Origin of the sequence: Lysobacter sp. HDW10, assembly GCF_011300685.1 — a bacterium.
In the GTDB taxonomy this organism is placed as follows: domain Bacteria; phylum Pseudomonadota; class Gammaproteobacteria; order Xanthomonadales; family Xanthomonadaceae; genus Solilutibacter.
Map to the genome: position 1 here is coordinate 1,383,002 of NZ_CP049864.1, position 228,961 is coordinate 1,611,962.

Genomic DNA, 228,961 nt, shown 5'->3' on the forward strand with positions numbered 1-228,961 from the left:
ATCCGCCAATTCTGAACCCGCCGACGCTTTCGATCTTTTTCGAAAGGCGCCTAGGCGTCTTTTTTTGTGCCCGTATTCAGTCCAGACCCATGATCAATATCACGCTCCCAGACGGCAGTCGCCGCGAATTTGAAAACCCCGTCACTGTGGCCGAAGTGGCCGCTTCCATTGGCGCCGGCCTCGCCAAAGCCGCACTTGCAGGCAAGGTCGATGGCGCGCTGGTGGATACCAGCTACCGCATCGCGAACGATGCCGCTTTGGAAATCGTGACCGAAAAGCATCCGGATGCACTCGAAGTGCTTCGCCATTCCAGCGCGCACTTGTTGGCGCAAGCGGTGCAGCGCTTGTATCCCAAAGCGCAAGTCACCATCGGCCCCGTGATCGACAACGGTTTCTATTACGACTTCGCTTTCGAACGCCCGTTCACGCCGGAAGACTTGCCAGCGATCGAAGCGGAAATGCAGAAGATCGTCAAAGAATCGCTGCCAGTCGAACGCAGTGTGATGTCGCGCGACGACGCCACGAAATTCTTCCGCGACATGGGCGAAGAATACAAAGCGCAAATCATCGAATCGATTCCATCGGATCAAGCACTGTCGCTCTACAAGCAAGGTGACTTCACCGATCTGTGCCGTGGCCCGCACGTACCGAGCACCGACAAATTGCGCGCGTTCAAATTGATGAAAGTGGCGGGCGCCTATTGGCGTGGCGACCACAACAACGCAATGCTGTCACGCATTTACGGGACGGCGTGGTTGAACGACAAAGACCTCAAGGCCTATCTCACGCAGCTTGAAGAAGCCGAGAAGCGCGATCACCGCAAGATTGGTAAAGCCCAAGATTTGTTCCACCTTCAAGAAGAAGGTCCGGGCTTGGTGTTTTGGCATCCGAAGGGCTGGCGCATTTGGCAAGTCGTCGAGCAGTACATGCGCAAGGTCTACACCGAAACCGGTTATGGCGAAGTGCGTTGCCCGCAAATTCTGGATGTGTCGCTGTGGCAAAAATCCGGCCACTGGGACAACTACCAAGACAACATGTTTTTCACCGAGTCTGAAAAGCGCACCTATGCTTTGAAGCCGATGAACTGCCCGGGCCACGTCCAAGTCTTCAATCAAGGCTTGCACAGCTATCGCGATTTGCCGATCCGTTACGGCGAATTCGGCGCATGCCATCGCAACGAACCGTCGGGCGCATTGCATGGCATTTTGCGCGTGCGTGGATTCACGCAAGACGATGGCCATATCTTCTGCACGGAAGCGCAGATCGAAGGCGAGGTGGCTGCATTCCACAAGCAAGCACTCAAGGTGTATTCGGACTTCGGTTTCAGCGATATCCAAATCAAGATCGCCTTGCGTCCGGAATCGCGCTTGGGCGATGACGCCACTTGGGACAAAGCCGAAGATGCGTTGCGCAGTGCTTTGCGCGGTGCCGGTGTCGAGTGGGACGAACTGCCGGGCGAAGGCGCGTTCTATGGCCCCAAGATCGAATACCACTTGAAGGACGCAATCGGTCGTACCTGGCAGTTGGGCACGATGCAAGTCGACTTCATGATGCCGGGCCGACTCGGTGCGGAATACGTCGACGAAAACAGTCAGCGCAAGCACCCGGTCATGCTTCACCGCGCGATCGTCGGGTCGATGGAGCGTTTCATTGGCATCCTGATCGAGCACCACGCCGGGCATTTCCCCGCTTGGTTGGCACCCGTTCAAGCTGTGGTCATGAATATCACCGACGCACAGGCGGACTATGTTGAGACCGTACAGAAGGCGCTGGTCGCCCGCGGTTTCCGAGTTGAAACAGATCTGCGCAACGAGAAAATCGGCTACAAAATCCGCGAACACGCCATGCAGCGCATTCCGTACCAGCTCGTGATCGGCGAGCGCGAGAAGGCGCAGGGTATGGTGGCTGTCCGTACGCGCTCAGGCGAAGACCTCGGCAGCATGCCGATTGAATCTTTTGCAGATCGTCTCGCGGCGGAGCACATTCCTGCATAATGTAGGCCGACCCCGGGGTCGATGAGAAACGTACCCCGGTTTTGAACCCCAACGGAGATTGCAGCATCAGTACCAATGACAACAAACAAAACCGCCGTAACGGAGAAATCCGCGTTCCTCGCGTGCGCGTTATCGGCAGCGACGGAGAGATGATCGGTGTGTTGTCTCGCGATGAAGCACTGCGGATGGCAGAAGAAGAGGGCTTGGACCTCGTCGAGATTCAACCGAACGCCGATCCGCCCGTCTGTAAGATCATGGATTTCGGCAAGTTCAAGTTCGATCTGCAAAAGAAGGCGAACGAAGCTAAGAAGAAAACCAAGCAGCAAGAAATCAAAGAACTGAAATTCCGTCCCGTCACCGACGAGGGCGACTATCAGATCAAGCTGCGCAACATGCGTCGTTTCCTTGAAGAAGGCGACAAGGTGAAGGTCAATATCCGATTCCGTGGCCGCGAAATGAGCCATCAGGATTTGGGCATTGAAATGGCCAAACGCATCGAAGCCGACCTCGGCGAAGACATCGTGATCGAATCGCGCCCGCGCCTGGAAGGCCGGCAGATGGTCATGATGATCGCGCCCAAAAAGAAGTAAAACCGGCTCAACCTTCTCCCGAATGTGGGGAAGGTGCCCCAAACGGGGCGGTACAGGCACGCTTGCGTCGCCCCGTTAAATGCGCCATACTTGGCGACCCCATTTAGGTGGGGGAAGTGGACCCGTCACGTGTTTCGCCCCTCTCAGGCGCAACCGCGACCTATTAACCGGCTTGGGCATGGATGGAAAGCGAGGTTTCGACCTCCGCCCGGTCAGTCTGAAGATCACAAGGATAAAAACATGCCGAAGATCAAAACCCACCGCGGGGCGGCGAAGCGTTTTCGCAAAACCGCAAGCGGCAAATACAAGTGCGGACACGCAAACCGCAGCCACATCCTCACCAAGAAAGCCACCAAACGTAAGCGTAATCTGCGTCAAACGAACCATGTTCGTGCAGAAGACGCAGGCCGTTTGGACCGTATGCTTCCCTATCTCTGAGGACTTGAACCATGGCACGAGTTAAGCGTGGCGTAGTCGCACGTCGCCGTCACAAAAAAGTTTTGAACCGCGCGAAGGGTTATTACAACGCCCGCCGCAAAGTTTTCCGCGTAGCCAAGCAGGCCGTCATCAAGGCCCAGCAGTACGCATACATCGGTCGTAAGCTGAAGAAGCGTCAGTTCCGTTCCTTGTGGATTGCGCGTATCAACGCCGCATCGCGCATGTACGGTCTGTCCTACAGCCGCTTCATGAACGGCCTGCTCAAAGCCGGTATCACCCTTGACCGTAAAGTCTTGTCGGATATCGCTGTGCACGACCTGAAAGGTTTCGGCGATCTCGCTGAAGCAGCAGGCAAGGCATTGAACATTGAAATCACGCGTCCGGAAAACGTTCCGCAATACGTGATGGAACCGGTTCGCCCGGCCAAGAAAGCGAAAGCCAAGACCGAAGCCGCTCCGGCTGCTGCTGTCGAAGCACCCGCCAAGAAAGCCGCTGCCAAAAAAGAAGCTGCACCGAAAGCTGAAGCTGCACCGAAGAAAGCAGCGGCCAAGGCCGGTAAAGACGACCTCAAGTTGATCGAAGGCATCGGCCCGAAGATCGCTGAAGTGTTCGGCGCCGCTGGCATCTCGACCTTCGCAGAATTGGCTGGCACCGATGCCGCCAAGCTCCGCGAAATCCTCGATGCCGCCGGTAGCCAATTTGCTTCGCACGATCCGACCACCTGGCCGCAACAAGCAGCACTCGCTGCCGAAGGCAAGATGGACGAACTGAAGCAATTGCAAGACGAATTGCTGGGCGGCCGCGCGTAAGCCAACGCCCAAGCTTCAATCGCGTTGCGTGCGCGATTGGAACGTCGAGTGAAACCCGATGGGGGAGGGCGCGAGTCCTCCCCCATTTTCATTTGCAAACATGCGAAACAAGCAGGAAACACGGTAAATTGCTGTCATGACCGACAACGAATCATTGAAACAACACGCCTTGGCGGAAATCGCCAACGCCGACACGCCTGAAGCCATCGAGGCATTGCGCATCGCGCTGTTCGGCAAGAGCGGCACGATCACCGCGCAGCTGAAAACCTTGGGCACTTTGGCCTCGGATGCACGCAAGCTTGCCGGCGAAGCACTCAACGCCGTGCGTACAGAAGTGCAAGACGCGCTCAATGCGCGCAAGCAACTGCTCGATCAAGCCGCTGAAGATGCGAAGGTCATGTCTGAGCGCGTCGACATGACGCTGCCAGGACGTCATGCGGAACGCGGCGGATTGCATCCGCTGACACGCGCCACAGAACGCATCATCGATATCTTTGCGCGCATGGGCTACGTGGTCGCCGAGGGACCTGAAATTGAAGATGATTGGCACAACTTTGAAGCGCTGAACTTCCCGCCGCATCACCCCGCGCGCGCCATGCACGATACGTTCTACTTCGGCGATGGTCGTCTACTGCGGACGCATACCTCAGGCGTCCAAATTCGCTACATGAAAGAACAACAACCGCCTTTGCGCATGATTGCGCCGGGGAAGGTGTATCGCAGCGACAGCGATCAAACCCATTCGCCGATGTTCCATCAAGTCGAAGGCCTGCTGATTGACGAGCACGCGAATTTCGCAGACTTGAAAGGCACAATCGCCGCATTTCTTCGCAGCTTCTTTGAGCGCGATTTCGAAATGCTGTTTAAGCCGACCTATTTCCCGTTTGTTGAACCGGGTGCCGACGTTGTCATCAAGTGGGAACTCGACAACGGCGAATCACGTTGGCTCGAAGTGCTCGGTTGCGGCATGGTGCATCCGAATGTGTTGACGAGCGTGGGCATTGATCCTGAGAAGTACACGGGCTTTGCTTTCGGCATGGGTGTCGAGCGCTTGGCGATGTTGCGTTATGGCGTGACAGATTTGCGCGCCTTCTTTGAAAATGACGTGCGCTTCCTGCGCCAGTTTGCGTAAGGAGATCCACGCATGAAATTCTCAGAAAATTGGTTGCGCGAACTCGTGCCGGACTTGCCGGCCAGCGAGCAGCTCGAACACCAACTGACGATGATCGGCCTGGAAGTCGAAGGCAGTGAAGTGCTCGGTGCAGATCTGGATCGCGTCGTCGTTGGCGAAATCGTCGCGTGTGAACGTCACCCCGAAGCAGACCGCTTGCAGGTGTGCCGCGTCGACGCCGGTGCACATGGCACGCTGCAGATTGTGTGTGGTGCGCCAAACGCACGCCAAGGTTTGAAAGCACCTTTGGCCATGGTCGGTGCAGAAATCGGCGAGCTGAAAATCAAATCCGCGAAACTGCGTAATGTCGAATCCAACGGCATGCTCTGTTCGGCCAAGGAACTCGGCTTGGATGCCGACGCATCTGGCTTGCTTGAACTCCCCGCAGACGCACCTGTCGGCCAACCGCTTGTCGAGTATTTGGGGCTGCCAGATCGCGTCATCGAATTGGGCCTCACGCCTAACCGCGCTGACTGCTTCTGCGTGCAAGGCATTGCCGCAGATATTGCGGCTGCCAATGGCGTCTTGCTTTCGCGCGAAGTGCAGGCACATGTCGGCGCCGAAATCGACAGCGCAGTTGCGGTCACACTGGATGCAGGTGCAGCTGCGCCGCGCTATGCAGGCCGTGTCATTGAAGGCATCGATGCCACCGTCGCCACACCGCTTTGGATGGCAGAACGTTTGCGCCGCAGCGGCATTCGCCCGGTGAGCTTCTTGGTTGATGTCACGCAGTACGTGATGATTGACTTGGGCCAACCGATGCACGCCTTTGATCGCGATCTGCTGAAGGGTCCGGTGGCCGTGCGTTATGCGCGCAAGGGCGAAAGCGTGAAGCTCCTGGACGGACGTGATGCAGCGCTGGAAGAAGACCTGTTGGTCATCACTGATGCAGACCGTCCGGTCGCGCTCGCCGGCATCATGGGCGGCATGGATACGCGCGTTACCAACGTGACGCGCACGGTGTTCTTGGAAGCCGCACATTTCGCGCCCGAAGCCATCATTGGCAAGTCGCGCCGATTTGGTTTGCACACAGACGCATCGCATCGTTTCGAGCGAGGCGTCGACCCGCAACTGCCCGCGCTCGCCATCGAGCGTGCGACCCAACTCATCATGGATTACGCCGGCGGCAAGCCAGGCCCTGTGGTCGTGATCTCGCGTGACGCGGATCTGCCGGTACCGGCGCCGGTTCACTTGCGCCGTGATCGTCTCGACCGCGTGCTCGGTGTGCATGTGCCTTCAGAAGACGTTGAACGCATTCTCAAAGCATTGGGCATGGCGGTTGCGCCTCAGGCCGATGGCTGGCGTGCAACGGCGCCGACGCGTCGATTCGACATCGCCATCGAAGACGACCTGATCGAGGAAGTCGCACGCATTTACGGCTACGACCGCATTCCGACGACCCTGCCGGCGGCCGGTGCCGAGATTCACGCGCCGACAGAATCGCGCGTCACGACGCTCGCCTTGCGCACACACATGGTCGCGCGTGATTGGCAAGAAGCGCTGTGCTTCGCCTTTGTTGAACTGTCGTTGCTTGAACGCTGGCAGATGGCAGACGCACATGTGCCGCTCGCGAACCCGCTGAGCGCGGAACTTGGCATCATGCGCACTTCATTGCTGCCAGGCCTTGCGCAAACATTGGCTTATAACGTGGCGCGTCAACAAAGCCGCGTTCGCCTGTTCGAACTCGGCAATGTCTTCCATGCAAATGGCAATGACGCACCCATAGAAACCGGCTTGTTTGCCGCAGTGGCAACCGGTGATTCGGCCGCAGAACAATGGGCGAGCAGCGCGCGCGCCTTTGACATTTTCGATATCAAGGGCGAAGTCGAAGCCTTGGCTGCGATGTCGCAATGCGAACTGACATTTGAACCTTCTACGCCCGCACATGCACATCCGGGCCGGTCCGCAGACATTTTGCGCGACGGCAAGAAAATCGGTTGGGTCGGACAATTGCATCCGCGCTTGCAAAAGCAATTGGATGTCGACACGCCCGTGTTTGCGTTCGAGCTGGACGTGAATGCGTTGGTGCAGCGCAAAGTGCCGCGCGCGGAAGCCTTGTCCAAGTTCCCGACCGTGCGCCGTGATCTCGCTTTTGTCGTTGCTGAGTCCGTCTCTTGGGCGAAAATTTCTGAGGCCGTGCATTCAGCGGCTGGCGAATCCTTGAAAGCCTTGCTGTTGTTCGATCGTTACAGCGGAAAGGGCATAGAAGATGGGTCAAAAAGTCTCGCCATGGGCTTGATTCTTCAAGACAATTCCCGCACTCTGACTGATCTGGATGCCAATCAAGTGATGCAAGCCGTAACTGAACGGTTGTCACGCGATTTCGGCGCCGCGATCAGATCTTGAGGGGAAGAGATGGCACTGACGAAGGCAGAACTCGCCGACCATATCAATGAGCAGGTCGGGCTCAATAAGCGCGAGTCGAAAGAATTTGTCGATTCGTTCTTCGATGCTGTGAGTGATGCTTTGGCTGAAGGTCGCCAAGTGAAGTTGTCGGGTTTCGGCAACTTCGATCTCCGTCGCAAGAATCAACGCCCGGGTCGCAATCCGAAAACCGGTCAAGAAATTCCGATCAGTGCACGTACCGTTGTCACCTTTAAGCCCGGTCAAAAGCTGAAGGAAAGGGTGGAAGCACGTGCTTGATCCCGGCAGCAATAAAGAACTCCCACCCATTCCCGCAAAACGCTATTTCACCATCGGTGAAGTCAGTGAGCTGTGCGATGTCAAACCGCACGTACTGCGCTATTGGGAAACTGAATTTCCGTCGCTGAAACCTGTGAAGCGTCGCGGCAACCGCCGCTACTACCAACGCACAGACGTCGTGATGGTGCGCCAGATTCGTGGCCTCTTGTACGAGCAGGGCTACACCATCGGCGGCGCACGTTTGCGCATCGACGGGGAAGCCAACAAAGCCGCAGCGATCTCGCCCGGCGGCAGTGATAGCTACCACGCGATCCGCGTTGAACTGGAAGCCATCCTCGATCTCTTGGCCCGTTAACGGCTATAATGACCGTCCTTTTCGGGGTATAGCGCAGCCTGGTAGCGCACCAGTCTGGGGGACTGGTGGTCGTCGGTTCGAATCCGGCTACCCCGACCAAATTCAAAAAGCCCTTGGTGCAAACCAAGGGCTTTTTTGTTGTATGGTTGGAAGCTGAACGCGGCCATCGCCAACGGGGCGCGTGAAACTCAGGTCCGGGCGCGACGTTTCGAGCGTTTCAGAAAAGCGATCGTCCGCTTCTCCCATTGCCGTCCTGTGCGTGTGCGTGCCGAGATCCCTGCCAGTTCACCCGAACGCCAGCCTTCCGGTACGACCGGATCGATATACGCCTTGCGGCACACGCTCACTGTGTTTCCCAGCGCGTTTGCCACATCGGCGACGACGGCGTTTTCAACTTCGGACAAGGCGCGATCCGTCCCCAGTTTGCCATCCTTGCCTAGGGGTCGCTCTGTTTCTGCAAACAACCGGAATGCCAAGTGTGTAGCGGTCCATGTACGGAAGTCTTTTGCGGTAAATGAATCACCCATCACTTTATGCAGCCAATCGTTCACGTCATCCGATCGCACCGGGACGCGCTGTCCGGATTCGTCGATGTACTGAAAGAGCGATTGACCTGGCAACTGTTGGCAGCTGCGAATCAATTTGACCAAGCGTTTGTCGTTCAAGATGACGTCGTGCGATTGCGCGGATTTTCCCTTGAATTTGAATCGCGCACGACCGCCGCGAACGAACTCGATATGGCGATTGCGCAATGTCGTCAATCCGAAAGAGTGATTCTCCTTTGCATACTGCGCATTGCCGACGCGAATCAAAGTATCCGCCAACACAGCGACCACCAGGGCAATCACCTTTTCTCGTGGAAAGCCATTTGCCTTGAGTGCCGCCCTTACCGCTTGGCGCAAACGCGGCAAACTTTCAGCGAAAGCAACAACGTGTTCGAACTTTCCGGTTGTGCGTTGCGCATTCCATTCGGGGTGATACCGGTATTGTTTGCGACCTTTTGCATCCCGTCCTGTCGCTTGAAGGTGTCCGTTTGCGATGGGGCATATCCAAACGTCTGTCCACGCTGGCGGAATCGCTAATGCTTGGATGCGTTGCAAAGATCGGGCACTGACCAAGATGTGGCCACGGGATGTTTTGTAGCGAAAGTGCCGACCCTGCCGCAGGCGCGTAATGCCCGGGACGTCGTCATGGACATAACGCAGTCCCGAAGCTTTGGCTGCCCGAGATTCAGATCGCTCGTGATTCATGACGCTCATCCATTTGCGCTTTGACACTTCCCTATGTGAAAGTCTGAGCGACCTTCGCCGCTCAGACGCAATGCGTCAAACCTGCGACACCCGTTCTGATCTTTTGCGCATGTGAAGTATCACCGTCTGTATCGCCAGTACCACGGCAATCAGGAGGGCAATCCAAGCCGCTTGTTGGCTGCCTTGTAGCGTGGAATCGCTTTGCTTGACGTACACCGCAACCAGCGCCCAAACGGCCGCGAGCGAAAAGGGAATGTTCCCTCGCATACGATGATTGAAAAACAACAGCAGCGCTGCAGCAAACACAAAGAGCGCGATGCTCCACGACAACATGTCGTCGGTCGGCAACAGTTTGTAAGCAACGATCACTTGGGCGAGATTTAGGAATGCCGCCAATGCGAGCCAACCTGCGTGTATTGAAAGGGGTTTCCACGCCCAATGCCGTTGACCTTGTATCGGCAACGCATCTTCGGAAAGCATCAATACGCTGCGCAGCAAGCACGCAAAGGCCGTGAATATCAGTAACAAGCACAGCCAGAACTGACTCATCGCGAACATGGGCATCCATAAGGTGGTGCATGCGAAGCCCGCCGCTGCGTATGGCGCGATGCGCGCGAGCGTCGGATCCGTTTTTCTAAACGCAGTGATTTGCCAGCCGGCATAGATCAAGTCATACAAAAAGATCAACGCCCAGATTGAAAATGCATAGCCGGATGCAATCAGCAACGTAGGGTAGCGATCTGACATCGTGCCGTTGTCGGGGCCGAACGTGCCGGTATTCGTGAGCCATGCCACGATGGGCATCGCAATCGCAAACAACACAACAAGAATTCGCATGGGTCACTCCGTTCTTGTGGACGTTCAGTATGTGGAAACCGGATGTCAAAGGACGTGATGGCACAAAAAAACGGGCGATACGATCGCCCGTCTTTTCCGGATGCGCAGCAGTTAGTGTTTGTTGCTGCCGCGTTGCTCGTTTTGGTCTTGAGCTCGACCTTGTTGCTGCTGCGCCGTCGTTGGCGTGTCGCGCCCCTGCGTGCTGGCCGGGTTCTTCGAACCTGCCTGCGCCGGTTTCTTTTGTGCATCACCGCCCATACTCACTTGGTCGCGATCATGCAAACGCTGCTTTTGTTGATTATCGGTTTGATTCGGATTTTGATTTTGGTTCTGGTTCATGCTGGATTGCTCCAATTGCCCGACAGTATTCGTCGGATGGCCAGTGTCGGCGATCGCGCATTAGTCATGCGTGATATTTCTCTTAAACACGCTTCTTGCGATTCAGACTCGCGTCGATAAATGCGCACAACGCCGCTTTCATCACGATTCATATAATGAAAAGGTGAACGTCGATACACACGCTCTGACGCGTGCTTTCTTTAATCGCATGCCGATTGAAGTCGCACCGGAGTTGCTTGGCAAGCTGCTGGTGCGCGATGACGGACGCGTGCTTCGCATCGTAGAAACGGAAGCTTACGCACAAGACGATCCGGCAGCACATACGTTTCGCGGCGAGACGGCGCGTAATCGTTCTATGTTCGGTGCGCCCGGTCATCTCTATGTGTATTTCAGTTACGGCGTCCATTGGTGCGCCAATTTGGTGTGTGGACCCAAAGGCTATGGCGCGGGCGTGTTGATTCGTGCAGGCGAACCCTTGGCGGGCATTGAGTTGATGGCGCAGGCACGCAACGGCGTGGTGCTCAAACAACTCTGCAATGGTCCCGGCAAGCTCGCGCAAGCGATGGGCATTAACAAAGCGTTCGATGGCATGGATGTGACAGGTGGCGATGTGATTACCGCCATGGATGACGGCTACCGGCCGCCTGGCATCGTTGCCTGTCCACGCATCGGCATCAGTAAGGCTGCGGAAGCACCGCTACGCTTTCTAGTGTCAGAGAGCCCCTATGTGTCCAAACGCGCCTCAGCGCGCTGACTTGCGTCGCAGTCCTAGAGACGCGACGGCGTAAAGATGCCTCTTCCACAGGGAGGAGTCATCACACATGAACGAACACAGCCATATTTCGGTCATCTTGGACCGCACCGGTTCGATGGAATGCATTCGCGCGGATGTCGTGGGTGGTTTCAACACATTCTTGTCACAGCAAAAGTCGGCGCCGCATCCTGCGACCTTCACATTGGTGCAATTCGATTCGCACGCGCCGTATGAAGTGCTGTATGCGTTCGAGCCCATTTCCAACATTGAACCACTCACGCTTGAGCAGTACGTGCCGCGCGCGAGCACGCCCTTGTACGACGCGATAGGCAAAGGCATCCTCGATCTGGAAGCACAGTTGTCGGGGATGACAGAAGCCGAGCGGCCCGGCAAGATCATTTTCGTCATCGTGACCGATGGTCAGGAAAACGCCAGCCGCGAATTCACGCGTGCGCGCACCTCAGCATTGATCGAAGCCAAAAAAGGTTTGGGTTGGGATTTTGTATTTTTGAGTGCAGATGAAACCGCGTTCCGCGACGCGCGCGGCATGGGCATCTCTCATGAGGGGTCTTTGATGTTCAGCAAATCCAAGCGCGGCAACGACGCGGCATGGTCGGCTGCCTCCGAACGGATCAGTGCGCGGCGATCAGGTGTGGCAGACAAAGTCTCTTTTGACGACACAGACCGCGCGGCGAGCGAATGATGTCGTCTACTTCGTGATGCAAACGCGCGCGCGATCGCGCGTTGCATCGCGTAGTGCGATCTTCAATCGATCCACGGCAACTTCAGGCAGGCGTAGCTGCAACACTGCGCCTTCCGCGTTGAACTGCTCCCCGGATTTTTCGGCCGCGAATTGTGCAGTGAGCGCGTGCACAGCGCCGGTGTCTTCAAACGCATAGCGCACTGAAATATCTGCCATCGCAATCAAGGGCACTCTCGGTGCAAGCCGTAAGCACTCCGCAGCAGCGCCCCCATAGGCGCGTACCAATCCACCTGCGCCTAGTTTGATGCCGCCATACCATCGCGTGACCACCACGGCCACTTGGTCATAGCCTTGCCCATCAATCGCGGACAGGATGGGCCTGCCGGCGGTGCCTGCGGGCTCACCGTCGTCATTGAATCGATACTCACCACCCAAGCGCCAAGCCCAGCAATTGTGTGTGGCCGATGGATCACCCACTTCTGCAAAGAAAGCCGACGCGGCCTCAACGGATGTCACGGGCGCGGCGTGTGCGATGAAACGACTGTGCTTGATTTCAACTTCGTGATTGACGGGCGACGCCAGTGTATCCATGCTCGAGTCTTCCGAACCCAGAGGTCATCTTATCGCGTGCATCATTGAACTTTGACGCGGGGAAGCGGTCAGTCTTTTTACATCTGGGAGGATAGAAATGCGAATACTTATATGCGCCGCCGTATTGGCCTTGGCGACGTCTTCGGTGAGTGCGCAACAAGCGACGCACCCAATTGCCACGCAGAGCGCAGAGGCACCGCCAACACCGACCTACACACAGCTCGATGCGGTCACGGTCGAAGGTGCACAACCCGGGCCAGGCCTGTGGCAAGCCAACAAGAACGGTCATACCGTTTGGATCCTCGGCACCGTCTCCCCGCTACCGAGTGGGATGCAATGGCAATTGAATACGGTGAAGGACGTGATCGCGCAATCGCAAGAGGTGATCTCGCCGCCGGACATCAACATACAAGCCAACATCGGTATTTTCAAAGGCCTGTTCTTGTTCAATCGATTGCGCAAGATGGACCAGAATCCGGATGGAAAGCATTTGAGTGAAGTTCTTTCGGCCCCTACCTATGCGCGCTGGCAACGACTCAAATCGCGCTACATGCCAAACGACAAAGACGTGGAAAAGAAGCGCCCGATGTTTGCCGCCGGTGCCTTGTTGAAAGCCGCCTACGCAAAGAGTGGATTGAGCGACAAATCTTTGATCTGGCCGGCCATCAATCCCCTGATTAAAGACAATAAGTTAAAGGTGACGAGCACCTCGATCAAATTGAAGATCGAAGATCCTGCGCAGGCTTTGAAAGAATTCAAAGACGAAACCATGAATGACGAGCTGTGTCTCTCGAGTGCAATGAATTTGCTCGAGAACAATATTCCTGCAGTCAAAGCGCGCGCGAATGCATGGGCACGTGGCGACGTCGCGCGGATACGTCAGCTGCCGATTGCGGATCGCAATAGCGATTGCGTACAGGCCTTGATGGAAGCCCAGGTTGCCGCAACGCGTGGTCTGCGCAATGTCCCGGCTACGCTTAGATCAAACTGGCTGACCGCAGTGGACGCCGCCAGTGCACGCAACGAAAGCACTTTCGCTGTGATGTCGGTCGATATGCTGATCGGCAAGGATGGCTACCTCGCATCCCTGAAAGAGAAGGGCTACGAGATCATCGAACCCTGAAACAAAAAGGCGGCCAATGGCCGCCTTCTTCTATCCTTGCGCCGAACGCGCTGCCGCTTGGTTGATATCCGGCCAGCGTTTGAGAATCGCCGCACGAATGCCATCGACATCCAATCCCGCTTCAGCCAACAAATCTTCGCGGCTCGCGTGATGTTGGAAGGCGTCAGGGAGGCCCAAGTGCAGTACCGGCATCACGATGCCTTCTGCAGATAGCAGCTCAGAGACGCCAGAACCGGCACCGCCTGCGACGACGTTATCTTCGAGTGTGACGAAGCCGTCATGGGTACGCGCAAGTGCAAGGATACGTTCGCGATCCAAGGGCTTCACGAAACGCATATCAACGACGGTCAGGCCCAGTGCTTCGCCCACTTTCAAAGCGGCGGGCAACGGCGCACCGAAGGCGAGTAGGGCAAGGCGCGTGCCTTCATGGCGCGTCACCGACTTGCCAATCTCAACGCCTTCCAAAGAATCACCTGCAGCGACGCCGGTACCGCTACCACGCGGATAACGCACGGCAGTTGGGCCTTCGTGCCTGTAAGCGGTGTTCAAGAGCAAACGCGCTTCGTGTTCGTCTGAAGGTGCCATCACCATCATGTTGGGCACGCAACGCAAAAAGCTCAGATCCAGATTGCCGGCATGCGTCGCACCATCCGGACCGACGACGCCACCGCGGTCGATGGCGAACATCACGTCCAGTTTTTGAATCGCGACGTCATGGACGAGTTGATCGTAGGCACGTTGCAAGAAGGTGGAGTAAATCGCAACGACAGGTTTGGCACCTTCGCACGCCATGCCGGCCGCAAGCGTCACCGCGTGTTGCTCAGCAATCGCTGTGTCGAAATACCGTTCCGGGAATTGCTTGGAGAACGCGACCAAGCCAGACCCTTCGCGCATGGCGGGCGTAATGCCCAGCAACTTCGTGTCGGCGGCTGCCATGTCGCACAACCAATCGCCGAACACATCGGTATAAGTGGGCTTTTTAGCCGTGCCAGGCTTCGGCACGATGCCCTGGTCGGGGTCAAACGGCGAGACAGCGTGATAACCGATTTGGTCACCTTCAGCCCGTCCGTACCCTTTGCCTTTGGTCGTGATCACATGCAACAGTTGCGGACCCTTCAAACCCTTCAAGGTTTTGATGGTCGAGACCAGGGCATCCACGTCATGCCCGTCGATCGGACCCGTGTAATGGAAGCCCATCTCTTCGAACAGGGTAGAAGGCACGAACATGCCTTTCCAATGTTCTTCCCAGCGACGCACAAAACGCGCGGGGCCTTTGTCTTTGTCGCCTAACAACTTCTTACCGCCCTCGCGCAACGCGTTCAAGGTGCGGTTCCCTGTCATGCGCCCGAGCATTTGCGTCAGGCCGCCGACGGCCTCCGAAATCGACATGCGGTTGTCATTGAGGATGACCAGCAGATTCGGCTCGGTGTCCATCCCGCCTGCGTGGTTGAGTGCCTCATACGCCATACCGGCGGTCATCGCGCCGTCACCGATCACCGCCACGACACGACGGTCATTGCCTTCAAGTTGATTGGCGACGGCCATACCGAGCGCGGCCGAGATCGAGGTCGAAGAGTGGCCGACACCAAAGGTATCGAATTCACTTTCTTCACGTTTCGGGAACGGTGCAACGCCGTCTTTTTGTTTGACGGTATGAATTCGGTCGCCGCGACCGGTCAAGATCTTATGCGGATAGGCCTGATGACCCACGTCCCACACAATCCGATCTTCCGGCGTGTTGTAGAGGTAGTGCAGCACGGTGGTGAGTTCAACAACGCCAAGATTGGCGCCGAAGTGGCCCCCCGATTTGCCGACAGATTCAATCAAATAGCCGCGCAACTCATCCGCCGTAGCGCGGAGTGCGGACGCTTCAAATTTACGTAGGTCTTCTGGCGCTTTTATGCGGGAAAGACGGGGATATCGCGATGCATCAATCATCCCCGTATTGTAAACGCCGACACGACAAGGCGGCGCACACACGCCGCCCTGATCGAATGGAACTGTATTAACGCGGACGTAAGTTTGCGAGCGGGCCTGTCAGCTCCAACGGTGCGCCATTGAGGCTTGCGGACGCAAAGCCCGTGGCGACGTTGGCATTGATGAAATCAGCCACGTCTTCCAAAGGAACGCCCGCAGCATCTGCGATTTCCATAATGTGTGACGGGCCTTTCATCATCGCGGTGGCGATTCTGAAGTGCTTGGGATATTCGCGTTCGGTTTGCGGCCATTTGGTCAGCAAATAGTCGGCACGCTCGCCCACGCCGGTTTCCAGCTTGCCTTTGCCGGCCATCAGGCCTGCAAGCCAAATCAAACGTTGCAAGGGTTGGGCGCTGCCCGCCGTACGCAGGAGGTCGGCATCCGATGCCGGCTTCAGATCGGCCGCGGTCACTTCGCCCTCGAAATACGATGCAATCGCTTTCAAGGTGGCCGGGCCGCGATATTCACGCTTGTTCGGATCGATGATGAGCTCTGGCAGGCCGTCTCGGGTCAGCATCGTCGGTGACGACAGTGCGCCCGGCTCGAGCCAGTTCAACAAAGTGCGCACGCGCGGCGGTTCTTGCACGGGTGCCGGCGCGGGTGCCGGTTCCGGCGTCGCTGCCACGGGCGCAGGTGCGGCCACCGGTTCCGCCGACACATTGGCGGGCGCAGCCACGGGTGCGGCAGGCTGTACAGGCATGTGTGCATGTGTCGGTGCAATGGTCTCTTCCGGCAAGACATCGACCGGGCTCGGTGCCGGTGTGGCACCTGCAGGCACAGCGGCCGCTGCGCCGCCTGAGGCCGCCATTAGCACCGCTTTAAATTGCTCTTGATTCAGCGGACGCGCCAAACGTGAATCTGCCTTGGTCGTGGACGCCTGCGTCAAGCCAATCACGTGCTTGCCCGCGTTATGTAACTGCATGAAGCTCATCGGCCCATACAAACTATCCATATCGACAATGACGAAATCTGCGTCATTCCCTTGGGTGAGTTCGAAAAGATGGCCAATGGCTGCATTTGCATCATTGAAGGCAGTCGTCAACGCAGCCTGCGTTTGACCGTCCATGCCTGTCATGCTCAACTTCAAAGCCATTTTTGGGATCCCTGTTCCTTCAGACTTCAAGTGTACAGCCCAGCAGGGCACCGGCAAGGGTGTATTCAAACTAGGCGTGAAGCCCGCTTCGGCATCTGCGCTTTAAGGAAGGACATTTGGTCGGCCAAAATATGGCGGTTGGACAAGATCAAATGCTCGACCCAGCTCGGCCGGTAGGGGATCGCCAAGAGCGGCATGGCGGCTTGTTGCGGGGTCCGATTGCCTTTTCTGGAATTGCAGCTCACGCAGGCGGCCACCACGTTCTCCCAGATGTCGCGGCCGCCCTTAGAGACGGGTTGGACGTGGTCGCGCGTCAGCTGGTTGCGTGAATAGCTGGAACCGCAGTACATGCACAGCTGCTGATCGCGGGCGAACAGCGCGGTATTGGTGAGAGAAGGGGTCGGGCAGGCATGCCGACCGCGTGCATGGCTACGCGCCGCAATGATGGGATGAACATCCAGATTGCTGCGCTCACCGGTGAGCCGCGAAATGCCACCGTGCAACGTGATGCACGGGTCACCCAATGTCCATGCCACAGCATCACGCGCATAGAGACAGGCCGCGTCTTGCCAACTGATCCAATCCAGCGCTTGGCCATGTGCATCCAGCGCCAGCAAACGCACGCTTGGGCGCAAGATTCGAACTTGGGTTTCTTCGAGGGAAATGCTTCCGAACGCCGGATCCGTTTGGGCTCCGGCCAAGTTCACACGATCGGGTCTGTGTGCTGGCTCCATACGGGAATCCAGCATATACCTCATTTGTGACGAATTGTGAACAGGCGATCGGTCAGTCGAATAGATCGGCGTCCAAAGCCATCAAATTGTCCGCGCCACTATTCAGTGCGGCCAAGTGCATGCGCGTGCGCGGCAAGATTCGGTCGTAGTAGAAACGCGCCGTTTCGAGCTTGGCTTTTGCACGCTTGCCAGTCGCATCGGCATTCAATGCAGCCTTCACCGAGCGTGCCCAGAAGTAGGCCAAACACACATAGCCCGAGTAGAACAAATAGTCGTAAGCCGTTGCGCCCACTTCGTCCGGATTTTGGCTTGCCTTTGCACCAATGGCTTGGCTCGTGGCCACCCACTCCTGCAGCATGGCTGACAAGGTCGACACGAATGGCGCCATCTGCGCGTCATTGGCATGCGCCTGACAGAACTCGCCAATCATTTGCGCGAATGGCTTCATGCCTGCGCCTTGAAGTTGCAACAACTTGCGACCGACGAGGTCGAGCGCTTGGATGCCCGTCGTCCCTTCATAGAGCGTTGTAATGCGCACATCGCGCGCAATTTGTTCCATGCCATGTTCGGCAATGTAGCCGTGACCGCCAAAACACTGTTGCGCGTGATACGCGCATTCCACGCCCCACTCCGTGAGACAGGCTTTGACGATGGGTGTCAAAAAGCCGGCGACGGCGTCCGCGGTCTTGCGCGATGCTTCGTCCGGTGCACTGTGCGCGAGATCGACTTGCGTGTTGGCATACAAAGCGAGCACGCGACCACCTTCGATCAAGGCCTTCTGGGTGAGCAACATCCGACGCACGTCGGGGTGGACGATGATCGGATCGGCGGGTTTGTTCGGGAACTTTGCACCGGACAACGCGCGCATTTGCAAGCGTTCGCGTGCGTAGTGCAATGCATTCTGATACGCGCGTTCCGCCTGGCTGAGGCCCTGAATACCCACGCCCAAACGTGCGGAGTTCATCATGGTAAACATCGCCATGAGACCTTTGTTAGCTTGTCCAACCAAATAGCCTCTGGATGCGTCGAAATTCATCACGCATGTCGACGAGCCATGAATCCCCATCTTGTGTTCGATCGAGCCGCAGACCGCGTGGTTCGCTTCCGTCGTGGTGTGTCCCGCTTCGTCGAGCAAAAACTTCGGCACGATAAAGAGCGAGATGCCGCGGCTGCCTTCCGGTGCGTCCGGCAATTTGGCGAGCACCAAATGAATGATGTTTTCCGTGAGGTCATGCTCACCTGCGGTAATGAAGATCTTCGTGCCGGTGATGGTGTAAGTGCCATCTTCGTTGGGCACTGCGCGTGTTTTCAGCAGGCCCAAGTCGGTGCCGGCATGCGGTTCCGTCAAGCACATGGTGCCGGTCCACAAGCCGCTTACCAGTGGCTTCAGGAAGGTTTCCTTCATCCAATCGTTGCCGTGAAATTGCAGGGCATCCATGGCGCCGTGTGACAACAGCGGGAAGTTGCTCCAAGCCAAGTTGGATGCATCGATCATTTCTTTCACCGCAGCACCGATGACGTGCGGCATGCCTTGGCCACCGAACGCTTCCGGCGCACTCAGGCCCGCCCAACCGTTTTCCACATAAGCGTCGTACGCGGCCTTGAAGCCGTCGGGTGTCTTGACCGCAGCCGTGACAGGATCACGCACGCAGCCCTGCGCATCGCCTATGGCATTCAACGGCGCGAGCACGGTCTCTGTGAACCGACCCGCTTCTTCAAGAATGGCTTCAACCAATTCGCGATTGACCTCCGATCTACCGATGGCTTCAAAGGTAGTGTCGATGCCCAAAACATCAAAGAGGGCGAATTGCATGTCCTCAAGCGGGGCGCGGTAACTGTTGCTCATCTTTTCTCCGGATCAGCGCAAAGTGCCGGGCAAGCCGGGCACGGGGCTCAGTTGGTTGTGTTTTGAATCGAGTGTGTAAGTGCGTGCACTGGTTTCGCCTGGTGCTGCCGTCAACGTGCCGCCCAATGTGTACGACACGCTGCGTCCGTTCACCAATGCATCTGCAATGAAAAGTTTCGTTTGCGCATCCGGTGTGAGTTGCAACTGGATGACGTCTGCGCTTTCAGCCGGCACCGTGATCGCAGGTGCTGCGGTCAAGTTCACCTGTGCGGCATCGCTGAAGCGCGCAACCAGGGCAATGCGATCAAAGCGCATGCCAATACTGCTGTAGTTCTGCAATCGCACGGTCACGTGCCATTGGCCGCGTGCATCCACTTGAACTTGCTGAAGGCTCGCGTCAGGTTCTGAAACGCGCGCACCGCCGGTGGAGGCGCAGGCCGACAATAGAACGATGAAGCACATCACAAGTAGCGTACGGACCAAGGTCATGACATTTTTTCCTAGCAGCTGATAAGAGGATACCGTTACGAATGGATCAGATGGAAGCTTGCCTTGCCCGCCAACGAGCCCCATCTTCAAGACTTATGAGCAGCATGCTTCAATCCATTCTTTCTTTCGACAACCGTCTGGTTGAAAAGTTGCCGCAAGATCCCGACACGGAACGCAGTGTGCGGCAAGTGTCGGCTGCATGGTCGGCAGTAGCGCCTGAACCCGTCAGCGCGCCTGAACTGATCGCCACATCGCCCGACATGATGCGCGTGCTGGGCATTCCGCCAGAGGTCGCGACGCGCCCTGAGTTCGCTGACGTGTTCTCCGGAAACACTGTCCTGCCTGGCATGCAGCCCCATGCGACGAACTACGGGGGTCATCAATTTGGCCATTGGGCGGGACAGTTGGGAGATGGACGGGCGATCACGCTTGCGGAAGTGATTGCATCTTCCGGACAACATTGGGAACTGCAATTGAAGGGCGCGGGCCGCACGCCCTATTCGCGTCATGCCGACGGACGCGCGGTGTTGCGGTCTTCTGCGCGTGAGTTTTTGTGCAGCGAAGCGATGCATTTCTTGGGCGTTCCTACAACGCGCGCGCTGTCGCTGATCGCAACAGGGGATGCGGTCGTGCGCGACATGTTCTACGACGGTCATCCAAAAGCAGAACCTGGGGCCATCGTCTGTCGCGCGTCGCCCTCATTTATACGATTTGGCCACTTTCAACTCCCGAACGCACGTGGCGACACGGCCTTGCTTCACGAATGGGTGACGTTTTGCATCGCGCGCGATTTCCCGCACATTTCGAGCTCGGGTGAAGCGGCCTACGCGCAGTGGTTCGAAGAGATCTGTGTGCGCACTGCACGCATGGTCGCGGAATGGATGCGTGTGGGTTTCGTGCATGGCGTGATGAATACCGACAACATGAGCGTGCTCGGTCTCACGATCGACTACGGTCCCTACGGGTTTGTGGACGCGTTCGATCCGGATTTCACGCCGAACACCACCGATGCGCAGGGCCGACGCTATCGATTTGGTTGGCAGCCCAGAATTGCCTATTGGAATCTGCAGCAACTGGCGCTTGCGCTATCGCCCTTGTTCAAAGACGCGTCGCCATTGCAGGCCGGACTTGAAGCGTATGCGCTGACATACGGCCAGTTGGATCGGCAGAATGCCGCCCGCAAATTGGGTCTGTCGAACTGCACGGATGAAGACATGCAGCTGTTGCGCGATTTGCAAGCTTGGATGCATGCGGGCGAAGTCGATATGACGCTGTGCTTCAACGCGTTGAACGTCGAAACGATCGAAGACTTGCGTGCGGAAAGTTTCGATGACGCTTGCTACGACAGTGAAAAACAAAGTGCGCAGGCAGAGACATTGACGCAGTGGCTCGACCGCTACAAAGCGCGCGCGCGTGCCGATGTTTGGTCATGGTCGGAGCGCATGCAGACGATGCGGTTGGCCAATCCGGCGTTCATCCTGCGCAATTGGATTGTGCAGCGAGCCATCGAGCAAGCGGAGACCGGCGACTATCAGGGTATTCATGACCTTCTGGACGTCTTGCAAAGGCCCTATGACACCCACCTCGGCTATACCGGGCGCGCGGGTAGGCGGCCCGACTGGGCCAGAAATGCGCCGGGCTGCTCAATGCTGTCCTGCTCCTCTTAAACCAAGCGACGCAAAGGCTTGCTCAGGGTGGGGGCTCTGGCTATACTTGGCGGCTCGCGTAAGCGACGGCTAGGTAGCTCAGTTGGTAGAGCAGGGGATTGAAAATCCCCGTGTCGGGGGTTCGATTCCCTCCCTGGCCACCACTTTTGAGGGCTTGCAGAAATGCAGGCCCTTTTCTTTTAGCGGAATTGACGTATGGAAGCCTTGCTCGTTTCGACAGGTGTCGTGGCGCTCGCGGAAATCGGCGATAAGACCCAACTACTTGCCTTCATCCTCGCCGCACGTTTCAAGAAACCGTTGCCCATCATCCTTGGCATCTTCGCCGCGACGGTGGTCAATCACGGTTTGGCCGGCGCCCTAGGGGCTTGGATCACCGCTTCTGTCAGTCCCGACATTCTGCGTTGGGTCCTGGGTGTGTCCTTCGTAGGTATGGCGATCTGGACGCTAATCCCTGACAAGATCGAAGAAGAAGAAACCCAAATCGCGAAACGCTTTGGCGTGTTCGGCGCCACCTTGGTGACATTCTTCTTGGCCGAGATGGGTGACAAAACGCAAATTGCCACGATCGCGATGGCAGCACATTATTCAACGCCGATCATGGTGGTCGTAGGCACGACGTTGGGCATGCTGATTGCCGATGTGCCGGCGGTCTTTATCGGCGACAAGTTGGCGTCGAAGATACCCATGCGACTCGTGCATGGCATCGCCGCTGCGATCTTTGCACTGTTAGGTATTGCAACACTGCTTGGCGCAGGCGCCAAACTCGGGTTCTAAACCAGACATAAAAAACGCCCGGCTGAGAAAACCGGGCGTTTTTATTGAAGCGTTTGGCGATTTTAGAACTAAGCGCCGTTGTTGACCGGAATCAAGCGAATTTCAACACGACGGTTCAAGGCACGCCCGGAGTCTGTGCTGTTGTCCGCGACCGGATACTGGTAGTTATAGCCATGCATTTCCATTCGCACGGATTGCACGCCTTGACCACCCAAGTAATTGCCGACGGAGTGAGCACGCGCTTCTGACACCTTTTGGTTCGCAGCGAGTGAGCCGACGTTGTCGGTATGGCCATTGATCTCAACGATCGTCTGGTTGTATTCCTTGATCGTGCTAGCGATGCTGTTCAAAGCCGGATAGAACTGCGGTTTGACATCGGTCTTGTTGAAATCGAAGGTCACGCCGTCTGGCAAATTCAGCTTGATGACATCACCATCGCGTTGAACATCGACGCCGGTGCCAGCTGTTTGACGGCGCAGCTCTGCTTCTTGGCGATCTTGATAGGCACCGATGCCTGCACCTGCAAGGCCACCGATACCCGCACCCACCATCGCGCGTTGACGTCGTTCAGTGGCGTCCCGACCGGACAATAGTCCAGCGACTGCACCGATGCTTGCGCCAATGAGTGCGCCACGTCCTGTGCGGTTTGGATCATTCGGATCGTTGGTTTGACCTGTGTAACTGGCGCAGCCCGCCATCATCGTGACAGATACGGCTGCAGCGATTGCGCTTTTAGACAATGCGTTCATGGGATCCTTCCTCCTTGGACGTAGATAACGTCTACGTTGCAAGGAGACTAAAGCCCAAGACTTGGCCTGAACATGAATGCTTGCGAAAGGTTCAGCCAAAAGAAGCGATCGTCACGAGGAAGTGAAGAATGTTTGCATACACTCGAGCAATGAGAGTATGGAGACGATGGTCATGAAAAAAAGCATCACACCCTTGGTAGCGGTCGCCGTTTTGGCTATTTCATTGAGTGCTTGTGCAACCACGCAACGCGGCAGTGATGCGAGTCAACTCGCTGCGTACGAGCCCTATTTGCTGCCGCCGGTAAAGTCCATCCGTTATCTGCAAGCTCGGAACTGGGAAAAGATCACCGACCGGCATGTTTTGATGGAAACACGGCCCAACGAACAATATTTGTTGAAACTGGATGGACCGTGTATGCAGTTCTCGAATGGTTCGCCGAGTTTGATTGTTGATGCGCACATGACCGGTATGTTGTCGGTTGGCTCTGATCGCATTGGCACCATGGATTCGCCAATGAGATGTTTGATTCGCGAGATTCGACCGCTGGACCTTGCAGCCATGAAAGCTGCGAAAGGCGCCTAGTTAGGATTCGGGCGTGAAGCCTTCGGGCTTCTCCGCTCCGCCACCAAACAGAAACTTCTCCATCTCGACTTCGAGAAAGGCGCGGTGCTTCGGGTCCATCGGCGATAGACGGTTTTCGTTGATCAGCATCGTTTGGTGCGTCAGCCAAGCAGACCACGCGGCCTTCCCAATATGGGCAAACACACGTTTGCCCATGTCACCCGGCCAAGGGACAAAATCCAAACCATCGGTTTCAGTTTTCGAGTATTCGCAAAACACAGTGCGGCTCATGTTCAAGACTCCAAGAGTTTTCGAATGGGCGCAGGCATGCCCAATGTAGAGAGTGTATCGGTCGCGACCCATGCACCTTGTGTGCTTGTAGGTTCTGCGGCGGAGGATTGCACATGCGTGACGTGCAAGGGCGTGATATCCAATTTGAAATGCGTGAACACGTGCCTGAATGCAGGAAGCGGATGAATGGCATTGTGCGTGCGCGATGCGAGCCAAGCCTGTGCATCGCTGGGCCCGTCAAATTGCGGCAAGCTCCACAATGCGCCCCAAATGCCTTTGGCCGGGCGCTTTTCCAAGTAATGTGCACCGTGTTCGTTTTGCATCCAAACGACAACGCAACTTCGAATGGGCGATACCCGTTTAGGGCGCGCAGCAGGAATACTTGCCGTCAAATCGGATCTGGCAGATTCGCACAGCGTTAGCACTGGACACTGCGAGCACAGAGGCTTTGATCGCGTACACACCGTGGCACCCAGATCCATGAGTGCTTGTGTGTAATCAGCAAACCCGTTATTCGGCAGCAACGAAGTGGACAATGACCACAAGCGCTTCTCAACAGCAGGAAGACCGGGCCATTCGCTTTCCGCAATCAGTCGCGACAACACGCGTTTGACATTGCCATCCAAGATTGGAAATGGGCGCTCAAAGGCTTGCGCAAGAATGGCGCCTGCCGTGCTGCGCCCAATGCCGGGCAATGCGACTAGCGCGTCATAGTCATTCGGGATTTCACTGTTGTGCAATTCAACGCATTGTTTTGCCGCTGCATGCAAGTTACGTGCGCGACTGTAATAACCGAGGCCCGTCCACAGCCCTAGCACCTGATCTTCAGATGCTTCAGCGAGATCTTTCAAAGTCGGAAGTGCAGTGATGAAACGTGGAAAGTAGCCCAGCACAGTGGACACTTGTGTTTGCTGCAGCATGATTTCTGACAGCCAAACGTGGTACGGCGATCTCGATTGTGTCCACGGCAAATCGTGGCGACCGTGCGTTTGATACCAAGTCATTAAGGTCTGCGCAAAAGCAGACGCTTGCAACTCACTTGTCGTCGACATCAATCTCAACGCCTTCCAATCGAATATCACCGACATCCAAGCGCGATGCTTTGAGTCGACCTTGGATGGGCGGAATCGGTGTGCCTTGGTCAGACGCTTGTGTCCACGCCAACACCTCGCGCGCTTCGAACTTACCGGCGAACTCAAGACCTGGCTGGCGAAGCTGCAATTCAAACGGTGCGCTTAAACCGGCATCGCCTTGGTAGTTCAACGCAAAGGCCCGCCCGCCGGTGTGCTGATTGAACGGTGACGGCAGCGCGGGCCATGAGGCGGGCCACTGCGCGAGTGTGCCTTCGAGTGCCACATCAATTTCGTGACCAAAACGCACATGTCCTGTCGCATCCAAGGTCGGAATCTTGTCTTTGCCGCGCAGGGCAACTTGCGCTGGTGCGAGTTGCAGTCCGGTGCTATTCAACTGCCAATCGCCCCGCAATCCCAGCGCCATCGGCAAGATGTGTGTTCCTGTCCGATATTCCGCATAGGCACCTAAGGTGCCTTGATGCAATCGAACATCGCCTTTGTCCAACGCAAGCACACCCTGCAATCGCGGACGTGTGGCCAGTGCCCAGTCGCCTGAAAAAATCGACGCACTGCCGTTCAATGCGAAACCCGCACCGCTTGCGGGCCTCGTAAGCGCTGCGCCAAGATCGAATTGCATGCGCACGCTGTCGTTGCTGAACTGTCCCGATAAATGCCCTTGCACCGGCTTCTGCATTGAGAAGTAGGGCACGTCTAAATCAAACGCTTCAACGCGCCAGCCTTGGCCGACCACCTGTCCGCGTTTCACGGAAATGCCGTGTTTGAACTCTGGTATTTGAGAGGTCGTTTTTGGACGCGCATCTTGCCAGCGCCTAAACGCTGCAAGATCCAGAACCGGTGCATCGAGCTCAACCCGATCGACGACCAATGTCTGACCGCGCGATTTCAATGTCACCCAAGGCATCGCAATTTTGATGCGTGCGGCCGTGAGCAGCGCTGTCCTTTCCCCGACTGCGTGCGCTTCAACATCGCGCAAGACGATGTACGGCGTGCCGCGCCAATTGATGTCAGTTCGACCTTTGGCGGTAATTTCCAGACCCGTCGCGCGACCGATTCGCTCAAGCAACAAAGGTGTGAAGTTGTTTGGCTTCAGCGCAAAGTACACGCCGGACAACAACACGGCGATGAGTGCAGCAACGACAAAAAGCGCAATCCATCCGAACGTCTTAAAACGACTTCGTGTAGTGGACGTCGTTGAATTCACTCGCCGATGGATTCCGGTAGCAATGCATCGACAAAGGCCGCGGCGTCGAAGACGCGCAGATCTTCTGGGCGTTCGCCAATGCCTGCGAATCGAATGGGAATGCCGAATTCGCGCGCGAGCGCGAACACCACACCGCCCTTGGCCGTGCCATCCAGCTTCGTGACCACCAGGCCCGTGATGGGTGTTTTTGCGTTGAAGGCACGCACTTGGGAAATGGCGTTTTGCCCTGTGGTGCCGTCGATCACCATCAATGTTTCGTGTGGCACTTTGGGGTCTTGCTTGCCCAGCACGCGAACAATCTTCGACAGCTCATCCATCAAGCCGGCTTGTGTGTGCAAGCGGCCGGCTGTATCTGCAATCAATATGTCGGTGCCGCGTGACTTGGCCGCTTGATAGGCATCAAAAGCGACTGCCGCGGCATCGGCATTCTGACCTTGCGCCACTACCTGGACATTGTTGCGTTCGCCCCATGCTTGCAACTGCGCAACGGCTGCGGCACGAAACGTATCGCCAGCCGCCAACATGAGGCTGCGTTGCTCGTCACGGAATTTGCGCGCGAGCTTGCCAATCGTGGTGGTCTTACCCACGCCGTTGACACCCACAGTCACAATCACGAAGGGCTTCGCCGAATCGTCAATCACCAGGGGCTGTGCAACCGGTGCCAGCATGGCGAGCAATTCGGCGCGCAATGCACGGAACAAAGCGGCGGCATTTTCAAACTCGCGCTTGTTCATGCGTCGGCGCAGATCGTCCACCAAAGCGGTGGTTGCGGTGACGCCGACATCCGCCGTGATCAAAGCGGTTTCAATCTCTTCGAGCAAGGCTTCATCAAGCGCGGGATTGCGCTTGAAGACACTGCCCAAGCTGCGTGCGATGGCGCTGCCACTCAGTCGTTCGCGCCAACCGCGCTTTCCGGCACTTGCCGCGGGGGCCGCGTTTGCAAATTCGTCGACGACGGCCGGGGTTTCGAGCCGCACGGGGGGTTCAGTGAGGTCAACGCTGGCCGGTGCCGGATTTTGCTCAACAATTTGCGGGGTGCTGGGGGCTTCAGCTTTCTTGCGGCGGAACCAACTAACCATGGGTACGCGAATGCGGGACAATGGCCTGCATGGTAACACTGGGCTATGAACTCACCCCATGAAAACAAGGCAAGGCACGAGCCAAGGTCAGGTGCGAATCATCGCGGGAAAATGGCGTAATACGCGCCTGGAAGTGCCTTCTGTCGTCGGGCTCCGGCCCAGTGCCGATCGCATGCGCGAGACCCTGTTCAATTGGTTACAGCCCATGCTGGCGGGTGCGGCGGCCTTGGATGTGTTTGCGGGTACCGGTGCGTTGGGTTTAGAGGCGTTATCCAGGGGAGCGACATCTTCCGTATTTATTGAGCGCGACGCGAAGCTGGCCCGTAGCCTGAAAGACACGCTCAAGAAATTACAGGGCGGTGAGGCGGCCACGGTGCTGACCGGAGACGCGTTGCCATGTTTGCAACGTCTTGAAAGCGCATCGATCGATTTGGCCTTTGTCGACCCGCCCTTTGCTGCCGGTCTGTGGACGCAAGTCTGGCCCTTGTTAGCGCCCTGCATGAAGCCCGATGCATGGCTCTACGTCGAATCACCGCCCAACACGCCAGAGGCGACGCCACCTGCGCCATGGCGACTCCATCGTGAAATGAGCACGCGTGATGCCTGCGGGCGCCTGTACAAGCGACAAGCTGCGACTTGATACACTTGGCAGACCAACGAAACCGGCCTTTTCACCGGTGACTGCAAGCCCATGTCGGTAACACCCAATCCGCGCGTTGCCATCTATCCGGGCACATTCGACCCCATCACCAACGGCCATGCAGATTTGGTGCAACGCGCTGCGCCATTGTTTGAGAAGTTGATCATTGCGGTGGCCGAAAGCCCGAATAAAGGGCCAGGCTTGACCTTGGCGCAGCGTGTATCACTGGCGCAAGAAGCCTTGAAGCATTTGCCCAATGTGGAAGTCCGCGGTTTCGATAGCCTGTTGGCGCATTTTGTCGAATCCATCGGCGCGGGTGTTTTGATTCGCGGTTTACGCGCCGTGTCTGATTTCGAATACGAGTTTCAGCTTGCGAGCATGAATCGGCACTTGATTCCCAGCGTCGAAACTTTATTTATGACGCCTGCGGAACAGTACGGCTTTATTTCATCGTCTTTGGTGCGCGAGATTTCGCGCTTGGGTGGCGATGTCAGTAAATTTGTACCTGTGTGTGTGGGCGACGCACTTCGCGCGTTGCATAGCCAACGTCAGGCCGAAGACCAGGCGTCCACACGGGCGAGTTGAGCGAACGTGTCCCTCAAGATTCTGGAAACCTGCATCAATTGCGATGTGTGTGAACCTGCGTGCCCCAACAAGGCCATTACGCAAGGGGAAGAGATCTACATCATTCACCCTGATCTCTGCACCGAATGCGTGGGCCATTTTGATGAGCCGCAGTGTGTGGTGGTGTGCCCGGTGGAATGTATCGAACCAGATCCAGACCATGTTGAAACCGAGACGATGCTGCTCGCCAAGCTGGCAGTGATTCAGGAGAAATGAAAGTGTTGAAGTTCCCCCGCGTGCTTGTCAGTGTCACTTTGTTATTTGCATTTGCAGCCAGCGCGGTCGCAGCGCCGGCCAGCCCTGCTCGGGCAAAGCCTGTTGCACCGAAGGGCACGGTCATTGCCTCGGCGCATGCGCTTGCCACCGAGGCCGGCTTTGAAGTCGTGGCGAAGGGCGGCAATGCCTTTGATGCGGCGGTCGCCGTCTCTGCGGCACTTTCAGTGGTGGAACCTGTCAGCTCTGGCTTGGGCGGTGGTGGCTTCTTTCTTTTGCACGATGCAAAGACGGGCAAAGATATTTTTATCGACGCGCGCGAAACGTCACCTGCTTCAGCCACACCTGAAAAGTTTCTCGATGCGAAAGGCAACTTAGACACGTCGAAGTCACAAGATGGTCCGTGGTCTGCTGGCATCCCGGGCTTGCCGGCGGCGTTGGTGTATGTCTCGCAAAAATATGGCCGCCTCCCGCTCAAGACGAGCTTGGCGCCTGCGATTCGCATTGCGCGTAACGGGTTCCCGATGTATCCGCGTTTGGCGCATGCGCTGGAAGAACGCAAAGACGTGATCGCTCAGTTCCCGGGCTCTCGCGCGATTTTCATGCCGAAAGGTGTGCCGTTGAAAGATGGCGAATTGTTGGTGCAAACAGACTTGGCAAACACCTTGCAGCTGACTGCCGACAAAGGCTTTGACGGTTTCTACAAGGGCAGGGTAGCGCAACAAATTCTGGATGCCATCAAGGCTGAAGGTGGCCACTGGACGGCGAGCGAATTGTCGAGCTACGAAGTCAAACAGCGCGCACCAATTCACTTCAACTATCGCGGCTGGTCTCTAGTCACCGCGCCGCCGCCGTCTTCAGGCGGTATTGCATTGGCTGAAATTTTGCAGTTGCTCGAACCTTGGGACATTCGCAAGCTCACACCTGCAAAGCGCACGCACTTGGTAGTCGAGGCCATGCGCCGCGCCTATCACGATCGTACGTTCTATCTCGGTGATCCGGACTTCGTAGACGTGCCGCAAAAAACCTTGCTGAGCCCGGACTATGCCGACGGTTTGCGCACCACGATTCATCCGGACAAAGCCACGCCGAGCCTGTTGTTCCCGAACGAGCCCACCCCGTTTGAACACGAAGAAACGACGCACTTCTCCATCATCGATGCACACGGCAACAAGGTAGGCGTGACGCAAACGGTCAATCTGGAATATGGTTCCGGCATGATCGCGCCCGGCACAGGCGTCCTTCTGAATGACGAGATGGATGACTTCGCTTTGAAAGCGGGCACACCGAACGCATTTGGCGTCATCGGCTATGCGGCCAATGCGCCGAAGCCGGGCAAACGCATGTTGAGCTCCATGTCACCGACCTTTATGTCGCGTCCCGGCCAAGAAGTTGTGATCGGCACACCGGGCGGCAGCCGCATCATCACCATGGTCTTGCTCGGCATACTCGGTTATGACGCTGGGCTGACGCCGCAACAAGTGGCCGCCATCCCGCGCTATCACCATCAATGGTTGCCTGACGAAATTTCCATTGAACCGAATGCCTTGGATGCGAACACCATCAAGCAACTGCAAGCCATGGGGCACGTCGTCAAGCCGCGGGGTTCTACGTGGGGCAATATGCAGACGGTCGATTGGAATACGCGCACAGGTGAACTGCGCGGCGGCACCGATCCGCGTAATCCGGTCGGCACAGCCGATGTGCGTGCCCTCAAAACCCATTGATCTGTTCTTACAACGCAAAGCGTAAAATCAAGCGATGAAGCTCTGGTCGATACTCGGTAATTCGCAAAAGCTCGATGGCGGCGCCATGTTCGGCAATGCGCCGCGCGCAATGTGGCAGGCGTGGTCACAACCGGATGATGAAAACCGCATCAACTTGGCATGCCGCGCCTTGCTTGCGTCGCCGTTGAACGGCAAGACGGTGTTGTTCGAATCCGGCATCGGCGCATTCTTTGAACCCAAGCTGCGTGAGCGCTATGGGATTCAAGAATCGAATCACGTGCTGCTGGATTCCTTGCAGGCTGCAGGGTTCAGTCATGAAGACATCGATGTTGTCGTGATCTCGCATTTGCATTTCGATCACGCGGGCGGCTTGCTTCGCGCGTGGTCGGAAGGGCAGGCGCCCGAACTGCTCTTTCCTAACGCCACATTTGTGATCGGTAAAGAAGCATGGGCGCGCGCTGTGCATCCGCATCCGCGTGATCGCGCGAGCTTCATTCCAGAATTGCAACCTTTGCTTGAAGCCAGTGGCCGACTCGAATTGGTGGATGGCGCACAGTGCCAAGCGCTCGGCGACAGTGTGCGTTTCCATTACAGCGACGGCCATACACCGGGCTTGATGCTGGCAGAAATCATCGGCAGCGAACATGCCGATCAAGCCCCGCATGGCGGCCTGGTCTTTTGTTCGGATTTAATTCCGGGTCGCCCATGGGTGCATGTGCCCATCACGATGGGCTATGACCGCAATGCGGAATTGCTGATCGATGAAAAGCGCGCGTTCTTGGAAGACAAGCTGGCGCGCAATGTGCATTTGTACTTTACCCACGATCCGGACTGCGCCTTGGCGCAAGTCCAGAAAGATGCACGCGGAAAGTACAGCACCACACACGAGGTGCCTGAATTACACGCGAGGGCGCTTTAACAGCGCCCCACGTGATTAGGCTGCCTTAGGCCGCCTTTTCTACAGCGTCGCGCGGGCCTTCTTGCAAGGCCTTTTTAACCATGGCGACGACCAAGTCCAGTTCGTCGGAATGGGATTCAAAGCGGGGCGTAAAGCGCAAGGAGTTGACGCCGCCATGGATCACGCCGATACCGCGTTCACGCATCCATTCTTCCGTCGAGCCCACGCCGTAGCCTTTGAAGCCTTCAGCCAGTTCGCATGAGAAGAGCAGGCCGGTGCCTTGCACCTTGGTGACGAGACCGCCGGTTTCTTCCTTCAATGCATTCAACTTGGCGAGCGCTTCGACACCACGCTCACGAATGTTGGCGCGCAGTGCGGGTGTCAGCAGGCTGAGCACCGTGCAAGCAACTTCCAGCGCGCGCGGGTTGGCGGTCATGGTGTTGCCATACAGGCCGCGCTTGTAGGCGTCTGCCGCACGCGCATTCGCCGCCAAAACAGACAGCGGATATTGACCTGCGTTCAACGCCTTCGAATACGTTTCCAAATCTGGCGGGTTAATGCCTTCCATGCCCGGATAGTCGACAAACGACAGATACCCGGTGGCGCGGATGCCTGCTTGGATCGAATCGATCAACAGCAAGCTGCCATGTGCTTCGGTGAGTTCGCGCGCGGCGTCATAGAAGGCGCGAGGCACAGCACGGCCCGGATCACCTTCGCCCATAACGGGTTCCAAGAACATGGCTTCGATGAACCAGCCGTTTGCATCGGCATCGGCGAATGCTTTCTTCAATGCATCGACGTCATAAGGCTCGATGACGATGACACTTTTTTCGCCACGATAGCTGGCGAGGAACTGCGTGTAGTTCTTGCGGCTTGAATCGGAATACAAGGCCGGCTTGTCGGTTCGGCCATGGAAGCTGCCTTTAACGACGACGCGATGAATCTCTTTGCCGGCGTGCTTCGCACCTGGGTCTGTCATCTCTTTTGCGTGTGCATCGACGATGCGTGCAGCCAACGAGACGGATTCAGAACCGGAGTTCAAACACATGAACTGGGTATACGGGCAGCCGTCAGCGCGTGTTTGACCAATCTCTTTACGCATGGCATCGACGAAGCGCTTTTGCGAAACGCTCGGCGTCATGATGTTGGCCATGGCCTGCGCGCGTGACATCGTTTCAATCACGGCCTTCGGCGCATGACCAAAACCCAACATGCCGTAGCCGCCGGAATCGTGCAGCACTGCGCCTTTCAAGGTCACGATCCAAGGACCGCGTGCAACGAGTGCCACGTAGGGGTTCACGTTGTCCATCGAATAGAAGTTCAAGAACCCGTCTTGAACGGCTTCGATTTGTGCTTGTTCGTCCATTTCGACGAGTTGCGGGAACTCGCGCTTGATCTGTTCAAACGCCGTGGCAGCGGCTTCAATCGCTTCAACCAGCTCGGGATGACGCGTCGCGTAGTCCAAAACAATGGCATCTTCCAAGCCTTGGGTACGTTGTTTGCCGGCCGCACGCAGCGGCTTCAAGGTATCGAGCAGGTTCATTTCGTGTCTCCAATTCGGCGCCGGAAAATAAAATCGCGCGACAGGGCGCGCGGTCCGGTACAGGGGTCTATCGAGTTTACCAAAGGGTCTTTGCGCCGATAACCCCCTCCGAGGGCTAGAATATCGAGCCGATACATCTGCCTTTTCCGTTGAAAAAGTCCGATTTCCACTTCGATTTACCCCCAGAACTGATCGCACAAGCGCCCCTACCGGAGCGTACGGCGAGCCGTTTGCTGTGCGTGCCTCCGATGGGCGCGCCTTTTGAAGATCGGCAATTTGCAGACATCGAGGCATTGCTGCAGCCGGGTGACCTTCTGGTCTTCAACGACACGCGGGTGATTCCTGCACGCGTCTTCGGCGCCAAGGAAACGGGTGGGCGCGTCGAAATCATGATTGAGCGGCTGTTGGCCGGGAATGAAGCACGCGCGCAGATCGGCGCGAGCAAATCCCCGAAACCGGGCAGCAGCATTCAATTGGATGCAGGTGGCACTGCGGAAGTGCTTTCGCGCGACGAAGGCTTTTATCACCTGCGCTTTCATGTGACGGGTGCGCTGGAGTCTTGGCTGAACCATGCCGGCAAATTGCCGTTGCCGCCATACATCGTGCGCGAAGCCGATGCATCCGATGCCACGCGCTATCAAACGGTCTATGCAAAAACACCGGGCGCCGTCGCAGCACCGACCGCCGGACTTCATTTCGACGACGCTTTGTTGGCGCGACTTCAAGCAAAAGGCGTGCAAACGGATTTCGTCACCTTACATGTGGGTGCCGGCACGTTCATGCCCATGCGCGTCGACAATATTCATGACCACACCATGCATCGCGAATGGTTGAATGTCGGCACCGAGTTGGTGCAGCGCATTCGCAAAACACGCGAAGCCGGGGGACGCGTCATTGCCGTCGGTACGACCGTTGTGCGTGCATTGGAAAGTGCAATGCGCGATGGCGTCCTGCAACCGTTTGCCGGCGAAACAGAAATCTTTATTTTCCCGGGGTATCGCATTCGCAGTGTCGATGCTTTGATTACGAACTTCCATTTGCCGGAGAGCACTTTGTTGATGTTGGTCTCTGCATTTTCAGGACGTACGCGCATGCTTGACGCGTATGCACATGCCGTCAAACACGGTTATCGATTCTTTAGTTATGGCGATGCGATGCTGCTATGGCCTGAGTCAGAAGCCACAGGTGCAGCTGCATGAGCCGCATGCGTTTCCAAGTCTCTAAGACGGATGGCGCTGCGCGTCGCGGGCAAATCACGTTTCCGCGCGGCACGATTGAAACGCCAGCCTTCATGCCGGTGGGCACCTATGGATCGGTGAAAGGCATTCTGCCGGCAGAAGTCGAAAATCTCGGTGCCGAAATCATTCTCGGCAATACCTTCCACTTGTATTTGCGCCCCGGTCTGGATGTGATTCGCGAACATGGCGGCCTGCATCGCTTCACGGGGTGGCAAAAACCGATCTTGACCGACTCCGGTGGGTTCCAAGTGTTCTCACTTGCACACCGCCGCAAGATCACAGAAGAAGGTGTGACATTTGCTGCACCGACGGATGGCAGCAAGGTGTTCTTGAGTCCTGAAGTGAGCATGGATATCCAACGCACCTTGGATTCCGACATCGTCATGATCTTCGATGAATGCACCCCGTACCCGGCAACACACGATGTCGCACGCCAGTCGATGGAATTGAGTTTGCGTTGGGCGGAGCGTTCGAAGCGCGCGCACGAAGGCAATGACGCTGCGCTGTTCGGCATCGTGCAAGGCAGTGTGTATGAGGATTTGCGTTCGCGCTCTGCAGAAGGCCTCAAGCAAATCGGATTCGACGGCTATGCGGTGGGTGGACTCGCGGTGGGTGAACCCGAAGAAGAACGCAATGCCACCTTGGACTTTATCTGTCCGCAACTGCCCGAAGACCGACCCCGCTATTTAATGGGTGTCGGTCGACCAGAAGATTTGGTTGAAGCCGTGGCGCGTGGCGTGGATATGTTCGACTGCGTCATGCCCACCCGCAATGCGCGTAACGGCCACTTCTTCACTGAAAGCGGCGTGGTCCGAATTCGCAATGCGAAGTACGAACACGATCTGCGCCCGATCGAAGAGGGCTGTGACTGCTACGCCTGCCATCAGGGGTTCACCCGTTCCTACCTCCGCCATCTGGACCGATGCAACGAAATGTTGGGTCCGATGCTGGGCACGATGCACAACCTTCGCCACTACCAGCGCCTGATGGCCGATATGCGTGCCGCCATCGAGGCAGGCGCATTTTTAGACTTCCGGGCCGGTTTTTATGCAAAAAGGGGCTTGAATCCGCCCTCGCTCGGCCGCATGGCATAATCCCCTGTTGATTTTTTGAGGATGTATAGATGAATCCGTTGGATCTCCTTATCTCGCCGGCCTATGCGCAAGCCGCCGGCGCCGGTGCCCAGGGCAGCAGCATGAGCATGTTGTTCATGATGCCGATTTTCGTGTTGCTCATGTATTTCATGGTGATTCGCCCGCAAATGAAGCGTGCCAAGGAACACAAAGCCTTGTTGGAAAAGCTCGCCAACGGCGACGAGATCCTGACCAGCGGCGGCTTGGCTGGCACGGTGACCCAAATTGATGAGAACTTCATCTCGATGGAAGTGTCGCCGGGCGTCAATGTCCGCGTGCAACGTGCCGCCATCAGCAGCGTCCTGCCGAAGGGCAGCCTGAAGCACTAACCCTTACACGTGCCTGCTTCTGGCAGGCACTGGATTTGAACCATGCTCGAGTTTCCCCGCTGGAAATACTTTGTCATCGTCTTGGTCTTGTTTATCTCGGCCCTGTACGCGCTCCCGAACGTTTACCCGCAAGATCCTTCCGTCCAGGTCAGCAATGGCAGTGAACCTGTGCCGGTTGAGATGAAAGGTAAAGTTGAGGCCGCGTTAAAGACCGCAAACATCACGCCCAAGTCGATTGAAACGGACGCCAGCGGCAAGCTGTTGGTGCGCATGAACTCAGCTGACGACCAAACGCGCGCCAATGATGTGGTGCGTCCGCTGTTGGGCGAAGGCCAGTCGGTGGCGTTGAACTTGGTGTCAACGGTGCCGCAGTGGCTCCGTAACATCGGCGCACGTCCGATGCCGCTCGGCCTCGATTTGCAGGGTGGTGTGCACTTCTTGATGCAAGTCGATCAAAAGGCCGCACTCGAAAAGCGCATGGATGGCACCGCGGAACGTATCCGCACGGCCTTGCAAAACGACAAGATCCCCTACGGTTCGATCGAGCGGATGGCAGATTCCAGCGTGGCTGTCGTTTTGGATCCCTCAGCCAATAAGGACAAAGCGCAATCTTTGATCAGCACCACCTTGTCCTCAGGTGTGGCGATGGGTGCCGGTAATCCTTACACCGTCACAGAGCAAGGCAACACCTTGTTGGTGCGCGTAAACGAAGCGGCATTGCAAGCGGTCTCGGCAGACGCCGTGGATCAAAACCGCAACGTGATTGCAGATCGTATTAACTCGCTCGGCGTGGCTGAGCCGGTCTTGCAGCGTCAAGGCACTGATCGACTTGTGGTTGAATTACCCGGTCTTCAAGACATGGCAGAAGCCAAGCGCCAAATCGGTGCGACCGCCACGCTCGAGTTCCGCGCAGTAACGGGTGATCTCACCGCGGCGGCTGAAGCAGAGCGCAGTGGCATCATTCCGCCGGGCTCGAAGTTGTATCGCATGGAAAACGGCGCGCCTATCTTGTTGTCCAAGCGCGTTTTGGTGTCGGGCGACGAATTGTTAGACGCGCAAGTCACGCCGGACCCGAAGTCGGGTATGCCGTCGGTCAGCGTGACCTTGACCGGTGAAGCCGGCAAGCGCATGTTCAACCACACGGTCAATAACGTGAACAAGCAATTGGCCACGGTGTATATCGATCGTATTCCGGTCACTACCAAAGATGCCAACGGCAACGAAGTGCAATCATCGCGCACGCAAGAGCGCGTGATCGCAGCGCCGAACATCGCGGAACCCTTTGGTGAGCGCTTCAATACGACGGGTCTCACCAACGAACAAGCGACAGACCTTGCCAAGCAATTGAAATCCGGTGCCCTTGCAGCGCCGATGGACTTTGTCGAACAGGGCGTGATCGGTCCGAGCTTGGGCCGCGAGAACGTGGAGCGCGGTGTACAAGCGGTGCTGTATTCTTTTGTCTTCGTGTTGTTCTTCTTCTTGGTGTACTACCGCATGTTCGGCATGATCACCTGTCTGGCCTTGTTGCTACAGATGGTGATGATTGTGGCGGTGATGTCGATCTTCGGCGCCACCATGTCCTTGCCTGGTTTTGCCGGTCTTGCGCTATCGGTCGGTATGTCGGTGGACGCCAACGTCCTGATCAACGAACGTATCCGTGAAGAACTTCGCGCAGGTGTGCCGCCTAAGGCTGCGATTGCCGTGGGTTACGACCGCGCGTCGGGCACGATTTTCGACTCAAATATGACCGCGTTGCTGGCAGGCGTTGCCTTGCTTGCATTCGGTACCGGCCCACTGAAGGGCTTTGCCATGACGATGATCATCGGCATCATGACCTCGCTGTTCTCCGCAGTGACAGTTTCGCGCGGTATTGCCACTTTGATTTACGGCAAGCGCAAGAAACTGAAGTCGATCGCCATCTGACGGAATACAGCACATGAAACTTTTCCCACTTCACCTTATTCCGAATGACACGCGCATTGATTTCGTGCGCATGCGCTGGGTCTCGATCAGCATCGCTGCATTACTCATGTTTGCAGCGATCGGCGCTATCGGTTTCAAGGGCTTCAACTTCGCACTCGACTTCACCGGTGGCACCTTGGTTGAGCTCGAGTTCAAGCAAACACCGAACATCGATACCGTCCGTAGCAATTTGGACAAAGCCGGTTTCGGCAATGCCACCGTGCAGACCTATGGCGCGGGTAACAAACTGTTGGTGCGTACGGAGTCTGACGCAAGCGTTAAGAATGCGGACGAGGCGAGCAGCCTCACTGCACAACGCGTGCTGCAAGCCGTCAACCAAACGTCCAACCCGGCCAAGGTGGGTCGTTCAACCTTTTTGAATCCACAAGTCGGTAGTGACTTGGCCAAGAACGCGGCCATGGCACTTGCCTTCGTGATCATTGGTTTCTTGGGCTACATCGCGTTCCGATTCGAATGGAAGTTTGCTGTCGCGGCCATTATTGCCACGATGCATGACGTCTTGATCTGCGCAGGCTTCTTCGCTGCAACCGGTCGCGAGTTCGATCTCACGGTGTTGGCAGGCTTGTTGTCTGTCATGGGTTACTCAATCAACGACACCATCGTGGTGTTTGACCGTGTTCGCGAAAACTTCCGCAGCATGCGCGCCGATCCGGCCACCGTGTTGAACGCATCGATCAACCAAACCTTGTCGCGTACGATCATTACCTCGTTCGTGGCCTTCTTGACGGTCCTCGCGCTGTATATCTACGGCGGTGGCTCGCTCGAAGGCATGGCCTTGTCGCAGATGATGGGTATCGTGATCGGTACGCTGTCTTCAATCTTCATCGCCTGCGCATTGCTGACCATCGGTCCGATGAAAGTCACGCGCCAAGATCTGCTGCCGCGTGCGAAGGATCAAGAAGCGCTAAATCGCCGCCCGTAAACAGAAACGCCCTTCTCCACAGCGTGGGGAAGGGCGTTTGCTTTGAATCAATGCGTGGGGGCTTAGCGACGAAAGCTCGCAGCGTAGCCTGACGTCGCAATGACTTTTTGCAGCGCGTCTGACAACTTCAAATTGCCGGCCAGAATATGTCGGCTATCGATGCCGCGTTCATCCAGCGGACCCGTTTGCGAGCCATTGTAGTCGCACACGCGGCCACCCGCTTCGCGGACCAACAAGACGCCTGCTGCAACATCCCAAGGTTTGACGCCGGCTTCGAAGTAACCATCCAATCGACCCGCGGCGACATAGGCCATGTCGAGTGCTGCCGAACCCGAGCGGCGAATGTCTTCCGCCTGCAACAAGATCTGACGCGTGCATTCCAGCTGTGCCGGCGTGCGTTCACGTTCACGCGGGTGGAAACCCGTCGCGATCAAAGCGCCATTCAAATCTTTTCGCTCGCCGACGCGGATACGCGAGCCATTCAACAAAGCGCCTGCACCTTTGCTGGCGGTGAACAAATCATTGCGAATGGGATCGTAGATGACCGCATGAATCGGTTCGCCACGCTCGACCAATGCGATTGACACGCAATAGTGACCAAAACCGCGGATGTAGTTACTCGTGCCGTCCAACGGGTCGATAACCCAGATAAGCGGACCGCCGCGACCACGCAAGCCACTTTCTTCGGCTAAGACCGAGCATTCGGGCATCGCGCGCGTGAGTTCACGAATGGCGGCATCTTCTGCGTTCTTGTCGACATCGCTTGCGTAGTCTTGCGTTGCCTTTTCAACCACATTGAGCTTGTCCAAACGCTGCGCGCTGCGCAACAAAACGTCACCGGCAGCACGTGCCGCCTTGACCATGATTGTGACCGCGGGTTTCTGCATCGCGGGAGCCCTCTGCTGGAATGAAAAAGAACAATCCGGCTCCGTGGCCGGGTCGGGAAGTTTAACATTGATGACATGGATTCCGATCAAGCCTACTCAACACCGCCCATCCGCTTCGTTCTTGTGGGGACACAACACCCTGGAAATTTGGGCGCGGCCGCTCGGGCCATGCGCACCATGGGGTTCTCCAACATGGTGCTCGTTGCGCCGGAAAAGGCCCCAAATCACGATACAGACGCCATGGCGGCAGGTGCGGAGGCGCTGGTTCACGACGCACCCGTGTTTGCCAGCTTGGCCGAAGCCGTCGCTGATTGCGGATTGGTGTTGGGCTGCACGGCGCGCAGTCGACGTGTGGCGCTGGAGGAGCTGCCGCCGCCTGACGCGGCTGTACGTGCCCTGGGCGCCGTCGCCAATGGGCGCGAAGTTGCCTTGGTCTTCGGCCGCGAACGCACGGGGCTCACCAACGAAGAACTTCAGCTCTGCCATGCCGCGATCCACATCCCGTCCGATCCGACATTCAGCTCATTGAATCTGGCCGCAGCGGTGCAAGTGCTCGCGTACGCTTTGCGTATGGCGCAGCTGGACGCGCGCCGCGACGTGCAGGCTGTGCCGAATCCCACAGAGACGCATGAGGGCGAAGTGCCGGCGAGCCACCAAGACCTCGAAGGCTTCTTCGGTCAGCTCGACGAAACCCTGCATGCAATTGATTTCCACAAAGGCCGCGCGCCCGAATCCGCCATGCGCAAGTTGCGCAGGATCTTTCTGCGCAACGAGCTATCCATCAAAGAAGTTCGATTGTTACGCGGCATCCTCGCAGATGCGCAACGCATGGCGATGCTCGCCAATCAACCATCGACTGTGTCAGACAAAGATCCGATGTAAGACATCACTGGCGTTGTCTTTGATGGCATTGAACGCATCAATGATCTGACCCGACAAAACAAATGCCGCAATGATCAAGGCAAGTCCGACGCACCAAGAGACAATCATCAAGCCACCGTCGCGCTCGATCATTGCCAATGCAAACAGCACTAGCGTTAATCCGAACAGGTAGTTAGTGCCCGGAATGGGCAGTGCCAGCAGCACCGCGAGAAACAGCAAGATCAGGCCGGTGAAGCGAAAGGTAATGCTGTTCTCGAAAATCCAATCCGCGCGCGGCCGAATGAGGCGATGCACGGGCCTGAAAATGCGGCTGAGTTGTGCATGGACTTTCGCCAGCGCACTCCGCTTCGGGCCCTTCGACAACAAGCGCTTTGGAAGCCAAGGTTCATGACGGCCGACGATCATTTGCAGCGCGAGGAGCGCAACCAATGGGCCTGAGAGCGCACCACCGACTGGAATGGGGATGAAGGCTGGCAGGGTAAGCACGAACAAAATCATGCCGAAACCGCTTTCCTCGACTTCATCAATGATTTGATGCATCGTGATGTGCGATTCGGGATCGCCTTGCGCCAATCGACCCACCATGCCGAGCAATCCGGTGTCTTTGTCAGACTGCATGGTCGGTGTCTTTGTCAGACTGCATGGTCAATGACCGTCCGCGGTGCGCTCGGTTCCAAGCGGGGTCAAGAGCAACTTGTCGACGCGCGGCCCATCAAGATCGACGACTTCGTAGCGCCATTGATGCCATTCGAATGATTCGCCTACGTGCGGAATTCGACCGAACCATGCAATTGCGAAACCCGCCGCGGTATGAAAATCGTGTTCGTCTTCCAAGGGCAATTTGTTTGAACCGACGAGCTCGCGCACTTCATCAATCGGCAAACTGCCATCGACCAACCACGAGCCGTCTTCGCGCTGCACCACCATCGTCTCGGCGTCTGAATGCTCAGCCGACTGCAAGCGCCCAGTCACGGCGCCCATCACATCACTCACGGTGACCATGCCGGTGACATCGCCGTATTCGTCCACCACCAGCGCCAGCGATTGCTGTTCTTCGCGGAAGATTTCCAGAAGCTTCATCGCCTGCGTCGATTCACTGACGAACAAGGCCTCTCTCAGCTCTTGGAAAAGGGCGGGGCGTGCCTCGCCTAAGTTGTCGAGCAGAGACTTCACTTCCAATACGCCGAGTACGTCCGCATCGCTGCCACGATAGACGGGATAACGAGAGAACGGCGTTTGCCGCATGATCCCGAAGTTTTCTTCGAATTCGGCTTCGCTATCGAGCCAGATGATGCGCGTTCTGGGGGTCATCAAACTTTCGGCAGTGCGATCACCCAAGCGCAACACGCGCGTCATCATGTTGCGTTCGTCATCGTCGATGACACCTTGCTCGTGTCCTTCCGACACCAGCATTTGAATTTCTTCTTCTGTGATTTGCTGTTCGTTGACACCTGCCATACCGACCAACTTGATGATGCCGCGCGTACTGACAGACAGCAGGTCCACCAAAGGCTTCACAATGATGGCGAAGAATTCAATGGGGTAGGCCGCCACCGAAGCGATACGCTCGGGCGCGATCGTGCCTAAGCGTTTGGGCACCAGCTCACCCAACAATCCGAATGCGAACAGCATGACGATGAAGCCGACGATGACCCCAATCAAATGTGCGTGCGGGGCCAACATTGGAAAGTTCTTGAGTGGCTCGGCAATTTGATCGCCGATCGTTTCGCCACCGAAGAAGCCAATCATCAAACTGAGCAAAGTAATCCAGAGCTGCACCGCAGAAAGAAAGCTCTCCGGATTGTTCGCCAACGCCAAGGCCTTCGCGGCGCCGCGACTGGTGATCGACATTTGCTTCAAGCGGCTCTTACGCGATGTCATCACCGCCATTTCGGACATGGCGAAGAACGCGTTCAGAATGATCAGGAACAGGACGATCAAGAACTTCAGCATGTGCGTGGCACCGGCTGTGTATTCGTCGGGATGTCGATGCGCGCGGGGCGCAGGGTCTCGGTAGGTTCGTCCATGTGTGCTTCAATGCTCCGACTGCATGGTAGCAGTTGAATGCGGCGGAACGCGCTTAGTGTAGGAGTGGCAGTGCCATGGATTCAGCGGACGAGGCCAAAGTGTGGAAAGTCATTCGTGCCATACCGGCCGGCACCGTGCTGGGCTATGGCGAAGTCGGGCGGTTGGCGGGGTTTCCCAAACGTGCCCGCTGGGTGGCCAAGCTGCTTGCCAGCAAGACGCCCGCAGGCCTGCCATGGCACCGCGTGTTGCGCAGCGACGGAAAAATCGCATTCGCTGAGGGTTCATCCGGCTACGAACGGCAATTGGCGGCGCTGAAGAAAGAGGGCGTTGAGGTGCGCAACGGTCGGGTCTTGAAAAAGCGCGTCGTGACTGAAGATGAACACCTCTGGGGGCCACCGGTTTAGTCCAGCCGCCGCATCCAGCCGGCAATGCTCAGGCGCGGGTGATACGCGGGCAGAACTTCGTGCTCCATGTCGCTCAAGAAACACACCGAGGTGCCGAACGTCGGCGCGATATCTACGGAATGCTCTGCCGCGTCATAGAGGCGCAATAGTCCGCCGTGCTCCGGTTGCCACCCTGCGTTCAAGTAGGTGACCCACGACACCATTCGTGCGCTGTCTGATTGCATCCGATCCCGATGTCTGATGTACCGACCGCCTGGCGGGTAATGCGCATAGTGGGCTTCGACGCCTTGAATCGGCATTCGCAAGTACATACGCAAATGTTGGCTGAGCGCGTTGAGCTCGGCTAAGAATGCAGGGCCGACCGTGCAACGTGGATCGTCGAGCCAGAGCGTTTGGTCGCCGCGTAGCGCAGCTTCCGAAGTGATCGAAGCGCCGCGACCCATACGCGCGGCAGTAAACGCACTGGCATTCAAAAGTGCGCGCGCCTCTTCGCGAAGCGCGTTTGCCGTGGGTTCATCGATAAACGACTGGACTTTGCAGACACCGGCGCTGAACAAGGCCGATGCAATTTTTTCCGGATCGTTGCCTTGCACTTCAACTACACGCATGTCCGTATCATAGGCGCAATCTCGGAGACCCCATGATCAACAACATTCCCCCCGTCACACGGGCCATCGCCATCACTATTGCCGTGGGATTCCTGGCTCAGATGATTGCCGGGCCGTGGTTGACGCAATTTTTTGCTTTGTGGCCGCTTTCGAACGGTTTCATGCCCTGGCAATTGTTGACACACGGCTTGTTGCACATGTCGTTCTTGCATCTGTTCTTCAACGGATTGGCCTTGGTGATGTTCGGCGCGCAACTTGAATACACCTGGGGTTCGCAACGCTTCATGACCTTCATCGCCGTGACCACGATTGGATCAGGCTTGTGTTGGTTGCTGTTGAGTGCCTTGCTTGGCAGTGGCAGTCCCGCCATGGGGACATCCGGAACGCTGTTCGGCATGTTGCTGGCGTACGGCATGTTGTTTCCGAATCAGCAGGTGATGATGCTGATTCCGCCGATTCCGATGAAGGCACGCACGCTCGTCATTGTCTACGGCATTCTTGCTTTGGTATTCGCAGGCAGTGGTTTGCAATCACCCGTTGTTGTCGTTGCACATTTGGGTGGCATGTTGTTTGCCTGGCTGTTGATCCGCTATTGGCGCGGGCAACCGCCGTTTGGGCGCGGTGGCAAAGGTGGGGGCAAGAAGCCGCCCACCTTGCGACGCGTGGTCTAACTCAACGCCAAATGTTGACTTGCTTGTTGGCGGGCAGTGCCATCGGCGTGCCTGCCTTGCATTTGAACGCGGTTGCAAATTCCGGCATGTTGACCAGCGGCCCATTCGTGCGCCATTTGCCGGGCGCGTAGCTGCTGGTGGCTTGTTGCAAGGCCGCCGCTTCTTTGCTCATTGCCTGAGGCCACAAACGTGCCCAGCCGTTGAAGAATGCAGTGCTGTTTGCTGCATCCGGTGTGCCGCTCTTTGCCAACGCATCCCACGCGAGTTCAAGCCCTGCCAAGTCGGCGGTGTCTTGTTCACGGGTGAGCGATCCGTTGACCTTTGCGCCGCCCAGTTCGGGATACGCATGACCACTGTATTGCGCGGCAATCGCCGACATACGCGTGTTCCAAGCAGCTGCATCTTGCGGTGTCCACCAATCACGAATATTGCCGCTTGCATCGAGCATGCGGCCGCGGTTGTCAAAGCCTCGTGTCAACTCGTGACCCACCAACGCACCCAATGCGCCGTATTGGCTGGCTTGGGGTTGTGACATATCAATGACGGGCGCCTGCAACATGGCGGCCGTAATGATGATGCGGTTGTGTGCCACGTCGTAACCTAACGCGGCATCTTGCGGCAGCACATCCCAGCGGAGATCCGCATTGCCCTTACCGATGCGCTTCATTTCTTGCGCGTGACGCCATGTGGATGCAATCAACATGTTGCCGCCAAAGCTGCCACGGCCCATCGGTTGAATGGTGTAGTCGAGATCGCGACGCGGCGCACCGACTTCGATACGCGTCTTTTCGAGTTTGCGCTTGGCTTCCTGTTTCGCCGTCGCACTCATCCATGTGTTTGAATCGATGCGTTTTGACAGAGCTTCAACGACTTCCTTAGCCACTGATTCTGCGCGCGCGCTGGTGGCAGATGGGACGTAGCGCGAAACATATTCACGACCCAACATCGGGCCTGCGGCCAAATTGATGGCAGAGAGCACTTCTTGCCAACGCGGCGGTGCACCTGTTTGGTCACGGAACACGCGACCGAAAAATTCGCCTTCGGCCTTCCGGAAACTCTTCGACAAATACGGCGCCATCGCGTGGCCGATCTGATAGCGCAAGTAGGTCTTCCACTGTTCGGTGGACGTGTTCTTGACCAGTGCATCCAATTGCGCAAAGTACTGCGGATCCGCCATCGACACGATGTCGTCTTTCACGCCTTGTGCTGCAATAAATTCAGCCAACTGCAAATTGCGATATTGATTTTTCAAGTTTGAAATGGGCATGGCCGCATAAGCACTGCGCGGATCGCGCGTGGGCTGCGCCGACTTCGAGAACTTTGCAATGCTGGATTCGATGCCCATCACCCAATTGACATCGTTGGCCACTTTGCCCGGATCGCTGCCGGTCAAGGTCAAAATATTCTTGACGTAGTCGCGGTAGCGCGACATCAAGGCGGCGGTGTCCGGGTCTGTGCGCGTATAGAACGCCGAGTCCGGCAAACCGAGACCACCTTGCGAGAAATAGCCGATATGGCGATCGAGATCGTTCAAATCGATATCGGCACTGAAATTGAAAGCTACAGGAATGCCCACTTGATGCAAAGCGGCAATCGCAGCGGGAATGTCTTTGGCGCGCTTGATCGCATTGACGCGTTGAATCAGCGGTGCAATCGACTTGGAACCGTCGGATTCAATGGATGCTTCGTCCAAGCCGCTCGCCCAGAAATCGCCGAGTAATTTTTGATTCTTGTTTTGCGGCGAAGTCATTGCCGAATCAAGCAACTGGCGTTGCTGCTGCAAGCTATTGGCCTGCAGCACGGCCATGGCCGAATTCACTGCAGTGCCGGTCGGCGCTTTGTTGGCATTGAACCAGTCGTTGTTGACCGTGCTGTAGAAGTCCGTGCACACCTGCGGCGCGACGGTTTTGGTCAACTTGGCCTTCTTCGGCTTAGCCTTTGCTTTGGCTGAATCTGCGCCGGCAATAGAAGGTGCGAGCGCGAGCGCGGCAGAGAGAGCGAGGACCAACGTGCGTTGAATCATGAAAACTTCCGGGTTCCAAGGTTCCCGGAAGTTTATCAAGTGCAGCGCTTACCAGATGACGACACGGTGCGCGTCGTCACGCACCATTGCATCTCCTGCCTTGCATTGGAAGGCTTTTGCAAACGCCGGCATGTTGCTCGGTGCGCCGATTGCACGGAAATTCGCGGGTGCATGCGAATCTGTGTTCAAACGTACCTTCAGCTCTTCCGGACGATGGTTGCGACGCCACACGGTGGCCCAGTTCATGAAGAAGCGCTGTTCGTAGGTCAGGCCATCGATTTTTGCATCGGGCTTGATGCCATCACGTTTCATAGCTGAATGCAGTGCATCCAAGGCGACGTTGAGGCCACCGAGATCGGCGATGTTTTCACCCAAGGTCAATTGACCCTTCACCGGCAAGTTGTCGACCGAACGGTAATCATCGAATTGCTGAACGAGTTTGTCGGTGCGCGACGTAAAGCCTTTGCGATCCGACTCTGTCCACCAATTTGAGAAATTGCCGTTGGCATCGAATTGGCTGCCCTTGTCGTCATAGCCGTGCAGCATTTCGTGACCGATCACCGCACCGATGCCGCCGTAGTTCACTGCGATATCCGCATTCGGATCGAAGAAAGGCGGTTGCAGAATGGCAGCGGGGAAAACGATGACGTTCTTGCTTGCGTTGTAATAGGCGTTGACGGTTTGCGGTGTCATACCCCATTCATTGCGATCTGACGGCTTACCGATTTTTGCCATCGAATAGGCAGAATTGAATTTCCGCGCGGCGACAATGTTGCCGACGTAATCATTCCGCTTGAAGTTGAGGCCTTGCCAGCTGCGCCATTTATCGGGGTAGCCGATCATGGGTTTGAAGGTCGCCCACTTTTCCATGGCCTTCTTCTTGGTTTCGGGGCTCATCCAATCCAAGCCGTTGATGCGCGCCTTCAAGGCTTGGCTCAGATCACCGACCAAACCTTCCATCGCTTTCTTGGACGAGGCGGGGAAGTAATCCTTCACATAAAGCTGACCCAGTGCTTCGCCGGTACTGCCTTGCACGCTGCCCAACACGCGTTTCCATAGATCACGTTGTTCGGGCTGACCTTTCAAGGTTTTACCGAAGAAAGCGAACTGTTCGTCTTGGAATGTGTTGGAGAGGTAGGGCGCCAAGCTCATCGCGGCGTGGGTACGGAAATAGGCTTGCCAATGTGCAACCGGCTCGTTGGCGACCAAGCCATCGAGTGCTTTGAAGAAAGCAGGTTGCGACAACGAGAAGGACGCGACGTTCACGCCTTGTGACTTCCAGAAATTCGCCCAATCCAAATGCGGGTTGGCTGCTTGTGCATCAGCCATGCTGATCACGTTGTAGTTCTTGGCAGGATCGCGACGTTCAATCGGGCTCAAAGACGCTTGCGCGAGCTTGGTTTCAAGTGCCAAGGTTTGTGCGGCCTGCTGCGCGGCGAGTTCAGGCGCAACGCCTGCATTGACCAATTGGTTCTTCAAATGGCCGACGAACGCTTCGCGGATGCGCTTATAGCTACCGTCTTTGCCATCTTCCAAGTAGTAGGCGCGTTCCGGTAGGGACAGACCGCCTTGTACTGCGAATGCGATGACTTTGGTTGCGTCCTTAAAGTCGGATCCGCCACCGGCGCCGAACGCATCCGCCAAACCGTCGTCATTGTGCACGGCCATGTAGCGTGCGATGTCGGCCGGCGTTTTCAATGCGTCGATCGATTTGAAAGCCGCCTTCAAAGGCGCAGCACCCATCGCTTCACGTGATTGCGTGTCCATGCCACTGGCAAACAATTCACCGACCAGCTTTTCGACGCCGGTTGCACGGGTGTTCGCCGCTGCTTTCACCGCAATGGAATGCGTCGCTTCTTCGGATTGCTGGGCCAGACGTTCAAACGCGCCCCAGGTGGTGCGGTCTGCAGGAATCGGATTTGCTGCCAGCCACTTCGAGTTCACGTACTCGGACAAATCGTCGCAAACGCGCTTGCTCGTGTCCAAATCGGTGACTCGGAAGCGCGGCGTCGCAGGGTCGTCTTTAGCGGCGGCCTGACCGGATTGTTTTGCGGCAATGGCAGTGCCTGCAGCCATGATCGACACAGCCACGCCGACGGCCAGCAAGGCGCGTTTCGGGAAATTCGCTTTCATCTTCACCCCTTGAAACATGGAAACCTTCACTGTAGGCGATAGGGGCCGGCGAACAGGGGTGCTGGAAGTCACGCTCCAACCGTATTCTATTCAGGTGAGGCGTTACTTAAAGGAGTGTGAAAGTGCAGGTCGATTTTCATGGGGCGGCAGGGCAAGTCACGGGTTCGATGCATGTGGTGGAAGTCGGGGGCAAGCGACTCTTACTGGATTGCGGCATGTTGCAAGGTAGCCGGGAAGCCGAGTTAAGCAATTTCGATTCATTTCCGTTCGATCCCGCAAGCATTGATGCGGTCATCTTGAGTCATGCGCACATTGATCATGTCGGACGCCTGCCGTTATTGACGGATCGGGGCTTCAAGGGGCCGATCTTGGCGCAAGAAGCCACGGCAGAACTGTTGCCGATCATGTTGTTGGATTCCGCATCCTTGCAAGAAAGCGATGCAGAACGAAGCAATCGCAAGCGCAAGCCGGGTACGCCTGAAATTCGTCCGCTCTACACGCGAGAGTCTGTTGCACGCGCCATGCTTCAAGTGCGCACACTTAAATACGATCTGCGTATTTCCATATTTCCAGGCGTAGATCTGCAGTTTCGTGACGCCGGTCATATCCTTGGCTCTAGCACTGTGACTGTGCAAGGCGATGGCAAGGTACTTGTGTACACAGGTGACTTGGGCCAGAAAAACACGCCGATTTTGCGTGATCCCGAGCCGATTCCTAAAGCCGATCTGTTGTTGATGGAGTCCACCTACGGCAATCGCTTACATAAAGACCGCGAGACAACCATCGCAGAAATTGGCCGAATCCTCGACGCGGCTTGGCGTAACGGCGGCAATGTGTTGATTCCGGCATTCGCAGTCGGAAGGTCTCAAGAGCTTTTGTACTGGTTTGCGCAGAACTGGAACGAATGGAATATGTCGCGCTGGAAAATCGTGCTCGACTCACCGATGGCCGCGAAAGTCGTTCGCGTGTACGACAAGCATCACGCGATTTTTGACGAAGCCGCGCAAAAAGTGATGCAAGGATCACAGAATCCGTTCCGTTTGCCGAATCTGCTCATTACACAAACGGTCGATGAGTCCAAATCCGTGAACGCGATGACCAGTGGCGTCATCATCATTGCGGGCAATGGCATGGCCAGTGGCGGTCGCATCATTCACCATTTGCGCCGACAGCTGGAGCGCCCGCAATCTCACGTGATGTTTGTGGGTTATCAAGCACAAGGCACCTTGGGCAGACGATTGGTCGACGGTGCGCAATGGGTTCGGATTGATCGCGCAAACGTGCGGGTCAATGCACGCATCCATACCGTGGGCGGCTTATCTGCGCACGCAGATCAGGCCGGGTTGATGGATTGGTATGGCGGATTCAAGGAACCGCCGCGGGTCGTGTTGGTGCACGGCGAAGATGTCGCACGCGAAGCTTTGGCGGGCGAATTGTCACTTAAATATGGGGTGGACGTTGATTTGGCCTACCCGGGTGAATCCGTCACCGTTTAAGTCCGGCAAGAAACGATGCTTCGCACCGCTTGCGCCTCATCTTTATGACGCAAGGGTGCGAAAGCTAGAACCGAGAGAAACTTAAAGGACTTTCAGGCCTTCAGCCGTCAGTGCTTTGACGACGCTCGCATCTGAATCCAAGCGTGCTTTGTACGCTTCAAGATGGGTGAGCGCGCTCAAATCAATCTTGACGGCTTTTGCCCAACGCAACGTTATATATAGGTATGCGTCTGCAGCGCTGCGAAAGCCTGCCAGCCATTCGGATTCTGCCAAACGCTTGTCGGCGACTTCAAAGACCTTTTGCACGCGTACTGCTGCGCGCGCCTTCACCGCGTCGTATTGCGCTTCGTCATCAATAAATGCAGCCGGCGAGAAAATCGGCTTGAACGCAGGATGCACGTCGGAATTGACATAGGCCAACCATTGCGTGGCTACGCCACGGTGCTGACGGCTGTTATCACCGTACAGGCCGGATTCCGGCGCGCCATCGGCGATATAAGCCATGATCGCCGCGTTTTGGGTCAGGACAAAATCACCGTCAGTAATGACAGGCACAGCTCCCGAGGGATTCATCGCCAAGAAATCCGGCGATTTCATCGTCGCTGCATCGACGATCTCTACCTCATAAGGCTTTCCCGCCCACTCGCACACAATGTGGACAGCGGTAGAGCATGCACCGGGTTTGGAATAGAGCTTCATTGCGACCTTCATTCATGTTGAAAGTCGAACAGTGTGCCTGTGAATGCGTTAGCTTCCGGTAGAGGTCCGGCGATACGGCGACTTCACGCGATCGACTTCAAAGAAGGTGTGGTCACCGATCGTCGCCACGCGGTATGCATTGCGCCAGCTCGGTTGCGCGATGTCCAACGCGGCGAAGTGGGTCGCGCCAGGCACAACTTCTTTGCGTCGGCCGACCGGCAGGGACCAGTTTTGTTCAGCTTCGAGCGCGACATTCACCGCCGCACCCCAAGCGTCAGGATTGCCCAGATCGTACTGCGGCGATACCAAGGTGGGTGCGAACTGCTTGCGTGCGGTGACGACTGAACACATCGAGTCGCCCCACTGGCCGCTTTCCTGACGACGCAGGGCGACTTCAGCGACGGCCCGTTGGCCCATCACCGGTTGATTGCGCGCTTCCAAATACACCGTGGTGCTCAGACAAAGCGAATCTGAGGCTTGCGGCGGCAAAACCGAGGCCAACCACAACAACCATGCCAATTTCATACATCTACTCCTTGCGCGTTGCCCCACCGTGCGTTCCACTCGAGGTGGCGCGTGCGATGTTCTGGCGTTTTGGGGAGGGCGCCGATCTCTGCCGGCGTATTGCCCTTTAGGCATCCATCAAATGGGATGGACTGGCCTGTCGAATTCCAACTCGTTCAGCTATCTGTTCAGCAAAGAGTGGATGGGGGAAAGTGCGCGAACCTTAAAAGGTTGAACCCCAACCTTTCCTGAATGGCTGGTTTGCAGAACGGGGTCGCGGTATGCTTGGATCGTGCGTAGACGTGGGGAAGACAAGCGCACCCGAGATGTCCTGACTGACCTGATTCAGTGAGGAAAGTTCCTGAACACGTAATTCAATCAAGGCGTAAATTCAGCATATCGTTATGGTATCGTTAACGCGGTCTTCACGGCTGGGTTTCTAAGGTTGCCCATGTCGGCTAACGGCTAAGTTTATTTACAGATTTCGTTTCACTTTGTTTTATTTGTCGCAAGACTTTAATTTTCAATAGTTCAAGGAGCTCACGATGAACAAGAAACTCCTCTGCGCCGCCCTCTTGTGCGGTATGGGCGTGGCGCAAGCCGCTTCTGCCCAGGAGTTCGACGACCGCTGGTATGTCTCAGGCAGCACCGGTGTCAACTTCCAGGATTCTGATCGCGGTACTGAGGATGCGCTGTTCGGCACCTTGGGCTTCGGTAAGTTCTGGACCCCGAACTGGTCCGTGGATTTGGAAGCTAACTACCAAAACCCGGATAAGACTTCGAACCCGAACCTGTGGTGGACCCAATACGGTCTGTCCGTTGACGCGCGTTACCACTTCCGCAATGCGGACAGCAAGTGGTGGCCCTACGTGAAGTTCGGCTTGGGCATGCAACGTCACGAAGAAGAGTTCGCTGCTACCTGTGGTCCGGCTGCTGGCATCCCGATGCAAGCTGATTGCCCGGCTCAGCACGAAGACAACAACGCAGCTGCCAACCTCGGCGTTGGTCTGCAATTCGACTTCGGTCGCGTTGACCTGCGCACGGAACTCGGCGCACGCGTTGATTTCGACAAAGAGCAAGGTCGTCGCCCGCAAGATCAACAATCGCAGTTCACCGACCTCTTGGCTTCGGTTGGCTTGACCGTGGCTTTGGGCCCGGATCGCGCTGCTCCGGTTGTTGAAGCACCGGTTGTCGACAACTGCGCCGACAAAGACGGCGACGGTGACGGCGTCAACGATTGCAACGACAAGTGCCCGGATTCGACCGCTGGTCAAGCCGTCGGCCCGGACGGTTGCGCTGTTCCGTTGACGATCGACCTGAAGGGTGTCAACTTCGACTTCGATAAGTCCAAGCTGCGTCCCGACGCGATCGCCATCCTGAACGAAGGCATCGAAATCCTGAAGCGTTACCCCGACCTGCGCGTTGAAGTTGCCGGCCACACCGACTTGTGCGGCGCCGACACCTACAACCAAGCTTTGTCGGAACGTCGTGCACGCGCTGTGTATGACTACATGGCTTCGAATGGTATCGACGCTGGCCGTATGGCCGGTCCGGTCGGCTACGGCGAAAGCCGTCCGCTGGTCAGCACCGCTCAAACCAAGCCGGATTGCAAGAACGAAACCAACCGTCGTACCGAACTCAACGTCCAAAACTAATTGGTCGTTGTTTCGAGAAACGGAAGTTTCAGAAACACAAAGAAGCCCGGCAATGCCGGGCTTCTTTTTTTTTGATGCGCATCAGCGATACACTGTGCAAAGACATAAGAGGACAACAAGATGCGCCAACTGCTTGCTTTTGCTTTGATCGCTGCGTGTGGCACTGCCGCCGCACAATCACAAAACTGTGCGAACGTGCCGCGCTCGTTGCCCGCCAACACAGATTTGCTTGCGCCTGTTGCACCTGAACTGTCCGCCATTAATTCTCAGCTCGGCACGCCGGCGGGCGTGCTTGCACAAGCCTATGGCGATGCCGTGTCGGTTGGCGCCGTCATTACGCGTATTCGAATTGAAAACTGCAAGAGTGTGTCCAGCGCTATTCCTGCACCGTCTGCTGCGAATTCGAACGATCCTGCAGCTTACAAAAAGCGCTCGGAGTTCGATAACGGTCCTTGGCGCTTTGACATGACGCAAGGGGGCAAGCGTATGACTGCCGACGAATTCTATGCGTGGATGAAGTCGCGTGGTGTTCGCGTCGCACGCGGAGCAACACCTGTCGCACCCTCTACAGCGCAACCTTCTGCACCGGCAGGCACCGCTGACACAGCACCTGCAAAAAATCCTGCACCGAAGAAAAAGTAATTCTTCATGACATCGAAACGTGCGCCCAGATTTGGTCTTGCGCGCGTCATGTCCAAGCGCGGGCTCTGTTCGCGCACTCAAGCCGCGGCACTCATCACAGAGGGCCGCGTTTTGCTTGATGGCAGGCGTATTGAAGACCCGGAACATCCCACCGATTTGGAAAATGCAAAGATCCGCATTGAAGGTCAAGCGGAGACCTCTGCTGAGAAGCGCTATATCGCACTCAATAAGCCGCGCGGCTTAGTCACAACCACGAAAGACGAGCAGGGCAGAGACACGGTTTACAGCTGTTTTGAAGGCGCCGATCTGCCTTGGCTTGCACCCGTCGGTCGCTTAGACAAAGCCAGCGAAGGTTTGCTGCTGTTTAGCAATGATCCGACGTGGGCTGCAAAAATCACCGCCCCCGATACAGGACCTTCGAAAACGTATCACGTGCAAGTCGATTGCATTCCCGACATCGACATGATCGTGAAGCTCATGCAAGGTGTCGAACTCGACGGTGAGTTTCTGTCTGCCAGCTCAGTGATTGTCTTGCGCGAAGGCAGCAAGAACGCATGGCTTGAGATCGTGCTTGATGAAGGTCGGAATCGACAGATTCGACGGTTGTTGGCGGCGTTTGATATCGCAGTGCTGAGGCTCATTCGCATTGCAATCGGCGAGCTCTCCTTGGGAGAACTCGCCAAGGGCGAATGGCGGGCGCTGACGCCCGCCGAGGTGAAGTCACTTGCCTAGCGCGAGTGGCTTTACTGGATTACGCCGAGTTCTTTGCCGATACGCGTGAACGCATCGATCGCGCGATCCAAATGTTCGCGGGTGTGAGCGGCACTCATTTGCGTGCGAATACGCGCTTGACCCTTGGGCACAACAGGAAAGAAGAAACCAATCGCATAGATGCCTTCTTCAAGCAGTCGCGCGGCAAACTTTTGCGCCAAGGGCGCATCGTGCAGCATCACAGGGCTGATCGGATGCACGCCTAGGCGAATCTCAAAACCACGCGCGGTCATTTGCTCACGAAAGTACTTCGTGTTTTCAGTCAATTGTTCGCGCAGCACACCCGCAGAGGCGAGCATGTCGAACGCTTTGATGCCTGCGGCAACGACGTGCGGCGGCAAGGAGTTCGAAAACAAGTAGGGACGTGAACGCTGACGCAGCAGCTCGATGACTTCACGCTTCGCGGTGGTGAATCCGCCGAGCGCGCCGCCCATCGCTTTCCCCAACGTACCCGTGAAGATATCGATCTTGTCCATCACACCTTTGACTTCCGCAGCGCCGCGGCCGGTGGCGCCCAAGAAGCCCGTGGCATGGCATTCGTCGATGTGCACCAAAGCGCCGTACTTTTGCGCGAGTGTGGTGATTTCATCCAGTGGCGCGATGAAGCCGTCCATCGAGAACACGCCATCTGTCGTGATCATGATCGTGCGCGCGCCATCGGCCTTGGCTTGCTTCAACTGCGCTTCGAGATCCGCCATATCGCAGTTTGCGTAACGGTAGCGCTTTGCCTTGCACAAACGCACGCCATCAATAATTGAGGCGTGGTTGAGCGCATCGGAAATGATGGCGTCGTTCTCGTCCAGCAGTGGTTCAAAAAGACCGCCATTTGCATCGAAGCACGCCGCGTACAGAATCGTATCCTCGGTGCCAAAAAATTCCGCGATCTTGGCTTCCAGCGCTTTGTGCAAGTCTTGCGTGCCACAGATGAACCGCACAGAAGCCATCCCGAAGCCGTGGCTGTCCAACGCGTCTTTGGCCACTTGGATGATGTCGGGGTGGTCGGCCAAGCCAAGATAGTTGTTGGCGCAGAAGTTCAGCACCTTGCGACCATCTTCCAGTTCAATTTCGGCGGATTGCGGGCTGGCGATGATGCGTTCCGACTTGAATAAGCCCGCGTCGCGAATTTCGTCCAGCGTATGTGTGTAGCGTTCGGTCAATGACATCTGTAGTCCTTCGCGGTATCGGAGTTAATTCCAGCTCAGTACAACTTTGCCCGACTTACCGCTTTCCATGAGGTCAAAACCTTTTTGGAATTCGTCGATCGGCAACTGGTGTGTCAACACTTTGCTGAGTGGGAAACCCGACAAAACCAATTGGGTCATCTTGTACCAGGTTTCATACATCTTTCGGCCGTAGATGCCATGCAAGGTCAGGCCTTTGAAAATCACCTTGTCCCACTCAATGCCCGCACCATTTGGCATGATGCCGAGCATGGCGATCTTGCCACCGTGATACATGCAATCGAGCATGTCACCGAAGGCGCGCGGATTGCCGCTCATTTCAAGGCCGACGTCGAAGCCCTCCATGTGCAGATCCGCCATGACGTCTTTCAACGATGAGTTGGCCACGTTGACAACGCGCGTCGCGCCCATGTCTGCGGCAAGCTTCAATCGATAGTCATTCACGTCGGTCACAACCACATTGCGCGCACCGATGTGTTTGCAAATACCCGCGGCAATAATGCCAATCGGGCCTGCACCGGTGATCAACACGTCTTCGCCAACAACGTCGAATTCAAGTGCGCAATGTGCGGCGTTTCCGTATGGATCGAAGAACGCAGCGAGTTCGCTGGGAATTTGATCCGGAATCGGCCAGAGGTTGGTGGCGGGCATCACGATGTATTCGGCGAATGCGCCATTGCGATTCACGCCAATACCCACGGTATTGGGACACAAGTGTTGGCGGCCGGCGCGACAGTTGCGGCAATGGCCACACACGATATGACCTTCGGCGCTGACGCGTTGTCCGATCTCATAGCCGGTGACACCTGCGCCGAGCTCGACAATTCGACCCACGAATTCATGACCGATCACAAGCCCCGGCTTGATCGTGCGCTGACTCCATTCATCCCACAGGTAGATATGCAGGTCGGTTCCGCAAATCGCGGTCTTTTCGAGTTTGATCAATACTTCATTCGGGCCGGGCGTAGGCACGGCCACTTCCGCCATCCAAATCCCTTTTCCGGCTTCTTTCTTGACCAATGCTTTCATCATTTGCGACATGCAACGGCTCCCAATGGATATCTCTCCCCATTTTAACGCCGGAGCTTGACGCAGGCCCAAGAAATAGCGCTTGGCACATGATGTAATGGGCGGTCATTGGTAGAGGAATGTGAACATGCGCAAGAAAATCTTGGCGGGCGTCATCGCCGGCATGGTCGTCGCTCCGGCGGCTTGGTCTGATGAAGGCATGTGGTTGCCATCTCAATTGCCGACTATCAAGGCGCAAATCAAGGCTGCGGGCTACAAAGGTGATGTCAATGCGCTGGCGGATGTCACCAAGGCACCCTTGTCTGCGGTTGCCAAGGTGGGCGGCGCCACGGGCGCATTTGTGTCCAAAGACGGTTTGGTGCTGACCAATCACCACGTGGCATTCGGGGTCATCCAATACAACAGCTCGAATGAGCGCAATTTGATCAAGAACGGTTTTGTGGCGGCGAATCGCGCGGCAGAGCTGCCGGCCAATCCGGACTACCGCGTGTTGGTGACAACAGGGTTTGATCGCATTACAGATCGTATTTTGAAGTCGACCACAGGTAAGACAGGTCGCGCGTATTACGACGCAATCAACTTGGCCAGCAAAGCAGAAGTCAAAGCGTGTGAGCAAGACGCGGGCTATCGTTGCAGTGTTGTGAATATGCACTACGGCAGTGACTTCTATCTGATCAAGCAATTGGAACTGAAAGACATTCGCTTGGTGTACGCGCCCCCCGAATCGATCGGTAACTATGGCGACGAAGTCGATAACTTCATGTGGCCGCGCCACAGCGGTGACTTCACTGTATTGCGTGCCTATGTGGGCAAGGACGGTAAACCCGCGGCGTACAGCAAAGACAACGTGCCCTATAGCCCGCCGGCATTCCTGCAAATCAGCACGACACCGATCAAAGACGGCGACTACGCCATGTTGGCCGGCTACCCGGGGACGACTTATCGCAATCGCACGGCCGGTGAGTTTGCCGACCAAATGCGTTGGCAGTTGCCGACGCGCGTCGATCTCTATGGCAGCATCTTGAAAGACATCGCAGCGGCTGCACCTATTGGTTCGGACGCAGCCGTGAAGTACGCGGCACAAACGCAGAGCGCGAAGAACACGCTGAAGCGTGCGCAAGGCGAGTTGGAAGGGATGACGCGCAGCAAGGCGGACGTCGTTCGCAAGGAAGACGAACAGGCCATGCTCGCTTGGCTGAAAAAACAGCCGGGTTCTCAAGACACCCTGCGTGATATTTCGGCTGTCGAAAAGCTGTTGGCCGATGGTCGTGCAACGCGCGACGCCGATCAACTGTTCATGATGATGCGTTCGCAAACGCAACTTCTGCGTGCGGCGATCCAGTTGCAGCGCTATGCGATCGAAAAGCAAAAGCCCGATGCAGAACGTGAAAGTGGCTATCAAGTCCGCGACGAAGCACTGATCGAGGGCACGCTTAAGCAGGTGCAACGTCGCTACGACGTGGCTGTCGAGAAAGCGATCATGACTGACTTGCTGAAACGCTATTACGCGTTGCCGGCCGGACAGCGAATTGCAGAGATTGACGCGGTGTACGGCGCGAATAGCGAAGCGGCTTCCCGCGCTTTGAACGCGATGTACGGAAGCTCGCATTTGGATCAAGAAGCCGAACGTCTTCGTTTGATGAAAGCGCCGTCAGCAGAAGTGTCCGGTTCCAACGACGCTTTGCTCGTTGCTGCACGTACCTTGATGCCAGCCATTCTGAAGAATGAGCAAGCGGCCAAAGAACGTGATGGCGAGCTTTTGCGTTTGCGTCCTGCCTACATGCGCACATTGGCAGAATTTAGAAAGAGCCAAGGACGCGCCATGTATCCGGATGCCAACAGCACTTTGCGTGTGAGTTACGGAAAGGTTTCCGGTATGCATGTGCGTGATGGCATGGAATATACGCCGGTCACCACCGTGCAAGGCATTAAGGAAAAGCACACGGGCGTTGCACCCTTTGATGCACCTGAAGCACTGCGTAAGGCCATTAGCAAGGGTGATTTCGGCAGCACGCGCGATCCGAGCTTGAACTCGCAAAGTGTGAACTTCATGACCAACCTCGATACCACGGGTGGCAACTCGGGTTCGCCGGTAATGGACGCAGACGGAAAATTGATCGGGTTGAACTTCGACAGCAACTGGGAAGCGGTCAGTGCAAGTTGGATGTACGATCCGCGCTACAAGCGCGCGATCCACGTTGATTTGCGTTACATGCGTTGGTTGATGGCCAAGGTCTATCCAGCGCCCTGGCTCTTGAAAGAATTGAACGTACCTGCGGAATAAGTGGAGATGGCAATGAAAATCAGTTTGAAATGGACCGTGATGGCCATGGCTTTGACGGCAACTTCTGGGGCCATTGCAGGCGAAGGCATGTGGGTGCCGCAACAACTGCCCGAAATTTCGGCGCAGTTGAAGAAGGCCGGTCTTAAATTGGATCCGAAACAATTGGCCAATCTGACCGGTGATCCCTTGGGCGCCATTGTGTCGCTCGGCGGTTGTACGGCCAGCTTTGTCTCTCCGGACGGCTTGGTTGCAACCAATCACCACTGCGCGTACGGCGCGATTCAGTTGAACTCGACGGCAGAGAATAATCTGATTGCCAAAGGCTTCAACGCAGCAAACATGGGCGATGAATTGTCGGCCGGTCCCGGCAGTCGCATCTTCGTTCTTGAGCAAATCGATGACGTCACCGCCAAGTTCAAAGCGGCGATCGACTCAGCAAGTGCACCCGCAGACCGCACACGTGCCGTTGAGAAGTTCGAGAAAGAACTCATTTCCAAGTGCGAAGCACCCGGTGGTTATCGCTGCAGCGTATCTAGCTTCTTTGGCGGCAATACCTACCGCTTGTTCCGTGCCATCGAAATCAAAGACGTGCGCCTCGTGTACGCACCTCCGGGTTCGATCGGCAATTACGGTGGCGAAATTGACAACTGGATGTGGCCGCGTCATACCGGTGACTTCTCGTTCATTCGCGCCTATGTGGGCCGTGACGGTAAGCCTGCTGCATACAGCAAAGACAACGTCCCCTACAAACCGAAGCACTGGTTGAAGTTTGCAGACAAGCCACTGGAAGCAGGCGATTTCGTCATGGTGGCGGGTTACCCCGGTTCAACCAACCGCTATGCCTTGGTTGACGAGTTCCAAAGCACACAGGATTGGGTCTACCCGAGCGTTGTGCAGAACTACAAAGATCTGACCCGTCTCGTGCTGTCTGCCGGCAAGAAGAATCCAGACGTTCAAGTGAAGTACGCCAACACCGTTCGGGGTTGGGAAAACACGATGAAGAACTTCGAAGGTCAGATCGCGGGCTTCAAACGCACCAATGCATTGGCCACTAAGCAAGCCGAAGAAGCCGCTGTTTTGGCGTGGTTGAAGAAGAACGGCAAGTCGGGTCAAGCAGCACTGGCTGCGCATGAGCACGTCGTTGCACTCAACGCGGAAGGCCGCAAAACGCGTGAACGCGATTTGGTCATGAACAACCTGGGCGGTGCCTTGGGTGGCGTCGCGATGCAGTTGTACCGTGCCTCGATCGAGCGCGAGAAGCCGAATTCGGAACGGGATAAGGGCTATCAAGACCGCGACTATCCAAATATTGAAGCAGGTCTAAAGCAAATGGACCGTCGATACGAAGCCAGCATGGACAGCGCCATTCAAAGCTATTGGTTGAACAAGTACGTCGCGCTCGATGCATCGCAACGGATTGCAACGGTTGATGCATGGGTGGGTGGCAATACGGCCAAAGACGTCGACGCAGCGGTCAAGGGCATGCACAAGAGCGAGCTGTCGAAAGAATCTGCGCGCTTGAAGTGGCTGAAGGCTGACCGCAAGGCGTTTGAATCGAGCAAAGATCCGGCGATTCGCTATGCCGTTGCCATGATGCCGACGGTGCTTCAAGTGGAAGACGAACGCAAAGTACGCGCCGGTGAAATGATGGTGAGCCGTCCGTTGTATTTGAAAGCGGTGGCCGACTACAAGCGTTCGAAGAAGCAAGGTGTTTACCCGGATGCGAACTCGACCTTGCGTCTGACCTTCGGCAAGGTGCGCGGTTACACCAAGCTGGATGGCAAGGTGCAAACACCGTTCACGCGTTTGGAAGAAGTCGCAGCCAAGGCGACCAAGGAAGAACCCTTCAATGCGCCACCTGAGTTGTTGTCCGCCATTTCCGCCAAGAAGTACGGTGGTATGGAAGACAAGAAGCTCGGCACCGTGCCGGTCAATTTCTTGTCGGATCTCGACATCACGGGCGGTAACTCGGGTTCGCCAGTTTTAGATGCGAACGGAAAGTTGGTGGGCCTTGCATTCGATGGCAATTGGGAATCGGTCGCTTCGAACTGGGTCTTTGATCCGGTAATGACGCGCATGATCTCGGTCGACCAACGCTATATGCGTTGGATCATGCAAGAGGTCTATCCGGCGCCGCGTTTGTTGAAGGAAATGGGCGTCGCTAAACCTTGAACGAATCTGTACTCGCCGCATGGCTTCGAAAAATCGAAGCCATGCATCCCGCGACCATCGAGCTCGGGCTTGCGCGGGTCAATGAAGTGGCAGGGCGGCTCGGAATCGGGCCGCCTGCGTCGTGTGTATTCACGGTTGCGGGCACGAACGGAAAAGGCTCGACGGTTGCGTTTATCGAGTCCATTGCGCGCGCAGAAGGTTTGAGTGTTGGCGCCTACACATCGCCACACATTCAAACGTTCAACGAACGCATCTGCATCAATGGCCAAGTGGTGGATGATTCGACCTTGGTCGCCGCTTTTGAGCGCATTGACGCTGCTCGCGAAGGCACGTTGCTCACGTACTTCGAGTTCACCACCTTGGCTGCCTTGCTCATTTTCGAACAGTCGGCATTGGATGTTGCCGTACTCGAAGTGGGCTTGGGTGGACGCTTGGACGCGGTGAATATCGTCGACGCAGACGTTGCGATCGTGACGACCGTCGACATTGATCACACCGATTGGTTGGGAAATGATCGTGAGGCGATCGGCGCAGAAAAAATCGAGATCGCACGCGCGGGTAAACCCGTCGTCATCGGTGATGATGATCCGCCGAGCAGTGTGTTGCGTCGCGCCTATGCGCTGGGCGCTTCCGCCATTCGCATCAACTGTGATTTCTTCTTTGGTAGACACGCTGAGAACGCGTGGCATTGGCGAAGCCTAGGTGACGCGCTCGAGTTGCCTTTGCCGGGCATGATTGCGCCTGTGCAGTTGCGAAATGCGGCGATGGCGATTGCAGCCTTGAAAGCCTCCTCACTGGACATCTCTAATACGGCCTTTGCAGAAGGTGTGCGCGACGCACATGTTGCCGGCCGACTGCAACATCGTCGCGTCGCTGACATCGGCGTCTATCTGGATGTTGCGCACAATGCGCAGGCGGCAAAAGCCTTGTCGCACTGGTTGTCATCCAGCAAGACGGCGCATGAAACGCGTGCGGTCTTAGCGATGTTGGCAGACAAAGATGCGGCCTCAGTGTTTGACGCACTCAACGCCGACATCACGCATTGGTATCTCGCGGGGCTCACCGGTGCGCGGGGTCAAACGGGCGCGACACTTGCGTCCCTCATGCCCGCGCGCATGGCGGCGCGCGATGTCTTCGATTCGGTCGCGCATGCAATGGAAGCGGCCATCGCCGCATCGTCGCCTGGGGATCGGGTGGTCGTGCTTGGGTCGTTCCACACCGTTGCAGAAGCGTTCACGCATCTGGGTGCTATTGAGGGCGAGAGAGGCACCGCAGGCGTATAATTCACGGGCTTCCAGATACCGGTCGACTACGCATGGATCGAGCTACCACCCAGCGCCTTTGGGGCGCCGCAGTGCTGATTGCGATTGCCGTCATTTTCTTACCTATGCTGGTGACAGGCCCCGCACCCGACAGTGGCGTGCGCGACGTACCGCTCGATATCCCGAAAGCTTCGACACAACCGCAAACCAACGTGCAGGAATTGCCGCTGGGCGAACCGGGTACGTTGCCGGCAAGCGGTGCAGTGGGCTTTGATGAAGCGGAAGCGACCGAACCACAGCCGCAAGTTGAGCCTGCCAAGGTTGCAGCGGGTGACTATGCCATTAATTTCGGCAATTACTCGACCGCGGGTGACGCGCAAAAGGTCATCGCCGCTTTGGCAAAGGCGAATCTGAACGCCTACAGCGATGTCGTAAAGGCTGCGGGTAAAACCGTCTATCGCGTACGCATCGGCCCCTACGCGACGCAAGCAGCGGCTGAAGCCGCACGCATCGATGCCGCACGTGTAAACGCCGCCGTCAAAACGGAAGTCGTCGCTTTAAATGCGGTGAGTACTTCGGCAGATGCGGCGAAACCCACGGCTGCGTCACCAACACCGACGCCCTCTGCCACAGCACCCGTTGCGGCCGTGCCGGTGGAGAAGCCCAAGCCCAAGCCCGAAACGGTTAAGCCGCAACCGCAACCAACGGCAACTGCAGCGGTTGATGCGCCTGCAGCGAAGCCCGTCGAAAAGCCCGTAGAGAAGCCGGCTGCAGCAAGTACCGGATTCGTGGTTCAGCTCGGTGCGTTTTCACACCCGGAAGAAGCACAGAAACTTCGTGATCGCGCGCGAGCTGCAGGCTTTAGTGCGACCACAGAAACAGTCAAAACAGACAAAGGTGTCTTGACCCGCGTGAAGTTGGGTCCGGCCACCACGCGTCAATCTGCAGATGCCTTGCGCGCATCTGCACAATCCAAGCTCGGCGTCGCAGGCGTCGTGCGTTCGCAACCCTGATTCGGAGTTCGCATGTGCGGAATTGTTGGCATTGTTGGTATCCATGACGTCGCCGCGCGTCTGTATGACGGGCTGACCGTCTTGCAGCACCGGGGTCAGGACGCCGCAGGGATCGCCACCAGCAATGGCCGTCAATTGCGTGTTGAAAAAGGCAACGGCCTCGTCAGCGATGTGTTCGACGAAAGCACCATGTCTTTGCTTCACGGCCAAATCGGAATTGCGCATTGCCGCTATCCGACCGCGGGCAGCGAAGGCTCAGACGAAGCACAGCCGTTTTACGTCAATTCGCCCTACGGCATCGCTTTGGTGCACAACGGCAACTTGATCAATACGGAAACCTTGCGCAAGGAAGTCTTTGAACAAGACCGCCGAAGCGTCAACACGCAATCAGATTCGGAAGTGTTGTTGAATGTGTTCGCACACGAATTAGGCACCCAATCTGCTCTGACACCGGAGGCTGCGTTCCGTGCCGTCGAAGGCGTCAACAAGCGCGCCAAGGGTGGTTACGCGGTGGTCTGCATGGTGATGGGACTTGGCTTGGTGGCCTTCCGGGATCCGAATGCCATTCGCCCGCTCATCTTGGGTCGTCGCCAACTCGAAGGTGCGTTCGAGTATGCGGTTGCATCGGAATCGGTCGCGCTCGACATTCTTGGCTTCGAACGCATGCGCGATATCGAACCTGGTGAAGCCGTAGTCATCACCAATGATGGCCGTTTGTTACACCAACAATGTGCCGAGCAAGGTCCGATGCGTCCATGCATCTTCGAGTACGTGTATTTCGCGCGTCCGGATTCGATGATGGACAACATCTCCGTGCACAAAGCACGCATGCGCATGGGTGTCACGCTCGGTGAAAAAATTCTGCGCGAGCGTCCAGAGCATGACATCGATGTAGTCATTCCAATTCCCGATACATCGCGTGATGCCGCACTCGAAATTGCCAACGTGCTCGGCGTGAAGTATCGCGAAGGCTTCATCAAGAATCGTTACGTCGGCCGTACCTTCATCATGCCGGGTCAAGAAGAACGCTCGAAGTCTGTACGCCGCAAGTTGAATCCGATCCCACTCGAATTCAGGGGCAGGGTGGTGCTGTTGGTCGACGACTCGATTGTTCGCGGCACAACCAGCAAACAGATCGTGCAAATGGCGCGCGATGCAGGTGCAAAGAAGGTGTATCTGGCATCCGCCGCACCGCCTGTGCGCTATCCAAACATTTACGGCATCGATATGCCGACGCCGACGGAACTGATTGCACATGACCGCACAGAGGCTGATATCGAAGCCTTGATTGGTTGTGATTGGCTGATCTACCAAGACTTGGAAGATCTCGAGTCCGCCGTGGCAGGTCCGAAACATCCCGGCATGAAGTTCGATACCTCCTGTTTCTCGGGCGAATATGTGACCGGCGTGGGCGAGGGCTACTTCGAACAGCTCCAATCACAACGATCAGACGACGCAAAGACGAAACGTCGCGCTTGAGTGGGATGGAAGCAGCGCACTCAGACGATCTGTTTGAAGTCGCATTCGCCTGCCTTTCCGAAGGCGGCGTCGAGGCAAAACCGGCGCTCACGCGTGCAGCCGCGGCGGCGTTTGCACGAGGCGAGCTGCATCGTCCTGTTGGTCGCGGCGAGCCACTGCCGATCAAAATGCCGGGCAGACCCGAGAAGCCCGAATTGGTCGAACCAAAGTTCTTGCGCAAGCGCGGCTTCGGTACAGACGAAGGCAAAGCCGCCTTCATCCACGCGGTTGCGCACATTGAGTTCAACGCCATCGACTTGGCATGGGATGCGGTGTACAGATTCCGCAACATGCCTGATGACTACTATCGCGATTGGATACAAGTCGCAGACGACGAAGCACGTCACTTCACGATGCTGCGCGCGCGACTTCAATCGCTTGGCTATGACTATGGCGACTTTCCTGCGCACAACGGCCTGTGGGAAATGGCAGAAAAGACCGCCCATTCGGGACTTGCACGCATGGCTTTGGTGCCTCGTGTTCTGGAGGCCCGCGGACTAGATGTCACGCCCGGAATGATCGAGCGGCTAAAAGCTCAAGGTGATGTGGAAACTACCGCCATTCTCGAAATCATCCTTGCGGAAGAAGTCTCGCATGTGGCGCACGGTTCGAAGTGGTTTCGCTGGTGGTGTGAACGGGAAGGCGTGGATTCAAAGCAAACCTTCAAGACACTGCTTGAAGACTATGCGCGGAATGTGCTGCATGGTCCTTACAACCGCGCCGCGCGGTTGGCAGCGGGGTTTGACGAAGACGAACTGAAAGCGATATTTTCAATCTGAGATAGATCGACGGACTCGAAGTTCGAGACCTTTACTGAAATAGGCAAGGAATTGTCGTGAGCAAAAATATTTCAAATGCATTTCTCCGAGGCCTATGGATCGCAGTATCCGTTTTGATTGCCATTCGCTTAGGCGGCGGATTCTGGCGGGAAATTGTCACGGCCGCGGTGTTGGTATTACTGCCGTTTGCGGTGCTCGCGATGCGCCGAAGAATGCGCGGTTGAGTTAGCCGTAATAGCGACGCCGGCAAACTTCATTTCAAGCGAAACGCTTAAGCGCTCTGAGAGACTTTCAAGTTTTAAGCGTGTAGAGCTGTACTGCGCCAGCATCTGCCCGTGCAACCGTCCCCACGCCATACCAATCACCCAACACAATGCGCTCGCCCCCTTCATCGGTATGAACTGCAGGACGATGGGTGTGTCCGTGAATCATTCGCTTTAAACCAAAGCGCGAAAACATCTCACGCACAGCAGATTTCGATACATCACCGACCACTTCATGCGTGCCTTGCGCTTTGAGTTCGCCATAGCGCGCTTTACTGGCCTCGCGCGCCTGCGCTGCGAATGCGAGTCGTGCCGCCAGCGGCTGCGCAAGAAATTGCGCGCGCCACTCGGGGTTGCGCGTCATGGCCCTAAATTGCTGATAGGCAGCGTCGTCCGTGCAGAGCAAATCGCCATGACCAATCAGCAGCGGTTGGCCTTCGACCATCACCACACTCGGGTCGGGCAACAGCTGCATGCCGCAGCGCGCGGCGTAGTCGCGGCCGAGCAGAAAATCCCGATTGCCATGGATAAAGAAAACGGGTGTTCCACTGTCTGAGACACCTTTGATCGCTTCCGCCGCCCGTGCGCCACATTCGCTCGGGTCATCGTCGCCAATCCAGGCTTCAAATAGGTCGCCCAAAATGTAGAGCGCACTGGCCCCCCGAACTTCGTCGCTCAAATACCGTACGAACCGCGTGGTGTTATCAGGGGCGACATCCTCAAGATGCGTATCGGAAACAAAGAAGGTCGTCATGCCTTCATTGTAGGGTGCAGTCGGAGCAAGTTCCGGAGAGACGGTAAAATGGTCGCCTCCCTAGAAAGCAGCTTTGTCCATGACCGTTCGCACCCGCTTCGCGCCCAGCCCCACCGGCTACCTCCATATTGGCGGTGCCCGCACTGCGCTCTACTGTTGGCTGGCCTCGCGTCACGCGAAGGGCGCGTTTGTACTGCGAATTGAAGACACCGATCGCGAGCGCAGCACGCAGGAAGCGATCGATGCCATTTTGGAGGCCATGGCGTGGTTGGGTCTCGACTATGAGGAAGGCCCGATCTATCAAACTGCACGTCTGTCGCGCTACCAAGAAGTGGCGCAGCGCATGGTGGCAGAGGGCACGGCGTATTACGCCTACGAAAGCAAAGACGAGCTTGAAGCCATGCGCAATACCGCATTGGAAAAGAACGAAAAGCCGAGATATAACGGCGCCTATCGCGATGCGAATGCCGGCTTTAAAGAAGACCCCAATCGCGTCATTCGATTCAAGAACCCAATGGACGGCAGTGTTGTCTTTGATGACCTGGTCAAAGGTCGCATTGAATGGCAAAACACCGAGCTAGATGACTTGGTCATTTTCCGTTCCGACGGCTATCCGACGTATAACTTCGCGGTTGTCGTCGACGACATGGATATGGGCATCACGGATGTGGTGCGTGGCGATGACCACGTCAACAACACCCCCCGACAAATCAACATCTATCGTGCGTTAGGCGTCGAACCGCCGCGTTTTGCGCACTTGCCGATGATTCTCGACCCCGAAGGCGCGAAGTTGTCCAAGCGCACGGGCGCGGCAGATGTCATGCAGTATCGCGATGCCGGATACCTTCCGCATGCCTTGTTGAATTACTTGGCACGCTTGGGTTGGTCGCACGGTGATCAGGAGATCTTCTCGATTCAGGAGATGATCGATTTGTTCGAATTGAAAGACGTGAACGCAAAAGCATCACGTCTCGATATGGCCAAACTCGGTTGGTTGAATCAACACTATTTGAAGACCGATACCCCTGAATCGGTGGCGGCCCATTTGGTCTGGCATCTAGAACACCTCGGCTACGATTTGACGCAAGGCCCTGATCCGGCAGACGTTGTCGTTGCTTTGCGTGAACGTTCGCAAACTTTGAACGAAATGGCGGAAAAAGCCGCCCCTTGGTATCAAGCTGAAGTGACCTTCGACGAAGCCGCTGTGAGCAAACAACTCACGGAAGCAGCGCGTGCACCTTTGAGTGCCGTGCATGCAGCGCTCAAAGATTTGAACGACTGGCAAGTCGAAAGTATCTCCGCGGCTTTTCATGCGGTCTTGGAAGCGCTTGGGCTTGGCATGGGCAAAGTGGCACCCGCCTTGCGTGTTGCATTGACGGGGAGCACGGTGAGCCCGGACATCGCGCACACCATCTACCTGACCGGTCGTGCACGCGCATTGGCACGTATCGAAGCCGCCTTGGACAAGATCCCGACTTGAAGCGGCGGCAATTCGCCACCACTATTGAAAGATGACAGACCTAGCTTGCACGCATCCAAAAGAGCACGTTCATGGCGCACAGGATTTTGTGGCGGCGGTGGAGCGGGCCTGTGTGGCACGTGGTTTGCGGCTCACCCCAATCCGTGCATATGTGTTGGGGCTTATTGCAGAGGTCGCCCATCCGATTAAGGCCTACGACCTGCTCGAGCGCGTGCGCGATGGCGATGGACCGGGCGCTGCGGCGCCGCCCACGGTCTACCGTGCGCTGGATTTCTTGCTTGCCAATGGCTTCATTCACAAATTGGAATCGGTGAACGCCTTTGTGGCTTGCCATCATCCGAACGCAGCAAAGCACTCCGTGCCGTTTCTGATCTGTACACGCTGTCATCAGGCCGTTGAGCTTGAAGATCAGGCCGTCGTAGAAAATTTGGACCGGCAGGCGCGCGCACTGGGTTTCAGCCCGCAGACCCAAACCTTGGAAGTGCACGGGATCTGCGCCGCCTGTAGCGGTTGACATCGCGCAGGGCATTTTGTTATATAATTACAAAATGCAGAATGACTCCTGGATTGATCGAATTGGCGCGACGGGCTCCTTGCTCTGTGCGGTGCATTGCGCCGTGGGTCCGCTTTTGATCGCCTTGTTGCCGACACTGGGGCTCAGCTGGTTCGATCCGCGCTTAGAGGTGTCTATTGCCACCTTTGTGACCGTGCTGGGCCTGGGGAGCGTCTACCTCGGCTGGCGCAGACATCGCGCCTCACGTGCGCTTGGCTTCATGGTGCCGGGCTTGGCTCTGATCTGGTTGACGCTGATGTGGCCGCTTTTGCACGATCACATCGTCCGCCATGCGGCGGTGATGGCCGTTGGCGGCACTTTGGTCGCCGCGGCGCACCTCATCAACCTCAAGCTGAATCACGGGCACGTGCACGACGCCAGCTGTAGCCATTGAAATTTGTTAGAATTGCAGGTCTTTCCGCCAGTGGCCGTCTTGGTCGCGGCACGACTTAATTAGATTTGGAGCAGGATTCACATGGGTAAGGGCGACCGTCGTACCACCAAGGGCAAGCGTTACAACTCGAGCTACGGCAATTCACGTGGTCGCGGCATCTTGAAGGCCACCGGTGACGCAGCTGCGCCCGTCGTGAAAACTGCTGCCAAGACAACCAAGAAAGTTGTTGCCAAGAAGACCGCTGCTAAGTAATTTCGGCGAACATTCTTGATGTAAGAACGCCCTGCTCAGCAGGGCGTTTTTGTTTGTGGGATTCTTCGGCGGCCAGGCTGTCCTGAATCATACGATTGGATGCCACGCGCAAACCCCGATGGTCTGCGTCAAACTTTATTCTGGCGTCAATCGAGCGCCCGCTTTAAACGTCGCAGCACACAATCGTCCGCCCAACCAATAGGCCAGTTCCGCCGGATGATGCGCACGCCAACAGGCGAAATCAGCACGCATCCCCTCGACCAATCTGCCGCGGTCGTTCAAGCCCAACGCCGATGCTGCATTGACCGTCGCACCCCGCAACACTTCTTCAGGTGTCATCTTGAAGTGCGTACATGCCAATTGCATTGCTTGCCTGAGTGAACGCAGGGGCGATGTGCCAGGATTCAAATCGGTCGCAATGGCCATCGGTACTTTGTGTTTACGCAATAGATCGATCGGCGGCAACTTCGTTTCACGCAATACGTGGAAGGCACCCGGCAGCAACACGGCAACAGTGCCCGCTTCTTTCATGGCGAGAACACCGCTTTCAGACGTGTGTTCGATATGGTCTGCAGAAAGGGCGTTGTACTTTGCCGCCAATGCCGCGCCATTGCCGTCGCTGAGCTGGTCTGCGTGCAGTTTTACCGGTAAACCCAAGGTACGCGCGGCCGACAACATGCGCTCGCCTTGCGCTGTGGTGAATCCAATACGTTCGACAAACGCATCGACAGCATCAATCAAGCCTTCGGCGTGCAGTTCGAGCATCCAGCTGATGGCGGCTTCAATGTAGTCATCTCCGCGCCCGGTATACGCTTCAGGCAGCGCGTGCGCAGCTAAAAATGTTGTGCGAACGGAAACACCCGTTTGCTTCGCGATCTTGCGCGCCACTTGCAACATCTTGCGTTCGTTGTTCAAATCCAAGCCATAGCCGGATTTGATTTCCAATGTCGTCACGCCATCGGCGATCAAGTCATACACGCGTGGCAAAGACTGTTCGAGCAGCTCTTCTTCCGAGGCCGCATGGACAGCATTGACGGAAGAGACGATACCGCCGCCTGCACGTGCGACTTCTTCGTACGTCGCGCCTTTCAAGCGAAGCTCGAATTCATTAGCACGATTGGACGCAAAAACGGCGTGGGTATGGCAGTCAATTAGGCCGGGCGTGATCAGACCATTGAATTCAATCTGCCGCACCGCAAATTGTGCGCTATCAGGCAAGGCGTCTCGCGGCCCCACATAGACGATGCGGCCGTCTTTCCACGCCAACGCGCTGTTTTCGATACGACCAAAGCCTTCGTCATTTGCGAAGGTGACCAAGGTTGCGCCAACGATTACGCCATCCATTCTGCAACTCACCCCTTGCTGCGGCACAATTGACCGGATGATGACATACCCGAGCCCTGTCAAGGCATTGCCAAACGGTGATTGGTCGCTTCCCGGCATTGCCAACCTCCATTCCCACGCCTTCCAGCGCGCCATGGCCGGTCTGGCCGAGCACCAAACCGACCCTGCGGATTCGTTCTGGACTTGGCGTGAGGTGATGTATGGCTTGGCCCAGCGTTTCACCCCAGAGCACCTGCATGCAGTCGCGAGCCAGTTGTACGTGGAAATGCTCGAGGCGGGCTATACGCATGTCTGCGAGTTCCACTACTTGCACCATCAAGCCGATGGCACGCCCTATCCAAACGCCGCGGCCATGTCCGAAGTCTTGATTCAGGCGGCTCGTGAAACAGGCATCGGCATCACCTTGCTGCCCGTCTTATATATGCAAGGCGGTTTTGATGGACGTGACTTGGATACGCGTCAACGTCGATTCGGTCATCACGTCGATCACTATTTGAATCTTCTGCAGCAGTTGCGCGTGCACGAAGATGCGCAGGTCAAGATTGGGTGTGCGCTGCATAGCCTTCGCGCCGTGCCTGAGTCTGCCATCCGCGATGTCGTCAGTGCTTTGCCGGGCGATAGCCCGATCCATATCCACATTGCTGAGCAATTGCCTGAAGTCGAAGAGTGCGTTGCGATTCGCGGTGCGCGTCCGGTGGCATGGCTGTTGGACCATCACGAGGTCAACGCACGCTGGACACTCGTGCACGCCACGCATATGGACGCAGCGGAAGTAGGGCGCGTCGCTGCTTCAGGCGCTACCGTCGCAATTTGCACGACGACCGAAGGCAATCTGGGCGATGGCCTGTTTCCGTTTGGTGCCTATGCCGCTGCCGGGGGCGCTTGGGGCGTCGGTTCTGATTCACATATTTCAGTGTCACCCGTCGAAGAATTGCGCTGGTTGGAATATGGCCAGCGTCTGATCACCCATCGTCGAAATGTGGCGAGCGACGCGCAGAACGCCCACACGGGGCTCAACCTCCTCAGGGCCACCTACCAAAGCGCGCCGAATGCTACCGGCGTGTCCAGCCCTGACGCTCAACTCATCTTGGCGGGCGACGCACCGATCATGGCGGCGGCGAGCCTTGAAAACGTGCCCGAGCGCTGGATCTTCTCAGGCAATGTCCCGATCGTCCGAGAGGTGGTCGTGCGCGGACGCCGTTGGGTGGCGCAGGGGCGGCATGTCGATCACGATGCCGTGGCGGGGCGGTTCAGGCGCACGATGCAGGCATTGCTGGGCTGAAACCTTGGGCGTTGGTTCACAAGCTGGGCCGCAAAGTCGGTATCATAGGCGCATGCGTACCGTGAGTTTCCATTCCTTTGCTTGTTCCGCTGCCATGGCCAGCGGCATGACCTCGCGCGCCCGTACCCGCTTGCCCGACTGACGCCGGCTCGCATTTCTGTATCTCTAGAAAAGCCCGGCTATCCAGCTGGGCTTTTTTGTTTCCGTCTTTTTCTTTCAAGTTTGCCAAGAATCCTATGAAGCATTTCCTCAACACCCAAGATTGGACACGTCCTGAACTCGACGCTGTACTGCGCCTTGCTGCGAACTACAAGCAAAACAAGCTCGGCGATGCGTTGAAAGGCAAAAGCGTTGCGCTGGTGTTCTTCAATCCATCGTTGCGTACGCGTACAAGCTTTGAGCTCGGCACCTTTCAGTTGGGCGGTCATGCTGTCGTGTTGTCGCCGGGCAAAGACGCGTGGCCGATTGAATTCGATTTCGGCACCGTCATGGATGGCGAAGCTGAAGAGCACATCGCAGAAGTCGCGCGTGTTTTGGGTCGCTATGCCGATTTGATTGGTGTTCGTGCGTTCCCGAAATTCGTCGATTGGGCGCAAGACCGCGAAGACCGCATTTTGAAGGGCTTTGCCACGTATGCCGGCGTGCCGGTCATCAATATGGAAACGATCACGCATCCCTGCCAGGAACTCGCGCACGTGATGGCGCTTCAGTCTCACTTTGGCACCGAGGATTTACGCGGGAAAAAGTACGTGCTGACATGGACGTATCACCCCAAAGCCTTGAATACGGCCGTCGCGAATTCGGCGCTGACGATTGCAACGCGCATGGGCATGGATGTCACCTTGTTGTGTCCGACCCCTGACTACATTCTCGACCCGCGCTACATGGATTGGGCTGCGCAAAACTCAGCAGAGAACGGCGGCGCCCTCAGCGTGAGCCACGACATCGAATCCGCGTACGCCGGTGCGGATGTCGTCTACGCGAAAAGTTGGGGCGCCTTGCCTTACTTCGGCCAGTGGCAAGACGAAAAACCGATTCGTGATCAATACAAACACTTCATCGTCGATGAGGCCAAAATGGCGCTCACCAATGGTGGCGTGTTCTCGCATTGCTTGCCTTTGCGACGCAATGTCAAAGCGACCGATGCAGTGATGGATTCTCCTGCATGTATCGCCATCAATGAAGCCGAAAATCGCCTTCACGTGCAAAAAGCCGTGATGTCCACCCTGATCTCGCAATAAGGATTTTTAAATGTCACTCCATGATTCCAAAGACATTGTGCTCGCATTTTCCGGCGGGCTGGACACCAGCTTTTGTGTGCCGTATTTGAAAGAGCGTGGTTGGAATGTCCACACCGTTTTTGCAGACACCGGTGGTGTCGATGCGGAAGAACGCGCGTCCATTGAACAACGCGCCCAAGAGTTGGGTGTGGCGAGCCACATCACCATAGATGGTGGCCCCGCGATTTGGGAAGGTTTCGTCAAGCCCTTCGTATGGGCCGGTGAGGCGTATCAAGATCAATACCCGTTGTTGGTGTCAGATCGCTATTTGATCGTTGATGCGGCCTTGGCACGCGCCCACGCTTTGGGCACCAATGCCATCGCACACGGTTGCACGGGCATGGGCAATGACCAAGTGCGTTTTGACTTGGCGGTGAAGTCGAGTGGCGACTACAGAATCGTGGCACCGATTCGTGAAATCCAGAAAGAGCACACGCAAACGCGCGCCTACGAGCAGGCCTATCTTGAAGCGCGCGGATTTAGCGTCAGCACGAAACAACAGCACTACACCATCAATGAAAATCTGCTTGGCGTCACCATGTCGGGGGGTGAAATCGATGAGTGGAAAGCACCCGGCGCGAAAGCACGCGGCTGGTGCAAATCACGCGCCGAATGGCCGGCAGAAGGCCTGGACGTGCGCTTGAAGTTCACTCAAGGCGAAGCCGTCGCGATCAATGGCGAGGCCATGGCTGGCGACAAGCTGTTGCAAACGCTCAACCGGGTGTTTGCTGACTATGGTGTTGGGCGCGGTGTGTATACCGGCGACACCACCATCGGTCTGAAGGGTCGCATTGTCTATGAAGCACCCGGCCTCGTTGCTTTGCTAACGGCACATCGCGCACTCGAAGAGGCCGTGTTGAGCAAGCAACAAAATCGCTTCAAGCCAGAACTTGCGCGTAAATGGGTTGAGTTGGTCTATGAGGGTTTCTTCCATGACCCGCTCAAGACCGACATCGAGCACTTCCTTCAATCCAGTCAACGCATGGTCAATGGCGAAGTCGTGCTGCGTACCGAAGGTGCACGCGTCGACGCGGTTGAGGTGGTTTCGCCGCATCTTCTGAACTCGAAGGGTGCGACCTATGCGCAGAGTGCAGATTGGGGCGTAGAAGAGGCAGAGGGCTTTATTAAATTGTTCGGCATGAGCAGCACGCTGTGGGCCGAAGTCAATGCGGGATCACACGGCTAATGGACCTGCTTTCGCATTGCCTGTCGCATCTGCGTGCTCTGGTTGCCTTTGATACGCGCAATCCGCCACGACAGATCGATGAGGCAGGCATTTTCGCCTATCTGCGCTCGCAGCTCACGGGCTTTGATGTTGAGGTGCAAGATCTCGGCGCAGGTGCTGTGTACTTGTACGCCAAACGTGGCACGCCAAAAGTGCTGTTCAACGTCCATGTGGACACCGTGCCCGATTCCGCTGCATGGCTGAACGATCCGTTTGCGCTTGAAGTGACCGCAGATCGCGCCATTGGTTTAGGTGCGTGTGACATCAAAGGGGCTGCAGCAGCCCTGTTGACCGCGGTGCAGCAGACCGAAGGGGATGTGGCCTTGTTGTTCAGTAGCGATGAAGAGGCGAACGATGCCCGGTGCATCGCTCACTTCTTGCAACGAGGCGAGTCATTCGATGCCGTTTTGGTGGCCGAACCGACGAAGTGTGAGGCAGTGGCTGTGCATCGCGGCATTTCATCCGTACGCGTCGCGTTTACCGGCGAAGCGGGGCACGCATCCAATGCGAACAATCCGAGCGCGGTGCATAAGGCAGTGCGCTGGGCTGCGGAAAGCTTGGAGTGGGTTGCTTCGATGGCCGACGAAACCTTCGCGGGTTTGCAGGGCAGTCGCTTCAATATCGGCAAGATGGAAGGCGGCATCAAAGGCAATGTCATTGCGCCGTCAGCAGAGCTTCGCTTCGGATTCCGGCCTTTGCCATCGCAAAGCATGGATGGCATGCATGCACAGCTCCGTGCCTTCACGGGCGGAGACGCTGAGTACGAAGAGCTTTTCCGCGGACCTTCCTTGCCATCAGGTAAAGACAGCGACGCACGCCGCTTACGCGCAGAGGCCCTCGCACACGCATTTGAATTACCGCTGGGCGCCCCGGTCGATTTTTGGACAGAGGCATCACTCTTCTCGCAAGCAGGCTTCGACACCTTGGTGTTCGGCCCCGGCAATATCGCCCAAGCCCACAGTGCCGACGAATGGGTCGCACTCTCTGATCTATCCACCTATACGCAACACGTCGTACGCATCATCGGAGCACAACAGGCATGACGCCTTTGAATCATCAGACGGCGGTCCATGACCCGCAGACTCGGCAAACGATTGTCCGTTTGCTGTCGAGCATGGCCAGCGCGAAAGAAATTTCGCAATACCTCAAGCGCTATTCACAGTTAGAGGCGGCGCGATTCGCAGTCGTCAAAGTCGGTGGTGCAGTGCTGCGTGACGATCTCGAAGCTTTGTCGTCTTCCTTGGCGTTCTTGCAAGATGTCGGCCTGACACCCATTGTGATTCACGGTGCGGGCCCGCAGTTGGATGCGGCCCTCGCCGAAGTGGGGATCGAGAAGCAGACCAAAAACGGCCTGCGTGTAACCACGCCTGAAGTATTGTCGGTCGTGCGCAAAGTGCTGCACGCACAAAACTTTGCCTTGGTTGAAGATCTGCAAGCACGAGACGCACGCGCGACTTCCATTGTTTCGGGTGTATTTGAAGCGACCTTGATGGATCAAGACACCTATGGGTTGGTAGGCGAGGTGGTCGACGTCGAGCTGGGACCGATTCGCGCGAGCCTGAAAGCCGGCTCAATTCCGGTGCTCGCGTGCCTGGGTGAAACGGCGACAGGGCAAATCGTGAACATCAATGCCGACTTTGCCGCCAATGCACTGGTGGCCAAGCTTCAGCCTGACAAGATTGTGTTTCTCACTGAAACCGGCGGCCTGCTGAATGCAGATGGCGACATCATCGATTCAATCAATCTCTCTTCGGAGTATGACGAGCTGATGGATGCTGCGTGGATCAATGGCGGCATGCGCGTCAAGATCCAACAAATCAAAGCGCTATTGGACACCGTGCCTTTGTCGTCATCGGTTTCCATTACGCGTCCGTCTGAACTCGCCAAAGAGTTGTTCACGCATCGCGGCTCAGGCACGTTGGTACGCAAAGGCGAACGCGTCGTTTCAAGCATGCAGTGGGATGCGTTCGATCTACCGCGCTTACGGACGCTAATCGAGTCAGCATTCGGTCGAAAGCTCGCTTCCAACTATTTCAATGACACGCGTTTGCTAAAGGCTTACGTGAGTGAAAACTACCGCGCCGCGTTGATTCTTGCGGAAGCTCGTGACGGCGTGCCCTATCTCGACAAGTTCGCGGTGTTAGATGACGCGCAGGGCGAAGGTTTGGGTCGCGCTGTTTGGCACGTCATGCGCAGTGAAACGCCGACACTCTATTGGCGCTCACGACGCTCGAATCCGGTCAACGCGTTCTATGAGAGCGAATCTGACGGCAGCTATAAGCGCGATCCGTGGACGGCGTTTTGGTACGGGATCGATGCGTTCTCGAAAATCGAACTGCTTGTGGAAGACGCGCTTTCGCGTCCGCCCACATTGGAGGCAGCATGACGTTCAAAGTGGGTTTGATCGGCGCCCGTGGACATGTTGGCGAAGCATTGATCCGCATCATCGATACGCATCCCGCTCTGTCCCTTGGATTCGTTTCCTCGCGTGAACGTACGGGTGAACTGCTTTCAGCCCATATCTCGGGCCTGAGTGAAGACCTCACCTATTCGAATGTGCCGTTTGCGGCACTGGGGCAACATGCGGTGGATGTTTTTGTACTCGCATTGCCAAATGGGAAAGCAGCCGAATGTGTTGAGGTGATTGCGCGTGAGCGGCCAGACGCCTGTGTGATTGATCTCTCTGCGGACTATCGCTTTGATGCGGACTGGTACTACGGATTACCCGAGCTCACGCGCGCGCAAGGGCAGGGCGTCCGTCGAATCAGCAATCCGGGCTGTTATGCCAGTGCGATGCAACTTGCGATCGCGCCGATGAAAGACCACTTGGCGGGTCCCACGCAATGTTTCGGCGTTTCGGGGTATTCGGGTGCGGGGACTACGCCGAGCGATAAGAACGATCCGCAGAAGCTCGCGGACAACTTGATGCCCTATAGCCTGATCAATCATATTCATGAGCGCGAAGTGGCGCGCCATTGCGCACCCGTTGAATTTATTCCGCACGTAGCACCGCATTTTCGTGGCATTACCATGACCTGCAATCTGCATTTGTCGCGCAAGTTTGAGTTGGACGAAGTGCGTGATCTCTACCGCGCGGCGTATGTCAACGAGCCTCTCATTCGCGTCCAGAATGACGCGCCTTGGGTGAGTGAGATCGCAAGCAAGCATGGCGTTCAGTTGGGCGGTTTCAGCTTGGATGAAAGCGGACACCGTTTGGTGGTCGTCTCAGTCTTAGACAACCTGTTGAAAGGTGCGGCCACACAAGCCATTCAGAACATCAATATTGCGCTCGGCATGAATGAATTTGCGGGCATCGATTTGGAGCGCGCGGTATGAGTACCTTGCTATGGCAGAAAGATGGCGTTGTTGTGGATGCTGCGATTCAAGCATTTCTCGCAGGAGATGACGTCATTCTCGATCGTGAGTTCATTCGCTATGACATCACGGCAAGTCGCGCGCATGCTTCCGGCTTGCATAAGATTGGCGTACTGGATGCAGATGAGTGGGCGGCGATCGATCGAGAATTGCAGCAGCTCGATCAAGATGTCGTCAGTGGTGCGTTCGTCCTCGATGCGCACTATGAAGACATGCATAGCGCCATCGAAGCACGTCTGATTGATCGATTGGCGGAGACGGGCAAGAAAATTCACACCGGTCGCAGCCGTAATGATCAGGTGCTGGTGGCCACGCGACTGTGGTTGAAAGCCCAGTTGCTCGCATGTCAGCAACACTGCACAGCGATAGCGCAGGTGGCTTTGGCGCGTGCCGCTCAAGATCGGGATGTGGCGATTCCCGGCTATACCCATTTGCAGCGCGCCATGGTGTCTTCGGGCTTGATGTGGTGGTCTGCTTGGGCAGAAGCGTTCATCGACAATGCGGAGCGTTTGCGTGCGACGGCCGCGTGGCTGGATTCAAATCCACTCGGTACGGCCGCAGGGTATGGCGTCAATATGGCGCTGGATCGCGCCCATGTCACTGAGGCCTTGGGCTTTGCGCGCATGCAGGTTTCGCCCATCTATGCGCAGCTCTCGCGTGGCAAGTTTGAAATCGCGGCCATTGAAGCGGTGTGCAGTGCCTTGTTGGATGTGCGTCGTTTGGCTTGGGACTTGAGTTTGTTCACGACCGCCGAATTCGGATTCGTCAAACTGCCGGCGCACTATACGACCGGCAGCTCATTGATGCCGAATAAGCGCAATCCCGATGTCATTGAGCTACTTCGCGCTGCATACGCGCGCTGTGCGGCGTCGCGCACCGAGATCGAGCAATTGATGTCATTGCCTAGCGGCTATCACCGCGATTTGCAGTTTTCCAAGCCTGCGATCGTGAACGCCTTCAAACAGGGCGGAATGGCGCTTGCACTTGTGTCGCCGCTATTGGACGCATTGGTCTGGGTGCCAGAGAAGTTGAATGCGTCTTTGGATGCCTCGATGCATGCAACCGATTTGGCGTTGGAGCTCGCGCAGTCCGGCATGCCATTCCGCGATGCGTATCAAGCGGCGGCAAATCCGGAACGATGGGAAACCCGGTCTGCTGAAAGCAGCTTGCAAGCACGCGTCTCGCCAGGTGGGCATGCAATGCCCATGCTTGAGATCTTAGCGGCGCGATTGCAAACGCTTATTTGAGCGGATCAGCTTTCGCGGCTTTCAAGACCTCGGGGTTTCCGTCATTGGCCTGCGCGGGCAGTGCCAAGACGTCCATCAACAGCGAATACACGTGGACGTTGTTGAATTGCGGCAGTACACGATGTTCGGCAAATGCAGGGCCGCGCGCGATGAACAGCGCAGACATCTCAGGTAAGTCCGGGTCATAGCCGTGCGAGCCGCGTGAGGTGAAGGGTCGAATGCGGGCGAACACCGCAGGAAATAGTGCATCCCAGCCCTTGTCCATTTGGCACAAGATGGGTGGAATACGCGGGTGATGTCCATAGTGCCAGCGTGCAGGCAGCTCCGCCTTTGCATAGCACGTGCCATGCTTCAAGGACGCCTTCGCCGTTCTAAGCGCGTCCTCCGTTTTGCCGGGCTTCGGCATAAAGCCAATGACTTGCCCGTCGCTGATCGGCGTTGCCAATGTGGTTGGAATAATGGTGCTGGTCGATATCTGTTGGCCCGGCGACACCGTGGCGAAGCCATGATCTGACACCACCACCAAGTTGTAGTTATCTTCAGGTGCGTAAGACGCAATGTCTGCCGCAATCGCGCCAATGGCACGGTCAACCTCAGCACGCGCCTGTCGCGCTTCACCCGAGTCGGGGCCAAAGTCATGCGAAGCCTTATCGACCTGCGGGAAATAAACCGTAATAAAACGCGCGCGTTCCGACTGCGGCAGATTCAACCACGCGTGCGCTTGTGCTGAGAGTTGCGCCGCACTTGTCTTCGCGTCGAACGTCAGCCAGCGTGTCGGGCGGACCCCTTCGACGGCAGCCTCTGATCCTGGCCAAAACGCAGTGAAGGCACGCGCACCACTTCGAATGACGGACACCCAAATGGGCTCTCCGCCCCACCATGCGCCATTGCCCGTGCTGCTGGCTTTGGACGTGCGGAATTCACCCAGCTGTGCATCGAACATTTGGTTGTGTACGACGCCATGGTGATCCGGTCGCAATCCGGTCACCAGCGTGTAGTGGTTGGGAAAAGTCAGCGACGGAAAGGACGGGCGCATGGTGCCCCGTACGCCCGCTCGTCCGAGTGCGCTCAATGCAGGCATCTGCGATGCGTTGACATCCGCGGGCCTCAGCCCATCCACAGAAATCAGAATGACCGTGGCCGGTGCCTTGGCGAGCTGGGGTTTGGGCACGGAAGATACCGCGCAGGCGCTCAGCAGCACTGCCAAGGCCATCATCAAGCGCATTTTCATCAGGCTATCTTGCCATTCGCAGATGACACAAACGGCGCTGCCTGTCGCAAATGCGATAATTGCCTTTTCATCGGGATGCCTTCGAATGACCACCTCGACACCGCTGAACCGTCATGATCCCTCGCGGAAAATCCGTGCGCCCCGTGGCGCGGAATTGAATTGCAAAAGCTGGCAGACCGAAGCGCCTTACCGGATGCTGCAAAACAATCTTGATGCGGAAGTGGCAGAACGCCCTGAAGACTTGGTGGTCTATGGCGGTATCGGTCGCGCTGCACGCGACTGGGACAGCTACGACAAGATTCTGGAAGTTTTGAAACGTCTCGAAGATACAGAAACCTTGTTGGTGCAATCCGGCAAGCCGGTGGGCGTGTTCAAATCACACCCCGATGCGCCGCGTGTGCTGATCGCCAATTCCAACTTGGTACCGCACTGGGCCACGTGGGAGCATTTCAATGCGCTCGACCGCGAGGGCTTGATGATGTACGGACAAATGACCGCAGGTTCGTGGATCTACATCGGTTCGCAAGGCATCGTTCAAGGCACGTACGAAACTTTTGTTGAAATGGGACGCCAACACTACGGTGGGTCACTCACCGGCAAGTGGATTCTGACCGCAGGTTTGGGCGGTATGGGTGGCGCACAACCATTGGCTGCGTCGCTTGCGGGTGCGTGCTCCCTGAATATCGAATGCCGTCAATCGAGCATCGATTTCCGTTTGAAGACACGCTACGTCGACGAGCAAGCGACCGATATCGACGACGCGCTTGCACGCATTGCCAAGTACACCGCCGCCGGCGAAGCGAAATCGATTGCATTGTTTGGAAATGCAGCAGAAATCTTGCCGGAGTTGGTGAAGCGCAATGTGCGCCCCGACTGCGTGACGGATCAAACCTCGGCGCACGATCCCGTGCATGGTTACTTGCCGATCGGTTGGACCGTAGAACAGTGGGAAGCTGCACAAAAAGCCGATCCCGATGCAGTACGCGATGCCGCAAAAGACTCGATGCGCGTGCACGTGGAGGCGATGTTGGCCTTCCACGCACAAGGCATCCCGACGGTTGACTATGGCAACAACATTCGTCAAATGGCGTTCGACGTCGGCTGCAAGCATGCGTTCGATTTCCCGGGCTTTGTGCCTGCCTATGTGCGCCCCTTGTTCTGTCGTGGCGTGGGGCCGTTCCGCTGGGTCGCTTTGTCGGGTGATCCGGAAGACATCTACAAGACCGACGCGAAGGTCAAAGAAATCATTGCGGATGATCCGCATCTGCACCGTTGGCTCGACATGGCGCGTGAGCGCATCAGCTTCCAAGGGTTGCCCGCACGCATCTGCTGGGTAGGCTTGGGACTGCGTCACAAACTCGGCCTGGCGTTCAATGAAATGGTGCGGAATGGCGAATTGAAAGCGCCGGTTGTGATCGGCCGCGATCATTTGGATTCGGGCAGTGTGGCAAGCCCGAACCGTGAAACGGAATCCATGAAGGACGGCAGCGACGCAGTCAGCGATTGGCCGCTGTTGAATGCCATGCTCAATGTCGCGGGTGGTGCGACTTGGGTGTCACTGCACCACGGCGGCGGTGTCGGTATGGGCTATTCGCAACACAGCGGCGTCGTGATCGTGTGTGATGGCAGCGAAGCCGCTGACGCGCGTATCGCGCGCGTGCTTTGGAATGATCCGGGTACCGGTGTCATGCGCCACGCCGATGCGGGCTATGACATCGCTCAAGACTGCGCGCGCGAGCAAGGCCTCGATTTGCCGATGCTTTAAGCGTGTGTGAGGTGCGGTGCGCCGCGCCTCACAGTCGATTGACGCGAACCTTCCGGCCTTTGATCTTGCCCTGACGCAGTTTCTCTAGCGTTTGCCCGGCTTGTGGGTGGGCAATTGCAACATAGCTGCGCGTGGCAAACACATCAATCTTGCCAACGGCCTCTTTCTTCAGACCCACGTCGCCCGTGAGTGCGCCAACGATGTCGCCCGGGCGAAGTTTGTCTGTGCGGCCTGCATCCAGTCGCAACGTGACCATGGGTGCCTGTGGCACGGCACGCGGTCGACCTTCCAGCGCGGGAATGCTTTCCCACTCGGTCGCCTTGCCCAGATGCAAGTCGATGACGCGCGCTCTGTTGTCTTCGCCATCAGACACCAAGCTCAGCGCGAGACCACTGCGTCCTGCACGCCCTGTGCGGCCAATGCGATGCAAATACGTATCTGCATCTGAAGGCAATTCGTAATTCACGACCGCATCGATGATGTCAATGTCGAGACCGCGCGCAGCGACATCGCTGGCCACCAACACCGAACAACTGCGATTGCCAAATCGCACCAATACTTCTTCGCGGTCGCGTTGTTCCATATCGCCATGCAGCGCCAAAGCACTGAAGCCGTAATGCGCCAAGGAGCGCACAACTTCCTCTGTGTCACGACGCATGTTGCAGAAAACGACCGTCGACTGAGGCCGGTAGTGCATCAATGCGGCCGCCAATTGCGGCATTCGTTTCTCGGCGTCGGTATGGATAAAGCGAGCCTTGATATCGGGCGTGCTTTCAACCGAGTCCACCGAGACCTCAACGGGGTTTTGTAGCAGCGCTTTACCCAAAGCACGAATGGCTTCTGGGAAGGTCGCTGAAAACATCAAGCCCATCCGTTGTTTCGGCATGCGTTTCGAGATCGCGCGGATGTCTTCTTCAAAGCCCATATCGAGCATCCGATCCGCTTCATCCAAGACGAACACGGCGACGGATGAAAGGTCCAATGCCCCTTTTTCAATGAGCTCTAAAATGCGTCCAGGTGTGCCGACCACGACGTGTGGTGCATGTGTGAGTGATGCCAGTTGCGGCGCAAGCGGAATCCCGCCGCACAGAATCGAGAGTTTGAGATTGGGGATGCCGGTCGCGAGTTTGCGCAACTGTTTGCCTACTTGATCCGCGAGCTCCCGCGTCGGGCAGAGGACCAAAGATTGCGTGCGGACTTGGCTAGCGTCAATCCGCTCAAGCAGCCCCAAGCCGAACGCAGCGGTCTTGCCACTGCCGGTGGGCGCTTGGGCGATCAGGTCCTTCCCTGACAAGATCACCGGCAATGCAAGTGACTGCACGGGGGTCATCTTCTGATATCCGAGCGCATCCAGGCCGGAGCGGAGTTGGGGCGAGAGCGGTAGGGTGCTGAATTCGGGCGTGTTTTCCATAGGCATATGATCGCAGGAACGGCCGCATCGTGCCCTGAAGCGTTGAATGGCAGGCCTCTGGATACAGAATTGGGCTACGCTCACAGGGCACCCGATTCGGGGCGTATGGGGAAGGACAATGGATACATTGAGCGCACCGCGCACCGCCACATTTCGACTCGTTGCCGTACTTGCTTTAGCTTGGAATCTCATTGGGCTCGCCATGTTCTGGATGCAAATGAACATGACACCGGAGCAACTCGCAGAACTGACCGAAGGTCAACGCAAAGTGAATGCATTGATGCCGCAGTGGCTGTGGTGGATCGATGGTATCGCCGTCGGGACAGGCGTCATTGCTTCTATTCTTTTGATCATGCGAAAGAGACTGTCTGTTGCGTTTTTCATGATTTCGCTTGTTGCGATTGTCGTGCTTTTTAGTTCCGGCATGGTGATCACCGACATGATTCAAAACGTGGGTGCAACAGAAGCGTTGACGATGCCCATCACGGTCACAGTCATCGCCATTGCCTTGCTTTGGTATGCGCGCCGCGCAAACGCAAAGGGCTGGCTCAGTTGAGCGAAGCGCAGCGCTCGGCTTCCGCGTAAAGACTTTCGTGATTCACGTTCACATCTAGGCCTTTTGGCCTAGGTGCGACGCGACACGATTTGTTACATTCGAAGGGTTCTCCAGGGGTCTGACACGTATGTCCATCAAGTACTTTGCGGCTGTGTTGTTTTTGGCAACGGCGCCTGTTTTTGCAGCACCGCCGCAACAAGACGCGGCAATCGCAGCTGCGAAGCCGCATGTCGCACGTGCGGAACCCGATTGGGCGGAATTTGATGCCTACGTCGATGCCGTTAGAAAGCGTTTTGACGTGCCCGGTATCGCTGTGGCGATTGTCAAAGACGGCAAAGTCGTGCATGAGCGCGGCTACGGCGAACGCGAAATGGGCAAGCCGGGCAAAGTGGACGAACACACGATGTTCGCCATCGCCTCGAACACCAAGGCGTTCACAGCCGCAGCACTGCAAATGTTGGCCGATGAGAAGAAGCTTTCAATGGATGATCGTGTCATCGACCATCTGCCGTGGTTCCGTATGTCTGATCCCTATATCACGCATGACATGCGCATCCGTGACTTGCTTGCGCATCGCAGCGGATTGGGCTTGGGCGCAGGCGATCTTTTGTACTGGCCGACAACAACCTATAGCACCAAGGAAGTGGCCCAACGCTTGAAAGACGTACCCCTCACGGGTTCGTTCCGTGCACGTTATGCCTACGACAACATCTTGTTCGGAGTGGCCTCACTGGTGATTGAAGAAGTCAGCGGCATGTCGTTCAAGCAATTCCTCGCCACGCGTTTCTTTGCGCCGTTGGGAATGACTGAAACGCGCTACAACGCCGACGATTTAAAGGCAGGCGACAACGTCGCAACGGGTCATGCGAAATTCAACTTCACCGAGTTGAAACCCGTCGGTACGCTGACATGGTTCAACGCACCGGGTGCAGGCGGCCTGTATTCCAGCGTGCATGATTTGACGCGTTGGATGAACACCATGTTGTATGGCGGCAAAGCGGGTGGCGATGCCAAGGGCAAACAATTGTTCAGCGATCGCGCAGCACGTGATCTATGGAATGTGCTCACACCGATCCCGGTAGGCAAATCTTCAATCCCTGAGCTTGCACCGGCGGCGCCCAACATGATGGGGTATGCGCAAGGCTGGAACGTGGGCGATTATCAGGGCAATCGCTTGATTTGGCATACGGGCGGTTGGCCGGGACAAGTCTCGCGCTTGACCTTGTTGCCGAATAGCCACATGGGTGTGGTCGTGCTGACCAACCAAGAAGTCGGTGTCGCCTTCAATGCGGTCACCTATAAAGCGATTGATATGCTTTTGAACGGCGGCAGCGGCAATGATTGGTTGGCCGCATATGGAAAGGCCTACGACAAAGCACAAGCAGATTCCGACAGCAGTTGGCAGAAACACGTGGCCGCACGTAAAGCCGGTAAACCGCAGCTGCCGCTTTCCGGCTACGCGGGCACTTGGCGAGACCCGTGGTATGGCGATATTGCACTCACACTCGCGAATGGCGCATTGAATATCCAGTTCAGCAAGACCCCGCAATTGAAGGGCAAGTTGGAACACTGGCAAGGCGAGACATTCATCATTCGTTGGGATGACCGTTCGCTCAATGCCGATGCTTTCATGACTTTCCAGCTGAACCCGGATGGCAAGCCCGTAGGCGCCCGCATGGAAGCCATCTCTCCGTTGACGGATTTCAGCTTCGATTTCCAAGACTTGCGACTTGAGCCGGTCCAAGTTGTCAAAGGCGCGTAGTCACATTCAGAGTTTTTCGGGGTAACCTGATTGAATTGGCCTGATCGAGTCTTTTGCACGAATGCTGGAAGAGCATGAAATTCCTGTCGGTTCTCTTGAGCTGGGCATGTGGGTCTGCCGGCTCGATAGGCCATGGGCGGGAACCCCCTTCCTCTTGCAAGGACTGCTGATCGAAACGCCCGCTGACATCAAATTGTTGGCGGAGTACTGCAAGACCGTCTTCGTCGACGTGGATCTCAGCAAACCCGAAATTTCTGCAAAGCTGCGTAGCCTTCCGAGACCGGCAAACGGGATCAAGTCGCCGTTTGTTGCGTCCAGCGCAACTATCGCCAAGCCCGAATTGCATGTCACCGTGCCGCATAAGACGGGTCGACTCCCAACGCCGGTCGATCTGCAGGTGGCCCGCGAGGCGATCACCTTCGTGGTCGAACGCACCACACAATTGTTTGAAGAAATGCGGGAAGGGCGCTCTGTTTCGCGAGAAGAGCTCGAGCAAGCGGCAGAGCCCGTCGTCCGCAACGTCACGCAAAATCAGGATGCCTTCCTGTGGTTGATGGCGCTCAAGCGCGATTCCAACTATGGCTATTTGCATGCGATCAACTGCTGCGCATTGTCTGCCGCGTTTGCACATGAATTGGCACTGCCGCATGACCGCATCAATGCGATTGCGGTGGGCGGATTGATCATGAACATCGGCATGGTCGATGTGCCCGAAGAAATTTTGAACGTACGTCGTGAACTCAAACCCGACGAGCGCAATGTGGTTGAGCAGCATGTGGCACATGGCATGCGCCGCATCGAAGACATGGGGTTCACAGATGTCGATACGGTCGCCATGGTCAAGTGCCACCACGAACGCTACGACGGCACCGGTTATCCCTTGGGTTTGATGGGTGCGAGCATTCCAATGGCGGGCCGACTGGCAGCGATCGTCGATGCCTTTGATGCGATGAGTGCAGACCGTCCGCACCGATTTGCGATTTCGCGCTCTGAATCCTTGCATGAGCTTTACGCGCAGCGCGGCAAGCGCTTCCACAGTGAGCTGGTCGAAGAATTCGTGAAGTGCCTCGGTATCTACCCGGTGGGATCCTTGGTCGAACTCAACACAGGTGAGGTCGCCATTGTCATGGTGCAGAACGCATTGTTGCGCCTACGTCCTCGCATCATGGTGTTGACCGACGAGAGCAAGAAAACGCTGGGTCATTTCCATTCAATGGATCTGTCCGAAACACGCGAAGACGCGAGCGTACATATCATGCGCACCCTGGGTCCGGGTGCGTTCGGATTGGATCCTTCGGAGTTGTTCCTTTGATCGGATTGCATGCATTGCGTCAAGAGTTTGACCGCGCGATCCAAAGTGACAACGGCGACGTTGCGCCTGTCGGATTGGTCATCGCACGTTTGCAGAGACTTCGTGATCTCGAGTTGCTCTATGGGCATGAGCTCGGTGATTCGCTGTATCACGCCATGCCGGAACGCGTACGCGAAGCCTTGCGTCCGGGCGACAAATTAGTCCGCATCGGCGAGGCCGATTGTGCAGTCGTGTTCTGCAATCTACGTAGCCGAAACCATTTGGAGTTGGCGGCAGGCCGGATTGCGCGCTCATTCTCCGATCCGGTTGAAATCGGCGACCGTAAGTTTCGCGTGCGCGTTGCCGTAGGTGCTGCCTATTTCCCCAGCGATGGCCAAGATTTCGATGCCTTGTTAATGGCGGCCGACCGCGCCTGTGCGCGCGCCGTCAATAACCAATACAGCTACGAAATGCACCGGAGCGATGCCAGCGCGACGCAGTATGAGCACGAGCGTTTGGTGCAAGCGATTCGACAGAACGAGCTCCAGCTGTATTTGCAGCCGATTCATTCCGCGCGATCGCCGGAAAAAATTGTGGCGTTTGAATCTCTCGCGCGTTGGCCCACGGAAGGTGGCTTTGTCCCACCCAATGTCTTTATTCCGATGGCCGAGCGGGGCGGGCTCATTCAAGATTTGACGATGTGGAGCCTGCACTCCTCCTTGCGCTTGCTGTCTCAGTGGTTGGAGTTCGCGCCTGACATAAGTGTCTCAGTGAACATTTCGCCGCTCTTTGCTGCAGATCCTGTGTTCCCGGATTTGGTGCTGCGCGCCATGGGCATTTGGAATGTGCCGCCTGAGCGGCTTGTTCTCGAAATTACCGAAACGGCATTTGCAGAGAATGCCGATGCCGTGATCGACGGCATGATGACCTTGAAGCGCAGTGGCGTCTCGATTGCCATTGACGATTTCGGTACCGGCTATGCGTCCTTCGCTTATTTGAAAGATTTCCCGGTCTCAGAGCTCAAGATCGATCAGGTCTTCATTCGTACACTGTTGCATCGTCAGCGACTTCAGCACCTTGTCGGTTCCATGATCGACATGTCGCATCGACTGGGGATTACCGCGGTCGCCGAAGGTGTGGAAGATCAGAAGACTTTGGAAGTGCTCGAATCCTTGGGCTGCGACTTCGTGCAGGGATATCACTTGGGTCGGCCTATGCTTGGTGAAACAGCCGTGGCCCAACTGCAGACGCGCTATTTCGGTACGACGTGACTCTGCGCTCGCGCACGTCGTGCACAATGAACCATGATCTTCAAATGGTTCGAATCACGCATTGACCCGTTTAAGCCGGTGCAAGTCGGCGCACCGCCGGCTTCGCTTTGGCGCTTCTATGTGCACTATCTGAAGCAGGCAAAGGGCGTTTTGCTTTGGACCTGTGTATTGGGGTTCTTTGTGGCCCTGGTCGAAGTGTCTCTGTTCTCGTTTGTGGGACGCATCGTTGATCTGGCGCAGGGTCTACCCGTGCGCGACTTCTTGTCGATTCATGGGCATGAGTTGCTCTGGATGGCGGTAGTCGTCGTTGTCATTCGGCCCTTGCTCTTGCTTGCGCATGACTTACTCGTGAACCAAGCGATGTTGCCTTCGTTCACGGCCTTGGTGCGTTGGCAGCAGCATCGACATGTGTCCATGCAAAGCTTGGCCTTCTTCAACAATGACTTTGCCGGACGTATTGCCAATCGCATCATGCAAACCGGTGCCAGCTTGCGCGAGTCAGCTGTGCAGATCGTGGACGCCATTTGGTACGTCGTGATTTACACAATTACCGCGCTGGTACTTTTTGCAAAAGCGGATCCGAAATTGAGCTTGCCTTTGGCCATATGGTTAGTGGGCTATATCGCATTACTTGTGTTCTTTGTACCGCGTACCAAAGTGCGGTCATTGGCCGCTTCGACCGCCAAATCGAAATTCATGGGCCGGGTTGTCGATGGTTATACCAATGCAAGTGCCCTAAAGCTCTTCCCGCAAGGCACACGTGAAGACGCCTATGTGCGTGAATCGGTGCAAGAGAACGTCGACAAAGTACGGGCCATGACGCGCCTCACCACGCTGATGGATATCAGCATCACGGTGTGGAACGGGCTCCTGATCGCCGCCACGGGCGCATTGGGAATTTGGTTGTGGTCAGGCGGCCACATCACCGCAGGTGCCATCGCGCTGTCGACGGGTTTGGTCATTCGAATCAACAACATGTCAGGTTGGATCATGTGGGTGGTGAACGGCATCTTCGAATCGATCGGAACGGTGCAAGATGGCATGGAGACGGTCGCCAAGCCTTTGACCGTGGTGGATGCCAAAGATGCACCGGCATTGCGCGTGGGTGCAGGCGATATTCGCTTCGAGGACATCCACTTTCACTATGGACAGGGCAGTGGCGTCATCAGTGGCCTCGACCTCCATTTGAAGCCGGGTGAACGCGTCGGCTTGGTCGGACCTTCAGGTGCAGGTAAAACCACGCTGATGAACTTGCTGTTGCGCTTCTACGATTTGGAAGGCGGACGAATTCTGATCGATGGACAAGACATTGCGAAGGTCACGCAAGACAGCTTGCGGCATGCCACGGGTGTGGTGACACAAGAGCCGTCGTTATTGCATCGATCCATTCGCGACAACCTGCGGATTGCGCAGCCTGACGCGACAGACACGCAGTTGTATGCGGCGCTCGCGGCAGCGCGCGCAGATGGATTCGTGCCGAATCTGATCGATAGTGAAGGGCGCCGCGGCTTAGATGCACATGTCGGCGAGCGCGGTGTCAAACTTTCGGGCGGGCAACGGCAACGAATCGCGATTGCGCGCGTGCTACTTAAAGATGCGCCGATACTGGTGCTCGACGAGGCCACGTCGGCTTTGGATTCTGAAGTGGAAGCGGTCATTCAAGACTCGCTGGCCACCTTGATGGACGGCAAAACCGTCATTGCGATTGCACATCGCCTGTCAACCATTGCGCGGATGGACCGCTTGGTGGTCATGGACCAAGGGCATATCGTTGAGAGCGGTACACATGCCAGTCTGCTGGAGGCCGACGGCTTGTATGCACGGTTATGGAAAAGACAAACCGGCGGATTTGTGTCCGCCGGTTTGGATGAAGCCGAAGTTGATTAGCGCGAGATTCTGGCGAGTGTTTCCAGACGCATCACGCGGAACAATCCGCCCACTGCTGTAGCCAATGCCACGACGACGAGGGCAATCCAAGCATTCTGGATACCCATGAGCGGTGCACTGATCAACGCCAACGCGGCGAGCCCAAGCAGCAAGAACAAGACAAAGCCGAAAATCGACGCAAACGGACGCTTGAACAAAGTCTTCAGACCTTTCATCACGGTGCCGCGTACGCGCGGCTTTGCGTCGCTCATGTTGGACAACGCGGCGCGTGCCAAGTCAAACCACAGCAAGAACAACAGCACGGTCACAGCGACAACCCAATTGACGATGGATGCCGCATGCGCAGTTTGTTCAGCGGTGACCGCCACTTTGCTGACACCCGACGACCACTTGAAGGTGAAGTACGCGGGCAGGGCAAGCACGATCAGTACCAAGATAAAGATCAGGCTTTGCTTCAGCTGTGCCCAGAAGCCCGCATTGGCGACGCGAATCAACTCGCGATAGCCCAAGCCGCGGCCGCCACGAACGCTGCCGACCAAGCCGCTGGCGAGCCAAATTTTCAGCAACCAAGCAACGATGGCACAGCTCAACAATCCCAGGACGAACTGCGAAACACCTTCGGTGTTCCCGGCGAACGCACGCATGGATTCCACCCAGGCTTGAATACGATCACCCAGGTCTGTTGAAGCGGCGGATGGATTGAAGCCCAGGCTGGCCTTCAGTTGTCGAACGATCGGCAATGCAGCAATCCAACCAAGCAACAATGCAAACAAGACCGTGAGACTAAGCCAGCGCCAGTGACGGAAGCTGGCGCCAAAGCTTTGGCCAATGGCTTTGAAGGCGCCAATGCGCGCATGTGAGATTTCAGTTGTCATAGGGCAAGCATCCAGCCGAATACGGTTTGAAACGCGCTTCGGGCAGTCGTGGTGAAACCATTGGTATTCACCGCGGCAACCGAGCGCGCATTGTCATTGAGGTCGATGTCGACGTAGTTGCCGCCATTCGGGTCCAAGGCAGCAGAAACGGCGGGCGAGGCGCTCAAGAATTTGTAATCTTGCTTGGGCTTCGTGTCGTTGACAGACAGCGTCTGCTGACTGCCGTCCTTAAATGTCACCACCAAAGAACGTGGCAAAGCCACGCCGCTACGACGGAAGTCGACATGCGTTTCATAGCCGCCTGCTGCGGACTTCGTGGTGACCGCTGCAATTCGATCATTCAAACGCTTTGCACCATAGATTTGAGCGGCGAAGTAGGGCTTGATGATGTCCGCGCGACCCGTGCCATCGATCAGTGCCTGTTCCAAATCGGCAATGCCCGGATGTCTGAACTTCCAACGGTCGTAATACAGCTTCATGGCGCTTTCCATCGTTTCACGACCGACGGCGGTCTCGATGTCGTGCATGACGGTGGACGTGCCTTGATACACGCGCGTATAGCTTTGGCTGGTCTTACGATCCCAGGCGCTGTTACCCAGCGGATCTTCAGGATGCTCGGGACGTGACATCACGCGTTCGGCAGCGAATGCATTGAACGGCACGAAGCCTTTGCCATCGAAGCGCTCGATCTTCGGGCCGCGATTGAGATCACGCACCATGCGCATGTCCCAATACTCGTTCATGCCTTCGTCCAGCATCGGCTCTTCGAACTCATTCGACGCGAGGATGCCGTAGAAATAGCCATGACCGAATTCGTGGATGGTGACGAAATCCAACATCAAGTCGGGAACGCCATAGCCCTTCGTGCTGGGCTTGGTCAATGTCGCCGTGAAGAAGGTGGGATACTCCATGCCACCTGCTTCATCCGCGTTGTACGCCGGGACCACTGCGGTGACGGTCTTGTACGGATAGGCGCCAAGCGTCTTGGAGAAATACGCCAAAGAATCCACTGTGGATTTCATGACGAACTTACCGGTCGCTTCGTACCCCTTCGGATACAACACGCGGACCTTGACGTCGTGCCCGGCCGGGCTGCGCCATGTCGTTTCCATCGGCACGCCGTACTTGTCGTAGGCGGTCCAAGCAAAGTCATGTACGTCGTCTTGCTTGTAGTGATGGGTGGTCCAACCGGCATCTTCAACAGGCGTGCCTTGAAGTTCACCCGTTGCACCGACGATGTAGTTCTTCGGTACTTTGAGTTTCACGTCATAGCTGCCGAAGTCTGCATAGAACTCACTATGCAGATGCATTTCGTGAGCATTCCAACGGGGTGCGGTGGCACCGCGTTCGCCCGGCAACTCAAGGACGCCGATTTTCGGGAACCACTGACCCACCAGATGGAAGGTATCGAAATAGCCGGTACGTGCGACGACGCGCGGCAATTGGTTCTCAAATTGGATGTCGAGATTCGTGGTTGCACCCGCCGCGACTGCGGTGGGTAAGTCCAAGCGAACGACGGTTTCGTCGGTCTTCGGGCCGTTGTCTGGATGCACGAATTGCCATTTCACCGCTTGGCCGTTCTGCATCACGCTAATCAACTTCGCATTGCCGGCTTCTTTTTCATCTGAAGCGACGCCCGATCGGAACTTAAAGCCCTTTTCTTGTTCAGTACGGAAGGTGCTGCCTTTCTTGAATGCATTCAAATACAAATGGAGGTACACGCTGCACACGGGTTGTGCGCTGCGATTCCGCCAACCCAATTGCTGCTCACCCTTCACGGTGTGTTTGACCGGGTCCAACGTGGCATCGATCTTGTAGCTGACGACGCGATCAGACAAAGTCTCTGCGCCATCTGCGCGTTGACCGCCCCAGGCAGATTCACTGCTCGGCGTGGTCACCATGCCGGCGGTCTTACCGGCGATTGGAATATCCGCACATACCGGCGGATTCGGATTTGCTGCGGGTGCAACCGCCGCCTTATTGGGTGCATTCGCAGACGCGAAAACACCTGCCGCACAGGCGAGTGCGGACATCCCCAAGATTACTTTTTTCATTCGTTATCCACCGATTCGAATTCGACCATCATGTCGAGGTCATAGGCCAATGCATCCATTGCTTCTTGCACTTTTGCGGAGGTTGATCGATTCGATACTTCGACCTCGACCTCGTGCACCGTGGGGCCCAGTTCGTCGCTCAATCCGGAAGAGCTTGAATCCGGGTCATCCATGTGCGGCATCAGATCCGCGACTTCCTCTACTGAATGGACACCGTCCATCCCCTCCAGCAGATTCATCATGGTTCGAATCTGTCCATCATCACCAGTCATGCGTACACGGAGCACAAACATGGGTGCATCTCCTGTTGCAAAGTGAGGTCTCCCAAGCTTACTTGGGCGTACGTACCACGGGCGAAATACTACAAATACCAATATGGTTGGCAGGGCGCTTGTACCATTCGTCACGCCTGTTGCGGCGCGCTTCGGTCGCGCGGTCGAACCAGGCGGTGTCCGTGCGCAGCACTTGCAACGGAGTACGTTCGGCTGCCGGGACATCGCTTTCAAGACGAATCGATTGAATCGGCACGCGCTGTGTTGGATCTTCAAAGAACCCCATGGGGGCGGGCCCGCGTGGCGTGGCACTCAAGTACTCCATGCCCTGCAATACGCGACCGACGACCGTGATGTTTCGATCGAGTCCGCGCGGTGCGTCGCCGATGATCACATAGAGTTCTGCACCGGTGGAGCTATCGGACTCGTTGCCTCGGCCCGCACCCAAGGTGCCGTAACAGTGGGTCATCCAAGCAGTATGTGTGGCCGGATCACGTGCAGCGGGAAATCCGTTTGAAAAGCCCGTTTCGGGTGCCCAGCCGTCGACATCTTTCAGACGATGGAAAGGCAAGCCTTTGCTGCTGCGTTCGAATTCGGCCGGAAGTTTCGACTTTGCGTTTGCCGACAGAGGTCTCGCTTTCGTGGCATCGTCAGCGTCCGGATCGCCAAACTGCACGACGTAATTGTCTTGTGCGCGATAGATCGACAAGCCGTTCCAGAAGCCGCCATGCGCCAAAGCTTGAATGTTGGCGACGTGTTGCGGGGCAAAGTCGGGCGCGAGCTCGATGATGACGCGCTTGCCATTGGCCAGGTCCATGTAAAGCACATGCGAGGGATCTGGCATGCGCCAGGCTTCAGCCGGAGCCGCATCAATGATTTGCTTGGCAGTTTGATAGGTCGGCTTCTCAGCCGGTTGCTTCGTGGCCGCGTACGCAAACGCATGTGCGCTTAATCCGGCGGTGAGACACGCGAGAAATACAAGGTTCCGGTTCATGCAACGTTCCTTGAGAGGCTCGTTGCAGGATAGCTTGATTTTTAGGCGCGCTGACGTGCGATGAAATCCCGGACCTTCGGGTACACCTGTGTGCGCCAGCGGCGACCACTGAAAATACCGTAGTGACCGGCACCTTCAATGACCAGCTTTTCTCTGTGATCCGCACTTACGCCCGTGCAGAGATCATGTGCAGCGCTGGTTTGCCCCACACCTGAAATATCATCCAATTCGCCTTCAATCGTCATGATGGAAGAACGGATCTTGGAGGGGTCGACGCGTTCGCCATGGATGTCCCACAGACCGCGCGGCAACAGGTGGTCTTGGAAGACAATGCGAATGCAATCCAAATAGTAGTCGGCCGGCATATCCAACACCGCGTTGTATTCGTCGTAGAAGCGACGGTGCGTTTGCGCCGTTTCCAGATCGCCTTTGACAAGGTCGCGATAGAAGTCCCAATGCGATACGGCATGACGTTCGGGATTCATGGCAATGAAGCCCATGTGTTGCAAAAAGCCGGGATAGACGCGACGACCTGCACCGGGATAATTCGCCGGCACGATGTGAATCACATTTTGTTCGAACCAACTGTATGGATGGCGCGTCGCCAAATTGTTGACAGACGTGGGCGAGCGACGCGTGTCGATTGGGCCACCCATCATGATCAATGAAGTCGGCGTAGGTTCACCGCGCGCAGCCATCAATGACACTGCAGCCAAGGTCGGCACCGTCGGTTGGCACACACTGATCACGTGCAGATCATCTGCGCCAATTTCACGAATGAAGTCTTCGATGTAGGTCACGTAGTCTTCGAGTGAGAACTCACCTTCGCTGACCGGCACCATGCGGGCATCGACCCAGTCCGTGATAAATACATTGTGGTCTTGAAGCAAGCTGCCAACGGTATCGCGCAACAAAGTGGCGTGATGGCCCGAGAGCGGTGCAACGACCAAAACATTGGCAGCATTCGTCAATCGTTTGACGGTTGCCGAGTCATCTGACAAACGATTGAAGTGTTCCAAATTGCAGAAGGGCTTCGCGAGAACGGTGCGTTGCAAAACAGCACACTCTTTTCCATTCACCTCGACACGATCGATGCCGAAGCGGGGCTTTTCATAATCTTTGGCCAAGCGGTGGAAGAGTTCGAAGCCTGCAGCCGCGCGGTCTGCCCAAGGGAGTTGGGACATCCAACTGCCTTGTGAGGAATACATTTGTGCGCCGGCATCTGCCAGGAATGTCCAAGGCTGTAGCCATGCACGCGTGTATTCATTCAATTGATAAAACATGCAGTTCTCCGCTTGTGCATTGCAGCATAGCGCACTCAGCAGTCATTTTTCGTGCGCAACCTCACCGTTTTTCCAGTCCGGTCAGCGGATGATCGGCGTCGATCCAACAGTGATTGCCCAGCGCCTGCATGCCCAATGCCTCGAGGCGACGGGTATAAAACGACGCAGGACGTTGATGAAAATCGTGGAAATCACCTTCCAGAGCGTCGCCGCGCACAAAAGTCGGCAGGCACAAGATGCCACCCGTCAGTTCGACGAGGCCCGGTAGCCCGCGGTCAATTTCTCGTGGTGTGAGGTAGTGCAGCACGTCTGAACAGACCACGAGGTCCGCAGGCGGGCAAGGACGCAACATCTCGAAATCCGCGAATCGCGCGAAATGAATGTTCCGACGTGCGCCGAATTTACGTACCGCGTACTCGCTCGAATCAAAACCCATATAGCGCGCCTTCGGGCGCAGCCGCTTCAAGATCGGTTGCCAAGGTCCTTCACCACAGCCGATATCCAGAACGCTGTGAATAGGGCGCTCCAAGTGGTACTCGGCGGTTGCAACCGCCAAGGTCACTAGGCGCTCGACTTCCGCACGCGTGCCAATCGTGCGGCCGCGATACCAGCGGTCGAAGTACTTTTGATCGTAGATTTTTGGGGAATTACGCATTCGGCCTATGATGTCTGAATCTCACGGGAAGAATAGTCTATGGCGACGTGGTACCCCTTGATTAAAACATTGCATCTGGTTTTCGCGATTGCCTTCATGTCGTGCGTGTTCTATTTGCCGCGAATCTTGGTCAATATTGCTGAGGTCGGTGATGCGGCAGAAGTGCGTGCGCGACTCATCTTGATGGGCAAGCGACTCATGCGTTTCGGCCACATGATGTTCGGCGTCATGCTGATCTTCGGTCTTGTCCTGTGGTTAGGCTTCAAGATTCAAGGTGGATGGCTGCACGCCAAAGTGTTGATCGTGGCTGTCCTGTTTGCTTATTACATTTGGATTGGCCGCATGCTGAAGTCCGCCGACGCGGGCCAACGCTTGGCAAGTTCAAAGCAACTTCGATGGATCAATGAGATTCCCGTGTTGCTGTTGCTCGTCGTGGTTTGGCTGGTCATCGCCAAACCCTTCTAAACGCTATTCGGGCTTCACCTGAGACTTCTCGGCATTGCGGTGCACATCGTGCACTGCATAGCCCTTGGCGCGATCCGGCAGTTTTAAAAACTCAGGATGCGCCATCGTCATACGGGTATCGCGTAGGCCGCTTTCCCAGTGTTCGCGCATCGCGAACTTTCCAAATGCGTAGTCTTTGAAATTCTCTTCGTGCGACTTCGCCTGATAGATGAAGTGCACGATGTTGAACACGCGATCGTCGAGCCAAGGTGCAAGCGCTGCTTCGAGTTCGTCTGGCACTTTCTTATCGGGTAGTCGCTTGATGAGTTCACCCAGTGCGGTGCGCAAGCGTTGTGTACGCGCGACCATGTCAGTGCCGTGACGCGTCCTGCTGGAGTACTGAATGTCTTTCTGGCGCTCGAGCACCTCAAGCATCGAGTTTGGCATCGGCCCGCGTGCACTCCACAGATCGACTTGCAATGCCAACGTGTCTTCGCGCGGCCATAGATCGAGTACGTACTCGAGCGGTGTATTTGAAATCAGCCCGCCGTCCCAGTACGCCACGCCATCAATTTCCACCGCAGGAAAGGCGGGCGGTAACGCGCCAGACGCCATGATGTGTTCTGGCCTGATCTTGGTTTCTCGACTGTCGAAGTAGCGGAAGTTACCGGTCGTCACTTCCGCAGCACCCACGGTCAAGCGGCAACTGTCTTTGTGATTGATGCGATCGAAATCGACACAGCGTTCCAATGTCTGCTTTAAGGGCGCTGTGTCGTAGAAACTTGTCGCTGCATCGCCGCCGCCCAAGTTGAAGAAGGGTGACACCGGTCTGGATTCAAAGAAGCCGGATTGGCCATTGAGCATCGCTGCCCCCGCACTCAAAGCGGCCGCCCAAGAATGCGTTAAGTCGGTTTGCGGAAACGCGGACAACATACTCCGCATATACGTGGCCGGCATCGACAACGCGTCGCCAGGGTGACTGATTTGATCCCAAAAACTCTTGAGTTGCGCCAACCGCTCTTCAGGGGGATTGCCCGCAATGATCGCGGCATTGATGGCGCCAATTGAAATGCCCGCGAGCCAATTGGGCAGGACACCGGCTTCCGTCAGTCCTTCATAGACACCGCACTGGTACGCGCCCAAGGCGCCACCGCCTTGGAGTACCAGTGCAATCGTCGGGTATTCCGCCGCGCACGCTTGGATACGGTCAAGCCGATCCTGATGCTTAGTTGATGTGCCAGCCATGGCTGACGATGATGCTTTGACCGGTCAAGGCATTGGTTTCAAAAGCGGCGAGGAACAAGGCGACATTGGCAACGTCATCGACGGTCGTGAACTCGCCATCGACGGTTTCTTTCAACATCACGTTCTTAATCACTTCCTCTTCGCTGATGCCGAGCTCCTTTGCTTGCTCAGGAATCTGCTTGTCCACCAAAGCCGTGCGCACGAAACCCGGACAAATCACGTTCGAACGGATGCCAAGCTTGCCGCCTTCTTTCGCAATGACGCGAGCCAAACCCAGCAGGCCATGCTTCGCAGTCACATACGGCGCCTTGAGTGGCGAAGCCTCATGCGAGTGCACCGAGCCCATCATGATGATGGCGCCGCCCGCTTTGCGTTTTTCCATATCGCGCATGCATTCTCGCGCAGTCAAGAACGCGCCGTCGCAATGAATGGCGAGCATCTTCTTCCAGTCTTCGAAGGCGAAGTCGGTGATCTTGTTGATGATCTGAATGCCGGCGTTAGAGACCAGCACATCGACTTTGCCCCATTCGCCGACCACTTTGGCAATGCCGTCGATGACTTGCTGTTCTTGGGTGACGTCCATGGCCACTGCAAGCGCTTCGCCACCCGCAGCGCGAATTTCTTGCGCTGCCGCTTCGGCAGCATCGATCTTCAAGTCTGCGATTGCGACACGTGCGCCGGCCTGTGCATACACTTCGGCGATTCGCTTGCCGATGCCATTGGCTGCGCCAGTGACGACGCAGACCTTATTTTTCAACGAGGTGTTCATTCAAGCTCCTTTCAGTCCTTTGATTATCGAGCTTCAATACGAAGCATCACGTGAAAAACTAGCGATTGTCGGTGCCTACGAACTTCGTAGGGTCAGGGAGTGTTGTTGGAACCCCTTGAACGCACGTGGATTTTGCACAGAGTGCGGAGCGCAAGCGCGGGCTCGATTGCAAGAGGAAATGGAAGATGGTGTTTTCTTCGACATTACCGCGTACGGCATTGGCACCTGCACCCCACGCCCACACACCGACGTCATCACCGCCATGTGTTTCGGAACCCATCGGCACCAAAGCCTCTTGCATGTAATCGGGATCTTCGGTGTTGACGTTTTCAAGATTCGGACGCGCGTTCAACGGACGCTTGTAGTTGCGCACTTCGTGACCAAACTTTTTCGGTCCTTCTGCTTGCTGCGAGGTCGCACCGACATTGCCCGGGCCATTTGCGTAGACCAAGGTGGTGTACGGAAGGCCAGACGCATCGCGTGCGTACTTCGTAGCGTCACTCGATTCGCCACTGCCGCCTTTCACCTTGCCCAAGATGGGGTTGCCGCGCGCGGGGTAACCGACGAAGGTCAAGGTATGCGAGTGGTCTGCCGTCACGATCATCAAGGTATCTGCCGGATCGGACATTTCTTGTGCGGCGCGCACAGCATCAGACAATGCAACCGTGTCAGAGAGCGCGCGATAGGCATTCCCTGCGTGGTTTGCATGGTCAATACGGCCGCCTTCCACTAACAACACGTAGCCATTGGGCTGAGCTTTCAGGCGCGTGATCGCGGCGCGTGTCATCTCTGCGAGCGAAGGTTCGCCAGCGCCGTCACGGGCGCGATCATGCTCGTATTGCATGTGGCTTGGTTCAAACAAGGCGAGTAGGGCACCTGAGGTCGGTGCGGCGCGCAATTGTTGTTCGTTCCACACATAGGTGCCATCAGGATGGCGCGCTTTCCAATCTGCAATCAAATCTCTGCCATCACGACGCGCACCCTTTTTGTTCGGATACTCGGGATCCGTTTGTTGTGCCGTCATGAATCGCGCACGACCGCCGCCCATCAAAACATCGGGCCCGTGACCAAACCGGGTTTCAACCATTTGACGCGCAATGTCGACGCACCCGGCTTCGACATCTTTCGGTTTGAGTTTGGTGTCGTCTTCCCAGTTGCGATCTGCACTGTGACTAAACGTTGCGCCGGGTGTGGCATGGGTCACCCGCGCGGTGGACACGACGCCGGTGGCCATACCGCTGGATGCGGCGAGTTCCCACAAGGTCAACAACTCAGCTTTGCGCGCACTGCTGCAATCTCCGCGCGGCGCAGTTTGGCCGATGCTCAATACACCTAAGCGCGTTTTGACGCCCGTCGCCATGGCGGACATGGTGCCGGCGGAGTCAGGCGTCTGCGAATCCGTGTTGTAGGTACGGCTCAGTGCGGTGTGCGGCCAGCGCTCCCAAGACAGACGATTCTCTTCACCGCTGCCCCCTTTGCTTTGCCCTTCGAAAATCCGTGCGGCGGCAACCGTGGTCAGGCTCATGCCGTCACCCACAAACAGAATCAGATTCTTGGCGCGGCCTTTCGAGGCGCCCAAGTTGGCCGCTTCGGCAGCACCTTGGTTAAACCACCACGCGGGCGTTTCCCCTGAGGGGCGGTCGATGCTGGGCGTCGAGATGACGACATCGGTAGCAGGAGATGATCCGGCGGGGGTCATTCCGGCACATGCGCCTAGCAGGGTGGATAGGCAAGCAAGCGCTGTCGGCTTCAAGAAGTTCATCGTTTTTAACCGTTCGAAGTTGTGTTCATTATGACTGTTCAGGATCACAGTCGCCGGATTCTTGCGCCATTCCATGCAGGTTGGCTTTGTCTCCGTTATTGTTTGGACTTCAACGTTCTTATAGCGACCGTACGATGGCCTGGTGGTTTCGAATTCCGTTTTGGCAACGCGTAGTTGCCGGTTTTGTGCTCGGCATGTTCGCCGGTTGGGCCTTGGGTCAGAATGCGGTCACGTGGTTTGGCCCCTTGGGTGACGTCTACGTCAATCTGATCAAGATGATTGCCATCCCGCTCGTGTTCTTCGCGGTGGTGAGTGCCGTCAGTTCCTTGCATGGACAAAAATCCATTGCCGCCTTGGGCGGTCGAACCTTCTTGTGGTTTGCGATCACGGCAGTGTTAGCGGTGGGTGTCGGTTTGGTGTTCGGTTGGGTGCTGAAGCCGGGTGTCGGCGTCGATGTGGCTAGCATGCAGGTGGCATCCGACTACACACCCAAAAATGTGCCGGGTCCGCTACAGGTACTGATGAACCTCGTGCCGGAGAATCCGTTCCGAGCAATGGCCGCGTTGGGCACCGGCAAGGACGAAAACGGTCAATCCATCATCGTGCCAAGCAACTTCACCGTTTTGCAGGTGATCTTCTTTGCAGGGTTGATCGGGTTCTCGTTGGTCAAGCTGGGCGCGAAGACGGCGGGTGTTCGCGATATCTTCAAACAATCCAGCGAAGTCATGATTCAAGTGACGCGCTACGTACTTGAGTTCACGCCGATTGGTACCTTCGGTTTGATTGCTGCATTGGTCGGTGGGTATGGCTTCGAGCAATTGATTCCGCTCGGTAAGTTTGTGATTGCGTTGTATGCGGCCTGCGCCTTCCACATCATCTTTGTGTACTCCGGTTTGCTCTTGGCACATGGCCTGAATCCTTGGAAGTTCTTCAAAGGGGCAGCGCCTGCCATGCAAGTCGCCTTTGTTGCCTCAAGTAGTTTTGCTGCATTGCCGATGTCATTGCGCTCGGCGGCAGACAACTTAGGCGTGAATAAGGACTATGCAGGCTTCGCCGTGCCCTTAGGGGCGAGCATTAAGATGGATGGCTGTGGTGCCATTTATCCGGCTTTGTCCGCAGTGTTCATTGCACAGTTCATGGGGCTTGATTTGTCGACCGGGCAATACTTCATTATTGCGCTGGCTTCGGTGCTCGGTAGTTTCGGAACCGCAGGTGTGCCGGGTACGGCTGTCATCATGGTGACGGTGGTGTTGAGCGCGGCGGGCCTTCCGTTGCACGCCATTGGTATTCTCTACGCCATTGATCGCGTGCTCGACATGATGCGTACGATGACCAATGTCACCGGCCAAGTGTTAGTCCCGGTATTGGTGGCGAAGGAAACCGGTCTGCTCGATCAAGCAGTCTATGATTCGGCACACGTCCACGTGGGTTTGGAAGATCAAGAGCGCGCCTGAGTTCGGGCGCGTCGTAATACGGAGATAAGCAATGGCCACCGGTTGGGCCGGCGACGGCGCAGTTCAAGACCAAATCGATGCAACGGTCAAAGATGCGATCAAGCGTGCGCGGCAGCAATTGCCGGCAGGAGAAGGACTCGAGTATTGCGAGGCATGTGATGCTGAGATCCCGCCTGCGCGTCGAAAGGCCATGCCGGGCGTGCGATTGTGTGTGCCGTGCCAAGAAAGCGTAGATGCTGAAAATGGGCAAGGCGCCGGATACAACCGTCGCGGCAGTAAAGACAGCCAGCTGCGATAAGGCTTAAGAGATTCTGAGTAAGGTGAAGAGGCCTTGTGCCTGCTTCATGCGACTTGCAAAGTCTGGAAGATCGGCGTCGACGATGCGCAGTTTTTCCGGGCCATCCATTCGATAGCGATTGGGTTGCGATTGAATCAACTTGATCAATGACATCGGATCAATATTCGGGCGTGCGACAAATTGCACGCGTCCGCCTTTTTCACCCAGCACCAATTTCTTGATGCCCATGCGCGTCGCTTCCAGTTTGAGTTCCGCGATCGCAAACAAATGCTTGACGGGATCCGGCAGCAAGCCAAAGCGATCGATCAGCTCGACCTGTAGGTCACGCAAACTGTCTTCATCACGCGCGGCGCTGATGCGCTTGTACAGCGTGAGCCGCGTGTGCACGTCGGGGAGATAGTCTTCCGGTATCAATGCGGGGACGTGCAATTCCACTTCAGCGCCACGCGCAACATCCGCGTCGTATTCGGGAATCTTCCCCTCTTTGATACTTCGTACAGCGCGCTCCAACAGCTCGGTATACAGACTGAAGCCCACTTCTGTCATCTGACCACTTTGATCTTCGCCTAGCAGTTCACCTGCGCCGCGAATTTCCAAATCATGTGTGGCCAACAAGAAGCCTGCGCCCAATTCATCCATCGAGCTGATGGCTTCAAGGCGCTTTCGCGCGTCTGCGGTGATCGAGCGATCATCAGGAAGGAGCAAATACGCATAGGCGCGGTGATGAGAACGACCGACCCGGCCGCGAAGCTGATGCAACTGCGCCAAGCCGAACATGTCCGCGCGATTGATGATCATCGTGTTTGCGTTCGGGATATCGATGCCGGATTCAACAATGGTTGAACACAGCAAGACGTTGACGCGCTGCTTCTGGAAATCCAGCATCACTTGCTCGAGATCGCGCTCGGGCATTTGACCATGCGCGACGCCGATGCGCGCTTCGGGAATCAGTTCTTCCAACGTAAGCTTCATGCGTTGGATGCTGTCCAGGTCATTGTGCAAGAAGTACACCTGACCACCGCGGCCCAACTCGCGTTGAAACGCTTCTTTCAGCAGTGCGGTATCCCAAGGCACGACGAAGGTCTGTACGGCGAGCCGGTTTGCAGGTGCCGTTGCAATGATCGAAAGGTCGCGCAAGCCTGCCATGGCCATGTTGAGCGTACGTGGAATGGGCGTGGCCGTGAGCGTTAACAAATGCACATTGGCGCGCAGCGCTTTGAGCGCCTCCTTTTGCCGTACGCCGAACCGTTGTTCTTCATCAACAATGACCAAACCCAGATCTTTGAATCGAATGTCGGGACTCAGGAGTTTGTGCGTGCCGACAATGACGTCGATTTCGCCGCGTTCCAGTTGCTCAAGTGCAAGCTTGGTTTCCTTTGCGGTCTTGAAGCGCGACAGCACGTCTACTTTCAACGGACAATCTGCAAATCGATCACGGAAGTTGCGGTAGTGCTGTTCCGCCAGTAACGTGGTCGGAACAAGTACAGCCACTTGTTTGCCTGCGGATGCAGCCGCGAATGCAGCGCGCACAGCAACCTCGGTCTTGCCGAACCCGACATCCCCACAGACAACGCGGTCCATGGGTTGCGATGAGGCCAGGTCGCGCAGCACGGATTCAATCGCCGCATATTGGTCAGGCGTTTCTTCAAATGGAAAGCTTGCCGCGAAAGGCTCATATAGCGCACGATCGGTTTCCAGCGCAATGCCTGCACGGGCTCGTCGACGCGCTTGAATGTCCAACAATTCGGCCGCAACGTCGCGTACTTTTTCTGCGGCTTTTTGTTTGGCCTTGGTCCAGCGCTCGCCACCCAATGAATGCAGCGGTGCGGTTTCAGGCGATGCGCCCGAATAACGCGAGACCAAATCCAATTGCGAGACCGGCACGTAGAGACGGTCGCCTTTCGCGTACTCGATATCGAGGTATTCGCCGAGCTCACCGTCGGTTTCCAGGGTGATCAAGCCGCGATAGCGACCGACACCGTGGTCTTCGTGCACGATTGGCGCACCTTCAGTCAATTCACCCAAATCACGAATGATGGATTCGGGTTCTCTAACCGGCTTGCGTGAGCGCCGTGTGTGACTCGCGCGCTCGGGGAAGAATTGCTGCTCGGTGAGCACTGCAACCAAGGGCGAATCGGTCGCGAATCCGTCCGTCAGTGGTGCGACGCAAATGCTGATGTGTTTGGGTTGCGCAGTCGCATCAAAGCCGAGCGACGCGCGAACTTCAGGCGCAATGCCGGCGGCACGGAACACATCAAGCAAAGCCTCACGTCGACCCGCGGATTCCGCGGCAATGCGAATCTCACCGGGGTAGGCCGCGGCAAACTGCTTAAACGCCGCAGCAGGCGCATCAGAGTGTCCGGCGAGCGGCAAGGGCGGCACAGGTTGCACGCCCGTCGCTAACGCATCTTGAAATCGCGGGTGCGCACTGCCGCACACTTCAATCAGTGCGTTTTGATTCAGCTGCGCGCGCAATTGATCGGGCGTCCAATACAGCTCATTGGGCGGCAATATCGGACGCTCTAAGTCATATCGGCGCTGTTCGTAGCGGTGCTCGGTTTGTGTCCAGAATCGATCCAAGTTCGGACCGATGTCTTCGCACAAGACGGGTAGGGTGTTTTGCGGCAGGTACTCGAACAGTGTCGAGGTCTGCGCATGCCCCTTTTCGTCGGTATAAAACAGCGGCAGCCAAGCTTCAATGCCCGCCGGCAAAATGCCTGACTTCAAGTCTTTATACAAAGCGCTCTGCCGTGTGTCGATATCAAACCGCTCGCGCAAGATGCGCATCACCTGCTCGATCGAATGCTCACTGACAGGCACTTCGCGCCCTGGTAGTAGGCGAACGTGTTCCACATGATCTTGCGAACGTTGGCTCTCTGGATCAAAGGCACGCAAGGTATCGATTTCATCATCGAACAATTCAATGCGATACGGCGTTGTGGTGCCCATTGGAAACACATCGAGCAAACCGCCACGCACTGCAAAGTCGCCGGGGTCCAAGACTTGCGGGACGTTGCGGTAGCCGGCTGATTCGAGACGGCGCTTTTCGGCATCGAAATCGAGCTTTTCGCCCCGTACGTAGTTAAAACTACCGCCCACGATGTGCGAGATCGGCGCAAGCCGCTGAACCAAGGTCTGCACAGGCACGACAACGACGCCGTGCTTCAGTCGAGACAAGTGATGCAAGGTTGCGAGGCGTTGCGAGGTGATCTCGGGGTGCGGACTGAAACTGTCGTAGGGCAGGGTTTCCCAATCGGGAAAGGGCAGGACTTCGATCGTCGCCTGTGCGCTGGCTAAGACGCGCAGGTCATTTTCGATCTGATGTGCGTATTGGTTGTCGGGCGCTACGACGAGCAACGGGCCGTCATGCGAGACCGCCGCCTGCAGAATTGCAAAGGCAAGACCCGTTCGTGTGCCGGGCGAACGCCACCAAGCGCGCTGATGGCCTGCGCGCGGGAGCAAGTTGGTGTTCGAGGTTCGGTCGCTCATGTGAACGCGCATTTTAGCGGACGCGCGTCATAAGACTCCGCCATGTAGCGTGCGATCAGGCTTCTGCTGCGCTTCCGCCATCTAAGACGACACGCACCAATCCGGATTCTTCACTTTCGCTTTGACGTTGAAAGCCCAACGAGTCAGCGTGGTCCAAAATCGGACTGTTTTCCTGCGGCAAATCACCGACCATCCGGCTGATGCCACGTCCTTTGGTCCAGCGTGACAAGCGCGACAGCAAGTGGCGACCCAGTCCCAAGTTCAAAACATTTCTGCCCACGAGCACATGAAACTCTGCCTCGTCCGAGCCTTCTTCGGTTCTGCCGCGAATCAAAGCGAAAATCATGGCTTCGCCGGGATCGTAGGGTTCGGTCGCAACCAAAACGAACTCATTCTTGGGATCAGGTTGGGCGATGCTCGCCGCATCATCGACACCGAGTTCAGTGTCACGCGACTGAAAGGTCTTGGCCACAGACTGCGGCTCAAACAGCGGGAAAGTCGCGCGAAGAATAATGGCGTCTTCTGGACGAATCGGGCGGATCAACACTTCCCGACCGTTCGCGAGCTGCATTTTTTCGTGCCAAGGCGGCAATTGATTACGTATAGCCATAACTACATCCTGCCATGATTCGAAGGTGAATGCTGCCTATATGAATCGGGGTTTTGCATTCGTTTTGGTAGACTGGCCCACGTTTTGTGAAGCAGGAAGTCCCGATGTCAGGCGGCAATGATTCAACCCGAGCCATCTTATTCGCCTTAGGGGCAAATTTCGCCATTGCGTGCGCAAAAGGGGTCGCGGCGTTCTTCACAGGCTCAAGCGCGATGTTGGCCGAAACCGTCCATTCGCTGGCGGATTGTGGCAATCAACTCTTGCTGATTCTCGGCGTCAAACAGTCCAAGCATCCGGCGACCGATGAGTACCCCTTGGGTTACGGCAAGGCCATCTATTTTTGGTCATTCCTCGTGGCCGTCATGCTATTTACGGTCGGCGGTATGTACTCGCTGTACGAAGGTTGGCACAAGCTGCATGACCTGCACGCCCCTGACGTCAGCAAGCTCTGGTGGGCGGTCGCCGTCTTGGTATTCGCCATTGTGGCGGAAGGCGTGTCGATGCGCGCCTGCTTGCAAGAGGTCGCAAAGGCCCGTGGGTCGCGCACTATGTGGCAATGGTTCCGGACCAGTCGGCAGGCTGAGCTCATCGTGATTTTTGGTGAAGACTTGGCGGCGCTGCTAGGTCTGATTTTTGCTTTGGCCGCCGTGTTGCTGACCATCCTTACCGGCAACCCACTTTGGGATGCCTTGGGTACCCTGGCCATCGGTGTGTTGTTGATCGTCGTTGCGGTATTTGTCGCCATTGAAGTGAAAGCGATGTTGATCGGTCAACGTATGGATCCGGATCGCGAGCGTCGCTTGCGCGAATTTATCGAGCAACAGCCTGAAGTGGAGCGCGTCATCAGCTTGATTACGCTTCAACTTGGCAACGAAGTCATGATGTCCGTGCAGGCGATTTTGAAAGACCACGACTCTGTGCCGGGTTTCATACAGCAGATCAACGCGATCGAGCGCCGAATCAAAGCTGAATTCGCCGAAGTGCGTTGGAGCTTTTTCGAACCGGAAATCGCGGGTTCCGACAAGATGCCGCTGGATACTTAAGCGGGTGCCTTAAGCCATTCGCAGTGCGCCGACCCATGCCCGTCGGCCATTTGTTCACTGAGCACGTGGAGCGATGGTTCGATTTTAGTGTCGAACAAAAAGGGCGCATTCCAGATGAAAAGTCCACTGCCGTTCATGCGCAGTGGACTGTCGTCTTCGCGTACCAAGAGTTCAATCGACAGCAAGGATTTCGCAGGTAGCGCCGCTGCATCGCGATAAATGCGCGCGAGGTCGCGTCGACGTTTGATCGGATACCAAAGCACATACGTGCCTTGCGCCCAGCGTTGCATCGCTTCAGTCACCATCGCAAACGCAGCCGTGAATTCCGCAAGCTGCGCTTCGTAGGGCGGGTCCAGCAAGACGACGCCGCGATTGAGGCGATTCACCCCATCTTTGGGTGGCAGCAGCGCGCGCACCTGACTGTAGCCATCGGCCTGATGGATGGCGATGCGGCGATCACCTTTCATCGCGGCGCGCAATAGAGGCACAACTTCAGAATGCAGTTCAGTGCATGCCAGTCGATCGCCTTCGCGCATCCTGCTTTGTATCAACCAAGGTGAGCCGGGATAGTAGTTCGCGCCGAATTGCGCTTTGCATGCCGCAATTGCGTCCAAGTACTTTTGTAGGGGCTCTGTGGACACGGCTTTGACTTTGGCAACGCCTGCGTCCGCTTCGCCTGTCTTGACGGCTTCGTCGCCAGCCAAGTCATACACGCCCGCGCCGGCATGCACGTCCCAAAAGAACATCGGCGAAGCCTTCGACATCAGGGTGTCACACAGGGCGAGCAGTGCCACGTGCTTGAGCACGTCAGCATGATTGCCTGCATGAAAGGCATGGCGATAGTTCATTGCAAAATGTTACGCGATCCGCCGCGTGAATCGAACGCGGGACTCAAACCAGTCTGATCGTCAGTTTGATGCCCAGACCCTTCAATTCCTCCGGCGCACTTTCCAAATCCGTTCGCAGTAAGGGGCGTGCATCCAACCACCTTTCATTGAGTTCGAGCGTAAGTGAGTTGCCTCTAGCGATGAGCCTTTTGCGTTTGATCCGCTCATCCTCATGCGATCTGTGAAGCAGCACCGCAATGCGCAAGAGCATCACCAAACGTCGCGTCGAAGGGCGAACACGATCCGGAAGTGCAGCCAAACTGGAGCGACTGATCGAACGGCGTTGGTTTCGGACGATGCACGCCAGTTGTTGTTGCTCTTGGAAGGTGAAGCCCGCCATATCCGAATTCTGCAAGACGTACGCGCCATGGACTTGATATTGGCTGTGTGCAATCGCGAGTCCAAGTTCATGCACGCGTGCGGCCCAAGATAGGCGCGCCATATCATCAGAATCGAGCTTCCACGTCTTGGCAACTTGTTTGAAGAGGCTGCGTGCTGTCTTATCGACACGCGACGCTTGTGCGGTGTCGACGCCATAGCGCAGCATCAGCGCGTCGATGGACGACTCGCGCGGATCCACGCCTCCGAAACGTCCGGCCATGTCGTACAAAATGCCTTCGCGCATCGCGTCCTTGCTGACGCGCATTTCGCGAATGCCAAGCGCGGAGAAAGCGGCTTCGAGCACGAGTATGCCGCCGGCAATCACCGGCTTTCTGTCCTCATTGAGATCGGGTAGCTCGATCTCGTCGACTGAGCCGAATGAAAGCACGTGTTCGCGCAACGTCCACAGTGCGACGGGTGTGATCTCACCGTTCGTGAGTTTCATTTCCTTACAGACCTTGCCAATGGCTTTGATCGTCCCTGACGAGCCGATGGCTTCGCTCCACCCCAACTGCCGATAGGTCAACGCAAACTGCTGAAATTCTGCCGCGACTTCGATGAGTCCTTGTCGCCAACGCTTGCGCGTCAGTTTTCCATCGCTGAAAAAACGTCGCGTGGTCGTGACGCAGCCAACCTGCAAGCTTTCCCGTTCGATCGGATCCAGTCCACGGCCGATGATGGTTTCCGTCGAGCCGCCGCCGATATCCATCACCATGCGCAGGCTGCCATCGCGCGTGGGATTTGCCTGCGCAACACCCAAGTACACCAAACGCGCCTCTTCGCGGCCTGCCACAACTTCGATGGCGTGCCCCAGTGCGGCCTCTGCGCGAACCAAAAATGATTGGGGTTCCGCAAGCGCGCGTACGGAGTTCGTCGCTAGCGCGCGCACGTGTACGGCTGGAATGCCTCGGATGCGTTGTCCGAAGCGTTCCAAGCAGGCAATCGCGCGGTCTTCGACTTTGCGATCGAGCTTGCCTTTTGCATCCAAGCCTTCAGCCATGCGCACCATCTCGCGCAAACGGTCGACAATGCGAAGTTGGCCTAACTGTTGCTGCGCAACCACCATATGAAAGCTGTTCGACCCGAGGTCGATTGCAGCCAGCATGTCACCGTTCTTGAGGGGTAAAACGCTCAAAAGATTTTCCCGCTTTAAGTTCGTTAGTCGGTTTTTGACAGCAAGGTATTTTGCGCGGAGTGAGGCGTCTGTCCTGTCTGCGGTTCCAGACGTTCATAACGTCCGTCTGGCATCAGCGCCCATGCTTGTGTGTTGTCCGCAAGATAGTTTGCCAGCGTTTCGTCAAAAACACGTTTCGCAAGCTTTTTGTCCAAGATCGGGAAACAGGTCTCTACGCGCCTCAAAAGGTTGCGCTCCAACCAATCCGCGCTCGAACAAAAAATCTCCGGCGTATTGTCATTGGCGAACCAATACACGCGATGGTGCTCCAAGAACCGACCGATGATTGATCGAACGGTGATGTTCTCTGAGACGCCTTTGACGCCAGGCCGCAAGGTGCAGGCACCGCGCACGATCAGTTCGATTTTTACGCCGGCCTGTGAAGCGCGATAGAGCGCACGAATCACGTTCGGCTCGTTCAATGCGTTCATTTTCGCAATAACGTGCCCCTGCTTGCCGGCCAACGCATGATCCGCTTCGCGTTCAATCCGCTCGAGCAAGCCGCTGTGCAAACTGAAAGGCGATTGTAAAAGTCTTTTCAACTTGACCTCAGACGCCAATCCGGAGAGCTGCTGGAATATCTGATGCACGTCTTCGGTAATCTCTGGATGGCAAGTCATCAATCCGATATCGGTGTACAGGCGTGCCGTGCCGGCGTGGTAATTGCCTGTGCCCATATGGACGTAACGGTTGAGCTTGCCGTTCTCACGCCGGACAATGAGCATCATCTTGGCGTGGGTTTTGTAGCCGACAACGCCGTAAACGACTTGAACACCCGCTTCTTGTAAGCGATCGGCAAAGCCCAAGTTGGCCTCTTCGTCGAACCGCGCAAGAAGCTCAACGACGACGGTGACGTCCTTGCCATTGCGTGCGGCGTGAATCAGCGCATCGACAATCGGTGAGTCTTTACCCGTTCGATAAAGCGTCTGTTTGATCGCGAGTACGTTGGGGTCCATCGCGGCTTGTCGCACCAACTCGGGCACCGGCGTAAATGCGTCAAACGGGTGGTGCAGCAGAACATCACTCTTACGAATCGTTTCAAACAGATTCTCGGTGTCCATCTGCCGTGGGTGCATCGGCGGAAACTTCAATTCCGGGCGGTTCACCAAGTCATAGACTTGATCGACCCGATTGAGGTTGACAGGTCCCTTGATGCGATAGACGGCGTTGTCAGTGAGTTCGAACTTCTGCAGCAACATCTGAGCGATGTCCGGTGGGCAGTCTTCTTCAAGCTCAAGGCGCACGGCACGCAGATAGCCGCGACCGACCAATTCATCGCGCAATGCGTGGGCAAGGTTGTCTACATCGTCATCATCCATGATCAACTCCGAGTTGCGCGTGACTCGGAATTGATAGGCCCCTTTCACGCGCATGCCCGGAAACATTTCATCGACAAATGCAGAGAGCACCGATGACAGAAAGACGAAGTCATGGAACTTCTCGCCATCCCCATCTGCATCAGGCATTCGGATAATGCGCGGCAAAGACCGTGGCGCACGCACAATCGCCAAATGTCCCTCGCGTCCAAAGGCGTCACGGCCTTCCAGCACGACGACGACATTCAGCGTCTTGTTCAGGATTTTCGGGAAGGGGTGCGCGGGGTCAAGACCCAAAGGCGATAGCACTGGCATGATCTGCTCGCGGAAATACTTCCGCAACCAATTGCGTTGCGCATCCGTCCATTGGTCGTGTTCGGGCAGGTTGATACCGCAATCCAGCAATGCGGGTTTCAATGCGTTGTAGAAGCAGTCGTATTGGTCCTGCACAAGTTCCGCAGCGCGCGCATGAATTTGTTTGATCAGTGTCGAGTACGTGCGTCCGTCGCTGCCGGCCGCCATTTCAAGGTGTTCTGCGTGGCGAATGCGGCCGGCACGAATCTCGAAGAACTCATCGAGGTTCGTGCAAGAAATGCACATATACCGCAAGCGCTCCAAGAGCGGAATGTCTGCGTTGTAGGCCTGCGCAAGCACACGGAAATTGAAATCGAGTTGCGAGAGTTCGCGGCTCAGGTAAAGCGCGCTGTCATGCAAAGATCGTGCATCAACGGGCGTCGCTAACTTGCTTGCCATCATTCTGCCGTGCTGAGCGGGCGACGGGGCACGATCCGGTGTGCGCTTAGATGACATGTGAAGGTGCTTCCTTTGCCAACATCACTTTCAATCTCCAGTGAGGCGCCGTGATTGTTTAAAACATGCTTGACGATGGATAAGCCGAGGCCCGTGCCACCCAGTTCTCTGGACCGGCTATTCGAAACCCGATAAAAGCGTTCCGTAATTCTCGGAATTTGTGCCGAAGGAATACCATACCCGCTATCGCGAACGCTGAGTGCAGCGCCTTCACCCTCGCGTCGAAACTGAATATCAATTTCGCCATGCTTCGGGGTGTAGCGCACGGCGTTGCTAATTAAATTCGAGAACGCGCTGTGTAATTCCTTGTTAGAGCCCCAAAGGTCGACATGTGCGTCATCGGAGACACGTATGACGTGTTGGCCGCCACTCAGGGCTTCCGCTTCGCGCCTTAATGCTGCAAGCATGAAGGGCATCGATACGACGTCTTCATCCGAAGGCTCCTGTGCTTCCAATCGGGAGAGCGTCAGCAAGTCTTCAACGAGATGATTCATACGCAGCGATTGCTGGCGCATTTCCGTAAACATGCGACTGCGTTCGGGGTCTTCTTCATCGTCAAGCAAATCGAGATAGCCGTGCAAAACCGTCAAGGGCGTTCGCAACTCGTGTGACACATTGGCGACGAAGTCATGACGGACTTGTTCCAAATGCATCAGTTTGCTGACGTCACGCGCAATCAGAATGCGCGCGCTGTCCGTATAGGAGAAGAGCTTGAGTGCAAGTCGAATGTTTGCATCCACAGGCGACGCTTCATCCGGCAGTGAATCTTGAGCGTCGTCACGATTCAACCAGCCGGGCACGCTCAAATGCATCAGGTGCGAGTCGAGCGAGCTGCCCACATCTCTTGGGTAGGCCAAGCCCAGTAATGCCGTAGCCGCGTCATTGAACCATTCGATCTCATTGCGTTCGCCTGAAATGACAACCACGGCATCTGGAAAACTTGCGCCAGCATGGCCATAAACACGCAGCATCGACACCAAGCGTTTCTTGCGGGCACGTGCCGCGTGATGCCGTCGCGAAAGCACGCGAATAATCTCATTCCAAATGCCACCGCCTTCAGGCGCGCGCGGCGTGCTGCGCGTGTTGAGATGGCCGAGTAAGGTCCTAAGTTGCCAGAGCTGCCATGCGACGATAGCGATCGCAGTGAGTGCCAAGGCCATCCACACATGCTGTGTCAGCAGGCCAATGAGCAGTGCGGCTCCCAACAGTGCAGCCACCGGCCACAGTGTTTTCAACCATGCCGTTCGAAGTGCTGAATTCATGTGTCAGGCGGCAGCCGAAAAGCGGTAGCCGGCGCCGCGCACTGTTTGGACCATTGCGTCTAACGCATGCGGTTCAAGTGTCTTGCGAAGGCGTCGGATGTGGACGTCTACCGTGCGTTCTTCCACGTAAACGCTGCCGCCCCACACATGATCAAGGAGCTGCGACCGTGTGTAAACGCGTTCCGCATGCGTCATGAAGAAGTGCAGCAAGCGATATTCGGTCGGCCCAATGGTCACGGGCACGGCGGTGCTGTTGACAGTGGCAAAGACACGATGCGCAGCGCCATCAATTCGAAGCGCGCCGACACTGACATTGCCTTCTTCGTCGTCTTCCCTTGAGCGTCGCATGACCGCGCGAATGCGGGCGAGCAATTCACGCGCAGAAAACGGTTTGACGACATAGTCATCCACGCCAGCCTCAAGGCCAGAGACGCGGTCGTTCTCTTCGCCGCGCGCGGTCAACATGATGATTGGAATGTCTCGCGTCAATGCATCTTTGCGCCAGCGGCGCGCCAATTCCAAACCGCTGGTGCCGGGCAACATCCAGTCCAACAAGATCAAGTCGGGCAAAAAGTCTGCGATCGCCGTTTGCGCGTCTCGTGCGTCGCCTGCGGAAATGGGTTCGAACTCCGCTTTGCGAAGTGCATAGGCCACCATGTCCCGAATGGCGGGCTCGTCGTCAACTATCAAGATTCGCTTTTGCACGGTTTCGCCAATTCACTTGAGTCGTGCACATAGGACTACAGTTTAGTGACAGTGTTATGACAGTGTCGTGGTGCGCCTATGCACCGCGAGTGGCGGGCTCAACGATCTCGTTGCGGCCCGTCCCAGTCTTTGAAGCCTTGGCGTCGCAGCTCAAGCACCACAGGCGTCATCGATGCGATGCGCGCGTCAATTCTGGCACGCGCGTAGTAGTCCAAGTCTGGGCGTGCTTTGAGCGTATGGAGTTGCATGAGCGCGGCTTCCGGGTTCCCCGTCAAATACGCGGCCTCCGCATGCGCTTCACCTGCGCGCACAGTGTCGCCGGCGATTTCGTTGGCGCGGGCGTAAGCCGTTTGAAACGTCGGGTCATCACCGGCTGCTGCAGCAATATTGCGCAACACGGCTTGAGCACGCGCACCTGACGTCTTGTTATTTCGACGCGTCAGAACTTGCGCATATGTCAATGCCACGGGCTGACTATTGGGCATGCGCGTAAGCAAACTTTCAAACGCGGCATCAGCGGCAGCAGCATTGCCGGACAAGCCCAGTGCTTCAGCGCGCGTCAACTCCACCCAAGGATGTTGCTGGCCGGCTGGCGAAATTTTGGCCAACGTACTGAGTGCCTCGGCGTAATGAGCACCTCGGATTTGTGCGACGGCCATGCCATAGCGTTTCGAATCCGGTAGGTCGCCCGCTTTGCCGTAATCCAAATACTCCCTGACGGCGAGGGTCGACGTGCTCGCACTCAGTGCACGAATGCGTTCGCGTGCAAAATCGAAATTACTTTGCGTTGTGAAACGGGTGCTGGAGGTGACTTGCATGTTGCCGGGCAACAGGGGATTGTTGCCGCCGGTGCCAACCGCAAACCCTGCGTTTGAATGGAAGGTCCGTGCGCGCTCTTTGGCTTCAGCAATGCGTACTTGTGTCACCGGGTGCGTCAGCAAGTAGTCGGGCGTTTCTTCGCGATCCCCGCCGCGATTTGCACGCATCGCATTTTGCATGCGTTCGAAAAACGTTGCCATCGCATCTGCGGAATAGCCGGCGCGTGTCAGCAGGCGAATACCCACACGGTCTGCTTCGGCTTCGCGACCGCGCGTGTAGTTGATTTGCCGTTGAACCATGAGGCCTTGCGCGCCCATGACAGCGGCCATGGTGCCATTGGCCGCTGAACTGCCACCGACAGTTTGCGAAACGGCAATGGCCCCCAGCATGGCGAGCAAAATCGGCAACTGATCGCGTTTGGCTTGTTCGACGGCGCGCAATACGTGTGCCTGCGTCACGTGCGCAGTCTCGTGCGCAAGCACGCCCGCCAGTTCGTCTTCTTTCTCGGCCAACAAGATCAAGCCGGAATTCACCCCGATGTAACCACCCAAGGTGGCAAAGGCGTTGATTTCCCGCTCGCGCATCAGAAAGTAGTGAAACGACGCATCAGGTTGATTGTTGGCTGCAACGAGTTTGTGACCTACCGATTGAATCCACTCGTTGAGCAAGGGATCTTCCATCGTCAAATTCATATGCCGCAATTGCATCAACATCATTGCGCCATAGCCGGCCTGTTGCGTCGGTGACAGCAGCGCATCGGCTGAAGAACCCATGCTCGGCAATCGACTGTCTTGTGCGCTTAGGCGATCGGGCAGCAGGACACCCGTTGCTAAGGTCAATGTGATGGCCGTGGCCAGAACGCGGGATCGAAACAACACGGGCACCTGCAAATGGGATGATTGCCCGCCAAGCATGCCGTGTACGCGCTCATGGCGCGTGAATTGCGCGTAAATATTGCGGGTGCAAGGTCGGGCAATTCAGCGCAAAATAGACCTTCTACGGGAGATGCCAGATGTCGCAACAGAAAGAAATCAAGATTTACACCACATTGGTGTGCCCCTATTGCGTGGCCGCCAAGAATTTCTTGAAATCCAAAAATCTGGCGTGGACGGAAGTTCGAATTGATACCGATGCCGCAGAACGCGAGAAAATGGTCGAATTGACCCGCCGCACAAGCGTGCCGCAGATTTTTGTAGGCGATACGCACGTCGGCGGATACGACGACATGATGGCGCTCAATCGCGACGGAAAATTCGATGCACTCCTCGCGGAGTAATCGATTCCTTCAGGTAACCGGACCCCTCCGTCTGGCATAATTGTGCCTTCGCTGGCGTATGCATTCCGCGTTACGCGCCTACTGGAACCTGAAAATGACCCACACGATCACCGTGATCCGTGGCGACGGCATTGGCCCTGAAATCATGGCTGCCACGCTACATGTTCTCGACACCATGAAACTCGGCTTGGCTTACGAAGAAGCTGACGCGGGATTGGCTGCCCAAGAAAAGCACGGAGAATTGTTGCCTCAGGCGACGCTGGACTCGATCGCAAAGAACCGCATTGCGTTGAAGAGCCCGCTGACCACGCCGGTAGGCGAGGGCTTTACCTCGATCAATGTGAGCCTGCGCAAGAAGTTCGACTTGTATGCGAACGTGCGTCCGGCCAAGAGCTTCCCCAACACCAAATCCCGTTTTCCGGATGGCGTGGACCTGATCACCATCCGTGAAAACACGGAAGGCTTGTACATCGGTGACGGCCAAGCCGTGTCTGAAGATGGCGAGACGGCAACATCGACGTCGCGTATTACCCACAAGGGCGCCGAGCGCGTCGTGCGTTATGCGTTTGAGCTTGCGCGTAAGACCGGTCGTAAGAAAGTCACGATCGTACACAAGGCCAATATTCTGAAGTCCACCTCGGGCTTGTTCTTGAAAACCGCGCGTGAAATTGCTGCGCAGTATCCAGACATTCAAGCGAACGAAATGATCGTCGACAACACCTGCATGCAGTTGGTGATGCGTCCTGAACAGTTCGACATTATTGTGACCACCAACTTGTTCGGCGACATCATCTCTGATCTGTGCGCCGGCTTGGTTGGCGGCCTGGGCTTGGCACCGGGCGCCAACATCGGCGACAACGCTGCGATCTTTGAGGCTGTGCATGGCTCAGCACCGGATATTGCAGGTAAGGGCATCGCTAACCCCTGCGCATTGCTGCTCGCAGCCGGTCAAATGTTGGACCATTTGGGCATGCCAGAAGAGGCCAACCGCCTGCGCAATGCCATTGTTGACACCTTGACCGCGAAAGACAACTTGACGCCTGATTTGGGTGGCACGGGCACCACGATGTCTTTTGCTGAGGCAATTGCAAGCCGTTTGTAATTCAAACGGCAGCTAAGAAAAAGGGCACCGTGCGGTGCCCTTTTTTGTGTTCGAAGAAACTGCGTTTGATTAGTTGCGCAGTTTGCCGAGCAAGCGCAGGAACTCGATGTACAGCCACACGAGGGTGACCATCAAGCCGAACGCACCGTACCATTCCATGTACTTCGGCGCACCGCGTTCAACGCCGTTTTCAATGAAGTCAAAATCCAGCACCAAGTTCAGTGCAGCGATGATGACCACGAAAACGCTGAAGCCGATACCCAACATGCCGCTGTCATGAATCATCGGGATTGATTTGCCGAAAAAGCCCATGACGATCGAAACGAGGTAGAGCAGAGCGATACCGGCCGTGGCCGCAAACACGCCAAGCTTGAAGTTTTCGGTGGCTTTGATCAGGCCTGAACGGTAAGCCAAGAGCAAGCCGCCCATGGTGCCCATGGTTGCCATCACAGCCTGCAAAACGATGCCTTGGTACTTGGCTTCGAATACGGCCGATACGGCACCGAGGAAGAGGCCTTCAACCAACGCATACAGCGGCGCGGTGATCGGCGACCATTCTTTCTTGAACACGGTGACCATCGCGAGGATGAAGCCGCCGATCGCACCACCCAGCATGTAGATCGAACCGCCAGCGCTGAGGTTGCCTGACGCGTCAATCATTTGCGACCAGGCGTAGGCCGCCGACAGACACGAAAGGATCAGGAGAATTGCGGTCTTGTTGACCGTACCGTTCAAGGTCATTGCATCTGCTGCGCCTCTAACGACGCTGCCGGTGCCCAAATCGAGGAAGGTTGACTCCTTGAGGGCGGGGTTTCCGCTGCGAATCATGTTTTCTACTCCGTATGAATACGACCACATATATGGCGTCAAGCGGAGCATAACGCAAGTTTGTTTAAGGGTTCGCATTGACATCAGGCGGGCCGACAGCCAAAATGCCCGTCTTCGCAAAACACAACGAGCCATAGGCATGCCTTGGCGGGCGGGTGCGACGGAAAGCTCTCGTCGGGGTATAGCGCAGTCTGGTAGCGCGCCTGCTTTGGGAGCAGGATGTCGGGGGTTCGAATCCCTCTACCCCGACCAACTCTGGTTTGATCCGATTGCGCCCGTAGCTCAACCGGATAGAGCACCGGCCTTCTAAGCCGGTGGTTGCAGGTTCGATTCCTGCCGGGCGCGCCAGTTGTGTTTTGAGGTCGTTTCAATGGTGGCTGTAGCTCAGTTGGTTAGAGTTCTGGATTGTGATTCCAGTGGTCGGGGGTTCGAGTCCCCTCAGCCACCCCATTGATTCAAGTGCCTATTCACAATGAAACAGGCGCACGATACAATTTGCAGTTCGGGCTGTTAGCTCAGTTGGTAGAGCAGTTGACTCTTAATCAATAGGTCGAAGGTTCGAATCCTTCACAGCCCACCATCTTGAAAACCCTGCCAGAAGGCGGGGTTTTTCTTTGATTGGCTTACAATTTTGAAATTGCGAAAGTGGCGGAATTGGTAGACGCCCTGGTTTTAGGTACCAGTGCCGCAAGGCGTGGGGGTTCGAGTCCCCCCTTTCGCACCACGCCGGATAAAAAAATCCCCCACCCAGACTGTGTCAACGCGCCGTCGCGAGCCTCAAAAGCCAAGCGACGAGCTTTAAAAGCGCACGCGGTGAGCGGCAAGTGCCAAGTGGCAAGCAAAGCAGCCCCAGAAGGCCCCGCCGCCCAAGCCCCTAGCACCTTCCCCCAAAATCGGCCAAAATAGTCGGCTAGCCGTGTGCACAGGTTGCCGCGTGCCCCTAATTCGTTCATCAAGTCCGCGGCTCGGTCGTGGCGGCAGGAGTTTTCATGCAAGTTTCAATCGAATCCACAGGCAATTTGGGCCGCCGCGTTACGTTCCGCGTGCCGTCCAGCGATTTCAATAACAAAGTGGGTTCGCGCCTGCGCGAAATTGCGCGCGACGCACGCATCAATGGCTTCCGCCCGGGCAAGGTCCCGACCAGCGTGATCGACAAGCGTTTTGGCGCGCAGGTCCGCGGTGAACTGCTTGACGAAATGTTGCGCGAAGGTTTTGGCAAGGCCGTAGAAGGTCAAGAACTGCGTATCGCCGGCAATCCGCGTATCAGTCCGGACCAAGGCGCTGCAACTGAAGGTGAGCTCGCTTATGTCGCTGACTTCGAATTGGTGCCGGATTTCGGCAAGGTCGACGTTTCAGCACTGGAAGTGACGCGCTACACGGCAGAAGTGACAGACGCCGACGTCGACAACATGATCGAGAACTTGCGTGCGCAACGCCGCAGCTGGTCGCCGGTGGATCGCGCCGCGAAAGACGGTGATTTGACTGACGTCGAAATGTGGGGCGAGCTCGACGGTAAGCGCATGCCGCCGCAGGGCGCGGATGTGTCTGCGACCGTGATCGGTTCGAAGGCGATGTTGGCAGATATTGAAAACGCATTGACCGGCATGAAGACGGGCGATGAAAAAACCCTCGACGTGACCTTTCCGGCAGATTGGGGCAACCAAGAAATTGCCGGCAAAACGGCCAAGACCAACATTAAAGTGACGCAAGTGGCTGAAGCCACTTTGCCGGAAGTCGATCAAGCTTTCATTCGCAGCTTTGGTGTGAAGAGCGGTGACGCGGATCAATTCCGCGGTGATATTCGCGCAAACCTTGAACGCGAATTGAAAGGCGCATTGATGCACCGTTTGCGTAGCGAAGTGGGTGAGGCCTTGATCAAGGCCTACGCCGAAACCGAGCTGCCGCCGCAAATGATTCAAGAAGAAGCGCAAGCCATGGCCAACAATGACGCGGCGCAAGCTGCGCAAATGGGTCAGAAGATGGAAGCATTGCCGGGTCCTTACGCTGACGCTGCACGCAAGCGCGTCCTCGTCGGCCTCTTGGTGGGCGAAGTGGCACGTCAAAACAATTTGCGTTTGGACACCAACCGCTTGATGGAAACGATGCGTCTGATCGCTTCGACCTACGAGCAGCCGCAAGAGGTCATTGATTTGTACCGCAATGACCCCCAACTTATGCAAGGACTGCAAAATCGTGTGATGGAAGAGCAAGTGATCGATTGGATCGCGGATCAAGCCAAACACAACGATGCGCAGCTAAGCTTCCAAGAAGCGATTCGTCCGGAATAATCCGGCCGAAAGCCATAACAGGGAAACCGGATGAGCATTGAAACCAAGAATTTGAATCTCGTGCCGATGGTGGTGGAGCAATCCAGCCGAGGCGAACGCGCGTATGACATCTATTCGCGCCTGTTGAAAGAACGTGTCATTTTCTTGGTTGGTCCGATTGACGATTACATGGCCAATGTCATCGTCGCCCAGCTGTTGTTCCTCGAAGCCGAAAACCCCGAGAAAGACATCAGTCTGTATATCAATTCGCCGGGCGGCGTCGTAACCGCGGGTATGGCGATCTACGACACGATGCAATTCATCAAGCCGGACGTCTCCACGATTTGTGTGGGGCAGGCCGCTTCGATGGGTGCGCTGTTGCTGGCTTCGGGCGCAGCCGGAAAGCGCTATGCCTTGCCGAACGCGCGCGTCATGATTCACCAGCCGCTGGGTGGCTTCCAAGGCCAGGCCACCGATATCGACATTCATGCACGTGAAATTCTGACCCTGCGTCAGCGCTTGAATGAAGTGTTGGCCAAGCACACGGGTCAATCCCTTGAAACCATCGCGCGCGATACCGAGCGAGACAATTTCAAGAGCGCCGAAGCCGCGCGTGATTACGGCTTGGTCGACCAGGTCATCGAACGACGCCTTGACGACACCATTCAGGCTAGCTGATTTCTTGGCCGAAGCCCTCACAGGGCACTGATCTGACAGGGTTTTCCGGGGTGCTTGGCATCCTGGAATGCTGTGCTATTCTCCAAATGCAACTGGATTTACTGGGAAAATAATGAGCGAAGACCGTTCGGGCCGAACATCCGACACATCAAAAGTCCTGTTCTGCTCCTTCTGTGGAAAGAGTCAGCATGAAGTGCGACGTCTGATCGCGGGTCCTGCCGTCCACATTTGCGACGAATGCGTCGAATTGTGCAATGACATCATCCGTGAAGAGTTGGATCCGAAATCGGATGCCACACGGAGCTCGCTGCCTAAGCCACACGAAATTCTTGAAGTACTGAATCAGTACGTCATCGGGCAAGCACGCGCCAAAAAGACCTTGGCCGTTGCTGTCTACAACCACTACAAGCGGATTGAAAGCCGTCAAAAGTCTGACGACATCGAGCTGTCGAAGTCGAACATTCTGTTGGTCGGTCCCACGGGCTCGGGTAAAACGTTGTTGGCCGAGACCTTGGCACGCACGCTCAATGTGCCGTTCACCATGGCGGATGCCACCACGCTGACCGAAGCCGGTTACGTTGGTGAAGATGTCGAAAACATCATTCAAAAGCTTTTGCAGAAATGCGATTACGACGTCGACAAAGCCCAACAAGGCATTGTCTACATCGATGAAATCGACAAGATCTCTCGCAAGAGCGAAAACCCGTCGATCACGCGCGACGTGTCGGGCGAAGGCGTTCAACAAGCGCTGCTCAAATTGATCGAAGGCACCGTTGCGTCGATTCCGCCGCAAGGTGGCCGTAAACACCCGCAGCAAGAGTTCCTGCAAGTCGATACACGCAACATTTTGTTCATCGTCGGCGGTGCATTTGCAGGCTTGGACAAAGTCATTTCGCAACGCACCACAGACTCCGGCGGCATCGGCTTCTCGGCGAAGGTGAAGAGCAGCGAACGCAAACTCGAAACGGGCAAGGTGCTCGCTGAAGTCGAACCCGAAGATTTGATCAAGTTCGGTTTGATTCCAGAATTCGTGGGCCGCTTGCCGGTGGTAGCAACGCTTGAGGAATTGGATGAAGCCGCGCTGGTCATGATCCTGTCAGAGCCGAAAAACGCCATCACCAAACAATTCCGTCGATTGTTCGAAATGGAAGGCGTTGAACTCGAGTTCCGTCCCGAAGCCTTGAACGCCATTGCACGTAAAGCGTTGAAGCGGAAGACGGGTGCACGCGGTCTGCGCACCATTGTCGAATCGGTTTTGCTCGATACGATGTATGACCTGCCGTCGTTAGAAGGCGTCAGCAAAGTGGTGGTGGACGAATCGGTAATTGAGAATCGCACCCCGCCGTACTTGATCTATGACCCGGCCGCGGCGGCGGCAGCTGCGCCGCAACAGAAGCTCGCAAGCGGCGAGTGAAGCAATGGGCGCCTTTAGGCGCCCATTTACATTGTGGGGAGGTTTGATTCACTTCACGCACGTTAGGCTTGCATTGGGGCCCCAAGCCCCCATGTCATTTGAAATGAAGGCTGCTTTGAACGCAGTCGTGAACAATCAGGAATCCGAAAGTGGAAGAAGCGAAAGAGATCACCGAACAAGACACCCCGAGCATCACCACGCCGGAGGGCATGGTGCCGGTGTTGCCGCTGCGCGATGTGGTCGTGTTTCCGAGCATGGTGATCCCGTTATTCGTCGGCCGAGAAAAGTCGATTCGTGCACTTGAAGCCGCCATGGCCGGCGACAAGCGCATTTTATTGCTCGCGCAAGTCTCACCCGATATCGATGATCCGGAACGCAACGATTTGTACACCGTCGGTGCGATGTCGCAAGTGTTGCAAATGCTGAAGCTGCCCGACGGCACCATCAAGGTGTTAGTCGAAGGCATCTCGCGTGCGCGCGTCATCGATATGATGCAACACGAAAGTGCGTTGTTCGCACACACCGAAACCTTGCATGAAAATGCAGAGGGCGAAGCGTCCGAGATTGAAGCCTTAAGTCGTTCGCTCATCGGGTTGTTCGAGCAATATGTCAAAACCAATCGCAAATTGCCGCCAGAGCTGCTGCAATCCTTGAGCGGTATCGAAGACCCCGCGCGCGTCTCTGACACAGTGTCTGCGCACCTGTCCGTGCGCTTGCCGGATAAGCAAAAACTCTTAGAAACGGTTGATCCTGGCGCGCGCCTTGAACAACTGATTGCGCTCGTCGATGGCGAGCTTGATGTGCAGCAACTTGAAAAGCGTATTCGCGGCCGTGTGAAATCTCAAATGGAGAAGAGCCAGCGCGAGTACTACCTCAACGAGCAAATGAAGGCCATCCAAAAAGAGCTGGGTGACTTGGACGAAGCGCCCAATGAAATGGATGCGCTGACGATCAAGATTGCCGATGCCGGCATGCCGAAGCCGGTTGAAACGAAAGCCAAGGCAGAGCTGTCGAAGCTCAAACAAATGTCAACAATGTCGGCAGAGGCGGGCGTCATCCGTAACTATCTGGATTGGTTGCTCGGTGTCCCTTGGAAGAAGCGCAGCAAAGTGCGTCGCGACCTCAAGTTGGCGCAAGAAACCTTGGACGAAGATCACTTTGGGTTGGAACGCGTCAAAGAACGCATTCTCGAATACCTTGCAGTCCAATCACGCGTTTCGAAGATGAAAGCCCCGATCTTGTGCCTGGTCGGCCCACCTGGCGTCGGTAAGACTTCGCTCGGCCAATCCATTGCCAAGGCGACGAACCGCCAATTCGTGCGCATGGCCTTGGGCGGTGTGCGCGATGAAGCTGAAATCCGCGGACACCGCCGAACCTACGTGGGTTCGATGCCAGGCCGCATCGTGCAGAACCTCAACAAGTCGGGCACCCGCAATCCGCTCTTCGTACTCGATGAAATCGACAAGATGGCAATGGATTTTCGCGGCGATCCGTCGTCGGCATTGTTGGAAGTGCTGGATCCGGAGCAAAACCATTCGTTCAACGACCACTATTTGGAGGTCGATCTGGACCTTTCTGAAGTGATGTTCATCGCAACCTCCAATTCGATGAATATCCCGGGTCCTTTGCTGGACCGCATGGAAGTCATCCGCATTCCGGGTTACACGGAAGAAGAAAAGCTCAACATCGCGATTCGCTACTTGATTCCCAAGCAGATGAAAGCCAATGGCTTGCGTGAAGGTGAGCTTGAGATCGATGAAAGCGCGGTGCGTGACATCGTGCGTTACTACACACGCGAAAGCGGTGTGCGTAATCTCGAGCGCGAGATCGCCCGAATCTGCCGCCGCGTGGTGAAGCAAATTGCACTGGCCGGCCCGCAAATGCCTTCGCCTTCGAAGACCAAGAAGGCTGCCGCCAAGAAGGCGAGCAAAGCGCCACGAAAGGCGAAGCCCAACACCGTGCGAGTTGACGAAGGCAACCTCGATAAGTATTTGGACGTGCGCCGGTTTGATTTCGGTCGCGCTGAAGAAGACAACGAAATCGGCTTGGTCACCGGCTTGGCATGGACCGAAGTCGGCGGCGACCTCCTTCAAATCGAATCCACCTTGGTGCCAGGCAAGGGCGGCGTCACGCTGACGGGGCAACTGGGCAACGTCATGAAGGAATCGGCGTCTGCTGCGCTCTCCGTCGTACGCGCGCGCGCTGAGCGCCTGGGCATCGACCCGGACTTCCTTGGCAAGTTCGACCTGCACGTGCACGTGCCGGACGGCGCGACGCCCAAGGACGGCCCGAGCGCAGGTATCGCGATGACCACCTCGCTCGTCTCAACGCTGACCAAGATTCCGGTGCGCGCGGATGTCGCGATGACCGGGGAAATCACCCTGCGCGGTCGCGTTACCGCCATCGGGGGCCTCAAAGAGAAGCTTTTGGCGGCGCTACGCGGTGGCATCCGAACGGTGATCATTCCGGATGAAAACGCCAAAGATCTCGCTGATTTGCCGAAAGCCGTCACCGAAAACCTGCGCATCGTTCCGGTGAAATGGATCGACGAGGTGCTGGATCTTGCCTTGGAAAGCCCGATTACTGTCGGTAAGAAGCCGGCAACGGGCGGCAAGAAGGCCGCTTCGAATGCACCCACAAAGCAAGCTTCACGACGCCGAGAATCCACCCGGGTTCGCGGTGTCAAGCACTAAAACCCAGTCATTGCAAGCGTTACACGCGCTTGCGGTGGCACGGGAAACGCTGGTATAACGATTCGCTCGATCCGGCGAAGTTTTAGCCACCTGTCCCCCGCGGTAGATCGAAACATTTATTTCACGATGGTCGAGATGACCATCCATTCTGGAGAACCAAATGAACAAGGGTGAATTCATCGACGCAGTCGCAGAAGCGGCCGGCATGTCCAAAGTTGATGCAGGTCGTGCGGTCGACGCCGTTGTGGCCACTGTGACCAAAACGTTGAAGAGCGGCGATTCGATTGCGTTGGTCGGCTTCGGTACCTTCGAAGTGCGTAACCGTGCAGAACGCACCGGTCGCAACCCGAAGACCAAAGAGCCGATCACCATTCCGGCATCGAAAGCAGCTGCATTCAAGCCGGGCAAGGCTCTTAAAGACGCCGTCAACAGCTGATAGCGACTTCGAGTTCGGGCGCTTAGCTCAGCGGTAGAGCGTCTCCTTTACACGGAGAGGGTCGGGGGTTCGATCCCCTCAGCGCCCACCAGTTTTAAAGTTGTTGAAAATTAGTGTTGCAAAGCGATGAAGTGTTGTATTAAACTTTCGCGCTTCATGGAGCGGTAGTTCAGTTGGTTAGAATGCTGGCCTGTCACGCCGGAGGTCGCGGGTTCGAGTCCCGTCCGCTCCGCCATTTGAAGCAAAAAACCCTGCAGAGATGCGGGGTTTTTTGTTTTTGCACGAAGCGCTCATAGCCGCATTCGCGTTAAACTGCACAGTCACGTCCGGAAACCGAAATATGCTTCAGAGCTTGCGCGATAAAACCAGCGGCTGGATTGCCTCCGTCATCATGGGATTGCTTGTCATCCCGTTTGCGTTCTTCGGCATCGACCAATACATGGGCACAAGCTCAGAGTCGTTCGTTGCGCGCGTGGAAGCGCCGCCGACCTGGTGGGCAAGTGCGCCGCACGTTTGGCCGCTGACGCGCCTGTGGACAGTGGAAGACATCACCACGGATCAATTCCGCAAAGCCTTTGACGACCTGCGCCAATCAGAACGTCAGCGTCTGGGCGATGCCTTCGACAGCGAACAATTTGAAAGCGCTGACAACAAACGCAAGGTGCTTGATCAAGTCATCGACGATCGCATCATGCAAATGGCCAGCACGCGCAACGGTGTGCAGGTTTCCGACGTCGCCGTGCGCGACGTTGTGCAGTCGTTCCCTGACTTTCAAGTCGATGGCAAGTTCAACATGACGCGCTATCAAACCGTGTTGTCGAAATTGCAAACACCCATGACGCCTGCGCAGTTCGAAGAATCCATTCGACAAGACTTGCGCCGCAACGCCTTGGCTGGCCGTATCGCTAGCTCGGACTTCGTCACGCCTTCTGAAAAAACGCGCTTGGCCAATATCATGACCGAGCAACGCACCGTTATTGCAGCGATCCTGCCGACGGTCGCCGACACGTCGGCGGTCACCGAAGCTGAGATCTCCGCTTGGTACAAAACCCACGTCAAACAATATTCATCGCCGCCGACAGTGAGCCTCGAATATGTGGACGCAGATCTGTCCTCGTTCGCAGCGCCTGCGATCAAAGAAGACGACGTTCGCGCGCTGTACGAATCGCGCAAGTCCAAATACGTCGGCAATGACCAACGATTGGTGTCCCACATCCTGATTCAGTTGCCCGCCGACGCGAAGGCCTCTGCGATTTCTGCCGCTGAAGCCAAGGCTGCACAAATCGCTGAACAAGCACGTCTGCCGAACGCTGACTTCGCGGCATTGGCCAAAGCCAATTCCGATGACGTCGGCTCAAAGGCAGCGGGTGGCGATCTGGGTTGGATCGCGCGTGACGGCAGCAATGACGCCGCGTTCGAAGCGGCTGCATTTGCCATGCAAGCAGGTCAGATCAGTGCGCCGGTTCGCACACAGTTTGGCTGGCACGTCATCCAAGTACGTGACGTCAAGGCGGGCATTGCCAAGACCTACGAAGACGTCAAGCCAGAGTTGGAAGCCGAGTTGATTAAACAATCCGGTGAACGCGCACTCAGCACCGCATTGGGTGAACTGACCGACGAGGCGTATAAGAATCCTGCGAACTTCGCGACGGCGGCCAAACGCTTGGGCTTCATCGTTCAAACCGCGGGTCCGTTGGCCATTGGGCAAGGCGATGCCGTGCTGACGAATCCTGCCGTGCAACGGGTGTTGTTCTCCAAGAATGCCGCTGAATCGACGGGCGCAGTGAGCGATCCGATCAAGGTAGGCGAAAACCACAACGTACTGTTCCGAGTCACTTCGCGAACGCCGGAGCGTCAATTGCCGATCGCAGCCGTGCGTGAACGCATCCTTGCGGACATTCATCAGGACCGCGCAAGCAAAGCAACGACGGCCAAGGCCGACAAGATGGTTGCCGAGATCAATGCAGGGCAGACCTTGGAGGCGATTGCGGCCGCGAATGGCGCCTTGCTGCAGAACAAGGGTGAAATCGTTCGCGGTGAGATTCCTACGCCGCTTGCCAATCGCGCAATTTTCGCAGTGCCGCGCCCGGTGGCCGGTAAGCAAAGCGGTGGCAAGGCGAACTTGCCCGACGGATCAGTCTTGGTGTTTGCCGTGTCGGAAGCGAAGCCAGGTGATGCAGAACGCGTCCCGGCTGACGTGCGTGAGCAGATCATGAAGCAACTGGGTGATGCCTATGGCGTCTCTTCTGCGATGAACTACGTCAAAGCCTTGAAGAAGCAATTCAAGATCAAGATTTCGGAAGACCGGATGTAATGCAACTGCATTAGCAGACACGAAAAAGGCGACCCTTAGGTCGCCTCTTTTATTGCAGGTTTTGGCGCTTAGCCGTCCAATCCCGTCATGCCCATGATGTTGTAACCGCAATCCACGTAGGTCACTTCACCGGTGACGCCTTTGGCGAGGTCGGAACACAAGAACGCAGCCACGTTGCCGACATCTTCAATCGTCACGTTACGGCGCAGGGGGGCTTGCTCTTCAACGTGTTGAAGCATCTTGCGCAAGTTGCCGACGCCAGAGGCCGCCAGTGTCTTGATCGGGCCTGCAGAAATTGCATTCACGCGAATGCCTTCCGGACCCAAGTTCATCGCGAGATAGCGCACGCTCGCTTCCAGCGCGGCCTTCGCTACACCCATCACGTTGTAGTTTGCCAATGCACGCTCAGCACCCAAATAGGTGAGCGTGAGGATCGATGCGTCGTGATTGACCATCATCGGACGCGCGGCTTTGGCCATGGCCGACAGCGAGTAGGCAGAAATGTCGTGGGCGATACGGAACGCATCGCGTGTCAGATTGTCCAGATAGCCGCCATCCAATGCTTCGCGTGGCGCAAAGCCGATCGAGTGCACTAGCACATCCAAGCTGTCCCAATGGGTTTTGAGTTCAGCGAAGCAAGCGTCGATCTGCGCGTCGTCGGCGACGTCAAGCGGAATCACGATGTTTGAGCCGTATTCGGCCGCCGCATCTTCGACCCGGGATTTCAGTTTTTCGTTCTGATAGGTGAAAGCCAGTTCTGCGCCTTCCCGCCGCATAGCTTCGGCGATGCCGTTGGCGATCGAGCGTTGGCTCGCGATGCCCGTGATAAGTGCGCGTTTACCTTGCAGGAATCCCATGATTCACCTTCTTTTCTGGAAGTCGATAGTGTGCCCTGTACAGCGTCTATTTTCACCCTTCGCAGGCGTAGTGACTGAAGCTCAGCGCGTCTGCTGCAGGACGTTGCAGCTGATGGCGGTCACCTTGTCAGGATAAACGTGGGTGATTCCCGATAGTTTGCGGCCGTGTTTGCGTCTAGAGGCGATCAGACGGCCTTCGCCGGCGTTAAAGGCCATCAAGACAGACTCCGTATGGCCTTTGAATTTGCGGTGGAGATAGCGCAGGTACTTAATCGCCGCATCGGTGGATCGGTTAGGGTTCATCCGTTCGTCCTGCTTGCCGCCCACTTTCAAACCATGATGGCGCGCCGTACGTGCGGTGAACTGCCATAGACCCGCGGGCCCAAGTGCGCTGCGTGCAGACGGGACGTAGTGACTTTCCACGAATGGGATCAGTGCGTATTCGCTGGGTAAACCTGCCGCGTGCATCTTCGTCAACACGCTATTGAAGAGCAGCCGGCCACGTCCGTTTGTTGTCCGAAGTTGTCGCGTGTACGGCGCATAGTGACGCATCCATTTCTTACGCGCCGACGTACACGGCGCCTTGTCTGCCAAATGTCGTTTGAATTCGATCAGCGCATTCGGGCTGGGCTTTTTCGAGGTTTCTGCGAGTAGGGGTCCTGCGACACACATCAACATCAGGCCGAACGCGAATGCATGTCTCATCAATAGGTATCCTTCCATGCACGAAGTGCAGCGAATCGTGAAACGGCATCTTGAAATGGGTGTCCGGCGTGCGCGGCAATACTGTTGGCCACGCTCGGCGTATCTGTCCTTAAAAACGGATTGCACGCACGCTCGATGTCCAAAGTGGAGGGGAGACTCGCGTGGCCCGCGGCGCGCAGGTGTTCGACGTGTAACGCATAGTCGCGCAGCGCTGAATTTTCAGCATCCACAGTGCGCGCAAACTTTGCATTGCTTGCCGTGTATTCATGTCCGCAACAGACCTTCGTTTCACCCGGTAAAGCTGCGAGCCGCTGCAATGACTGCAGCATCTGAGCAGGCGTTCCTTCAAACAATCGACCGCACCCAAGACTGAATAAGGTATCGCCGCAAAACACATGGCCTTCGCCGAAATACGCAACATGTCTCAGCGTATGCCCCGGGATCGCCAGCACTTCAAACCGAAACGCGCCGACTTCGACCACATCACCGTCTTGAACCCGCGTACTCACGTGGGCAATACGTGTGTCGTTGGGCGCAAAGACGGGGAGAGTTGGCCACTTGTCGCGCAAGGCCGCGAGGCCGCCGATATGGTCGTTGTGGTGATGGGTAATGAGGACTGCGGCAGGGGCTTCGTCTTGCAGGGCTGACAGCACGGGCTTTGCATCGCCTGGATCGACGACGACGCGCTGTCCGGGCGGGCCAAACAGCCAGATGTAGTTATCTTCAAACGCAAGCAGGGGGATCAGCATCGGCGCAGGTGCATCCGGTAACCGTAAACTAGTCCACGATGCCGAATTTCCATGTCCAACGTCAATCCCGTGCTGCAGCATGGTTTCAAGCGCCTGAAGCGCGAAACATCCTTGTATCGGGTTGGCCGCATTTGGCACGCGTGTGCGAGACGCGCCCGAACATGCCGGTGCTATGTGTCTCCGTTATGGGCAAACCGGAGGCCTTTGCAGCCATGCCCGTCCAACACGGCGTATGGCTGAACGCTTGGAACGACGGTTATAGCGGCGACGCGAATTGCGCACACCCGTGGCCATTGCCTTCAGAGTCGATTGGCACTTTAGTGCTTCATCACGTCACTGACGTCTTGGTTGATCGCGAAGCACTGTTCGAAGATTGTTTTCGTGTGCTGGTGCCGGGCGGGCAATTGTTCGTGTTGGCCCTGAACCCCCTTTCGCCCATGCGCCGCACTTGGTGGCGCAATGGCATTGTCTCTTCGGAACCCTCATCCTTGCGAATCGCGCTACGTCGAAAAGGCTTTCACTGTGACACCTCCACCATGGGCCTCGGCCCTGTTTGGTCGGATACACCCGATCCGACCACAGGACGTGGCGCAGGCTTGCGAGCGGCCTATTTACTTCATGCCGAAAAGCGAGTCATTCCCTTGACACCCGTGCGTGCCAAGTCGGTGACACATCAGACCGTGCCAGGTCTAGCGAAATGACGCGCAAGCAGGTTGAAATTCACACGGATGGCGCGTGCTCGGGCAATCCGGGGCCTGGTGGTTGGGGTGCGCTGCTGGTTTACGGTCAGCACGAGCGTGAAATCTCAGGCGGTGAGCCAGAGACCACGAATAATCGAATGGAACTGACCGCAGTCATCATGGCGTTGGAATCACTGACCGAAGGATGCAACATCACCTTACATACCGATTCCAAATACGTGATGCAAGGCTTCAGCGAGTGGTTGCCCGGGTGGGTCAAGAAAGGATGGAAAACTGCGGGCGGCGGTGCGGTGAAGAATCGTGACTTATGGGAACGGCTTTCGCATGCGGCAGAGCGACACACCATCAAATGGGTGTGGGTCAAGGGTCACGCAGGCCATGTAGAGAATGAGCGGGTTGATGCGCTCGCGCGTGATGCGGCAATCCGCTACAAGAAATGAGTGAGATCAAATGAGACAAGTTGTACTGGACACGGAAACCACTGGACTCTCGCCGCAAAACGGCGATCGTGTTGTTGAAATCGGTTGTGTCGAATTGGTCATGCGCCGTCCGACGGGGCGCACCTTTCAAGCGTATTTGAACCCGCAGCGTTCGATGAGTCAGGAGGCCGTGGAAATTACCGGTTTGTCTGATGCGTTTTTGCAAGACAAGCCGCTGTTCGTAAGCGTCGCAGATGACTTTTTGGCGTTTGTCGAGGGCGCTGAGCTCATCATTCATAACGCCGAGTTCGACATGGGTTTCTTGGAGAATGAGCTGAGCTTGCTTGAAGAGAGTCGTGGCGCATTGGCACCGCGCGTTTCTGTGTTGGATACCGTCAAACTCGCGCGCAGCATGTATCCGGGTCAACGCGTGAGCCTCGACGCGCTTTGTCGTCGATTGGGCGTCGACAACTCGGGTCGCGACTTGCACGGCGCATTGCTCGATGCGCAAATCTTGGCCGAAGTGTACTTGGCGATGACCTCGGGGCAACACGAGATCGGCTTTACGGTGAACGTCGATACCACGCGTGCTGTCACCCGAAAAATACAATCGTCCGACGCCGCGTCTCGACCGCTGTTCACGGTGACAGCTGCAGACGAAGCCGCGCATGCCACACGCACGGCAAGCATTGCAGCAAAGAGCGGTGTGGACCTTTGGTCTGAATAGTCTGCCCTTAAGTCTCACTTTGGATTAGGACTAAACCTACAGACGCCCATGATGCGCACCCAATAAGGTGTGCGTTCGAAATGAATGTGTCGCTGGGAGGCGAGACATGGGGCTCTGTTATCAACGCACCAAAGCAATCGCCTTTGTCGCGCACCTATCGCTTCTGGTTGTGTGTATCACCCACGCTGGCTGCGCCCACAGAGATGTCAAAGTGACGGGCGAGTGGCGTCCGGCGAATGCCTTGGACGCAACGCCACAGCCGATCCATGACGCACCTACGGTGCAGTACATCTCGACACCCTTAGACCCGTCCTTGCGCAGCTTGCTTTCACGCTGGTCTAAGCAGGGCGAGGTGGCCTTGGACTATCGCGCGAGTTCTGACTTTAGCTTGTCGGTTGATGCGGCCAACATTCGGGCGACATCGCTTGAGGGCGGTATTGCGGCGCTCAATCGCATCTATATGCAGAGCGGCGTCGATATTCGTTTGGAAGGCGCTGTTGTGCAGGTGACGCCTCGCGTGCCCATGGAATCAAATCCGCGAAAGAAAACCACTCGAAGCAGCAAACGGAAAAGTAAGCGATGAATGTGATGGGGCGTCATGCGACCGCGACGCATGTGATCGAGAAGGCGATCGATTTTGAAGTCAGTCTGGCCGACATGGCGCGCAAGAGTGAGCAACGTGCGTGGCGTATCGCCGGCTTCTCAGTGTTTATCACGCTGTGCATGTGCGCACTTCTTGCGTGGTTGTTGCCGCTGAAACGTGAAGTGCCGTATCTGGTGATGGCAGATGCCTATACCGGTACGGCCTCGATGACGCGACTTACAACGGGCACGCATTTCGATGAAATGAAAGCCAGCGATGCGGTCAACAGAAGCAACATCTGGCACTACATCTTGGCGCGAGAGTCTTGGGATGCCACATGGACCTCAGAGCGCGATTGGCGAACGGTGCACATGATGTCTGCGCCGGAAGTCGTGCGCCAGATGCGTCAAGAGCGCGATGAAGACAACCTCGACAGCCCGGCGCGCAAATACGGCAGCCAATCTGCCATTCGCGTCAAGATCCTGAGCATCACACCGATCGGGCAACGTTCGGGCGAGCCCCCTAAGGGCGCAACCGTTCGATTTCAGCGGCTTTTGTTTGACAAGGCGAGTGGCAGCACTCAAGTGCTTGATAACAAACTGGCCACGCTGGAGTTTAAGTACGATCCAAACTTGAAAATGAAAGACGAGGACAGCGTCGAGAATCCCTTGCGCTTCGTGGTCACACACTATCGCGTGGATACGGACGCGGCGACACCTGTGCCAGTCCAGCAAATGCGCGCTGAGCCGGTTCTGCCCATTAGCGTGCAAGCCTCATGACGCGCGCCTTCAGTTCACTCCGATGGCTGTGCTGGGTCGTTGCCTTGTGTGCGTCGCTGTCTTCACCTGCACATGCAGACGTTATGCAGACCTACGCCTACGAACCCGGAAAAATCTATGTAGTTCGAACCGCGCTTGGGATTGCCACACAGATCACATTGGTCAGTGATGACGAAGTCGTGGATTACAGCGTTGGTTTTAGTGGTGGCTGGGATGTCAGTCGCCGCGGCAATGTCATTTACGTACGGCCTAAGAATGTCGACGTAGACACAAACCTCATCGTCCGCACACGTGAGCGCACTTACGTGATCGATTTGAAAGTGGTGGCGTCGAATTGGAAGCGCTTGGATGAAGCCAAACGTGCAGGTGTTCAGTACCGGGTGTTGTTCGTCACGCAGGGGCTTGCAAGCACGGGCACCCTTGCGCAGTCATCATCGCCTGGCGTCGTGGCTTCTGCCGAGATGCGCGCACCCGAATGGGATGCCTCCAAACGGTATGTTTTCGCATACGACGTTGCGGCATCGCGAGGCGCGACCGCCTTGTTGCCGACGAACGTTTATGACGATGGGTCATTGACCTATGTGCGCTTGAGAAACGCTCGAGGTACGACCGGACTCTCTCAGCCCGCAGTCTTTGCGCGCCGGACGCAAGATGGCGGTGACATGACCGTGAACTCACACATCGACGGCAACGTCGTGGTGGTGCATGGCGTCTATCCCTTCCTTGCACTTCGTAACGGCGCACAGCTTGTGCTAATTCGACGGAATCAAACGCGATGAATGAACCCAACGTGCCTGCGTCAGCCACGCGTTTCTATGCGGATTCGCAGCCCATCCTTGCGCAGCACCCGCCTGAAGAAGAGCACCTGGATCAAAGTGTGGATGTTTTGGACGACGCGGGCGCGCGACGACTCAACATGCGTGCGATCTGGATACTCGGTAGCAGTGTGCTGGTGATGATGGCACTGATGCTGTGGGTGGGACGTTCGTTCGGTTCTGCGCGCACTGCGCCTGCATTGCCGGAAGGGACTTCGGAAACGGTGGAATCACCTGCACTTCCCGGTGCCGACCTCGCGTCTGCGTCGTCGAGCGCAGAAGGACACAGCGAAGGTGGCGGCGGTGGGATGGGCGCCAGTGATCGTGCTTTACCGCCGATGCCACCGGAACCCATGCGCCCAACATTTGAGCCATCAGATACGTACGCGCCGCCAAGTCCGTATGCAACTTCGGCGTCAATGGATGATGCGCCGGTGCGTGACACCGCCGAGACAAGTCTGTTGCAAAGGCGCATTTTGAATGGCGCATCATCGGACACTCAGACGTCATCATTCACGGATCCGCTCAACGCCGAAACGCCGGCTGTGGCGAGTGCGCGTGATACTGGCCGACAGGGTAAAGTCACGCGCCTGCAACATCGCTCGTTTCTAATTGTTCGCGGCACAACGCTTCGATGCGCATTGGCCTCGCGCATTGTGAGTGACCTGAGCGGCTATGCCAGTTGCGTCTTGGTCGAACCGGTTTATGCGGTCGACGGCAAGCGCATCTTGCTGATGAGTGGCACGCGACTGCTAGGGCAATATGCATCAGGTGTAGGCGCCGGCGATCGCTTGGAAGTGCAATGGGATCGTGCGTTAACACCTGACGGGTTGGACATCGCCTTGGGCGGCGCAGGCACAGATACCTTGGGTGGTGCAGGGCATCCGGGTCGCGGTTCATCGCATTGGGGCCAGCGAATCGCATCCGCGCTGATGATCAGTATTTTGTCGGATGGGTTTAAGTACGCAGCGGCGAAACATGGCCCACGCGAGACTTCGATTTACGCCGGTGGAACGGTCGTGACCGAACCCTTCAACAGCAATACCGCACAGACGGCACAAGCATTGGCCGAGCAAGCGCTCGCGCAAGGTGCCGGTCGCCCGCGCACCTTGGTGATCAAGCAGGGCACCTTGTTGAATGTCTATGTGACTGAGGACATCGACTTCAATGACGTCCTCGGTGCATCGAAAGTGAACTGAGATTCCAAGAAGACCCGATGACATCGATGAACGCGAGCAGCGAGTTCTTGACGCATCAGTTCAAGACCTTGGGCATTCTCACGCTGCTCGAATCAGAAGGCGTTACAGAGATTTGCATTAATTCGCCGGGCACCGTATTTGCCGAAACGCGCAACGGCTGGCGAGCCTTTGATGTGCCGTCACTCACGTTTGAGCGTGCACGGCATTTCTGTATTTCTGTCGTCAACGAAAGCAACACGGGTCAAAGGATCACGGATCACGAGCCGATGGCATCCATCACCTTGCCTAATGGTGCGCGTGCGCAACTGGTGATGCCGCCGGCGTGCGAGGCTGGAAAAGTGTCCATTACCTTGCGAATTCCCTCGCGAATCCGCAAAGGGATGGATGACTATGCGGCAGAGGGCTTTTTCGATGTGGTGTCCACGTCGCAGCGTTCGGGTTCAAATCTGGCGCAATCACTTCAATCGCTCTTGAAGCAAGGTGCGTACCCGCAGTTCTTCGATTGCATCGTGAAAGAAAAGCTGAACATTGTCATTGCGGGCGCCACCGGTAGCGGAAAAACAACCTTTATGAAGGCGCTGGTGGCGCACATCCCTGATAACGAACGGCTGATCACGATTGAAGACGCACGTGAGATCGATTTGCCACAGCCGAATCACGTCAACTTGCTCTATGCCAAGGGCGCGGCACCGGACAGTCGTGTCACAGCGAAAACATGTATGGAAGCGTGCTTGCGCATGCGCCCTGATCGCATCATTCTCGCCGAGCTTCGCGGAGATGAAGCCTTCTACTTCATCCGCAATTGCGCATCCGGGCATCCGGGTTCAATAACGAGTTGTCACGCAGGAAGTACCGCGCAAACTTGGGATCAATTGGCGTTAATGGTGAAAGCTTCGCCGGAAGGACGCGGCTTGGATTTTGAGAACATCAAACGACTGCTCAAAGCCACGATTGATGTTGTGGTCCACGTGAAATCTGCGCAAGGGCGTCGATTTGTCAGCGGCATCGAATTCGGCACTTCGCTCCAATAAAAAAGGGCCGCACGAATGCGGCCCTTCTGCAATGGTTCGAGCGTCTGATGCTTAGACAGCCATCGGCTCGCTAAATGCTTCCGGCTCGTCTTCTTCCTTAAAGGCATCGACCGGAATGCACGAACAGAACACGTTCTTGTCACCGAATACGTTGTCGACGCGTGCGACCGGCGGCCAGTATTTTTGTTGCTTAAGGCTTTGCAACGGAAACACAGCCAACTCGCGGCTATACGCGTGATTCCAATCGCCGGTCGCCACTTGCATCGCTGTATGCGGTGCGTGTTTGAGCGGATTGTCTTCGCTATCAAGCTCACCGCGCTCGACCATGCGAATTTCATCGCGGATTTGAATCATCGCGTCGATGAAACGATCGAGCTCGTATTGCGATTCTGATTCGGTCGGCTCGACCATCAGCGTGCCCGCGACGGGGAAGCTGAGTGTCGGCGCGTGGAAACCGAAGTCAATTAAGCGCTTGGCGACATCTTCTGCACTGATGCCGGTTTCGTCCTTGATCGGGCGAAGGTCGAGGATGCATTCGTGTGCAACCAAACCGTTTCTGCCGGTGTACAGCGTTTTGTAGTGCGGCGCCAAACGCTTGGCGACGTAGTTTGCATTGAGCAAAGCGACTTGTGTGGCTTTACGCAGGCCTGCAGCACCCATGAGCGTGATGTACATCCAGCTGATCGGCAGAATGCTGGCGGAACCGTAGGTGGCTGCGCTGACCAATGCGCCTTGACCCACGCCTTCAGTCTTGAATGGATCCGCGGCTGCAGCCTTCGGCAAGAAGGGCGCCAAGTGATCGCGCACCGCACACGGGCCGACACCCGGACCGCCGCCGCCGTGGGGGATGCAGAAGGTCTTATGCAAGTTCAAATGCGAGACGTCCGAGCCCCACTTACCGGGCTTGGCGACGCCGACCAAGGCGTTCATGTTGGCGCCGTCGGTATACACCTGACCGCCGTTGGCATGCACGATTTCGCAAATCTCAACAACACTTTCTTCGAACACGCCATGCGTGGACGGATAGGTGATCATGATCGCGGCCAACTGGTCTTTGTGCTTTTCAGCCTTGACGCGCAGGTCGTCGACGTCGACGTTGCCGTTTTTGTCGCAGGCCACCACGACAACACGCATGCCGCACAATTGCGCGGAAGCGGGGTTCGTGCCGTGTGCGGATTCGGGAATCAAGCAAATGTCACGCTGCGTGTCGCCACGCGAAGCGTGATAAGCCCGAATCGCCAACAGACCTGCATATTCACCTTGTGCGCCCGAGTTCGGCTGCAAGCTCACTGCATCGTAGCCCGTGCATTCAACGAGCATGGCTTCGAGACCTGCGATCAGTGCTTCGTAGCCGCGCGTTTGATCTGCCGGTGCCAACGGATGGATGTTTGCAAATTCAGGCCACGTGACCGGAATCATTTCCGCAGTGGCGTTCAATTTCATTGTGCACGAGCCGAGCGGAATCATCGTGCGGTCCATCGCCAAATCTTTGTCAGCCAACGAACGCATATAGCGAAGCAATTCATGCTCGCTGTGGTGCGTATTGAAGACAGGGTGGGTCAAGAATTTTGAGGTCCGACGCAGTGCTTCCGGAATCAAGGAAGGTGCGTTAGCGTCAAGCGCTTCGATCGACGGCAAATTCTCTGCCGTTGCACCGAACACGCGCCACAGCGTTTCGATGTCGTCACGCGTCGTCGTTTCATCAAGCGATACGCAGAGCGAACCGTTGTTGCGCACGCGCAAATTGATACGTGCCTCTTTCGCACGCGCAAGCACGGCTTGCGCATCGGCTGCATTCACGCACAAGGTGTCAAAAGCGGTGGCATGGACGGCATCGATACCAAATGTTTTCAAACCGGCAGCCAGGATCGCTGTGAGGCGCGCCACGCGCGTCGCAATGCGCGTCAAACCTTCGGGGCCGTGATAGACGGCGTACATGGAGGCCAGCACTGCAAGCAGGACCTGCGCAGTACAGATATTGGAGGTCGCCTTCTCGCGACGAATATGCTGCTCGCGTGTTTGCAGTGTCAGGCGGTAGGCCTTGTTGCCTTCCGTATCGACCGATACACCGATGAGGCGACCGGCAAGATTGCGCTTGTATGCGTCACGACAGGCCATATAGGCTGCGTGCGGGCCGCCGAAACCGAACGGTACGCCGAAACGCTGTGAGTTGCCGATCACGATATCCGCACCCATTTCACCCGGCGATTTCAGCACGGTGAGTGCCAGCAAATCCGTGGCAACGACGAACAGCGCGCCGTGCGAATGAATCATGTCTGCGTCTTGCGACCATTCTTCAATCCAACCACTTGACGCCGGATACTGAACCAACACGCCAAAGTAGTCACCCTTTTCCAGCGCGACGTGGAATTCATCCGTACTACGAACTACTTGTACGGTGATATCGAGCGGCTCTGCGCGCGTTTGCACGACTTCAATGGTTTGCGGATGCGTATCACCGGCCACCAAGAAAACGTTCGACTTCGACTTCGCGGAACGCTTTGCCAAGGTCATTGCTTCGGCGGCTGCGGTCCCTTCATCCAGCAAGGACGCATTGGCAATTTCCATGCCCGTTAAATCGGCACACATGGTTTGGAAATTGATCAAGGCTTCCATTCGGCCTTGCGAAATTTCAGCTTGATAGGGCGTGTACGCCGTGTACCACGCGGGGTTTTCCAAGATGTTGCGCAAGATGACATTCGGCATGTGCGTGCCGTAATAGCCTTGGCCAATAAAACTCTTGAACACTTCATTCTTGTCAGCCAATGCCCGAATCTTGGCCAGCGCATCTACTTCGGTCATCGCAGCAGGCAAAGCCAATGGCGCGGTGCTGCGAATCTTGGCAGGCACGATCGCGTCAGTCAGTGCATCCAAAGAGGCATGACCCAATGTCTTGAGCATGGACGCAATTTCAGCGTCGCCCGGGCCAATGTGGCGTGCGACAAAAGCATCACGATCTTCGAGTTGTTGCAAGGAGGGCGTACTGGGCATGAAAGAGCATCCGTGAGCGCGGCAAGAGCCGGGAAGGGTGCCCCTCTGTCCTTTTGCCTGAGAGTTTCAACGCTTGCGCGTCTTGCCCCTTCGGCGCCGGCGCTTTACACGGCCGATCTCTCCAGAGTGTTGAGCCTATTGCGGTCCTGGGCCTGAGCGATTCCGGGCGGTTGCGCCTTCGGCAGTGACGGTCGAAACACGGCGTCACTTTTCCCACAATATGCCGCCCGATTATACCGTTGCATCGTCTAACATGCCGATATGAATGCGATTCCACCGCCCCCTGAAAAGACCTCGAAGGATGCTGAAGCCGTGGCTCGAATGGCGCGCCCGCCCAAGTGGTGGTCGTGGCTGATTGAGGAGCTCAAGGAAGATCCAGCACATGCGATCACCTTGGCCTATCTCGCCATTTCGATGCTGGGCGTGTGGGGGAGTTATTGGTTTTTCAGGCAGTTCGGCGTTGCCATCTTGGATTACATGTCACCAAGCGACTATTTGACCGCCGGACTTCGTGATCCTTCCCATCTTGTTGTGGTGGTGCTCGCGTATTGGGTGGCGCGGTGGGTGAGCTGGCCGCATGCCGTGTGGGTGCGCGATCCAGAGGCCTATGCCGCTTTTCGTATGACGTCCAAATTCAAGCAGTTTGTGCTGCCGAAAACACCAGATCGCTTTGCTGGCTGGATGCGTAGGACATTCGGCTGGCAAGGGTTTACCGCAATTGGCGCGGTGATGTATGCCGTCGTCACCTTGAGCTTGTGCTTGTCGATGGTGGTCGCCGTAGAGAAAGCTGCGCGCGTGATGAAGGGGGGTGGCCATGAGGTCCGCGTCACCTTGGCAGGCACGAGTGCACCACTGCCAGGAACGGCTCGGATGTTGGGTACGGTCGGTGACTTCGTCTTCCTTTATTGGCCCGAGTCACGCAAAGCCGAAGCCGTGTCGATCGAGTCTGCGACGCGCATTGAATCCGTCGTCAGCGCACACTTCGTCAAAGCCGCGCCGACTAGTCAGACAAACACTGCGCGCTGACACGTGTTCGTTAGACTGTGCGTCGCTCGAGCAGATCACAGGTAGAACCCCCTTTGGACGCGCATACCGGCACACCGCGCCGCCCGACAATCAACATCCGGTGGCTTGCAGTGTTGCTCGGCAGCTTGGCGATGTTGGGTGCCTTTTCGATTGATACGCTGTTCCCTGCATTTCCACAGTTGGGCACGCAGTTCGCGGCCAACGACGTCGCCCTGCAACAGACGATCAGTGTTTATCTATTTGCGTATGCGGGCATGAGCCTGTTTCACGGCCCTTTGTCTGATGCCTTGGGTCGTAAGCGCGTCATCTTGGTAGGTCTCACCTGTTTTGGATTGGCGTCGTTGGGATGTGCCTTGTCGACGCGTTTAGAGATGCTGCTGTTCTTTCGTGCGTTGCAAGGTTTGAGTGCAGGCGTAGGACTCATCGTGGGTCGGGCCGTCATCCGCGATGTGTACGATGGGCCCGATGCACAGCGATTGATGAGCCACGTATCGATGGTGTTCGGCGTTGCGCCCGCAGTTGCGCCCATCGTCGGCGGTTGGATTGTGGGTTTCACCCAATGGCCAGCCATTTTCTTTTTCTTGGTGTTTCTTGCGATCGCGTTATTCGCGTCCACTGCATTCGTCTTGCCTGAGACGCACCCTTCGGAAAAGCGAACGCAACTCGCGTTCAAACCTTTGTTGAATAGCTATTGGCAAGTTTTTTCCAATGGACGTTTCCGTCGTCTGTCACTGATTGCCGCACTTAACTTCGGTGGGCTCTTTCTCTATATCGCCTCCGCACCTGCCTTTGTGCTCAAGCATCTCAAGCGCACGCCGCAGGAGTTCTATATCTTCTTCGTGCCCGTGATCGCCTGCATGGTGATTGGCGCATTCCTGAGCGGACGATTGGCGGGTCGAGTGAGTGGTCATGCGCAGATGCGCATTGGATTCGCGCTAGGCACGGTTGCGGCCTTGTCGAATGTCGCGATGAATCTGTGGATGCCACCCGCCTTGCCGTGGGTGCTGTTGCCCATCATGGTGACTTCGCTGTCGATTGCACTGATCTCGCCCATCATTACCTTGGCGAATCTGGATCTTTTTCCGGGACTGCGTGGGGGCGCCTCGTCCGTGCAAGCATTTATCGCATTGCTTTCCAATGCCTTGATTGCAGGCCTGGTTTCACCCTTTCTGTCGGGATCGACGCTGACGCTCGCCATCGGCAGTGCTGCCATGTTGATGTCGGGCTGGTTGATTTGGCGCTATGACTTGATGCGCAACCAGCGACTCAATTTGCGTTCGTCTGCAGATGCAGCGGCGCTCGAGCCCTTGGACGAACTGTGACAAACGCGCCGCCTACAGAAGCGAAATCCAGCCACGCCCTGGGCTTGCTTTACGGCGCATTGGCCTACGCGTGCTTTTCTTGGAGTGATGCGTTTATCAAGTTGTTGGGCGGCGATGTACCGCCGTTTCAGTTGATGTTTCTCGGTGGTCTGTGCGGATTGGTGGTCGTGCCATGGGTCTTGCGCTCCGGTGGTCAATGGCAAGACATCGTTCGGCCTAAGCGTCCTGGCATTTGGTGCATGCGTTTGATTCTCGGTGCCTTGAACACCATCGGTGCAATCTGGGCCTTTGAACGTTTGTCGATGCCCGAAGCATTTGCACTGATCTTCTTGATGCCGATCTTTGTCACCTTGCTTTCAGTGATGTTTCTTTCCGAACACGTTGGATGGCGTCGCTGGCTTGCGGTGGTCGTGGGCTTTGCGGGGGTCATGATCGTGTTGCGCCCCGGTTTTCGTGATCTCAACATCGGCCATTTCGGTGCCGTGTTGGCAGGCTTGTGCGGCGCGGGCAGTGTTGTGTTGGTTAGAAAGGCAGGGGACACCGAAAGTCGTATCACGCTGTTTACGACCATCTTGGTCGGAAGCATCGTGATAGGGGGCCTCCTAACAATCACCTCGTGGCGCGACCTTGACCTGGACATGGCGGTCAAGACCGCGGGCTATGGCCTACTGTCTGCCGTCGGTGGCTTGTTCTTGATGATGGCAACCTTAAAGGCGCCCGTAAATCATGTTGCGCCTATCCAATATTCGCAGATGCTTTGGGCTGTCTTTTTGGGCTACTTCATGTTCAAAGAAGGCGTCGACACCTTTACGTGGGTCGGCATTGCGGTGATCTTGGCGGCGGGTCTTTTCACACTGCTTCGAGAAGAACGATTGACCGGATGGTGGCACCGTCAGCGTTGGTTGCCATAGGCGATCGCCTTACTTTTTGTATCGCATCCAAAGATGGATGGGAAAACCCGCCAGCAACAGCACACCACCCCATAGCAAGGCTTCGGTACCCGTGCCTGCCATGGCATAGGCGCTGTAGATCAATGCAAGCAAAGCAACCCATCGACCTTTGCGCTCACCGGTTTTCAGCCACGCGGCGCTTCCAACGAAGTAGGGCAGCAAGGTCGCCGCAGTCGACAGCAGAATCGAAAACGTAAACAGTGACACCAAGGAACGCGAGTAATTCGAAAGCACGAGTGCAGTAGCCAGTACGCTGCTGGCAAGGATCGCGAAACGGGGTGTGTCATGTGCATTGACGCGCGCGAATGCAGCGGGTAGCAAGCCTTCTCGCGCCGCGGCGAGCGGTACCTGAGCTGAAATGAGCACCCATCCATTCAACGCGCCCAAGCACGACACTGCGGCCACCAAAGCAATAGCCACCGCTGCCCAACGCCCCCACAGAATGCCCGCTGCATCTGCCATGGGTGCTGCGGAGTGCTTCAACGTGTCTACGGGCACAATGCCCAAGACAGACGTCACGGCCAATACAGTCACGATCCCTGCGAGCAAAGTTCCGATCACAGTCGCTCTTGGCACCGTGCGCTCTGGATTATCAATGGCACCCGCGGGCACGGTCGCGGCCTCTAGACCGATCAATGCCCAAAGCGTCAGTGCAACAGTGGCATGCACTGCACCCGATAGCGGCAGTTCGCTGCGATTGAAAGGCACGAATTGTGTGCGATCGACATACCAAATGGCGATGCCTGCAAAAACCAACAGCGGCACGAACTTCAACACGGTCAACAGCACATGGACGCGACCGGCTTCGCGCACGCCCATCAGGTTGACACTTGCGCACAACCATAAGCCGCCAAGCGCACACGCGGCGGCGCGTATAGGCGTCGCGGTCATTGGCGGATACAGCGCGCCTAACGCACCCGCAAATGCCACGGCAATCGCTGCATTTGCGCACCACACGGATACCCAATAGCTCCATGCAACAAGAAAGCCCGGCGTTTCACCAAAAGCCTTTCGCGCAAAGACGAACGGTCCACCTGAGTGTGGCCAGCGTGTAGCCAATTTTGAGAACGTCAGTGCCAACATCAGCGCGCCCGTCAGGGTGACGGCCCAACCGAGGATGCTCACGCCGCCATAGGACGCTAAAGACGCAGGCAAAACGAAGATGCCACTGCCGATCATGCTGCCGACGACGAGTGCAGTCGCGGACCAAAGGCCAAGCGGTCGCGCGGTTTTCGCAGCACCGGTGGTGTCTGCAGGGCGGGGAGACGCAGTATCGGACATGGCTGACTTTATTGACCGGTGACTTGAATTGCCGGTTTGGATTCAAGGGTCGGAATGACGAGTTGATGTTTGGCGTCTACCAAGCCGCGTGAGACCAACCAAGCCCATGCGTCTGCAGCGTCTTGCTCAATATAAGCCTGCGCGCTGCCCAAGCGAAATGTGTAGCCCCAAGTGTCCATGTCAGCAAGAATTCGCGATCGGCCCACACCCGGGAGTGCATCAGCAAGCAGTGCCTGAAGGACGCAGACGCCATTCTCTTCTTCGATGGAATCCGTGGCATCCGTATGCACTTCGGCGCGCTTGTGTGGCGGCAGCACAATCAGGTGTCCTGCTTCGTGCAAGATCGAGTGCACGGGTGTACTAGCGCGCGCGTAGACCGAAGTGCCGATGATGCCGGCCTCGTCGTCACCCCAGTAACTACCGGGAATCGGCGTGCCTTCTTCTACGCAATGGAGCTGCAAGCCAAATTTGCCAAGCAGTGAAGCAACTGCGGCAAAGTCAATTTGCCGCAATCGCAAAACATCTGCTTGATTCACGTCCGCTTGGATCAAGCGTCTTTGTTTTCCGGCAATTCGATGGAAATATCGAGCACGTCGTAGTCACCATGTTTTTCTTTGGTGACCGAAATGGCGCTATCCGGAATATGGAAGTGCTTTTGAATCAAGGCCATCAATTCGACTTTGAATGCCGGCGGAATCTCAAGATCGTGCGGGTCACGCGAGTCACGCTGCTGCGCGATGATGAATTGCAAGCGGCTTTTGGCTTCAAGCGCAGTGTCTTTACGAGGCTTGAGGAAATCAAACAAACCCATCATTAACCCCCGAACATCTTGCTGAAGAAGCCTTTCTTTTCGGCTTGTAAGAAGCGCATCGGACGCGTTTCACCCATCAATCGTGCAACCGCATCGTCATAGGCGATGGCGGCGTCGGAATTGCTTTCCAGAATCACCGGTTCACCTTTGTTCGAAGCGTTCAACACGTCGGTGGATTCAGGGATCACACCAATCGCTTTCAAACCCAAAACTTCTTCAACGTCATTGATGCCGAGCATTTCGCCTCTTTCAACGCGCGACGGGCTGTAGCGCGTCAACAACAGAAACTCTTCAACACGACCGCCGTCGATGGCCTTCTTGGTTTTCGAAGCAAGCAAACCGAGAATTCGATCAGAGTCGCGCACCGACGAGACTTCAGGGTTGACCACAACGACCGCTTTGTCCGCGTAGAACATAGCGAGGAATGCGCCCTTCTCAATACCTGCCGGCGAATCACACACGATGTAGTCGAAGCCTTCCGCTTTCATATCGTTCAACACGCGCTCGACACCTTCTTGCGTCAACGCATCTTTATCGCGTGTTTGCGAAGCGGCCAGCACGTGAAGCGTGTCAAAGCGTTTGTCCTTGATCAGGGCTTGCTTCAAGCTTGCTTCACCCGTGACGACATTGACGAAGTCGTACACAACGCGGCGCTCGCAGCCCATGATCAAATCGAGATTGCGCAATCCGACGTCGAAATCGATCACGGCGACTTTCTTGCCGCGGCGGGCCAAGCCCGTTGCAATGCTTGCGCTGGACGTCGTCTTGCCGACGCCGCCTTTGCCAGATGTCACGACGATGATTTCGGTCAAGTTGCAGTCTCCTAAGATGACCGCGCTTTAAAGCGCGGCGATTTGAATTTTGTCGTTTTCGAGCCACACCTGGACGGCTTTGCCGATCAAGGTGTCAGGCACTTCATCCAACACTATATAGTGCCCCGCAATCGCGACAAGCTGTGCGTTGAACTCATTGCAAAAGATTCGAGACGTGGTGTCGCCACGTGCGCCCGCCAATGCTCTGCCGCGCAGGGGGCCATAGACGTGGACCGAGCCGTCAGCCATGACTTCGGCGTCCATGCTGATCATGCCCACGACGGTCAAATCACGGTGTTCTGCATAGACCTGTTGGCCCGAGCGGACGGGATGGGTGATCACCAAGCCTTCTTGCGACTTTGATTCGGCTTGCGGCGGTTGTGCAGCCGGTGCTTTGGCAGCACTGCGCGCAGGTGCAGGTGCAGGTGCCGGCGGCAATTCAGGGGCTTCTCCCGCGCGTTCATAGCTGGCGCGGAACTTGGCCAAGGTTGGCAGACCGAGCGCTTGCGCTAATACGTCGTTTTCATGGCTGCCGTACGCAATGGCGACTGGGCGGACGCCCTCGCGGCGCAAGGCTTCAATCAAGCTGCCCGCTTGGTCGACAGTCGGCAATTCAGCCAAACCGCCGAAATCCACGATGACGGCACCCCGTTCAAAAAGTTTGGGTGCGCGCTGGACACGATCGCGCATTTCTTGCGCGAGCTTTTCAATGTCAAACGTGCGAAGCCTGAGATTCGCGATGCCGACTTGGCCAAACTTGACGTCGCCCGCAAGGGAGTAATCAGGCAATGTCATCGGGTACCGGTTCCTTGCGTGCGTTGGTTCGACCAATCAGTGCGCGGGTGTCCGACCCACGGCAATGAAGGCAAGTCTTTGCCGTAATGCTCTGAAATCCATGCGTGGCTACACATGGTCTTGACCAACATGGCCGCACGCGTGCGCTCATTCTGCGGGCATTGTCCGATCTCTTGGAACTCGAGGCTGCCGTGGAAAAGCAAGGCGCGGTTGAAGCCTTCGACCAAGAACACCTCACAGGCCAAAACCGGATAACGCATTTCGGCGTAGGTCTGCACGTCGGCATAGAACACGTGACCGGTGCCTTTGCCTCGGTGCGCGTGGTCTACGACGATACGGTCGATATACAGGAACGGTTCGTCGATGTTTTGCTGGAACCAGCAGAAGTTATCGCTGTCGTGGTTGGCATCAAAACCGAATGCGACCAAGAAGGCAAAAATCTCGCCATTCCGTTCGGCCACGCGGAAATACTCTGCATCAGCGTGGAATCGACGGAGACGATCCAGATCCAATGCATTGATGGAAGGGCCTGCTGCTGCGTTGTTCAGTTCAAGGACGCGAACCAGTTCGTGTTCTTGTACGTCGCGAATGACAAGCGACATTCCACACTCCGTTTGAAAAGCGAAAAGCCGCCTCTGGCGACTTCCCAACATTATGCCACGAGCCCATCTGATTTAGCGTCGGAGAATCCTGCTTCCCGTGACTTCCGGCGGGTGAATGTGTGTGGAAATAGCCCGTACCATGGGGCATGATGCGCGAGCTCGATCACATTCAACTCCTACGCTATGTCGGCATGGTGACATGGGCGTTGGTGGGCTGTTGGCTCCTGAATGCATGGTTAGACCCGGACTATTTGCGACTGGCTGTGGGCGAGTCCGTTTGGGCCCGCATCATGCCGTGGCTCGTCGTGTATTTCACCTTTGGCGTCTGCTATTGGTGGATCACCCGCAGCATCGGTCGCAGCCAAACCCGTTGGTTCGACCACCTGGCCCTATTGGTCATGACCGTATGCGCCATTGGCGTGAGCTATTTCTCGGCAACGGGCTTGGGCAGTGTGTTGTTGATGGTGATGGCAGCCTTGCTGCCGTGGATCCTGAGCGTGCGTGTGGGCCTGGTGTGGATGCTGGCGGGCAACCTGGCGTTCGTGCCGCTATTCGTGATGGCCATGAATTACTCGCCTATTTTGGCGGTGATCCAGGCCTTGCTCTACGTCGGCTTCTCAGGCTTGGTGTTCGTCACGGCCTTTGTTGCAATGCAGCAGGCGACTGCACGGGAAGAACAACGGCGCCTGAATTCAGAACTCCGCGCCACGCGCGCTTTGCTAGCTGAAAGCGCCCGTGTCAACGAACGCACACGCATCTCACGAGAGCTGCACGATTTGCTAGGGCATCACTTGACTGCCCTCAGTCTGAATCTGGAGGTTGCGGGTCACTTGGCCGAAGGCAAGACGCGCGATCATGTACGACAGGCGCACACTTTGGCCAAACTCCTTCTCACCGATGTGCGTGAGGCCGTTAGCCACATGCGTGAAAGCGGCGGCATTGAGCTTGCAAGCGCGCTGCTGCCGTTAGCGGAAAACGTTCCAGGTTTGGAAGTTCAATTGGATATTCGAGAAGGCCTGCGCGTGGAAGACCCGGATCTTGCGCATGTCTTGTTGCGAACGACGCAAGAAATCATCACCAATGCCGTTCGCCACTCCGGTGCAACCGAACTGCGCATTGAAGTCGATGTCAGCAAGGGCGAGATCTTTCTGACTGCGCAAGACAACGGCTTAGGCACGGATTTGGTGACGGCGGGCAACGGCCTTTCCGGCATGCGAGAGCGCATCAAAGCGCAAGACGGAAAAATGGATATTCGGACAGCGCCCGGACAGGGTTTTTCAATTCATGTTTCATTACCGCTTCAAACCACTGTTGTTTGAAGCCTGAGGAGTCGCGTGTGATCAGAATCATGTTGGTAGACGATCAAACACTTGTCCGCCAAGGCATCCGGTCGCTGTTGTCGTTACCGGAAGCCGAAGGCATTGAAGTGGTGTCGGAAGCGACAGACGGAAAGCAAGCCATTGACTTGATGCCCGAGGTCAATCCGGATGTCGTCTTGATGGACATGCGAATGCCTGTTTTGTCTGGCCTTGAGGCGATTCAATCGCTGTCGCGTTTGGGGCGTTTGCCGCCCACCATTATCTTGACCACGTTTGATGACGATCAGTTGGTGTTGGCAGGGATCAAAGCAGGGGCGCGCGGGTTTCTGTTGAAGGATGTGTCGCTTGAGCAACTGGTCGGCGCCATTCGTACCGTGGCGGCGGGCGGATCGTTGGTCCAGCCGACCGTGACGCAAAAACTACTGTCGGGCTTGGAGCACTTGCAAACGGGTTTTCCGAGTCTGGAAAAGCCTGATCCGCTGACCGAGCGCGAAACCGAGATATTGCGGTTCATGGCAGGCGGCTTTTCCAACAAGGAAATCGCCAATTCTCTGGGTGTTGCCGAGGGCACGATCAAGAACCATGTCTCCAATATTCTGTCCAAATTGGGCGTACGCGATCGTACGCGGGCCGTTTTGAAGGCGTTGGAAGCAAAATTGGTCTGAAGTTTAGACGGCGTTTGTGGTTTCCCCCATTCCGCTCAAACAGTGCTTTTGCTACGATGCCTGTTTCCTGCCCTTGGTAGCCGGATGGTTGCCCCCGGAGATTTGCTGAATGAAGCTGTTCAAAGAATTATTGGTGTCGGTCGCAATTGTGGCCGTGTTTTTCCTTTTGATGGGCGTCGTGCTTCCTTCTAAGCGTCATATCGAGGAAACCGTCGACACCAACCGCAATACAACGGTCGTTTATGACATGTTGAACGGCTTCGGTCGCTTTAAAGACTGGAACGCTGTGTTCATGCGTGACCCCGCCGCCCAATACAAAATTTCCGGGCCGGCAGAAGGCAAGGGCGCCAAGATCGAATACACCTCCAAGGTGCGTGAAGTCGGTAAAGGTAGCTGGACGATCACGGGCAACGAAGCGGGCAAGCGCATCGATTTCGCCTTGGTCAATGGCGACATGGGCAAGAACAAGAAGTCGTCTTTGATCCTGACGCCGAATGAAAACGGCCGCAAGATCGAAATCAAGCAAACCTACGATGTCGAGTACGGCTTCAACTTGATCGGTCGCTACGCTGGCATGTATGCCAAGAGCTACATGGGCGAAGACATGAAGTTGGGTTTGCGCAAACTGTCGAGCTTGCTGTCTGACATTCCGAACATGCCGTACGACCGCATGACCGTGCCGTTGTCGCCGCCGAAAGTGGTTCAATTGCCGGCTGAAGACGTGTTGGTGATCAGTTCTGGCACCTTGAACAACGACATCTCTGACGTTTGGATGTCGGTCAAGAAAAACAACGAATGGATCTCGCGCACCTTGGCCGCAAATGGCCTCGTGGCTGCAGGTCCTTACCGTTTGGTGACCACCGATTACAACAGCGCAACCTACGGTTACGACCTTGTGCAACCGGTGACGAAGGTTGGCGTGCAACCGGGCCAAATCCCGACCATGACCGTCGCCGCGCCGGTGAAGTTTGCAAAGATTCCCGCGCGTCGTGCAACGACCACGTCAATCGCCAATGCAGACTTCAACTCGCTGCAGTTGACGCGTGAATCCTTGCGCGCTTGGACGATGGTGCGAGGCATGGAAATTGCCGACCGTCCGTTCGACGTATACAAGAGCGGCACAGATATTTCGTTTACAGCAGGATCGGCACAGTTCGATACCTACTGGCCGATCAAGAACTGATCGGAGTGTAAGATTCAAACAAACGCCGCGATCTTCGCGGCGTTTGCATTTGGAGGATGCGATGAATCACGTGACTCAATTGGATGCTGCACGTCGTGCCGTAAAAATGCAGCGTGTACTCGGCGGCAGTGGTGCCTTGCTCGCGTTGATTGCGGTTGCGCTGTCGGCCGTTATCGCGCACAGCGGACGTCTAGATGGCGTACAACACGACGTTTTGCGCGCCAGCGCAACGAATGCCGCGATGTTCATGTTGCTTCATGGCGCTGCAGTGACTGCGCTCGCGATGCAAGCCGTCATTCCGAATGACCGTTACGCGTTGATCGTCATGCTGGTTGGCACTGTGCTGTTCTCAGGCTCTGTCATTGCAGGTGCACTTCTGGGCACGCCCACCGGGTTGGCGCCCCTCGGCGGTTCGTTGCTGATGCTGGCGTGGCTTTGGGTTGCGATCAATCGGTTCTGGCGATGAGCAAGGTTCGCTTTGCGCGCGGTTTTGATGCGCAGAACGCAAACAAGGCTTTGCGCAAGTGCGACCCTGAGCTCGCCACGTGGATCAAGCGCATTGGCCCATTGGGTGATAGCGCGGGTTGGAAGAAATCCTTTGATCCGGTCGATGCGTTGGCACGCGCGATTCTCTATCAGCAACTGTCCGGCAAGGCTGCGTCGACAATTGTAGGTCGCTTGGAAGTTGCGATTGGCAGTACGCGATTGCATTGCGACACGTTGTCCAATATTGATGATGCAGGCATGCGCGCATGCGGCGTCTCGGGCAACAAGACATTGGCGTTACGCGATTTGATGCAACGCGAAGCGGCGGGTGAAATTCCAACAACGCGACGCATGGCAACGATGGAGAATGATGAAATCATTGCCGCACTGGTGCCGATACGTGGGATTGGTCGTTGGACGGTCGAAATGATGCTGATGTCGCGTCTGGGTCGACAGGACATCTTGCCGATCGATGATTTGGGTATTCGTCGCGGCATCCAAATCTTGCGTCAGTTGCCTGAGATGCCGAAGCCCAAAGAAGCTGCGCAATTGGGTGAAGCTTGGGCGCCTTGGCGCACACAAGCTTCGTTCTATCTTTGGCGCATTTCCGATTTCAGCGCAGCTGAAAAAACACCCGTCAAACGCTCGCAATCTTAACTAGTTGGCGAAGTACCAATGCCACGGCTCGTAGACAATGCCGTGCGGATTGTCACGCGGATAGCTCATTCGAAAGCCGAAGTTCGCCGCGTGTTCCGTCAACCAATTGAAAGCCGGTGTCTTCTCGAAACTCTCTTCTGCGGCGGGCTCGCCAGGGCTTGAGATATCCAAGGCGCGCCCTGAGTGGTGTTCGGAGTAGCCAGGTGCAGCATTCACCCGAAGAATGTCTTCAACAGATTGTCCGCGTGCGCGCTTTCGTTCGAAGATGCCAAGCTGATAGTCGTGACCCCGGTATCCAGAGATAGCCTCCAGGTGCACGCCATCTGCACGTGCGGCCTCTCGCATCTGTTGCCAGGCACGTGAGGCGCTATCCGTGAGCCAGAGCGGTCGCTTATAGCGATCGGCGCCAGCATGCGTCAGCGCGCTCGGCTCAGGCACCAAGGACAAACCCGTACGGGATTCGTAGTGATCTGTAGCCAAGCCGAGTGACCGCAATCGGGCTTCCAAGCCTGTCAGTGGCAACGTCGCGATGCTTGGGCGTATGCGTGTCATGACCTCTGACGCGAATTCCGAGAGCGCAATGCGCTCTTCGCCTTTCAACGGCGCCAACACACGCAATGTGCCTTCCGAATTGAGCGCGGCCAAAAACCGGCCGTCTCGTTTGCGTCGTAATAACCAAGAAGACAGAGAAAGTTGGCGCGCGTGGTCAGAGCGTTTGGCACGCGCAAGCTCGGACGGAATTGCGTCAAAACGCGTCCCGTTCAGAAGCACCTGACTGGGGTTGTATGTCTGCAATTGCGTTGCCTCAGAATCCTTTCAGTGCTTTTTGATCCACTTCGATACGTCGCTGATCAAGGTCATGTCGACGTGCCCGGGCTTTGCATACTCCGACATGTCAGGTTCACCTGTGCCGGCAATGCCCAAATGGTTCAAGTCAGCATAACGCTTCAGGGTGACGCGCTTGTCTTTCGCGAACTGCTTTTGCCACATGCGCCAATCCGTGTCGGTGACTTGGAAATCACGTCCACCATGCAGGAGCAAGACGGGCAGGTCCGCATCGCGCGTATCTTTCATAGGATCTACGGTGTCGACACTTCGCCAATAGGATGCGGGCTGACCCATCAACGACGCGCCATTGAACTGCGTGTCTCGAACGTCATGGATGGCTTTGTCGATCGCGCGTACGTTTTCTTCGATCGTGCTCTGCGGCAAGTGTTGTGATTTGCCGAGAAAGCGCGCTTGTTCCGGCAGCACGTCGATGAGCTTGCGTGCGGGGCCCGACCACTGAATCAGGCCGGCCACATGTCCGTCTCGCTGTGCAATGCGTGGTGCCAGCATTGCGCCTTGGCTATGGCCCATGACAAAGACGCGATTGCTGTCGATACCCGGTTGGGCGCGCAATGCGGCGAGTGCCGCAACGGCATCGTCCGTTGTTTCGTTGTCTATCGTGACGGGGTGCGTTGCGTACCAGGCCGGCATCGCCTTGCTTCGTTTTTCATAGCGAAGGACAGCAATGCCATTGTCTGCCAATGCGCGCGCGACATCTAAAAATGGACGATTTGCACCGATGGTTTCGTTGCGATCTTGCGCGCCCGAACCGTGCACCAATACCACTGCAGGAAAGGGGCCTTCGCCTTTGGGCATGGCCAAGGTAGCGGGGAGGGCATCGCTCCCTGTCCCGACTTGAATGTCGCGCTCGCTAAAGTTCGCATCGGCAGGCACCGCCGGAATCGGCGCGACCTGCTGTTGCGGTTGAATGAAAAGACCATTCACTTTGCCTGCTGCATCCACAGACACGGTTGCCAACCAATCTTGTTCGCCACGATGCATAGGAATCAAGACGATTTGCGTCGTGTCTTTCTGCATCGTCTTGAACTCGCCACGATTGCCCTTGGCTGCCATCGAGCCCCAAGCGGCTTTCAATTTCGCTTCCGGCACGGCCGCTTTCATCGTGTCCGCAAACATCGCTTCTGCTTGCGCAAATCTTCCGGCGTCCAAGTGATCCAGAAGTGTGCGCGCAGTTGTGTTTGCGGTTTCAGGTGCGACTTGCGCAGAAGCACCCATGGAAATGGCAGTGGCTAGGACCAATGCACTGATGCGTTTCATATCAGGCCTCGCGCTTGAAGAAGGCAAACATGGGCAAGGCCAGGCCATGGCTGACGACACTCACGAGCTCCCAGCCTTGCATGCCCAATTTGTTAATTTGATCTTGAATGACGTTGGGTTTTACACGGCCCCAAACGTCGGGCTTGATTTCTACCATTTGGTAGCTCCATTGCTTGCTCACGTGCTTTCCTTTGAATCAGTCGGGTGAATGTCGCGCTTTGGCAATCTGCCGTTCTTCCGCAGGGCGTCACGCAGGAGATACTCAATTTGCGCATTCAAGCTGCGGATTTCATCGTCCGCCCACCGCTGCGTCGCCGCGAGGATCTCGGCGTTAATGCGCAGCGGAAAGGCTTTCCTCTCACTCATTGCAATTAGTACAACGAACCGGCATTGACGATCGGTTGCGTCGAACGATCACCGCACAACACGACCAAGAGGTTGCTGACCATTTGCGCTTTGCGTTCTTCATCAAGCGTCACGACGCCATTCTTTTGCAATTCCTGTAGGGCCATTTCGACCATACCGACGGCACCGGAAACGATGCGTGTACGTGCCGCAATAATCGCGTTGGCCTGTTGTCGTTGCAGCATGGCTTGCGCAATCTCAGGGGCATAGGCCAAGTGGCTGATGCGTGCATCGATGACCTGGACACCGGCATCGGTTAGACGCTCTTGGAGCTCCTTCTTCAAGTGCTCGCCAATTTCTGCAGCGTGGCTGCGCAAGGACAGTTGACCCTCTTCATGTTGGTCATAGGGATAGCTGGTGGCCATCGCACGCAGTGCGGACTCCGATTGGATGTGCACGAAGGTCTCGTAATCATCCACGTTATAAACGGCTTCCGACGCATCGATCACTTGCCACACAATCACCGACGCAATTTCGATCGGCGAACCTTCAAGTTCGTTGACCTTCAACTTGCCGCTTTCAAAGTTGCGCACGCGTTGGCTGACTTTACGTTTGGCATAGAACGGGTTGTTCCAGCGCAAACCATTCGCTTTCACCGTACCGACGTATTTGCCGAACAGACTCAAGACCACTGACTGGTTCGGCTCAACCTTATACAGACCGATCAAGGCGAAGCACGACACGATCGCCAGCAAGATGCCGCCCAAAATCCGGATGCCTGACTTTACGCCATTCAATTCAGGATCGGGCCCGATGCCGCTTACGAACATCCAGAGCGACACCAAGACGAGGACAAAAAGGGCCAGCAACGCCGGGATGCCAGATATGGAACCAATTTCGCGTTCTTTCATGAGAGTTCTCCAGTGATGTTCAAATGATATCAAAATGATATCTAACGATCAAGTGAAGACCCTAAGGCGATCCGCCCTGGGGCTTTAAGGGTGCAGGCGGTAGATCAGGGTGGGGGAGATCTCGCCACTGACATACAGGGAATGGCCGTCCAGGGCCCATCCCAAGGCCTCTGGTTGCGGTAAGAGGGGCATGGAGAGCTCCTGCGGCGCGCGTTGCTCCGTGGCGCGTGCCCACGAGGTCTTGGGCGTTGCGCGCTTGTAGAGCAAAAGATGGCGATAGGTGAGCACGGCCAAGGACAAACCATCTGGGCTGATGTCCGCCGCCGTGACCTGCACGGACAACTTGGCCATCTTGGGGTTGTTCTCAATATCCGCCTTGCTAGGCCGCGGTACATGCGGCAAGTTGGCGATGAGCTTGGCGGTGACCTTATCCCCGTCTTCAAGATCGAGCGGCACGGTATACACCAGCGGGGGTTGCCGCTTCTTAGTGATGAGCACCACTTCGCGGCGGCTGAGATCCACTGCAACGGCTTCGCAATCCCGCGGCCCATTGGGCCACTTCACCTCAATAATCCGAGCAGGCTTGAGTGGGCCGGGTTGCGCGTCTAAAGCAGGCTCTTCGACAAATAAGAGACGCACACTTTTACGGATTCCGCCGTTGTCTCCTGTGTCCGCAATCAACAACCAATGCTTTTGACCATCGCTATAGCTTGCGATGTCTTCCCAGTCCTTCTTGTCCGCGCCTTCAACGGTCCATGTGCCGATGTCATTGCCAGAAGGGGTGATGGCGTAGAGGTTTGGCGGGTTTCCGCTGTCATCCATCACCCATAAACGGTTTGCATCCAACCGAGACGTCGCGAGTCCGCTAGTTTCGTCCAAGGCCTTGTTGGTAGAGATGCCGGCCAGTTGCACGCCGTCACCCACGGGCACGCCTTGCTTACAAGCAGTCAGTAGCGCAAAGGTCAGTAGCGGCACGCAAAGCAGAAGACGCATCTATTAGAGAATGCCAGAAGCGATGCCCGAGCGGAACGCAGTCGCTAAACTTGACTGACTTTTTTCAAACGGTTTGGTTATGGTTGATATCAAAACGCCGCTATCCACGTCTGCCTTCAGGGTCATGCTGCTCGGAAGTGGTGAACTGGGAAAAGAGGTCACGATCGAGCTCCAGCGATTTGGCGTGGAAACGATCGCGGTCGATCGCTACCCCGACGCACCGGCCATGCAGGTTGCACACCGGAGTCACGTCATTGACATGCTCGATGGCGACGCGCTGCGTTCATTGATTGAAGCTGAGCAACCGGATCTCGTGGTGCCGGAAATTGAGGCCATCCACACACCCACACTGGAAGCCATGGAAGCGGAAAGCGGCCTTCGCGTCGTACCGACGGCGCGCGCGACGCGACTCACCATGGACCGCGAAGGTATCCGCACCTTGGCCGCCGTTGAATTGGGCGTACCCACGTCTCCGTTTGCGTTCGTCGACACGTTCGAAGATTTCTCCGCAGCGATCGATCGCATTGGAATGCCGTGCGTCGTCAAACCTGTCATGTCTTCGTCGGGTAAAGGTCAGTCGACCGTCCGTCATCAAGATGACGTTGCAAAAGCCTGGGACTACGCGCAATCAGGCGGTCGCGCGGGCGCAGGACGCGTCATTGTTGAAGGATTTATTGATTTTGAATACGAAATCACCCTGCTGACGGTTCGGCACGTCGGCGGCACGGCGTTCTGTGCGCCCATTGGGCATCTGCAGAAAGACGGTGACTACATTGAAAGTTGGCAGCCGCAACCTATGCGTGAACTTGCGTTGGCACGCGCACGCGAGATGGCCGACAAAGTGGCGACCGCTTTAGGCGGGCGCGGCGTGTTTGGTATGGAGTTTTTTGTGAAGGGCGATGAGGTGTGGTTTTCGGAAGTGTCGCCACGTCCCCACGACACAGGGCTAGTGACGCTCGTATCGCAAACCTTGAGTGAATTTGCATTGCACGCGCGCGCGATTCTTGGATTGCCCGTGGGCGAAGACGCGCAAGGCAATATCGAAAATCTGGGCCCTTCGGCTAGTGCTGCATTGTTAGCGCGCGGTCACGGTGTGCCCGCGTTTTCCAATGTCGAAGCAGCACTTTCAGCGCCCAATACGGCCTTGCGCCTCTTCGGAAAGCCGCGTGTGGAAGGGTATCGTCGCGTGGGCGTGACGCTTGCTCGCGCAAACTCTTGCGAGGACGCGCGCGCCGTCGCACGCGACGCCGCAGCTGCAATTTCTATTGAATTTAAAGACAACTGAGGAGCATGCATGGCCACGACCGGGTATATCGTCTATTTGTTTCCACCTGCTATTGAAGCTTTGGGTGCCCCTGCACAACCCTTGCTGCAAAAAGGCGAGGGTGAGGGCGCCGAGCATTTCTTCGTTTGCAAGGAAGTCGATACCGCCGGCGCGTTGGTAGAGCTCACAATCGAAGGTCGGGATGCTCAAGGTCGCGGCACTGAAATCGAGTTGATGATTCCGATGAATATGGTGCGCATGATTGTGTCCGCGCACGTCGAAGATGCGGCGTTCGGTTTTCGAGTGCGTACATCGGAAGAGTCAGCAAAACAAACCAACTTGAATCTGTAACGCCGGTAGATTCGTCATTTGGGTGTGGCAGCACGCATGTCTGCCCATACCAAGTGATGGTCACTGGCCTTTGTCCAACGTGCGCTTGGGTTGTCTTGCGTCGGCCAAAAGATGCCGGACTTCTCAAGAATTAAATCTTTGGAAGGCAGGACGTAGTCCACACGCAAGGTACCAACGCGCGGGCCGAAATCCGCCGTATGTGTCGCGTTGTCACCAAGTTTCTGCAGCGCATAGGCATTGGCCCTTTCTAGGCCGCCACGGCTGCGCGGTGCGTCGTATTGGGACACGCGCGGGTTTGAAATGAGTGTGTTGATGGCGGAATGATGTCCATCGCCATCCTTGGGGTCGGCATTCAAATCACCGACCACCACAAAAGACTCCGCTGATGTGAGGCCGCCACAAAGTCCGCTGTCATCACACAACCACGATGCGTTCGGCGAGGCTATATACGCGTTCCAGAACTGGATTTCCGCTGCATTGCGATGTCCGTTGCGATCTTCAGGACCATCAAATGCAGGCGGTGTCGGATGCGCAGCAAGCAGATGGATTCTGCCTTGTGGCGTCAGTATCGGCACATCCCAATGCGACTTCGACGATACGGGCATACGTTGCCAAACGCGCTCGGGATACCACGGCTTGCCGTCCACAGGATTTATAGGCGATGTTGCGCCTGGAATCGACGCCCACTTCAGGTTTTTGAAGCTACGCGTATGCGCCGACGCGATGGGATAGCGCGACAAAACCAACATGCCGTATTGGCCCGGATAGAGGCCGTAACCCCAGGCATCATTGCCGTAGGCGCGCCCACTTTTGCCAATGTTGCCATCGCGATCCAAATCGAAACCACTGGCGACACCCGTGTTGACCGGCGCAAAGTATCGGTAAGGATAAACAATAGCTGCCTCACCAAACTGCGGTACTTCCAAAAAACGCTGTTGGAACAAATCTGCCGCACGACCTTCCGCGTCGAAATCAAATTCATTCAACAGAATGATGTCTGGGCGAACTTTTTGGATGACTGCTGCCACATGTCGCGCATTGAGATCGTTCTGTTCGAGTCGCGTGATTAAGGCGCCAGTACGGTCACCGTGCAAAGAGACGTTATAAGTCGCCACACGCACGGGCGGCAGTGCTGCGCGAACCGCGCGCATCATCGTCTCGGGCATGCGTTCGGCGGCTTGCGATGGATCACCATGCACAACAATGCGTAAGCATCCTGCGCACAACACCATCGCGATGCACAGCATCCATACTTTTAAACTGAATTTCATGGCTCGGTACTTAGCTCCATATCACGCCATTGTCCGCGATCAATCATCTCAAGCGGTTTGAATCGCTTTTTGTAATCCATTTTCGGATGACCCTTGATCCAATAGCCCAAATACACATGCGGCAAGCCTTCGCGTTTGGCCCATTCGATCTGCTCAAGAATGCCGAAGGTGCCCAAGCTTCTGCGCTGTTCGTCGGGATCAAAAAATGTATAGACCGCGGACAGTCCCGTTTCAAACACATCCGTGACAGCAACACCAATCAACGCACCCGGTGCGCCCGCATGCGTGCGTCGCATTTCAATGAAGCGCGTTTCTGAAAATTCGCTCACCATGAAGCGATCGAAATCAATTTCGACATGGTCATCCATGCCGCCATCTTTATGACGTGACTGAAGGTAGCGGTGGTAAAGCGCGAATTGTTCGTCAGTGCGCTCAGCGGCCACAATGCGGACTTGAATATCCGCATTGGCTTGAAGACACCGTCGCTGTGCACGATCCGGATGAAAGCGCGCCACAGGAATTCGCACTGCGGTGCAATCTTGGCAGGTCACGCAATCAGGTCGATACACCATGTCGCCCGAACGCCTAAACCCCCACGACAGTGCCATCGGGTAGAGCGCGTTGAGACGTGGGTCGCGCGGATCTAACAACAGGTCACGGGCATAGCGATCCGGCCAGTAACCGCAAGGGTGGAAACCAGTCCGGTAGATCCGCAGTTCGTCGTCGACGGCCATCGTTTGATTCTCGCATTCAAACTTGCGCGCCGGCTAGTTCACGGAACAATTCATGAATGCGCCCGACACGGCGTCAACCCGAAATGGGCGGCAGACGTTGATGACGGTGTGGAACAACCACCTGATAAAGGATTTCGAATGAAACGTGCACTTCTGATGATCCCCGCCGTGTTGATCGCGGGTGCGGCTTTGGCTGCAGGCCAAGCAACCCACGCCGACAAGGGCCCTATGCAACACGCCAACCATGGCAATGGCATGTCCAAGTTGGACACCAATAAAGATGGGAAGTTGAGCAAGGCCGAGGCAGCCGCCAATCCGCGTTTGGCAGCGGCTTTCGACAAGCGTGACGTCAACAAAGACGGCTACATCGATGCGACTGATCGCGCTGCCATGAAGAAGCAATTCGAAGCGAAGCGTGCAGAAAGGCAAAAACAACATTTTGCCGAAGTTGATAGCAACAAAGACGGCAAGTTGAGCAAAGAAGAAATGCGCGCATTCCACCAGCGCAAACAAGCGGAACGCGCGCAAAAGCAAGCCGCAGGCATGGATGAGATGTTCAAGCGCATGGATACCAACAAAGATGGCTTCATTTCACAAGACGAAATGAAGGCAGGCCATCAAGGTGCTGAAGGTCGCATGGGCAAGCAACGTGGATGGCAGGGTCACCACGGCATGACACTGCCGCCGCCGCCCGCAAAGAAGTAAAAACTGATTATTTGAAGATCAGCATCAATGCGATTGCGATGACGCACACAAACAGCAATGTGATCTTCAATTTCAGTGCACGTTGTTCAGGTGTCTTGGCTACTTCAGGCGCCGTAGAACCCGCAAACGCGGCCGGCACATAAGCCGGTCGCGTTGTTTCCAACAAGCCTGCTTCGCGCAGCAATTCACGCGCTTTCGGCAAGTCTTCACTTTTCACTACCCAAAGCTCAGCCTGAGGCGACTTGTCGTTACCGTCGCGGTAACTGAAAGCATGCCGATGATTGCCTTTGTAGCTGCGGCCGTTATACGTGCGCGTTTCAATGCCTGCATCTTCCAGAAGCTTTGCGACACCTTCGACGTTTTCCAAACGGCGGCTTGAAAAAACCTGACGCATCTCAGGCCTCCGGCGGCGTGACGCGAATCATGCCTTCCTGCGCAGTGCTGGCAACCAGATGTCCCGCTTGGTCGAAGATCAGTCCACGTGCGAGTCCGCGCGCATTCTGTGCGCTAGGACTATCGATCGAATAGAGCAGCCATTCGTCGGCACGGAAGGGTCGGTGGAACCAAATCGCATGGTCGAGCGACGCCATCTGCACATTGGGTTGGTAGTAGCTGATGCCATGTGGGAAGTTCGCCGTCCCGAGCAAATGGAAATCTGAGGCATAGGCCAACAGTGCACGATGCAGTTCCGGCGCATCCGGTACGCGAGTGTTGAGCTTGAACCACACTTGCTGAAACGGCGGACGCTTCGGCGGATTCAGCTCATCGCGCGGATACACAGGGCGGAATTCAAAGGGCCCCGCGCGATCCAACCAGCGTTGCACTTTGGTTGGAAGCGTCGCCATCACATCCGCAGAAATCGGTGCGGTCGGGGCGATATCTTCCGGTTTGGGCACTTCAGGCATCGACAGTTGGTGGGTGCCGCCTTCTTCTTCATGTTGGAAGGAAGCCGCCGCAAAGAAGATCACCTGTCCGTGTTGAATCGCAGTGACGCGACGCACAGAAAAACTGCCGCCATCACGTGTCCGATCAACGGTGTAAAGAATCGGGGCTTCAATGTCGCCTGCGCGCAGAAAATACGCATGCAACGAATGCGCGGCGCGCGGTGAGCGCGCCGGGTCCATGCTGAGCTGAGCGGCTGACAAAGCCTGCCCGAGCACTTGGCCCCCAAAGACGTACTTGGTGCCAATGTCACGGCTTTGGCCACGGAAGATGTTGTCTTCCAAGCGTTCAAGCGTCAGCAGATCGACCAGTTCGGAGACAGCAGGACTCATTTCAGATTCGCGATTTCGGTGTGCCGGCATTATACCGACCGGGCCCTTTACAGCCTTTGCAGGCGGGTGCGCTCTAAAACACTGCCCCACGCGAATTGGGGGCCAGGGTCTCGTTTTCGACGAACGAGCTGCCGCGGATCATCCTCAGCGGGCACTTCGGTAAGGTCCAGATCTTCGTGGCCCGCAATGTGCGCCAAGCTCGGTACGCGGTTCGTCAGGAATTCGAGCAAACCGTACAACGATTGCATTTGCGCCGTCGTGTACTCACCCGCCATCTCTTGGTGGTCGGCATTGAGCCAGTGGGGGTAGCGTCCGACATTCATCAGCTCGATTCCGATCGAATGCGTGTTGTAGTCCCGGGTGTGATGCGCCACACGATCGAGCGGCACCCATTGATGCACGCTGCCATCGAAGTCGATATAGAAATGTCCGCTGTTACCGGTCCCGCTCTGGGTGTAATGAATCCGCTCGCCAAACGCGCGCGCCATCCCCAGGTCCGGGAGTTCGGTGCAGTGCATGACGACCAAGGTGATGTCCCGAAGCGCACGAATCCCCAAATTTTGCGCATAGGGCAAAGGTGAATAGCGAATTTCAGGTCCGTCGAGCATAGGTCGATGCTAGCATTCTCGATTCACCTGTAACACGGCAAATGCTGCACATGAAGGGCCATTGCATCCTCTCTCACGGTTTCGAAAGCGGACCGGACGCCACCAAAGTCACTGCGCTGGCGCTGGCCGCCGAAGCCTGTGGCTGGACCCACGAACGTCCGGACTACACGCACTTCGATGCGGACCGCGATAAAGGACCCTTGGGCGATGTCCCCAATCGCCTCGCGCACCTCATCCAAATTGCAACACGGGCAGCTGAGAAGGGCCCCGTTGTGCTCGCTGGCTCGAGCTTGGGTGCGTGGGTTTCGGGTCATGCCAGTGTGCAGGTGCCCGTTGTCGGTTTGTACCTGATGGCGCCGCCCATCCATCTCAGCACCGATCACCCGATCATTGCTGCAGACATTCCGACCGCCATCATTCATGGCTGGCATGACGAGCTCATTCCAGCCGCTGACGTCATCGAATGGGCACGTGCACGAAACGACGCCTTGTTACTCGTGAACGACAGTCATCGACTCTCAGATCATGTGACAACGACACGCATTCAATTCCAACATTTTCTGGAACAACTCTGAACACCTCGCCTTTATTTGTTAGCTGTGCCCAAGGCCTCGAATACCTATTGGTAGATGAACTGTTGGCACTCGGCTGCGCGACAGCAACGGCCGCACGTGCGGGCGTCAATGCCACCGGTACGCTCGAGCACGCGATGCGTGCGGTGATGTGGTCACGCTTGGCGAGTCGCGTGCTTTGGCCCATCGCAAAGTTTCAGTGCGAGGACGAGCAGGCCTTGTATGACGAAGTATCAAAGATTGACTGGGAACAACACATTCCCTTGCTTGCGAGCTTTGCGGTCAATGCACACGTATCCGGCAATGCTCTGAAGCACGAACAATACGCAGCCCTGCGCGTGAAAGATGCCATCGTGGACCAGTTGCGCGGGCAAACAGGGGTGCGCCCGGACATCGATACCGAACATCCCGACGTGCGCGTCGATCTCGTTGTGCAGAAGGGTCAAGCGACTTTGTCCATCGATTTGGGCGGGCAGTCTTTGCACAGGCGCGGCTGGCGATCGGCACAAGGTGCCGCCCCGCTCAAAGAAAATCTCGCCGCTGCCATGTTGATGCGCGGCAAATGGATGCAGGTGTATGCCAACGGCGGCGCATTGCTCGACCCGATGTGTGGCGCCGGTACGTTGGTGATTGAAGGCGCACTCATGGCCGGAGATGTCGCACCCGGATTGCAACGACACCAGGGCTTGCCGCCGACGCGATGGATGGGATTGCCCGTGGCATTGTGGAAAGGCCTGCAAGAAGAAGCGACAACGCGCGCTGAGGCCGGGCTCTCCGCGCTTCGCCCGGTGTTCTTCGGGAGTGATTTGGATCCGCGCGCCATTGACAGCGCCAAAGAAAATGCCGCGCGCGCGGGTATTGCCGCTGCGTGTACGTTCGAACAAGCCGATGTGGCCGACTTGCCAAAGCTCACGTTCGAGACCGGCTTGGTTGTCTGCAATCCCCCTTACGACAAGCGCTTGGAATCCAACGCAAGCGAGTATCGTGCGCTCGGTGATGCGCTACAACGCATTGCACCCGAATGGACCGGCAGCATTTTGTGTGGCAGTGACGCCTTGGCAAAGGCACTCGGCCTGCGTTGGAAAAAGGCCTATCCGTTGCGCAATGGCGCACTGGAATGCAGCCTGCTCGTGATCGAGCGCATGCGGCAAGAGGTGCGCGAAGTTTCAGCGCCGGCAGCGCTCTCAGACGGTGCACAAATGGTCGCCAATCGGATTCGAAAGAATCTGAAATCAAGCAAAGCGTGGCGACAACGCGAAGGTATTAACAACTGGCGCGCGTACGATGCAGATATCCCCGAGTACGCCGCCGCGGTAGACGTCTATACGGAGTCGGGCACCGGACACGTTTGGTTGCACGTGCAGGAATACCAAGCGCCGAGCGAAATCCCGGAAGCGGTGACACGCAAACGCTTCGCAGATCTCTTGGCGGGCGTGCGCGAAGTGTTTCAAGTGGACCGTGAGCGCGTTGCGGTAAAAACCCGACGCATTGCCAAGGGTGGCAGCAAATACGGTCAGTTCGATCAACGCAATGATTTCATCGTTGTGGAAGAGGGGGCTGCGCGATTGCGCGTAAACCTGTTTGACTACTTGGATACCGGTGTCTTTCTAGATCATCGACCCTTGCGCAAACGCATCCATGACGAAGCCGAAGACACGCGATTCTTGAATTTGTTCTGCTACACAGGCGTCGCCTCAATCCAAGCCGCATTGGGACGTGCGCGTTCGACCACGAGCGTGGATCTTTCCGGTACATACCTGCAATGGCTGGCTGACAATCTTGCAGAGAATCAACTGGCGGGACGCCAGCATCAAATCATTCAAGCGGATGTGATGCAGTGGCTCTCGCAAGAGCGTGCGCAATATGACTTGATTTTCTGCGACCCACCGACGTTTTCGAACTCGAAACGCGCAGAGGATTTTGAAGTCCAAAAATCACACGTCGAACTCATTCGCCTGTGTGTCGATCGATTGGCACCGGGCGGCACGCTGTATTTCTCCAACAATGCCAGACGCTTCAAGTTGGATACGGATGCTTTGGCAACGCTTGTCGATATTGAAGACATTACCCACGCCAGCATTCCCCCGGATTTTGCGCGCAACAGCAAAATTCATCGCGCATGGCGGATGACGGCAAAGTAACTACTTCAGGGCTACCGTGACGCTAGGCGGGCTTTGCCAATCTACGCCGCGCAAATGCAAAGTACTTGCGCCCAAGGTCTTGCTTTGCGGTTGCAGTTCGGTATGAATGGAAAACAGTTCCACTTCACCTGCGCGGTTGGTGTGGCTGAAACGAATTTCCGCATCGCCCGCCCACACGCATTGCACGTCTGGTTTGCAGCGTGAGTCATTCACCAGCTTCACGTATGTGATGCGGGAGCCATCTGGCAGCACGCCCACGTCATTGGGCTTCAAAGTGACCGGCTGACCTGCGACCAGTTGAACGGGCGGCGGCAAATGCGTATCGGATGGATTGGCACTGGTGCCACTCGCACACGCAGACAGGCCGAATGCCAAACATAGGCCGAGATTCAAGCGAATTGATTCGCGCATTTGCATGGTGTTCTCCAGCGGTCAGTGTCCAGCCTGAAGCAATCGCCTTGCACTACGCGTGAAAATCGCGGCTAAACGTGCTTCAAGAGCATCGACGCCAGTCGAATCGGTTCAGGCATTCGGTTGTGTTGAACCATCGCCATCACGAGCTCTGGTGCGGCCGCCATGGAGACGTGGTGGCCTGGAGATACGACCAATGGCGCCTCATTTACTTTGCTGCGCAACATCCATCCGATCTGAACACCCGCATCGCGCAAGGGCGAAAACGCGCCGCGCATTTCGTGCAATGGCTTCGAAGTGCCCAAGTCGATTTCCGTGGCGACACCAATCGTCGGCAAGTTCAAATTGACGCCAATGCAGACGGCAAGTCCCATCCGTCCAGTGCCGGAAACACCGTGGCCTTCGACGAGAAGTAAATCCGGCAAGGTTGGAAACGAACGAAACGCAGCGGCCACAGACGCACTGGCGGCTTCACTCAGTGACTTGTCGGAAAGCACAGTTGTCGTGGTGACTTCATAGGTCACCGTTAGCGTGTCGAATGCAAGCAGTACTGCCGCGCACTCAACAGACTGTCCTGACGAAGACGTCTTAAGGCTGACGCCAGCCACTGACTGCAGCACTTTCGGGAAGCGGTCCTTCAGGCGTGCATCGCCCACGACTTCGCCCAGCGCGCCAGATCGTGTCGCAAATTCAATGGTCGGACGGGATTCCCTGCTGGGGCTCATGAACGGTATGCTCACCGAATGAAGCGACTACTTTACCCACTCTTCTTTGGCACCGTGGCTTTAATTTCAGGCTGCGCCTCCGGCACTTCAAATCATGAGGTGCGGGCCGGCGAAAATGCCATGCAACTGGTGCGCGTGCTCGTTAAAGATTGGAATACCACGCACGGTCAACTGCAGCGATTTGAAAAGCATCGCGGCGAATGGCGGGCCGTGGGTTCGCCGATCGAAATTGTGGTCGGTCGCACCGGTAGTGCTTGGGGCAGAGGCTTGGCGCCGTCATTGACCGCTTCAGAAGATCCGATAAAGCGCGAAGGCGATGGGAAAGCGCCGGCCGGTGTATTTCGTATTGGCGACGCGTTTGGCTACGCGGACTCGCTTGCCACACATCTGCCGTATCTCCCCATGCAGGCCAGCAGCTTCTGCATGGATGTGCCTGCATCGCCTTTGTACAACCAGATCGTGGATGCCAAGAAAGTAGGCGAATCTGCGGTAATGGGTTCGACCGAACCGATGCGCTTAGACCTCGTCAAACCGGGCGACATGCGCTACCAACGCGGGTTTGTCATTGAACACAACGCGGACGCGGTGCCCGGCAAAGGCAGCTGTATCTTTGCGCACCAATGGAAGAATCGCGACACGCCCACGGCAGGGTGTACAGCGATGGCGCCCGAAAACATGATCGACCTTATCGGGTGGTTAGACCGCCGCGCCAAGCCGATTTTTGCCTTGATGACTGAAGACGCCTATGCACGCAATGCCGCGCGCTTCGCGCTGCCCGCATTGGAGATGGACCACGAATGAAGCTTTCCAGCACTGCACGCATGATCATCGCCTTGGTATCGGCGGTCGTCCTTGGGCTGCTCTCGAGTCGCTTGGCCCCTGATGCCACAGTGACCTTGTCGACCGTGATGCAAACCATCGGCAAACTTTGGTTGAATGCACTGCAAATGACGGTTGTACCTTTGGTGGGTGCGCTGGTCGTCTTGGCCATCAGCAATGCAGAGCATGCTGCTGCTTCTGGTCGTATGACACGCAAAGCGCTCATGGTGTTTTTGGTCTTGTTGTTTTTCAGTGCGACGCTCACAGCGGTCTTGGCACCGTTCTTGTTCAATCTTGCGCCGCGTAGTGAGGCATTGATGCATGCACTCATCGGCACCGGCAACACAGCGGCGGCCAACACGACCGCGCCTGCCGCGACCGACTGGTTTACCAACATCATTCCAACCAATGCAGTGGCTGCCGCCGCCAACGGCACGATGTTGTCATTGGTTGTATTTGCCTTGTTCTTTGGCTTTGCATTGACGCGCATCGAAGCGGCACGCGCGGCGCGATTGATGGACGTGTTTCAAGCCGTCGCAGACACCATGATCGTGATCGTGCGTTGGGTGTTGGTTGTTGCACCGATCGGCGTCTTTGCATTGGTGTTTGCCGTCACCGCGAAGACGGGGCTCGATATGGTCTCGGCGTTGGCCATCTACATTGCGGTCAGCATTGCGTTGTATATCTTGGCGACCTTGTCGATGTATGTCGTTGTCATGCTGGCGGGTCGAGATCGCGTCGCTACGTTCGCGCGGAGTATCGTGCCGGCACAGGCGGTAGCGGTGAGTACGCAGTCCTCACTGGCTTCATTGCCTGCGATGTTGCACGTTGCGGCGAAGAGCTTGGAACACCCCTTGCGCGTACCGTCTTTGGTATTGCCGATGGCGGTGTCGTTGTTCCGACTCACAAGCCCCGTGCAATACATTGTGGTGGCGTCATTTATCGCGTGGACGCAAGGCGTGCACTTGGGACCCGTGCAATTGCTCATTGCTATCTCATTGGCCGTGGTCGTCAGTCTGGGCTCAGTGGGCCTGCCAGGCCAAGCGAGCTTCATCGCAACCAATATGCCAATTACAAATGCGATGGGCTTGCCGGTTGAACCCCTCGGCGTCTTGCTTGCGGTGGACACCATTCCTGACGTCTTCGCGACCCTCGGCAACGTGACCGGCGACCTGGCGGCCACCAGTGTTGTCGCGAAGGGCGAGGGCGCCGACGCCTCTGAAGCCGACAGCACTTAAGTGCTAAGCGCGAAGAATGGGGTTGGCAATCGCTTCGAGCTTTTCCAACGCCAAGATTTCGAGGTCGCGTCGTTCGACGTGGATCAGCCCTTCTTCCTGATAGCGACGCAAAACGCGGCTGACTGTTTCTGGCGCGAGGCGCAGATATCTGGCGATATCCGTTCGCGCCATGCTCAGCTGGAAGCGCGAGGGTGCATTGGCGCTCGTAAACAGGCGTCGAGACATATCCACCAAGAACGCAGCAATGCGTTGGTCTGCTGTCCAGTCACCCGACATCAAAGCGGCTTTACCAATATCGCGACTTACCAATCGGAACAGCTGACGCTGCAAATTCGGCAGCTTTGAAGCCAAGACAGAAATCTTCGGGAAAGAAAAGCGGCAAAGGCTGACATCATCCAAGGCCACCGCGTTGCACGGGTACTTTTCACCGTCGATCGCATTCAAGCCAATCAGTTCGCCAGGCAAATGAAAACCGAGCACATGTTCATTGCCTTCGCGGTCAATCACGTAGGTTTTGACAGTGCCCGTTCGCACTGCGGCGATGGCATGGAACTTATCGCCGTCACGGAAGATATGATCGCCCGCGTGGTAGAGGTCAGTGTGTTCGATGAGCACATGGAGCTCGTTCAACTGGGTTTTGTCTAAACCATTCGAAACGCAGACGCTCGAAAACGCGCATGTGCCACAGAAATGTACGGCGTCGCCTTCTTGTTCGAAGGGATCGAGATTGACACCCGGAAATCGTTCCGGCCGCAGGGGGGCGTCGGTGTATCTGCTCATGGGGGCATTCTAGCCAATTCGGCGGCAGAAAATCTGGAATCGGTTAGGCTATATGCGGGGACAAGCCGCAATCATTGGATACGTTGCGCTTGCAAATGGTCTGGGGAGGCCAAATGAAATTGAAGTTGTGGTTCTGCGCGGCTGCGCTGGTGCCGGCTGCGTTGCTGGGCGCGTGTTTGTCGAGCTTCTTCATACCGATGTTGATTGGCACGCCTTGGCGATTCGATTTAGGCAGTTGGTGGTTGTATTGGCAACACTTGGATTCTGCGCGCGTCGCGCCCTATGTCTCTGACATTAAATGGGGCACCTCACTGGGTTTTGGCGTGCCATTTGCCTCATGGTGCGGCATGGCCGTACTCGGCTTCCGGCCACACAAGCAGTCGACGCACGGCGACGCCAGATTTGCGAGTGCCGCTGAGATTGCGAAGCAAGGCTTCTTCGAATCGTCCGAGAACGCCATCGTAATTGGCAAACATCGCGGGAAGATTCTGCGATTGGCGGGTCAACAATTCGTCATGCTTGCGGCGCCGACGCGATCAGGCAAAGGCGTGGGCGTTGTGATTCCGAACCTGCTCGAATACGGCGAATCCGTCGTTGTTCTGGACATCAAACAAGAAAATCACGCATTGACCTCAGGATGGCGCGCAGCCCAAGGCCAATCCGTATTCCTCTTCAATCCCTTCGCCGAAGATCTACGTACACATCGCTGGAATCCGCTGAGTTACGTATCGCCCGACCCGCGCTTTAGGGTTTCGGATATTCAGAATATCGCCGCGATGCTGTATCCCGATGGCGCGGATGAACAGGCGTTTTGGGTTTCACAATCTCGCAATGCCTTTCAAGCCCTAGTGCTTTATCTGTTCGATAATTTCAATGACGAGCGCGACATGGGATTGCCCGAGACGTCGCTCAATTTTCCGACCTTGGGCCACGTCAATCGACTTGCGGCCGGAAACGGTTCAGATCTGAAAGGTTTCTTGAGAGAGCTGTCGGAGCGAAGTTTTTGTGGCACCGAAACACGTCTCGCGTTCTCTGGTCTACTTTCGCAAGCAGACGACACCTTTGCCTCAATTGTAGGTAGCTTGCGTGCGCCCTTAAGTGCATGGGTCAATCCGGTTTTGGATGCTGCGACCAGCGGCAATGATTTTTGGCTGACCGACCTGCGTAAGCAAAAAATGAGCATTTATATTGGAATTCAGCCAAATAAAATCGCTGAAGCCAGGTTGCTGATCAATCTGTTTTTCAGTCAGCTCATTAACGTCAACACGCGCCAGCTGCCCTCACAGGATTCGACATTAGTGAACAGTTGTTTGTTGATGATGGATGAATTCACCAGCATCGGAAAGGTCGAAGTCATCGCTCACGCGGTGTCTTACATTGCCGGCTATAACCTGAGGCTCATGCCGATCATTCAATCTGTCGCGCAGCTCGAAGCAACCTACGGAAAAGAAACGGCGCGTACTTTGATGACCAATCATGCATTGCAAATCGTCTTTGCACCCCGGGAGCAACAAGACGCGAACGCATATTCCGAAATGCTGGGCTATAAGACTTTGCGTAAGACCAATCGAAGCCGAAGCTCAGGTGCGAATGGCGCAGTCACCCGTGCAGAAGTGGAAGAGCGCCGAGCGCTGATGCTGCCTCAAGAACTGAAATCACTCGGCAAAGACAAAGAAATCATTCTGTACGAAGGTTTGGCCCAGCCCATCTTGTGCGAAAAGATTCGCTACTTTGAAGATCCGTACTTCAAGCAGCGCTTGCTTCCGCCGGCACCTGTTCCAGAACTGATACTTCGCGCCTGATTAGCAATGGCGGACAACGAGCACGGTGACGTTGTCGGTACCGCCATCGTCTAACGCGCCTGCCACCAGCGTGTCGACAGCCTCTTGTGCCGTCGAGCGCGTGTTTGCCAGTACGGATGAAATCACTGCGTCTGTAACGTGCTCGGTCAAGCCGTCACTACAGAGCAAGAGTTGCGCGCCCGGCTCAAATTCGCCGGAAATGCTTTCAATGTTGAGCTGCGTGAGGTCAGTCACACCGAGTGCCTGCGTCACCATCTTTCGTTTTGGATGGGAGCGCGCTTCTTCACGGCTCAGCATGCCGCTGGCGACCAATTCTTCTACATGGCTGTGATCTTGGGTGACTTGCACCATGGGCGCATTGGGTGACCAAAGGTAAGCGCGGCTGTCGCCAATCCAAGCAATCTCAAATCGATTCCTTTTGAGGAGCGCGGCCACCACGGTCGTGCCCATCGGCAGGGTGTCTGCGCGTCTGCGTGAAGCGCGTAGGATTTCTTCGCCTGCGGTTCTGAAGGCATCGACCAGACCTCGGCCATCGCGAACTTCACGCACGATCACGTCACGCGCGAGCGCGCTGGCAACCTCGCCGTAGTCATGTCCGCCAATGCCGTCAGCGACCAAGAACAAGCCCAGGCCCGATTCGCCGTGATAGGTGTCCTCATTGTGGTCCCGGCGTAAACCGGTGTGGGTGAGGTGACCGAATTCGAACATAACTGGGTGGGTTGGCGGCTATTGAATACATCATGGCAGAAAATCGGCCGCTGACTCAATCGTTCGTCCGAAAAATGGAGATGTTGCGGTCAGGGTTTTCCTAATTCATAGGAAAAACCCTATTTTTCGCGCGTTTCGTTGACTGATCTAGAAGCTGCTGGAATATTCGATTCCCAAGTGAGCAAGCACGCAGCACTTCGGGGGAGAGGCACATGTTGCCTGGTATGGAAATGTTGGGATGCCAGATCGACGTTCCAGCGTCGGTGATGAAGCATGTCGTCAAAATTGAGTCCTCATTTAACCCCTTCGCGATTGGCGTTGTGAAGGGAAGACTTGCGCGCCAGCCAAGAAACTTGAAAGAGGCGGTCGCCACCGCAGAGATGCTTGAGGCCAACGGGTTCAACTTTTCATTGGGTTTGGCGCAGGTGAATCGCTACAACCTGAAGAAGTACGGCATACATACCTATGCCGACGCCTTTGAACCCTGCACCAATCTTCGTGCCGGCTCAAAGATTCTTCTCGACTGCAATGAGCGGGCAGGCGGCCATTGGGGCAAATCCTTCAGTTGCTATTACTCGGGCAATTTCACGACGGGCTACAGAGCCGGATACGTCCAAAAGATAGAGCGATCCATGTACGCGCAGGCAAAGCCCGTCACGGATGCAATTGCGATACCTGTCATTTCCGACGCAAAACCTCGTCGTTCCGTTGGCGACACGCACATCGCACCAACTCGAAAACGCGAAAGTCCGCCAAGTGACAACGATTCATTGGTTGTAAGGCGCTCGAAATCTAATGCTGTCTCAGCCGTGTCGGGAACTCAACCCGCAAACACGTCTTCACAACCCGAAGTAGACGAAGCATTCGTCTTCTAAAGATTAACTTGGAACTATCACATGCACACATCGAAAAAATCACAAAGAAACCTGCTTCTTCTCATGCTCATTTGCTTTGCAGTTCTTTGCGTAGCGGCACCAGAGGTGTTGGCTGCCGAGGGTGAGGCTGAAAAGAAGCTCTGCGGCGTGATGGGTCAGTTCTACACCCTCTTAAAGGCGGCATCGGTGCTTATTGTCACCGTTGCGGTGATCTTTGCTGGCTACCAAATTGCATTCGCGCATAAGCGAATTTCCGAAGTGGCACCTGTGCTTATCGGCGGCATTCTGATTGGAGCAGCCGCTCAGATCGCGACGATGATGATCAGCAACAAGTCGATGGTCGGAAAGGATGGCTGCAGTGTTGATACGTCCGCATACGTCGTCACTGTAGATGCCCTGTACCGTGCGTAAGACCACCTTGTTCAAAGGGTGCACACGGCCGGCCATGTTCTTGGGTGTGCCTTACGTGCCTTTCATTATGGGGACGGGGACGTGCCTGCTTCTTGCCATGTACGTTGATCTGTATGTCTTGTTCTCACTGCCCGCAGTTGTGTTCGCAATGAGAATGCTCACCAAATACGACGAACACATCTTTCATCTGTTCGGCTTGCACGTTTTGGTCAGGCTACGAATGCGCAATCTGAGGGTGCATAACGGCAAATGGGTTTTCAGTGCCATGGGTAACCGCAAGGTAGGCTTGGATCACTCGTGAAGCAGACCCAACGCCCCATCGCTGACACCGCGATTGCCGATTTTCTTCCGTTCTCATCGCATGTGTCCACGCACGTCTTAAAGACCGTTGGCGGTGAGTACCTGATGACCTGGGCCATCGAGGGTTTGCCATTTGTCGGCCGCGAAGCTTGGGAGATTGATCACAAGCACGAGACCTTCAATAGACTGCTGCAAGGGCTACGAGCACCGGATTTCTCCAATGTTGCCTTTTGGACACATGACGTTCGGCGACGTAAAGCCATTGAAAGCGCAGCCAAGTTTGATGAGGTCTTTCATCAGCAACTGTCAGACAAGTACTTTCGCAAACTTTCAAACGAACGGACACTTCAGAACGCGTTGTACCTGACGCTTGTGTATCGGCCCATCGTGGGCCCGCGTGCGCTGCGCGAACGTCCAAAGTCGCTAGAGGCGATTCGCACAGCGGAGCACGCTGCGATCTCGACCATGCAAGAACTCGCAGGAAACGTGGAGGCCGTGCTCGGCCCTTACGGCGCGCGCCGCCTCGGCATCTATGAGGCTAAGAATGGTGTCCAGTTCTCTTCGACGCTTGAGCTGTTCTCATTTCTACTCAATCGCGTGGATGAAAAGGTCCCGGTACTCAATGCGCCCGCACGGGACGTCATTGCGACGAGTCGATTGAGCTTCTCGACCCGCTCTGGAGACTTCCTTATAGCGCATCCGGGTGCGCCTCCTTCGTACGGCGCAATGCTGACGGTGAAGGACTACCCATCGGCCACCTCAGTGGGCGTGTTGAATGGACTCAAGTACTTAGATTTTGAATACGTCATAACGCATTCCTTCTCTCCGAAGGGGCGCCACGAGGCCATGAAGGCTTTGGAAAGAACGCAGGGCATGATGATTTCCTCCGGCGATCGTGCGCATTCTCAGATCGCAGAATTGAATCAGGCCATGGACCAGCTGGCGTCCGGCCACTTTGTTTTGGGTGAGTACCACTTCTCAATCGCGGTATTTGCCGATTCTCAAGGGCAGTTGGCCAAGAACCTAGCAACGACGCGCGCCGAGCTTTCCAACGCAGGTTTTGTAAGCGTCAAGGAAGATCTTGCCGTAGCGGCCGGATTCTTCGCGCAATTCCCTGCGAACTGGAAGTACCGTACGCGGGTAGCCCATGTGAGTTCACTGAACTTTCTGGGGCTTTCGCCGCTGCACAACTTTGCAATGGGCAAACGTACCGGCAACCCGTGGGGGCCGGCGATTACAACCCTGCAGACCACAAACGGACAGCCGTTCAACTTCAATTTTCACGCAACCAAGATTGACGAGGATGCGGAAGGCGAGATGGCCATTGGTAACACGATGGTCATTGGCAAATCAGGCTCTGGTAAGACCGCGCTGGTCAACTTTCTCTTGAGTCAATCGCAAGCGTTGTCTCCGGCACCGACCGTGTTCTTCTTCGATAAAGATCGCGGTGCAGAGATCTTTGTACGCGCCGCGGGCGGGCGGTACCTGGCGCTTGAGAACGGTGCGCCAACGGGATTTAACCCTTTCCAATGTGAGCGCACAGAGGCCAATATCCAGTTCCTTTGTGGCTTGGTCCGACTCCTTTGCGGAAAGGATGCTTTTACTGCTCGAGAAGATCAGGACATCTACATTGCGGTCTCGGCGCTTCTAGACCTTCCGGATGGCCTGCGTACCATCAGCAACCTTCAAAAGAGTCTGCCCAATCAAGGCGACGACGGACTCTATGCGCGACTCCGAAAGTGGACCCGAGGGCAGGCACTTGGATGGGTCTTTGACAACCCGATTGATCAAATCAAGCTCGATGGCGCGCCACTCATTGGCTTTGATTACACGGAGATTCTTGACCTCCCAGAAGTGCGCGTACCGATCATCAACTATCTGCTGCACCGACTCGAATCACTGATTGATGGAAGAAGACTTATCTATGTCATGGATGAGTTCTGGAAGATTCTGGAAGGTGGTGGAGGTCTCAAAGACTTTGCCCGAAACAAGCAGAAGACGATTCGAAAGCAAAATGGCCTTGGCATCTTTGCGACACAAAGCCCTGAAGATGCGCTGAAATCAGATATTGCGGCGACTTTGATCGAACAAACTGCAACGCTTGTTCTTCTGCCAAATCCAAATGCGCGCAGGGAAGACTACGTAGACGGATTGAAGTTGACACAAGCCGAGTTTGAAGTCGTGTCCGCTTTAGATGAAAGGTCTAGATGCTTTCTGGTTAAGCAAGGGCATGAATCCGCGATCTGCAAGCTCGATCTGAACGGCTTGAATGATGAACTCGCAATCATTTCGGCATCCACTGCAAATGTCGAGATTCTCAGAGATGTACTGACGACGCACGCCACAAAGCATGGCGTCGATCCCGATCTGCTTCGGCCAGGCCAGTGGTTGCCTGATTTTCAAGCAAGACGGGCGGGTGCGCGCAACCCATCAGAGTCCACCGAAGTTGAGTTCAATTAAATGAAAACCAAGCAACCTTCAAAGAGGCTTCGCTATCGGCTCAGAGTACCCATGGGCTTGGTGACACTGGTGCTGCTTGCGTTGAGTATGTACGCCTACGCGGAATGGGCGGTGTCCGATAAAACGACCCAAAATCGGATCAACGACAGCAATAAGATCCTAGGCAGCAGCAAAGACGGGACGCTATCTCGCAGTCTTCAATACATGCGAGAGGTTGGCAAGGGTGATTTTTCGAAGTCTGATTCGGGGCAAAAGCGCTACGAAGATCCGTCGCTCAAATGGGAGAAGAAGGATTTCGAAAAGCCTTCTCAGGTCAACATCGACGTCAATGATCGATGCGTCAAAGGCAAGGTTCCGGCGATGCCGAAGATTGCCGGCGTTCCAGATGTAACTGTGCCGGTGGGGAAGACCGATCTCTTTGACGACTCATACAAGCTGTGCAAAGAAATCGTCGAAACCGAAAAAGCACAGTTCACGTACAACTTGAAAATGAGTGAGTTGGCCGGAAAGCGATACGAGCGCTACTGGGCCATCGCAGAAGAGCGAAACAAGCTCAAAGAGAGTGATGCAGGGAAGCTGCAATCAAATACCAACAAAATGACCGCGTTGTTGACTTTGATTGGTATCGACGCTGCTCAGCAGAAATCCTACAACGACGTATACACCGCGAGAATTGCTTACCTGAAGGCTTCTCGTGATGCGATTGCCATGCGTGTTGCGAGTGGAGGTACGGGTGGATCGAACGACGCGAAGCTAACACCTGAAGTCCTGGCAAATATTGGAAAGCGCTCCGCAGCCGACGCCATTGTCGTCGACGTCATGCATCGTGCCTTTACCAGCAAAGATTTGCGCGCCGATCGCACACGTGAAGTCAGAGGTATCGATTAATGGATGGCGTCATTGAGTGGGCAGTCTTCAACGAGATATTCGAGTTCGTCGACCATGAACTCCAAACGCTCACCTTCAACATGGTCAACGGCTTCATAAAATGGATACTGCTGACCGGCACGCTCATTGTCACGACATGGCTCATCGCGCAAGGTTGGATGCTAGTGACGGGTAAGTCACGCGAACCCCTCGCAAGCGTTGTGACATCAGTGATGAAGGTATTCGCTGTGACGTTCTTCGCAGCTGGCTTCACGTGGGGTGCCGACAATCTAGCGACAACCTTGGGCCAGACGATGCCAAGAGCCATTACGGGCATTGTGACGTCAAACGAACGCGACCCAAAAGACGCGATCAACGAAAGCTTTAAGGTGATGCAGGGTACTTTTGCCTTGGCGGACATGTTCTCTGCGCTAGGTGACTCTGCGGAGATGAAGTCCCAACTGAAAAGCATGCAGATCTACAGCGCTGTCGGCGTTGCCGGCCCCGCCGTTGTTGGCGGTGCCCTTCTTATGATCTACAAGTTCGCGTTGGCCCTATTCATCGGTTTTGGGCCGATCTTCATACTTTGCTTGCTGTTCAAGCAAACCCAATCTTTGTTTTCGAAATGGCTCTACTACGGCGCGGGAACGACATTCTCACTTGCGGTCTTGAGCTTTATGGTTGCCATCGCTATGAAAGTCGTTGTCATTGTCGCCGTCACAATGTTCGTTAAGCTGAGATTCGCAGCCACTGGTGATAGCACATTGCAAGGATTAGATATGACAGCTCTTCAGCAAGGTGGCGTTGGCCTTGTGATGACCGCACTCATAATCTTGTGCCCTCCTATTGCCGCGCAATTCTTCAGTGTTACCGTCGGCACATTCTCAAGCCCTTATTCAAACTTTGGCATGACGGGAGGGCACGGCGGGTCAAGTAAAAGACTCGCATACGAACACCCTGGTTTGCCCCAATTAGAAGAAGTAACCCCAGATTCGAAGGGGAAAAGGAATCATGCGTGGTGACCACAACTTTTCTAACGCGCTTGGCGAAATTCTTCTTTGTTGCCTTCTGTCTTTTGGGAGGTACTGAGATTGCGTTCGCACAGAGCGGTCCATGTCCACGTGGCATGATTCCGAGGCCGGGAAGATGCTACTCCCCAACCGAGGAGGTCGTTTTGGAACCCGCGCCCAGTTATGAAGATCGATTTGGTGCAATTGCGTTTCAAGACGATGCGTTTGGAAACGCTGCGAGTGCTTCATCTGGGGCAGAAAGCGAAGAGCAAGCGAAGGCGATTGCATTGGGAAAATGTGGGGATCATTGTAAGATCGTCTACGTTGTTAGAAACCAGTGCATGGCTGCAGCTGAGGGTATTGGTGAGTTTGGACAGGCGGGATTAGGCGCATCAACGTCACTGACTCGTGCCATCCAGAGAGCCTTGAAACAATGTAGAAAAAACGGTGGTGTTGATTGTTCAATTAAGCATCAATCGTGCAGCTACCCACAGCGGGTTAAATAGGACCAAATCAACCCCGGATGGCGAATGGTTTCAGTTTCAGACCGCAATTCTTGGAATTGTGGGCGGAAGGTCAAATGCTTGGAACGGGTTATATACTCGATCTGGGTGGCGTCGAGATTACTGCGGATGAGAAATCCAATATCGCGTTTTGCAATGAGGGTTGACAAGAATCGCCTCACGTATCGCCATTCAAAAAGAGTTATTGCTTGGCAACAAAAGTTGCTTATTGCATGCGGCCTGAGTCTCACTATTTCTTCAGCAGCAAGCACTCTTCCGACAGATGATCGCTGTGATTCCTTGACGCTCGCAAAAATTCTCGTCTATGAACCTTGGTCTAAGATTCAAAAGAGGTTAGAGGATGCAGGGATACGTTTTCATGAAGAGGCGGGTTATCGTTTCATAACGATTAGTGCAGATACGCAAGATGGCAGCATCGAAATACGAAAACGAGTTCATACAAATCACTCACAAGATGAATCGCCCGAGATAGAACAAGCCGTCTACGATTTCCGTTCCGACCGATGTGTCCCGATCGAAAAACTTCGAACACCGGGTTGGGAAAAGTATGTGGTGGCTTTAACCCCTGAGGCAATTGGTGAGCCTTTTTATGGCTATTCTCAAAAGCTTGAAAAGCTCGAGAAAAAAGTCGTATACCTTCGAAATCCCGTTGAGCCGAAGTGCATTTCGCAGATTGTTGTGAGCTCTAGCCGCGTGCGATGGAATTCGTATCCGATCCGTTGAGAACTGTTTTTCTGCGGCCTTCCCGCACTTAGTGAGCGATGTTCAGTCGATGAGAGTTCGATCCAAATCTGATCGGGAAAGTAGTTTGGCAAACAGCGCCTTTAGACTTGCCAGTTCCCAACTACTGGAACATCCGTGTCTTATTAACTGAATTGCCCCCTCTTTGATTTTGAAACTAGCCATAACCGTACGTATTGGTTTGTTTTTTTCCTACAAGCGGCATGCGAATCAGATGTTTCCTACAAGCAATTTGCCGCTTTTCCATTGTGTTTCTGTGACGCGTATTCCAAACTCTTTGAACGTTCTGGGGAGAGGCTTGAATGGCAATACGTGTTTTCATGCTGGAAGATCACACGCTCGTGCGTTCGGGAATACGCATGATGCTCAAGGCAGAAGCGGATATTGAAGTTGTGGGCGAGGCGGAGTCTGGGGAGGCTGCGCTGCCATTAATCAGAGCTTTGAAACCCGATGTCCTGCTGTGTGATATCCATTTGCCCGGGGTGAGTGGGTTGGAGGTCACGGAGCGCGTGACGCGCACAATGCCAGAAACCAAGGTGGTTGTGGTGTCTGTGATGGAGGACGGCCCGCTCCCCCGTAGGCTTTTAGATGCAGGCGCTTGCGGCTACGTAGGGAAGGGCGGTGATGCTCGCGAGCTGATTCGCGCAATTCGCGATGCCTTTAAGGGCAAGCGTTTCCTCGCAACCGCCGTGGCGCAAAACCTTGCCTTGGACAATGTGAAGAAGGACAAGTCCCCGTTCGATGCCTTGTCGCGCCGCGAGATTGAAGTGGCGCTGCTGCTAGTACGTGGTATCCGCCAGGAAGAGATTGCACGTCGTCTCAGCCTGAGCGCCAAGACGATCAATACGCACAAGTCGCGTGCCTACGACAAGCTGGGCATTAAAGATGTTGTTGCGCTGGCACGTATGGTGTCGCAACATGGGCTGGGGGATCCGAGTCAGTCGTTGCCAAACAACTTCTGAGAATTCCGGGGAGTGGAAACTGAAAAGGCGCAATCAAATGATTGCGCCTTTTCTTTGTTCAAGCCCGTAGCTGATTAGGCTTCGGATGTGTCATCCGGGCTTTCAATCTTCGGCGCAGGTGCCGTCGAATTGCGGAAGATGCTGTTGGATGGGTCCGCGAGGGACACAGCAATCGCCTGAGACAACGACAACGCCGGCAACGGTTCCGGAATGCGCGTTTGATTCAGACCCATGCCACTTTCCTTAGCAACCTCAGCGGCGGGTGCTTCAACGGCTTGAACCGCTTCGACTTCAGCCAGCGCTTCGACGGCAATCTCTGCGGGCGCTTTGGCCACGATTTCGACAGTTTCAATCGGCGCAACCGTAGGTGCGTGTTGCGCAGCCGCAGCAGCTGGCACTTCTGCTTCAGTCGGCATGTCCATGACTGCGTGTTGCGGCGCAACGGCTTCTGCATTGCTTACGGGATGGACAGTTTCGGTCGCTACCGTGGCATCAATGTCTGTGCTAACCGTAGTGGGCGCAGCTTCCACGCTCAGACTCGGTGCGGTCGGGGCCGGAGTTTCGACATGCTTCACTTCGGCAACGACTGGGTTGGCAGGTGCCTCGATGTCGTCGAATTCGAACTCGGGCTGGCTGCCGCTATCTGCAACGATGTCATCGCCATCATCGAGACCACCTTCAGCGCCTTCGTTCGCAGCGCCTTCGCCACCACGACGGCGACGACGTCCACCGCGACGTCCGCGACGACGCTTCGGTTTGTCACCATCTGCAACCACTTCGTCCGTCGTCACATCGGTTTGTGCCGAAATCTCGGCGGCCACTTCGGTGCTGATGGCTGCATCGTTCGCAGGTGCGGGCGATGCCTCGACAACAGCAGGGCTATCCACTTCAACTGCAGTGGTTTCAACAACCTCGTTCGCAACATTCGCTGCGGCTGCTTCATCCTGGCCACCGCGGCCACGACGATTGCGGTTGCGGCGACGGCTATTGCGGCCTTCTGCGTTTGCGGTCTCTGCGTTCGGTGCGGCGTCGTCTTGTGCGTTCGTCACTGCATGCGACTTTTGCACCGGCGCCTTCTCGCTTTGAGCAGGCTTCGGTTGTTGCGCACGTTGCTCTTGCTTTTGGCGTTGCTCGTTGGAACGGTTGCCTTGCGCGTTTTCATCACGCGCAGGTTTCTGACGATCACCGCCGCGGTCATTGCGGTCGTTGCGGTTATTGCGATTACGGTTGTTGTTATTTCCGCCGCGATTGTGGCCACGTGATTCGTTTGAACCGTTCGATTTCGGCGTGGCAACCGGTGCCGCTTCTTCACCCTTCAATGCATCAATAATGCGGCCGAGCAAGCCTTTGCGCGGCTTGGCAGCAGCCTTCGACACTTCTTGAACCACTTGTTGCGGTTCGCGCAACGGTGCAGGTTGATCCGGGCGCACAGCCTTAACCGCCGGTGCGTCCGGCATGTTCAAGTTCTTCTTGGTGAGTGCGTAAGTCGGCAACTTACGCGGCGTACCACGTTGGTAGCTCGGGCGGTTGGACTCTTCGCCCATTTCGTTTTCGCGCAGACGCGTCACTTCGTAGTGCGGCGTATGCATTTGCTCATCAGCAACGATCACAATCGGTGCGCCATGACGACGCTCGATTTCCGCCATCGCATTGCGCTTCTCATTCAATAAGAAGTTAGCGATGTCGACCGGTGCCTGCACCAGCACTTGTCCGGTGTTGTCTTTCATTGCGTGTTCTTCAGCGACGCGGATGATCGACAGCGACAACGATTCGATGCTGCGCATACGGCCGTGGCCTTCGCAACGCGGGCACACGATTTGGCTGTTTTCACCCAAGGACGGACGCAAGCGCTGGCGGCTCATTTCCATCAAGCCGAACTTTGAAATGCGGCCCAGCTGTACGCGCGCACGGTCTGAACGCAAGGCATTCTGCAGACGGCTTTCGACTTCGCGTTGGTGCTTGGTCGAATCCATATCAATGAAATCGATAACCACCAAACCGCCAAGGTCACGCAGACGCAACTGGCGTGCCACTTCTTCGGCGGCTTCCAAATTGGTTTGGAAAGCGGTTTCTTCAATATCGCCACCACGCGTCGCACGTGCAGAGTTCACGTCGACTGCCGTCAGGGCTTCAGTTTGATCAATGACCAACGCGCCGCCGGAAGGCAGGCGCACTTCGCGCTCGTACGCATTTTCAATCTGCGATTCGATTTGGAAGCGGTTGAAGAGCGGTGTGTCGTCCGTGTAGTGCTTCAGCTTGCGCAGGTTATGCGGCATCACTTGTTCGACGAACTCGCGAGCCTCTTCGTACATTTCCGGCGTATCGACCAACACTTCGCCAATGTCTGGGCGCATGTAGTCTCGCAGGGCACGAATAATCAGACGTGATTCTTGGTAGATCAAGAACGGCGAGGGCTTCGACAGCGAGGCCTCGGTGATGGCACGCCACACCGACAACAGGTAGTCGAGATCCCACTGCAGTTCTTCAGCATCGCGGCCAACGCCCGCAGTACGAATGATGACGCCCATGCCATCGGGGATCGTCAGGGCATCCATCGCCTTCTTAAGCTCGGCACGGTCGTCACCCTCAATGCGACGCGACACGCCACCGGCGCTCGGCGAATTGGGCATGAGGACCATGTAGCGGCCAGCCAACGAGATAAACGTGGTCAGGGCAGCGCCCTTGTTGCCGCGTTCTTCTTTATCGACTTGAACAACAATTTCCTGGCCTTCTTTCAGCAACTCACGAATGTTGCCGCTGCGGTGGTCGACACCTTCAACGAAGAAGCTCTTGGAGATTTCTTTGAGTGGCAAGAAGCCATGGCGGGCTGCACCGTATTCAACGAAAGCCGCTTCAAGCGACGGTTCGATGCGGGTGATTTTGCCCTTATAGATGTTTGATTTTTTTTGTTCTTTGGACGGTTGTTCGATGTCGATGTCGTACAGATTTTGGCCATCGACAATTGCGACACGCAGTTCTTCTGCCTGTGTCGCATTGATGAGCATGCGTTTCATTGTGCGTTCCTCGCGCTACCATGCGCGCCAACGCCGGGCGTTCCTGCCTCTGAACAACGAAATCTCTGCGCAAGCGCGTATTTCGAGTCGTTCAGCGCTACAACACCACGGCATGCCGCGGGAGCGCTTATCCTTGTTTTGATGAAGCCGACGTAGCGCAGAGCGCACGCACGGCACGAATGGGTTCAACTACAGGCCGACATGGCCCGACTAAACTCGCTGGCGCCGCCAGTCCGGTTAACATGTCCACCCCTAGGGTGGTGGTTCCGTTACTGAGCGGAACTTCGTACAGTGGGCTTTCGGCCGCAACTGTGGCGAAAAACAGCCATAAAGTTTCGTATCCGGAGTGTAACAGAAAGCCCATGTCAGATTCAGCTTTGTCAGCGCCGCGCGGCGTGCGTATGGTGACGGTTCCGGAGGATCGGGACGGCCAAAGGCTGGACAACTTCCTCTTGGGCCAGCTCAAAGGTGTGCCCAAGTCATTGATTTACAAGTTGCTGCGTTCCGGCCAAGTGCGGGTGAACGGTGGTCGCGTTAAGCCTGAGCGCAAGCTGCTGGCGGGCGAGGTCGTGCGGATTCCGCCCATCTCAGTCCCAGATGAGAACGCAGAAAAGCCTGATGTGGCCCAAGGGCTGCTCAAGGCGCTGGCCGCAGCCATCGTGTTTGAAGACAACCGTCTCCTGGCGATCAACAAGCCATCCGGATTGGCAAGCCACGGCGGCAGCGGCATCCGTCACGGCGCGATCGAGGCCATGCGCAGCCTTCGCCCGAACGACAACCTCGAGCTCGTCCACCGTCTGGACCGAGACACCTCGGGCTTGCTGATCTTCGCCAAGAAGCGTTCAGCCCTCCGCGAGCTTCAAGCCCTCCTGCGTGAAGACCACGGCGCCGGTATCGAGAAAAAGTACATGGCCCTTCTGATCGGCCGCATGCCGGACGGCACGATGGATGTCGACGCCCCTTTGCACGTTGGTTTGCGCCAAGGTGGCGAGCGTCATGTGCAAGTGAACGCGATGGGCAAGATATCCATCAGTCACTTCAAAGTGCTGCAACGGCTGGACGGGCATTCTTTCTGTGAGGTTCGGATTGATACCGGCCGCACGCACCAAATTCGCGTCCATGCCCAGCACATTGGTCACGCCGTTGCGGGTGACGACAAATACGGCGACGAGTCCGTCAACAAGCGCTTGAAGACCAAGTACGGCCTCAAGCGTCTGTTTTTGCACGCAGCCTCGATGCGCTTCTTCTTAAATGAAGGCCGCGATGAGTACCTATTGGACGCGCCGCTCGCCGGAGACTTGCGCAGCGTCCTAGACAAAATGGCTTGATTAGCGCGTCAGTGCGTCGGCCTTTGCCGCGCAAATAAAGTCGTTCTCAGACAGACCGCCCACATCATGGGTGGAATAACGCACCACACATCGGTCGTAATGCACACCTAAATCAGGATGATGGTCTTCACGATGGGCGATATGCGCCAAGGCGTTCACGAATGCCATCGTCTTGTAATAGTCAGGGAAGGTGAACGTGCGTTCGATTGCGTGACCGTTTTCAATGACTGACCAATTTTCAAGCTGCGTCATCAAATTGCGGATATCGACGTCGCCCAAGCGGTGTTCCGCCCCCTTCTTGGCGACGCAGTGGGCTTGCAGGAGGGGAACTAAGTCGATCATGCCGTGTCTCTCTGTATGCGAGTTAAAACCCATTCGGGCGCAGATTCAGATGAAGTCTCGATCTGGCCCCGTGTCGTTAGAATACCTTTCATGATCGAAATCACCGAATCCGCACAAGCCCACTTCCGTCGATTGTTGGAAAAAGAAAGCATGCCGGACATCGGCGTTCGCCTGGCTGCAGTGAATGCAGGCACGCCGAAAGCCGATGTGTCGCTCGTGTTTGCAGGTCCGGGTGATCTGGACGGCCAAGAATGGGCGATTGATTGTCATGGCTTCACGTTGTGGGTGGATGGCGCCTCGGCGACCGCACTCGACGGCGCACGCATCGACTATCTGACACAAGGCATGGGCGGACAGTTGCAAATCCGCGCACCGAAAATTAAGGGTGAAGTACCCGGTGAAGGCGCGTCAGTGATTGAACGTGTTCGTCATGTCATGACGCATGAAATCAATCCCATGTTGGCCAGTCACCGCGGTAGTGCGACGCTCGAGTCGGTTGATGCAGACGGCGTGGTCTATTTGCGTTTCGGTGGTGGTTGCCACGGCTGCGGCATGGCCGATGTCACGCTGAAGCAAGGCATCGAGAAAACGTTGAAGGAGCGCGTACCCGAAGTCACCGCGGTGCGTGATGCCACTGACCATGATACAGGCGCGGCGCCTTATATGCCGCGCACGGGTCACTGAGCACAGCGCCCTGCATGTTTACGCCTGAAGGTTTGGCTGAAGCCCTCAAACATTCAAGACGTAAGCTGAAATCAATTCGGCCTGAAACACAGGCAGCAGATTTAACGCGCGTCCACGCGATTTTGGATGCGCGTCCCGCGAGCGCGCCTCAGCCACACTTCAAACCTGCAGGTCTCAGTGATGTGTTTGCCGCTCGAGCGCCCAAGGCCGCCGCGCGCAGACTGCCAGAGCTCACGCGCTGGCAAGCGTTTAGGCGCTTGTTCAATCAAGAGTGGCTTCCGCCGGGCCCTGAAGACCGCAAGTTACGAATTTCAGCGGGTTTCATCAGTGTCCTGACGAATCTGTTTTTCTTCGCGATGTTGTTGTGGTTGATGTACGTCCGATTCTTGATGCCGCCTCGTCCGGATTTGAGCGAGAGCATTCGCGTTCAAATCATGGGGGCAGGGGCGCCTGAAGAAGAAGGCGGCGGTGCGCCAGAACAGGCCGGCGATCTTCAAGTGGCGTCTGCGCAATCGCAAGCGACCAAGTCAGCCGTGAATGCAGCAGAAAGTGACGCAAAGTCCGAAGCGCAAACCGAAGCTTTGATGCAAGAAACTATTGAAGCGACGAGCGTGCCTTTGGCGCAAGCGACGGTGCCAACCAGCACGTCTGTGACGCAGCCCATCCAGCATGTGGAGCAACCAGAGCAGACGCAGCAAATTGATGCAAGTCGACCTACGCCCAATGAAACGAGCTATCGCGTCCCTGATTTGAAGCCGATGCCACTGCCTGCGCAAAGGGCGGCGGAACTGAAGGCAGAAGCTTTACCGGAAGTCGCCTCTGTGCCAATGCCGGCGGAGCCCGAGGCACCGCGCGTTTCAATGCCGAATGCGCGCATCGCGCCCGTCACGCAAACGCCTAGAAGCCTGCAGGCCTCTGATCTCAGCGGTGAGCTGAAGTCATTGCCCAATCCCGCGCCGTCGACAGGTACGAGCGCCGGACAATCAGACACCGCGAGCAGCACAACAGCCAGTACGACGCAAGGCAAACAAAACGCTTCGGTCAACGCGGCACCCGCCACGGCGGTTGGTAATAAACAAGGTGTGGCAGAGAATGCCAAGGGCGCGGGTGCTGCAAACTTGCCCAAGCAGGGCAGTGTCCCAACACCTTTGAAGGGTGATGACTGGGGCGCCGCGAAAAAGAACGTTGCGGGCACGGCAAAAGGCGGCGAACGAGGAAACGGTAAAGCCGGGGGTGCCACGGGTGGCAACACGGCCAGCATCTTTAACGCAGACGGCAGTGTCCGTTTGCCAGACCAATTCAAAGCCAAACCACCCGATCCCTATAAAGAAGGCTCTTGGCTAAAACGCCCGGGCATCGTTGTGCAAGACACGGTCTTCAGTAAGTATTGGATTCCACCGGGCACCTTGCTTGAGGAATGGGTGCGCAAAGGCATCAAGGCGATTTCCATTCCGATTCCAGGCACCAACCTGGTGTTGAACTGCCAGATCTCCCTCCTTCAACTAGGGGGCGGCTGTGTGCCGGGCTCGGGCAAAAATGGGCCCAAAGACAATCCTGCGAGCGCGCGACCGCCGCCGGATATTCCGTTCAAACCTGAGTTGTTTGAAGATCAAAGTGTTTTAGGACCGCCAAATGCGGACGAGAAGGCCAAGCCCGTACCCACGCCTTGATATCACCCAATAAAAAAGCCCGCTTTCGCGGGCTTTTTTTGTATCGATGCAAATCAATGCTTGCCAGCAAGGTCGCCTAGGTGACCCGGTTGCGACGAGAAGTAAGCGGCCAGATCAGAAATCTGTTGATCGCTCAGTTCCTTCGTTTGCAAGCTCATGATCGCGTGGTCGCGCTCACCGTCGCGATACATGATCAGCGTGTGCGCGAGGTAATCGCCGTACTGACCTGCCAAATTCGGGGTCGCGGCGTCGATCGGCTTGGCGCCGCCCGGGCCGTGGCAGCTGACGCACTTGGTTTCTGCGATTTCTTTGCCGGCGGCAATGTCCGGTGACGGCAAGTTCGCCAGCGAACGCGAAGAAATGTTCTCAGCCGCAGCTTCGTGCGCTTTTTCTTCAGCACTCTTGGCTTGTTCGGCGTGCGATTCCGCGGTGGCGTCTTTGTTACCGCTGTTGCCGCAAGCGGCGAGGCCCAGCGATGCGAATGCAATGAAGCAGGCGAGTTGAATACGGTTTGCTGTCATTGGGCGGCTCACTTCGTCTTAATGCTGGACAGGTAGGCGGCAAGGTTCGCCAAGTCTTCATCGCTGAAGCTGGCGGCCTGTGCCTGCATGGTGGCGTGCTTGCGTTTGCCTGCCTTGTAATCCTTCAGCGCATTCAGCAAGTACTGATCCGTCTGACCGGCGATACGCGGAATGTGGTAGCTCGGATACGCATTCTTATAGCCGGTGATGCCGTGGCAACCGTGGCAGGTATAGGAGATTTCCTTACCGCGCTGAAGGTTGACGTCGGCGGCTTGCGCCATGGTTGGGATGGCGAGTGTCAGACAGATGGCAAAGCAAAGCTTTCGCATGATGAATTCTCTTGCGCGGGGCGCGGACGCCCGTGGGTATTCAGTGGGCAAGTATAGCTCGACCTCGCATTCAAGTCCCGCAGACCCATGACCTGTGGCAGATATGACCTCTGGCACGATGGAATGAAGGCAAGGTGTTATATCTTGCCCATACACCTCGATTCAATATTCCTAGGCACATCTCTATGCGCGTCGAAAAATCTCTCGGTACCTTCACAAAAACCCGGTGGGCGATCTTGCCGTTGGCACTCGCTATCGGCGTATCAGCTGGCATCGTTGGCTGTAAAAAGGGTGGGCCAGAAGGTGCCGCAGGCGGTCCGGGCATGGGCAAAGATGGCAAGCCGCAAGAAACCATCGTGTCTGTCGAAGTGGCGCGTGTCTCTCCGCGTCCCATGTCGGCCAGCTTCAGTGGCACGGCGGCACTAGAGGCGCGCAATGAGGCGCAAGTGGTCGCCAAGACCTCCGGCATTGCGCAACGTGTCTTGGTGGAAGAAGGCCAGCGCGTGAGTGCAGGTCAGTTGCTGGTGCAACTTGAAGATGCGCAGCAAAAATTGCGTGTGCAGCAGTCGTCTGCGCAAGTCATGAAGCTGTCTCGCAGCTTTGAGCGCGCGCAACAACTTGCGACGCAAAAGATGGTCAGTGCAAACGACGTCGATCAACTCCGCTTCGATCTTCAAAATGCGCGCGCCGCGTTGAATATGGCCAAGCTCGACTTGAGCTACACGCGTGTTGTGGCGCCGATTTCGGGCGTTGTCGCGTCGCGTTCAATCAAGACGGGCAACCTCGTTCAAATCAGTAATCCGATCTTCCGCATCGTCGATACAAATCGCTTGGAAGCCACGTTGAATGTGCCTGAGCGTAACGTCGACGTCATTCGCGCAGGTCTGCCGGTGCAATTGAGTTTGGATGCGGTGCCGGGTCAGGTCTTCAATGGCACCGTGGCGCGTGTTTCACCCGTGGTTGATTCTGGCAGTGGCACGTTCCGTGTCGTCGCGGCCTTCAACGATTCGGGTGTCTTACAGCCGGGTATGTTCGGACGCATCAACATCGTGTTCGACCAAAAGGCGGACGCGCTCGCGATTCCGCGCTCAGCCTTGTTGGAAGATGAAGGCGAAACTGCCGTCTTTACCGTTCGCGGTGACAAAGCGGCACGCGTCAGCATCAAGACAGGGTATGCCGATGGCGAATGGATTGAAGTGGTCTCGGGCCTGAAGCTCAATGACCCGGTCGTCACCGCAGGTAAGGCGGCGCTGCGTGATGGCGTCAAGGTCCAGGTGATCAACGGCGGCAAAGTTGTCGCGCCCGCTTCAGCACCTGCTGCGGCTGCCGGCAAGACGCCGTAATCATGAGCACCTCTGATGCTATCGCCACGCGGACTGAGGCCCTGAAGTCGGGCTTAATCGAGTTCGCAACTCGTCGTCGCGTCACGATCGCGATGTTATGGGTCACCTTGTTCCTGTTCGGCATGATTGCGCTGCGGGACTTGAAAGTGAACCTCCTGCCTGATCTCAGCTATCCGACGCTGACAGTTCGCACGGAATACACCGGTGCTGCGCCAGCGGAAATCGAGACGCTGATTTCTCAGCCCGCGGAAGAAGCGCTGGGTGTCGTCAAAAATGTTCGCAAGCTTGAATCCGTATCGCGTACGGGTCAAAGCGACGTGGTGCTTCAATTTGCGTGGGGCACCAATATGGATCAAGCGGGCCTGGACGTCCGCGACAAAATGGAAGCATTGCAGTTGCCATTGGATGCAAAGCGTCCGGTCATGCTGCGTTTCAATCCATCAACCCAGCCGATCATGCGTCTTGCGCTCGCGCCGAAGGTCTCAAAGCCGGGCGCCGATGGTATCGACACTCAGCTCGTCGGTCTGCGTCGCTTTGCTGACGACGATTTGAAAAAGAAACTGGAAACCGTCGCAGGCGTGGCCGCTGTCAAAGTGGGCGGCGGACTTGAAGATGAAATCCAAGTCGATATCGACCAGCGCAAGCTCGCGCAGTACGGCTTGTCCATTGATACGGTGATCAATCGCCTCAAGGCGGAAAACGTCAACGTGTCCGGCGGTCGATTGGAACAAGGTGCGCAACGCTACCTCGTTCGTACGGTCAATCAGTTCCAAGACGTCGACGCGATTCGCAACATGTTGTTGACCGTGCAATCCGCAGGCAACAGTTCCTCTGCGGCTGCGGCAGCACGCATGGCGCGCATTGCAGCGGCGTCGGGCTCTGCTGAAGCGGTTGCGGCAGCTTCCGGTTTGGATACGTCGGGCGGTGTCGGATCGACCGTGCCGATTCATTTGGGCGACATTGCAACGGTCACGCAGTCTTGGAAAGAACGCGAGTCGATCATTCGATTGGATGGCCGCGAAGCAATCGAGCTCGCGATTTACAAAGAAGGTGATGCAAATACCGTTGCAACGGCAGATGGCTTGTTGGAGCGCTTGAAGAGCGTTCGCAGTCAGCTGCCGCCAGAAGTTGAACTTGTCACGGTCGAAGATCAAGCCGTGTTCATTCGACATGCCATCAGTGACGTGAAGTTGGACGCCGTGATTGGTGGTCTGTTGGCCATTCTGGTCATCTTCTTGTTCTTGCGCGACGGCTGGAGCACGTTCGTCATCTCGTTGGCGTTGCCGACGTCAATCGTCACGACCTTCTTCTTCATGAGTCAGTTGGGGCTTTCACTCAACGTTATGTCGCTGGGTGGTTTGGCGCTTGCAACCGGCTTGGTCGTCGATGACTCCATTGTGGTGCTCGAATCGATCGCAAAGGCGCGTGAACGGGGCTTGGGCATTCTGCAAGCGGCCGTGACCGGCACGCGAGAAGTGGGCATGGCGGTCGTTGCATCGACGCTGACCACAATCGCTGTGTTCTTGCCGCTGGTCTTTGTGCAAGGCATCGCAGGCCAACTCTTCCGCGATCAGGCATTGACCGTTGCGCTGGCAGTGGCCATTTCCTTGGCAGTCTCCATGACCTTGGTGCCAATGCTGTCTGCGTTGAAGGCCAAAGACGTCGAGTCGTATCCGGAAGAGCCGCCGCACGCACAGTGGCAACCGGAAAAGAAATGGCAAAAGCCGATCGCGACAGCGAACCGCGGTATTGGTACGGGCTTCGGCGCCATTGGTTACGGTTTCGCGTGGGTGGTGATGCGCGTTTGGAATGGCGTGTCACGCGTCGTCGGCCCCGTCATGCGCAAAGCCAGTGATGTGGTCATGGCGCCATACAACCGTGCAGAGCGCATGTACCTCGACATGTTGCCAAAGGCCATGGGTAAGCCGGCATTGGTGCTGACCGTTGCCGCCGCGATGTTTGTGCTGTCGATGGGGATCCTGCCATTCCTCGGCGCGAACTTGATGCCGCAATTGGCGCAAGATCGTTTCGAAATGACGGTGAAACTCCCGCCCGGGACGCCGCTCGCAACAACCGATGCCTTGGTCCGCGACCTGCAGAACAAGCACGACGAGGAACCCGGTATTTCAACTTTGTTTGCTGTCAGTGGTACGGGCACGCGTTTGGATGCAAACCCCACTGAAAGCGGCGAAAACATCGGCAAGCTGTCTGTGGTGATGGCGAACGGTGGCAATGAAAAGGTCGAAGCTGATACCACCGCGAAGCTGCGTGAATCGATGAAGCTGCATCCGAATGCGCAGGTCGACTTCGCGCGTCCCGAACTGTTCTCGTTCTCGCCGCCGCTCGAAATTGAAATTGAAGGTGACAACCTCGACACCTTGAAAGTCGCAGGTCAAAAACTAGCCGCACTCCTTCGCAACAATCCGCATTACACCGACGTGAAATCAACGGTTGAGCAGGGCTTCCCTGAAATCCAAATTCACTTTGACCAAGCACGTGCTGCAGCCTTGGGTCTCACCACACGTCAAATCGCCGACATCGTGGTCAACAAGGTGGCGGGGAATGTCGCGACGCGTTACAGCTTCCGTGATCGTAAGATCGACGTGCTGGTCCGTTCGCGTCCTGAAGATCGCAATTCGGTTGAAGCGATTCGCAATCTTGTCGTGAATCCAGGAAGTGGCGCGCCTGTCACTTTGGCTTCGGTGGCGGATATTGTGGAAACCACGGGTCCTTCAGAAATCCATCGTGTGGATCAACGTCGCGTCGCGATCATTTCCGCAAACTTGCAAGACATCGATCTTCAAGCCGCTGTGCGCGAAGTGAATGACATCGTTGCCAAGAATCCGCTGGATCCGGAAACAGAGCTGCATATTGGCGGTCAAGGTGAAGAGTTGGGTGAGTCCTTGCGTTCCTTGCTCTTCGCGTTTGGCCTGGCCGTGTTCTTGGTGTACTTGGTGATGGCGTCGCAGTTCGAATCGCTATTGCATCCGTTTGTCATCTTGTTCTCGATTCCTTTGGCGTTGGTCGGTGCGGTGCTCGCGCTCTTCTTGACGCGTTCAACGATTTCGGTCGTGGTATTCATCGGCTTGATCTTGTTGGTGGGCTTGGTGGTGAAGAACGCCATCATCCTGATCGACAAGGTCAATCAGTTGCGCGAAGAAGGTGTGGCCAAGCGTGATGCCTTGGTTGAAGGCGCACGTTCGCGCTTGCGCCCGATCATGATGACCACGCTATGTACGTTGTTCGGCTTCTTGCCGCTCGCGATTGCCACGGGCGAAGGCGCTGAAGTGCGCTCGCCGATGGCCATCACGGTGATGGGTGGTCTGCTGGTTTCGACTTTGCTGACCTTGATCGTGGTGCCGGTGATTTACGACTTGTTGGATCGCAAACCGGACAGCTTCTACAAGGAACGGGGTGACCGCGCACGCGCGGTGATTGCGGCCGGCGAAGCCAACGCGGCAGAACACGGGTAATCGCCATGAGCTTGTCCGAATTCAGCATCAAGCGGCCTGTCACCACGATCATGCTGTTTATTTCGATGGTCGTGGTCGGGCTGATTGCCGCGGTGCGTTTGCCGCTGGAAATGATGCCCGATATGTCGTTCCCCTTTGTCTTCGTGCAATTGCCGTATGCCGGCTCGACGCCTGAGGAAGTGGAGCGCAATGTCGTGCGGCCGGCGGAAGAAGCCTTGGCAACCTTGAGTGGTGTGCAAGCACTGCAATCGAGGTCACAGGCGGACAACGGCTCGGTGATGGTGTTGTTCCGCGATTGGAGCAAAGACGTTTCCATCGCCGCGTCTGAAGCACGCGAGCGATTGGATGCGATTCGCGACCAGTTGCCGGACGATTTCCAACGCTATTTCGTTTTCCGCTGGTCGGCCACGGATGAACCTGTGGTCACGCTGCAGCTCACCAGTGACTCAGATTTGCGCACGCAGAGCGAAATGATTGAGCGCGAGTTCAAACGTCCGCTGGAACGCCTGCCGGGTGTGGCCAAAATCGAAGTCGAAGGTGTGCCGAACCAAGAAGTCGAGGTCGCCGTCCAGCCGGATCGTCTATCGGCTGCAGGCTTGGCCTTGAACGACTTGGTGAACAAGCTGTCGTCTGCGAACTTCTCGGTGTCTGCAGGTCAGATCGACAACGGCGGCATGCGCTATCGCGTGCAACCGATTGGCGAGCTCAAGAGCGTAGAGATGTTGAGCAACATGGTGATAGCCGCAAATGGCACGCGCCTGGGCGATATTGCCGACGTCAGAATGCGCGACCAGCGTATGAACTATTCGCGCACAATCGACGGCAAGCCCATGGTGGCCATCGATATCTACAAAGAGCGCGCCGCGAACATCGTGGACATCAGTAAGCGCGTACGCGAAGCGGTCAAGCTGATCGAAGCCTCGCCGGAAATTAAGGGCATTACAGTCGATATCACCGACGACCAAGGCGAAGGCGTCATCAGCTCGTTGATGGCCTTGGCAGAGGCGGGTGCAATCGGTCTCGTGTTGTCGATCTTGGTGTTGTACTTCTTCCTACGCCATTGGCCATCGACCTTGATGGTGACGCTGGCGATTCCGATCTGTTTCATCATGACTTTGGGCTTTATGTACTTTGCCAACGTCACCTTGAACATTTTGACGATGATGGGCTTGCTGCTCGCCATCGGGATGCTCGTCGACAATGCCGTGGTTGTGGTGGAAAGCATTTACCAAGAGCGTGAGCGCTACCCGGACAATCCGATGTACGCCTCTGTCATCGGTACACGACACGTGGCCATCGCGCTCACCGCCGGTACCCTGTGTCACTGCATCGTGTTTGTGCCGAATTTGTTCGGCCCACGCAACATGATCACCATTCAGATGTCTCAAATCGCCATCACGATCTCGGTGTCTTTGCTGGCGTCTTGGTTGGTGGCCGTCAGTTTGATTCCGATGTTGTCGGCGCGGATGAAGACGCCGCCAGCAGTTAATTCCAAGTCCGGCATGATTGGCCGCTTGCAGACGCGCTACGCGAAATTGCTGCGCTGGACCTTGGAACATCGCGGCAAGAGCATCATGGCCATTCTGCTCGTCACCTTGATCAGTGTCGTGCCGATGATGATGACGAAGAAAAGCATGTTCGATGCCGATGATCCGGCAGAGATCGAAATGTTCTATAGCTGGAACGGTTCGTACTCGAAGGATCAAATGGGCGAAGAGGTGAAGCGCGTTGAAGACTTCATCAACAAGAATCGGAAGCGTTTCAAAATCACTGAAGTGTCGTCGCGTTACAGCGAGCAAGGCTGGGGCCGAACAACGCTGAAGATTGATGCCAAAGACGCCAAAGTCACCAGCGAAATTCAAGAGCAAATCCGCAAGGAAATGCCGAAGTCAGCGCGCGCCAAGATCGGTATCGGTCAACAAGATGGCGGGCAGGGCGGCATGGGCCAAGATGTGCGGATCCGATTGGTGGGCGATTCGACGCAACGATTGGAAGATATTTCCAAGGAAGTGATTCCGCTCTTGTCCGCACAAAAGGAACTGCGCGACGTACGCATTGATACGGGCGACCGCAACAGCGAAGTGGGCATTACCGTCAATCGTGAGCGCGCTGCCAACTACGGTTTCAGTACGCAAGATGTCGCGCGCTACATCGGTATCGCCTTACGTGGCTCGTCATTGCGTGAGTTCAATCGCGGGGCGGAGCAAATTCCGGTCAACGTGCGATTTGAAGGCGCAGAAGAGTCCACACTCGAGCAGCTACGCTCCTTCATGGTGACGGGTTCAGACGGACGTCAGATTCCGTTGATGGCGATGGTGGATGTGGGCGTGTCTCCTTCGGCGACACAAATCCAGCGTTTGGATCGCCAGACGTCTCTGCAACTGACTGCCAATGTCTCGCCAGGCTCGAATCAAGACGAGGCGAAGAAGGCGATGATCAAGGTGCTGAAGGACTATAGCTTCCCGCCGGGTTACAGCTACTCAGAGAAGGGTTTCGGTCTCAACATCGGTGAAAAGGAAGCCATGGCGCAGATGGGCTTCAATCTGCTGATCGCGCTGGTCATGATTTATGTGGTGATGGCTGCGGTGTTCGAATCACTCTTGTTCCCAGCCGCCATCATGAGTGGTGTGGTGTTCTCGATCTTCGGCGTGTTCTGGTTGTTCTGGTTGACCGGCACCACGTTCAACATCATGGCGTTTATCGGCATCTTGGTGCTCATGGGTGTGGTGGTGAACAACGGCATCGTGATGATCGAGCACATCAACAATTTGCGACGTCGCGGTCTGAGTCGCACCGACGCATTGGTTGAAGGTAGCCGTGAACGATTGCGCCCGATTCTGATGACGATGGGTACGGCCATCCTGGCGATGATTCCGATTGCGGTGTCCAACACGCAAATCGGCGGTGAAGGTCCGCCTTACTTCCCGATGGCACGCGCCATTGCGGGGGGCTTGGCATTCTCTACACTTGTGAGCCTATTGTTCTTGCCGACGATTTACGCCTTGCTCGATGACTGGCGCACCAAGAGTGGCAAGAAGTGGGCTTGGGCGCGTGATTGGAAATGGCGCGGTCGTAGATCGAAATTGCCGCCGCTGCCGGCCAGCTAAGATCGATTAACGCGAAAGCGCCTGCACCTCAACCAAAGAGGTGTTTGGCGCCTCGTGCAATGGCGATCCACTCGCCGGCCATCATGCCGAAATTGGTCATCATGAAAACAAGGACGACCCGACACACACGGTTCGAATACCAGCCCTTAAGCGTTTGCGCATCGTTACGCAAAGACAAAAAGTCCGCATAGGTTGGATTGCGTAGCTTCAATTCAGTCAGACCACTAAACATTCCGGCAGGCATGCCTGGACGGAACGGTTTGAAGGGCGCGACAATCGCCGCAACGATGATGGAAAAGGGGTGCGCCGCTGCAATCGCTGCGCCCAACGCGGCGAGGCCGGCCGTCCATGCACTCCAAAGAATGATGAGATCCATGCCTTTGCTGATGCCGCCGTGTGTGAAGCCCCAAACAATGCCGCCAATCACCAAGGCAGAAATGATCAGGGTGACCCACGGGATCTTGCGCTTCTGAACGACGTTATCCAGCTTCGGAAGAATGTCTGCGGGTGCAGTCGTTTCTTCCTTCAAGTATTTCGCGATGCCTTTTAGATGCCCTGCGCCAACGACGGCAAGCACGCGGCGCGCGCCGTCGATCTGGCGCAACTTGGCCGCCATGTATTGATCGCGCTCATCAATCAAGGCTGAGAAAAGCGCGGGGGATTCTTTGGCGAAGTCGCCAAAGCTGGCTTCCAGCATGTCGCCTTCTTTCAGGTTCTCGATATGCGATTCGCTGACTTCTTCATCCGCGAAGAGTGACGTGATCATGCCGCCGCCGATCTTCATTCTGTCCCAGAACTTCAGGCCCTGCATGGCGCGTTTAAACGTGATGCCGATCTCTCGGTCAATCAATTTCACCGGCAAGTTCAAGGCGTCGGCTTCGGTCGACGCAGCTTTGAGTTCCGCGCCAGGCTCGATGCCCAGTTGTTCTGCGAGACGCCGTTGATAGGCAGCGAGCGCGAGGTTTGCAGCGAACATCGCCACCTTGTTCTCGCGCATCACCTTGGCAAGATCCAACTTCGCCATCGCATCCGGATTGAACAGCGCATCGTGGCGTTGCGGATCTAGCTCGATGGCAATGCAATCAAACTCGGCAGATGAGACCGCTTCACGCACCGCTTGTGTGCTTTGATGCGACACATGTGCGGTGCCGAGCAAGGTGTAGTGAACGCCATCGCGCTCAACTTCGGCGATGGGTTGGTTGCGCCATTGCGCGAGTTCGGAATCAGTCACGGAAGCGTTTCGTCAAATCGCCGTAGGCATCAATGCGACGGTCACGCAAGAACGGCCAAATGCGTCGCACGTGTTCGCTGCGCTGCATGTCAACGTCCACCATCAAAAGCGTTGGTTGATCGCCGGCTTCAGCCAGCACCTCACCTTGCGGGCCCAACACATGGCTATTGCCCCAGAAGTCGATGCCTGACGCGCCAATCGGCGAGGCTTCGTGGCCGACACGATTGCAAGATAAGACAGGCAAACCATTCGCTACTGCATGACCGCGATGACTCAACACCCATGCATCACGTTGGCGTTGCTTCTCTGCGTCGTCGTCGTCGGGGTCCCAACCGATAGCGGTCGGGTAGAGCAAGAGGTCCGCACCCGCGAGCGCCATGAGTCGCGCGCCTTCCGGGTACCACTGATCCCAACATACCAACACGCCCAAGCGGCCAACGGAGGTATCGATGGGTTCGAATCCGATATCGCCGGGCGTGAAGTAGAACTTCTCGTAAAAGCCCGGGTCATCTGGGATGTGCATCTTCCGATACTTACCAGCGGTAGAGCCATCCGCATCAAACACAACAGCAGTGTTGTGATACAGACCCGTTGCACGTTTCTCAAACAAAGAGCTCACCAAAACAACGCCATGTTGTTTTGCCAACTTGCCAAGGCGTTCCGTGCTCGGGCCCGGAATCTTTTCTGCCAAATCGAATTCGCTCACCGATTCGTGTTGGCAAAAGTAAGGCCCGTTGTGCAGCTCTTGCAAGAGCACAAGTTTCGCGCCTTGCTTTGCCGCTTCCGCAACGCGGTCTTCGATCACCGCGAGATTGGCATCGGCGTCGCCTTGATTGCGTTCTTGAACCAGAGCTACGGGAAGTTGTGCGTATTTCATTGCGGGTAATCCGTCAGTGTTGCGTCGGTTAGATCAAACCAGATGTTCTGGGAGTTGCATGGTCAAGCAATGCAAGCTGCCGTTCTGCCAGATGAGCGGCCGACACGGGATTTGCACGATTTCATGGTTCGGGAATGCGGCTTGCATCACTTCAACCGCCTGTGCGTCTGCGGGATCGTCGTAGCCCGGCATCAACACTGCGCCGTTGACGATCAGAAAGTTCGCATAGCTGGCAGCGAGGCGGCGACCACCGTCCAAGATGGGTCGTGCCCAAGGCAGAGGAAACAAACGATAAGGCTGGTCGTTACGCGTGCGTAGCGCGGCAATTTCTTGCGCCATCGTGGCGAGCTCCGCAAAGTGCGAATCACTCTCGTCATCGCAGGCTTGGAACACGATGGCATCTTCACTGGCGAAGCGGGCGAGGGTATCGATGTGGGCGTCGGTGTCGTCGCCTTCCAAATACCCGTGGTCAAGCCACAGGACGCGATCTTGATTCAGCCACTCGCACAGCTTTTGCGTGATGTCTTCGCGCGAGGCTTGTGGATGACGTTCGTGCAAGCATTTCCAGGTCGACAACAAGGTGCCGGCACCGTCCGTTTCAATCGCACCGCCTTCCAAGGCGAAATCGATGGAAGCGCGCTGTGCATTCTTGAAAACGCCCTGTGCATCCAAGGCTTGAATAATTTGATCGTCATGGCTGGCGTCAAACTTTCCACCCCAACCGGTGAATCTAAAGTCGTTGAGCTTGAAGCGTTGACCATCCGTCAATGTGATCGGGCCGCTGTCGCGCAGCCAAGTATCGTCGTAAGGCACTTGGACAAATCGGACGCGCTGCATGTCGACGCGATTGCTGCGCAGTCGTGCTTCTGCATAGGCTTCGACGTCATCGTCGCGCACGATAATGATTGCGTCTTCAAACCGTGTGATGGCTTTGACGAGCGCAACATAGGTTTCTTCGACTTCACCCAGTCGCTCGGCCCAATCGGTTTCATCGTTGGGCCAAGCCACAAGAATGGCGGATTGGCGTTCCCACTCCGCGGGAAAACGAAAGCTCGAGCTCATGTGTATCGCAACCGAATGTATGGACGCGACATTCTATCGTTTAGCCGCTGAATCAAGGCGCGAATCAGAGCGCGGCGGGTGCCGGCCCCACTTCCGTCGGTGCAGCTTTCAGCAGCACAACATCGATCACTTTCGACTTCTCAAAATAAACGATGAAGTTCGGGTATTCCCAACGATTGATCGTCGGCCATTGGCGCTTTTGTCCGCCACGCGGATCCAATTTGCTTTGCGGTGCGCCGTAGCGTGCTTCAACTTGCGTCATCGTCATGCCGCGCACAGGTTCCGAAACCGCAGACTCAGCGCGAACGCGGTCTACCAACAGTGTTTGTGCAGAGATGGATGTAGAGCCGAGTACCAATGCTGAAAAAAGAATCAAAGCCGAAGTCTTCATACGTGCCTCCCAGAACGAGGATTCACTATAGCGAAGGCGCGTCGCCAATCCATAAAAAAACCGCCCATCGGGCGGTTTTTGTTGAAGCATCGCAAGTACTTGCGAATCAGCGCTGACGCGCCTTGAAACGCGGGTTGGACTTGCAGATCACGAAGACCTTGCCACGACGGCGAACCACTTTGCAGTCGCGGTGACGGGCCTTCGCCGACTTCAGAGAGGATAGGACCTTCATGATAAACCTCGGATGGCTAGAACGTTGAAAAACTGGAAGTCGGCAATGATAGCAGCAAAAATGCTGCGCGATCAAGCGCTTGCAGACTTTTCTCTCACCGACTTCCGAGCCTCACAAACGCACGGCTAATATATGTCAAACGAACTGCGCAAAACGGACACGTATGCCTCTTGGAATTCCGGTACTGACCATTGACGGCCCCTCCGGATCTGGAAAGGGCACGATTAGTCGTCTCGTCGCAAATGCCTTGGGTTGGCACTACTTGGACTCCGGCGCACTCTACCGTGCCGTGGGGCTGGCGGCTGCTTGGGAATCGGTGGATCTGTCTGATGCCGAGGCTGTTGCGACCTGCGCACGCCGCACCAAGCTGGCATTCAAGGGTGGCGATAAGGACACCGAGCCGCGTCTGTTGGTCAACGGCGTCGATGCAACTGACGAAATTCGTACCGAAACCGCAGGTGCGGCGGCGTCGGCAATTGCCGCTTTGCCCGAAGTTCGCGACGCGTTGCTAGACGTTCAGCGAAATTTCCGCAAAACCCCAGGGCTCGTTGCAGATGGGCGCGATATGGGGACCGTGATCTTCCCCGATGCAGGGACCAAAGTGTTCCTCGATGCGAGTGCCGAAGAAAGGGCGCAAAGACGCTATAAGCAGTTGAAGAACAAGGGGATTTCCGTTACGCTAGCGGGTCTGCTGGGCGAGATTGTCGCCCGTGATGCCCGCGATGCAAACCGCGCCGTCGCACCGCTGAAAGCCGCTTCCGATGCCGTCATTATCGACACCACCGGACTCGACATCGAAACGGTCGTGGCACAGGTCCTGTCTTTGATGACGTCACGCTAGATTTCTGCGCGTTCGCAATCGCGAACTTCGCAGTACTTTCCCCGCAGAAAATGGCCCTGTCGGCATGCCGGCAGGTTTATCACTTCCTGACCTCCCGGCCATGGGCAATCCCGCCCGCGCCGACGAACGGGGGATACACGTGTTTTTTGACGCATGTATCCATACAACAACAGAGTTAAATCAATGACTGAATCATTTGCAGAACTGTTTGAACAAAGCGAAGCCCTACTGGTTAAGCTGAAGCCGGGTGCCATCGTCACCGGTACCGTTGTGGATGTCCGCAACGATGTCGTGGTGATCAACGCCGGCCTGAAATCCGAAGGCATTGTTCCGATCGAACAGTTCCGTAACGACGCTGGCGAAATCGACGTGGGCATTGGCGACACCGTGAAGGTGGCGCTCGAGTTCATCGAAAACGGTTTCGGCGAGACCGTCCTTTCGCGCGAAAAAGCCAAGCGCGCGATGGTGTGGGACGAGCTCGAAGAAGCGCTCAACAACGATGCCACCATCGTTGGTCGCATCAACGGCAAGGTCAAGGGCGGTTTCACCGTCGACATCAAGGACGTCCGCGCATTCTTGCCGGGTTCGTTGGTCGACGTGCGTCCGGTCCGCGACCCTGTCTACCTCGAAGGCAAGGAACTCGAATTCAAGCTCATCAAGCTGGATCGTAAGCGCAACAACGTGGTGGTCAGCCGCCGCGCTGTGGTTGAAACCGAGCATTCGGAAGAACGTGAACAGCTGCTTGAAAAGCTGGTCGAAGGCGCCAAGCTCAAGGGCGTTGTCAAGAACCTCACCGATTACGGCGCATTCGTCGACCTCGGCGGTATCGACGGCCTGCTGCACATCACCGACATGGCATGGAAGCGCGTGCGCCATCCGTCCGAAGTCGTTGAAGTCGGTCAAGAACTCGACGTCCGCGTGCTCAAGTACGACCGTGAACGCAACCGCGTTTCGCTCGGCCTCAAGCAAATGGGCGAAGATCCGTGGGATAACGTCGCACGTCGTTACCCGGCCAACACCCGCGCATTTGGTAAGGTCAGCAACGTCACCGAATACGGTGCGTTCGTTGAAATCGAACCGGGCGTCGAAGGCCTGGTCCACGTGTCCGAAATGGATTGGACCAACAAGAACGTCAACCCGTCGAAGGTTGTCCAAGTCGGTGACGAAGTCCAAGTCATGGTGCTCGACGTCGATGAAGAACGTCGCCGCATTTCGTTGGGCATGAAGCAAGTCAGCTCCAACCCGTGGGAAACCTTTGCTGCCATCCATAAGAAGGGTGACAAGGTCGAAGGCCAAATCAAGTCGATCACCGATTTCGGTGTGTTCATCGGCTTGGACGGTGGCATCGACGGTCTCATCCATTTGTCGGACATCAGCTGGAACTCCACCGGCGAAGACTTGGCACGCAACTTCAAGAAGGGCGACAACCTGGAAGCCGTTGTGTTGGCCGTTGATCCGGAACGCGAACGCATTTCGCTCGGTATCAAGCAAATGGAACAAGACCCGATGGGTCAATTCCAAGCCAGCAACAGCCGTGGTTCGATCGTGAACGGTACCGTCAAGGAAGTGGACGCCAAGGGCGCAACCATCGAATTGGCTGATGGCGTGGAAGGCTACTTGGCCGCCCGTGACATCTCGACCGAACGCGTTGACGACGCAACGACCAAGTTGAAGGTCGGTGACGCCGTTGAAGCCAAGATCGTTGGCACCGATCGTAAGAGCCGCTTGTTGCAGCTCTCGATCCGCGCGAAGGATCAAGACGAATTGCACGAAACCTTGGCCGAATACAACAAGTCGGCTGATACTTCGGGTGGCAACACGCAATTGGGCGACCTCTTGCGTCAGCAACTCGGCAAGTCGGAATAAGCTGTAACACGTGAATCGCATGCAGCCTGCTTCGGCAGGCTGCATGTCACGTATGCATGCACAGGTCGGATCAGGGGCTATGACCAAATCGGAACTCATCGAAAAGCTGCACAAGCAGCAACCACATCTAAAGACGGACGACGTAGAGCTCGCTGTTAAGTTGGTGCTCGATGCGATGACCGCAGCCCTCGCTAACCACGAACGCATTGAAGTACGTGGCTTTGGCAGTTTTTCTATTCACTACCGCGCTTCACGCACCGGCCGCAATCCGCGTACCGGCTCAGCCGTTGAATTGCCGGCAAAACATGTGCCGCACTTTCGCCCGGGCAAAGAGCTCCGTGCGATGGTGACCGATGTCGTTCCATTGGAAGACAGCGAAGCCGCGGAATAATCCGCGCATACGGCATTCGAAATAATCGCGGACCTTGGGCGTCAGCGGTTAGAATCAATCGAGATCGAATTTTTCAAGGGAACGCATGCTCGCCTTTCTAGACCAATGGCTGTGGCTTGTCATTCTCGTGCCCAGTGCGGCCGTTATCGGGTGGATTGTCGGCCGGCGCGGCGGGCAACTGCATAAAGACAGCCAAGTCAGCAAACTCTCGGTCACGTACTTTCGTGGCCTTAATTACTTGTTGACGGAGCAGCCTGACAAGGCCATCGAGTTGTTCTTGCACGTCGCCGAAATCGACAAAGAGACCTTCGAAACGCAAGTTGCGTTGGGACACTTGTTCCGACGCAGAGGCGAGGTTGATCGCGCCATTCGTTTGCACCAAGGGTTGGTGGAGCGCAAAGACCTCAGTGACGCACAGCGCGTGCAAGCACTGCTGGCCTTGGGTGAGGACTACATGCGCTCTGGGCTTCTGGATCGCGCAGAAACAGTTTTCTCAGAACTCGCATCGATCGATCAGAAAGCACCCCTCGCGCTCAAGCACTTGATCGGCATCTATCAATCTGAAAGGGATTGGGAAAAAGCAATCAACAACGCCATGCGCTATGAAGCGGCCACGGGCGAGCCCATGGGTAAGCTGATCGCGCAATTGGAATGCGAACTCGCAGAACGCAAACGCGCAGAAGGCGACATGGTGGGTGCGCGCGAATGTATCGCACGTGCCTATGCTGCCGATTCAACCTGTTGCCGTGCCGGCATGATTGAAGGTCGTTTGGATCTGGAAGCCGGTGATGTGCGCGGTGCAACGCGTGCTTACGAACGCGCCGCGCGCCACGATCCCGATTTCTTGCCCGAAATCCTGCCGCACTTGCTCGAATGCTATCAACGCACGGGTGACACGCCAGGTGCGAAGGGCTTTCTCACTGAGATGTCCGAGCACTACGCAGGTATTTCGCCTGTGCTCGCACTCACGCGCTTGGTCGAGAAAGAAGACGGCCCCGCAGCGGCACGTGAGTTCTTGGTGGGCCAATTACGCAAGCGTCCCTCCGTACGCGGTGAGTCTGTGTTGATCGACCTGTCGCTGGCCGAACAAAGCGATGCGGTCGACACCTTGAAAGAACTGAAAGACATCACCGATCAGTTGTTAGTCCGAAACCCCAGCTACCGTTGCACGCGATGTGGTTTTGGTGCGCGTTCGCACCACTGGCAATGTCCGAGTTGCAAAGAGTGGGCAACGGTGAAACCGCTATTGAATTACGCGGTGGTTTGAGCGTGAACCCAACGATGGCCATTGTGTTGGCCTCGGCAATTGGCGCAGGTGTGCTAACCCTGATCACGCTGATGTACGCACGGCGCGTGGGTTTGATGGACGTGCCCAGCGACCGCCGGAGTCATGCCGTCGTTACCCCTCGCGGGGGCGGTCTGTCCATGGTGCTGGTGGTCAGCGCGGGGCTCGCGTATTTCGCGATCACACAGCAGGTGCGCGTAGCGATTGGTGCACTCGTCGGTTTGGCGTTGGTGGCGGCAGTCGGTTGGCTGGACGACCACAAAGATCTATCGGTACGCGTCCGCCTTTTGGCGCACTTCGTGGCAAGCATCCTCTTGGCCGCAAGTTCGGGCCTCCCCCCGTGGGGTATGGCCCTGACATTTGTATGCGCCATCGTGCTGATCAATGTGTGGAACTTCATGGATGGCATCAACGGCATCGCGGCGAGTCAGGCTGCGGTATTTGCTGCGGTGTCCGCCGTGCTGCTGACTTCGCCAATGGCGGTTTGGCTATCGGTTTTATTGCTCGGCGCCTGTATCGGATTCCTACCTTTCAATTTTCCCCGCGCGCGCATCTTCATGGGCGACGTCGGCAGCGGCGCGCTGGGTTTCCTCATTGCCGTCCTGCTCAGTTTCGGCATGCATGAGACCCACGGCATCCTGCCCATCTGGCTTTTGGCATTCCCGCTTGCGCCTTTTTTGGTAGACGCCGGCTGGACGCTACTGGCCAGAATCTTGAAGCGCGAAGCGTGGTGGACAGCCCACGTGACCCACGTCTACCAAGTCTGGTCGAGACGGTTGGGGGCGCATTTGCCCGTGACTTTGACCTATTTGGTGCTCGCTTTACTCGGCGCCGGTTTGGCCATTTCCATTCAGGGCAGAGACATAAATTTCATTAAAATTTCGCTAACCCTGTGGTATACAGTCCTGTCGTTCGCTTGGTGGATCCTTCGCAAACAAGGATTTACGCGTTCTTTCTAGGAAAGTAGATCAGCATGGGTATCGGTCGGAATACAGTGCTAAACCCACGCTATCTCATCGTCTTGCACGATCTGGTCATGGTCGTGATTGCCTGGTTGGGCCTGCATGCGATCCGCTACTGGATCAGCAACCAAACGCCGCCCTTCGATGCCCTCGGCACAGAAATGGTGATCGTCTTGGTGTCCCAGGCCATCGTCTTCCAATGGGTCGGCCTTTACAAAGGCCTGTGGCGATTTGCCAGCCTGCCTGACCTCTGGAACATCATCAAAGCCGGCCTGGGTGGCGTCGTCGTGTCCACCGTCGCCTTGTTTGCCTACAACCGTCTCGATGGCGTCGCCCGTTCGGTGTTGGTCCTGTACCCGTTCGTGCTCGGTATCTTGCTCGGTGCACCGCGTTTGCTCTATCGCATTTGGAAAGACCGCGTCACCCACCTCGGGCAGCAACCTAAGGCCACGCGCGTTCTGGTGCTGGGTGCCGGTGAAGCGGGTGAGGCCTGCGCACGCGATTTGCTCCGCAGCGGCACCTACCATCCCGTTGGCTTCCTGGATGATTCTCCGGCGCTGAAGAATAGTCGCTTGTTGGGCTTCCCCGTCTTGGGGCGGTTTGAAGATGCCGCATTGATGGCCAAGCAAACGGCCGCTGAGCTGCTGGTCATTGCGCTGCCGAATGTGGGCGCAGAAGAAATGCAACGCGTCATTGGCATTTGTGAACGCTCTGGCGTCGCCTTCCGCATGTTGCCCAAGCTGGAAGAAGTGCTGAGTGGCCGTGCACTTCCGGGTGAACTCAAGCAGGTGGATATCAATGACCTACTGGGTCGTGATCCGGTTGTACCGAATTGGAAAGCCATCCGCGATTGGTTGGTAGGCCGCTGCGTCTTGGTGACGGGGGCAGGGGGTTCGATCGGCTCGGAACTCTGTCGGCAATGCGCGCGCCATGGCGCGATTGAAATCTTGCTGGTGGAAGTCGACGAACTGTCACTGATGCGCATTGAGGCCGAACTTCGCCGTGATTTCCCGACGTTGAAAGTGGTGTCGATTCTCGGAGATTGCGGTGACGCCGCCGTCATGCGACACGCGTTCAAGCAAGCCTTGCCGGACGCGGTCTTTCACGCTGCTGCCTATAAGCAAGTGCCGGTGCTAGAAACACAATTGCGCGAAGCCGTTCGCAACAATGCGTTGGCCACTTCAGTGGTTGCTGAAGAAAGTGACCGTGCCGGTGTTGCGACCTTCATTCTGATTTCGACCGACAAAGCAGTGGACCCGGTCAATGTATTGGGTGCCAGCAAACGCTTTGCGGAAATGGTCTGCCAATCGAAGGCAACAGAAAGTCATACGCACTTTATTACGGTGCGCTTTGGCAATGTCTTGGATTCCGCCGGTAGCGTCGTGCCCTTGTTCCGCGAACAAATTCGATTGGGTGGGCCCGTCACCGTGACCGACCCGGAAGTCACGCGTTACTTCATGACGATTCCGGAAGCATGCATTTTGATTCTGCAAGCCGCCGCGATCGGTGCACATGATTCTATCTACACGCTCGACATGGGCCAGCCGGTGTCTATTCGTACATTGGCGGAGCAACTGATTCGGTTGGCGGGCAAACGTCCGGGTAAAGACATTGCCATTACTTACACCGGCTTGCGTCCGGGCGAGAAGCTGCACGAGACGCTGTTCCATTCCGAAGAAAGCTACAAGCCAACCAGCCACACCAAGATCTTGCGCGCGGTTGCACGCGAGCTGGATTCTGCTTTAGTGAAGGAAATGGCGACCAACTTGCGCGCTGCGAGCGAGGCCTATGACTTGGAATTGTTGCAACGTCTGTTGCGTGAATCCGTGCCGGAATTCCAGCCTGAGAAAGCAGATGGCGAGGCGGATAACGACGTGATTATCAAATTCCCCAGTCGGAAGAATCGACGCTAATCCGCGCAAGCGATCTTCCGTGTGCGATGCACCCTTCCTTCGGAACGGAAGGGTGCACGCAGATGCAAAACACTAAATTACAGGCGTTCGAACACGCCCGCGGCACCCATACCGGTACCGATACACATGGTCACCATGCCGTACTTCAACTGACGACGACGCAGGCCGTGGACCAAGGTGGCGGTGCGGATTGCACCGGTCGCACCGAGCGGATGCCCCAGAGCAATGGCGCCACCCAAGGGGTTGATCTTCGACGGATCCAAGCCCGTGTCATGAATCACTGCCAGTGCTTGTGCTGCAAACGCTTCGTTCAACTCGATCCAGTCCAGCTGGTCCGAAGTGAGTCCAGCCTGCTTAAGCGCTTTCGGGATGGCAGCGATCGGGCCAATGCCCATGATTTCCGGCGGCACACCCGCGACCGAGAAGCTCACGAAACGTGCGAGCGGGGTCAAGTTGTACTCCTTGATCGCAGCTTCTGAAGCAAGCAACACGCCGGCAGCGCCATCACTCATTTGCGACGCATTGCCCGCGGTGACGGTGCCACCGAACTGACCATTCCGGAATACCGGCCTCAGTTTGGCCAATGATTCCATTGAAGTGCCAGGACGCGGACCTTCGTCTGTGTCTACGGTGATCGAGGTGTTGCGAATGGTGTCATTCGCCAGATCCGGCATCAGCGATTGGATGTCATAGGGCGTGATTTCGTCCTTGAACTCACCAGCCGCAATCGCCGCAAGCGCTTTGTTATGTGACTCTACGGAGAACGCATCTTGCGCTTCGCGGCTGATCTTCCACTGCTCGGCCACTTTTTCCGCGGTGATACCCATGCCATAGGCAATCGCCACGTTTTCGTCTCTCGCAAACACTTCCGGAGACAGCGCAATCTTGTTGCCCATCATCGGCACCATGCTCATGCTTTCAGTGCCGCCGGCCAACATCAAATCCGCCTGACCCAATCGAATTTGATCAGCGGCCAAGGCAACGGCTTGCAAGCCGGATGAGCAGAAGCGATTCACCGTCTGAGCTGCGATGGTGTTTGGCAAGCCAGCGAGCAACACGCCGATGCGTGCAACGTTCATGCCTTGCTCTGCTTCGGGCATCGCACAACCAATGATCGCGTCCTCAATGCGTTTTGCATCAATGCCGGGGGCTTGGTTGACGACGGCACGCAGCACATGCGCAAGCATGTCGTCCGGTCGCGTGTTGCGGAACATGCCTTTCGGCGCCTTACCCACAGGTGTGCGCGTTGCGGCAACGATGTAGGCGTCTTGTACTTGTTTGGACATTTCTAGATTCCTTGGATGCTTGAAGAGGAGAGAGGCGAGGTTCCGACTCAGTTCCTCAACGGCTTGCCATTCTTGAGCATGAATTCGATGCGATCTTGGGTCTTTTGTTGCTTGGCAAGCTCGCAGAAGTGCTTGCGTTCAAGGCGAATCAACCAGTCTTCGTCGACAACGCTATTGCGATCGACTTCACCGCCACACAGAATCGTGGCAATGCGCGTGGCAATTTCGTTGTCGTACGGGCTGATGAATCGACCTTCAAGCATGTTGACCAACATCATCTTGAACGTCGCAATGCCGACGTTGCCGGCGACGCGAATTTTGCGTGCAGGCATCGGCGGACGGTAGCCGGCCGAGGCCAAGGCCGCGGCTTCCTCTTTGGCGATGTACAGCAGTTCAAACGCGTTCATCACAATGCGATCGCTCTTGCGCATCAGACCTAAGTCTTGCGCTTCGTAGGCAGATGCCGATGCTTTGGCCATGGCAACCGTTTCAAAGATCTTCTTCAGTTCTTCGAAGACGTCGCCGTTAGCACCTGCAGCTTCAGACGCACGTACGGCGAATTCCTTGAGGCCGCCACCGGCAGGCAGCAGACCGACACCGGCTTCAACGAGGCCGATATAGCTTTCCAAATGCGCCACAGATTTCGCACTGTGCATTTGGAACTCACAACCGCCACCCAAAGCGAGGCCGCGAACGGCGGTCACGACGGGCACCAACGCGTACTTGATCGCTTGGCTTGCTGCTTGGAAATTCGCAACCATGGCTTCGAATTGATCGAACTTGCCTTCTTTCAGCAGCCCAAGTGCACCCGCCAAATCTGCGCCTGCGGAGAACGGTTCTTTGTCTTGCCAAATCACCATGCCCTTGAAATCACGCTCTGCGATTTTGATGGCATGTTGAATGCCGTCAAGCACTTGATCGCTGACGGTGTGCATCTTGGTCTTGAAGCTCAACACGGCGATGTCATCGCCCGCATCACGCCACAAGCGCACGCCATCGTTTTCCCACACGGTTTCGCCTGTGCTGAACTTTTCGCCCAAGACAGGATCCGGGAAACGCTGACGTTTGTAGACCGGCAAATCTGAGCGCGGCACGATGGCGTTCTGCGTCGGGCTGTAGCTGCCTTCTGACGTGTAAACACCTTCGCGTGATTTCACCCAGTCCGGAAGCGGTGCATCGCTCATGGTTTTACCAGCTGCAATGTCTTCTTCGATCCACTGCGCCACTTGTTGCCAGCCCGAGGCTTGCCAAGTTTCAAACGGACCCATGCGCCAGCCGTAGCCCCAACGCAATGCCAGATCCACATCACGTGCAGTGTCGGCAATCGACTTCAGGTGATAAGCGGCATAGTGGAACAAATCACGGAAGGTCGCCCACACAAATTGCGCTTGTGGGTTGCTGCTTGCGCGAAGCTCAGCGAGCTTCTTGACGGGATCTTTACCCTTCAAGATTTCAACGACGTCTGCGTCCGGACCCGCATGACCAGGTGCGTAGTCTTGCTTGGCGAGGTCAAGCACCAAGATGTCTTTGCCAACTTTGCGATAGATACCCGCGCCAGACTTTTGACCCAACGCGCCTTTTTCAACCAGCATGGTGAGCCAAGTCGGCGATTTGAAGTACTTGTGCCACGGATCATCCGGCAAGGTGTCGGCCATGGTCTTGATCACGTGCGCCATGGTGTCCAGTCCCACGACGTCTGCTGTTCTATAGGTGGCAGATTTCGGGCGACCCAAGAGCGGGCCGGTCAGACCATCAACGACGTCGAAGGGCAGGCCCAAGTCACCGGTGTGATGCATGCCGGCAAGAATCGAAAACACGCCAATGCGATTGCCGATGAAGTTCGGCGTGTCACGCGCGATGACCACACCCTTGCCCATATAGGTGGTCAAGAACGTTTCAAGCGCGTCCATGACCCACTGTTCGGTGTGCTTGGACGGAATCAATTCGGCCAGGTGCATGTAACGCGGCGGATTGAAGAAGTGCACGCCGCAGAAGCGATGACGCAATTCTTCCGGTAACACATCACTCAAGCTGTCGATGCCCAAACCGGAGGTGTTGCTTGCCAGCACCGCATGGGCCGGCACGGAGGACGCAATCTTTTTGTACAGGTCGTGTTTCCAATCCATGCGTTCAGCGATTGCTTCAATCACCAAGTCGCAGGTCTTCAGTTCATCAAGCCCCGTATCGTAGTTGGCGGCAACGATCGCATCTGCAAAAGACTTGCGGCCAAAGGGTGCGGGCGACAGCTTGCCCAAGTTGGCGATGGCCTTTTGCACGATGCCATTCGGATCGCCTTCCTTGGCAGGCAGATCAAACAACACAACGTCGATACCGGCGTTGACGAAGTGCGCGGCGATCTGTGCGCCCATCACGCCTGCGCCCAAGACGGCAACGCGACGGACCAGCAATTTCTGAGACATGGTTAAAGCTCCTGGAGAGATGTCGAGGTTCAGGGGGCCCGAAGGCCTGCAATAGCAAAAGCAATCAAATGGCGCGACGCCTCTTGGCGATGCGCGTGCTCGGTGCGCCCGGGCGGGCGGCGAATGAGGCCAAAGTCGGCCATCGCATAGGTCAAAGAGCCGGTAACAAAGTCGAGCCGCCAATACAGCTCTTGTTTGCTCAGGTCCGGCAAGCACTGCGACAACGCGTGGGCAAATTCGCGAAGCACATGGCCGTAGCGCTTCGAGATGTATTCCCGGAGGCCTTCGTTCTCTTCCACGTAGGCGCGCGCGAGGATGCGGATGAAGGCGGTCCCCGTCGTCCCAGCAAGTTCGAGGGCAGGGGTGACAAAGGCATCGAGGATGCCTTCCAAATTGTCTTTGCCTGCATCCAAGGCTTTTGACAGGCGGGCGAGTCGTTGGGCGCTCATGTCGTCCATGCGGCGACGGAAGACCTCATTAATCAGGTTCTCTTTGCTACCGAAGTGATAATTGACGGCCGCAATATTGACCTGCGCCTTCGACGTGACCTCACGCAAAGAGGTCGCCATGAAGCCGTGCGTCGCAAACAATGCCTCGGCCGCATTCAGAATTCGGTCTTTGGTGTTGAACTGCGCAGTCGCCATGTGTAATGCCTGATTCAATCCGCTGTTTGATATACAGACTATAGCGTATGGTCGCATTCATGCAAATGACATGAAAGTGTTTAAAGAGCTAGAATGGGCCATCGATATCCACCGTAAGTCCGCGATTGCAGAGGGCTTGCGGCATTTTCTGTATCTGCATTCAACTAATTCGGAGTTTTTCTTATGGCGCAGGAGCGCACCCTCTCGATCATCAAGCCCGACGCCGTCGCAAAAAACGTCATCGGAGAGATCTACGCACGTTTTGAAAAGAACGGTTTGCGCGTTGTTGCATCAAAAATGAAGCAACTGTCGAAGCAAGAAGCTGAAGGTTTCTATGCCGTGCATCGCGAACGTCCGTTCTTCGGCGCGCTGGTGAACTTCATGATCTCGGGCCCGGTCATGATTCAAGTTTTGGAAGGCGAAGGCGCCGTGTTGAAAAACCGCGACCTCATGGGCGCAACAAATCCGAAAGAAGCAGCCGCTGGCACCATCCGCGCTGACTTCGCAGATTCGATTGACGCGAATGCAGTGCACGGTTCCGACTCGCTCGAAAATGCAGCGATCGAAATCGCATACTTCTTCCCCGCAACGGACGTCTACGGCCGCTGAGATGACAGAAGCTTCGCGCCAAAAGCAGAACTTGCTTGAACTGGATCGCGAAGGTCTCGAGCGTTTCTTTGTGGAAACGCTCGATGAAAAGAAGTTCCGTGCGCATCAGGTGATGAAGTGGATTCATCATCGCCACGTGACCTCGATTGAAGAAATGACTGATCTCGGCAAACACCTTCGTGCAAAGCTCGAAGACGCTGCCGAGATCATCGTTCCTAATACGTTATTTGATAAACCGTCGGTCGACGGTACACACAAATGGCTGCTCGGCATGGATGGTGGAAATGCCATTGAAGCCGTGTATATCCCTGATAAAGGGCGCGGCACTTTGTGTGTGTCTTCGCAGGTGGGGTGTGCATTGAATTGCACGTTTTGCTCCACCGCAACGCAAGGCTTTAATCGCAATCTTTCAACAGCTGAAATCATCGGCCAAGTGTGGGTTGCTGCGAAACATTTGGGCAATGTGCCGCATCGCGAACGCAAGCTCACCAATGTCGTGATGATGGGTATGGGCGAACCGCTCATGAACTTCGACAATGTCGTGCGCGCGATGAGTGTGATGCGTGATGACTTTGGTTACGGTCTGGCCAACAAACGCGTCACTTTGTCGACAGCGGGCTTAGTACCGATGATCGACAAGCTCGCACAAGAAAGCGATGTGTCGTTGGCTGTGTCTTTGCATGCGCCATTCGATGAGCTGCGCGATGAGCTCGTGCCGCTCAACAAGAAGTACAACATCGCAACGCTTATGGACGCCTGCACGCGCTACGCGCTGCGCAAGAAGGGTGAGTCCGTCACTTTCGAATACACCTTGATGCAGGGCATCAATGACCAACCGGAACACGCACGCGCTTTGGCGCGGCTGATGCGCGATTTCGACCGCTCTGTGCAAATGAAAGACGCGGCCAAGGTTAATTTGATCCCATTTAATCCGTTCCCGGGCACGCGTTACGCGCGTTCGAACCCCGATGACATTCGCGCGTTCCAAAAAGTGCTGAACAATGCCGGCCTAGTGGCACCTCTGCGCCGCACGCGTGGCGATGACATCGATGCCGCCTGCGGACAATTGAAAGGCCAAGTGCTTGATCGGACACGTCGTCAGGCCGAGCACGCAAAGCGGCTGCAACAGTCAGGAGATGTCGATGCAGCTGCATAAGGGGATTTGGATTGTTTTGATCACCCTGGCGGCCCTCGTCGGGTGTAAGCGCCTGACGTTTATTAAGCCGAACTACGACAAGATGGAAATCGAGCAGGTTAAGCAAGCGCCCGATTTGCGCGACAGCCCTGCAGACAAACGTCGCATGGTCGCCGCCGATTCCGTCGAAGCGGCAGCCAATCGATTGAGTGTGGGTGATTACGAAGGCGCTGAACGCGCTGCACAGAACGCCGTCAAGAATTCGCCAGACGATCCGACGGGCTATTCCATTCTCGGCTTGGTTCAGCAAGGCCGTGGCAATAGCGCCTCAGCGGGCAGCTATTTCCAGAAAGCCGCGTCGATGGGACGATCGGGACCGGCGGAGTGGGGCAATTACGGTTCATGGCTATGCGAAAGCGGGCAAGCCACAGAGGGCCTGACTTGGATTGACCGCGCACTTCAGTATCCGGATGCACTCGATGCAGCGGGTATGCAGGCCAATGCGGGTAAGTGCGCATTGAAAGCCGGAAACGCCGTGCGTGCGGAACAGAATCTGAGAAGCGCATTGAGCAGTTCCCCCACCAATGCCGTGGCATTGGACGGCATGACGCAACTGATGATTGAACGCGGGCAAACCATGGAGGCGCGCGCGTTCTCCGAACGTCGACTCGCGCAGGGCGAAAGCGCTGAAAGTTTGCAACGCGCGATTCTGATTGAAACAAAATTGGGCGACACGAGAAGTGCACAACGCTATCGCGATCGTCTTTCACAACTGAACTCTTCCATCAACAATCCACGCTGAAGCCACCGAAATGCAAGAGTCCCTCTACAGCACTACCAATCCGGGCACACTCGAATGCGGTAACCGATTGCGCGCAGCACGAGAGAAGGCCGGCAAGTCCATTCAAGACATTGCAACTGCAGCAAGATTGCCGTTGCGCACCGTGAGCATGATTGAAAGTGGAGATTGGTCGACGATCGGCGCCTCCATCTTCGTCAAGGGCTCGGTGCGAAGCTACGGAAGATTGCTTGGCGTTGATGTTGAACCTTATTTAATCAGCACCACAAGCGTCGAGCTGCCGCAACTCGTGTCGCACACGCGCACGCCGCCGGTGAAGCGTATGGTCGATGTGGTGGCGCCGCGTCTCGTCTACGTGTTGATGACCGCGATCATTGCCGTGCCTGTGTGGATGGCGGCGACGCGATCCCCTTTGGGTGAAGGCGCTGCCAACCAAACCACCAGTCTTGAAACCGACGCACAGCCCGTAGGCGCGCAAACCGACGCTGCACAATCGGCTACCCAGCCGACCACGCAAAAGCCGGTGATTGCTTCGATGGGGCCGAGCTTGCCGGAGGCAGGTCAAAGTGCAGGCTACATCACGCTGACCTTCAATGGTGAAAGTTGGGTCCAAATCATCGGCAAAGACGGTGCTGCGGTCGAGAAAGGTCTGATCAAGGCCGGCGAAACCCGCCAGTTCAAGTCTTCGGAAATTGGTCGCATGACCATCGGCAATGTCAGCGAAGTGCGCATCTCGCAAGGGGGTACAGCCTTTGATACTTCAGCCTATGCACGGTCGAACGTTGCACGAATTGCTGTATCCTCGGACGGCAAGCTCGGCGGCGGTAGCGTCGAGTAACCCCCTCCAAACCGGAAAGATATGAGCCGTGTACAGCGGCTCCTGATACTGCATGGCTATTGACGATCTCTTAGACGAACACGAACAGGGCGAAGTCGTCCGCAATTGGCTGCGCCGTAACGGCGGCAGCATCTTGACCGGCATTCTGATTGGTCTGGCCCTCATCATGGGCTGGAAGTGGTGGCAAGCGAAGCAGGCCAACGATGCCTCAGCGCGTGCACAGCAATTCGAAGCGCAAGTTGCGAATACCACGGATCTCAGCAAAGCCGCAGCCGGCATTGCAAAAATGCCTGCCGACTCCATGTACGGCGCATTGGCGCGCATGCAACTTGCTCGCACGCAAGTGGACGCGGGTAAATCCGCGGATGCACTGGCAACCTTGAAGCAAATTCAAGTGAAAGACGCAGGTTTGATGAGCACGGTGCAGGTCCGGATCGCACGGTTGTTGATTGAGACCGGTAAAGCAGACGAGGCCATTGCGTCTATGAAGACGCTGGATTCCGCCGGTGCTTTTGAAGTTACGGGTGACGCCTACGCGCGCCTCGGTAAAAAAACTGAAGCGCAGGCGGCATATAAACGTGCGCTGACCGCAATGGAAGTCGGCAGTAACGCTCGTGCCATTGTTGAACTCAAACTTGAAGACGTGGGTGGACAAGTACCCAACGCAGGCGCTCCGACGCTTTGATTCCGCGCTTCAACTGCCTCCAAGGAATTCACGCATGACCGTTCGCTCCACCTTGTTTAAGACTTCACTGCTGGTCGCTGGCATGGCAACGCTGGTTGGTTGTAGCTCATTTAAGAACCTGTTTGGTTCGAGCTCAGCCCGCGCTGACAAGAAGGCTGCCAAGCCCGCTGAGCTGGTGAAGTTCACCGCCACGGCCAACTTCTCAAAAGTGTGGTCGGTGAGCGCAGGCAAAGGCGACGATAGTGCAGGTCTCGTACAGTCGCCCGCTGTTGCGGACGGTCACGTGTATGCGGCTGCTGTTTCGGGCGGCGTACGCGCTTATGACCTCGCAACGGGCAAACAGCTGTGGGCCTACGATTCGAAAGCACGCATTTCGGGTGGCCCGGGTGCTGGCCAAGGCTTGGTTGTCGTTGGCGGACTCGATGGCGAAGTCATTGCACTTGATGCAGCGACCGGCGCTGAAAAGTGGACGGCGAAAGTCATCAATGAAGTGATTACCGCGCCCGCCATTGGGAACGGCGTCGTTGTTGTTCGTTCGAACGACGGTCGCTTAACTGCTTTCGATATGAATACGGGCGAGAAACATTGGACGTGGTCGGCTGAGCCGGTTGCGTTGTCGGTGCGCGGTAACAGTGCGCCCTTGATGGGGCCTGGCGCCGTCTTTACCGGGACAGATAGCGGCAAGTTGGTGGCCATTGGTGCCGCTGACGGCGGTCAAGGTTGGGAAGCCACGGTGGCGGACCCCGACGGCCGCAATGAACTTCAACGCATGGTCGATGTCGATGGCCAACCGGTGCTGGAAGGCTCTGTGCTCTACGCCACGAGCTACAAAGGACGCACCGTCGCCGTAGACGGTCCGAGCGGCCAAATCATGTGGGCGCAAGAACATGGTGGTGCAGGCGGCGTCGGTTTGGGTGCAACAGCACTCGTTGTGAGCGATGCCAATGATGTTGTATGGGCGCTCGACAAAGCGACCGGTGCACCCATGTGGTCCTACCCTGAACTTACGCGTCGTAGCGTGTCTGCGCCTGCGGTGTTGGGCGACTACGCTGTGGTCGGTGACTACGACGGCTATCTGCACTGGTTCCGCATGAGCGATGGCCACTTGGTCAATCGCATCCGCTTTGGTAGTGGTCCGATCCGCAGCCAGCCTGTTGTGGCCGATGGCATGGTCATCGTTCAAAACTCGGGCGGTGAGATTGCCGCTTTCCGCGCGAACTAAGTCATGCTGCCGACGTTAGCGCTTGTAGGCCGCCCAAACGTCGGCAAATCCACGCTTTTTAATGGGCTCACGCGCACGCGTGACGCCTTGGTACACGACGAACCCGGTGTTACCCGCGATCGAAACTATGGCGTCTGCCGACTGGATGAAGAGCGTCCGTTTGTCGTCATTGATACCGGTGGTATTGCGGGCGAAGAAGAAGGTTTGGCCGGTGCCACTGCAAAACAATCGCGTGCAGCCGCAGAAGAAGCCGATCTAATTTGTTTTGTGGTCGATGGCCGTGAAGGTCCGACTGCGCTCGACGACGAGATTTTGCGCTGGTTGCGTAAGCTCGCACGTCCGACTTTGCTCGTTGTGAATAAAGTCGACGGCATTGATACCGACGCTGCGGTCAATGAATTCGTGCGTTTCGGTTTTAAAGATGTCATTCCGACTGCGGCGTCGCATCGCTCGGGTATTGATGACTTGCTTGAAGTCGTCTATCCGAAGTTGCCCGAACATGGACAAGGCGAAGAACTCGACGACGATCCGGAACGCGTTCGAATTGCTTTTATTGGGCGTCCGAATGTCGGCAAATCGACTGTCGTGAATCGCATCTTGGGCGAGGAGCGCATGATCGCTTCCGACGTACCCGGCACGACGCGTGACTCGATCTCTGTCGACCTCGAACGCGATGGTCGCAAGTATCGTTTGATCGACACCGCAGGCTTGCGCCGTCGTTCGAAAGTGGATGAGGCGGTCGAAAAGTTTTCAGTGGTGAAAACACTGCAAGCCATCGAACAATGCCAAGTCGCTGTATTGATGTTGGATGCCACTGAAGGTGTGACTGACCAAGATGCGACAGTGTTGTCTGCAGTCTTAGACGCCGGTCGCGCCTTGGTGATTGCAATCAACAAATGGGACGGGCTTGAAAAATACGCCCGTGACCAAGCGGAAACCATGCTGTCAAGAAAGCTGGGCTTTGTGGATTGGGCACAAGCTGTTCGAATCTCAGCCTTGCATGGTTCGGGTTTGCGCGAATTGTTCCGTGCGATCCATCGTGCACACGCCTCGGCAACACGCGAGTTCGGAACCAGTGAAGTCACGCGCGCCGTAGAAGCGGCGTACACCGCCAATCCACCGCCGGTGATTCGTGGCCACGTAGCAAAGATGCGTTTCGCGCACGCGGGCGGTAGCAACCCGCCAACCTTCATTGTGCACGGCACGCGTTTGCGGACTTTGTCTGATTCATATCGCCGCTATTTGGAAAACTTCTTCCGCAAGCGTTTCAAATTGGTCGGAACCCCCGTCCGATTTGTGTTCCGCGAGAGCGAGAACCCGTTCAAAGACAAGGTCAATGTGCTGAGCGACAAGCAGAAAGCAAAACGTCAGCGCATGATTCGACACCACAAGCGCAACGACAAATAAATCATGACTGTCCGCTCGCTCATGCCGCGCGAGGCCTTCGAGAGGATCAGTCAAGGCGTTCGCATCATCGACATCCGCGGTGAGGTCGAACAATTGAGCGGCATGGCGCAAGGCGCCACCGCTGTTCCACTAGACACACTCTTAACGACCCCTGCTGAAATCCTTGGCGAAGATGTCGTGCTGCTCATTTGTCAGAAGGGCATTCGCTCTGCAAATGCCGTTGAGACACTTCGCGCAAGTGGATTCAATGTGGTGTCTGTCGAAGGCGGCACTGACGCTTGGCTTGCGCAAGGCTTGCCGATCGAAGTGCCGAACACTGCTGCCGACATCATGGGCGAAGACGCAGCGTTTCTCGATCGCTACTCACGGCAGATGCGATTGCCCCAAGTCGGACTGGAAGGGCAAATTGCCCTTCGCAAGGCAAAGATTGTCGTCGTGGGCGCAGGTGGCTTAGGTGCACCGGTCACCTACTACCTTGCTGCAGCAGGTGTCGGCCACATCACTTTGATCGATCCGGATGTCGTCGATCGCAGTAATTTGCAACGTCAGATCGTGCACGTCGATGCAGACGTCGGTGCATTGAAAGTCGATTCGGCGCGCTCGCGTTTGCTGGCATTGAATCCTTACTTGTCGCTCACGACCCATGCCCTTGCACTCGATGTGACAAATGCGTCGACGCTGATTGAAGGCGCCGATGTGGTGATCGACGGCTCAGATAACTTTGCGGTCCGACACGCCTTGAATGCCGCTTGCGTTGAAGCGCGGGTTCCTTTGGTCTATGGCGCCGTCGATCGCTTCACGGGTCAGGCAAGTGTGTTTAATGCGGGCTCACGCGGGGCGGTGCCATGTTATCGCTGCCTGTTCCCGGATGCGCCCGAAGGCGTCCTTAACTGCGCAGAAGCGGGCGTGCTCGGCGTTGTGCCCGGCATGGTGGGCATGATTCAAGCCACTGAAACGCTAAAGCTCCTGCTTGGGTTGGGCGAAAGCCTGAGCGGCGTGTTGCTGCAATTTGATGCGCTAAACATGCAATTCAAGCGGACGAGAATTGTGGCAGATCCGGCGTGCCCGACCTGCGCCGTACGCTAGTGCGATAATACGCAACCCCTAGACGCGCGACTCATTCATGGCACAAGCACGCATCCTCGACGGCAAACGCATTGCAGACGATCTGTTGAATGGGTTGAAGTCGCAAGTCGATGCGCGTGTCGCTGCCGGCAAACGTCGTCCCGGATTGGCCGTTGTGCTGGTCGGCGGAGATCCCGCGTCACAAAGCTATGTACGCAACAAACGCCGCGCGGCTGAAAAAGTGGGCATCCAAGCCTTCGACCACGACTTGCCGGAAGGCACGACCGAGGAAGACCTGTTGGCCCTGATTGATCGCTTGAATGCCGATCCGAACGTGCACGGCATCTTGGTTCAGTTGCCACTCCCCGGAATTCCCGAGGCCAGCCGGTTGATCGAACGCATCCGGCCTGACAAAGACGTTGATGGTTTCCATCCCACCAATGTGGGTCATTTGGTGCTGCGCCAGTTCGGCCTGCGCCCGTGCACACCGCGCGGGATTACCACGTTGCTGGCGTATACCGATCGACCGGTGCGCGGCGCGAACGCAACGATTGTCGGCGTCTCCAACCATGTGGGCCGCCCGATGGCCTTGGAGCTGTTGATCGCCGGCTGCACGGTCACAAGTTGCCATAAGTTCACACCGCCGGAAGTGCTCGAAGCCGCTGTTCGCAACGCGGACATTCTCGTCGTGGCGGTCGGTCGCCCGGGCCTCGTGCCGGGCGAATGGGTCAAGCCAGGTGCCGTGGTGATTGACGTAGGCATTAACCGCATTGACGACGGCCGCTTGGTCGGCGACGTGGGCTTTGACGCCGCATTAGCGCATGCTGGCTGGATCACGCCGGTGCCGGGCGGGGTGGGGCCGATGACCGTGGCGACCTTGATGCAAAACACCCTCGAGGCCGCTGTGCTGCAGGAAGGCGACCATAGCGCGTAAGTCGCGTTTGCTGATACAATTACTTGCTTCCCAGCCACCGGACTTCTTATGCTCCGCATCTTGGCAGAAGCGCTCACCTACGATGACGTTTCACTCGTTCCTGCGCACAGCATCGTGCTGCCCAAAGACGTCAATACGTCTACGCGCCTAACGAAATCCCTCAAGCTCAATATCCCGATTGTGTCCGCTGCGATGGATACCGTCACCGACGCACGCTTGGCAATTGCCATGGCGCAACTCGGCGGCATCGGCATCTTGCACAAAAACATGTCTTGGGAAGAACAAGCCAAGGCCGTTGAGCGCGTCAAGAATTTTGAAGCGGGTGTCATTCGTGAACCCTTGACCGTGACACCTGAAACCACCATTGGTCAGGTCATCAATCTCACACGCGCGCGCAATATTTCAGGTGTGCCAGTCGTAGATGGCGATGGTCACTTGGTTGGCATTGTCACTGGCCGCGACATGCGCTTCGAAAAGAAGCTTGATGATCCGGTCTACAACATCATGACCCGCAAGGAAAAACTCGTGACCGTGCAAGAGGGCGCGAGTGACGAGGAAGTGCTCGACTTGCTGCACCGTCACCGCATTGAAAAAGTGCTGGTCGTCAACGACGAATTCGCATTACGCGGGCTGATTACGGTCAAAGATATTCAAAAGAAGCGCGACAACCCGTACGCCGCGTATGACAGCACCGGACAGTTGTTGGTCGGCGCCGCCGTTGGTGTGGGCGGCGATACCGAACAACGCATCGAAGCATTGGTCGATGCGGATGTCGACGTCATCATCGTCGATACCGCGCATGGTCATTCGCAAGGCGTTGTTGACCGCGTTGCATGGGCTAAGAAGCACTATCCGTCCTTACAAGTCATTGGTGGCAACATCGTCACCGGCGACGCTGCATTGGCTTTGATGGATGCTGGTGCTGATGCCGTTAAAGTCGGCGTGGGCCCGGGTTCGATCTGCACCACGCGCGTCGTCGCAGGTGTGGGCGTGCCGCAAATTACCGCGATTTCAATGGTGGCGGACGCACTGCAAGATCGTATTCCGTTGATTGCAGACGGCGGTATCCGTTATTCAGGTGATATCGGGAAAGCGCTCGTTGCAGGCGCCTCGACCATCATGATCGGCGGTCTGTTTGCCGGTACCGAAGAAAGCCCCGGCGAATCCGAACTGTTTCAAGGTCGCAGCTATAAGAGCTATCGCGGCATGGGCTCGCTCGGCGCGATGGAGAAGGGGTCGAAAGATCGCTACTTCCAAGATTCGTCTGACGCAGACAAATTGGTTCCCGAAGGCATCGAAGGTCGCGTGCCGTATCGCGGGCCGTTGTCAGCCGTAGTCCATCAACTGGTCGGCGGCTTGCGCGCCACGATGGGTTACGTAGGCTGTGCTTCGATTCAAGACATGCGCACCAAGCCGCAGTTCGTCAAAGTGACGGGTGCCGGGCAACGCGAGAGTCATGTGCACGATGTGCAGATCACCAAAGAGCCGCCGAACTATCGCGCTGGCTGATGAATAAAGGGCGACCTGTTCGCCCTTCTTTTTTAACTTCGAAGTTGCAAAGACCATGACCAATATTCATAACGACAAAATCCTCATTCTGGACTTCGGCGCACAGTACACGCAGTTGATTGCGCGTCGCATTCGCGAATTCGGTGTCTATTGTGAAATTTGGGCTTGGGACCACAATCCTGAAGAGATTGCCGCATTCGGCGCCAAAGGCATCATTTTGTCTGGCGGCCCCGAATCAACAACTGAAGCCGGATGCCCCACGGCACCGCAAGCTGTCTTCGATGCCGGCACGCCGATCTTGGGCATTTGCTACGGCATGCAAACGCTCGCAAAGCAATTGGGCGGCGACACTGAAGCTGGCAACCAACGCGAGTTTGGTCACGCAGAGTTGGAGCTTGTTGCGCAAGATAGCTTGCTCTCCAAAGTGGCAACGACGGCTGCGTTACGCAATGTGTGGATGAGCCATGGCGACCATGTTTCAAAGGCGCCCGCCGGATTCGAAGTCACGGCCAAGACGGATCGCTTGGGCATTGCTGCTTTCGCAAACGACGCGAAAAAAATCTACGGCGTGCAGTTCCATCCGGAAGTGACGCATACGGCAGCCGGTGAAGCATTGCTGCGTCGTTTTGTCGTAGATATTTGTGGCTGCGAAACGCATTGGACCGCGGACAACATCATCGAAGATCAAATCGCGCGCGTGCGCGATCAGGTGGGTAGCGATGAAGTCATCCTGGGCCTCTCCGGAGGTGTGGATTCGTCTGTAGTTGCAGCGCTGCTGCACCGCGCCATTGGCAAACAGCTGACCTGCGTGTTCGTAGATACCGGCTTGCTGCGCTATCAAGAAGGCGATCAGGTCATGGCGATGTTTGCCGATGAAGCCGAGAAGGGTGGCATGGGCATCAAAGTCATTCGCGTCAATGCAGCAGATCGCTATTTCGAAAAGCTGAAAGGCGTTGAAGACCCGGAAGCCAAGCGAAAGATTATCGGCAATCTCTTTATTGAAATCTTCGATGAAGAATCTTCGAAGCTTGCAAACGCTAAGTGGTTGGCGCAAGGCACGATCTACCCGGACGTCATCGAATCCGCGGGGAGTAAGACGGGCAAGGCGCACGTCATCAAGAGCCACCACAATGTGGGTGGTTTGCCTGAAGACATGAAGCTCGGTTTGGTTGAGCCGCTGCGCGAATTGTTTAAGGACGAAGTGCGTCGACTCGGCGTTGCTTTGGGTTTGCCGCGCGAGATGGTGTATCGCCACCCGTTCCCGGGTCCGGGCTTGGGTGTTCGTATCTTGGGTGAAGTCAAACGCGACTACGCTGAACTGCTTGCACGTGCCGACGCAATCTTTATTGATGAGTTGCGCAAGGCGGATTTGTACGACAAGACCAGCCAAGCCTTTGCGGTGTTCTTGCCCGTGAAATCAGTGGGCGTTGTCGGTGACGCACGCGCCTATGAGTGGGTCATCGCACTGCGCGCGGTAGAGACGATTGATTTCATGACCGCACATTGGGCGCATTTGCCGTACGACTTCTTAGGTCGGGTGAGCAACCGCATCATCAATGAACTTCGCGGCGTAAGTCGGGTCGTCTACGACATCAGTGGAAAGCCGCCTGCAACGATTGAGTGGGAGTGACTGGCACTCACAGGCAATGTCTGGCACTGGCTGGCATCACAGCTGAGACTTCAATATCTCGCAGCTGAGCGATAAACTGTATAAAAACACAGTATCGCAAGGATGCGGATCATGCCCCAAGTGGCGGCCAGGATGGCCAGCCGGGACGAGAACACTGGTCGTTACCAGCGTCACCGGCCCGAGCAAACCCTGCTCTATCGGATCGTCGAAGAATACTACCCGACGTTCGCTGCCCATTTGGCGGCGCAGGGCAGGGAACTGCCCGGCTATGTGCAACGCGAGTTTGACGACTACCTCAAATGCGGCCGTCTCGAACACGGCTTTCTGCGGGTGCGTTGTGAGTCGTGTCACGCTGAGCACCTGGTTGCGTTCAGCTGCAAACGTCGGGGCTTCTGTCCTAGTTGTGGCGCACGGCGTATGGCCGAAAGCGCCGCGCTACTGGTCGATGAGGTTCTGCCCGTACAGCCCATGCGCCAATGGGTACTCAGCTTTCCCTTTCAATTGCGCTTTCTGTTCGCCAGCCGGCCGGAGGTCATGGGCCGGGTGTTGGGCATCGTTTACCGCGTCATCGCCACGCATCTGGTCAAGAAAGCGGGCTATACCCACCAAGCGGCCAAGACCGGTGCCGTCACCCTGATCCAGCGCTTCGGCAGTGCACTGAACCTCAACATTCACTTTCACATGCTGTTCCTCGATGGCGTGTACGTTGAGCGTCCCAATGGAACAGCCCGGTTCCTCTGGGTCAGGGCGCCGACCAGCGCCGAACTCACCCAACTGGCGCACACCATCGCCCATCGGGTCGGCCGCTATTTGGAGCGGCAAGGCCTACTGGAGCGGGATGCTGAAAACAGTTACCTGGCCTTGGATGCGGTGGATGAAGATGCGATGACTCCACTGCTGGGGCATTCCATCACGTATCGCATCGCCGTGGGGCCACAGGCAGGGCGCAAGGTGTTCACCCTGCAGACACTGCCCGCCTGCGACCCGGAAGATCAGTTTGGTGACATGCCCGGTAAGGTTGCCGGTTTCTCGCTACATGCCGGCGTAGCGGCCAAGGCCCATGAGCGCAGCAAACTCGAACGGCTGTGCCACTACATCAGCCGCCCGGCGGTGTCTGAGAAACGGCTGTCGCTCACGAAGAATGGCAACGTGCGCTACCAGCTTAAGACGCCGTACCGGGACGGCACCACGCATGTGATCTTTGAGCCGCTGGACTTCATCGCAAGACTGTCGGCGTTGGTGCCGAAGCCACGTGTGAACCTTACCCGGTTTCATGGGGTGTTTGCGCCCAACAGCAAGCACCGCGCCCTGGTTACACCTGCCATGAGGGGCAAGGGGAGCAAAAAGGTCAAGGTATCGGATGAGCCGCCAACACCCGCTGGGCGGCGAGCGTCGATGAAATGGGCACAGCGGCTCAAGCGTGTATTCCAAATCGACATCGAGACTTGCAGCGAATGCGGCGGTGCCATGAAGGTGATTGCCTGTATTGAAGATCCGGTAGTGATCAAGCAGATCCTCGACCATCTGAAGCAAAAAGCCGAAACCAACGAGTCCAGCCCGTTGCCCGAGAGCCGGGCACCACCGGCTGGCCTGTCGCCGGGTCTGTTTACCTGACCCGTCCCAAACGATTCCGATCACGATGCTGCGGTAATTCAGCCGCGGCAGGGATGCGTTATGCCGGCGGCTTGGGTTGGCCCCGGCTGTCGGGAAAAACGGGTGAATTTTCGGCGGGATCGATGGCTACACGGGCCGGATTCAGAATCACCCACTGGCAAAGCAGGCCGTCATTCGCGGTCTACAGTGGCTGGACTTGGAGAAAAACGGCGTTTATTCTTCCTATACTCTGTAAGACCAATCCCATCTGATTGCTGACGAGCAGACGCTGCCCGGTATCCTTAATCGAGCGGTTGATTCGTCATGACCACCACACGCCCCGCGTGGGCCTATACGCTGCCGGCAGCCTTGCTGCTTATGGCTCCCTTCGACATCCTCGCCTCGCTGGCGATGGATATTTATCTTCCAGTCGTTCCGGCGATGCCGGGCGTCCTGAACACGACTCCATCCATAATCCAACTCACGTTGAGCCTCTACATGGTGATGCTCGGTGTGGGCCAAGTGATCTTTGGGCCACTCTCCGATCGCGTCGGGCGACGGCCGATCCTGCTTGTAGGCGCAACGGCTTTCGTTGCTGCGTCTCTGGGAGCGGCTTGTTCTTCAACTGCATTAGCCTTTGTTGCGTTTCGTCTGGTTCAGGCTGTTGGAGCATCGGCCATGCTGGTGGCCACCTTCGCGACCGTGCGCGACGTATATGCCAATCGTCCCGAAGGTGCCGTCATCTACGGCCTTTTCAGTTCGATGCTGGCGTTCGTGCCTGCGCTCGGCCCTATAGCCGGTGCGCTGATCGGCGAGTTTTGGGGATGGCAGGCGATCTTCATCACACTGGCTGCACTGGCTTCGCTCGCACTCTTAAACGCCAGTTTCAGGTGGCATGAAACCCGACCGTTGGATCAGGCCAGAACGCAACGATCTGTTTTGCCGATCTTCGCGAGTCCGGCCTTTTGGGTTTACACGGTCGGATTTAGTGCCGGCATGGGCACATTCTTCGTTTTCTTCTCGACAGCCCCCCGTGTTCTCATAGGCCAAGCCGGCTATTCCGAGATCGGATTTAGCTTGGCCTTCGCGACTGTCGCGCTGGTCATGGTCACGACAACCCGCTTCGCAAAGTCCTTCGTTGCCAAATGGGGTATCGCGGGATGCGTAGCGCGCGGGATGGCGTTGCTCGTTTCCGGCGCGATCCTGTTGGGGATCGGCCAACTTTTCGGATCGCCGTCATTTTTCAGCTTCATCCTGCCGATGTGGGTTGTCGCGGTCGGCATTGTCTTCACGGTGTCCGTTACCGCCAACGGCGCACTTGCGCAGTTCGACGACATCGCTGGATCAGCGGTTGCGTTCTACTTCTGCATCCAAAGCCTGATAGTCAGTATCGTCGGGACATTGGCGGTGACGCTGGTAAACGGCGATACAGCGTGGCCCGTGATTTGTTACGCCACGGCAATGGCAGTGCTGGTGTCGTTGGGGCTGGCGCTCCTTCGATCCCGTGATGCTGCCACCGAGAAGTCGCCAGTCGTCTAGCCGACGACTGGAAGCAAGCCCGCTCCGATGCGGCGCAATAATCTTCGAAACCTCGTGAATGGCGGTATCCTGTCTGGCAAGATACCGCTCATTTCCCTTGTCCCGTGGCGGCCGGTCATCGACCGCCAGCTCGGCCGTGAGGTCATGGGCATCGTGCAAAGCGGATCGGTGTCGTGGCAGTTGGGGCGGCAAAGGGGCATAAGCCTCTAATCTGTTGTAGATGAACGCAGCCGCTCGAAACCAGCGATGAGGCTGTCGAGTCCGAAGTTGAACGCAGCATCCATGCCGTCTGTTTCCAACTCGTGAAACAGATCGTGCAGGAAGGACGACGGTGCTTGCTCGGACACATCTGGCCTGTCCGGAACTCTCTCATCGGCATCAGATGCCTGCTGCTCGAGAACGGAACCGACCACATAGTGACTGACCGCCCGGAGCGCCCAAACGGCGCGCTTCGGACAAAAGCCCTCCGCGCAGAGAAAGCGTATTTGCGTCTCGGCGGTGCCAAAATTCGGTTCTGTCGGTCGAGTGCCGGCATGGATACGCGCGCCGTCGCGATAAGAGAGCAACGCCGTTCTGAAGCTCAGGGCATTCTCTTTCAGGAACACCCGCCAGTCCTCATTCTCTTCGGGTAGCGAGCGGGTATGGCGTTCCGCCAGCATCGCCTCGGCGAGCGCATCAAGCAGCGCTCGCTTGTTCTGGAAATGCCAGTAAAGCGCAGGCTGCTGAACCTTGAGGCGTTCAGCGAGCTTCCGCGTCGTCAGGCTGTCCATGCCAACCTCGTTCAACAGCTCTAGCGCCGCCGCGATCACGGTGCCCTTGTCCAGTTTGGTCATTCACGTTCCTTCGCCAGTGCTTGACAATTTATCACCGATAAGTTATATGTCCATCTCCTTATCGTTGATAAAGTCGCTCCATTGAGCGGCGCTGGAGTTTCAGGTGCGCAGCTCTGCCATCATTGCCCTGCTGATCGTGGGTCTTGACGCCATGGGTCTCGGCCTCATCATGCCCGTCCTTCCGACGCTTCTGCGTGAGCTTGTGCCAGCAGAGCAGGTCGCTGGACACTATGGTGCCTTGCTGTCGCTCTATGCATTGATGCAGGTCGTCTTCGCGCCCATGCTTGGACAGCTTTCGGATTCTTACGGTCGGCGTCCGGTACTTCTGGCTTCTCTTGCAGGAGCCGCAGTCGATTACACGATTATGGCATCAGCGCCGGTCTTATGGGTGCTCTATATCGGCCGACTCGTGTCCGGCGTCACGGGCGCAACCGGAGCTGTAGCAGCCTCAACCATTGCCGATTCGACGGGGGAAGGTTCTCGCGCACGCTGGTTCGGCTACATGGGGGCCTGTTATGGGGCGGGCATGATTGCCGGGCCAGCACTTGGTGGCATGCTCGGTGGTATCTCTGCTCATGCCCCGTTTATCGCCGCCGCCCTTCTCAACGGGTTCGCGTTCCTGCTTGCCTGCATTTTCCTCAAGGAGACTCATCACAGCCATGGCGGGACCGGAAAGCCGGTTCGCATCAAACCATTCGTTCTGTTACGGCTGGATGATGCATTGCGCGGGCTAGGTGCGCTTTTCGCAGTTTTCTTCATTATTCAACTGATCGGCCAAGTGCCTGCAGCCCTATGGGTCATATATGGCGAGGACCGTTTTCAGTGGAACACCGCGACCGTTGGTTTGTCGCTCGCGGCGTTTGGGGCAACACATGCGATCTTCCAAGCGTTTGTTACCGGCCCGCTTTCAAGCCGGCTTGGAGAGCGGCGCACGCTGCTGTTTGGCATGGCTGCGGATGCGACTGGCTTCGTTCTTCTGGCTTTTGCCACGCAGGGATGGATGGTGTTCCCGATTCTGTTGCTGCTTGCCGCCGGGGGTGTTGGCATGCCGGCCTTGCAGGCAATGCTCTCAAACAATGTCAGCAGTAACAAGCAAGGGGCTTTGCAAGGAACGCTAACGAGCCTCACCAATCTAAGCTCTATCGCAGGACCGCTTGGCTTCACAGCACTCTATTCTGCCACCGCCGGGGCATGGAACGGTTGGGTTTGGATTGTCGGCGCGATCCTCTATTTAATATGTCTGCCAATACTACGCAGACCATTCGCAACTTCATTGTGATTTAGTCATGGCGATTTGGCATGCGTAGACTTAGGAGAAATGACGGATTAAATCTGTTGAGCAATCATCTCCTTTCGGGGCGAGTGCCAATGATGACCTTAGTTCACACTCTCGCTGTCGCCGAATATCTCAACTTCCGTCACGCCGCCAACGCGCTCGGCGTTGCACAGTCCAGCGTCAGCGCCCGCGTGAAGGCACTGGAAGAAGACCTCGGCATCCTCTTGTTCGAGCGTCATGCGCGCGGCGTTCGGCTGACCGAGGCCGGACGCCATTTCGTCGAGCGGATAGCCGTAGGTATTGACCAACTCGACCATGCGGTGAAAACCGCCGGCATGGCGGCAGCCGGAGAAAGCGGCCGGCTTCGTATCGGTATCCATGCCCTGATTCCGCATAGCTTCCTCGCAAAGCTGATCGGCCAATACCGCAAGGATTACCCCGATGTTGAAGTCGAGATCGCCGAAGGCCCGGCCCGTGAAGCGGTGGTGCAGCTTCGCGCCGGTAGGTTGGACGTGGCGTTCGTCGCGGGCACGCCCCAACCACCCGACTGCCATTCCCGTCGCACATGGACCGAACCGCTCTTGGCGGTGCTACCGGAACGGCATCCGCTCGCCAAGCGGTCAGCCGTCACATGGCCCGATTTGGCAGGCGAGACGTTCCTTGTCCGGCATGGCGGCACTGGACCGCAGGTTCATAGCCATATCGTGCTACGCCATGCCGAGCGCTGGCCTGCGCCGTCGATCCTGCGCTTCGACGTGGGGCGTGGCACCCTTTTGTCTTTGGTCGGACAGGGCTTTGGCATCACCATCGTCGGCGCGGCCACGGCGCTGTTGCCGACAAACGGCATTGTCTTTTTGCCCTTCACCGACGAGCCGGAGCCGGTCGCCTTCTCGGCTGTCTGGTCGCCGTCCAATCGCAGCGCGGCGCTTCGTAACCTGCTCAGTCTCGCCAACGACATGGGCCGGCAGGTCTGCACGAATTCAGTACTGCCAGTTTAAGATGGGTGCATTTGAGTATGCCCAAAGGAGCCCGCAAGTATGCGCAGGACGAAGCCAGTAGCCGCGCCGATGGTGGCGCGGGTCTATCTGCGCGTCAGCACCGACGCGCAGGACTTGGAACGCCAAGAGGCGATCACTACGGCCGCGAAGGCCGCCGGCTACTACGTCGCCGGCATCTACCGTGAGAAGGCATCCGGCGCACGCGCCGACCGGCCTGAGCTGCTGCGCATGATCGGCGACCTACAGCCCGGCGAGGTGGTCATTGCCGAGAAGATCGACCGCATCAGCCGCCTACCTTTGCCCGAGGCCGAGCGCCTGGTGGCCTCGATACAGGCCAAAGGCGCACGCCTGGCCGTCCCTGGCGTGGTCGATCTATCCGACCTGGCGGCCGAGGCCCAGGGCGTCGCCAAGATCGTGCTGGAAGCCGTGCAGATCATGCTTTTTCGCCTGGCCTTGCAGATGGCCCGCGACGACTACGAGGACAGGCGCGAACGCCAGCGCCAAGGCATTGAGTTGGCCCGCCAGGCCGGGCGGTACAAGGGCCGCCGTGCTGATCCGAAGCGCCGCGCCCAAGTTGTCGCGCTGCGCAAGTCCGGCTACAGCATCAACAAGACCGCCGAGCTGGCCGGGTACAGTGCGGCCCAGGTGAAACGGATATGGGCCGAGGTCAGCCAGGCCGAAGCGAAGCAGCACGGCGCGTTCGTGGAGGACGCATTGACGGAAGCCGATGCCCTGGCCGCTGTCGGCCAGGATGAGCGCCAGGAGGAAAGGGCATGAAGAAGCCGAACCAAGACGACGAGCCGTTTTTCATCACCGAGGAGATTGCGGCCGAAATGATCGCCGGCGGCTATGAGTTCGAGCTGCCGCCCATTCCTTGCACCATCCGCCTACGCGACGTGCTGGAGCGCATGACCGATGCTGAGCTAGCATTGCAGCCGGGCGAGATCGCCGACCAGGAGCGTGAACGCTGCCGGCGCAAGCCGTGTTCAACCTCATGATCTGGTCATGGTATTTTTCATGGCACTGAG

Annotated in this window: 209 protein-coding genes, 9 tRNA genes, 4 pseudogenes and 1 riboswitch; of the genes and pseudogenes, 138 read left to right on the forward strand and 84 right to left on the reverse strand. The window is 56.4% G+C overall.

The annotated features are described in order from the left end of the window. Positions 1 to 89: 89 nt before the first annotated feature. From thrS to G7069_RS06690, 9 genes and pseudogenes are all read left to right on the forward strand, one after another. Complete coding sequence (gene thrS, locus G7069_RS06645) at positions 90 to 1,994, forward strand: threonine--tRNA ligase (RefSeq protein ID WP_166295497.1); 1,905 nt, start codon at positions 90 to 92, stop codon at positions 1,992 to 1,994. 65 nt (positions 1,995 to 2,059) lie between these two features. After that, positions 2,060 to 2,584, forward strand: coding sequence for a translation initiation factor IF-3 (infC, locus tag G7069_RS06650; RefSeq protein ID WP_305055023.1), 525 nt, complete (start codon positions 2,060 to 2,062; stop codon positions 2,582 to 2,584). 240 nt (positions 2,585 to 2,824) lie between these two features. After that, on the forward strand, positions 2,825 to 3,022 hold the full coding sequence (rpmI, locus tag G7069_RS06655; RefSeq protein WP_166295503.1) for a 50S ribosomal protein L35: 198 nt from the start codon (positions 2,825 to 2,827) through the stop codon (positions 3,020 to 3,022). Between the two features lie 11 nt (positions 3,023 to 3,033). After that, positions 3,034 to 3,339 (forward strand): annotated as a pseudogene (gene rplT, locus G7069_RS06660) (50S ribosomal protein L20); the annotation flags it as partial. A 628-nt stretch (positions 3,340 to 3,967) separates the two neighbouring features. Beyond that, on the forward strand, positions 3,968 to 4,963 hold the full coding sequence (gene pheS / locus G7069_RS06670; protein ID WP_166295506.1) for a phenylalanine--tRNA ligase subunit alpha: 996 nt from the start codon (positions 3,968 to 3,970) through the stop codon (positions 4,961 to 4,963). 12 nt (positions 4,964 to 4,975) lie between these two features. Further along, entirely contained in the window at positions 4,976 to 7,348 is a 2,373-nt protein-coding gene (pheT, locus tag G7069_RS06675) for a phenylalanine--tRNA ligase subunit beta (protein ID WP_166295508.1), read from the forward strand. 9 nt (positions 7,349 to 7,357) lie between these two features. Beyond that, entirely contained in the window at positions 7,358 to 7,645 is a 288-nt protein-coding gene (locus G7069_RS06680) for an integration host factor subunit alpha (protein WP_166295511.1), read from the forward strand. Beyond that, a complete protein-coding gene (locus G7069_RS06685; RefSeq protein ID WP_166295514.1) occupies positions 7,638 to 8,000 on the forward strand; it encodes a MerR family transcriptional regulator in 363 nt (120 codons plus the stop codon). Before G7069_RS06680 ends, G7069_RS06685 begins: the two co-directional genes overlap by 8 nt. Positions 8,001 to 8,022: 22 nt before the next feature. Then, positions 8,023 to 8,099, forward strand: a tRNA-Pro gene (locus G7069_RS06690). Positions 8,100 to 8,188: 89 nt separating this feature from the next. Here G7069_RS06690 and G7069_RS06695 read toward each other — a convergent pair. Next, a complete protein-coding gene (locus G7069_RS06695) occupies positions 8,189 to 9,250 on the reverse strand; it encodes a DNA topoisomerase IB (RefSeq protein ID WP_240912501.1) in 1,062 nt (353 codons plus the stop codon). Between the two features lie 75 nt (positions 9,251 to 9,325). Further along, positions 9,326 to 10,087: a hypothetical protein gene (locus G7069_RS06700; protein ID WP_166295520.1), complete on the reverse strand. Its 762-nt coding sequence runs from the start codon at positions 10,085 to 10,087 to the stop codon at positions 9,326 to 9,328. A gap of 42 nt (positions 10,088 to 10,129) precedes the next feature. Here G7069_RS06700 and G7069_RS06705 point away from each other — a divergent pair, with 42 nt between their 5' ends. The 3 genes from G7069_RS06705 (at position 10,130) to G7069_RS06715 (ending at position 11,883) form a co-directional block, all read left to right on the forward strand. Next, complete coding sequence (locus G7069_RS06705; protein ID WP_166295523.1) at positions 10,130 to 10,546, forward strand: hypothetical protein; 417 nt, start codon at positions 10,130 to 10,132, stop codon at positions 10,544 to 10,546. Positions 10,547 to 10,634: 88 nt separating this feature from the next. Beyond that, positions 10,635 to 11,180 (forward strand): DNA-3-methyladenine glycosylase, encoded by a 546-nt coding sequence (locus tag G7069_RS06710; protein WP_205758776.1) that lies wholly within the window; start codon positions 10,635 to 10,637, stop codon positions 11,178 to 11,180. 67 nt (positions 11,181 to 11,247) lie between these two features. Further along, positions 11,248 to 11,883: a vWA domain-containing protein gene (locus tag G7069_RS06715; protein WP_166295526.1), complete on the forward strand. Its 636-nt coding sequence runs from the start codon at positions 11,248 to 11,250 to the stop codon at positions 11,881 to 11,883. Positions 11,884 to 11,889: 6 nt separating this feature from the next. Here G7069_RS06715 and G7069_RS06720 read toward each other — a convergent pair whose 3' ends face one another. Continuing rightward, the gene (locus G7069_RS06720) at positions 11,890 to 12,474 is read right to left on the reverse strand and encodes a YigZ family protein (RefSeq protein WP_166295529.1); all 585 of its coding nucleotides are present in this window, start codon (positions 12,472 to 12,474) and stop codon (positions 11,890 to 11,892) included. Positions 12,475 to 12,571: 97 nt separating this feature from the next. Between G7069_RS06720 and G7069_RS06725 the strand changes: the two genes are divergently transcribed. Continuing rightward, positions 12,572 to 13,597 (forward strand): TraB/GumN family protein, encoded by a 1,026-nt coding sequence (locus tag G7069_RS06725; RefSeq protein WP_166295531.1) that lies wholly within the window; start codon positions 12,572 to 12,574, stop codon positions 13,595 to 13,597. Between the two features lie 30 nt (positions 13,598 to 13,627). Here the strand turns inward: G7069_RS06725 and dxs are convergent, their stop codons facing one another. The 5 genes from dxs to G7069_RS06750 all read right to left on the reverse strand — a co-directional run bounded on the left by dxs (position 13,628) and on the right by G7069_RS06750 (position 19,736). After that, positions 13,628 to 15,535 carry a 1-deoxy-D-xylulose-5-phosphate synthase gene (gene dxs / locus G7069_RS06730; RefSeq protein ID WP_166295534.1) on the reverse strand — a complete coding sequence of 636 codons (1,908 nt, stop codon included), beginning with the start codon at positions 15,533 to 15,535 and terminating at the stop codon, positions 13,628 to 13,630. A gap of 67 nt (positions 15,536 to 15,602) precedes the next feature. Next, on the reverse strand, positions 15,603 to 16,667 hold the full coding sequence (locus G7069_RS06735; protein WP_166295537.1) for a hypothetical protein: 1,065 nt from the start codon (positions 16,665 to 16,667) through the stop codon (positions 15,603 to 15,605). Between the two features lie 65 nt (positions 16,668 to 16,732). Then, positions 16,733 to 17,332, reverse strand: coding sequence for an HNH endonuclease (locus G7069_RS06740; RefSeq protein ID WP_240912665.1), 600 nt, complete (start codon positions 17,330 to 17,332; stop codon positions 16,733 to 16,735). A 121-nt stretch (positions 17,333 to 17,453) separates the two neighbouring features. Further along, positions 17,454 to 19,247, reverse strand: coding sequence for an acyl-CoA dehydrogenase C-terminal domain-containing protein (locus G7069_RS06745; RefSeq protein WP_166295543.1), 1,794 nt, complete (start codon positions 19,245 to 19,247; stop codon positions 17,454 to 17,456). A gap of 12 nt (positions 19,248 to 19,259) precedes the next feature. Continuing rightward, on the reverse strand, positions 19,260 to 19,736 hold the full coding sequence (locus tag G7069_RS06750) for an LEA type 2 family protein (RefSeq protein WP_166295546.1): 477 nt from the start codon (positions 19,734 to 19,736) through the stop codon (positions 19,260 to 19,262). 104 nt (positions 19,737 to 19,840) lie between these two features. Between G7069_RS06750 and G7069_RS06755 the strand changes: the two genes are divergently transcribed. The 3 genes from G7069_RS06755 (at position 19,841) to G7069_RS06765 (ending at position 22,177) form a co-directional block, all read left to right on the forward strand. Further along, positions 19,841 to 21,403: a YdiU family protein gene (locus G7069_RS06755; protein WP_166295548.1), complete on the forward strand. Its 1,563-nt coding sequence runs from the start codon at positions 19,841 to 19,843 to the stop codon at positions 21,401 to 21,403. 67 nt (positions 21,404 to 21,470) lie between these two features. Continuing rightward, positions 21,471 to 21,546: transfer RNA gene (locus tag G7069_RS06760), tRNA-Phe, on the forward strand. Between the two features lie 52 nt (positions 21,547 to 21,598). Continuing rightward, complete coding sequence (locus G7069_RS06765; RefSeq protein ID WP_166295551.1) at positions 21,599 to 22,177, forward strand: TMEM165/GDT1 family protein; 579 nt, start codon at positions 21,599 to 21,601, stop codon at positions 22,175 to 22,177. A gap of 68 nt (positions 22,178 to 22,245) precedes the next feature. On the opposite strand, the gene G7069_RS06770 is transcribed toward G7069_RS06765, so the two are convergent. Further along, positions 22,246 to 22,878 carry an OmpA family protein gene (locus G7069_RS06770; RefSeq protein WP_240912666.1) on the reverse strand — a complete coding sequence of 211 codons (633 nt, stop codon included), beginning with the start codon at positions 22,876 to 22,878 and terminating at the stop codon, positions 22,246 to 22,248. Between the two features lie 220 nt (positions 22,879 to 23,098). On the opposite strand from G7069_RS06770, the gene G7069_RS06775 reads away from it, so the two are divergent. Beyond that, positions 23,099 to 23,509 carry a DUF6491 family protein gene (locus tag G7069_RS06775; protein ID WP_166295557.1) on the forward strand — a complete coding sequence of 137 codons (411 nt, stop codon included), beginning with the start codon at positions 23,099 to 23,101 and terminating at the stop codon, positions 23,507 to 23,509. Here G7069_RS06775 and G7069_RS06780 read toward each other — a convergent pair whose 3' ends face one another. The 4 genes and pseudogenes from G7069_RS06780 to ftsY all read right to left on the reverse strand — a co-directional run bounded on the left by G7069_RS06780 (position 23,510) and on the right by ftsY (position 27,360). Continuing rightward, positions 23,510 to 23,779, reverse strand: coding sequence for an oxidative damage protection protein (locus G7069_RS06780; protein ID WP_166295560.1), 270 nt, complete (start codon positions 23,777 to 23,779; stop codon positions 23,510 to 23,512). It abuts the gene before it with no gap. A 2-nt stretch (positions 23,780 to 23,781) separates the two neighbouring features. Beyond that, positions 23,782 to 24,831: an A/G-specific adenine glycosylase gene (gene mutY, locus G7069_RS06785; protein WP_166295563.1), complete on the reverse strand. Its 1,050-nt coding sequence runs from the start codon at positions 24,829 to 24,831 to the stop codon at positions 23,782 to 23,784. Beyond that, positions 24,815 to 26,074: a hypothetical protein gene (locus G7069_RS06790; protein WP_166295565.1), complete on the reverse strand. Its 1,260-nt coding sequence runs from the start codon at positions 26,072 to 26,074 to the stop codon at positions 24,815 to 24,817. Before G7069_RS06790 ends, mutY begins: the two co-directional genes overlap by 17 nt. Then, positions 26,071 to 27,360: pseudogene (gene ftsY, locus G7069_RS06795) on the reverse strand (signal recognition particle-docking protein FtsY). Before ftsY ends, G7069_RS06790 begins: the two are co-directional and overlap by 4 nt. On the opposite strand from ftsY, the gene rsmD reads away from it, so the two are divergent. From rsmD to G7069_RS06820, 5 genes are read left to right on the forward strand one after another with little or no spacing between them, the layout of a single operon-like run. Continuing rightward, positions 27,245 to 27,793: a 16S rRNA (guanine(966)-N(2))-methyltransferase RsmD gene (gene rsmD, locus G7069_RS06800; protein WP_343162585.1), complete on the forward strand. Its 549-nt coding sequence runs from the start codon at positions 27,245 to 27,247 to the stop codon at positions 27,791 to 27,793. The pseudogene ftsY and the gene rsmD sit on opposite strands and share 116 nt — an antisense overlap. 51 nt (positions 27,794 to 27,844) lie before the next feature. Next, the gene (gene coaD / locus G7069_RS06805) at positions 27,845 to 28,378 is read left to right on the forward strand and encodes a pantetheine-phosphate adenylyltransferase (protein ID WP_166295571.1); all 534 of its coding nucleotides are present in this window, start codon (positions 27,845 to 27,847) and stop codon (positions 28,376 to 28,378) included. A gap of 6 nt (positions 28,379 to 28,384) precedes the next feature. Continuing rightward, complete coding sequence (locus G7069_RS06810; protein WP_166295573.1) at positions 28,385 to 28,633, forward strand: YfhL family 4Fe-4S dicluster ferredoxin; 249 nt, start codon at positions 28,385 to 28,387, stop codon at positions 28,631 to 28,633. Further along, complete coding sequence (gene ggt, locus G7069_RS06815; RefSeq protein ID WP_166295575.1) at positions 28,630 to 30,357, forward strand: gamma-glutamyltransferase; 1,728 nt, start codon at positions 28,630 to 28,632, stop codon at positions 30,355 to 30,357. The genes G7069_RS06810 and ggt overlap by 4 nt, the downstream gene beginning before the upstream one ends. A gap of 34 nt (positions 30,358 to 30,391) precedes the next feature. Beyond that, the gene (locus G7069_RS06820; RefSeq protein ID WP_166295577.1) at positions 30,392 to 31,276 is read left to right on the forward strand and encodes an MBL fold metallo-hydrolase; all 885 of its coding nucleotides are present in this window, start codon (positions 30,392 to 30,394) and stop codon (positions 31,274 to 31,276) included. Positions 31,277 to 31,301: 25 nt separating this feature from the next. Here G7069_RS06820 and G7069_RS06825 read toward each other — a convergent pair whose 3' ends face one another. After that, a complete protein-coding gene (locus G7069_RS06825) occupies positions 31,302 to 32,798 on the reverse strand; it encodes an aminotransferase class III-fold pyridoxal phosphate-dependent enzyme (protein ID WP_166295579.1) in 1,497 nt (498 codons plus the stop codon). A gap of 149 nt (positions 32,799 to 32,947) precedes the next feature. Between G7069_RS06825 and queA the strand changes: the two genes are divergently transcribed. The 5 genes from queA to secF are packed head-to-tail and all read left to right on the forward strand — an operon-like array spanning position 32,948 to position 38,403. Continuing rightward, positions 32,948 to 33,997, forward strand: a complete 1,050-nt coding sequence (gene queA / locus G7069_RS06830; protein WP_166295582.1) for a tRNA preQ1(34) S-adenosylmethionine ribosyltransferase-isomerase QueA — start codon at positions 32,948 to 32,950, stop codon at positions 33,995 to 33,997. Continuing rightward, a complete protein-coding gene (gene tgt, locus G7069_RS06835; RefSeq protein ID WP_166295585.1) occupies positions 33,994 to 35,130 on the forward strand; it encodes a tRNA guanosine(34) transglycosylase Tgt in 1,137 nt (378 codons plus the stop codon). Before queA ends, tgt begins: the two co-directional genes overlap by 4 nt. A 29-nt stretch (positions 35,131 to 35,159) precedes the next feature. Continuing rightward, positions 35,160 to 35,498, forward strand: a complete 339-nt coding sequence (yajC, locus tag G7069_RS06840) for a preprotein translocase subunit YajC (protein WP_166295588.1) — start codon at positions 35,160 to 35,162, stop codon at positions 35,496 to 35,498. Between the two features lie 42 nt (positions 35,499 to 35,540). Beyond that, positions 35,541 to 37,421, forward strand: coding sequence for a protein translocase subunit SecD (secD, locus tag G7069_RS06845; RefSeq protein ID WP_166295591.1), 1,881 nt, complete (start codon positions 35,541 to 35,543; stop codon positions 37,419 to 37,421). A 13-nt stretch (positions 37,422 to 37,434) separates the two neighbouring features. Continuing rightward, the gene (secF, locus tag G7069_RS06850; protein ID WP_166295594.1) at positions 37,435 to 38,403 is read left to right on the forward strand and encodes a protein translocase subunit SecF; all 969 of its coding nucleotides are present in this window, start codon (positions 37,435 to 37,437) and stop codon (positions 38,401 to 38,403) included. Between the two features lie 62 nt (positions 38,404 to 38,465). Here the strand turns inward: secF and G7069_RS06855 are convergent, their stop codons facing one another. Further along, positions 38,466 to 39,290 (reverse strand): inositol monophosphatase family protein, encoded by an 825-nt coding sequence (locus G7069_RS06855; protein WP_166295597.1) that lies wholly within the window; start codon positions 39,288 to 39,290, stop codon positions 38,466 to 38,468. A 75-nt stretch (positions 39,291 to 39,365) separates the two neighbouring features. Here G7069_RS06855 and G7069_RS06860 point away from each other — a divergent pair, with 75 nt between their 5' ends. Continuing rightward, complete coding sequence (locus tag G7069_RS06860; RefSeq protein ID WP_166295600.1) at positions 39,366 to 40,172, forward strand: RNA methyltransferase; 807 nt, start codon at positions 39,366 to 39,368, stop codon at positions 40,170 to 40,172. On the opposite strand, the gene G7069_RS06865 is transcribed toward G7069_RS06860, so the two are convergent. Both G7069_RS06865 and G7069_RS06870 read right to left on the reverse strand, forming a co-directional pair. Next, on the reverse strand, positions 40,152 to 40,790 hold the full coding sequence (locus tag G7069_RS06865) for an exopolysaccharide biosynthesis protein (RefSeq protein WP_166295603.1): 639 nt from the start codon (positions 40,788 to 40,790) through the stop codon (positions 40,152 to 40,154). The genes G7069_RS06860 and G7069_RS06865 overlap by 21 nt on opposite strands. A gap of 27 nt (positions 40,791 to 40,817) precedes the next feature. Next, positions 40,818 to 42,125 (reverse strand): hemolysin family protein, encoded by a 1,308-nt coding sequence (locus G7069_RS06870; RefSeq protein WP_166295606.1) that lies wholly within the window; start codon positions 42,123 to 42,125, stop codon positions 40,818 to 40,820. 149 nt (positions 42,126 to 42,274) lie between these two features. On the opposite strand from G7069_RS06870, the gene G7069_RS06875 reads away from it, so the two are divergent. Beyond that, positions 42,275 to 42,604 carry an MGMT family protein gene (locus G7069_RS06875; protein ID WP_166295609.1) on the forward strand — a complete coding sequence of 110 codons (330 nt, stop codon included), beginning with the start codon at positions 42,275 to 42,277 and terminating at the stop codon, positions 42,602 to 42,604. Here G7069_RS06875 and G7069_RS06880 read toward each other — a convergent pair. Then, entirely contained in the window at positions 42,601 to 43,212 is a 612-nt protein-coding gene (locus tag G7069_RS06880) for a 2OG-Fe(II) oxygenase (protein WP_166295612.1), read from the reverse strand. The genes G7069_RS06875 and G7069_RS06880 overlap by 4 nt on opposite strands. 32 nt (positions 43,213 to 43,244) lie before the next feature. Between G7069_RS06880 and G7069_RS06885 the strand changes: the two genes are divergently transcribed. Continuing rightward, on the forward strand, positions 43,245 to 43,883 hold the full coding sequence (locus tag G7069_RS06885; RefSeq protein WP_166295615.1) for a rhomboid family intramembrane serine protease: 639 nt from the start codon (positions 43,245 to 43,247) through the stop codon (positions 43,881 to 43,883). A 1-nt stretch (position 43,884) separates the two neighbouring features. On the opposite strand, the gene G7069_RS06890 is transcribed toward G7069_RS06885, so the two are convergent. After that, on the reverse strand, positions 43,885 to 45,906 hold the full coding sequence (locus tag G7069_RS06890; RefSeq protein WP_166295618.1) for a M13 family metallopeptidase: 2,022 nt from the start codon (positions 45,904 to 45,906) through the stop codon (positions 43,885 to 43,887). A gap of 48 nt (positions 45,907 to 45,954) precedes the next feature. Next, the gene (locus G7069_RS06895) at positions 45,955 to 48,039 is read right to left on the reverse strand and encodes a M13-type metalloendopeptidase (protein ID WP_166295620.1); all 2,085 of its coding nucleotides are present in this window, start codon (positions 48,037 to 48,039) and stop codon (positions 45,955 to 45,957) included. Between the two features lie 122 nt (positions 48,040 to 48,161). On the opposite strand from G7069_RS06895, the gene G7069_RS06900 reads away from it, so the two are divergent. Beyond that, complete coding sequence (locus tag G7069_RS06900; protein WP_166295623.1) at positions 48,162 to 49,535, forward strand: MBL fold metallo-hydrolase; 1,374 nt, start codon at positions 48,162 to 48,164, stop codon at positions 49,533 to 49,535. A gap of 81 nt (positions 49,536 to 49,616) precedes the next feature. On the opposite strand, the gene G7069_RS06905 is transcribed toward G7069_RS06900, so the two are convergent. Both G7069_RS06905 and G7069_RS06910 read right to left on the reverse strand, forming a co-directional pair. Beyond that, a complete protein-coding gene (locus tag G7069_RS06905) occupies positions 49,617 to 50,234 on the reverse strand; it encodes a glutathione S-transferase N-terminal domain-containing protein (protein WP_166295626.1) in 618 nt (205 codons plus the stop codon). A gap of 48 nt (positions 50,235 to 50,282) precedes the next feature. Continuing rightward, a complete protein-coding gene (locus tag G7069_RS06910) occupies positions 50,283 to 50,759 on the reverse strand; it encodes a cell wall hydrolase (protein ID WP_166295629.1) in 477 nt (158 codons plus the stop codon). Between the two features lie 524 nt (positions 50,760 to 51,283). Here G7069_RS06910 and G7069_RS06915 point away from each other — a divergent pair. The 3 genes from G7069_RS06915 to G7069_RS06925 all read left to right on the forward strand — a co-directional run bounded on the left by G7069_RS06915 (position 51,284) and on the right by G7069_RS06925 (position 53,767). Beyond that, on the forward strand, positions 51,284 to 52,393 hold the full coding sequence (locus tag G7069_RS06915; protein ID WP_166295632.1) for an OmpA family protein: 1,110 nt from the start codon (positions 51,284 to 51,286) through the stop codon (positions 52,391 to 52,393). 120 nt (positions 52,394 to 52,513) lie between these two features. Next, positions 52,514 to 53,035: a hypothetical protein gene (locus G7069_RS06920; protein WP_166295635.1), complete on the forward strand. Its 522-nt coding sequence runs from the start codon at positions 52,514 to 52,516 to the stop codon at positions 53,033 to 53,035. A 6-nt stretch (positions 53,036 to 53,041) separates the two neighbouring features. Further along, positions 53,042 to 53,767 carry a pseudouridine synthase gene (locus G7069_RS06925; protein WP_166295637.1) on the forward strand — a complete coding sequence of 242 codons (726 nt, stop codon included), beginning with the start codon at positions 53,042 to 53,044 and terminating at the stop codon, positions 53,765 to 53,767. Between the two features lie 11 nt (positions 53,768 to 53,778). On the opposite strand, the gene kbl is transcribed toward G7069_RS06925, so the two are convergent. Together kbl and tdh are read right to left on the reverse strand one after the other, a co-directional pair. Then, a complete protein-coding gene (gene kbl, locus G7069_RS06930; protein ID WP_166295640.1) occupies positions 53,779 to 54,969 on the reverse strand; it encodes a glycine C-acetyltransferase in 1,191 nt (396 codons plus the stop codon). Between the two features lie 24 nt (positions 54,970 to 54,993). After that, positions 54,994 to 56,028, reverse strand: coding sequence for an L-threonine 3-dehydrogenase (tdh, locus tag G7069_RS06935; protein ID WP_205758701.1), 1,035 nt, complete (start codon positions 56,026 to 56,028; stop codon positions 54,994 to 54,996). Between the two features lie 115 nt (positions 56,029 to 56,143). Here tdh and G7069_RS06940 point away from each other — a divergent pair, with 115 nt between their 5' ends. From G7069_RS06940 to G7069_RS06965, 6 genes are read left to right on the forward strand one after another with little or no spacing between them, the layout of a single operon-like run. Then, positions 56,144 to 58,300 (forward strand): S46 family peptidase, encoded by a 2,157-nt coding sequence (locus G7069_RS06940; protein WP_240912502.1) that lies wholly within the window; start codon positions 56,144 to 56,146, stop codon positions 58,298 to 58,300. Between the two features lie 12 nt (positions 58,301 to 58,312). Continuing rightward, complete coding sequence (locus tag G7069_RS06945) at positions 58,313 to 60,472, forward strand: S46 family peptidase (protein WP_166295643.1); 2,160 nt, start codon at positions 58,313 to 58,315, stop codon at positions 60,470 to 60,472. Next, entirely contained in the window at positions 60,469 to 61,755 is a 1,287-nt protein-coding gene (gene folC / locus G7069_RS06950; protein ID WP_166295645.1) for a bifunctional tetrahydrofolate synthase/dihydrofolate synthase, read from the forward strand. The genes G7069_RS06945 and folC overlap by 4 nt, the downstream gene beginning before the upstream one ends. A gap of 32 nt (positions 61,756 to 61,787) precedes the next feature. Next, entirely contained in the window at positions 61,788 to 62,747 is a 960-nt protein-coding gene (locus G7069_RS06955; protein WP_166295648.1) for an SPOR domain-containing protein, read from the forward strand. A 12-nt stretch (positions 62,748 to 62,759) separates the two neighbouring features. Continuing rightward, entirely contained in the window at positions 62,760 to 64,226 is a 1,467-nt protein-coding gene (gene purF, locus G7069_RS06960; protein ID WP_166295651.1) for an amidophosphoribosyltransferase, read from the forward strand. Positions 64,227 to 64,231: 5 nt separating this feature from the next. Next, positions 64,232 to 65,044: a ferritin-like domain-containing protein gene (locus tag G7069_RS06965; protein ID WP_166295654.1), complete on the forward strand. Its 813-nt coding sequence runs from the start codon at positions 64,232 to 64,234 to the stop codon at positions 65,042 to 65,044. A 291-nt stretch (positions 65,045 to 65,335) separates the two neighbouring features. On the opposite strand, the gene G7069_RS06975 is transcribed toward G7069_RS06965, so the two are convergent. After that, positions 65,336 to 66,061: a UDP-2,3-diacylglucosamine diphosphatase gene (locus G7069_RS06975; protein WP_166295660.1), complete on the reverse strand. Its 726-nt coding sequence runs from the start codon at positions 66,059 to 66,061 to the stop codon at positions 65,336 to 65,338. A 79-nt stretch (positions 66,062 to 66,140) separates the two neighbouring features. Between G7069_RS06975 and gltX the strand changes: the two genes are divergently transcribed. The 4 genes from gltX (at position 66,141) to G7069_RS06995 (ending at position 68,740) form a co-directional block, all read left to right on the forward strand. After that, the gene (gltX, locus tag G7069_RS06980) at positions 66,141 to 67,541 is read left to right on the forward strand and encodes a glutamate--tRNA ligase (RefSeq protein WP_166295663.1); all 1,401 of its coding nucleotides are present in this window, start codon (positions 66,141 to 66,143) and stop codon (positions 67,539 to 67,541) included. 31 nt (positions 67,542 to 67,572) lie between these two features. Next, complete coding sequence (locus tag G7069_RS06985) at positions 67,573 to 68,055, forward strand: transcriptional repressor (protein ID WP_166295665.1); 483 nt, start codon at positions 67,573 to 67,575, stop codon at positions 68,053 to 68,055. A gap of 34 nt (positions 68,056 to 68,089) precedes the next feature. Next, complete coding sequence (locus tag G7069_RS06990) at positions 68,090 to 68,488, forward strand: MerC domain-containing protein (protein ID WP_166295668.1); 399 nt, start codon at positions 68,090 to 68,092, stop codon at positions 68,486 to 68,488. An 81-nt stretch (positions 68,489 to 68,569) separates the two neighbouring features. Next, entirely contained in the window at positions 68,570 to 68,740 is a 171-nt protein-coding gene (locus G7069_RS06995; RefSeq protein ID WP_166295671.1) for a 30S ribosomal protein THX, read from the forward strand. A 135-nt stretch (positions 68,741 to 68,875) separates the two neighbouring features. Here the strand turns inward: G7069_RS06995 and hutI are convergent, their stop codons facing one another. Continuing rightward, positions 68,876 to 70,084: an imidazolonepropionase gene (gene hutI, locus G7069_RS07000; RefSeq protein ID WP_166295674.1), complete on the reverse strand. Its 1,209-nt coding sequence runs from the start codon at positions 70,082 to 70,084 to the stop codon at positions 68,876 to 68,878. A 37-nt stretch (positions 70,085 to 70,121) separates the two neighbouring features. On the opposite strand from hutI, the gene G7069_RS07005 reads away from it, so the two are divergent. From G7069_RS07005 to argH, 7 genes are all read left to right on the forward strand, one after another. Continuing rightward, positions 70,122 to 71,366, forward strand: coding sequence for a formimidoylglutamate deiminase (locus G7069_RS07005; protein WP_240912503.1), 1,245 nt, complete (start codon positions 70,122 to 70,124; stop codon positions 71,364 to 71,366). A gap of 236 nt (positions 71,367 to 71,602) precedes the next feature. Continuing rightward, on the forward strand, positions 71,603 to 72,607 hold the full coding sequence (locus tag G7069_RS07010) for an N-acetylornithine carbamoyltransferase (RefSeq protein ID WP_166295677.1): 1,005 nt from the start codon (positions 71,603 to 71,605) through the stop codon (positions 72,605 to 72,607). 10 nt (positions 72,608 to 72,617) lie between these two features. Continuing rightward, the gene (locus G7069_RS07015) at positions 72,618 to 73,832 is read left to right on the forward strand and encodes an argininosuccinate synthase (protein WP_166295679.1); all 1,215 of its coding nucleotides are present in this window, start codon (positions 72,618 to 72,620) and stop codon (positions 73,830 to 73,832) included. After that, entirely contained in the window at positions 73,832 to 74,914 is a 1,083-nt protein-coding gene (locus G7069_RS07020) for an acetylornithine deacetylase (protein WP_166295682.1), read from the forward strand. The genes G7069_RS07015 and G7069_RS07020 overlap by 1 nt, the downstream gene beginning before the upstream one ends. Beyond that, positions 74,911 to 76,257, forward strand: a complete 1,347-nt coding sequence (locus G7069_RS07025; protein WP_166295685.1) for an acetylglutamate kinase — start codon at positions 74,911 to 74,913, stop codon at positions 76,255 to 76,257. Before G7069_RS07020 ends, G7069_RS07025 begins: the two co-directional genes overlap by 4 nt. After that, the gene (gene argC, locus G7069_RS07030) at positions 76,254 to 77,207 is read left to right on the forward strand and encodes an N-acetyl-gamma-glutamyl-phosphate reductase (protein ID WP_166295688.1); all 954 of its coding nucleotides are present in this window, start codon (positions 76,254 to 76,256) and stop codon (positions 77,205 to 77,207) included. Before G7069_RS07025 ends, argC begins: the two co-directional genes overlap by 4 nt. Next, positions 77,204 to 78,493: an argininosuccinate lyase gene (argH, locus tag G7069_RS07035; RefSeq protein WP_166295691.1), complete on the forward strand. Its 1,290-nt coding sequence runs from the start codon at positions 77,204 to 77,206 to the stop codon at positions 78,491 to 78,493. Before argC ends, argH begins: the two co-directional genes overlap by 4 nt. Here argH and G7069_RS07040 read toward each other — a convergent pair. Further along, positions 78,486 to 79,724 carry an ectonucleotide pyrophosphatase/phosphodiesterase gene (locus tag G7069_RS07040; protein ID WP_166295694.1) on the reverse strand — a complete coding sequence of 413 codons (1,239 nt, stop codon included), beginning with the start codon at positions 79,722 to 79,724 and terminating at the stop codon, positions 78,486 to 78,488. The genes argH and G7069_RS07040 overlap by 8 nt on opposite strands. A gap of 103 nt (positions 79,725 to 79,827) precedes the next feature. On the opposite strand from G7069_RS07040, the gene hutU reads away from it, so the two are divergent. Continuing rightward, a complete protein-coding gene (gene hutU, locus G7069_RS07045) occupies positions 79,828 to 81,489 on the forward strand; it encodes a urocanate hydratase (RefSeq protein ID WP_205758777.1) in 1,662 nt (553 codons plus the stop codon). A gap of 28 nt (positions 81,490 to 81,517) precedes the next feature. On the opposite strand, the gene dbpA is transcribed toward hutU, so the two are convergent. Further along, positions 81,518 to 82,900: an ATP-dependent RNA helicase DbpA gene (dbpA, locus tag G7069_RS07050; protein WP_166295699.1), complete on the reverse strand. Its 1,383-nt coding sequence runs from the start codon at positions 82,898 to 82,900 to the stop codon at positions 81,518 to 81,520. 118 nt (positions 82,901 to 83,018) lie between these two features. On the opposite strand from dbpA, the gene G7069_RS07055 reads away from it, so the two are divergent. The 5 genes from G7069_RS07055 (at position 83,019) to G7069_RS07075 (ending at position 89,667) form a co-directional block, all read left to right on the forward strand. Then, complete coding sequence (locus G7069_RS07055; RefSeq protein ID WP_166295701.1) at positions 83,019 to 83,456, forward strand: hypothetical protein; 438 nt, start codon at positions 83,019 to 83,021, stop codon at positions 83,454 to 83,456. Positions 83,457 to 83,583: 127 nt separating this feature from the next. Further along, a complete protein-coding gene (locus G7069_RS07060; protein ID WP_166295704.1) occupies positions 83,584 to 85,218 on the forward strand; it encodes a serine hydrolase in 1,635 nt (544 codons plus the stop codon). Between the two features lie 61 nt (positions 85,219 to 85,279). Continuing rightward, positions 85,280 to 86,530: an HD domain-containing phosphohydrolase gene (locus G7069_RS07065; protein ID WP_166295707.1), complete on the forward strand. Its 1,251-nt coding sequence runs from the start codon at positions 85,280 to 85,282 to the stop codon at positions 86,528 to 86,530. After that, the gene (locus G7069_RS07070) at positions 86,527 to 87,780 is read left to right on the forward strand and encodes a bifunctional diguanylate cyclase/phosphodiesterase (RefSeq protein WP_166295710.1); all 1,254 of its coding nucleotides are present in this window, start codon (positions 86,527 to 86,529) and stop codon (positions 87,778 to 87,780) included. The genes G7069_RS07065 and G7069_RS07070 overlap by 4 nt, the downstream gene beginning before the upstream one ends. Before the next feature lie 33 nt (positions 87,781 to 87,813). Then, complete coding sequence (locus G7069_RS07075; RefSeq protein WP_305055005.1) at positions 87,814 to 89,667, forward strand: ABC transporter ATP-binding protein; 1,854 nt, start codon at positions 87,814 to 87,816, stop codon at positions 89,665 to 89,667. Here G7069_RS07075 and G7069_RS07080 read toward each other — a convergent pair. From G7069_RS07080 to G7069_RS07105, 6 genes are all read right to left on the reverse strand, one after another. After that, positions 89,664 to 90,542: a hypothetical protein gene (locus tag G7069_RS07080; RefSeq protein ID WP_166295713.1), complete on the reverse strand. Its 879-nt coding sequence runs from the start codon at positions 90,540 to 90,542 to the stop codon at positions 89,664 to 89,666. The two genes, G7069_RS07075 and G7069_RS07080, sit on opposite strands and share 4 nt — an antisense overlap. After that, positions 90,539 to 92,596, reverse strand: coding sequence for a M1 family metallopeptidase (locus G7069_RS07085; RefSeq protein WP_166295716.1), 2,058 nt, complete (start codon positions 92,594 to 92,596; stop codon positions 90,539 to 90,541). The genes G7069_RS07080 and G7069_RS07085 overlap by 4 nt, the downstream gene beginning before the upstream one ends. After that, the gene (locus G7069_RS07090) at positions 92,593 to 92,889 is read right to left on the reverse strand and encodes a hypothetical protein (protein ID WP_166295719.1); all 297 of its coding nucleotides are present in this window, start codon (positions 92,887 to 92,889) and stop codon (positions 92,593 to 92,595) included. The genes G7069_RS07085 and G7069_RS07090 overlap by 4 nt, the downstream gene beginning before the upstream one ends. Positions 92,890 to 92,926: 37 nt before the next feature. Beyond that, a complete protein-coding gene (locus tag G7069_RS07095; RefSeq protein ID WP_166295721.1) occupies positions 92,927 to 93,862 on the reverse strand; it encodes a peptidylprolyl isomerase in 936 nt (311 codons plus the stop codon). A gap of 41 nt (positions 93,863 to 93,903) precedes the next feature. Next, positions 93,904 to 95,145 (reverse strand): polyhydroxyalkanoate depolymerase, encoded by a 1,242-nt coding sequence (gene phaZ / locus G7069_RS07100; RefSeq protein WP_166295724.1) that lies wholly within the window; start codon positions 95,143 to 95,145, stop codon positions 93,904 to 93,906. Positions 95,146 to 95,206: 61 nt separating this feature from the next. Further along, complete coding sequence (locus G7069_RS07105) at positions 95,207 to 95,800, reverse strand: class I SAM-dependent methyltransferase (protein WP_166295727.1); 594 nt, start codon at positions 95,798 to 95,800, stop codon at positions 95,207 to 95,209. A 39-nt stretch (positions 95,801 to 95,839) separates the two neighbouring features. Here G7069_RS07105 and G7069_RS07110 point away from each other — a divergent pair, with 39 nt between their 5' ends. Beyond that, positions 95,840 to 96,265, forward strand: coding sequence for a CopD family protein (locus G7069_RS07110; protein WP_166295730.1), 426 nt, complete (start codon positions 95,840 to 95,842; stop codon positions 96,263 to 96,265). A gap of 3 nt (positions 96,266 to 96,268) precedes the next feature. Here the strand turns inward: G7069_RS07110 and G7069_RS07115 are convergent, their stop codons facing one another. From G7069_RS07115 to G7069_RS07125, 3 genes are read right to left on the reverse strand one after another with little or no spacing between them, the layout of a single operon-like run. Further along, positions 96,269 to 97,489, reverse strand: a complete 1,221-nt coding sequence (locus G7069_RS07115) for a DUF3734 domain-containing protein (protein ID WP_166295732.1) — start codon at positions 97,487 to 97,489, stop codon at positions 96,269 to 96,271. Next, positions 97,470 to 98,258 (reverse strand): 3-hydroxybutyrate dehydrogenase, encoded by a 789-nt coding sequence (locus G7069_RS07120; RefSeq protein WP_166295735.1) that lies wholly within the window; start codon positions 98,256 to 98,258, stop codon positions 97,470 to 97,472. The genes G7069_RS07115 and G7069_RS07120 overlap by 20 nt, the downstream gene beginning before the upstream one ends. Positions 98,259 to 98,316: 58 nt before the next feature. Beyond that, positions 98,317 to 100,020 (reverse strand): alkaline phosphatase, encoded by a 1,704-nt coding sequence (locus G7069_RS07125; protein WP_166295738.1) that lies wholly within the window; start codon positions 100,018 to 100,020, stop codon positions 98,317 to 98,319. Between the two features lie 134 nt (positions 100,021 to 100,154). On the opposite strand from G7069_RS07125, the gene G7069_RS07130 reads away from it, so the two are divergent. Beyond that, positions 100,155 to 101,474, forward strand: a complete 1,320-nt coding sequence (locus G7069_RS07130; RefSeq protein ID WP_166295741.1) for a dicarboxylate/amino acid:cation symporter — start codon at positions 100,155 to 100,157, stop codon at positions 101,472 to 101,474. 31 nt (positions 101,475 to 101,505) lie between these two features. Next, positions 101,506 to 101,772 carry a DksA/TraR family C4-type zinc finger protein gene (locus G7069_RS07135; protein WP_166295744.1) on the forward strand — a complete coding sequence of 89 codons (267 nt, stop codon included), beginning with the start codon at positions 101,506 to 101,508 and terminating at the stop codon, positions 101,770 to 101,772. Positions 101,773 to 101,775: 3 nt separating this feature from the next. Here G7069_RS07135 and mfd read toward each other — a convergent pair whose 3' ends face one another. Continuing rightward, a complete protein-coding gene (gene mfd, locus G7069_RS07140; protein ID WP_166295747.1) occupies positions 101,776 to 105,261 on the reverse strand; it encodes a transcription-repair coupling factor in 3,486 nt (1,161 codons plus the stop codon). Between the two features lie 55 nt (positions 105,262 to 105,316). Then, positions 105,317 to 105,871, reverse strand: coding sequence for an N-acetyltransferase (locus G7069_RS07145; RefSeq protein ID WP_166295750.1), 555 nt, complete (start codon positions 105,869 to 105,871; stop codon positions 105,317 to 105,319). Between the two features lie 104 nt (positions 105,872 to 105,975). Here G7069_RS07145 and G7069_RS07150 point away from each other — a divergent pair, with 104 nt between their 5' ends. Then, positions 105,976 to 106,914, forward strand: a complete 939-nt coding sequence (locus G7069_RS07150; protein WP_166295753.1) for a cation diffusion facilitator family transporter — start codon at positions 105,976 to 105,978, stop codon at positions 106,912 to 106,914. Here G7069_RS07150 and rlmJ read toward each other — a convergent pair. The 6 genes from rlmJ to G7069_RS07180 form a co-directional block, all read right to left on the reverse strand. Then, on the reverse strand, positions 106,911 to 107,762 hold the full coding sequence (rlmJ, locus tag G7069_RS07155) for a 23S rRNA (adenine(2030)-N(6))-methyltransferase RlmJ (protein ID WP_166295755.1): 852 nt from the start codon (positions 107,760 to 107,762) through the stop codon (positions 106,911 to 106,913). The genes G7069_RS07150 and rlmJ overlap by 4 nt on opposite strands. Before the next feature lie 43 nt (positions 107,763 to 107,805). Next, positions 107,806 to 109,287, reverse strand: coding sequence for a Ppx/GppA phosphatase family protein (locus tag G7069_RS07160; RefSeq protein WP_166297624.1), 1,482 nt, complete (start codon positions 109,285 to 109,287; stop codon positions 107,806 to 107,808). Positions 109,288 to 109,340: 53 nt separating this feature from the next. Next, positions 109,341 to 111,425, reverse strand: coding sequence for a polyphosphate kinase 1 (gene ppk1, locus G7069_RS07165; RefSeq protein WP_166297626.1), 2,085 nt, complete (start codon positions 111,423 to 111,425; stop codon positions 109,341 to 109,343). Beyond that, entirely contained in the window at positions 111,425 to 112,744 is a 1,320-nt protein-coding gene (gene phoR / locus G7069_RS07170) for a phosphate regulon sensor histidine kinase PhoR (RefSeq protein ID WP_166295758.1), read from the reverse strand. Before phoR ends, ppk1 begins: the two co-directional genes overlap by 1 nt. A 3-nt stretch (positions 112,745 to 112,747) precedes the next feature. Beyond that, entirely contained in the window at positions 112,748 to 113,449 is a 702-nt protein-coding gene (phoB, locus tag G7069_RS07175; RefSeq protein ID WP_166295761.1) for a phosphate regulon transcriptional regulator PhoB, read from the reverse strand. A 98-nt stretch (positions 113,450 to 113,547) separates the two neighbouring features. Beyond that, positions 113,548 to 115,146 (reverse strand): M48 family metalloprotease, encoded by a 1,599-nt coding sequence (locus tag G7069_RS07180; protein WP_240912504.1) that lies wholly within the window; start codon positions 115,144 to 115,146, stop codon positions 113,548 to 113,550. Positions 115,147 to 115,280: 134 nt separating this feature from the next. Here G7069_RS07180 and grxC point away from each other — a divergent pair, with 134 nt between their 5' ends. After that, complete coding sequence (grxC, locus tag G7069_RS07185; protein WP_166295766.1) at positions 115,281 to 115,544, forward strand: glutaredoxin 3; 264 nt, start codon at positions 115,281 to 115,283, stop codon at positions 115,542 to 115,544. Positions 115,545 to 115,638: 94 nt separating this feature from the next. Then, positions 115,639 to 116,646, forward strand: coding sequence for an isocitrate dehydrogenase (locus tag G7069_RS07190; RefSeq protein WP_166295769.1), 1,008 nt, complete (start codon positions 115,639 to 115,641; stop codon positions 116,644 to 116,646). 69 nt (positions 116,647 to 116,715) lie between these two features. Here G7069_RS07190 and G7069_RS07195 read toward each other — a convergent pair whose 3' ends face one another. Then, on the reverse strand, positions 116,716 to 117,474 hold the full coding sequence (locus G7069_RS07195; protein WP_305055007.1) for a Bax inhibitor-1/YccA family protein: 759 nt from the start codon (positions 117,472 to 117,474) through the stop codon (positions 116,716 to 116,718). A 175-nt stretch (positions 117,475 to 117,649) separates the two neighbouring features. On the opposite strand from G7069_RS07195, the gene G7069_RS07200 reads away from it, so the two are divergent. The 13 genes from G7069_RS07200 to G7069_RS10750 all read left to right on the forward strand — a co-directional run bounded on the left by G7069_RS07200 (position 117,650) and on the right by G7069_RS10750 (position 127,276). Then, positions 117,650 to 117,726, forward strand: a tRNA-Pro gene (locus tag G7069_RS07200). 19 nt (positions 117,727 to 117,745) lie between these two features. Next, positions 117,746 to 117,822: transfer RNA gene (locus tag G7069_RS07205), tRNA-Arg, on the forward strand. Positions 117,823 to 117,847: 25 nt separating this feature from the next. After that, a tRNA-His gene (locus G7069_RS07210) sits at positions 117,848 to 117,924 on the forward strand. Positions 117,925 to 117,978: 54 nt separating this feature from the next. Beyond that, positions 117,979 to 118,054, forward strand: a tRNA-Lys gene (locus G7069_RS07215). Positions 118,055 to 118,113: 59 nt separating this feature from the next. Further along, a tRNA-Leu gene (locus G7069_RS07220) sits at positions 118,114 to 118,198 on the forward strand. Between the two features lie 265 nt (positions 118,199 to 118,463). Beyond that, the gene (gene tig / locus G7069_RS07225; RefSeq protein ID WP_166295772.1) at positions 118,464 to 119,762 is read left to right on the forward strand and encodes a trigger factor; all 1,299 of its coding nucleotides are present in this window, start codon (positions 118,464 to 118,466) and stop codon (positions 119,760 to 119,762) included. 30 nt (positions 119,763 to 119,792) lie between these two features. Further along, the gene (gene clpP, locus G7069_RS07230) at positions 119,793 to 120,419 is read left to right on the forward strand and encodes an ATP-dependent Clp endopeptidase proteolytic subunit ClpP (RefSeq protein WP_166295775.1); all 627 of its coding nucleotides are present in this window, start codon (positions 119,793 to 119,795) and stop codon (positions 120,417 to 120,419) included. Positions 120,420 to 120,531: 112 nt separating this feature from the next. Continuing rightward, a complete protein-coding gene (clpX, locus tag G7069_RS07235; RefSeq protein ID WP_166295778.1) occupies positions 120,532 to 121,833 on the forward strand; it encodes an ATP-dependent Clp protease ATP-binding subunit ClpX in 1,302 nt (433 codons plus the stop codon). A gap of 209 nt (positions 121,834 to 122,042) precedes the next feature. After that, entirely contained in the window at positions 122,043 to 124,526 is a 2,484-nt protein-coding gene (lon, locus tag G7069_RS07240) for an endopeptidase La (protein ID WP_166297630.1), read from the forward strand. 160 nt (positions 124,527 to 124,686) lie between these two features. Beyond that, positions 124,687 to 124,962, forward strand: a complete 276-nt coding sequence (locus G7069_RS07245) for an HU family DNA-binding protein (RefSeq protein ID WP_166295781.1) — start codon at positions 124,687 to 124,689, stop codon at positions 124,960 to 124,962. Positions 124,963 to 124,978: 16 nt separating this feature from the next. Next, positions 124,979 to 125,053 (forward strand) — tRNA-Val (locus tag G7069_RS07250). A gap of 67 nt (positions 125,054 to 125,120) precedes the next feature. Beyond that, a tRNA-Asp gene (locus G7069_RS07255) sits at positions 125,121 to 125,197 on the forward strand. Between the two features lie 105 nt (positions 125,198 to 125,302). Beyond that, the gene (locus G7069_RS10750; RefSeq protein WP_166295784.1) at positions 125,303 to 127,276 is read left to right on the forward strand and encodes a SurA N-terminal domain-containing protein; all 1,974 of its coding nucleotides are present in this window, start codon (positions 125,303 to 125,305) and stop codon (positions 127,274 to 127,276) included. Positions 127,277 to 127,344: 68 nt separating this feature from the next. Here the strand turns inward: G7069_RS10750 and G7069_RS07265 are convergent, their stop codons facing one another. The 3 genes from G7069_RS07265 to gloB form a co-directional block, all read right to left on the reverse strand. After that, positions 127,345 to 128,133, reverse strand: coding sequence for an enoyl-ACP reductase (locus G7069_RS07265; protein WP_166295787.1), 789 nt, complete (start codon positions 128,131 to 128,133; stop codon positions 127,345 to 127,347). Between the two features lie 81 nt (positions 128,134 to 128,214). Further along, positions 128,215 to 128,838, reverse strand: a complete 624-nt coding sequence (locus tag G7069_RS07270) for a lytic transglycosylase domain-containing protein (RefSeq protein WP_166295790.1) — start codon at positions 128,836 to 128,838, stop codon at positions 128,215 to 128,217. Continuing rightward, positions 128,838 to 129,587: a hydroxyacylglutathione hydrolase gene (gene gloB, locus G7069_RS07275; protein WP_166295793.1), complete on the reverse strand. Its 750-nt coding sequence runs from the start codon at positions 129,585 to 129,587 to the stop codon at positions 128,838 to 128,840. Before gloB ends, G7069_RS07270 begins: the two co-directional genes overlap by 1 nt. Positions 129,588 to 129,625: 38 nt before the next feature. Between gloB and G7069_RS07280 the strand changes: the two genes are divergently transcribed. The 8 genes from G7069_RS07280 (at position 129,626) to virB11 (ending at position 135,841) form a co-directional block, all read left to right on the forward strand. Continuing rightward, entirely contained in the window at positions 129,626 to 130,288 is a 663-nt protein-coding gene (locus G7069_RS07280) for a class I SAM-dependent methyltransferase (RefSeq protein ID WP_166295796.1), read from the forward strand. Beyond that, positions 130,285 to 130,728, forward strand: coding sequence for a ribonuclease HI (rnhA, locus tag G7069_RS07285; protein WP_166295799.1), 444 nt, complete (start codon positions 130,285 to 130,287; stop codon positions 130,726 to 130,728). Before G7069_RS07280 ends, rnhA begins: the two co-directional genes overlap by 4 nt. Positions 130,729 to 130,738: 10 nt before the next feature. Then, positions 130,739 to 131,434: a DNA polymerase III subunit epsilon gene (gene dnaQ / locus G7069_RS07290; RefSeq protein WP_166295801.1), complete on the forward strand. Its 696-nt coding sequence runs from the start codon at positions 130,739 to 130,741 to the stop codon at positions 131,432 to 131,434. Positions 131,435 to 131,540: 106 nt separating this feature from the next. Continuing rightward, on the forward strand, positions 131,541 to 132,017 hold the full coding sequence (locus G7069_RS07295; RefSeq protein ID WP_166295804.1) for a hypothetical protein: 477 nt from the start codon (positions 131,541 to 131,543) through the stop codon (positions 132,015 to 132,017). Further along, the gene (locus G7069_RS07300) at positions 132,014 to 132,796 is read left to right on the forward strand and encodes a type IV secretion system protein (RefSeq protein WP_166295807.1); all 783 of its coding nucleotides are present in this window, start codon (positions 132,014 to 132,016) and stop codon (positions 132,794 to 132,796) included. Before G7069_RS07295 ends, G7069_RS07300 begins: the two co-directional genes overlap by 4 nt. Next, positions 132,793 to 133,575 carry a TrbG/VirB9 family P-type conjugative transfer protein gene (locus tag G7069_RS07305; protein ID WP_166295810.1) on the forward strand — a complete coding sequence of 261 codons (783 nt, stop codon included), beginning with the start codon at positions 132,793 to 132,795 and terminating at the stop codon, positions 133,573 to 133,575. The genes G7069_RS07300 and G7069_RS07305 overlap by 4 nt, the downstream gene beginning before the upstream one ends. Then, complete coding sequence (locus G7069_RS07310) at positions 133,572 to 134,810, forward strand: TrbI/VirB10 family protein (RefSeq protein ID WP_166295813.1); 1,239 nt, start codon at positions 133,572 to 133,574, stop codon at positions 134,808 to 134,810. The genes G7069_RS07305 and G7069_RS07310 overlap by 4 nt, the downstream gene beginning before the upstream one ends. A 17-nt stretch (positions 134,811 to 134,827) precedes the next feature. Next, positions 134,828 to 135,841 (forward strand): P-type DNA transfer ATPase VirB11, encoded by a 1,014-nt coding sequence (gene virB11 / locus G7069_RS07315; protein ID WP_166295816.1) that lies wholly within the window; start codon positions 134,828 to 134,830, stop codon positions 135,839 to 135,841. A 51-nt stretch (positions 135,842 to 135,892) separates the two neighbouring features. Here virB11 and gcvP read toward each other — a convergent pair whose 3' ends face one another. After that, positions 135,893 to 138,832: an aminomethyl-transferring glycine dehydrogenase gene (gcvP, locus tag G7069_RS07320; protein ID WP_166295819.1), complete on the reverse strand. Its 2,940-nt coding sequence runs from the start codon at positions 138,830 to 138,832 to the stop codon at positions 135,893 to 135,895. 35 nt (positions 138,833 to 138,867) lie between these two features. Further along, positions 138,868 to 138,967: riboswitch (glycine riboswitch) on the reverse strand. Between the two features lie 126 nt (positions 138,968 to 139,093). Here gcvP and G7069_RS07325 point away from each other — a divergent pair. The 3 genes from G7069_RS07325 (at position 139,094) to G7069_RS07335 (ending at position 142,091) form a co-directional block, all read left to right on the forward strand. Further along, positions 139,094 to 139,858, forward strand: a complete 765-nt coding sequence (locus tag G7069_RS07325) for a hypothetical protein (RefSeq protein WP_166295822.1) — start codon at positions 139,094 to 139,096, stop codon at positions 139,856 to 139,858. A gap of 131 nt (positions 139,859 to 139,989) precedes the next feature. Continuing rightward, positions 139,990 to 141,180 (forward strand): multidrug effflux MFS transporter, encoded by a 1,191-nt coding sequence (locus G7069_RS07330; RefSeq protein WP_166297632.1) that lies wholly within the window; start codon positions 139,990 to 139,992, stop codon positions 141,178 to 141,180. Then, the gene (locus G7069_RS07335; RefSeq protein ID WP_240912506.1) at positions 141,177 to 142,091 is read left to right on the forward strand and encodes a DMT family transporter; all 915 of its coding nucleotides are present in this window, start codon (positions 141,177 to 141,179) and stop codon (positions 142,089 to 142,091) included. Before G7069_RS07330 ends, G7069_RS07335 begins: the two co-directional genes overlap by 4 nt. 9 nt (positions 142,092 to 142,100) lie before the next feature. Here the strand turns inward: G7069_RS07335 and G7069_RS07340 are convergent, their stop codons facing one another. Genes G7069_RS07340 through G7069_RS07365 form a run of 6 tightly spaced genes read right to left on the reverse strand, consistent with a single transcriptional unit; the run spans position 142,101 to position 146,431 of the window. Continuing rightward, entirely contained in the window at positions 142,101 to 143,411 is a 1,311-nt protein-coding gene (locus G7069_RS07340; protein WP_166295825.1) for an amino acid permease, read from the reverse strand. Between the two features lie 8 nt (positions 143,412 to 143,419). Continuing rightward, positions 143,420 to 143,947 (reverse strand): hypothetical protein, encoded by a 528-nt coding sequence (locus G7069_RS07345; RefSeq protein WP_240912507.1) that lies wholly within the window; start codon positions 143,945 to 143,947, stop codon positions 143,420 to 143,422. Positions 143,948 to 143,958: 11 nt separating this feature from the next. Then, the gene (minE, locus tag G7069_RS07350) at positions 143,959 to 144,222 is read right to left on the reverse strand and encodes a cell division topological specificity factor MinE (protein ID WP_166295828.1); all 264 of its coding nucleotides are present in this window, start codon (positions 144,220 to 144,222) and stop codon (positions 143,959 to 143,961) included. Between the two features lie 2 nt (positions 144,223 to 144,224). Further along, positions 144,225 to 145,034 (reverse strand): septum site-determining protein MinD, encoded by an 810-nt coding sequence (minD, locus tag G7069_RS07355; RefSeq protein WP_166295831.1) that lies wholly within the window; start codon positions 145,032 to 145,034, stop codon positions 144,225 to 144,227. 27 nt (positions 145,035 to 145,061) lie between these two features. Further along, positions 145,062 to 145,829, reverse strand: coding sequence for a septum site-determining protein MinC (gene minC / locus G7069_RS07360; RefSeq protein ID WP_166295834.1), 768 nt, complete (start codon positions 145,827 to 145,829; stop codon positions 145,062 to 145,064). Beyond that, the gene (locus G7069_RS07365) at positions 145,826 to 146,431 is read right to left on the reverse strand and encodes a GNAT family N-acetyltransferase (protein ID WP_166295836.1); all 606 of its coding nucleotides are present in this window, start codon (positions 146,429 to 146,431) and stop codon (positions 145,826 to 145,828) included. Before G7069_RS07365 ends, minC begins: the two co-directional genes overlap by 4 nt. Before the next feature lie 146 nt (positions 146,432 to 146,577). On the opposite strand from G7069_RS07365, the gene G7069_RS07370 reads away from it, so the two are divergent. The 5 genes from G7069_RS07370 (at position 146,578) to G7069_RS07390 (ending at position 150,741) form a co-directional block, all read left to right on the forward strand. Next, a complete protein-coding gene (locus G7069_RS07370) occupies positions 146,578 to 147,750 on the forward strand; it encodes a sensor histidine kinase (RefSeq protein WP_166295839.1) in 1,173 nt (390 codons plus the stop codon). 17 nt (positions 147,751 to 147,767) lie between these two features. Next, entirely contained in the window at positions 147,768 to 148,415 is a 648-nt protein-coding gene (locus G7069_RS07375; protein WP_166295842.1) for a response regulator transcription factor, read from the forward strand. 109 nt (positions 148,416 to 148,524) lie between these two features. After that, the gene (locus G7069_RS07380; protein WP_166295844.1) at positions 148,525 to 149,598 is read left to right on the forward strand and encodes an SRPBCC family protein; all 1,074 of its coding nucleotides are present in this window, start codon (positions 148,525 to 148,527) and stop codon (positions 149,596 to 149,598) included. 61 nt (positions 149,599 to 149,659) lie between these two features. After that, complete coding sequence (locus G7069_RS07385) at positions 149,660 to 150,064, forward strand: DUF423 domain-containing protein (protein WP_166295847.1); 405 nt, start codon at positions 149,660 to 149,662, stop codon at positions 150,062 to 150,064. Continuing rightward, the gene (locus tag G7069_RS07390) at positions 150,061 to 150,741 is read left to right on the forward strand and encodes a DNA-3-methyladenine glycosylase 2 family protein (protein WP_166295850.1); all 681 of its coding nucleotides are present in this window, start codon (positions 150,061 to 150,063) and stop codon (positions 150,739 to 150,741) included. The genes G7069_RS07385 and G7069_RS07390 overlap by 4 nt, the downstream gene beginning before the upstream one ends. On the opposite strand, the gene G7069_RS07395 is transcribed toward G7069_RS07390, so the two are convergent. The 6 genes from G7069_RS07395 to G7069_RS07420 form a co-directional block, all read right to left on the reverse strand. Further along, positions 150,742 to 151,536, reverse strand: a complete 795-nt coding sequence (locus G7069_RS07395) for a M15 family metallopeptidase (protein ID WP_166295853.1) — start codon at positions 151,534 to 151,536, stop codon at positions 150,742 to 150,744. A gap of 21 nt (positions 151,537 to 151,557) precedes the next feature. Beyond that, positions 151,558 to 152,847 (reverse strand): alpha/beta fold hydrolase, encoded by a 1,290-nt coding sequence (locus tag G7069_RS07400; RefSeq protein ID WP_166295856.1) that lies wholly within the window; start codon positions 152,845 to 152,847, stop codon positions 151,558 to 151,560. A gap of 1 nt (position 152,848) precedes the next feature. Then, positions 152,849 to 153,028: a DUF4177 domain-containing protein gene (locus tag G7069_RS07405; protein ID WP_166295859.1), complete on the reverse strand. Its 180-nt coding sequence runs from the start codon at positions 153,026 to 153,028 to the stop codon at positions 152,849 to 152,851. Then, positions 153,025 to 153,213, reverse strand: a complete 189-nt coding sequence (locus G7069_RS07410) for an Arc family DNA binding domain-containing protein (RefSeq protein WP_166295862.1) — start codon at positions 153,211 to 153,213, stop codon at positions 153,025 to 153,027. Before G7069_RS07410 ends, G7069_RS07405 begins: the two co-directional genes overlap by 4 nt. A gap of 5 nt (positions 153,214 to 153,218) precedes the next feature. Next, complete coding sequence (locus G7069_RS07415) at positions 153,219 to 154,103, reverse strand: SPFH domain-containing protein (RefSeq protein WP_166295865.1); 885 nt, start codon at positions 154,101 to 154,103, stop codon at positions 153,219 to 153,221. 84 nt (positions 154,104 to 154,187) lie between these two features. Next, positions 154,188 to 155,096 carry a hypothetical protein gene (locus G7069_RS07420; protein WP_166295868.1) on the reverse strand — a complete coding sequence of 303 codons (909 nt, stop codon included), beginning with the start codon at positions 155,094 to 155,096 and terminating at the stop codon, positions 154,188 to 154,190. A 79-nt stretch (positions 155,097 to 155,175) separates the two neighbouring features. On the opposite strand from G7069_RS07420, the gene purT reads away from it, so the two are divergent. Next, complete coding sequence (purT, locus tag G7069_RS07425; RefSeq protein ID WP_166295871.1) at positions 155,176 to 156,381, forward strand: formate-dependent phosphoribosylglycinamide formyltransferase; 1,206 nt, start codon at positions 155,176 to 155,178, stop codon at positions 156,379 to 156,381. 9 nt (positions 156,382 to 156,390) lie between these two features. Continuing rightward, positions 156,391 to 156,711: a hypothetical protein gene (locus G7069_RS07430; RefSeq protein ID WP_166295874.1), complete on the forward strand. Its 321-nt coding sequence runs from the start codon at positions 156,391 to 156,393 to the stop codon at positions 156,709 to 156,711. A gap of 14 nt (positions 156,712 to 156,725) precedes the next feature. Here G7069_RS07430 and G7069_RS07435 read toward each other — a convergent pair whose 3' ends face one another. Next, positions 156,726 to 157,982, reverse strand: a complete 1,257-nt coding sequence (locus G7069_RS07435; protein WP_166295877.1) for an endonuclease/exonuclease/phosphatase family protein — start codon at positions 157,980 to 157,982, stop codon at positions 156,726 to 156,728. Continuing rightward, the gene (locus G7069_RS07440) at positions 157,979 to 158,716 is read right to left on the reverse strand and encodes an arginyltransferase (RefSeq protein ID WP_166295880.1); all 738 of its coding nucleotides are present in this window, start codon (positions 158,714 to 158,716) and stop codon (positions 157,979 to 157,981) included. Before G7069_RS07440 ends, G7069_RS07435 begins: the two co-directional genes overlap by 4 nt. 138 nt (positions 158,717 to 158,854) lie before the next feature. Between G7069_RS07440 and G7069_RS07445 the strand changes: the two genes are divergently transcribed. Next, positions 158,855 to 159,421 (forward strand): EF-hand domain-containing protein, encoded by a 567-nt coding sequence (locus tag G7069_RS07445; protein ID WP_166295883.1) that lies wholly within the window; start codon positions 158,855 to 158,857, stop codon positions 159,419 to 159,421. Between the two features lie 7 nt (positions 159,422 to 159,428). On the opposite strand, the gene G7069_RS07450 is transcribed toward G7069_RS07445, so the two are convergent. From G7069_RS07450 to G7069_RS07460, 3 genes are read right to left on the reverse strand one after another with little or no spacing between them, the layout of a single operon-like run. Continuing rightward, positions 159,429 to 159,815 carry a DUF2007 domain-containing protein gene (locus G7069_RS07450; protein WP_166295885.1) on the reverse strand — a complete coding sequence of 129 codons (387 nt, stop codon included), beginning with the start codon at positions 159,813 to 159,815 and terminating at the stop codon, positions 159,429 to 159,431. 1 nt (position 159,816) lies between these two features. Then, the gene (locus G7069_RS07455) at positions 159,817 to 160,695 is read right to left on the reverse strand and encodes an acyl-CoA thioesterase II (RefSeq protein ID WP_166295888.1); all 879 of its coding nucleotides are present in this window, start codon (positions 160,693 to 160,695) and stop codon (positions 159,817 to 159,819) included. 47 nt (positions 160,696 to 160,742) lie between these two features. Continuing rightward, a complete protein-coding gene (locus G7069_RS07460; protein ID WP_166295891.1) occupies positions 160,743 to 161,303 on the reverse strand; it encodes an N-acetylmuramoyl-L-alanine amidase in 561 nt (186 codons plus the stop codon). 50 nt (positions 161,304 to 161,353) lie between these two features. Between G7069_RS07460 and G7069_RS07465 the strand changes: the two genes are divergently transcribed. Together G7069_RS07465 and rlmKL are read left to right on the forward strand one after the other, a co-directional pair. Beyond that, a complete protein-coding gene (locus G7069_RS07465) occupies positions 161,354 to 161,878 on the forward strand; it encodes an alpha/beta fold hydrolase (RefSeq protein ID WP_166297638.1) in 525 nt (174 codons plus the stop codon). After that, positions 161,875 to 164,016 (forward strand): bifunctional 23S rRNA (guanine(2069)-N(7))-methyltransferase RlmK/23S rRNA (guanine(2445)-N(2))-methyltransferase RlmL, encoded by a 2,142-nt coding sequence (gene rlmKL / locus G7069_RS07470; RefSeq protein WP_240912667.1) that lies wholly within the window; start codon positions 161,875 to 161,877, stop codon positions 164,014 to 164,016. Before G7069_RS07465 ends, rlmKL begins: the two co-directional genes overlap by 4 nt. Here rlmKL and G7069_RS07475 read toward each other — a convergent pair whose 3' ends face one another. Further along, positions 164,017 to 164,433, reverse strand: coding sequence for a hypothetical protein (locus G7069_RS07475; RefSeq protein ID WP_166295897.1), 417 nt, complete (start codon positions 164,431 to 164,433; stop codon positions 164,017 to 164,019). It abuts the gene before it with no gap. Positions 164,434 to 164,498: 65 nt separating this feature from the next. After that, on the reverse strand, positions 164,499 to 165,152 hold the full coding sequence (locus G7069_RS07480; RefSeq protein ID WP_166295900.1) for an endonuclease V: 654 nt from the start codon (positions 165,150 to 165,152) through the stop codon (positions 164,499 to 164,501). A gap of 120 nt (positions 165,153 to 165,272) precedes the next feature. On the opposite strand from G7069_RS07480, the gene G7069_RS07485 reads away from it, so the two are divergent. Both G7069_RS07485 and G7069_RS07490 read left to right on the forward strand, forming a co-directional pair. After that, a complete protein-coding gene (locus tag G7069_RS07485; protein ID WP_240912509.1) occupies positions 165,273 to 165,953 on the forward strand; it encodes a L,D-transpeptidase family protein in 681 nt (226 codons plus the stop codon). Then, positions 165,950 to 167,209 carry a dicarboxylate/amino acid:cation symporter gene (locus tag G7069_RS07490; RefSeq protein ID WP_166295906.1) on the forward strand — a complete coding sequence of 420 codons (1,260 nt, stop codon included), beginning with the start codon at positions 165,950 to 165,952 and terminating at the stop codon, positions 167,207 to 167,209. The genes G7069_RS07485 and G7069_RS07490 overlap by 4 nt, the downstream gene beginning before the upstream one ends. Positions 167,210 to 167,212: 3 nt before the next feature. Here the strand turns inward: G7069_RS07490 and G7069_RS07495 are convergent, their stop codons facing one another. After that, positions 167,213 to 167,989 (reverse strand): helix-turn-helix domain-containing protein, encoded by a 777-nt coding sequence (locus G7069_RS07495; protein ID WP_166295909.1) that lies wholly within the window; start codon positions 167,987 to 167,989, stop codon positions 167,213 to 167,215. A gap of 113 nt (positions 167,990 to 168,102) precedes the next feature. Between G7069_RS07495 and G7069_RS07500 the strand changes: the two genes are divergently transcribed. Beyond that, positions 168,103 to 169,791 (forward strand): type IV secretory system conjugative DNA transfer family protein, encoded by a 1,689-nt coding sequence (locus G7069_RS07500; protein ID WP_166295912.1) that lies wholly within the window; start codon positions 168,103 to 168,105, stop codon positions 169,789 to 169,791. Here G7069_RS07500 and G7069_RS07505 read toward each other — a convergent pair whose 3' ends face one another. After that, positions 169,792 to 170,499 carry a protein phosphatase 2C domain-containing protein gene (locus G7069_RS07505; RefSeq protein ID WP_166295915.1) on the reverse strand — a complete coding sequence of 236 codons (708 nt, stop codon included), beginning with the start codon at positions 170,497 to 170,499 and terminating at the stop codon, positions 169,792 to 169,794. Positions 170,500 to 170,723: 224 nt separating this feature from the next. On the opposite strand from G7069_RS07505, the pseudogene G7069_RS10695 reads away from it, so the two are divergent. The 8 genes and pseudogenes from G7069_RS10695 to G7069_RS07550 all read left to right on the forward strand — a co-directional run. Beyond that, a pseudogene (locus G7069_RS10695) lies at positions 170,724 to 171,134 on the forward strand (lytic transglycosylase domain-containing protein); the annotation flags it as partial. A 261-nt stretch (positions 171,135 to 171,395) separates the two neighbouring features. Then, complete coding sequence (locus G7069_RS07515) at positions 171,396 to 171,785, forward strand: TrbC/VirB2 family protein (protein ID WP_166295918.1); 390 nt, start codon at positions 171,396 to 171,398, stop codon at positions 171,783 to 171,785. Next, on the forward strand, positions 171,778 to 172,086 hold the full coding sequence (locus G7069_RS07520) for a VirB3 family type IV secretion system protein (RefSeq protein ID WP_166297642.1): 309 nt from the start codon (positions 171,778 to 171,780) through the stop codon (positions 172,084 to 172,086). The genes G7069_RS07515 and G7069_RS07520 overlap by 8 nt, the downstream gene beginning before the upstream one ends. Next, positions 172,083 to 174,545: a VirB4 family type IV secretion/conjugal transfer ATPase gene (locus tag G7069_RS07525; RefSeq protein WP_240912510.1), complete on the forward strand. Its 2,463-nt coding sequence runs from the start codon at positions 172,083 to 172,085 to the stop codon at positions 174,543 to 174,545. Before G7069_RS07520 ends, G7069_RS07525 begins: the two co-directional genes overlap by 4 nt. Next, a complete protein-coding gene (locus tag G7069_RS07530; RefSeq protein WP_166295921.1) occupies positions 174,546 to 175,433 on the forward strand; it encodes a hypothetical protein in 888 nt (295 codons plus the stop codon). Then, the gene (locus G7069_RS07535) at positions 175,433 to 176,434 is read left to right on the forward strand and encodes a type IV secretion system protein (RefSeq protein WP_166295924.1); all 1,002 of its coding nucleotides are present in this window, start codon (positions 175,433 to 175,435) and stop codon (positions 176,432 to 176,434) included. Before G7069_RS07530 ends, G7069_RS07535 begins: the two co-directional genes overlap by 1 nt. 647 nt (positions 176,435 to 177,081) lie before the next feature. Continuing rightward, positions 177,082 to 177,669: a hypothetical protein gene (locus tag G7069_RS07545; protein WP_166295930.1), complete on the forward strand. Its 588-nt coding sequence runs from the start codon at positions 177,082 to 177,084 to the stop codon at positions 177,667 to 177,669. A gap of 320 nt (positions 177,670 to 177,989) precedes the next feature. Then, the gene (locus G7069_RS07550; RefSeq protein WP_166295933.1) at positions 177,990 to 178,649 is read left to right on the forward strand and encodes a response regulator transcription factor; all 660 of its coding nucleotides are present in this window, start codon (positions 177,990 to 177,992) and stop codon (positions 178,647 to 178,649) included. Positions 178,650 to 178,723: 74 nt separating this feature from the next. On the opposite strand, the gene rne is transcribed toward G7069_RS07550, so the two are convergent. Further along, on the reverse strand, positions 178,724 to 181,663 hold the full coding sequence (gene rne / locus G7069_RS07555; RefSeq protein ID WP_166295936.1) for a ribonuclease E: 2,940 nt from the start codon (positions 181,661 to 181,663) through the stop codon (positions 178,724 to 178,726). A 362-nt stretch (positions 181,664 to 182,025) separates the two neighbouring features. On the opposite strand from rne, the gene G7069_RS07560 reads away from it, so the two are divergent. Next, entirely contained in the window at positions 182,026 to 182,991 is a 966-nt protein-coding gene (locus G7069_RS07560; RefSeq protein WP_205758702.1) for an RluA family pseudouridine synthase, read from the forward strand. On the opposite strand, the gene G7069_RS07565 is transcribed toward G7069_RS07560, so the two are convergent. Further along, the gene (locus G7069_RS07565) at positions 182,992 to 183,333 is read right to left on the reverse strand and encodes a 4a-hydroxytetrahydrobiopterin dehydratase (RefSeq protein ID WP_166295942.1); all 342 of its coding nucleotides are present in this window, start codon (positions 183,331 to 183,333) and stop codon (positions 182,992 to 182,994) included. 90 nt (positions 183,334 to 183,423) lie between these two features. On the opposite strand from G7069_RS07565, the gene G7069_RS07570 reads away from it, so the two are divergent. Together G7069_RS07570 and G7069_RS07575 are read left to right on the forward strand one after the other, a co-directional pair. After that, positions 183,424 to 184,017 (forward strand): NfuA family Fe-S biogenesis protein, encoded by a 594-nt coding sequence (locus tag G7069_RS07570; RefSeq protein ID WP_166295945.1) that lies wholly within the window; start codon positions 183,424 to 183,426, stop codon positions 184,015 to 184,017. A 14-nt stretch (positions 184,018 to 184,031) separates the two neighbouring features. After that, on the forward strand, positions 184,032 to 185,687 hold the full coding sequence (locus G7069_RS07575; protein ID WP_166295948.1) for a hypothetical protein: 1,656 nt from the start codon (positions 184,032 to 184,034) through the stop codon (positions 185,685 to 185,687). Between the two features lie 53 nt (positions 185,688 to 185,740). Here G7069_RS07575 and G7069_RS07580 read toward each other — a convergent pair whose 3' ends face one another. Both G7069_RS07580 and G7069_RS07585 read right to left on the reverse strand, forming a co-directional pair. Beyond that, positions 185,741 to 186,208 carry a cytochrome c gene (locus G7069_RS07580; protein ID WP_166295951.1) on the reverse strand — a complete coding sequence of 156 codons (468 nt, stop codon included), beginning with the start codon at positions 186,206 to 186,208 and terminating at the stop codon, positions 185,741 to 185,743. Between the two features lie 8 nt (positions 186,209 to 186,216). After that, entirely contained in the window at positions 186,217 to 186,489 is a 273-nt protein-coding gene (locus G7069_RS07585) for a c-type cytochrome (protein WP_240912668.1), read from the reverse strand. Between the two features lie 233 nt (positions 186,490 to 186,722). On the opposite strand from G7069_RS07585, the gene G7069_RS07590 reads away from it, so the two are divergent. From G7069_RS07590 to G7069_RS07600, 3 genes are read left to right on the forward strand one after another with little or no spacing between them, the layout of a single operon-like run. Beyond that, complete coding sequence (locus tag G7069_RS07590; RefSeq protein ID WP_240912511.1) at positions 186,723 to 187,880, forward strand: efflux RND transporter periplasmic adaptor subunit; 1,158 nt, start codon at positions 186,723 to 186,725, stop codon at positions 187,878 to 187,880. Positions 187,881 to 187,882: 2 nt separating this feature from the next. Further along, entirely contained in the window at positions 187,883 to 191,353 is a 3,471-nt protein-coding gene (locus tag G7069_RS07595; protein WP_166295957.1) for an efflux RND transporter permease subunit, read from the forward strand. A gap of 5 nt (positions 191,354 to 191,358) precedes the next feature. Next, positions 191,359 to 194,460 (forward strand): efflux RND transporter permease subunit, encoded by a 3,102-nt coding sequence (locus tag G7069_RS07600; RefSeq protein ID WP_166295959.1) that lies wholly within the window; start codon positions 191,359 to 191,361, stop codon positions 194,458 to 194,460. Between the two features lie 28 nt (positions 194,461 to 194,488). On the opposite strand, the gene G7069_RS07605 is transcribed toward G7069_RS07600, so the two are convergent. The 5 genes from G7069_RS07605 to ykgO form a co-directional block, all read right to left on the reverse strand. Next, on the reverse strand, positions 194,489 to 195,691 hold the full coding sequence (locus G7069_RS07605) for a TraB/GumN family protein (protein WP_166295962.1): 1,203 nt from the start codon (positions 195,689 to 195,691) through the stop codon (positions 194,489 to 194,491). Then, positions 195,684 to 196,568: a carbon-nitrogen hydrolase gene (locus tag G7069_RS07610; protein WP_166295965.1), complete on the reverse strand. Its 885-nt coding sequence runs from the start codon at positions 196,566 to 196,568 to the stop codon at positions 195,684 to 195,686. The genes G7069_RS07605 and G7069_RS07610 overlap by 8 nt, the downstream gene beginning before the upstream one ends. 33 nt (positions 196,569 to 196,601) lie before the next feature. Further along, a complete protein-coding gene (locus tag G7069_RS07615; protein WP_166295968.1) occupies positions 196,602 to 197,630 on the reverse strand; it encodes an agmatine deiminase family protein in 1,029 nt (342 codons plus the stop codon). A 64-nt stretch (positions 197,631 to 197,694) separates the two neighbouring features. After that, positions 197,695 to 198,021, reverse strand: coding sequence for a hypothetical protein (locus G7069_RS07620; RefSeq protein ID WP_166297648.1), 327 nt, complete (start codon positions 198,019 to 198,021; stop codon positions 197,695 to 197,697). Positions 198,022 to 198,127: 106 nt separating this feature from the next. Beyond that, a complete protein-coding gene (ykgO, locus tag G7069_RS07625) occupies positions 198,128 to 198,253 on the reverse strand; it encodes a type B 50S ribosomal protein L36 (RefSeq protein ID WP_010342887.1) in 126 nt (41 codons plus the stop codon). A gap of 163 nt (positions 198,254 to 198,416) precedes the next feature. On the opposite strand from ykgO, the gene cmk reads away from it, so the two are divergent. The 6 genes from cmk (at position 198,417) to G7069_RS07655 (ending at position 205,511) form a co-directional block, all read left to right on the forward strand. Beyond that, positions 198,417 to 199,094 (forward strand): (d)CMP kinase, encoded by a 678-nt coding sequence (gene cmk / locus G7069_RS07630; protein ID WP_166295971.1) that lies wholly within the window; start codon positions 198,417 to 198,419, stop codon positions 199,092 to 199,094. 183 nt (positions 199,095 to 199,277) lie between these two features. Beyond that, complete coding sequence (gene rpsA / locus G7069_RS07635) at positions 199,278 to 200,960, forward strand: 30S ribosomal protein S1 (RefSeq protein ID WP_166295974.1); 1,683 nt, start codon at positions 199,278 to 199,280, stop codon at positions 200,958 to 200,960. Positions 200,961 to 201,039: 79 nt separating this feature from the next. Continuing rightward, positions 201,040 to 201,351, forward strand: coding sequence for an integration host factor subunit beta (locus tag G7069_RS07640; RefSeq protein ID WP_240912514.1), 312 nt, complete (start codon positions 201,040 to 201,042; stop codon positions 201,349 to 201,351). A gap of 85 nt (positions 201,352 to 201,436) precedes the next feature. Further along, a complete protein-coding gene (lapB, locus tag G7069_RS07645; RefSeq protein WP_166295980.1) occupies positions 201,437 to 202,618 on the forward strand; it encodes a lipopolysaccharide assembly protein LapB in 1,182 nt (393 codons plus the stop codon). Positions 202,619 to 202,620: 2 nt separating this feature from the next. After that, the gene (locus tag G7069_RS07650) at positions 202,621 to 203,595 is read left to right on the forward strand and encodes a glycosyltransferase family 4 protein (protein WP_166295983.1); all 975 of its coding nucleotides are present in this window, start codon (positions 202,621 to 202,623) and stop codon (positions 203,593 to 203,595) included. Positions 203,596 to 203,609: 14 nt separating this feature from the next. Then, positions 203,610 to 205,511: a nucleoside-diphosphate sugar epimerase/dehydratase gene (locus G7069_RS07655; RefSeq protein WP_240912515.1), complete on the forward strand. Its 1,902-nt coding sequence runs from the start codon at positions 203,610 to 203,612 to the stop codon at positions 205,509 to 205,511. A gap of 77 nt (positions 205,512 to 205,588) precedes the next feature. Here the strand turns inward: G7069_RS07655 and G7069_RS07660 are convergent, their stop codons facing one another. From G7069_RS07660 to G7069_RS07670, 3 genes are read right to left on the reverse strand one after another with little or no spacing between them, the layout of a single operon-like run. Continuing rightward, entirely contained in the window at positions 205,589 to 206,797 is a 1,209-nt protein-coding gene (locus tag G7069_RS07660; RefSeq protein WP_166295986.1) for an acetyl-CoA C-acyltransferase, read from the reverse strand. A gap of 47 nt (positions 206,798 to 206,844) precedes the next feature. Beyond that, positions 206,845 to 209,217 carry a 3-hydroxyacyl-CoA dehydrogenase NAD-binding domain-containing protein gene (locus G7069_RS07665; RefSeq protein WP_166295988.1) on the reverse strand — a complete coding sequence of 791 codons (2,373 nt, stop codon included), beginning with the start codon at positions 209,215 to 209,217 and terminating at the stop codon, positions 206,845 to 206,847. Between the two features lie 29 nt (positions 209,218 to 209,246). Next, positions 209,247 to 209,861 carry a TetR/AcrR family transcriptional regulator gene (locus G7069_RS07670; RefSeq protein ID WP_166295991.1) on the reverse strand — a complete coding sequence of 205 codons (615 nt, stop codon included), beginning with the start codon at positions 209,859 to 209,861 and terminating at the stop codon, positions 209,247 to 209,249. Positions 209,862 to 210,044: 183 nt separating this feature from the next. Here G7069_RS07670 and ndk point away from each other — a divergent pair, with 183 nt between their 5' ends. The 14 genes and pseudogenes from ndk to G7069_RS10625 all read left to right on the forward strand — a co-directional run. Further along, entirely contained in the window at positions 210,045 to 210,470 is a 426-nt protein-coding gene (gene ndk, locus G7069_RS07675; RefSeq protein ID WP_166295994.1) for a nucleoside-diphosphate kinase, read from the forward strand. Between the two features lies 1 nt (position 210,471). Continuing rightward, positions 210,472 to 211,626 (forward strand): 23S rRNA (adenine(2503)-C(2))-methyltransferase RlmN, encoded by a 1,155-nt coding sequence (rlmN, locus tag G7069_RS07680; protein ID WP_166295997.1) that lies wholly within the window; start codon positions 210,472 to 210,474, stop codon positions 211,624 to 211,626. Beyond that, positions 211,613 to 212,407: a type IV pilus biogenesis/stability protein PilW gene (locus G7069_RS07685; protein ID WP_166296000.1), complete on the forward strand. Its 795-nt coding sequence runs from the start codon at positions 211,613 to 211,615 to the stop codon at positions 212,405 to 212,407. Before rlmN ends, G7069_RS07685 begins: the two co-directional genes overlap by 14 nt. Before the next feature lie 10 nt (positions 212,408 to 212,417). Beyond that, positions 212,418 to 213,242, forward strand: coding sequence for a helix-turn-helix domain-containing protein (locus G7069_RS07690; RefSeq protein ID WP_166296003.1), 825 nt, complete (start codon positions 212,418 to 212,420; stop codon positions 213,240 to 213,242). Between the two features lie 52 nt (positions 213,243 to 213,294). Then, complete coding sequence (locus G7069_RS07695) at positions 213,295 to 213,927, forward strand: tetratricopeptide repeat protein (RefSeq protein ID WP_166296006.1); 633 nt, start codon at positions 213,295 to 213,297, stop codon at positions 213,925 to 213,927. Positions 213,928 to 213,961: 34 nt separating this feature from the next. Next, complete coding sequence (bamB, locus tag G7069_RS07700) at positions 213,962 to 215,149, forward strand: outer membrane protein assembly factor BamB (protein ID WP_166296009.1); 1,188 nt, start codon at positions 213,962 to 213,964, stop codon at positions 215,147 to 215,149. 3 nt (positions 215,150 to 215,152) lie between these two features. Then, a complete protein-coding gene (der, locus tag G7069_RS07705; RefSeq protein WP_166296012.1) occupies positions 215,153 to 216,556 on the forward strand; it encodes a ribosome biogenesis GTPase Der in 1,404 nt (467 codons plus the stop codon). A gap of 3 nt (positions 216,557 to 216,559) precedes the next feature. Further along, positions 216,560 to 217,642 (forward strand): molybdopterin-synthase adenylyltransferase MoeB, encoded by a 1,083-nt coding sequence (gene moeB / locus G7069_RS07710; protein ID WP_166296015.1) that lies wholly within the window; start codon positions 216,560 to 216,562, stop codon positions 217,640 to 217,642. A 37-nt stretch (positions 217,643 to 217,679) separates the two neighbouring features. After that, positions 217,680 to 218,555 (forward strand): bifunctional methylenetetrahydrofolate dehydrogenase/methenyltetrahydrofolate cyclohydrolase FolD, encoded by an 876-nt coding sequence (folD, locus tag G7069_RS07715; protein ID WP_166296018.1) that lies wholly within the window; start codon positions 217,680 to 217,682, stop codon positions 218,553 to 218,555. Positions 218,556 to 218,603: 48 nt separating this feature from the next. Further along, positions 218,604 to 220,064 (forward strand): IMP dehydrogenase, encoded by a 1,461-nt coding sequence (guaB, locus tag G7069_RS07720; RefSeq protein ID WP_166296021.1) that lies wholly within the window; start codon positions 218,604 to 218,606, stop codon positions 220,062 to 220,064. A 55-nt stretch (positions 220,065 to 220,119) separates the two neighbouring features. Beyond that, positions 220,120 to 221,694, forward strand: a complete 1,575-nt coding sequence (gene guaA, locus G7069_RS07725; protein ID WP_166296024.1) for a glutamine-hydrolyzing GMP synthase — start codon at positions 220,120 to 220,122, stop codon at positions 221,692 to 221,694. Positions 221,695 to 221,805: 111 nt separating this feature from the next. Continuing rightward, a complete protein-coding gene (locus G7069_RS07730; RefSeq protein ID WP_138773302.1) occupies positions 221,806 to 223,308 on the forward strand; it encodes an IS91 family transposase in 1,503 nt (500 codons plus the stop codon). A gap of 303 nt (positions 223,309 to 223,611) precedes the next feature. Then, a complete protein-coding gene (gene floR / locus G7069_RS07735) occupies positions 223,612 to 224,826 on the forward strand; it encodes a chloramphenicol/florfenicol efflux MFS transporter FloR (protein WP_093994463.1) in 1,215 nt (404 codons plus the stop codon). A gap of 93 nt (positions 224,827 to 224,919) precedes the next feature. Beyond that, positions 224,920 to 225,036: pseudogene (locus G7069_RS10625) on the forward strand (DUF3363 domain-containing protein); the annotation flags it as partial. Here the strand turns inward: G7069_RS10625 and tetR(G) are convergent. Beyond that, a complete protein-coding gene (tetR(G), locus tag G7069_RS07745) occupies positions 225,033 to 225,659 on the reverse strand; it encodes a tetracycline resistance transcriptional repressor TetR(G) (RefSeq protein ID WP_000163574.1) in 627 nt (208 codons plus the stop codon). The pseudogene G7069_RS10625 and the gene tetR(G) overlap by 4 nt on opposite strands. A 103-nt stretch (positions 225,660 to 225,762) precedes the next feature. Between tetR(G) and tet(G) the strand changes: the two genes are divergently transcribed. From tet(G) to G7069_RS07765, 4 genes are all read left to right on the forward strand, one after another. Then, the gene (tet(G), locus tag G7069_RS07750; protein WP_001257840.1) at positions 225,763 to 226,938 is read left to right on the forward strand and encodes a tetracycline efflux MFS transporter Tet(G); all 1,176 of its coding nucleotides are present in this window, start codon (positions 225,763 to 225,765) and stop codon (positions 226,936 to 226,938) included. Between the two features lie 89 nt (positions 226,939 to 227,027). Beyond that, positions 227,028 to 227,933 (forward strand): LysR family transcriptional regulator, encoded by a 906-nt coding sequence (locus tag G7069_RS07755; RefSeq protein WP_240912516.1) that lies wholly within the window; start codon positions 227,028 to 227,030, stop codon positions 227,931 to 227,933. Between the two features lie 39 nt (positions 227,934 to 227,972). Beyond that, positions 227,973 to 228,710 (forward strand): recombinase family protein, encoded by a 738-nt coding sequence (locus tag G7069_RS07760; protein WP_001366550.1) that lies wholly within the window; start codon positions 227,973 to 227,975, stop codon positions 228,708 to 228,710. After that, positions 228,707 to 228,931 (forward strand): hypothetical protein, encoded by a 225-nt coding sequence (locus G7069_RS07765; RefSeq protein ID WP_000743213.1) that lies wholly within the window; start codon positions 228,707 to 228,709, stop codon positions 228,929 to 228,931. Before G7069_RS07760 ends, G7069_RS07765 begins: the two co-directional genes overlap by 4 nt. Positions 228,932 to 228,961 lie beyond the last annotated feature (30 nt).

What these genes read in the sequence shown, in the direction of transcription:
- thrS (WP_166295497.1), top strand. Translation starts at nt 90, where the DNA reads ATGATCAATATCACGCTCCCAGACGGCAGTCGCCGCGAATTTGAAAAC.
- rpmI (WP_166295503.1), top strand. Translation starts at nt 2,825, where the DNA reads ATGCCGAAGATCAAAACCCACCGCGGGGCGGCGAAGCGTTTTCGCAAA.
- pheS (WP_166295506.1), top strand. Translation starts at nt 3,968, where the DNA reads ATGACCGACAACGAATCATTGAAACAACACGCCTTGGCGGAAATCGCC.
- pheT (WP_166295508.1), top strand. Translation starts at nt 4,976, where the DNA reads ATGAAATTCTCAGAAAATTGGTTGCGCGAACTCGTGCCGGACTTGCCG.
- G7069_RS06680 (WP_166295511.1), top strand. Translation starts at nt 7,358, where the DNA reads ATGGCACTGACGAAGGCAGAACTCGCCGACCATATCAATGAGCAGGTC.
- G7069_RS06695 (WP_240912501.1), bottom strand. Translation starts at nt 9,250, where the DNA reads ATGAATCACGAGCGATCTGAATCTCGGGCAGCCAAAGCTTCGGGACTG.
- G7069_RS06700 (WP_166295520.1), bottom strand. Translation starts at nt 10,087, where the DNA reads ATGCGAATTCTTGTTGTGTTGTTTGCGATTGCGATGCCCATCGTGGCA.
- G7069_RS06705 (WP_166295523.1), top strand. Translation starts at nt 10,130, where the DNA reads ATGTCAAAGGACGTGATGGCACAAAAAAACGGGCGATACGATCGCCCG.
- G7069_RS06710 (WP_205758776.1), top strand. Translation starts at nt 10,635, where the DNA reads ATGCCGATTGAAGTCGCACCGGAGTTGCTTGGCAAGCTGCTGGTGCGC.
- G7069_RS06715 (WP_166295526.1), top strand. Translation starts at nt 11,248, where the DNA reads ATGAACGAACACAGCCATATTTCGGTCATCTTGGACCGCACCGGTTCG.
- G7069_RS06720 (WP_166295529.1), bottom strand. Translation starts at nt 12,474, where the DNA reads ATGGATACACTGGCGTCGCCCGTCAATCACGAAGTTGAAATCAAGCAC.
- G7069_RS06725 (WP_166295531.1), top strand. Translation starts at nt 12,572, where the DNA reads ATGCGAATACTTATATGCGCCGCCGTATTGGCCTTGGCGACGTCTTCG.
- dxs (WP_166295534.1), bottom strand. Translation starts at nt 15,535, where the DNA reads ATGATTGATGCATCGCGATATCCCCGTCTTTCCCGCATAAAAGCGCCA.
- G7069_RS06735 (WP_166295537.1), bottom strand. Translation starts at nt 16,667, where the DNA reads ATGGCTTTGAAGTTGAGCATGACAGGCATGGACGGTCAAACGCAGGCT.
- G7069_RS06745 (WP_166295543.1), bottom strand. Translation starts at nt 19,247, where the DNA reads ATGAGCAACAGTTACCGCGCCCCGCTTGAGGACATGCAATTCGCCCTC.
- G7069_RS06750 (WP_166295546.1), bottom strand. Translation starts at nt 19,736, where the DNA reads ATGACCTTGGTCCGTACGCTACTTGTGATGTGCTTCATCGTTCTATTG.
- G7069_RS06755 (WP_166295548.1), top strand. Translation starts at nt 19,841, where the DNA reads ATGCTTCAATCCATTCTTTCTTTCGACAACCGTCTGGTTGAAAAGTTG.
- G7069_RS06765 (WP_166295551.1), top strand. Translation starts at nt 21,599, where the DNA reads ATGGAAGCCTTGCTCGTTTCGACAGGTGTCGTGGCGCTCGCGGAAATC.
- G7069_RS06770 (WP_240912666.1), bottom strand. Translation starts at nt 22,878, where the DNA reads ATGATGGCGGGCTGCGCCAGTTACACAGGTCAAACCAACGATCCGAAT.
- G7069_RS06775 (WP_166295557.1), top strand. Translation starts at nt 23,099, where the DNA reads ATGAAAAAAAGCATCACACCCTTGGTAGCGGTCGCCGTTTTGGCTATT.
- G7069_RS06780 (WP_166295560.1), bottom strand. Translation starts at nt 23,779, where the DNA reads ATGAGCCGCACTGTGTTTTGCGAATACTCGAAAACTGAAACCGATGGT.
- mutY (WP_166295563.1), bottom strand. Translation starts at nt 24,831, where the DNA reads ATGTCGACGACAAGTGAGTTGCAAGCGTCTGCTTTTGCGCAGACCTTA.
- coaD (WP_166295571.1), top strand. Translation starts at nt 27,845, where the DNA reads ATGTCGGTAACACCCAATCCGCGCGTTGCCATCTATCCGGGCACATTC.
- ggt (WP_166295575.1), top strand. Translation starts at nt 28,630, where the DNA reads ATGAAAGTGTTGAAGTTCCCCCGCGTGCTTGTCAGTGTCACTTTGTTA.
- G7069_RS06820 (WP_166295577.1), top strand. Translation starts at nt 30,392, where the DNA reads ATGAAGCTCTGGTCGATACTCGGTAATTCGCAAAAGCTCGATGGCGGC.
- G7069_RS06825 (WP_166295579.1), bottom strand. Translation starts at nt 32,798, where the DNA reads ATGAACCTGCTCGATACCTTGAAGCCGCTGCGTGCGGCCGGCAAACAA.
- tgt (WP_166295585.1), top strand. Translation starts at nt 33,994, where the DNA reads ATGAGCCGCATGCGTTTCCAAGTCTCTAAGACGGATGGCGCTGCGCGT.
- yajC (WP_166295588.1), top strand. Translation starts at nt 35,160, where the DNA reads ATGAATCCGTTGGATCTCCTTATCTCGCCGGCCTATGCGCAAGCCGCC.
- secD (WP_166295591.1), top strand. Translation starts at nt 35,541, where the DNA reads ATGCTCGAGTTTCCCCGCTGGAAATACTTTGTCATCGTCTTGGTCTTG.
- secF (WP_166295594.1), top strand. Translation starts at nt 37,435, where the DNA reads ATGAAACTTTTCCCACTTCACCTTATTCCGAATGACACGCGCATTGAT.
- G7069_RS06855 (WP_166295597.1), bottom strand. Translation starts at nt 39,290, where the DNA reads ATGCAGAAACCCGCGGTCACAATCATGGTCAAGGCGGCACGTGCTGCC.
- G7069_RS06860 (WP_166295600.1), top strand. Translation starts at nt 39,366, where the DNA reads ATGGATTCCGATCAAGCCTACTCAACACCGCCCATCCGCTTCGTTCTT.
- G7069_RS06865 (WP_166295603.1), bottom strand. Translation starts at nt 40,790, where the DNA reads ATGCAGTCTGACAAAGACACCGGATTGCTCGGCATGGTGGGTCGATTG.
- G7069_RS06870 (WP_166295606.1), bottom strand. Translation starts at nt 42,125, where the DNA reads ATGCTGAAGTTCTTGATCGTCCTGTTCCTGATCATTCTGAACGCGTTC.
- G7069_RS06875 (WP_166295609.1), top strand. Translation starts at nt 42,275, where the DNA reads ATGGATTCAGCGGACGAGGCCAAAGTGTGGAAAGTCATTCGTGCCATA.
- G7069_RS06880 (WP_166295612.1), bottom strand. Translation starts at nt 43,212, where the DNA reads ATGCGTGTAGTTGAAGTGCAAGGCAACGATCCGGAAAAAATTGCATCG.
- G7069_RS06885 (WP_166295615.1), top strand. Translation starts at nt 43,245, where the DNA reads ATGATCAACAACATTCCCCCCGTCACACGGGCCATCGCCATCACTATT.
- G7069_RS06890 (WP_166295618.1), bottom strand. Translation starts at nt 45,906, where the DNA reads ATGATTCAACGCACGTTGGTCCTCGCTCTCTCTGCCGCGCTCGCGCTC.
- G7069_RS06895 (WP_166295620.1), bottom strand. Translation starts at nt 48,039, where the DNA reads ATGAAAGCGAATTTCCCGAAACGCGCCTTGCTGGCCGTCGGCGTGGCT.
- G7069_RS06905 (WP_166295626.1), bottom strand. Translation starts at nt 50,234, where the DNA reads ATGAAGCTCTATTCCAAACCCGGTGCATGCTCTACCGCTGTCCACATT.
- G7069_RS06910 (WP_166295629.1), bottom strand. Translation starts at nt 50,759, where the DNA reads ATGAAATTGGCATGGTTGTTGTGGTTGGCCTCGGTTTTGCCGCCGCAA.
- G7069_RS06915 (WP_166295632.1), top strand. Translation starts at nt 51,284, where the DNA reads ATGAACAAGAAACTCCTCTGCGCCGCCCTCTTGTGCGGTATGGGCGTG.
- G7069_RS06920 (WP_166295635.1), top strand. Translation starts at nt 52,514, where the DNA reads ATGCGCCAACTGCTTGCTTTTGCTTTGATCGCTGCGTGTGGCACTGCC.
- G7069_RS06925 (WP_166295637.1), top strand. Translation starts at nt 53,042, where the DNA reads ATGACATCGAAACGTGCGCCCAGATTTGGTCTTGCGCGCGTCATGTCC.
- kbl (WP_166295640.1), bottom strand. Translation starts at nt 54,969, where the DNA reads ATGTCATTGACCGAACGCTACACACATACGCTGGACGAAATTCGCGAC.
- tdh (WP_205758701.1), bottom strand. Translation starts at nt 56,028, where the DNA reads ATGTCGCAAATGATGAAAGCATTGGTCAAGAAAGAAGCCGGAAAAGGG.
- G7069_RS06940 (WP_240912502.1), top strand. Translation starts at nt 56,144, where the DNA reads ATGCGCAAGAAAATCTTGGCGGGCGTCATCGCCGGCATGGTCGTCGCT.
- G7069_RS06945 (WP_166295643.1), top strand. Translation starts at nt 58,313, where the DNA reads ATGAAAATCAGTTTGAAATGGACCGTGATGGCCATGGCTTTGACGGCA.
- G7069_RS06955 (WP_166295648.1), top strand. Translation starts at nt 61,788, where the DNA reads ATGGATCGAGCTACCACCCAGCGCCTTTGGGGCGCCGCAGTGCTGATT.
- purF (WP_166295651.1), top strand. Translation starts at nt 62,760, where the DNA reads ATGTGCGGAATTGTTGGCATTGTTGGTATCCATGACGTCGCCGCGCGT.
- G7069_RS06965 (WP_166295654.1), top strand. Translation starts at nt 64,232, where the DNA reads ATGGAAGCAGCGCACTCAGACGATCTGTTTGAAGTCGCATTCGCCTGC.
- G7069_RS06975 (WP_166295660.1), bottom strand. Translation starts at nt 66,061, where the DNA reads ATGACGACCTTCTTTGTTTCCGATACGCATCTTGAGGATGTCGCCCCT.
- gltX (WP_166295663.1), top strand. Translation starts at nt 66,141, where the DNA reads ATGACCGTTCGCACCCGCTTCGCGCCCAGCCCCACCGGCTACCTCCAT.
- G7069_RS06985 (WP_166295665.1), top strand. Translation starts at nt 67,573, where the DNA reads ATGACAGACCTAGCTTGCACGCATCCAAAAGAGCACGTTCATGGCGCA.
- G7069_RS06990 (WP_166295668.1), top strand. Translation starts at nt 68,090, where the DNA reads ATGCAGAATGACTCCTGGATTGATCGAATTGGCGCGACGGGCTCCTTG.
- G7069_RS06995 (WP_166295671.1), top strand. Translation starts at nt 68,570, where the DNA reads ATGGGTAAGGGCGACCGTCGTACCACCAAGGGCAAGCGTTACAACTCG.
- hutI (WP_166295674.1), bottom strand. Translation starts at nt 70,084, where the DNA reads ATGGATGGCGTAATCGTTGGCGCAACCTTGGTCACCTTCGCAAATGAC.
- G7069_RS07005 (WP_240912503.1), top strand. Translation starts at nt 70,122, where the DNA reads ATGATGACATACCCGAGCCCTGTCAAGGCATTGCCAAACGGTGATTGG.
- G7069_RS07010 (WP_166295677.1), top strand. Translation starts at nt 71,603, where the DNA reads ATGAAGCATTTCCTCAACACCCAAGATTGGACACGTCCTGAACTCGAC.
- G7069_RS07015 (WP_166295679.1), top strand. Translation starts at nt 72,618, where the DNA reads ATGTCACTCCATGATTCCAAAGACATTGTGCTCGCATTTTCCGGCGGG.
- G7069_RS07020 (WP_166295682.1), top strand. Translation starts at nt 73,832, where the DNA reads ATGGACCTGCTTTCGCATTGCCTGTCGCATCTGCGTGCTCTGGTTGCC.
- G7069_RS07025 (WP_166295685.1), top strand. Translation starts at nt 74,911, where the DNA reads ATGACGCCTTTGAATCATCAGACGGCGGTCCATGACCCGCAGACTCGG.
- argC (WP_166295688.1), top strand. Translation starts at nt 76,254, where the DNA reads ATGACGTTCAAAGTGGGTTTGATCGGCGCCCGTGGACATGTTGGCGAA.
- argH (WP_166295691.1), top strand. Translation starts at nt 77,204, where the DNA reads ATGAGTACCTTGCTATGGCAGAAAGATGGCGTTGTTGTGGATGCTGCG.
- G7069_RS07040 (WP_166295694.1), bottom strand. Translation starts at nt 79,724, where the DNA reads ATGAAAATGCGCTTGATGATGGCCTTGGCAGTGCTGCTGAGCGCCTGC.
- dbpA (WP_166295699.1), bottom strand. Translation starts at nt 82,900, where the DNA reads ATGGAAAACACGCCCGAATTCAGCACCCTACCGCTCTCGCCCCAACTC.
- G7069_RS07055 (WP_166295701.1), top strand. Translation starts at nt 83,019, where the DNA reads ATGGATACATTGAGCGCACCGCGCACCGCCACATTTCGACTCGTTGCC.
- G7069_RS07060 (WP_166295704.1), top strand. Translation starts at nt 83,584, where the DNA reads ATGTCCATCAAGTACTTTGCGGCTGTGTTGTTTTTGGCAACGGCGCCT.
- G7069_RS07065 (WP_166295707.1), top strand. Translation starts at nt 85,280, where the DNA reads ATGCTGGAAGAGCATGAAATTCCTGTCGGTTCTCTTGAGCTGGGCATG.
- G7069_RS07075 (WP_305055005.1), top strand. Translation starts at nt 87,814, where the DNA reads ATGATCTTCAAATGGTTCGAATCACGCATTGACCCGTTTAAGCCGGTG.
- G7069_RS07080 (WP_166295713.1), bottom strand. Translation starts at nt 90,542, where the DNA reads ATGACAACTGAAATCTCACATGCGCGCATTGGCGCCTTCAAAGCCATT.
- G7069_RS07085 (WP_166295716.1), bottom strand. Translation starts at nt 92,596, where the DNA reads ATGAAAAAAGTAATCTTGGGGATGTCCGCACTCGCCTGTGCGGCAGGT.
- G7069_RS07090 (WP_166295719.1), bottom strand. Translation starts at nt 92,889, where the DNA reads ATGTTTGTGCTCCGTGTACGCATGACTGGTGATGATGGACAGATTCGA.
- G7069_RS07095 (WP_166295721.1), bottom strand. Translation starts at nt 93,862, where the DNA reads ATGAACCGGAACCTTGTATTTCTCGCGTGTCTCACCGCCGGATTAAGC.
- phaZ (WP_166295724.1), bottom strand. Translation starts at nt 95,145, where the DNA reads ATGTTTTATCAATTGAATGAATACACGCGTGCATGGCTACAGCCTTGG.
- G7069_RS07105 (WP_166295727.1), bottom strand. Translation starts at nt 95,800, where the DNA reads ATGCGTAATTCCCCAAAAATCTACGATCAAAAGTACTTCGACCGCTGG.
- G7069_RS07110 (WP_166295730.1), top strand. Translation starts at nt 95,840, where the DNA reads ATGGCGACGTGGTACCCCTTGATTAAAACATTGCATCTGGTTTTCGCG.
- G7069_RS07115 (WP_166295732.1), bottom strand. Translation starts at nt 97,489, where the DNA reads ATGGCTGGCACATCAACTAAGCATCAGGATCGGCTTGACCGTATCCAA.
- G7069_RS07120 (WP_166295735.1), bottom strand. Translation starts at nt 98,258, where the DNA reads ATGAACACCTCGTTGAAAAATAAGGTCTGCGTCGTCACTGGCGCAGCC.
- G7069_RS07125 (WP_166295738.1), bottom strand. Translation starts at nt 100,020, where the DNA reads ATGAACTTCTTGAAGCCGACAGCGCTTGCTTGCCTATCCACCCTGCTA.
- G7069_RS07130 (WP_166295741.1), top strand. Translation starts at nt 100,155, where the DNA reads ATGGCCTGGTGGTTTCGAATTCCGTTTTGGCAACGCGTAGTTGCCGGT.
- G7069_RS07135 (WP_166295744.1), top strand. Translation starts at nt 101,506, where the DNA reads ATGGCCACCGGTTGGGCCGGCGACGGCGCAGTTCAAGACCAAATCGAT.
- mfd (WP_166295747.1), bottom strand. Translation starts at nt 105,261, where the DNA reads ATGAGCGACCGAACCTCGAACACCAACTTGCTCCCGCGCGCAGGCCAT.
- G7069_RS07145 (WP_166295750.1), bottom strand. Translation starts at nt 105,871, where the DNA reads ATGGCTATACGTAATCAATTGCCGCCTTGGCACGAAAAAATGCAGCTC.
- G7069_RS07150 (WP_166295753.1), top strand. Translation starts at nt 105,976, where the DNA reads ATGTCAGGCGGCAATGATTCAACCCGAGCCATCTTATTCGCCTTAGGG.
- rlmJ (WP_166295755.1), bottom strand. Translation starts at nt 107,762, where the DNA reads ATGAACTATCGCCATGCCTTTCATGCAGGCAATCATGCTGACGTGCTC.
- G7069_RS07160 (WP_166297624.1), bottom strand. Translation starts at nt 109,287, where the DNA reads ATGCTGGCTGCAATCGACCTCGGGTCGAACAGCTTTCATATGGTGGTT.
- ppk1 (WP_166297626.1), bottom strand. Translation starts at nt 111,425, where the DNA reads ATGGCAAGCAAGTTAGCGACGCCCGTTGATGCACGATCTTTGCATGAC.
- phoR (WP_166295758.1), bottom strand. Translation starts at nt 112,744, where the DNA reads ATGAATTCAGCACTTCGAACGGCATGGTTGAAAACACTGTGGCCGGTG.
- grxC (WP_166295766.1), top strand. Translation starts at nt 115,281, where the DNA reads ATGTCGCAACAGAAAGAAATCAAGATTTACACCACATTGGTGTGCCCC.
- G7069_RS07190 (WP_166295769.1), top strand. Translation starts at nt 115,639, where the DNA reads ATGACCCACACGATCACCGTGATCCGTGGCGACGGCATTGGCCCTGAA.
- G7069_RS07195 (WP_305055007.1), bottom strand. Translation starts at nt 117,474, where the DNA reads ATGATTCGCAGCGGAAACCCCGCCCTCAAGGAGTCAACCTTCCTCGAT.
- tig (WP_166295772.1), top strand. Translation starts at nt 118,464, where the DNA reads ATGCAAGTTTCAATCGAATCCACAGGCAATTTGGGCCGCCGCGTTACG.
- clpP (WP_166295775.1), top strand. Translation starts at nt 119,793, where the DNA reads ATGAGCATTGAAACCAAGAATTTGAATCTCGTGCCGATGGTGGTGGAG.
- clpX (WP_166295778.1), top strand. Translation starts at nt 120,532, where the DNA reads ATGAGCGAAGACCGTTCGGGCCGAACATCCGACACATCAAAAGTCCTG.
- lon (WP_166297630.1), top strand. Translation starts at nt 122,043, where the DNA reads ATGGTGCCGGTGTTGCCGCTGCGCGATGTGGTCGTGTTTCCGAGCATG.
- G7069_RS07245 (WP_166295781.1), top strand. Translation starts at nt 124,687, where the DNA reads ATGAACAAGGGTGAATTCATCGACGCAGTCGCAGAAGCGGCCGGCATG.
- G7069_RS10750 (WP_166295784.1), top strand. Translation starts at nt 125,303, where the DNA reads ATGCTTCAGAGCTTGCGCGATAAAACCAGCGGCTGGATTGCCTCCGTC.
- G7069_RS07265 (WP_166295787.1), bottom strand. Translation starts at nt 128,133, where the DNA reads ATGGGATTCCTGCAAGGTAAACGCGCACTTATCACGGGCATCGCGAGC.
- G7069_RS07270 (WP_166295790.1), bottom strand. Translation starts at nt 128,838, where the DNA reads ATGAGACATGCATTCGCGTTCGGCCTGATGTTGATGTGTGTCGCAGGA.
- gloB (WP_166295793.1), bottom strand. Translation starts at nt 129,587, where the DNA reads ATGCTGATCCCCCTGCTTGCGTTTGAAGATAACTACATCTGGCTGTTT.
- G7069_RS07280 (WP_166295796.1), top strand. Translation starts at nt 129,626, where the DNA reads ATGCCGAATTTCCATGTCCAACGTCAATCCCGTGCTGCAGCATGGTTT.
- rnhA (WP_166295799.1), top strand. Translation starts at nt 130,285, where the DNA reads ATGACGCGCAAGCAGGTTGAAATTCACACGGATGGCGCGTGCTCGGGC.
- dnaQ (WP_166295801.1), top strand. Translation starts at nt 130,739, where the DNA reads ATGAGACAAGTTGTACTGGACACGGAAACCACTGGACTCTCGCCGCAA.
- G7069_RS07295 (WP_166295804.1), top strand. Translation starts at nt 131,541, where the DNA reads ATGGGGCTCTGTTATCAACGCACCAAAGCAATCGCCTTTGTCGCGCAC.
- G7069_RS07300 (WP_166295807.1), top strand. Translation starts at nt 132,014, where the DNA reads ATGAATGTGATGGGGCGTCATGCGACCGCGACGCATGTGATCGAGAAG.
- G7069_RS07305 (WP_166295810.1), top strand. Translation starts at nt 132,793, where the DNA reads ATGACGCGCGCCTTCAGTTCACTCCGATGGCTGTGCTGGGTCGTTGCC.
- G7069_RS07310 (WP_166295813.1), top strand. Translation starts at nt 133,572, where the DNA reads ATGAATGAACCCAACGTGCCTGCGTCAGCCACGCGTTTCTATGCGGAT.
- virB11 (WP_166295816.1), top strand. Translation starts at nt 134,828, where the DNA reads ATGACATCGATGAACGCGAGCAGCGAGTTCTTGACGCATCAGTTCAAG.
- gcvP (WP_166295819.1), bottom strand. Translation starts at nt 138,832, where the DNA reads ATGCCCAGTACGCCCTCCTTGCAACAACTCGAAGATCGTGATGCTTTT.
- G7069_RS07325 (WP_166295822.1), top strand. Translation starts at nt 139,094, where the DNA reads ATGAATGCGATTCCACCGCCCCCTGAAAAGACCTCGAAGGATGCTGAA.
- G7069_RS07330 (WP_166297632.1), top strand. Translation starts at nt 139,990, where the DNA reads ATGTTGGGTGCCTTTTCGATTGATACGCTGTTCCCTGCATTTCCACAG.
- G7069_RS07340 (WP_166295825.1), bottom strand. Translation starts at nt 143,411, where the DNA reads ATGTCCGATACTGCGTCTCCCCGCCCTGCAGACACCACCGGTGCTGCG.
- minE (WP_166295828.1), bottom strand. Translation starts at nt 144,222, where the DNA reads ATGGGTTTGTTTGATTTCCTCAAGCCTCGTAAAGACACTGCGCTTGAA.
- minC (WP_166295834.1), bottom strand. Translation starts at nt 145,829, where the DNA reads ATGACATTGCCTGATTACTCCCTTGCGGGCGACGTCAAGTTTGGCCAA.
- G7069_RS07365 (WP_166295836.1), bottom strand. Translation starts at nt 146,431, where the DNA reads ATGTCGCTTGTCATTCGCGACGTACAAGAACACGAACTGGTTCGCGTC.
- G7069_RS07370 (WP_166295839.1), top strand. Translation starts at nt 146,578, where the DNA reads ATGATGCGCGAGCTCGATCACATTCAACTCCTACGCTATGTCGGCATG.
- G7069_RS07380 (WP_166295844.1), top strand. Translation starts at nt 148,525, where the DNA reads ATGAAGCTGTTCAAAGAATTATTGGTGTCGGTCGCAATTGTGGCCGTG.
- G7069_RS07385 (WP_166295847.1), top strand. Translation starts at nt 149,660, where the DNA reads ATGAATCACGTGACTCAATTGGATGCTGCACGTCGTGCCGTAAAAATG.
- G7069_RS07390 (WP_166295850.1), top strand. Translation starts at nt 150,061, where the DNA reads ATGAGCAAGGTTCGCTTTGCGCGCGGTTTTGATGCGCAGAACGCAAAC.
- G7069_RS07400 (WP_166295856.1), bottom strand. Translation starts at nt 152,847, where the DNA reads ATGAAACGCATCAGTGCATTGGTCCTAGCCACTGCCATTTCCATGGGT.
- G7069_RS07410 (WP_166295862.1), bottom strand. Translation starts at nt 153,213, where the DNA reads ATGAGTGAGAGGAAAGCCTTTCCGCTGCGCATTAACGCCGAGATCCTC.
- G7069_RS07415 (WP_166295865.1), bottom strand. Translation starts at nt 154,103, where the DNA reads ATGAAAGAACGCGAAATTGGTTCCATATCTGGCATCCCGGCGTTGCTG.
- G7069_RS07420 (WP_166295868.1), bottom strand. Translation starts at nt 155,096, where the DNA reads ATGCGTCTTCTGCTTTGCGTGCCGCTACTGACCTTTGCGCTACTGACT.
- purT (WP_166295871.1), top strand. Translation starts at nt 155,176, where the DNA reads ATGGTTGATATCAAAACGCCGCTATCCACGTCTGCCTTCAGGGTCATG.
- G7069_RS07430 (WP_166295874.1), top strand. Translation starts at nt 156,391, where the DNA reads ATGGCCACGACCGGGTATATCGTCTATTTGTTTCCACCTGCTATTGAA.
- G7069_RS07435 (WP_166295877.1), bottom strand. Translation starts at nt 157,982, where the DNA reads ATGAAATTCAGTTTAAAAGTATGGATGCTGTGCATCGCGATGGTGTTG.
- G7069_RS07440 (WP_166295880.1), bottom strand. Translation starts at nt 158,716, where the DNA reads ATGGCCGTCGACGACGAACTGCGGATCTACCGGACTGGTTTCCACCCT.
- G7069_RS07445 (WP_166295883.1), top strand. Translation starts at nt 158,855, where the DNA reads ATGAAACGTGCACTTCTGATGATCCCCGCCGTGTTGATCGCGGGTGCG.
- G7069_RS07450 (WP_166295885.1), bottom strand. Translation starts at nt 159,815, where the DNA reads ATGCGTCAGGTTTTTTCAAGCCGCCGTTTGGAAAACGTCGAAGGTGTC.
- G7069_RS07455 (WP_166295888.1), bottom strand. Translation starts at nt 160,695, where the DNA reads ATGAGTCCTGCTGTCTCCGAACTGGTCGATCTGCTGACGCTTGAACGC.
- G7069_RS07460 (WP_166295891.1), bottom strand. Translation starts at nt 161,303, where the DNA reads ATGCTCGACGGACCTGAAATTCGCTATTCACCTTTGCCCTATGCGCAA.
- G7069_RS07465 (WP_166297638.1), top strand. Translation starts at nt 161,354, where the DNA reads ATGAAGGGCCATTGCATCCTCTCTCACGGTTTCGAAAGCGGACCGGAC.
- G7069_RS07475 (WP_166295897.1), bottom strand. Translation starts at nt 164,433, where the DNA reads ATGCAAATGCGCGAATCAATTCGCTTGAATCTCGGCCTATGTTTGGCA.
- G7069_RS07480 (WP_166295900.1), bottom strand. Translation starts at nt 165,152, where the DNA reads ATGAGCCCCAGCAGGGAATCCCGTCCGACCATTGAATTTGCGACACGA.
- G7069_RS07485 (WP_240912509.1), top strand. Translation starts at nt 165,273, where the DNA reads ATGCAACTGGTGCGCGTGCTCGTTAAAGATTGGAATACCACGCACGGT.
- G7069_RS07490 (WP_166295906.1), top strand. Translation starts at nt 165,950, where the DNA reads ATGAAGCTTTCCAGCACTGCACGCATGATCATCGCCTTGGTATCGGCG.
- G7069_RS07495 (WP_166295909.1), bottom strand. Translation starts at nt 167,989, where the DNA reads ATGAGCAGATACACCGACGCCCCCCTGCGGCCGGAACGATTTCCGGGT.
- G7069_RS07500 (WP_166295912.1), top strand. Translation starts at nt 168,103, where the DNA reads ATGAAATTGAAGTTGTGGTTCTGCGCGGCTGCGCTGGTGCCGGCTGCG.
- G7069_RS07505 (WP_166295915.1), bottom strand. Translation starts at nt 170,499, where the DNA reads ATGTTCGAATTCGGTCACCTCACCCACACCGGTTTACGCCGGGACCAC.
- G7069_RS07515 (WP_166295918.1), top strand. Translation starts at nt 171,396, where the DNA reads ATGCACACATCGAAAAAATCACAAAGAAACCTGCTTCTTCTCATGCTC.
- G7069_RS07530 (WP_166295921.1), top strand. Translation starts at nt 174,546, where the DNA reads ATGAAAACCAAGCAACCTTCAAAGAGGCTTCGCTATCGGCTCAGAGTA.
- G7069_RS07535 (WP_166295924.1), top strand. Translation starts at nt 175,433, where the DNA reads ATGGATGGCGTCATTGAGTGGGCAGTCTTCAACGAGATATTCGAGTTC.
- G7069_RS07545 (WP_166295930.1), top strand. Translation starts at nt 177,082, where the DNA reads ATGAGGGTTGACAAGAATCGCCTCACGTATCGCCATTCAAAAAGAGTT.
- G7069_RS07550 (WP_166295933.1), top strand. Translation starts at nt 177,990, where the DNA reads ATGGCAATACGTGTTTTCATGCTGGAAGATCACACGCTCGTGCGTTCG.
- rne (WP_166295936.1), bottom strand. Translation starts at nt 181,663, where the DNA reads ATGAAACGCATGCTCATCAATGCGACACAGGCAGAAGAACTGCGTGTC.
- G7069_RS07560 (WP_205758702.1), top strand. Translation starts at nt 182,026, where the DNA reads ATGTCAGATTCAGCTTTGTCAGCGCCGCGCGGCGTGCGTATGGTGACG.
- G7069_RS07565 (WP_166295942.1), bottom strand. Translation starts at nt 183,333, where the DNA reads ATGATCGACTTAGTTCCCCTCCTGCAAGCCCACTGCGTCGCCAAGAAG.
- G7069_RS07570 (WP_166295945.1), top strand. Translation starts at nt 183,424, where the DNA reads ATGATCGAAATCACCGAATCCGCACAAGCCCACTTCCGTCGATTGTTG.
- G7069_RS07575 (WP_166295948.1), top strand. Translation starts at nt 184,032, where the DNA reads ATGTTTACGCCTGAAGGTTTGGCTGAAGCCCTCAAACATTCAAGACGT.
- G7069_RS07580 (WP_166295951.1), bottom strand. Translation starts at nt 186,208, where the DNA reads ATGACAGCAAACCGTATTCAACTCGCCTGCTTCATTGCATTCGCATCG.
- G7069_RS07585 (WP_240912668.1), bottom strand. Translation starts at nt 186,489, where the DNA reads ATGGCGCAAGCCGCCGACGTCAACCTTCAGCGCGGTAAGGAAATCTCC.
- G7069_RS07590 (WP_240912511.1), top strand. Translation starts at nt 186,723, where the DNA reads ATGCGCGTCGAAAAATCTCTCGGTACCTTCACAAAAACCCGGTGGGCG.
- G7069_RS07595 (WP_166295957.1), top strand. Translation starts at nt 187,883, where the DNA reads ATGAGCACCTCTGATGCTATCGCCACGCGGACTGAGGCCCTGAAGTCG.
- G7069_RS07600 (WP_166295959.1), top strand. Translation starts at nt 191,359, where the DNA reads ATGAGCTTGTCCGAATTCAGCATCAAGCGGCCTGTCACCACGATCATG.
- G7069_RS07610 (WP_166295965.1), bottom strand. Translation starts at nt 196,568, where the DNA reads ATGAAATACGCACAACTTCCCGTAGCTCTGGTTCAAGAACGCAATCAA.
- G7069_RS07615 (WP_166295968.1), bottom strand. Translation starts at nt 197,630, where the DNA reads ATGAGCTCGAGCTTTCGTTTTCCCGCGGAGTGGGAACGCCAATCCGCC.
- G7069_RS07620 (WP_166297648.1), bottom strand. Translation starts at nt 198,021, where the DNA reads ATGAAGACTTCGGCTTTGATTCTTTTTTCAGCATTGGTACTCGGCTCT.
- ykgO (WP_010342887.1), bottom strand. Translation starts at nt 198,253, where the DNA reads ATGAAGGTCCTATCCTCTCTGAAGTCGGCGAAGGCCCGTCACCGCGAC.
- cmk (WP_166295971.1), top strand. Translation starts at nt 198,417, where the DNA reads ATGCCTCTTGGAATTCCGGTACTGACCATTGACGGCCCCTCCGGATCT.
- rpsA (WP_166295974.1), top strand. Translation starts at nt 199,278, where the DNA reads ATGACTGAATCATTTGCAGAACTGTTTGAACAAAGCGAAGCCCTACTG.
- G7069_RS07640 (WP_240912514.1), top strand. Translation starts at nt 201,040, where the DNA reads ATGACCAAATCGGAACTCATCGAAAAGCTGCACAAGCAGCAACCACAT.
- lapB (WP_166295980.1), top strand. Translation starts at nt 201,437, where the DNA reads ATGCTCGCCTTTCTAGACCAATGGCTGTGGCTTGTCATTCTCGTGCCC.
- G7069_RS07655 (WP_240912515.1), top strand. Translation starts at nt 203,610, where the DNA reads ATGGGTATCGGTCGGAATACAGTGCTAAACCCACGCTATCTCATCGTC.
- G7069_RS07660 (WP_166295986.1), bottom strand. Translation starts at nt 206,797, where the DNA reads ATGTCCAAACAAGTACAAGACGCCTACATCGTTGCCGCAACGCGCACA.
- G7069_RS07665 (WP_166295988.1), bottom strand. Translation starts at nt 209,217, where the DNA reads ATGTCTCAGAAATTGCTGGTCCGTCGCGTTGCCGTCTTGGGCGCAGGC.
- G7069_RS07670 (WP_166295991.1), bottom strand. Translation starts at nt 209,861, where the DNA reads ATGGCGACTGCGCAGTTCAACACCAAAGACCGAATTCTGAATGCGGCC.
- ndk (WP_166295994.1), top strand. Translation starts at nt 210,045, where the DNA reads ATGGCGCAGGAGCGCACCCTCTCGATCATCAAGCCCGACGCCGTCGCA.
- rlmN (WP_166295997.1), top strand. Translation starts at nt 210,472, where the DNA reads ATGACAGAAGCTTCGCGCCAAAAGCAGAACTTGCTTGAACTGGATCGC.
- G7069_RS07685 (WP_166296000.1), top strand. Translation starts at nt 211,613, where the DNA reads ATGCAGCTGCATAAGGGGATTTGGATTGTTTTGATCACCCTGGCGGCC.
- G7069_RS07690 (WP_166296003.1), top strand. Translation starts at nt 212,418, where the DNA reads ATGCAAGAGTCCCTCTACAGCACTACCAATCCGGGCACACTCGAATGC.
- G7069_RS07695 (WP_166296006.1), top strand. Translation starts at nt 213,295, where the DNA reads ATGGCTATTGACGATCTCTTAGACGAACACGAACAGGGCGAAGTCGTC.
- bamB (WP_166296009.1), top strand. Translation starts at nt 213,962, where the DNA reads ATGACCGTTCGCTCCACCTTGTTTAAGACTTCACTGCTGGTCGCTGGC.
- der (WP_166296012.1), top strand. Translation starts at nt 215,153, where the DNA reads ATGCTGCCGACGTTAGCGCTTGTAGGCCGCCCAAACGTCGGCAAATCC.
- moeB (WP_166296015.1), top strand. Translation starts at nt 216,560, where the DNA reads ATGACTGTCCGCTCGCTCATGCCGCGCGAGGCCTTCGAGAGGATCAGT.
- folD (WP_166296018.1), top strand. Translation starts at nt 217,680, where the DNA reads ATGGCACAAGCACGCATCCTCGACGGCAAACGCATTGCAGACGATCTG.
- guaB (WP_166296021.1), top strand. Translation starts at nt 218,604, where the DNA reads ATGCTCCGCATCTTGGCAGAAGCGCTCACCTACGATGACGTTTCACTC.
- guaA (WP_166296024.1), top strand. Translation starts at nt 220,120, where the DNA reads ATGACCAATATTCATAACGACAAAATCCTCATTCTGGACTTCGGCGCA.
- G7069_RS07730 (WP_138773302.1), top strand. Translation starts at nt 221,806, where the DNA reads ATGCCCCAAGTGGCGGCCAGGATGGCCAGCCGGGACGAGAACACTGGT.
- floR (WP_093994463.1), top strand. Translation starts at nt 223,612, where the DNA reads ATGACCACCACACGCCCCGCGTGGGCCTATACGCTGCCGGCAGCCTTG.
- G7069_RS07755 (WP_240912516.1), top strand. Translation starts at nt 227,028, where the DNA reads ATGATGACCTTAGTTCACACTCTCGCTGTCGCCGAATATCTCAACTTC.
- G7069_RS07760 (WP_001366550.1), top strand. Translation starts at nt 227,973, where the DNA reads ATGCGCAGGACGAAGCCAGTAGCCGCGCCGATGGTGGCGCGGGTCTAT.
- G7069_RS07765 (WP_000743213.1), top strand. Translation starts at nt 228,707, where the DNA reads ATGAAGAAGCCGAACCAAGACGACGAGCCGTTTTTCATCACCGAGGAG.